At 58.9% G+C, this 230,686-nt stretch carries 205 protein-coding genes and 5 pseudogenes (1 of these 210 cut by a window edge); 125 read left to right on the top strand and 85 right to left on the bottom strand.

Annotated elements, in window-relative coordinates; genetic code table 11:
- The 7 genes and pseudogenes from AC13RC_RS06205 to AC13RC_RS06235 all read left to right on the top strand — a co-directional run.
- A pseudogene (locus AC13RC_RS06205) lies at positions 1–451 on the top strand (bifunctional methylenetetrahydrofolate dehydrogenase/methenyltetrahydrofolate cyclohydrolase); the annotation flags it as partial.
- Between the two features lie 116 nt (positions 452–567).
- Positions 568–1,701 carry an aminomethyl transferase family protein gene (locus AC13RC_RS06210; protein WP_113396464.1) on the top strand — a complete coding sequence of 378 codons (1,134 nt, stop codon included), beginning with the start codon at positions 568–570 and terminating at the stop codon, positions 1,699–1,701.
- A gap of 10 nt (positions 1,702–1,711) precedes the next feature.
- Positions 1,712–2,317 carry a dimethylamine monooxygenase subunit DmmA family protein gene (locus tag AC13RC_RS06215; protein ID WP_113396465.1) on the top strand — a complete coding sequence of 202 codons (606 nt, stop codon included), beginning with the start codon at positions 1,712–1,714 and terminating at the stop codon, positions 2,315–2,317.
- A complete protein-coding gene (locus AC13RC_RS06220; RefSeq protein WP_113355710.1) occupies positions 2,314–3,279 on the top strand; it encodes a PDR/VanB family oxidoreductase in 966 nt (321 codons plus the stop codon). The genes AC13RC_RS06215 and AC13RC_RS06220 overlap by 4 nt, the downstream gene beginning before the upstream one ends.
- Positions 3,280–3,308: 29 nt before the next feature.
- Positions 3,309–4,349, top strand: a complete 1,041-nt coding sequence (locus tag AC13RC_RS06225; protein WP_113355711.1) for a heme-dependent oxidative N-demethylase family protein — start codon at positions 3,309–3,311, stop codon at positions 4,347–4,349.
- A 67-nt stretch (positions 4,350–4,416) separates the two neighbouring features.
- Positions 4,417–5,754 (top strand): trimethylamine monooxygenase, encoded by a 1,338-nt coding sequence (locus AC13RC_RS06230; RefSeq protein WP_113355712.1) that lies wholly within the window; start codon positions 4,417–4,419, stop codon positions 5,752–5,754.
- A 116-nt stretch (positions 5,755–5,870) separates the two neighbouring features.
- Complete coding sequence (locus AC13RC_RS06235; RefSeq protein WP_113391203.1) at positions 5,871–6,470, top strand: PAS domain-containing protein; 600 nt, start codon at positions 5,871–5,873, stop codon at positions 6,468–6,470.
- On the opposite strand, the gene AC13RC_RS06240 is transcribed toward AC13RC_RS06235, so the two are convergent.
- Positions 6,467–8,836 carry a trimethylamine N-oxide demethylase gene (locus tag AC13RC_RS06240; protein ID WP_488556764.1) on the bottom strand — a complete coding sequence of 790 codons (2,370 nt, stop codon included), beginning with the start codon at positions 8,834–8,836 and terminating at the stop codon, positions 6,467–6,469. The two genes, AC13RC_RS06235 and AC13RC_RS06240, sit on opposite strands and share 4 nt — an antisense overlap.
- Before the next feature lie 241 nt (positions 8,837–9,077).
- Here AC13RC_RS06240 and AC13RC_RS06245 point away from each other — a divergent pair, with 241 nt between their 5' ends.
- A complete protein-coding gene (locus tag AC13RC_RS06245) occupies positions 9,078–10,862 on the top strand; it encodes a trimethylamine N-oxide permease (protein ID WP_488556765.1) in 1,785 nt (594 codons plus the stop codon).
- A gap of 92 nt (positions 10,863–10,954) precedes the next feature.
- Here AC13RC_RS06245 and AC13RC_RS06250 read toward each other — a convergent pair whose 3' ends face one another.
- Entirely contained in the window at positions 10,955–12,409 is a 1,455-nt protein-coding gene (locus AC13RC_RS06250; RefSeq protein WP_186450361.1) for an MFS transporter, read from the bottom strand.
- Between the two features lie 113 nt (positions 12,410–12,522).
- Here AC13RC_RS06250 and AC13RC_RS06255 point away from each other — a divergent pair, with 113 nt between their 5' ends.
- From AC13RC_RS06255 to AC13RC_RS06265, 3 genes are all read left to right on the top strand, one after another.
- On the top strand, positions 12,523–13,398 hold the full coding sequence (locus AC13RC_RS06255; RefSeq protein ID WP_113391193.1) for a helix-turn-helix transcriptional regulator: 876 nt from the start codon (positions 12,523–12,525) through the stop codon (positions 13,396–13,398).
- Between the two features lie 301 nt (positions 13,399–13,699).
- Complete coding sequence (locus AC13RC_RS06260) at positions 13,700–14,014, top strand: hypothetical protein (protein WP_113355716.1); 315 nt, start codon at positions 13,700–13,702, stop codon at positions 14,012–14,014.
- A gap of 464 nt (positions 14,015–14,478) precedes the next feature.
- Positions 14,479–14,712, top strand: a complete 234-nt coding sequence (locus tag AC13RC_RS06265; protein ID WP_267904830.1) for a substrate-binding domain-containing protein — start codon at positions 14,479–14,481, stop codon at positions 14,710–14,712.
- Between the two features lie 37 nt (positions 14,713–14,749).
- Here AC13RC_RS06265 and AC13RC_RS06270 read toward each other — a convergent pair whose 3' ends face one another.
- Entirely contained in the window at positions 14,750–15,640 is an 891-nt protein-coding gene (locus AC13RC_RS06270; RefSeq protein ID WP_113332137.1) for a LysR family transcriptional regulator, read from the bottom strand.
- A gap of 171 nt (positions 15,641–15,811) precedes the next feature.
- Between AC13RC_RS06270 and AC13RC_RS06275 the strand changes: the two genes are divergently transcribed.
- Positions 15,812–16,588 carry a class I SAM-dependent methyltransferase gene (locus AC13RC_RS06275; RefSeq protein ID WP_488556766.1) on the top strand — a complete coding sequence of 259 codons (777 nt, stop codon included), beginning with the start codon at positions 15,812–15,814 and terminating at the stop codon, positions 16,586–16,588.
- 10 nt (positions 16,589–16,598) lie between these two features.
- Positions 16,599–17,243 carry a pyridoxine/pyridoxamine 5'-phosphate oxidase gene (locus AC13RC_RS06280; protein WP_113391190.1) on the top strand — a complete coding sequence of 215 codons (645 nt, stop codon included), beginning with the start codon at positions 16,599–16,601 and terminating at the stop codon, positions 17,241–17,243.
- A 92-nt stretch (positions 17,244–17,335) separates the two neighbouring features.
- Here the strand turns inward: AC13RC_RS06280 and dinB are convergent, their stop codons facing one another.
- The gene (gene dinB / locus AC13RC_RS06285; RefSeq protein WP_113391202.1) at positions 17,336–18,433 is read right to left on the bottom strand and encodes a DNA polymerase IV; all 1,098 of its coding nucleotides are present in this window, start codon (positions 18,431–18,433) and stop codon (positions 17,336–17,338) included.
- A 383-nt stretch (positions 18,434–18,816) separates the two neighbouring features.
- Here dinB and AC13RC_RS06290 point away from each other — a divergent pair, with 383 nt between their 5' ends.
- The gene (locus AC13RC_RS06290; RefSeq protein ID WP_113391189.1) at positions 18,817–19,140 is read left to right on the top strand and encodes a hypothetical protein; all 324 of its coding nucleotides are present in this window, start codon (positions 18,817–18,819) and stop codon (positions 19,138–19,140) included.
- A gap of 40 nt (positions 19,141–19,180) precedes the next feature.
- On the opposite strand, the gene AC13RC_RS06295 is transcribed toward AC13RC_RS06290, so the two are convergent.
- The 7 genes from AC13RC_RS06295 to AC13RC_RS06325 all read right to left on the bottom strand — a co-directional run bounded on the left by AC13RC_RS06295 (position 19,181) and on the right by AC13RC_RS06325 (position 29,662).
- Positions 19,181–19,741, bottom strand: a complete 561-nt coding sequence (locus AC13RC_RS06295; protein ID WP_113332119.1) for a GNAT family N-acetyltransferase — start codon at positions 19,739–19,741, stop codon at positions 19,181–19,183.
- A gap of 22 nt (positions 19,742–19,763) precedes the next feature.
- Positions 19,764–22,121, bottom strand: a complete 2,358-nt coding sequence (locus AC13RC_RS06300) for an Orn/Lys/Arg family decarboxylase (protein ID WP_113391188.1) — start codon at positions 22,119–22,121, stop codon at positions 19,764–19,766.
- 166 nt (positions 22,122–22,287) lie between these two features.
- Positions 22,288–23,640, bottom strand: coding sequence for an NCS2 family permease (locus AC13RC_RS06305; protein ID WP_113396468.1), 1,353 nt, complete (start codon positions 23,638–23,640; stop codon positions 22,288–22,290).
- Positions 23,641–23,687: 47 nt separating this feature from the next.
- Positions 23,688–25,466, bottom strand: a complete 1,779-nt coding sequence (locus AC13RC_RS06310) for an adenine deaminase (protein WP_113396469.1) — start codon at positions 25,464–25,466, stop codon at positions 23,688–23,690.
- The gene (locus tag AC13RC_RS06315; protein ID WP_488556767.1) at positions 25,456–26,457 is read right to left on the bottom strand and encodes a LacI family DNA-binding transcriptional regulator; all 1,002 of its coding nucleotides are present in this window, start codon (positions 26,455–26,457) and stop codon (positions 25,456–25,458) included. The genes AC13RC_RS06310 and AC13RC_RS06315 overlap by 11 nt, the downstream gene beginning before the upstream one ends.
- Before the next feature lie 152 nt (positions 26,458–26,609).
- Complete coding sequence (locus tag AC13RC_RS06320) at positions 26,610–28,433, bottom strand: ABC transporter ATP-binding protein (protein WP_113396471.1); 1,824 nt, start codon at positions 28,431–28,433, stop codon at positions 26,610–26,612.
- Positions 28,434–28,465: 32 nt separating this feature from the next.
- Entirely contained in the window at positions 28,466–29,662 is a 1,197-nt protein-coding gene (locus tag AC13RC_RS06325) for an aminotransferase class V-fold PLP-dependent enzyme (RefSeq protein WP_113332114.1), read from the bottom strand.
- A gap of 92 nt (positions 29,663–29,754) precedes the next feature.
- Here AC13RC_RS06325 and AC13RC_RS06330 point away from each other — a divergent pair, with 92 nt between their 5' ends.
- Positions 29,755–30,588: an IclR family transcriptional regulator gene (locus tag AC13RC_RS06330; protein WP_488556768.1), complete on the top strand. Its 834-nt coding sequence runs from the start codon at positions 29,755–29,757 to the stop codon at positions 30,586–30,588.
- A gap of 67 nt (positions 30,589–30,655) precedes the next feature.
- Here AC13RC_RS06330 and AC13RC_RS06335 read toward each other — a convergent pair whose 3' ends face one another.
- The 5 genes from AC13RC_RS06335 to AC13RC_RS06355 all read right to left on the bottom strand — a co-directional run bounded on the left by AC13RC_RS06335 (position 30,656) and on the right by AC13RC_RS06355 (position 35,926).
- Complete coding sequence (locus tag AC13RC_RS06335; protein WP_112724315.1) at positions 30,656–31,168, bottom strand: RidA family protein; 513 nt, start codon at positions 31,166–31,168, stop codon at positions 30,656–30,658.
- Between the two features lie 18 nt (positions 31,169–31,186).
- Positions 31,187–32,395, bottom strand: coding sequence for an amidohydrolase/deacetylase family metallohydrolase (locus AC13RC_RS06340; RefSeq protein WP_113391181.1), 1,209 nt, complete (start codon positions 32,393–32,395; stop codon positions 31,187–31,189).
- Entirely contained in the window at positions 32,396–33,274 is an 879-nt protein-coding gene (locus AC13RC_RS06345; RefSeq protein ID WP_488556769.1) for an ABC transporter permease, read from the bottom strand.
- A complete protein-coding gene (locus AC13RC_RS06350; RefSeq protein WP_162748899.1) occupies positions 33,274–34,215 on the bottom strand; it encodes an ABC transporter permease in 942 nt (313 codons plus the stop codon). Before AC13RC_RS06350 ends, AC13RC_RS06345 begins: the two co-directional genes overlap by 1 nt.
- Before the next feature lie 184 nt (positions 34,216–34,399).
- Complete coding sequence (locus AC13RC_RS06355; RefSeq protein ID WP_113391179.1) at positions 34,400–35,926, bottom strand: ABC transporter substrate-binding protein; 1,527 nt, start codon at positions 35,924–35,926, stop codon at positions 34,400–34,402.
- Between the two features lie 178 nt (positions 35,927–36,104).
- Between AC13RC_RS06355 and AC13RC_RS06360 the strand changes: the two genes are divergently transcribed.
- On the top strand, positions 36,105–38,525 hold the full coding sequence (locus tag AC13RC_RS06360; RefSeq protein WP_488556770.1) for a glucan 1,4-alpha-glucosidase: 2,421 nt from the start codon (positions 36,105–36,107) through the stop codon (positions 38,523–38,525).
- Positions 38,526–38,562: 37 nt separating this feature from the next.
- Entirely contained in the window at positions 38,563–39,303 is a 741-nt protein-coding gene (locus AC13RC_RS06365) for an ROK family protein (protein ID WP_113355735.1), read from the top strand.
- A gap of 90 nt (positions 39,304–39,393) precedes the next feature.
- Here AC13RC_RS06365 and AC13RC_RS06370 read toward each other — a convergent pair whose 3' ends face one another.
- Entirely contained in the window at positions 39,394–40,311 is a 918-nt protein-coding gene (locus AC13RC_RS06370) for a LysR family transcriptional regulator (protein WP_113355736.1), read from the bottom strand.
- Between the two features lie 104 nt (positions 40,312–40,415).
- Here AC13RC_RS06370 and AC13RC_RS06375 point away from each other — a divergent pair, with 104 nt between their 5' ends.
- The 4 genes from AC13RC_RS06375 (at position 40,416) to AC13RC_RS06390 (ending at position 43,642) form a co-directional block, all read left to right on the top strand.
- Positions 40,416–40,982 carry a chromate transporter gene (locus AC13RC_RS06375; protein WP_488556771.1) on the top strand — a complete coding sequence of 189 codons (567 nt, stop codon included), beginning with the start codon at positions 40,416–40,418 and terminating at the stop codon, positions 40,980–40,982.
- Positions 40,979–41,509 carry a chromate transporter gene (locus AC13RC_RS06380; protein WP_113391174.1) on the top strand — a complete coding sequence of 177 codons (531 nt, stop codon included), beginning with the start codon at positions 40,979–40,981 and terminating at the stop codon, positions 41,507–41,509. Before AC13RC_RS06375 ends, AC13RC_RS06380 begins: the two co-directional genes overlap by 4 nt.
- Positions 41,510–41,730: 221 nt before the next feature.
- Complete coding sequence (locus AC13RC_RS06385; RefSeq protein ID WP_113421478.1) at positions 41,731–43,149, top strand: LLM class flavin-dependent oxidoreductase; 1,419 nt, start codon at positions 41,731–41,733, stop codon at positions 43,147–43,149.
- 190 nt (positions 43,150–43,339) lie between these two features.
- The gene (locus tag AC13RC_RS06390; RefSeq protein ID WP_113355740.1) at positions 43,340–43,642 is read left to right on the top strand and encodes a hypothetical protein; all 303 of its coding nucleotides are present in this window, start codon (positions 43,340–43,342) and stop codon (positions 43,640–43,642) included.
- A gap of 389 nt (positions 43,643–44,031) precedes the next feature.
- Here the strand turns inward: AC13RC_RS06390 and AC13RC_RS06395 are convergent, their stop codons facing one another.
- The 6 genes from AC13RC_RS06395 to AC13RC_RS06420 all read right to left on the bottom strand — a co-directional run bounded on the left by AC13RC_RS06395 (position 44,032) and on the right by AC13RC_RS06420 (position 50,188).
- The gene (locus AC13RC_RS06395) at positions 44,032–44,613 is read right to left on the bottom strand and encodes an NAD(P)H-dependent oxidoreductase (protein ID WP_113396479.1); all 582 of its coding nucleotides are present in this window, start codon (positions 44,611–44,613) and stop codon (positions 44,032–44,034) included.
- Positions 44,610–46,019: an FAD-binding oxidoreductase gene (locus tag AC13RC_RS06400; RefSeq protein ID WP_113355742.1), complete on the bottom strand. Its 1,410-nt coding sequence runs from the start codon at positions 46,017–46,019 to the stop codon at positions 44,610–44,612. The genes AC13RC_RS06395 and AC13RC_RS06400 overlap by 4 nt, the downstream gene beginning before the upstream one ends.
- Position 46,020: 1 nt before the next feature.
- Entirely contained in the window at positions 46,021–47,334 is a 1,314-nt protein-coding gene (locus AC13RC_RS06405; RefSeq protein ID WP_113355743.1) for a cytosine deaminase, read from the bottom strand.
- A complete protein-coding gene (locus AC13RC_RS06410) occupies positions 47,334–48,200 on the bottom strand; it encodes an ABC transporter permease (protein ID WP_488556772.1) in 867 nt (288 codons plus the stop codon). Before AC13RC_RS06410 ends, AC13RC_RS06405 begins: the two co-directional genes overlap by 1 nt.
- Positions 48,200–49,024 (bottom strand): ABC transporter ATP-binding protein, encoded by an 825-nt coding sequence (locus tag AC13RC_RS06415; protein ID WP_069615315.1) that lies wholly within the window; start codon positions 49,022–49,024, stop codon positions 48,200–48,202. Before AC13RC_RS06415 ends, AC13RC_RS06410 begins: the two co-directional genes overlap by 1 nt.
- Before the next feature lie 147 nt (positions 49,025–49,171).
- A complete protein-coding gene (locus AC13RC_RS06420; RefSeq protein ID WP_113355319.1) occupies positions 49,172–50,188 on the bottom strand; it encodes an ABC transporter substrate-binding protein in 1,017 nt (338 codons plus the stop codon).
- A gap of 184 nt (positions 50,189–50,372) precedes the next feature.
- Here AC13RC_RS06420 and AC13RC_RS06425 point away from each other — a divergent pair, with 184 nt between their 5' ends.
- On the top strand, positions 50,373–51,341 hold the full coding sequence (locus AC13RC_RS06425) for a LysR family transcriptional regulator (RefSeq protein WP_113355321.1): 969 nt from the start codon (positions 50,373–50,375) through the stop codon (positions 51,339–51,341).
- Here AC13RC_RS06425 and AC13RC_RS06430 read toward each other — a convergent pair.
- The 3 genes from AC13RC_RS06430 to AC13RC_RS06440 form a co-directional block, all read right to left on the bottom strand.
- Positions 51,329–52,126 carry a creatininase family protein gene (locus tag AC13RC_RS06430; protein WP_113355324.1) on the bottom strand — a complete coding sequence of 266 codons (798 nt, stop codon included), beginning with the start codon at positions 52,124–52,126 and terminating at the stop codon, positions 51,329–51,331. The genes AC13RC_RS06425 and AC13RC_RS06430 overlap by 13 nt on opposite strands.
- A gap of 224 nt (positions 52,127–52,350) precedes the next feature.
- Complete coding sequence (locus AC13RC_RS06435; protein WP_113355317.1) at positions 52,351–53,274, bottom strand: response regulator transcription factor; 924 nt, start codon at positions 53,272–53,274, stop codon at positions 52,351–52,353.
- On the bottom strand, positions 53,267–56,656 hold the full coding sequence (locus AC13RC_RS06440; protein ID WP_113391169.1) for an ATP-binding protein: 3,390 nt from the start codon (positions 56,654–56,656) through the stop codon (positions 53,267–53,269). Before AC13RC_RS06440 ends, AC13RC_RS06435 begins: the two co-directional genes overlap by 8 nt.
- 229 nt (positions 56,657–56,885) lie before the next feature.
- Here AC13RC_RS06440 and urtA point away from each other — a divergent pair, with 229 nt between their 5' ends.
- The 8 genes and pseudogenes from urtA (at position 56,886) to AC13RC_RS06480 (ending at position 68,241) form a co-directional block, all read left to right on the top strand.
- Positions 56,886–58,175, top strand: a complete 1,290-nt coding sequence (gene urtA / locus AC13RC_RS06445) for an urea ABC transporter substrate-binding protein (RefSeq protein ID WP_069613978.1) — start codon at positions 56,886–56,888, stop codon at positions 58,173–58,175.
- A 67-nt stretch (positions 58,176–58,242) separates the two neighbouring features.
- Positions 58,243–59,868, top strand: coding sequence for an urea ABC transporter permease subunit UrtB (urtB, locus tag AC13RC_RS06450; protein ID WP_113355313.1), 1,626 nt, complete (start codon positions 58,243–58,245; stop codon positions 59,866–59,868).
- Positions 59,865–60,936 (top strand): annotated as a pseudogene (urtC, locus tag AC13RC_RS06455) (urea ABC transporter permease subunit UrtC); the annotation flags it as partial. The gene urtB and the pseudogene urtC, both read left to right, overlap by 4 nt.
- 93 nt (positions 60,937–61,029) lie before the next feature.
- Positions 61,030–61,785: an urea ABC transporter ATP-binding protein UrtD gene (gene urtD / locus AC13RC_RS06460; RefSeq protein ID WP_069613981.1), complete on the top strand. Its 756-nt coding sequence runs from the start codon at positions 61,030–61,032 to the stop codon at positions 61,783–61,785.
- A 1-nt stretch (position 61,786) separates the two neighbouring features.
- On the top strand, positions 61,787–62,482 hold the full coding sequence (gene urtE / locus AC13RC_RS06465) for an urea ABC transporter ATP-binding subunit UrtE (RefSeq protein WP_113391168.1): 696 nt from the start codon (positions 61,787–61,789) through the stop codon (positions 62,480–62,482).
- A 273-nt stretch (positions 62,483–62,755) separates the two neighbouring features.
- Positions 62,756–62,956 carry a hypothetical protein gene (locus AC13RC_RS06470; RefSeq protein WP_113391167.1) on the top strand — a complete coding sequence of 67 codons (201 nt, stop codon included), beginning with the start codon at positions 62,756–62,758 and terminating at the stop codon, positions 62,954–62,956.
- 872 nt (positions 62,957–63,828) lie between these two features.
- Positions 63,829–65,076: an efflux RND transporter periplasmic adaptor subunit gene (locus tag AC13RC_RS06475; protein ID WP_113391166.1), complete on the top strand. Its 1,248-nt coding sequence runs from the start codon at positions 63,829–63,831 to the stop codon at positions 65,074–65,076.
- A gap of 9 nt (positions 65,077–65,085) precedes the next feature.
- Complete coding sequence (locus tag AC13RC_RS06480; RefSeq protein ID WP_488556773.1) at positions 65,086–68,241, top strand: efflux RND transporter permease subunit; 3,156 nt, start codon at positions 65,086–65,088, stop codon at positions 68,239–68,241.
- 78 nt (positions 68,242–68,319) lie between these two features.
- Here the strand turns inward: AC13RC_RS06480 and AC13RC_RS06485 are convergent, their stop codons facing one another.
- The 6 genes from AC13RC_RS06485 to AC13RC_RS06510 all read right to left on the bottom strand — a co-directional run bounded on the left by AC13RC_RS06485 (position 68,320) and on the right by AC13RC_RS06510 (position 74,702).
- The gene (locus AC13RC_RS06485) at positions 68,320–69,381 is read right to left on the bottom strand and encodes an ABC transporter ATP-binding protein (RefSeq protein ID WP_113421149.1); all 1,062 of its coding nucleotides are present in this window, start codon (positions 69,379–69,381) and stop codon (positions 68,320–68,322) included.
- Positions 69,382–69,402: 21 nt separating this feature from the next.
- The gene (locus AC13RC_RS06490; RefSeq protein ID WP_113388554.1) at positions 69,403–70,257 is read right to left on the bottom strand and encodes a sugar phosphate isomerase/epimerase family protein; all 855 of its coding nucleotides are present in this window, start codon (positions 70,255–70,257) and stop codon (positions 69,403–69,405) included.
- A 31-nt stretch (positions 70,258–70,288) separates the two neighbouring features.
- Positions 70,289–71,527, bottom strand: a complete 1,239-nt coding sequence (locus AC13RC_RS06495; protein WP_113352975.1) for an ROK family transcriptional regulator — start codon at positions 71,525–71,527, stop codon at positions 70,289–70,291.
- Positions 71,528–71,567: 40 nt separating this feature from the next.
- The gene (locus AC13RC_RS06500) at positions 71,568–72,410 is read right to left on the bottom strand and encodes a carbohydrate ABC transporter permease (RefSeq protein ID WP_092716672.1); all 843 of its coding nucleotides are present in this window, start codon (positions 72,408–72,410) and stop codon (positions 71,568–71,570) included.
- Positions 72,407–73,336 carry a carbohydrate ABC transporter permease gene (locus tag AC13RC_RS06505; RefSeq protein ID WP_113388555.1) on the bottom strand — a complete coding sequence of 310 codons (930 nt, stop codon included), beginning with the start codon at positions 73,334–73,336 and terminating at the stop codon, positions 72,407–72,409. Before AC13RC_RS06505 ends, AC13RC_RS06500 begins: the two co-directional genes overlap by 4 nt.
- A 67-nt stretch (positions 73,337–73,403) precedes the next feature.
- Entirely contained in the window at positions 73,404–74,702 is a 1,299-nt protein-coding gene (locus AC13RC_RS06510; RefSeq protein WP_113388556.1) for a type 2 periplasmic-binding domain-containing protein, read from the bottom strand.
- Between the two features lie 275 nt (positions 74,703–74,977).
- On the opposite strand from AC13RC_RS06510, the gene AC13RC_RS06515 reads away from it, so the two are divergent.
- A complete protein-coding gene (locus tag AC13RC_RS06515) occupies positions 74,978–76,024 on the top strand; it encodes a Gfo/Idh/MocA family protein (RefSeq protein WP_113421158.1) in 1,047 nt (348 codons plus the stop codon).
- Positions 76,025–76,039: 15 nt separating this feature from the next.
- Here AC13RC_RS06515 and AC13RC_RS06520 read toward each other — a convergent pair whose 3' ends face one another.
- From AC13RC_RS06520 to AC13RC_RS06530, 3 genes are all read right to left on the bottom strand, one after another.
- Positions 76,040–77,176, bottom strand: coding sequence for an ROK family transcriptional regulator (locus tag AC13RC_RS06520; RefSeq protein WP_113388557.1), 1,137 nt, complete (start codon positions 77,174–77,176; stop codon positions 76,040–76,042).
- 158 nt (positions 77,177–77,334) lie between these two features.
- Positions 77,335–78,078, bottom strand: a complete 744-nt coding sequence (locus AC13RC_RS06525) for a YoaK family protein (RefSeq protein WP_113388676.1) — start codon at positions 78,076–78,078, stop codon at positions 77,335–77,337.
- 1,278 nt (positions 78,079–79,356) lie between these two features.
- Entirely contained in the window at positions 79,357–80,154 is a 798-nt protein-coding gene (locus tag AC13RC_RS06530; RefSeq protein WP_488556774.1) for an NAD(P)H-dependent oxidoreductase, read from the bottom strand.
- A gap of 94 nt (positions 80,155–80,248) precedes the next feature.
- Here AC13RC_RS06530 and AC13RC_RS06535 point away from each other — a divergent pair, with 94 nt between their 5' ends.
- Positions 80,249–81,166, top strand: coding sequence for a LysR family transcriptional regulator (locus AC13RC_RS06535; RefSeq protein ID WP_113366291.1), 918 nt, complete (start codon positions 80,249–80,251; stop codon positions 81,164–81,166).
- A gap of 170 nt (positions 81,167–81,336) precedes the next feature.
- Here the strand turns inward: AC13RC_RS06535 and AC13RC_RS06540 are convergent.
- Positions 81,337–81,462, bottom strand: a pseudogene (locus AC13RC_RS06540) (LLM class flavin-dependent oxidoreductase); the annotation flags it as partial.
- Positions 81,463–81,618: 156 nt separating this feature from the next.
- On the opposite strand from AC13RC_RS06540, the gene AC13RC_RS06545 reads away from it, so the two are divergent.
- Positions 81,619–82,971, top strand: a complete 1,353-nt coding sequence (locus AC13RC_RS06545; RefSeq protein WP_488556775.1) for an FAD/NAD(P)-binding protein — start codon at positions 81,619–81,621, stop codon at positions 82,969–82,971.
- Positions 82,972–83,004: 33 nt separating this feature from the next.
- Here AC13RC_RS06545 and AC13RC_RS06550 read toward each other — a convergent pair whose 3' ends face one another.
- The 4 genes from AC13RC_RS06550 to AC13RC_RS06565 form a co-directional block, all read right to left on the bottom strand.
- Complete coding sequence (locus AC13RC_RS06550; protein WP_488556776.1) at positions 83,005–84,036, bottom strand: NADP-dependent oxidoreductase; 1,032 nt, start codon at positions 84,034–84,036, stop codon at positions 83,005–83,007.
- Positions 84,037–84,163: 127 nt separating this feature from the next.
- On the bottom strand, positions 84,164–85,009 hold the full coding sequence (locus AC13RC_RS06555; protein ID WP_113396485.1) for a VOC family protein: 846 nt from the start codon (positions 85,007–85,009) through the stop codon (positions 84,164–84,166).
- A 139-nt stretch (positions 85,010–85,148) separates the two neighbouring features.
- The gene (locus AC13RC_RS06560; protein ID WP_113331247.1) at positions 85,149–85,343 is read right to left on the bottom strand and encodes a hypothetical protein; all 195 of its coding nucleotides are present in this window, start codon (positions 85,341–85,343) and stop codon (positions 85,149–85,151) included.
- A gap of 12 nt (positions 85,344–85,355) precedes the next feature.
- Positions 85,356–85,553 carry a hypothetical protein gene (locus AC13RC_RS06565; RefSeq protein ID WP_113331329.1) on the bottom strand — a complete coding sequence of 66 codons (198 nt, stop codon included), beginning with the start codon at positions 85,551–85,553 and terminating at the stop codon, positions 85,356–85,358.
- A 400-nt stretch (positions 85,554–85,953) separates the two neighbouring features.
- Between AC13RC_RS06565 and AC13RC_RS06570 the strand changes: the two genes are divergently transcribed.
- From AC13RC_RS06570 to AC13RC_RS06605, 8 genes are all read left to right on the top strand, one after another.
- On the top strand, positions 85,954–87,579 hold the full coding sequence (locus AC13RC_RS06570) for a TIGR04028 family ABC transporter substrate-binding protein (RefSeq protein WP_488556777.1): 1,626 nt from the start codon (positions 85,954–85,956) through the stop codon (positions 87,577–87,579).
- Between the two features lie 61 nt (positions 87,580–87,640).
- Positions 87,641–88,582 (top strand): ABC transporter permease, encoded by a 942-nt coding sequence (locus AC13RC_RS06575; protein ID WP_488556778.1) that lies wholly within the window; start codon positions 87,641–87,643, stop codon positions 88,580–88,582.
- Positions 88,582–89,499 (top strand): ABC transporter permease, encoded by a 918-nt coding sequence (locus AC13RC_RS06580; protein WP_113366296.1) that lies wholly within the window; start codon positions 88,582–88,584, stop codon positions 89,497–89,499. The genes AC13RC_RS06575 and AC13RC_RS06580 overlap by 1 nt, the downstream gene beginning before the upstream one ends.
- On the top strand, positions 89,496–91,175 hold the full coding sequence (locus AC13RC_RS06585) for a dipeptide ABC transporter ATP-binding protein (RefSeq protein WP_488556779.1): 1,680 nt from the start codon (positions 89,496–89,498) through the stop codon (positions 91,173–91,175). Before AC13RC_RS06580 ends, AC13RC_RS06585 begins: the two co-directional genes overlap by 4 nt.
- Positions 91,176–91,179: 4 nt before the next feature.
- Positions 91,180–92,232, top strand: a complete 1,053-nt coding sequence (locus AC13RC_RS06590) for a putative FMN-dependent luciferase-like monooxygenase (protein WP_113421144.1) — start codon at positions 91,180–91,182, stop codon at positions 92,230–92,232.
- Between the two features lie 26 nt (positions 92,233–92,258).
- Positions 92,259–92,888 carry a CMD domain protein gene (locus AC13RC_RS06595; RefSeq protein WP_113421143.1) on the top strand — a complete coding sequence of 210 codons (630 nt, stop codon included), beginning with the start codon at positions 92,259–92,261 and terminating at the stop codon, positions 92,886–92,888.
- 23 nt (positions 92,889–92,911) lie between these two features.
- Complete coding sequence (locus AC13RC_RS06600; RefSeq protein WP_488556780.1) at positions 92,912–93,514, top strand: alkylhydroperoxidase domain protein; 603 nt, start codon at positions 92,912–92,914, stop codon at positions 93,512–93,514.
- 104 nt (positions 93,515–93,618) lie between these two features.
- Positions 93,619–94,980: an LLM class flavin-dependent oxidoreductase gene (locus AC13RC_RS06605; RefSeq protein ID WP_113421141.1), complete on the top strand. Its 1,362-nt coding sequence runs from the start codon at positions 93,619–93,621 to the stop codon at positions 94,978–94,980.
- Between the two features lie 183 nt (positions 94,981–95,163).
- On the opposite strand, the gene AC13RC_RS06610 is transcribed toward AC13RC_RS06605, so the two are convergent.
- From AC13RC_RS06610 to AC13RC_RS06620, 3 genes are all read right to left on the bottom strand, one after another.
- Positions 95,164–95,934, bottom strand: coding sequence for an SDR family NAD(P)-dependent oxidoreductase (locus tag AC13RC_RS06610; protein ID WP_488556781.1), 771 nt, complete (start codon positions 95,932–95,934; stop codon positions 95,164–95,166).
- A gap of 55 nt (positions 95,935–95,989) precedes the next feature.
- Complete coding sequence (locus tag AC13RC_RS06615) at positions 95,990–97,189, bottom strand: arabinose transporter (protein ID WP_488556782.1); 1,200 nt, start codon at positions 97,187–97,189, stop codon at positions 95,990–95,992.
- 62 nt (positions 97,190–97,251) lie between these two features.
- Positions 97,252–98,601, bottom strand: a complete 1,350-nt coding sequence (locus tag AC13RC_RS06620; protein ID WP_488556783.1) for an amidohydrolase family protein — start codon at positions 98,599–98,601, stop codon at positions 97,252–97,254.
- A 109-nt stretch (positions 98,602–98,710) separates the two neighbouring features.
- On the opposite strand from AC13RC_RS06620, the gene AC13RC_RS06625 reads away from it, so the two are divergent.
- Positions 98,711–99,622, top strand: a complete 912-nt coding sequence (locus AC13RC_RS06625) for a LysR family transcriptional regulator (protein WP_488556784.1) — start codon at positions 98,711–98,713, stop codon at positions 99,620–99,622.
- A gap of 216 nt (positions 99,623–99,838) precedes the next feature.
- On the opposite strand, the gene AC13RC_RS06630 is transcribed toward AC13RC_RS06625, so the two are convergent.
- The 10 genes from AC13RC_RS06630 to speB all read right to left on the bottom strand — a co-directional run bounded on the left by AC13RC_RS06630 (position 99,839) and on the right by speB (position 109,592).
- A complete protein-coding gene (locus AC13RC_RS06630) occupies positions 99,839–101,080 on the bottom strand; it encodes a Zn-dependent hydrolase (RefSeq protein ID WP_113388574.1) in 1,242 nt (413 codons plus the stop codon).
- Positions 101,077–101,919 (bottom strand): BtpA/SgcQ family protein, encoded by an 843-nt coding sequence (locus AC13RC_RS06635; RefSeq protein WP_488556785.1) that lies wholly within the window; start codon positions 101,917–101,919, stop codon positions 101,077–101,079. Before AC13RC_RS06635 ends, AC13RC_RS06630 begins: the two co-directional genes overlap by 4 nt.
- Complete coding sequence (locus tag AC13RC_RS06640) at positions 101,916–102,830, bottom strand: PfkB family carbohydrate kinase (RefSeq protein ID WP_145323183.1); 915 nt, start codon at positions 102,828–102,830, stop codon at positions 101,916–101,918. Before AC13RC_RS06640 ends, AC13RC_RS06635 begins: the two co-directional genes overlap by 4 nt.
- Positions 102,831–102,835: 5 nt before the next feature.
- Entirely contained in the window at positions 102,836–103,606 is a 771-nt protein-coding gene (locus tag AC13RC_RS06645; RefSeq protein WP_113421133.1) for a glutamine amidotransferase, read from the bottom strand.
- A 26-nt stretch (positions 103,607–103,632) separates the two neighbouring features.
- Entirely contained in the window at positions 103,633–104,721 is a 1,089-nt protein-coding gene (locus AC13RC_RS06650; protein WP_488557037.1) for a phosphotriesterase family protein, read from the bottom strand.
- Between the two features lie 5 nt (positions 104,722–104,726).
- Entirely contained in the window at positions 104,727–105,734 is a 1,008-nt protein-coding gene (locus AC13RC_RS06655) for an ABC transporter permease (protein ID WP_488557038.1), read from the bottom strand.
- 2 nt (positions 105,735–105,736) lie between these two features.
- Positions 105,737–106,534 carry an ATP-binding cassette domain-containing protein gene (locus AC13RC_RS06660; protein ID WP_113353532.1) on the bottom strand — a complete coding sequence of 266 codons (798 nt, stop codon included), beginning with the start codon at positions 106,532–106,534 and terminating at the stop codon, positions 105,737–105,739.
- A gap of 91 nt (positions 106,535–106,625) precedes the next feature.
- The gene (locus tag AC13RC_RS06665; protein ID WP_488556786.1) at positions 106,626–107,567 is read right to left on the bottom strand and encodes an ABC transporter substrate-binding protein; all 942 of its coding nucleotides are present in this window, start codon (positions 107,565–107,567) and stop codon (positions 106,626–106,628) included.
- 121 nt (positions 107,568–107,688) lie between these two features.
- A complete protein-coding gene (locus AC13RC_RS06670) occupies positions 107,689–108,303 on the bottom strand; it encodes a cupin domain-containing protein (protein WP_113388679.1) in 615 nt (204 codons plus the stop codon).
- 233 nt (positions 108,304–108,536) lie between these two features.
- Complete coding sequence (gene speB / locus AC13RC_RS06675) at positions 108,537–109,592, bottom strand: agmatinase (protein ID WP_488556787.1); 1,056 nt, start codon at positions 109,590–109,592, stop codon at positions 108,537–108,539.
- Positions 109,593–109,688: 96 nt separating this feature from the next.
- Between speB and AC13RC_RS06680 the strand changes: the two genes are divergently transcribed.
- Entirely contained in the window at positions 109,689–110,852 is a 1,164-nt protein-coding gene (locus tag AC13RC_RS06680; RefSeq protein WP_488556788.1) for an aminotransferase, read from the top strand.
- Here AC13RC_RS06680 and AC13RC_RS06685 read toward each other — a convergent pair.
- The 4 genes from AC13RC_RS06685 to hutC all read right to left on the bottom strand — a co-directional run bounded on the left by AC13RC_RS06685 (position 110,829) and on the right by hutC (position 114,510).
- Positions 110,829–111,365, bottom strand: coding sequence for a flavin reductase family protein (locus AC13RC_RS06685; protein ID WP_488556789.1), 537 nt, complete (start codon positions 111,363–111,365; stop codon positions 110,829–110,831). The two genes, AC13RC_RS06680 and AC13RC_RS06685, sit on opposite strands and share 24 nt — an antisense overlap.
- An 11-nt stretch (positions 111,366–111,376) precedes the next feature.
- On the bottom strand, positions 111,377–112,717 hold the full coding sequence (locus AC13RC_RS06690) for an LLM class flavin-dependent oxidoreductase (RefSeq protein WP_113353002.1): 1,341 nt from the start codon (positions 112,715–112,717) through the stop codon (positions 111,377–111,379).
- Between the two features lie 111 nt (positions 112,718–112,828).
- Positions 112,829–113,770, bottom strand: a complete 942-nt coding sequence (locus AC13RC_RS06695) for a LysR family transcriptional regulator (protein WP_113331813.1) — start codon at positions 113,768–113,770, stop codon at positions 112,829–112,831.
- The gene (gene hutC, locus AC13RC_RS06700) at positions 113,767–114,510 is read right to left on the bottom strand and encodes a histidine utilization transcriptional repressor HutC (protein WP_488556790.1); all 744 of its coding nucleotides are present in this window, start codon (positions 114,508–114,510) and stop codon (positions 113,767–113,769) included. Before hutC ends, AC13RC_RS06695 begins: the two co-directional genes overlap by 4 nt.
- Positions 114,511–114,738: 228 nt before the next feature.
- On the opposite strand from hutC, the gene AC13RC_RS06705 reads away from it, so the two are divergent.
- The 8 genes from AC13RC_RS06705 (at position 114,739) to AC13RC_RS06740 (ending at position 127,778) form a co-directional block, all read left to right on the top strand.
- A complete protein-coding gene (locus AC13RC_RS06705; RefSeq protein WP_113331814.1) occupies positions 114,739–115,566 on the top strand; it encodes a transporter substrate-binding domain-containing protein in 828 nt (275 codons plus the stop codon).
- Between the two features lie 97 nt (positions 115,567–115,663).
- On the top strand, positions 115,664–116,305 hold the full coding sequence (locus AC13RC_RS06710) for an amino acid ABC transporter permease (RefSeq protein WP_069614157.1): 642 nt from the start codon (positions 115,664–115,666) through the stop codon (positions 116,303–116,305).
- Positions 116,302–116,970, top strand: coding sequence for an amino acid ABC transporter permease (locus AC13RC_RS06715; protein ID WP_069614158.1), 669 nt, complete (start codon positions 116,302–116,304; stop codon positions 116,968–116,970). The genes AC13RC_RS06710 and AC13RC_RS06715 overlap by 4 nt, the downstream gene beginning before the upstream one ends.
- The gene (locus AC13RC_RS06720) at positions 116,967–117,758 is read left to right on the top strand and encodes an amino acid ABC transporter ATP-binding protein (RefSeq protein WP_069614159.1); all 792 of its coding nucleotides are present in this window, start codon (positions 116,967–116,969) and stop codon (positions 117,756–117,758) included. Before AC13RC_RS06715 ends, AC13RC_RS06720 begins: the two co-directional genes overlap by 4 nt.
- Positions 117,759–118,561: 803 nt before the next feature.
- Entirely contained in the window at positions 118,562–121,777 is a 3,216-nt protein-coding gene (locus AC13RC_RS06725; RefSeq protein ID WP_488556791.1) for a maltotransferase domain-containing protein, read from the top strand.
- A gap of 1 nt (position 121,778) precedes the next feature.
- A complete protein-coding gene (gene treS, locus AC13RC_RS06730) occupies positions 121,779–125,072 on the top strand; it encodes a maltose alpha-D-glucosyltransferase (RefSeq protein ID WP_488556792.1) in 3,294 nt (1,097 codons plus the stop codon).
- Positions 125,069–127,306, top strand: coding sequence for a 1,4-alpha-glucan branching protein GlgB (gene glgB / locus AC13RC_RS06735; RefSeq protein WP_488556793.1), 2,238 nt, complete (start codon positions 125,069–125,071; stop codon positions 127,304–127,306). Before treS ends, glgB begins: the two co-directional genes overlap by 4 nt.
- Before the next feature lie 121 nt (positions 127,307–127,427).
- A complete protein-coding gene (locus tag AC13RC_RS06740; RefSeq protein ID WP_069614223.1) occupies positions 127,428–127,778 on the top strand; it encodes a response regulator in 351 nt (116 codons plus the stop codon).
- 74 nt (positions 127,779–127,852) lie between these two features.
- Here AC13RC_RS06740 and treZ read toward each other — a convergent pair whose 3' ends face one another.
- Positions 127,853–129,613 carry a malto-oligosyltrehalose trehalohydrolase gene (treZ, locus tag AC13RC_RS06745; RefSeq protein WP_488556794.1) on the bottom strand — a complete coding sequence of 587 codons (1,761 nt, stop codon included), beginning with the start codon at positions 129,611–129,613 and terminating at the stop codon, positions 127,853–127,855.
- A 128-nt stretch (positions 129,614–129,741) separates the two neighbouring features.
- Between treZ and treY the strand changes: the two genes are divergently transcribed.
- The 3 genes from treY to AC13RC_RS06760 all read left to right on the top strand — a co-directional run bounded on the left by treY (position 129,742) and on the right by AC13RC_RS06760 (position 135,502).
- Positions 129,742–132,216 carry a malto-oligosyltrehalose synthase gene (treY, locus tag AC13RC_RS06750; RefSeq protein ID WP_488556795.1) on the top strand — a complete coding sequence of 825 codons (2,475 nt, stop codon included), beginning with the start codon at positions 129,742–129,744 and terminating at the stop codon, positions 132,214–132,216.
- A 97-nt stretch (positions 132,217–132,313) separates the two neighbouring features.
- Positions 132,314–134,380: a glycogen debranching protein GlgX gene (glgX, locus tag AC13RC_RS06755; RefSeq protein WP_488556796.1), complete on the top strand. Its 2,067-nt coding sequence runs from the start codon at positions 132,314–132,316 to the stop codon at positions 134,378–134,380.
- A gap of 747 nt (positions 134,381–135,127) precedes the next feature.
- Positions 135,128–135,502: a GFA family protein gene (locus AC13RC_RS06760; RefSeq protein ID WP_488493398.1), complete on the top strand. Its 375-nt coding sequence runs from the start codon at positions 135,128–135,130 to the stop codon at positions 135,500–135,502.
- Positions 135,503–135,915: 413 nt separating this feature from the next.
- Here the strand turns inward: AC13RC_RS06760 and AC13RC_RS06765 are convergent, their stop codons facing one another.
- On the bottom strand, positions 135,916–136,188 hold the full coding sequence (locus tag AC13RC_RS06765) for an usg protein (protein ID WP_069614226.1): 273 nt from the start codon (positions 136,186–136,188) through the stop codon (positions 135,916–135,918).
- A 278-nt stretch (positions 136,189–136,466) separates the two neighbouring features.
- On the opposite strand from AC13RC_RS06765, the gene groES reads away from it, so the two are divergent.
- From groES to AC13RC_RS06805, 8 genes and pseudogenes are all read left to right on the top strand, one after another.
- The gene (groES, locus tag AC13RC_RS06770) at positions 136,467–136,781 is read left to right on the top strand and encodes a co-chaperone GroES (protein WP_113353012.1); all 315 of its coding nucleotides are present in this window, start codon (positions 136,467–136,469) and stop codon (positions 136,779–136,781) included.
- A gap of 54 nt (positions 136,782–136,835) precedes the next feature.
- On the top strand, positions 136,836–138,464 hold the full coding sequence (groL, locus tag AC13RC_RS06775; protein WP_113353013.1) for a chaperonin GroEL: 1,629 nt from the start codon (positions 136,836–136,838) through the stop codon (positions 138,462–138,464).
- Between the two features lie 54 nt (positions 138,465–138,518).
- On the top strand, positions 138,519–138,758 hold the full coding sequence (locus tag AC13RC_RS06780; RefSeq protein ID WP_069614229.1) for a hypothetical protein: 240 nt from the start codon (positions 138,519–138,521) through the stop codon (positions 138,756–138,758).
- A 292-nt stretch (positions 138,759–139,050) separates the two neighbouring features.
- Positions 139,051–139,464, top strand: coding sequence for a hypothetical protein (locus tag AC13RC_RS06785; RefSeq protein ID WP_113353015.1), 414 nt, complete (start codon positions 139,051–139,053; stop codon positions 139,462–139,464).
- An 84-nt stretch (positions 139,465–139,548) separates the two neighbouring features.
- A pseudogene (locus AC13RC_RS06790) lies at positions 139,549–140,643 on the top strand (glycosyltransferase family 4 protein).
- Positions 140,644–140,656: 13 nt separating this feature from the next.
- Positions 140,657–142,867 carry an amylo-alpha-1,6-glucosidase gene (locus tag AC13RC_RS06795; protein ID WP_488556797.1) on the top strand — a complete coding sequence of 737 codons (2,211 nt, stop codon included), beginning with the start codon at positions 140,657–140,659 and terminating at the stop codon, positions 142,865–142,867.
- Positions 142,868–143,158: 291 nt separating this feature from the next.
- The gene (locus tag AC13RC_RS06800; protein WP_113353018.1) at positions 143,159–143,635 is read left to right on the top strand and encodes an Hsp20 family protein; all 477 of its coding nucleotides are present in this window, start codon (positions 143,159–143,161) and stop codon (positions 143,633–143,635) included.
- Positions 143,636–143,730: 95 nt separating this feature from the next.
- Entirely contained in the window at positions 143,731–144,240 is a 510-nt protein-coding gene (locus AC13RC_RS06805) for an Hsp20/alpha crystallin family protein (RefSeq protein WP_113388590.1), read from the top strand.
- A 308-nt stretch (positions 144,241–144,548) separates the two neighbouring features.
- Here the strand turns inward: AC13RC_RS06805 and AC13RC_RS06810 are convergent, their stop codons facing one another.
- From AC13RC_RS06810 to AC13RC_RS06825, 4 genes are read right to left on the bottom strand one after another with little or no spacing between them, the layout of a single operon-like run.
- The gene (locus tag AC13RC_RS06810; RefSeq protein ID WP_113388591.1) at positions 144,549–144,863 is read right to left on the bottom strand and encodes a PRC-barrel domain containing protein; all 315 of its coding nucleotides are present in this window, start codon (positions 144,861–144,863) and stop codon (positions 144,549–144,551) included.
- Positions 144,860–145,225, bottom strand: coding sequence for a hypothetical protein (locus AC13RC_RS06815; protein ID WP_488556798.1), 366 nt, complete (start codon positions 145,223–145,225; stop codon positions 144,860–144,862). Before AC13RC_RS06815 ends, AC13RC_RS06810 begins: the two co-directional genes overlap by 4 nt.
- A 1-nt stretch (position 145,226) precedes the next feature.
- Positions 145,227–146,444 carry an Nramp family divalent metal transporter gene (locus tag AC13RC_RS06820; RefSeq protein WP_488556799.1) on the bottom strand — a complete coding sequence of 406 codons (1,218 nt, stop codon included), beginning with the start codon at positions 146,442–146,444 and terminating at the stop codon, positions 145,227–145,229.
- Entirely contained in the window at positions 146,441–146,824 is a 384-nt protein-coding gene (locus AC13RC_RS06825) for a hypothetical protein (protein WP_162750846.1), read from the bottom strand. The genes AC13RC_RS06820 and AC13RC_RS06825 overlap by 4 nt, the downstream gene beginning before the upstream one ends.
- Positions 146,825–147,169: 345 nt before the next feature.
- Here AC13RC_RS06825 and AC13RC_RS06830 point away from each other — a divergent pair, with 345 nt between their 5' ends.
- From AC13RC_RS06830 to AC13RC_RS06870, 9 genes are all read left to right on the top strand, one after another.
- The gene (locus AC13RC_RS06830) at positions 147,170–147,940 is read left to right on the top strand and encodes a hypothetical protein (RefSeq protein ID WP_488556800.1); all 771 of its coding nucleotides are present in this window, start codon (positions 147,170–147,172) and stop codon (positions 147,938–147,940) included.
- A gap of 2 nt (positions 147,941–147,942) precedes the next feature.
- Positions 147,943–148,668, top strand: a complete 726-nt coding sequence (locus tag AC13RC_RS06835) for a metallophosphoesterase family protein (protein WP_113353024.1) — start codon at positions 147,943–147,945, stop codon at positions 148,666–148,668.
- A 212-nt stretch (positions 148,669–148,880) separates the two neighbouring features.
- Complete coding sequence (locus AC13RC_RS06840) at positions 148,881–151,283, top strand: FdhF/YdeP family oxidoreductase (RefSeq protein WP_488556801.1); 2,403 nt, start codon at positions 148,881–148,883, stop codon at positions 151,281–151,283.
- A gap of 26 nt (positions 151,284–151,309) precedes the next feature.
- On the top strand, positions 151,310–151,915 hold the full coding sequence (locus tag AC13RC_RS06845; protein WP_488556802.1) for a c-type cytochrome: 606 nt from the start codon (positions 151,310–151,312) through the stop codon (positions 151,913–151,915).
- Positions 151,912–152,910 carry a cytochrome c oxidase subunit II gene (gene coxB / locus AC13RC_RS06850; protein WP_488556803.1) on the top strand — a complete coding sequence of 333 codons (999 nt, stop codon included), beginning with the start codon at positions 151,912–151,914 and terminating at the stop codon, positions 152,908–152,910. The genes AC13RC_RS06845 and coxB (AC13RC_RS06850) overlap by 4 nt, the downstream gene beginning before the upstream one ends.
- Positions 152,907–154,820, top strand: a complete 1,914-nt coding sequence (gene ctaD, locus AC13RC_RS06855) for a cytochrome c oxidase subunit I (protein ID WP_488556804.1) — start codon at positions 152,907–152,909, stop codon at positions 154,818–154,820. Before coxB (AC13RC_RS06850) ends, ctaD begins: the two co-directional genes overlap by 4 nt.
- Entirely contained in the window at positions 154,817–155,419 is a 603-nt protein-coding gene (locus tag AC13RC_RS06860) for a cytochrome c oxidase subunit 3 (RefSeq protein ID WP_113353028.1), read from the top strand. The genes ctaD and AC13RC_RS06860 overlap by 4 nt, the downstream gene beginning before the upstream one ends.
- A gap of 295 nt (positions 155,420–155,714) precedes the next feature.
- Positions 155,715–156,611: a cytochrome c oxidase assembly protein gene (locus AC13RC_RS06865; RefSeq protein WP_488557039.1), complete on the top strand. Its 897-nt coding sequence runs from the start codon at positions 155,715–155,717 to the stop codon at positions 156,609–156,611.
- Positions 156,612–156,675: 64 nt separating this feature from the next.
- Positions 156,676–157,005: a c-type cytochrome gene (locus tag AC13RC_RS06870; RefSeq protein WP_233788523.1), complete on the top strand. Its 330-nt coding sequence runs from the start codon at positions 156,676–156,678 to the stop codon at positions 157,003–157,005.
- A 6-nt stretch (positions 157,006–157,011) separates the two neighbouring features.
- On the opposite strand, the gene AC13RC_RS06875 is transcribed toward AC13RC_RS06870, so the two are convergent.
- On the bottom strand, positions 157,012–157,917 hold the full coding sequence (locus AC13RC_RS06875; protein WP_488556805.1) for a c-type cytochrome: 906 nt from the start codon (positions 157,915–157,917) through the stop codon (positions 157,012–157,014).
- Positions 157,918–158,060: 143 nt separating this feature from the next.
- Positions 158,061–158,621 (bottom strand): NUDIX hydrolase, encoded by a 561-nt coding sequence (locus AC13RC_RS06880; protein ID WP_488556806.1) that lies wholly within the window; start codon positions 158,619–158,621, stop codon positions 158,061–158,063.
- A 363-nt stretch (positions 158,622–158,984) separates the two neighbouring features.
- Here AC13RC_RS06880 and AC13RC_RS06885 point away from each other — a divergent pair, with 363 nt between their 5' ends.
- From AC13RC_RS06885 to cyoD, 5 genes are all read left to right on the top strand, one after another.
- Positions 158,985–159,440 (top strand): hypothetical protein, encoded by a 456-nt coding sequence (locus tag AC13RC_RS06885; protein ID WP_488556807.1) that lies wholly within the window; start codon positions 158,985–158,987, stop codon positions 159,438–159,440.
- A 132-nt stretch (positions 159,441–159,572) separates the two neighbouring features.
- A complete protein-coding gene (gene cyoA / locus AC13RC_RS06890) occupies positions 159,573–160,502 on the top strand; it encodes a ubiquinol oxidase subunit II (RefSeq protein ID WP_488556808.1) in 930 nt (309 codons plus the stop codon).
- A 2-nt stretch (positions 160,503–160,504) separates the two neighbouring features.
- The gene (locus AC13RC_RS06895) at positions 160,505–162,517 is read left to right on the top strand and encodes a cbb3-type cytochrome c oxidase subunit I (protein WP_488556809.1); all 2,013 of its coding nucleotides are present in this window, start codon (positions 160,505–160,507) and stop codon (positions 162,515–162,517) included.
- Entirely contained in the window at positions 162,514–163,206 is a 693-nt protein-coding gene (locus AC13RC_RS06900; protein ID WP_113353037.1) for a cytochrome c oxidase subunit 3, read from the top strand. The genes AC13RC_RS06895 and AC13RC_RS06900 overlap by 4 nt, the downstream gene beginning before the upstream one ends.
- Entirely contained in the window at positions 163,206–163,619 is a 414-nt protein-coding gene (gene cyoD, locus AC13RC_RS06905) for a cytochrome o ubiquinol oxidase subunit IV (RefSeq protein WP_069614309.1), read from the top strand. The genes AC13RC_RS06900 and cyoD overlap by 1 nt, the downstream gene beginning before the upstream one ends.
- Positions 163,620–163,835: 216 nt before the next feature.
- Here cyoD and AC13RC_RS06910 read toward each other — a convergent pair whose 3' ends face one another.
- On the bottom strand, positions 163,836–164,039 hold the full coding sequence (locus tag AC13RC_RS06910) for a hypothetical protein (protein WP_113353038.1): 204 nt from the start codon (positions 164,037–164,039) through the stop codon (positions 163,836–163,838).
- 264 nt (positions 164,040–164,303) lie between these two features.
- On the opposite strand from AC13RC_RS06910, the gene AC13RC_RS06915 reads away from it, so the two are divergent.
- Entirely contained in the window at positions 164,304–165,539 is a 1,236-nt protein-coding gene (locus AC13RC_RS06915; RefSeq protein WP_488556810.1) for an NRAMP family divalent metal transporter, read from the top strand.
- A 49-nt stretch (positions 165,540–165,588) separates the two neighbouring features.
- Here AC13RC_RS06915 and AC13RC_RS06920 read toward each other — a convergent pair whose 3' ends face one another.
- The 4 genes and pseudogenes from AC13RC_RS06920 to AC13RC_RS06935 all read right to left on the bottom strand — a co-directional run bounded on the left by AC13RC_RS06920 (position 165,589) and on the right by AC13RC_RS06935 (position 167,885).
- Entirely contained in the window at positions 165,589–165,822 is a 234-nt protein-coding gene (locus AC13RC_RS06920) for a hypothetical protein (protein ID WP_488556811.1), read from the bottom strand.
- A gap of 247 nt (positions 165,823–166,069) precedes the next feature.
- Positions 166,070–166,950, bottom strand: a pseudogene (locus AC13RC_RS06925) (MBL fold metallo-hydrolase).
- A gap of 135 nt (positions 166,951–167,085) precedes the next feature.
- Entirely contained in the window at positions 167,086–167,613 is a 528-nt protein-coding gene (locus tag AC13RC_RS06930; protein ID WP_113353042.1) for a DUF4142 domain-containing protein, read from the bottom strand.
- A gap of 86 nt (positions 167,614–167,699) precedes the next feature.
- Positions 167,700–167,885, bottom strand: coding sequence for a hypothetical protein (locus AC13RC_RS06935; protein ID WP_113388599.1), 186 nt, complete (start codon positions 167,883–167,885; stop codon positions 167,700–167,702).
- 226 nt (positions 167,886–168,111) lie between these two features.
- Here AC13RC_RS06935 and AC13RC_RS06940 point away from each other — a divergent pair, with 226 nt between their 5' ends.
- Both AC13RC_RS06940 and AC13RC_RS06945 read left to right on the top strand, forming a co-directional pair.
- Entirely contained in the window at positions 168,112–168,321 is a 210-nt protein-coding gene (locus tag AC13RC_RS06940) for a hypothetical protein (protein ID WP_113388600.1), read from the top strand.
- Positions 168,322–168,492: 171 nt separating this feature from the next.
- Positions 168,493–169,977: a phospholipase D-like domain-containing protein gene (locus AC13RC_RS06945; protein WP_488556812.1), complete on the top strand. Its 1,485-nt coding sequence runs from the start codon at positions 168,493–168,495 to the stop codon at positions 169,975–169,977.
- On the opposite strand, the gene AC13RC_RS06950 is transcribed toward AC13RC_RS06945, so the two are convergent.
- Complete coding sequence (locus AC13RC_RS06950; protein WP_113388602.1) at positions 169,924–170,886, bottom strand: lysylphosphatidylglycerol synthase domain-containing protein; 963 nt, start codon at positions 170,884–170,886, stop codon at positions 169,924–169,926. The two genes, AC13RC_RS06945 and AC13RC_RS06950, sit on opposite strands and share 54 nt — an antisense overlap.
- A gap of 66 nt (positions 170,887–170,952) precedes the next feature.
- Here AC13RC_RS06950 and AC13RC_RS06955 point away from each other — a divergent pair, with 66 nt between their 5' ends.
- The 3 genes from AC13RC_RS06955 (at position 170,953) to AC13RC_RS06965 (ending at position 174,433) form a co-directional block, all read left to right on the top strand.
- The gene (locus AC13RC_RS06955) at positions 170,953–171,684 is read left to right on the top strand and encodes an endonuclease/exonuclease/phosphatase family protein (protein ID WP_113388603.1); all 732 of its coding nucleotides are present in this window, start codon (positions 170,953–170,955) and stop codon (positions 171,682–171,684) included.
- 195 nt (positions 171,685–171,879) lie between these two features.
- Positions 171,880–173,031 (top strand): polysaccharide pyruvyl transferase family protein, encoded by a 1,152-nt coding sequence (locus AC13RC_RS06960; RefSeq protein WP_113388604.1) that lies wholly within the window; start codon positions 171,880–171,882, stop codon positions 173,029–173,031.
- The gene (locus AC13RC_RS06965) at positions 173,009–174,433 is read left to right on the top strand and encodes a Coenzyme F420 hydrogenase/dehydrogenase, beta subunit C-terminal domain (RefSeq protein ID WP_233788519.1); all 1,425 of its coding nucleotides are present in this window, start codon (positions 173,009–173,011) and stop codon (positions 174,431–174,433) included. Before AC13RC_RS06960 ends, AC13RC_RS06965 begins: the two co-directional genes overlap by 23 nt.
- A 10-nt stretch (positions 174,434–174,443) precedes the next feature.
- On the opposite strand, the gene AC13RC_RS06970 is transcribed toward AC13RC_RS06965, so the two are convergent.
- Genes AC13RC_RS06970 through AC13RC_RS06980 form a run of 3 tightly spaced genes read right to left on the bottom strand, consistent with a single transcriptional unit; the run spans position 174,444 to position 177,102 of the window.
- Positions 174,444–175,382: a glycoside hydrolase family protein gene (locus AC13RC_RS06970; RefSeq protein WP_113388680.1), complete on the bottom strand. Its 939-nt coding sequence runs from the start codon at positions 175,380–175,382 to the stop codon at positions 174,444–174,446.
- Positions 175,383–175,402: 20 nt separating this feature from the next.
- The gene (locus AC13RC_RS06975) at positions 175,403–176,002 is read right to left on the bottom strand and encodes a histidine phosphatase family protein (RefSeq protein ID WP_113388606.1); all 600 of its coding nucleotides are present in this window, start codon (positions 176,000–176,002) and stop codon (positions 175,403–175,405) included.
- Positions 175,999–177,102 (bottom strand): inositol-3-phosphate synthase, encoded by a 1,104-nt coding sequence (locus AC13RC_RS06980; RefSeq protein WP_488556813.1) that lies wholly within the window; start codon positions 177,100–177,102, stop codon positions 175,999–176,001. The genes AC13RC_RS06975 and AC13RC_RS06980 overlap by 4 nt, the downstream gene beginning before the upstream one ends.
- 248 nt (positions 177,103–177,350) lie before the next feature.
- Here AC13RC_RS06980 and AC13RC_RS06985 point away from each other — a divergent pair, with 248 nt between their 5' ends.
- On the top strand, positions 177,351–178,994 hold the full coding sequence (locus AC13RC_RS06985; protein ID WP_488556814.1) for a hypothetical protein: 1,644 nt from the start codon (positions 177,351–177,353) through the stop codon (positions 178,992–178,994).
- A 340-nt stretch (positions 178,995–179,334) separates the two neighbouring features.
- Here AC13RC_RS06985 and AC13RC_RS06990 read toward each other — a convergent pair whose 3' ends face one another.
- Together AC13RC_RS06990 and AC13RC_RS06995 are read right to left on the bottom strand one after the other, a co-directional pair.
- Positions 179,335–180,381: a Gfo/Idh/MocA family protein gene (locus tag AC13RC_RS06990; protein WP_113388608.1), complete on the bottom strand. Its 1,047-nt coding sequence runs from the start codon at positions 180,379–180,381 to the stop codon at positions 179,335–179,337.
- Positions 180,378–181,367: an MDR/zinc-dependent alcohol dehydrogenase-like family protein gene (locus AC13RC_RS06995; RefSeq protein ID WP_113388609.1), complete on the bottom strand. Its 990-nt coding sequence runs from the start codon at positions 181,365–181,367 to the stop codon at positions 180,378–180,380. The genes AC13RC_RS06990 and AC13RC_RS06995 overlap by 4 nt, the downstream gene beginning before the upstream one ends.
- 261 nt (positions 181,368–181,628) lie before the next feature.
- On the opposite strand from AC13RC_RS06995, the gene AC13RC_RS07000 reads away from it, so the two are divergent.
- The 9 genes from AC13RC_RS07000 to AC13RC_RS07040 all read left to right on the top strand — a co-directional run bounded on the left by AC13RC_RS07000 (position 181,629) and on the right by AC13RC_RS07040 (position 190,947).
- Entirely contained in the window at positions 181,629–182,738 is a 1,110-nt protein-coding gene (locus AC13RC_RS07000; protein ID WP_113388610.1) for an NAD-dependent epimerase/dehydratase family protein, read from the top strand.
- Positions 182,735–183,799: an NAD-dependent epimerase/dehydratase family protein gene (locus AC13RC_RS07005; RefSeq protein ID WP_113388611.1), complete on the top strand. Its 1,065-nt coding sequence runs from the start codon at positions 182,735–182,737 to the stop codon at positions 183,797–183,799. Before AC13RC_RS07000 ends, AC13RC_RS07005 begins: the two co-directional genes overlap by 4 nt.
- 83 nt (positions 183,800–183,882) lie before the next feature.
- Positions 183,883–184,959, top strand: coding sequence for a glycosyltransferase family 4 protein (locus AC13RC_RS07010; RefSeq protein ID WP_113388681.1), 1,077 nt, complete (start codon positions 183,883–183,885; stop codon positions 184,957–184,959).
- The gene (locus tag AC13RC_RS07015) at positions 184,956–186,077 is read left to right on the top strand and encodes a CgeB family protein (protein ID WP_113388612.1); all 1,122 of its coding nucleotides are present in this window, start codon (positions 184,956–184,958) and stop codon (positions 186,075–186,077) included. The genes AC13RC_RS07010 and AC13RC_RS07015 overlap by 4 nt, the downstream gene beginning before the upstream one ends.
- A complete protein-coding gene (locus AC13RC_RS07020) occupies positions 186,074–187,162 on the top strand; it encodes a CgeB family protein (protein ID WP_488556815.1) in 1,089 nt (362 codons plus the stop codon). Before AC13RC_RS07015 ends, AC13RC_RS07020 begins: the two co-directional genes overlap by 4 nt.
- A complete protein-coding gene (locus AC13RC_RS07025; protein ID WP_113388614.1) occupies positions 187,159–188,262 on the top strand; it encodes a glycosyltransferase family protein in 1,104 nt (367 codons plus the stop codon). The genes AC13RC_RS07020 and AC13RC_RS07025 overlap by 4 nt, the downstream gene beginning before the upstream one ends.
- Before the next feature lie 20 nt (positions 188,263–188,282).
- Positions 188,283–189,314 (top strand): UDP-glucuronic acid decarboxylase family protein, encoded by a 1,032-nt coding sequence (locus AC13RC_RS07030; protein WP_113388615.1) that lies wholly within the window; start codon positions 188,283–188,285, stop codon positions 189,312–189,314.
- 2 nt (positions 189,315–189,316) lie between these two features.
- On the top strand, positions 189,317–190,075 hold the full coding sequence (locus AC13RC_RS07035; RefSeq protein WP_113388616.1) for a TIGR04290 family methyltransferase: 759 nt from the start codon (positions 189,317–189,319) through the stop codon (positions 190,073–190,075).
- A gap of 341 nt (positions 190,076–190,416) precedes the next feature.
- Entirely contained in the window at positions 190,417–190,947 is a 531-nt protein-coding gene (locus AC13RC_RS07040; RefSeq protein ID WP_113388617.1) for a sigma-70 family RNA polymerase sigma factor, read from the top strand.
- An 11-nt stretch (positions 190,948–190,958) separates the two neighbouring features.
- Here AC13RC_RS07040 and AC13RC_RS07045 read toward each other — a convergent pair whose 3' ends face one another.
- Positions 190,959–191,342 (bottom strand): response regulator, encoded by a 384-nt coding sequence (locus AC13RC_RS07045; protein ID WP_113388618.1) that lies wholly within the window; start codon positions 191,340–191,342, stop codon positions 190,959–190,961.
- Between the two features lie 404 nt (positions 191,343–191,746).
- Complete coding sequence (locus AC13RC_RS07050) at positions 191,747–192,130, bottom strand: response regulator (RefSeq protein WP_186449568.1); 384 nt, start codon at positions 192,128–192,130, stop codon at positions 191,747–191,749.
- 1,123 nt (positions 192,131–193,253) lie between these two features.
- On the opposite strand from AC13RC_RS07050, the gene AC13RC_RS07055 reads away from it, so the two are divergent.
- The 8 genes from AC13RC_RS07055 (at position 193,254) to AC13RC_RS07090 (ending at position 200,385) form a co-directional block, all read left to right on the top strand.
- The gene (locus tag AC13RC_RS07055; RefSeq protein ID WP_162749380.1) at positions 193,254–194,423 is read left to right on the top strand and encodes a zinc-dependent alcohol dehydrogenase; all 1,170 of its coding nucleotides are present in this window, start codon (positions 193,254–193,256) and stop codon (positions 194,421–194,423) included.
- A 14-nt stretch (positions 194,424–194,437) separates the two neighbouring features.
- On the top strand, positions 194,438–195,238 hold the full coding sequence (locus tag AC13RC_RS07060) for an SDR family NAD(P)-dependent oxidoreductase (RefSeq protein ID WP_113388621.1): 801 nt from the start codon (positions 194,438–194,440) through the stop codon (positions 195,236–195,238).
- A 41-nt stretch (positions 195,239–195,279) separates the two neighbouring features.
- Positions 195,280–195,528 (top strand): hypothetical protein, encoded by a 249-nt coding sequence (locus AC13RC_RS07065; RefSeq protein ID WP_113388622.1) that lies wholly within the window; start codon positions 195,280–195,282, stop codon positions 195,526–195,528.
- A gap of 26 nt (positions 195,529–195,554) precedes the next feature.
- Complete coding sequence (locus tag AC13RC_RS07070) at positions 195,555–196,127, top strand: cysteine hydrolase family protein (RefSeq protein ID WP_113388623.1); 573 nt, start codon at positions 195,555–195,557, stop codon at positions 196,125–196,127.
- A gap of 160 nt (positions 196,128–196,287) precedes the next feature.
- Positions 196,288–196,566 carry a DUF2934 domain-containing protein gene (locus AC13RC_RS07075; RefSeq protein WP_113388624.1) on the top strand — a complete coding sequence of 93 codons (279 nt, stop codon included), beginning with the start codon at positions 196,288–196,290 and terminating at the stop codon, positions 196,564–196,566.
- A 65-nt stretch (positions 196,567–196,631) separates the two neighbouring features.
- On the top strand, positions 196,632–199,031 hold the full coding sequence (locus AC13RC_RS07080) for a membrane-bound PQQ-dependent dehydrogenase, glucose/quinate/shikimate family (protein ID WP_488556816.1): 2,400 nt from the start codon (positions 196,632–196,634) through the stop codon (positions 199,029–199,031).
- 204 nt (positions 199,032–199,235) lie between these two features.
- On the top strand, positions 199,236–199,736 hold the full coding sequence (locus AC13RC_RS07085) for a YciE/YciF ferroxidase family protein (protein ID WP_113388682.1): 501 nt from the start codon (positions 199,236–199,238) through the stop codon (positions 199,734–199,736).
- 217 nt (positions 199,737–199,953) lie between these two features.
- Positions 199,954–200,385, top strand: a complete 432-nt coding sequence (locus AC13RC_RS07090; RefSeq protein WP_488556817.1) for an NUDIX hydrolase — start codon at positions 199,954–199,956, stop codon at positions 200,383–200,385.
- 160 nt (positions 200,386–200,545) lie between these two features.
- On the opposite strand, the gene AC13RC_RS07095 is transcribed toward AC13RC_RS07090, so the two are convergent.
- Positions 200,546–200,749: a hypothetical protein gene (locus tag AC13RC_RS07095; RefSeq protein ID WP_069614275.1), complete on the bottom strand. Its 204-nt coding sequence runs from the start codon at positions 200,747–200,749 to the stop codon at positions 200,546–200,548.
- 199 nt (positions 200,750–200,948) lie between these two features.
- Between AC13RC_RS07095 and AC13RC_RS07100 the strand changes: the two genes are divergently transcribed.
- The 13 genes from AC13RC_RS07100 (at position 200,949) to AC13RC_RS07160 (ending at position 213,115) form a co-directional block, all read left to right on the top strand.
- Entirely contained in the window at positions 200,949–201,617 is a 669-nt protein-coding gene (locus AC13RC_RS07100) for a cytochrome c3 family protein (RefSeq protein WP_368518504.1), read from the top strand.
- Between the two features lie 4 nt (positions 201,618–201,621).
- Positions 201,622–204,573 (top strand): TAT-variant-translocated molybdopterin oxidoreductase, encoded by a 2,952-nt coding sequence (locus tag AC13RC_RS07105; RefSeq protein WP_488556818.1) that lies wholly within the window; start codon positions 201,622–201,624, stop codon positions 204,571–204,573.
- Complete coding sequence (nrfD, locus tag AC13RC_RS07110; RefSeq protein ID WP_152094090.1) at positions 204,570–205,907, top strand: NrfD/PsrC family molybdoenzyme membrane anchor subunit; 1,338 nt, start codon at positions 204,570–204,572, stop codon at positions 205,905–205,907. Before AC13RC_RS07105 ends, nrfD begins: the two co-directional genes overlap by 4 nt.
- Complete coding sequence (locus tag AC13RC_RS07115) at positions 205,900–206,460, top strand: DUF3341 domain-containing protein (protein WP_488556819.1); 561 nt, start codon at positions 205,900–205,902, stop codon at positions 206,458–206,460. The genes nrfD and AC13RC_RS07115 overlap by 8 nt, the downstream gene beginning before the upstream one ends.
- Positions 206,457–206,990: a c-type cytochrome gene (locus AC13RC_RS07120; RefSeq protein ID WP_113353076.1), complete on the top strand. Its 534-nt coding sequence runs from the start codon at positions 206,457–206,459 to the stop codon at positions 206,988–206,990. Before AC13RC_RS07115 ends, AC13RC_RS07120 begins: the two co-directional genes overlap by 4 nt.
- Complete coding sequence (locus tag AC13RC_RS07125) at positions 206,987–208,039, top strand: hypothetical protein (RefSeq protein WP_113396537.1); 1,053 nt, start codon at positions 206,987–206,989, stop codon at positions 208,037–208,039. The genes AC13RC_RS07120 and AC13RC_RS07125 overlap by 4 nt, the downstream gene beginning before the upstream one ends.
- Positions 208,036–208,440, top strand: a complete 405-nt coding sequence (locus AC13RC_RS07130) for a hypothetical protein (RefSeq protein WP_113401656.1) — start codon at positions 208,036–208,038, stop codon at positions 208,438–208,440. The genes AC13RC_RS07125 and AC13RC_RS07130 overlap by 4 nt, the downstream gene beginning before the upstream one ends.
- Positions 208,437–209,243 (top strand): SCO family protein, encoded by an 807-nt coding sequence (locus AC13RC_RS07135; protein ID WP_113388631.1) that lies wholly within the window; start codon positions 208,437–208,439, stop codon positions 209,241–209,243. Before AC13RC_RS07130 ends, AC13RC_RS07135 begins: the two co-directional genes overlap by 4 nt.
- Complete coding sequence (gene coxB / locus AC13RC_RS07140) at positions 209,240–210,181, top strand: cytochrome c oxidase subunit II (protein WP_488556820.1); 942 nt, start codon at positions 209,240–209,242, stop codon at positions 210,179–210,181. The genes AC13RC_RS07135 and coxB (AC13RC_RS07140) overlap by 4 nt, the downstream gene beginning before the upstream one ends.
- Positions 210,178–211,848 (top strand): cbb3-type cytochrome c oxidase subunit I, encoded by a 1,671-nt coding sequence (locus AC13RC_RS07145; protein ID WP_183811319.1) that lies wholly within the window; start codon positions 210,178–210,180, stop codon positions 211,846–211,848. Before coxB (AC13RC_RS07140) ends, AC13RC_RS07145 begins: the two co-directional genes overlap by 4 nt.
- Positions 211,841–212,479, top strand: coding sequence for a cytochrome c oxidase subunit 3 (locus tag AC13RC_RS07150; RefSeq protein WP_113421078.1), 639 nt, complete (start codon positions 211,841–211,843; stop codon positions 212,477–212,479). Before AC13RC_RS07145 ends, AC13RC_RS07150 begins: the two co-directional genes overlap by 8 nt.
- Before the next feature lie 7 nt (positions 212,480–212,486).
- Positions 212,487–212,762, top strand: coding sequence for a cytochrome C oxidase subunit IV family protein (locus AC13RC_RS07155; protein WP_113388635.1), 276 nt, complete (start codon positions 212,487–212,489; stop codon positions 212,760–212,762).
- Between the two features lie 197 nt (positions 212,763–212,959).
- On the top strand, positions 212,960–213,115 hold the full coding sequence (locus AC13RC_RS07160; RefSeq protein ID WP_156090772.1) for a hypothetical protein: 156 nt from the start codon (positions 212,960–212,962) through the stop codon (positions 213,113–213,115).
- Positions 213,116–213,426: 311 nt separating this feature from the next.
- Here the strand turns inward: AC13RC_RS07160 and AC13RC_RS07165 are convergent, their stop codons facing one another.
- Positions 213,427–214,164 (bottom strand): alpha/beta fold hydrolase, encoded by a 738-nt coding sequence (locus tag AC13RC_RS07165; RefSeq protein WP_488556821.1) that lies wholly within the window; start codon positions 214,162–214,164, stop codon positions 213,427–213,429.
- Positions 214,165–214,397: 233 nt separating this feature from the next.
- Here AC13RC_RS07165 and AC13RC_RS07170 point away from each other — a divergent pair, with 233 nt between their 5' ends.
- The 12 genes from AC13RC_RS07170 to AC13RC_RS07225 all read left to right on the top strand — a co-directional run bounded on the left by AC13RC_RS07170 (position 214,398) and on the right by AC13RC_RS07225 (position 226,276).
- On the top strand, positions 214,398–214,976 hold the full coding sequence (locus AC13RC_RS07170) for a YciE/YciF ferroxidase family protein (RefSeq protein WP_488556822.1): 579 nt from the start codon (positions 214,398–214,400) through the stop codon (positions 214,974–214,976).
- Positions 214,977–215,031: 55 nt separating this feature from the next.
- The gene (locus tag AC13RC_RS07175; RefSeq protein ID WP_488556823.1) at positions 215,032–215,505 is read left to right on the top strand and encodes a hypothetical protein; all 474 of its coding nucleotides are present in this window, start codon (positions 215,032–215,034) and stop codon (positions 215,503–215,505) included.
- A gap of 35 nt (positions 215,506–215,540) precedes the next feature.
- Complete coding sequence (locus tag AC13RC_RS07180; protein ID WP_095437759.1) at positions 215,541–215,792, top strand: YMGG-like glycine zipper-containing protein; 252 nt, start codon at positions 215,541–215,543, stop codon at positions 215,790–215,792.
- Between the two features lie 110 nt (positions 215,793–215,902).
- Positions 215,903–217,894 carry a protein-L-isoaspartate(D-aspartate) O-methyltransferase gene (locus AC13RC_RS07185; protein ID WP_488556824.1) on the top strand — a complete coding sequence of 664 codons (1,992 nt, stop codon included), beginning with the start codon at positions 215,903–215,905 and terminating at the stop codon, positions 217,892–217,894.
- Positions 217,895–218,015: 121 nt separating this feature from the next.
- The gene (locus AC13RC_RS07190; RefSeq protein ID WP_488556825.1) at positions 218,016–218,312 is read left to right on the top strand and encodes a DUF982 domain-containing protein; all 297 of its coding nucleotides are present in this window, start codon (positions 218,016–218,018) and stop codon (positions 218,310–218,312) included.
- Between the two features lie 108 nt (positions 218,313–218,420).
- Positions 218,421–219,617, top strand: coding sequence for an epoxide hydrolase family protein (locus AC13RC_RS07195; protein WP_488556826.1), 1,197 nt, complete (start codon positions 218,421–218,423; stop codon positions 219,615–219,617).
- A 128-nt stretch (positions 219,618–219,745) separates the two neighbouring features.
- Entirely contained in the window at positions 219,746–220,363 is a 618-nt protein-coding gene (locus AC13RC_RS07200; protein ID WP_113388641.1) for a (2Fe-2S)-binding protein, read from the top strand.
- Positions 220,363–221,379 (top strand): FAD binding domain-containing protein, encoded by a 1,017-nt coding sequence (locus tag AC13RC_RS07205; protein ID WP_488556827.1) that lies wholly within the window; start codon positions 220,363–220,365, stop codon positions 221,377–221,379. Before AC13RC_RS07200 ends, AC13RC_RS07205 begins: the two co-directional genes overlap by 1 nt.
- Positions 221,380–221,381: 2 nt before the next feature.
- Positions 221,382–223,661, top strand: coding sequence for a xanthine dehydrogenase family protein molybdopterin-binding subunit (locus AC13RC_RS07210; RefSeq protein ID WP_113388643.1), 2,280 nt, complete (start codon positions 221,382–221,384; stop codon positions 223,659–223,661).
- A gap of 702 nt (positions 223,662–224,363) precedes the next feature.
- Positions 224,364–225,350, top strand: a complete 987-nt coding sequence (locus AC13RC_RS07215; protein ID WP_113388644.1) for a PAS domain-containing protein — start codon at positions 224,364–224,366, stop codon at positions 225,348–225,350.
- Complete coding sequence (locus tag AC13RC_RS07220) at positions 225,347–225,730, top strand: response regulator (protein WP_488556828.1); 384 nt, start codon at positions 225,347–225,349, stop codon at positions 225,728–225,730. The genes AC13RC_RS07215 and AC13RC_RS07220 overlap by 4 nt, the downstream gene beginning before the upstream one ends.
- Before the next feature lie 360 nt (positions 225,731–226,090).
- Complete coding sequence (locus AC13RC_RS07225; RefSeq protein WP_113421069.1) at positions 226,091–226,276, top strand: hypothetical protein; 186 nt, start codon at positions 226,091–226,093, stop codon at positions 226,274–226,276.
- 32 nt (positions 226,277–226,308) lie between these two features.
- Here the strand turns inward: AC13RC_RS07225 and AC13RC_RS07230 are convergent, their stop codons facing one another.
- The 5 genes from AC13RC_RS07230 to ugpA all read right to left on the bottom strand — a co-directional run.
- Positions 226,309–227,313 carry an inorganic phosphate transporter gene (locus AC13RC_RS07230; RefSeq protein WP_488556829.1) on the bottom strand — a complete coding sequence of 335 codons (1,005 nt, stop codon included), beginning with the start codon at positions 227,311–227,313 and terminating at the stop codon, positions 226,309–226,311.
- Complete coding sequence (locus AC13RC_RS07235) at positions 227,313–227,930, bottom strand: DUF47 family protein (RefSeq protein WP_113353096.1); 618 nt, start codon at positions 227,928–227,930, stop codon at positions 227,313–227,315. Before AC13RC_RS07235 ends, AC13RC_RS07230 begins: the two co-directional genes overlap by 1 nt.
- Positions 227,931–228,071: 141 nt before the next feature.
- The gene (locus AC13RC_RS07240) at positions 228,072–229,124 is read right to left on the bottom strand and encodes a sn-glycerol-3-phosphate import ATP-binding protein UgpC (protein ID WP_488556830.1); all 1,053 of its coding nucleotides are present in this window, start codon (positions 229,122–229,124) and stop codon (positions 228,072–228,074) included.
- On the bottom strand, positions 229,124–229,972 hold the full coding sequence (gene ugpE / locus AC13RC_RS07245; protein WP_488556831.1) for a sn-glycerol-3-phosphate ABC transporter permease UgpE: 849 nt from the start codon (positions 229,970–229,972) through the stop codon (positions 229,124–229,126). The genes AC13RC_RS07240 and ugpE overlap by 1 nt, the downstream gene beginning before the upstream one ends.
- Positions 229,973–229,981: 9 nt before the next feature.
- Positions 229,982–230,686, bottom strand: the 3' portion of a protein-coding gene (gene ugpA, locus AC13RC_RS07250; RefSeq protein WP_113353099.1) for a sn-glycerol-3-phosphate ABC transporter permease UgpA. Its footprint extends 177 nt past the window's final position; the window shows 705 of its 882 coding nt (coding positions 178–882); the start codon falls outside the window, past its right edge — the gene reads right to left on this strand; its stop codon occupies positions 229,982–229,984.

Genomic DNA, 230,686 nt, shown 5'->3' on the forward strand with positions numbered 1-230,686 from the left:
GTTGGTACGCTCCATCCATGGCGAGGACCTGTCGGGTCTGAATGCCGTCGTCATCGGCCGCTCCAACCTGTTCGGCAAGCCGATGGCGCAATTGCTGCTTTCCGCCAATGCGACTGTCACGACGGCGCATTCGCGCACGAAGGATCTCTCCTCCGTCGCAAAGGGTGCCGATATTCTGGTGGCAGCCGTCGGCCGTCCGGAGATGGTCAAGGCCGATTGGGTGAAGCCCGGCGCCACCGTCATCGATGTCGGCATCAACCGGATCGATGCGCCGGAGCGCGGCGAAGGCAAGAGCCGGCTGGTGGGCGATGTCGCCTATGGTGAAGCATCCGAAGTCGCCGCCGCGATCACGCCGGTTCCAGGCGGTGTCGGACCGATGACGATCGCCATGCTGATGGCCAATACCGTCATCGCTGCCCATCGCGCCGCTGGTCAGAAGCCGCCGAGGTTTGAGAGCGAAATACCATCCGGACGGCCAAGAAAAACCCTCCGGATCGGCTTGCCAAGGCGCGAAAGACGATTATAGTCAGGAAATAAATATTCCATAGAAGAAAAAGAGGGAACGAAATGGCATTATCATGGCGTTTCTCCGCCTTGGCGGACCGGCACCGTGCTCTCGGATCGAAACTCGAGGATTGGAGCGGCATGGGAACCGCCTGGACCTACGAGAAGGACATGTCGCAGGAGCATGTCGCGATCCGCACCAAGGCCGGCATCATGGACGTTTCTGGCCTCAAGAAAGTGCATCTGGTTGGACCGCACGCCATTGCCGTGCTCGACTATATCACCACCCGCGACATGTCGAAGATCTATCCCGGCCGCTCGGTCTATGCCGCGATGCTCAACGATCGCGGCTACTTCACCGACGACTGCATCGTCTACCGCACCGGCCCGAATTCCTGGATGCTGGTGCATGGCTCGGGCTCCGGCCACGAGGAGGTGCTCAAGCAGGCCGCCGGCCGCAACTGCGCCGTCCTCTTCGACGACGATCTGCACGATCTGTCGCTACAAGGCCCGGTCGCCGTCGATTATCTGGCCAAATATGTACCCGGCATCCGCGATCTCAAATATTTCCATCACATGCAGACGACGCTGTTCGGTGCGCCTGTGATGATCTCGCGCACCGGCTATACCGGCGAGCGCGGTTATGAGATCTTCGTGCGCGGCCAGGATGCGCCGATGGTCTGGGATCGTATCGTCGCGGAAGGCGAGGAGATGGGGATCATCCCCTGCTGCTTCAGCGTCCTCGACATGCTGCGCGTCGAAAGCTATCTGCTCTTCTATCCCTACGATAACTCGCAGATGTACCCCTTCGCGGACCAGCCGCCCGGCGATAGCCTGTGGGAGCTCGGCCTCGACTTCACGGTCAGCCCGGGAAAGACGGGTTTCCGCGGCGCCGAAGAACATGCCCGCCTCAAGGGCAAGGAACGTTTCAAGATCTTCGGTATGCTGATCGATGCAGACGGTCCGGCCGATCTCGGCGACGAGGTCTATGCCGAGGGCAAAAAGGTCGGTGTCATCACTTGCCCCTGCTATTCGACCCTGACGAAGAAATCGATGGCGATCGCCCGCCTCGATGTCGACAAGGCCGTGCAGGGCACGAAGCTGGAAGTACGCGGCAAGAGCCTGAACGCAAGCGCGATTGCCCATACGCTGCCGTTTGACGATCCGGAAAAGAAGAAGAGGGCGGCTATCGGTTAAGGAGGCGCTCATGCTTGTGGAAGGCATCAAGAGCCGACCGGTCTACAAGGGCCTCTCCATCCAGCCGCATGCCCGGCGGCATGTGTTCGCGCTGGAAGGCGAGGGGGCCAATGCCCTCCTCGACCAGATGGCCGGGTTTGACGATACCATCCTGTCGCGCAGCGAAATCCTCTATGTCGCGCGCGGCTCGCAAGGCAGGGGTCATGACGAAGCCCTGCGCGGGCTCGGCGCCGATATGTTCTTCACGGCGCCGACGATCGCGACATTGCTTTTCCGCCTGAAGGCCTCCCTTGCAACGGCGCATATGGGCACGCGGCTCTATATCGCCGGCACCGAGGGCTTTATCGGCCAGGCGATGATGGTGGCGCTCGACTACGGCATGGATCATGCCTCGATCATCACGGAGCATCGCGGTTCGCTGGCTCGCCGCGTGCAATGCGTCCACTGCAAGGGCATCACCGACGATGTCACGCACAGTCCCTTTACCTGCAGCCATTGCGGGCTTCCGCTATTGGTGCGCGACCACTATTCGCGCCGCCTCGGCGCCTTTCAGGGCGTCAACATCGATGCGGAAGAGCCCGGCACTGCGCCTGATCCCGAGGAGTTGTTCCTGTGAGCGGTGGTACGGAAATTCCGGTTCGTGTCGCGAAGGTGACGCCGATCGCCGATCGCATCAAGCGTTTCCGCTTCGAGCGTCTCGACGGCGCGCCGATGCCTTATTTCTCCGGCGGCGCCCATGTCATCGTCTCGATGAACGATGAGGGTCATGTTCGCCGCAACGCCTATTCGCTGATGTCGCCGCCGCATGATTGCTCGGCCTATGAGATCAGCGTGCTGCGTGTCGAGGACTCGCGTGGCGGTTCCGCCTTCATGCATGAGAAGGTGCGCGAGGGTGACGAGCTCAAGGTCAGCTATCCCGTCAATCTGTTCCAGCCGGACTGGCGCGGGCGCAAGCATCTGCTGATCGCCGGCGGCATTGGCATCACCCCTTTCATCGCGATGATGCAGCAGTTCTCGCGCGAGGGCGCGAATTTCGAGCTGCATTATGCCGTTCGTTCGATCGATCGCGGCGCCTATTGCCGAGAGCTCGTCGAGCAATACGGCTCGCAGCGGGTGAAGATCTATTCCGACGCCGATCGCAATTTCATCCCCGTCGCACGTCTGCTCGAAAGCCAGCCGCTCGGCACGCATCTCTATGTGTGCGGCCCAGCTGGCATGATCGACGGCGTGTTGAAAACGGGCATCGAGGCCGGTTGGCCGGAACAGAACTTGCATTCCGAACGCTTCCTGTCGTCGCAGCCCGGCAAGCCCTTCTCCATCATGCTGACGCGGTCGGGCAAGACCGTTCACGTCGGCCATCACGAAAGCATGCTGGAAGCGATCGAGGCCGCGGGTGTCGATGCGCCCTTCCTCTGTCGTGGCGGCGCCTGCGGGCAGTGCGAGACGGCTGTTGCTGTCTGCGACGGCAAGCTTCTGCATAATGACGTCTATCTGAGCGATGAAGAAAAGGTCTCTGGCCGAAGGGTGATGATCTGCGTCTCCCGCTTCGAGGGAAGCGCGCTGCATCTCGACCTCTAAGCATTCGGCCGATATCCAGGAGAATGGGCATGGCAATCGCCTTCAAGCAGGAAACGTTTCGGGACGACTTTACCTACCGCAACAGTCCGGAAAATATCCGGCGTTTTCCGTTCCCCTTCGATCGCGACGAATACATGTATTCGGTCAACATGGAACCGCATGTGAAGGGGCGGAAGAATACGGTCTTTGAAAACCTCATCGACGTCGATGAGCATTATGTCGCCGAAATGCACGACAGGGCTCTGGTGCTGAAGGAAGATCCGCTGCGTTATCAGGCGCTGCCGCACATGATGACGGCGCAATGGGACACGTTGGAACTGCTGATGGAAGAGCAGGCGGCCGGCTATCCCGAGCATTTCACGCTCACCAGGAATGGCGATCAATGGCGCTGGATCAATAGGCCGCTCGGCATAGACGACACCTTCACCTTCGGCGATGCGTCCACGTTGCCTTACGAACCCTTCGAATACATCACCCGCCAGGCGCAGGGTGATTTCTGCATCGTCGACCAGCGTGACGGCAATCTCTGGATGGATGCCGGCATGGTGACGACCCAGGCCGACTGGTCGCTCGATTTCGATATCGGCATGAATTTCATGGAGTGGCACGGGCCGGTGCCGCTCGCCCATCAGATCGGCGTCTTCGACCGCGCGCTGAAATTCCTCTTGAACCTGCAGCAGGGCAAGCCGACGCGCCGGTTCAACTGGACGATGACAATCAATCCGCGCCTCGATACCAGCCCCGAAAACTACCCGAAATGGGGTCCGGATCGCACCACCGTGACGCCCGAGAATGTCGGCGAGAAGGTGCACCTGCGTGTGGAATTGCAAAGCCTATGGCGCCTGCCGCGCTCGAACGCCATTCTCTTCGTCATCCGCTGTTATCTGATGAACATGAATGAGCTCGTGACCGTGCCGAAATGGGCGCGCCGTTTCCCGCGCGTGCTGAAAACCCTGCCGCCGGAGCTCATCGACTACAAGGGCCTGACGCGCTTCCGCCAGACCACGATCGACTGGCTATCGAAATATGACGACGGCGCCCCGACCAGTCCCGGCATTTTTCCGGATTGATGCCGACACGGCGCGAAACGACTGCATGCGATAAGAACTTCGACATAATCGAGAAGGGGAATGCCACATGACACGAGTTGCCGTTATCGGTGCCGGCCCTTCGGGCCTTGCCCAGCTAAGGGCCTTTCAATCGGCCGCGAAGAAGGGTGCTGATATCCCGGAAGTCGTCTGCTTTGAAAAGCAGGCGGATTGGGGCGGCCTTTGGAACTATACCTGGCGCACGGGCCTCGATGAATATGGCGAGCCGGTGCATGGCAGCATGTATCGCTATCTATGGTCGAACGGCCCGAAGGAATGCCTGGAATTTGCCGATTATTCCTTCGAGGAGCATTTCGGCAAGCCGATCGCCTCCTATCCGCCGCGTGCCGTGCTCTGGGACTATATCAAGGGCCGCGTCGAAAAGGCTGACGTGCGCAAATGGGTGCGCTTCAGCACGCCGGTGCGCATGGTGCGCTTCGATGAAGAGACGAAGAAGTTCACGGTAACCGCGCATGATCGCCCTCAGGACCGGATGTATGACGAGGTGTTCGACTATGTCGTCGTTGCCTCTGGTCATTTCTCGACGCCGAACGTGCCCTATTTCGAAGGCGTGAAGACTTTCAACGGCCGCGTGCTGCATGCCCACGATTTTCGCGATGCGCTGGAGTTCAAGGGCAAGGACGTGTTGCTCGTCGGCCGCAGCTATTCGGCCGAGGATATCGGCTCGCAATGCTGGAAATACGGGGCAAAGTCGGTGACGACGAGCTATCGCTCCAAGCCGATGGGCTTCAAATGGCCTGAGAATTTCGAGGAGCGGCCGCTGTTGACGCGTCTTGAAAACAAGACGGCCTATTTCCTCGATGGCTCATCGAAGGATGTCGACGCGCTAATCCTCTGCACAGGCTATCAGCACCATTTCCCCTTCCTGCCGGATGATCTTCGGCTGAAGACGGCAAATCGCCTCTGGGCTGACCACCTCTACAAGGGTGTGATCTTCGATAAGAATCCGCAGCTCTTCTATATCGGCATGCAGGATCAGTTCTACACCTTCAACATGTTCGACGTGCAGGCTTGGTGGGCGCGCGATGTCATGATGGGCCGCATCAAGCTGCCGCCCGAAGCGGAACTGCAGGCGAACTTCGACAAGTGGCGCGCCCGCGAGGAAACGCTTGAGGATGCCGAGCAGATGATTTGGTATCAGGGCGACTATGTGAAGGAGTTGCTCGCCGAGACCGATTATCCGAGCTTCGATATCGAAGGCACGAACAGGACCTTCATGGAATGGGAGCATCACAAGGCGGAAAACATCATGGGCTTCCGCGACCACGCCTACCGCTCACTGATGACCGGCACTATGTCGCCGACACATCATACGCCCTGGGTTGACGCGCTCGACGATTCCATGGAGGAATATCTGCGCAATTGATCCATGCTCACTTCCCCACCTGACCGGCAAGGGAGGCGTCGAGCAGCCCTTGCCGGATTTTTATGTGTTGAGACGAAACGAGTTCATCCGCAACTTTCTTTTCGGGCATGGCTTCCATGGATTTCCAGACAAGCGTTCTCGGCCGTATGGCCGGTTTCCTTTATCGCTGTAGGGCGGACGAAAATTATACGATGCTTGAGATGACCGACGGCATCGAGCGCATCTTCGGCTATCCCGCTGACGAGATTATCGGCAACCGTTCGCGAACCTTCACTTCGATCATGTGCGAAGAGGATATCCCGCTCATGGATGAGCTTGTCGGCAAGGCTTTGGAAAGTCACACCGACTGGACGATGGAGTATCGTATACGTCATCGCGACGGCCATTTCCTCTGGGTAACGGAAACGGGCGGCGGCGTATGGGACGAGGCCGGGGAGCTTCTTTATCTCGAAGGCAGTATCCTGAATATCGAATCGCTCTACCGTCGCCTCGACGAGCAGACCGCGGACATGCGGGTCACGGCATCGAAGACCAACGAAATTCTGCAGTCGCTGCGCTACTTGAAGCTGCTTGCCGTCAATGCCGGCATCGAGGCTGCAAGAGCAGGCACGGCCGGGTCGGGTTTTGCGGTGCTGGCGGCGGAGATGCGCACGCTTGCCAACTCCTCGGAAGAGGCGGCGCGTGCGATCTCGGCCGCGCAGAAGAAGTCGGATTAAGATCGCGGCCGCGTCTTCTGCGGATCGTAGTGAGAAAGCGGCACGATGACAGCCGGAAGCCGCTTCTGCTGACCGTCGAGCTTCCCGATCTCGACCCTGGTCCCGACAGCGGCATGCGTGACGTCGACCCGGGCCAGAGCGATGGTCTTGCCGAGGATCGGCGACCGCGTGGCGCTGGTGATCACGCCGATCTGCGCGCGGCCGAGGTGGATGCAATCGCCATGTCCCACGGCCTCGTTGGCCTCGATGTCCAGACCGACCATCAGATGGCGAGGATTTTCCTTTCGCCGCACCAATGCTTCGCGCCCGATGAAATCGTCCTGCTTGGATTTCAACGGCACAGTGAAGCCGATACCGGCCTCGAAGGGATCGGTCTGATCGTCGAATTCGTGATGGGCAAAGACCAGACCGGCCTCGATACGCACCATGTCGAGCGCCTCCAGGCCCATCGGCTTCAGACCATGGGGTTCACCGGCTTTCCAGACAGCGTCAAAGACTGTTACCGCATCCTTCGGATGGCAGAAGATTTCGTAGCCGAGCTCGCCGGTATAGCCGGTGCGCGAGACGACGACCGGTGCTCCCTCGAAATGGCCGATGCGGCCGACGGTGAAGCGGAACCATTCCAGCTCGCCGATCGCCGGCTGGCGCGGTGCCGTCCAGATGATCTCCTTAAGGATGTCGCGGCTCTTCGGGCCTTGCAGGGCGATGTTGTGCATCTGATCGGTAGATGAGCGGACCCAGGCTTTGAAGCCTTTCTTCTCCGCCTGCTCGCGCAGCCAGATGCCGCTATAGTCATCGCCGCCGATCCAGCGGAAGTTCTTGTCGCCAAGACGGAACAGCGTGCCATCGTCGATCATGCCGCCATGTTCGTAGCACATGGCGGAATAGACGACCTGGCCCGTCGAAAGCTTGCGCACGTCGCGCGTCAGGCAATATTGCAGCAATTCCTCGGCATCCGGCCCTGTCACCTCGAACTTGCGCAGCGGCGAAAGGTCGATGACGACGGAGCGTTCGCGACAGGCCCAGTATTCCTCGACCGGGCCTTCCGAGGAGAAGCGGTTCGGCAGCCAGAAGCCGCGATATTCGGTGTAGTCGCGCGTCATCGCGGAAAGGCGCGGGTGGAACGCGGTTTCGCGCGTCAGTTCGGGGTCGGCGTCAGGGGTCATGCGATAGGCCACCGCTCGTGTGAATTTTTCTTTGCCGGAAAAGGTGCGCACATGGATATCAGTCGGATCCCAGCCATTGGCCGCGTCGATGTCATCGGGACAGGATGAGGAGACGCAGACGAGATCAGTCAGCGCGCGCATTAGGACGTAATCGCCGGGCCTGGACCAGGGTTCGTCAAGATAGAGCTGGTTATTGTGATCGACATTGGTGTTGTAGAAATAGTTGAGCGCCTCCCAGCCCTTTCGGCCGGCAATACCGTAGGGCGCGAGCGCCGCGTTGAAATTGTCGGTGCAGTTCACGTGGCCGGGATAGCCCATGTCGTCGTAGTAGCGGGAATTGCAGGCCGTCGCGAAGGCATCGTGGCGGCCAACCGTGTCCTGCACGATTTCCACCAACGGCTCGAAATCACGGTCGAAGGCCTTGGAGGGAAGGCCGGGTGCTGGATAGCTGCGGCCGAGCAGGGTGCGGGTTACGGTTGAATCGAGCGCAAGGTCGAGGCCCTTGTCGACCTTGCGTGCGGAGAAGGCCTGGAAATCGGTGCATTGCCGGCCATAGACATCGATGATCTGAATATATTCGCCGGCGCGGACGAAATAGGCCGAAGCGGTCGCTGCCTTGATGCGGATGTCTTCGATCGGATCGGCGAGCGGTTCGGGGAGTGCGGAGGCATAGTCTCGCAGGATCGTCGTGCGGCGTATTGTGAGCTCGATGGGCGTTGCCGTATCCTGCGCCTCCGGCGACATGGTCGTTCCCGGTGCGCAGGCGATCAGCAGACCTTTGGTCGCGATGGTGAATTCCGCCGTGCTGCCGGCAGGAGATGCCCCCCCGAAAAGGTGCAATGCTGTCGCGGACGCCATGTCTGCTCCGCGCCGTTCCAGCGCTGTCCTGACGCGAGCCGCACTTTCATTTCCCGAGGAAAGAATGGCTTTCAGACCTGTCGCTTCGCCGGTGAATGCCGACCCCAATCCCGCGGATTGAAAGCGGCCCTTCTCATCGAGGAAGGTGAGCTCGCAGACCTGCCCACCTTCGCTATCCGTCACCAAAACCCGATCGCCGGGCTCGACGCGCACGACCAGCGACCCACCACCCTTGCAGCGATAGCGTTCTGTATCTTGCGGCAAGGCCGGAATGCCCGGATAGCGGATGATGCTCGCCGAGATCGGCCGTATTCCGGCGGTCGGCGGATGGAGTTCTCGCATTAAACCCTCTCGGGAAATGAGGCGTGTCAAACACGGGAATCATGCTGACAAAATGCCATCCGAAAGTAAAGGGATATTGACTAAAAAGAAAATATCTTCACTATGCATAAAGGGCATGTATCTGGAAACCGCGCGCAGACTCGGCTCATGAAAACCTCCAGCAAGCCCCGCAATGCCATGGGAGGCACGTTCAGGGAGACGTACGAGAGATACGTCCGGAACAAAATGGGGAATATCACCAATGACTGACATCGTGGACGCTGGCGCTCCCGCCGGCACCGAAGGTAAGCTTATACGCGCGCTGGACTGGAAGGGCGCGTTCTGGGTGGCTGCGGGCGTGCCGCCACTTGTTCTCTTCTCCATCGGCGGCATCGCCGGCACCACGGGCAAGCTTGCCTTCGTCGTGTGGATCATCTCGATGATCATGGGTTTCCTGCAATCCTTCACCTATGCCGAGATTGCCGGCATGTTCGGCAACAAGTCCGGAGGCGCCTCGGTCTATGGTGCGACCGCCTGGCTGCGCTATTCGAAATTCATCGCGCCGCTCTCGGTCTGGTGCAACTGGTTTGCCTGGTCACCGGTGCTGTCCCTCGGCTGCGCCATTGCGGCCGGTTATATCCTCAATGCCTTCTTCCCCATTCCGGCGGCGGATTCGCAGGCTGTGCTGAGCTGGATCAGCGCCCATGCGACATCGATCACCGCCGACAGCCCGCGTGTCGCCGAATACATCGCGGCCCATGCCGGTACATCTCCCGACGATGCGGTAAAAGCGCTGCTCAGCGCCGATGGCGTTGCAGCTTTTACGCCGGCCATCCGCAACTGGTCTCTCGTCAGCTTCAACATTCCCTTCCTCGCAACCGCCAATATCAATGCCACCTTCTTCATCGGCGGCATCCTGATGCTGATCATTTTCGCGATCCAGCATCGCGGCATTTCCGGGACGGCGAGCGTGCAGAAGTGGCTGGCGATCATCGTGCTGGTGCCGCTGCTCATCATCGGAGTCTATCCGATCGTCAGCGGCCAGATCCTCTCCGCCAATGTGACCGGCCTGCTGCCGCCGACGGCTGCCTATGCCGCGACCGACGGTACCTGGAGCAATGGCGGCTGGACGCTTTTCCTCGGCGGCCTCTATATCGCCGCCTGGTCGACCTATGGCTTCGAAACGGCGGTGTGCTACACGCGCGAACTGAAGAACCCGAAGACGGATACGTTCAAGGCGATCTTCTACTCGGGCCTTGCCTGCTGCATCTTCTTCTTCCTAGTGCCCTTCGCCTTCCAGGGCGTGCTCGGGCATACCGGGATGCTGGCACCTGGCATCGTTGATGGCACCGGCGTTGCTGAAGCGCTCGGGGGCCTGATCGGCGCTGGCCGGATCGTAACGCAATTGCTCGTCATCCTGATGATCTTGGCACTGTTCCTGGCGATCATGACGGCGATGGCCGGCTCCTCGCGCACCCTCTATCAGGGCTCGAAGGACGGCTGGCTGCCGAAATATCTCGACCATGTGAACGAGAACGGCGCGCCGACGAGAGCGATGTGGACGGACTTTGCCTTCAATCTCTTTCTTCTCGCCATTGCGTCGGACACGAGCGGTTATTTCTTCGTGCTCGCCGTCTCCAACGTCGGATATATCATCTTCAATTTCCTCAACCTCAATTCGGGCTGGATCCACCGCATGGACTCCGGCCATGTCGAGCGTCCGTGGAAGGCGCCGTCCTGGCTCATCGGCCTTAATACCGCCCTCGCCTTCGTCAATGCGCTCTTCCTTGGCGCCGGCGCCAAGGTTTGGGGTTATGCCAATGCGCTCTGGATCGGCTTTGCCTTTGCGGCTCTCATCCTGCCGGTCTTTGCCTACAGGCATTATGTTCGCGATGGCGGCAAGTTCCCGGTCGGCGCCATGGATGATCTTGGTCTGGTCGGCCAGGATCTGGGTGTCAGGAAGGCGGGTATTCTACCCTATCTGGCGCTTGCTGGCGGTCTTGCCATCGTGCTGATCGCCAATTGGTTCTTCCAGCTGCCGGCATAACGGCTCTGGTCGAAGACGAGATTCATGCTCGAAAGTCCGGCCTGGTCACAGGTCGGACTTTGCTATGGGATCGACTGATCCGGACCTTCCGATCATTCGGGCGCCACGATGAGCGCGTCGTCGATCTCCGCGTCCTCGTCGGGTCGGCTACGCTGCCGTGCCAGCCGCAGAAGCGTGGCCGCCAGCAGGATGGCCATCAGCCCGAGCTCGACGGCGATCGCCGTGACTCCAGCGGAGAGATAGGCACTGGAATATTGCAGCACCTGGGCAAATACGGCTCCGAGGATCGCCGGCCCAAGACCCAGCGACACCTGCTGCATGGTTGCGAGCATCGCGCTGCCGGCGCCGGCATGTTCATGCGGCACGTCCGCCAGCCCCAGCCGATAAAAGGTGTTGACGATCAGTGCCTGACCGAAGCCGATCAAGATCGTGGATGGGATAAGGTTGATGACTCCCGGCCGCGGCCAGACCGTTTCGAGCGTCACGATGAGGAGCGTAAGCCCGCTCATCTGAATCACGCAGCCCATCGCCAACATGAGTTCCCGGCGTATATTCGCTAGGCGAGGTGTGACGAAAGCGGCCGAGACGAAATAGGAGCCGCCGAGCGCGATCAAGGCATTGCCTGACTGCAGCGGCGTCAGCCCGGCGCCTGCCTGCAAGGTAAGGGCGAAGACGAACATGAAGCCGCTCCAGCACGTGAAGAAGAGTATGGCGATCAGCCCTCCGAAGCGCATGCTGGAGATGCGCGTGAGCGACGGCGGCAGGATTGGGAAGGCGCCACGCGCCTCCTTGCCGCGCTCGATGCGCCAAAGAAGTGCCACCAGTGGCAGGATCGGCACGAAGCCGAGCAGGCAAAGCCAATTCCAGTGGAGCGACGGACCGAGCGCGGTCGGCAGCAGGACCGAGAGCGTCAGCAGCGCCAGCGTGATCATGCCTGACCAGTCGACCGGAACCCTGCCTTGCCCACGCGTTTCTGGAACATGTCGCCACACGCAGAGCAGGATCAGGATGCAAACAGGCAGATTGATGAGGAAGATGCTACGCCAGCCGGAGCCGGCAATATCAGCCGAGATGAGGAAGCCGCCGAGAACCTGGCCGACGATGAAAGCGATGCCGCCGATCGCGCTATAGAGCGAGACGGCGCGGGCGTGATCGCGTCCGGTCAGGCTGACATGGATGGTCGCCAGTACCTGCGGGACCATGAGTGCGGCCGCAATTCCCTGCAGCGCGCGCGCAACGATGAGGAAGGCGACTGATGTCGCCACCCCGCAGAGCAGAGAGGCGAGGCAGAACAATAGGACAGCCAGGCCGAACATGCGCCGGCGGCCGAAATTGTCGCCAAGGCGCGCACCCATTGCCAGGCAGACGGCAAAGGCGACGCCATAGGCGGCGACGAAAAGTTCAAGTTCCGTTTCGCCGGCGTGCAGCGAGGCGGAGATGGCGGCGAGGCCGACATTGATGATGGAAAAATCGAGCTGCAGCAGCAATTGCCCGGCCAGCAGGATCAGCAGGCCGAACTGGCCAAGCCGGATTGGTGCGGATGACATGGGGGACCTCAAAGCATTTCCAAAACTGAGTCCACAGCGTTCTACACCTATGTTAAACTGGTACAAGATACCTGGTTAGACTGGTATAAGAAGTGTCAGGCTGGAGAATGGAAATGCACGGCACGCTCGATATCGTCCCCAATCCAATGCTTTCGCGGGCACAGGAACTCGGCGAGATGTTGCGAAGACGGCGGGAATCCCTTGACCCGCAAAGATTGGGACTCGGTCGGGCAGGGCGGATTCGTACACCCGGATTGCGGCGGGAAGAAGTGGCGTCACGTGCCGATATCGGCATCACCTGGTACACCAAGCTGGAGCAGGGCCGCCCGATCCGCGTGTCGCCGCGCGTGCTTCTCTCCGTCGCGCATGCTTTGGAATTCAACGAAGTGGAGACGGAGCACCTTTTCAGACTGGCTAATCTGCCGGTCCCGCCTCGCCTCGAAAATCCGCGCGTTTGCGAGCCGCTCACCGAGGCAAGCCAGCGCATTCTCGATCATCTCTGTCCCTATCCGGCTCTTATCCAGACGAAACGCTACAATATACGCGGCTTCAACGAGGCCTATCGCCGCCTCGTCGGCGTCGATCTCGATGCCGTCCCGCCCGAGGACCGGAACTGCATCTATCTGTCCCTCGTCAATCCTGCCTGGCGCGCGAGCCAGGCCGATCCTGATGAGATGCTGGCCAACATGGCCGCGCTGTTTCGTGCCTCCATGGCGGAGCATCTCGACGATCCGAGCTGGGAGCGGCAATTGGAACGCTATATGAGCGCTTCGGACCAATTCCGCATCGTGTGGGATCGCTACCAGCTCAAAGGAATCGAGAATACCGTCAAGCGTTTCCGGCTGGCGGATGGCACTATTCTGGCGCTGCAATCCAACAATTGGTGGGCAAGTCCCAGCAATGACGACCGCATGATCGTCTATACACCCGTCGACGAAGCCGGGGCGGAGAGGCTGAACGCGATGATGAAGCGCAGGCGGGCTTGCTGAGCGGTAAAGCCGGCGAAACCCCAAAGGATCGATCACCACGAATGAACTGGCGGCAGTTTCCGCCCGTTCGTTGGGCATTGCGCGTCCCGACACTGTCAAAAATGGACGTAGGCTTTAAACGGCAGCCTGCCTAACGTGCCGGCAGCAGACATAAGCAATGGCCGGTTTGGCTGGCGGCTTGCCGTCAAGGATCGCCCGTCGCGCAGAGCTGAAGTAACGGACTGCATAGTATCAGAGTAGTTTCACTTGCAAGAGCGAGTCCATCTGTGGTGTCGCAGTAGCAGTGGTCCTCGAAGGAGGCATGATGGAACGCTTTCGCCACCTAATAGGAGGCAGCCTATCGCCGAAGCAAGTCGCCACACTCCAAAAGGTGCTGGACAACGTCACCAGTCAGCCCTGGTTCGATAACAGCGAGCATTGCCGTAACGCGCTGGCCGGGCGGCTGACCTTTCTCATAAAAATTGGAATAGAAAACACCGCGCATCTCCAAACCATCGGTGTTTGCTGGGCGGTTAATGATTTCAACCGCGATGTGATGAAAACGAATCGAAGGAAGCCGGCCGAGATGATCGGGATAGGGAAGGCCGAACAGCTTCGACTTGAGGATTACCGGTAATGTTTGCATCCCGAGTCCGGCCTCAACGGACATCTCGCTAAAATTTCGACGTGCTGCCGCAGAGCGCGATTTCATTTGTATAGCGAGCTTAAACAGCGTGCGCTTCGCGCCTAAAGCACGGATTCCGCATCCGATTCCGAAAGGGGTAGGATCTGCTCGCCCCGCTGCCTGACCGATACGCAGGCGATCCGCGGCAATCGGACCGGCCTGATCTTCCAGGACTCGTCCGAAAGCCTCAATCCACGCCTGCGTATCGGTCAGGCATCGCCGAATCGATTATTGCCCACGGGCTAGCAAGCGCTTCGCAGGCAAAGGATCGCGGCGGCGATCTTCTCGAACGGGTCGGCCTTTCGGCCTCGGTGGCGGATTGCTTTCCGAGCGGCGCAAGGTGCGACGCATCTCCAACGAGGAGATAGGGAGCCGTTCCGCGCAACTAATTATCGGGCAAGCGCGGCGGCTATCTGATTGCCGATGGCGTCGTCGATCTGATGATGAGCTATTCTTCGAACGCGCGTCTTCTGGCAGGGGATCCGGCTTTCAGCGTCATCGACATACCCGACGAGTTTCAGCCGCTTATCGAATACGGCATGGCAATTCGTAAGGGCGCTGATGATGAAACGAGGTCTCTGCGGGACTTCCTGCTATCGGAGACCGGGCAGGAGATTCTCAACAAGTCCGGGTTTTCTCCGGTCGGTTAGTCTCCAAGGCAGATGGTGGCCACGGTCTTTTCAAGTATCAGCCAGTCGGCGGCGTGCTGGAGCGCGTGTAGACCTCCGCCTCATTCTGCAGCCATTCGCAGAAGAGAACGGATTTTCGGTTCCGACGGGCGCGGCGCAGCGCTACATATTCGTGGCCGCTTTCCAGAAAGCCATATGGCGCCATCAGCCGGCTGAAACGGATGTCGTCGCTGACATAGGGCCAGGGGGCGACGCAGACACCGAGGCCGGCGCTCGCAGCCTCCAGCATGAAGTAGAAATGCTCGTATTCGACGTGCGGTCCCGTGGCGACTGATCTTTCCGATCGGGCAAGCCAGTCGCCCCATGCGCGCAGCCTTGTGCGCGTATGAAGCTGGGGCAGGCCATCGAACTCTGGCGTTGACGCGGCAAAGAGCGATGGCGCGAGCACCGCGCCGGTTTGCTCCGGAAACAGGAAAATCACATCGGCGCCGGAAGGCCATGGCGCGCTTCCGACGCGGATTGCCACATCGAAGCCGTCGCGGCTGAAATCGACGGGCTTTGAAGAGGCCGACAGGCGCACTTCTATGTTGGGGTATTTCGCCTGAAACCGATAGAGGCGGGGAATGAGCCAGCGCATCGTAAAAGTGCCGGGGCAGGAGACGTCGAGCTGACCGTCTTCCGTATCGGCTACGGCTCGCACCGACAGATCCATCTGGTCGAATGCGCCCGTCAGCCCGGTCAACAGGGTCATCCCGCCTTCAGTCAATCTCAGCCGGTTTTTCGGTCCTTCGAACAAGGGAACGCCAAGTACCTCCTCCAGATGCTGAATCTGCCTGCTGACGGCGCTGTGCGTCACATTAAGCTCGTCTGCCGCAAGCGTCATGCGGCCGAGCCGGCCGGCCGCTTCGAAGGCGCGTAGCGCATTCAGGGAGGGCAATCGTCTAGTCATGTGCATTTTCCGAACATTGACTGTTCGAACATATCGTTTTTCTTCCGTAAAATAACGTGTTTTTTGATGCCGAGAGAAATGGACAGCGTATTCATCGAACAATGACGCGACGATGCAATGGCATTTTCACGTCCGGCGAAGCTTTGTCCGACGAAGCAACGGAGACATGAAGTGCAAGGCAGATATCAGGACGGCAGTGCGGGCGATGCGAATTACGGCGTGATCGGATCGGGCTATACCAATTATCGTCAGCCGGACCCCCATATAGCCGAATTCATCCGCGCCGCTCTCGGCGATGCGAAAACCGTGTTGAATGTCGGTGCCGGCGCAGGCTCCTATGAGCCGGTCGACCGGCAGGTGACGGCCGTCGAGCCGTCTGCGTCCATGCGCGCCCAACGACCGGCGCATCTCCCGGTCGCAATTGACGGGCCGGCGGAACATCTTCCTTTTTCCGACTGGAGTTTCGATGCGGCAATGGCGACCTTCACGGTGCATCAATGGTCTGATCTCGACCGAGGGCTTGCCGAGATGCGGCGCGTTACCCGCGGCCCCGTCCTGGTATTGAGCTGCGATCCGCATCTGCTGGAACGGTCGTGGCTACACACCTATGCGCCTGAAATGATTGCGGTCGAGGGACGACGTTATCCGGAGATGGATAGGATCGCGACCGCACTCGGCGGCAATGTGGAGATCAAGGCGGTGCCGATCCCGCTGAATTGCGTCGATGGTTTCGGCGAGGCCTATTATGGCAGACCGGAGCGAATGCTTGATCCCGGCGCGCGGCTTGCCAATTCGGCATGGAGCTTTGTCGATGCCTCCGTTGGCGAGCGTTTTGTCGCCGAGCTCGGCCGCGATCTCACCGACGGATCCTGGGATCGTCGTTATGGCGCGCTTCGCACGCAGCCATTCTTCGAAGGCTCGCTGCGTCTCATTATCGCCAGACCATGAGGAGAGCGCCGTGAGAGACGAATTGCGCATACTCAAGTCCTTGGCCGGGCCGTTTCCCTCGTTCGAGGCGGATCTGACACCTGACAATCCGCGAGACTTGTTTTCCGACTGGCTGCGCGATGCCATCGAGGGTGATATCAAGGAGCCGCATGCCATGGTGCTTTCCACGATCGACGAGGATGGCGCACCGGATGCTCGTGTTCTCATCCTGAAGAACCTCGACCAGCGTGGCTGGCACTTCGCAACATCAGGCAGGGGGCCGAAGGGCCGACAGATTGCCGCCAATCCCTCTGTGTCACTCACCTTCTATTGGCCGCAGCTCGGACGGCAGGTGCGATTGCGCGGAATGGCGTTTCAGGCCGAGGCGCATGAGCGCCATGCCGATTTCCGTGCACGCGCGCCGGGCGCCAAGGCGATTGCCCTGACCAAGCGGCAGAGCGAGGTTCTGGGTTCGTCGCAGGAGCTCGATGATGCATTGGCACTGCAGCATCGGCGGTTGCGGGACGAGCCCGATCTTGTTTCTGCAAATTGGGCGCTTTTCATCGTCATGCCGCATGAGGTCGAATTCTGGCAGGGCGATTCAGAGCGCCGTCACCATCGCTTGCGATATCGACGTGAAAAGGCGGGCTGGCTGAAGGAGCGGCTCTGGCCTTGATGATTTTCGCTTTGATGGCCGCGGTTGTCCGTTTCTGCTGCTTTCGGCGGAAAGATTAGACAGCCATTGTGACCGCTGAGGATCAGCATCCCTCAGATGCCGAGATCGAGCTGGGGCTGTAAGCTCCCATCGCCGGCTTCTTCGTTCGTCAAAGACGAAAGCGTGATGCCCAGCAGCCGGATTGGCCGCGTGAACGGGTGGACGGTTGCCAGAAGCGCCGACGCGGTATCCAGGACCGCGCCGACACCGGCGACCGGCAGGGAGCTTGTCCGACTGCGTGTCGCCTGGGTAAAGTCCGAATATTTGATCTTCACGGTCACCGTCTTGGCGCTGAAACCGCCTGTTTCGCAGTAGCGCCAAACCTTCTGCGCAAGCGGCCGCAGTTCCGCCGTCGCCAGCTCTAGATCGTCGATATCCTCAACGAATGTGTCTTCTGCGCCTATGGATTTGCGAACCCGGTCCGGCTTTACCTGGCGCTCGTCGATGCCGCGGGCGATACCGTAGAAATAAGGGCCTGCCTTTCCAAAATGCTCCTGCAGGAAGGCGAGCGATTTCGATTTCAGATCTAGTCCGGTTTCGATCCCATATTTGTGCATCCGCTCGGCTGTCGCCGGCCCGACGCCATGGAATTTCTTGACGGGAAGCGTTTCGACGAAGGCCGGGCCATTCCTTGGCGTAATGACTGCCTGGCCGTTCGGCTTGTTGAGGTCGCTTGCCATTTTGGCGAGGAATTTGTTGTAGGAAATGCCGGCCGAAGCATTGAGGCCGGTGACCTGCTTGATCTTGGTCCGGATCTCCAGCGCGATCTCGGTGGCGATTTCCATCCCCTTGTGGTTCTGGGTGACGTCAAGATAGGCCTCGTCGAGCGACAGCGGCTCGATCATCGAAGTATATTCGGCAAAGATCTCGCGGATCTGCTGCGACACCGCCCTGTAGACGTCAAAGCGCGGCGGCACGAAAATCAGGTCCGGACATTTGCGTTTTGCGGTAACCGAAGGCATCGCCGAGTGAACGCCGAAGGCACGGGCCTCGTAGCTTGCGGCCGCCACGACGCCGCGTGCAGCCGACCCGCCGACCGCAAGCGGCTTGCCGCGCAGCTCCGGATTGTCCCGCTGCTCGACCGATGCATAGAATGCATCCATATCGACATGGATGATCTTCCGGACAGGGGTCGAGCTGGTGTCGTTCATGGCGGTCTCGGTCATTACACAGTAGGTTCAGCGCGGTCCGTTATTGCGGAAGCTGAAACAAATGCGGAACATATCATCCTCGATGACGATATCAAACCGGCTCGGTTGTCTTGCTAGGGAGAGGCGAGGAAATTGCCGCAGGCCAGCCATGCCGCAAACGGTACCTTGAGATGCGCGCAAGGCTTCTTATCTCTTGTCCGTCCCCCAATACGGAGCCTTGAGATGGGCCAAATCGCTACCGATGCACTTTCCGACTTGCTTATGGAGATCCTCCCGCCCGAGCGTGACGAGGAATCCCGAGCCGACGGCACCGCGTGTCTGTGCTGCCGCAGGCTGCGGTCGGCGAGGAAGATGGACGAAGACGGCTGCGGCATATGTGACGAATGCCTGGCTCCATGATCGACGGCGCGTCGCAGCTGCTGCCCGCCGAATTGTCGGGCTTCGAACATGCGCTTGCGAAGCTGCCTGACGGCTATTCGGAGGGGCATTTTCAAGGTCGCCCCTGGGGTGTGACGGTCAAGCGATCGGCCGACGGCAAACGGATCTGGCTCTATGGCGAGGAGCTTGGCGGGACCGATGTCGTCAGTTTCAATCTCTATATGCTCTCCGCAGCAAGCCTCACCCTCAAGCCCTGCGAAATGTCCTCGTCGAAGGTCATAGATTTTGTTTTGGGCTTCCTGCCGGCCCCGATGCGGCATCCAGTCTAAGCACGGAGTTGTGTTACGGCCGACAACAGGTCCTTCTGCTTCAGCGGGTGGAGAGCGGCGGCGGAGGCGGCTGCGTGGTTGAGCCGGGACCGAGCGAGCGCTGGACCATCACGGTATCGGCCCAGCGGCCGTAGCGATAGGCAACAGCCGGCAGCAGGCCGACGCGAACGAAGCCGAAGCGTTCGTGCAGGGCGAGCGAAGCGACGTTGTCCGCGTCGATATAGCCGATCATCTGTCGGAAGCCGGCCGCCGCGCAGGCGTCGATCAGTCCGCGCATGAGCAGGCTTCCGACACCCTGGCCGACATGGTCGTGATGCACATAGATCGAATGCTTGACGGTATAGCGATAGGCCGGGCGCTTCCGGAACAGCACCACATAGGCATAGCCGACGACCTTCTCACCCTCGATCGCGACGACATGCGGAAAGCGGCGGTCCTTCAAATTCTTGCGCCGTTCGCGCAGATCGTCCGGCTGCGGCGTGTCGCTATCATCGACCCCGGCTTCGACCCCGCGGTGAATATGACGGCGATAGATAGCCAGCATGGCATCGACGTCGCTCTCCCGGGATGGGCGAACGATGATTGTTTTATCCTGCTTCATGTCCGAACCTGAATTTCCAAGCCTATTCCGCGACAACGTAGGTATAGAGCCGGATTTTGCCGGATGCATCGATCTCGCGATAGAGGCCCTGGATCTCCACCTCGAAGCCGGGGAAGGTGTTGAAGCAGGTTTCGAACATTTTGAGATAGTCGATCATGGGCTTTGCCTGTTCCGTCAGGCGCTCGCCGGGCACGATGGTTGCAATCCCCGGGGGATAGACGACGAAGGGTGTCGTCGCGATGCGGCCGGCAATGGCGTCGATCGGCAGATAGTCGACATCGTTGCGCACCAGGCAGCGCGCGGCATCGTGCGGCGACATGGCGATCGGCGGCAGGTGTTCTGCGGAAAATTGCTTCGTCTGCAGGGCGCTGACATCGGCCTGACGAAAGAAATTGTGCATGTCAGCGCAAAGATCCCGCAGGCGCACGCCCGCATAGCGGCCGGGACGGCGGCGATAGAATTCCGGAATGGCCTCTTCCAGCAGCGCGTTGTCGTCATGAAGCTTTTTAAAGGCGACAAGGCCGCTGATCAGGGTGCCGGCCTTGCTGGCTTCGACACCGGGTGTGAGCAGGAAGAGCAGCGAATTGAGGTCGTTCTTTTCCGCGACGATCCGGTTTTCGCGCAGATATTGCGCAACGATGGGCGCTGGAATGCCGTGGTCCGTATATTTTCCAGTCGCTCGATCAAAGCCGGGGGTAAGCAGGGTGAGCTTGTTCGGGTCCGTCATGGCGAAACCCGGCTCCATGCCGGAAAAGCCGTGCCATGCCGCATCGGGTGTCAGGTGCCAGAAGGCGGGATTGGTGGCGAGTTGATCGGTCGCGACGCTCTCCCAAGGCACATCGTGCACAGCGCCGGGGCTTGCCACATCAGGAATCGCGACCCGATCCGGCACGAAGGGCTCGAAGAACCAGCGGCGTTCGGGACGATGTTCCTTCTCCTCGAATTCGCGCCGTACGGCGCGGATTTTCTTGCGCAGTTCGATGCCGAGGCGGATCGTGTCGTCCCAAAGCACTTCGCCCGAACGGCCCTTCATCATCTGCGCGCCGACGTCGAGCGAGGCAAACAACGGATAGAAGGGCGAGGTCGAGGCGTGCTGCATGAAGCTTTCGTTGAAGCGACGGTGTTCCACGCGGCGTTTCTGGCCGGTGATGTGCCTATCCTTCATGTGGATCTGCGAGGCCTGCGAAAAGCTTGCGAGTTGCTTGTGGGTCGACTGCGTGGCGATGATCCCGGGTGCATCGGGGCCGAGGTCCGAAAGGCCCATGGCAAAGCGCCCGGCATAAAGCGGGTGAAACTTCATGAAGCCCGCCCATGCCTCGTCGAAAAGGATGTAGTCGCACAGATGTCCGATGCGCTTGAGGATCATCTCGGCATTGTGGATGGTGCCGTCATAGGTGCATTGCTCCACGACCGCGACGCGGAACGGACGCGGCTTCTTGTAGGCTTCCGGATCTTTTACCAGCGGATGGGTGCGAATGCGCTCGCGCAGCGCGTCCTCGTCCATGGTGGCGAAATCCATCGGACCGATCAGGCCATAGAGATTGCGTCTGGTCGGCAGGTAGATCGGAATGCCGCCCGAGATCATTAGCGCGCCGTGATGGGCGGCCTTGTGGTTGTTGCGATCGAACAGCACGAGATCGCCGTCGGTGACGAGGGCCGAGAGCGCGACCTTGTTGGACGTGGAGGTGCCGTTCAGCACGAAATAGGTCTTTTCGGCGCCGAAGATCTTGGCCGCCTCCTTCTGCGCGGCGAGAGCCGGTCCCTCGTGGGTCAGAAGGTCGCCGAGATCGAGCACGGAGTTGTCGAGGTCGTCGCGGAACACCGCTTCGCCGAGATGCTCCATGAAGACCCGGCCGATGGGGCTGCGGCTGTAGAAGATGCCGCCATTGTGCCCGGGGCAGGTCCAGAGATGATTGCCCTCTTCGGCATAATCGACGAGCGCGCCGAAGAACGGCGTCTTCAGCGTCTCGGCATATTGCTTCAGCCGGCTGATGAGGCTTTTCGCGATGAAGGCGGGCGTTTCCTCGGAGAGGAAGACGTAGCCGTCGATGAAATCGAGGACTTCGACCGGCACATCCTCGAAGCGCTTGCGGCGGATCAGGAGGATGATCGGGAATTCCAGGCCGCGCCGGCGCATGAGGTTGATGAGGGCGGCCGTCTTGCCTTCGAGGCCCTTCTTGCCCCAGTCCACCAGCATGCAGCCGATGGCCGCGTCGGTCTGCACGGCGATCTCGGCATCTTCGAGATTGCGCGCGCGCACCACCTCGAAACCTGAGCGTTCGATCTCCTCGACGATCTGATTATAGCGGGCGCCTTCCAGGTCCTCATTGTCGAAGGTTGGCGTTGCGAACAGAAAGTTGAAACGTCTGAAATAATCCATGTCGATACCCGCTCTTGATCTGGGATGAGGTGTCGGCGCATTTCATGACATGGATGTGACAGAATAGAGGACGTCCCAAACCGTATTGATGGCCACCGCCGGTCACGTCGCCAGCCCGCCGTTTCATGCCGGATCGCGGGTGCACAACTTATGGATTTGTGGCCGCTCAGTGAGCGGCCACGGTCCAGAAATAATAGGCAAGCGGGATGGCGAGAAGATACATGCCGATAGACACCTGCCTTGCTTCTCCCGATAAGACCTTGACGATGACGTAGAACAGCAGTCCTCCGGCGATGCCGGTTCCAAAGCTGTTGGAGACCAGGGTCAGAAGGACCATCATCAGGGCAGAGAGACCGTCGGAGAAATTCTCCAGGTCGACACGCTTCAGCGCGCTGAACATCGACATGCCGACGAGGATCAGGGCGGGTGCCGTGGCGGCTGCCGGGATCATCAGCGCGATCGGCGTAAAAAGCAAAGTGAGCGCGAAAAGGGCTGCGGTTGCAAGTGAAGCAAAACCGGTGCGTCCGCCGGCTTCCGCGCCTGTCGCGCTCTCGACCAGCGCCGTGGCGGAGGGAATGCCGAGCAGCGGACTGATCGTGGCGGCAATCGAATCGACGAGGAACGGCTTGCCCAGGTCCGCCATGTTGCCTTCCTCATCGACCAGGCCGGCCTTGGCGCCAACGGCGAGCGTCGTGCCCAGGGTCGAGAAGAATTCGGATGCGAAGAAGGCGAAGAGATAGGGGAAATATTCGATCTTCAGCGCACCAAGGAAATCGAGCTGAAGGCCGATCTCAGAGATGCTGTGCGGCGCTCCGAAGAATGCGGCGGGCACCTTGGTCACGCCGAGCGGAATGCCGAGCAGCGTGCTGCCCAGGATCGCCCAGAGGATCGGCCCCGGCACTTTGCGCCCGCGCAGGAAGACGGCGAGGAAGATGCCGAAGACGGCAATGATCGCCTGTCCCGAGTTGAACGAACCGAGCATGAGCGCGTGGCTCTTGGCGTTGACATCGACGAGACCTGCATTCTTGAAGCCGAGAAGCGCGATGAACAATCCGATCGCCGCACCCAGTCCGAGCTTGATCTGGGCCGGAACCATGCGGGCAATGACCTGGCGTACACCGAGGACGGTCAGCAGAACGAAGACGACACTCGACCAGAAGGAGATGGCAAGGCCAGTCTGCCAGGGAATATGCTCCACGGCTGCCATCGTCGGCCCCACCAGAACCGAGCCGCCGATGCCCGGCCCCACCACGAAGGGCATATTGGCATAAAGCGCCATGAACAGGGTCGCGCCGATGATGACGAGAATGGTTGCCGTCGTTGCGGCGGCGCGGTCGATGCCACCGGCGGAAAGCAGGGAAGGGATCACGACGAGGAGATAGGCCGCTGCCAGGAAGGACGTCATCCCGGCAATGATTTCCGTCTTCGTATTGGTCTTACGCTCGCCCATGCGAAAATAGGTCTTCCACCGCGGCTCTGACGTATCACCCGGCTGCCCGACATTCGTAGTTGAGGTCATTGTCTATATCTCCTAAGTCGGCAGATGCCGCCGTTTGGCTGGTGACCTCAATTTTGGCTTGAAGCCAGAAGCGGTCTGATGTCCTGGGTGGTTCCGTCGGTCAGCCCGAGATCGGTGACGTGCGGGCCGGGGTTACAGGCAAGGCTTGCTCCGACGACCGCCTTGAAGGTGCGAATGGGTGGCATCCAGTCGGCGATTGCATCGGCTGCGGCACGCAGCCTGGCGAAGTCGACGGCCACGTCCTTTGCGGGTGCATCCGACAGCAAGCCGCAGACGGGCAGGGCGAGCAGGGCTGTGACCTTGCCGCCGGCCGCCGTTGCCATGCCGCCGCCCGCTTCGATGACGGCATTGGCCGCCGCCGCCATATCCGCGGGGTTCCGGCCGAAGACGGTGAGGTTATGACTGTCATGCGATATCGTCGTCGCAAGCGCGCCGCTCCAGTGACCCCAGTCTTCGAGAATGCCGATGACGGGTGTCGACTCTTTTCTTCCGTGGCGGTGAATAACAGCCATCAGCAGCATATTGTCAGGCACAACGAGCTTGTCATTTTCGACTTTGACGGTTGCCTCTCCCCATTTCGTGAATCGCGGGCTGACAATCGTGTTGACGCGAGCATCAGTCATGCCCGGCAGCTCGATCTCGAAATCGGTAGCAGAAAGCCTTCCGACCTCCACAGTGTCGCGATAGGCCTCCGAGGGCGTGCACTCGCTGGCTCCAATGAGGCCGCCGCTTCTTGCGACCTCACGTCCAGATGCGAAGACGAGGTCGACCGCGATCTTTTCGAGATCGGAGAGGATGACGATGTCGGCGCGGCGGCCGGGTGCCACCAATCCCAGATCATAGCGGTCCAGCCACATGGCGGCGTTGAGCGTGGCGGCGCGGATGGCATCGACCGGCTTCATTCCATAGCCGATCAGACGCCTGAGAACGGACGACATTGCTCCCTCATTCACGAGGTCGTCGGGAAAAACGTCATCGGTGCAGATCGTCAGCGTTTGCGGCAGATGCGGCAGCTTTTTCAGCATGTCGACGACGCCGGGCAGAACATAGTCATGGGAGCCGCGCAACTCGATGGTAAGGCCCGCCCGCAATTTCGCCAGCAAGTCCTCGGCCGAGGTGAGCTCGTGATCGGATTGAATCCCCGCGGAGGCAAAGGCCTGCAATTCCGCACCTTCCAGTCCGCGGGCATGGCCGCAGACGCGCTTGCCGCTCGCAAGTCCGGCCTCAAGGATGCCGCGCATCGGCTCGCTGCGCTCAAGGACCCCTCGCATGTTCATCACTTCGGCGACACCGGAAATCTCCGGCCAGCTGAGCATGGTTGTCATTTCGCCTGAGCGGAATTCCGCACCGGCAAGCTCAAGGCCGGGTGCCGAGGGGACGCAGGATGGCGCCAGGGTCAGGAAGCGCAGCGGCAATTGCCGTGTTTCTTCGAGCGCCCACCGAATACCGTCGAGGCCAGCGACGTTGCCGATTTCATGCGGGTCCCAGCAGACCGTCGTCGTGCCCTGGGGAACAACCGTTTCGGCGTATCGCCTTGGCGTCACCATCGAGCTTTCGACGTGCATATGCGTGTCGATAAATCCGGGCGCGATGAAGCGTCCTAAAGCGTCGATGGTCTGCTTGGCGTCCTTCCTTGTCCCCAAGGCATGGACGCTTGCGATCAAGGGGCCGACAAGGCCGATATCGGCCGGCCTCATTTCCGAGGTCGCGACATCGACGAGCGTTCCGCCGGCAATCAGCACATCGAACGGCTCAAGGCCCAATGCCGCCCGGACGGCGCGGTCGCGCAGCTCGGATGAATGGAGGTCGTGGGGTTCATTCGGCATGTCTGCCTCCCTTGGCAAAGGCGGACGGGCGCGCGGTGGATTGCCGCAAGACGAGTTCCGTCGGGAATATTCCGCTGATGTCGATTTCTCCGGCGACGAAGGCGAGGGCATGGTTTGCCACGGCTTCCAGATCCTGCCGGACGGTCGTGAGTGGTGGAGAGACGATTTGAGCCCACATCAGATCATCAAAGCCGGTGAGCGATATGTCTTCCGGAATGCTGAAGCCCCTGTCCTTGACGGTTATGGCAAAGCCGACGGCGAGCGCATCATAGGCGGCGGCACAGGCCGTAAAATGCCGCAGATCGAGCTCGCGGCCGAGAGCGCTGCCGGCCTCGAACGTCGCATCGCTGTGTCGCAATGCGGGTTCGACGCCGGCCTGGCGGAAGACTTCGCGCATTCCTTCGACGCGCTCGCGCGCTACCAGCGAATTTTCCGGGCCGGCGAGGATAAGGATGCTGTCATGACCAAGCTCGACCAAGTGGCGTGCGATCAGGCGCCCGCCTTGACGATGATGGCTGGCAGCGATGTTGCCGACCGTGGCGGCGCTGTCGATGACGGCGACCGGCACCGGGACATCCGTGGGTGCAATGGTCGTGCCGCGCGTCGGTATCACGATCAGTGCATCGACGCCGCGGGCGATCATGGTCCTGATTTCGAATTCCTGCTGCTGCGGGTCGCCCTGACTATCGCCGATGAGAACGGCAAGACCGCGCCGCTTGGCGGCTCGCTCGATGGCCTGGGCAAAAGCGGGAAACAAGGGTTGGCCGATATTCGGAACCAGCAGGCCGACCGTATTGCTCTTGCCGGTGCGCAGAGCGCGGGCCGCATGGTCAGGCACATAGCCGAGCCTGTCCGCTTCCAGGCGAATCTGCTCCGCAAGGGCTGATGACACCCGGCCCGTACCGCGCAGGGCATTCGAGACCGTTGCCGTGGAGACACCCAGCTTGGTTGCGATTTCCCGAATCGAGGTAGGGCGTGTCTGACTCTCCAAGAGCGCGCTCCGGTTTCCTTGATTAATCGTTTAATCAACACGGCGCGCTTTTGCAAGAGCGTCTTTAACTGCGCGGGGATGAAACGCGGTTTCGCCGATGGTGGCGCCTGTTGGTGATGACGAAGGACCTTCCGGTCGACCGGCTTGCTGTATCAGACGGCAACCAGATGGCCGGAAGAGACGGTTCGATACGCGCGCGGCTTGACCAGATAATCGACGGGCCGGATGGGGCTTTTCAACTCCTCACTGGCTGCCATGCGTTTTTCGCGTCGGCGATCGGGGTCCGGCACAGGAACGGCTGCCATCAGCTTCTTCGTGTAGTCGTGCTGCGGATTGCCGAAAACGGCCGCGCGCGGGCCGATCTCGACGATTTCGCCGAGATACATGACGGCGACGCGATGGCTGACGCGCTCGACCACGGCCATGTCGTGGGAGATGAACAGGAAGGAAAGGTCGAGGCTCTGCTGCAGGTCGAGCATCAGGTTGATGACCTGCGCCTTGATCGATACATCGAGCGCGGACACGCTTTCGTCGGCGACGATCACCTTCGGCTGCAGTGCCAGGGCGCGGGCGATGCAGATGCGCTGGCGCTGGCCGCCGGAGAATTCGTGCGGATAGCGGCTTGCCATGTCAGGGGTCAGGCCCACCTTACGCAGCATATCGGCGACGATCTCTTTCGCTTCCCGTGCTGTTCCCATCTTGTGCTCGAGAAAGGGTTCGGCGATCGCCTGGCCGACCGTCATGCGCGGATTTAGGGAGGCAAAGGGATCCTGGAAGATCATCTGTACCGATTTACGCATCTCGCGCATGTCACGTTTGCCAAGCGAGAGCACGTCGCGGCCATCGACGATGACGGAACCGGATTGCGGTTCGATCAGCCGCATGATGGCGCGTCCGGTGGTCGACTTGCCGCAACCGGATTCGCCGACAAGCGACAATGTTTCGCCGGCAAAGAGATCGAACGAGACGTTTTCCACCGCATGCACCCGGCCTTTGAGCTTTCCGAAGAGGCCCGAATGAATGTCGAAGCGCTTGGTGAGGTTTTTGACCTGCAGCACCGGTTTTTCCTTTGCGACCGTATCGGGCACTTCGGCTGGCGTGTCGGATTCTCCCGTCGCAGTATTGACGACGGGGAAGCGCAGCGGTCGTTCATAGGATTGCATCGAACCGAGCACCGGCACGGCCGACAGCAGCGCGCGGGTATAGGGATGCTGGCCGCGATGGAAGATGTCGGCCGTCGCGCCCGTCTCCACCTGCTCGCCGCGATACATGACGACCGTGCGGTCGGCGATTTCCGCCACCACACCCATGTCATGCGTGATGAACAGGACGGAAGTTCCTTCCTCGTCCTGCAGCATCTTGATGAGGTCGAGGATCTGGCCCTGGATCGTGACGTCGAGAGCGGTGGTCGGCTCGTCGGCGATCAGCAGCCTCGGCTTCGAGGCGAGCGCCATGGCGATCATGACGCGCTGGCGCATGCCGCCGGAAAAGCGGTGCGGATATTCGTCGAAGCGCGAGGCGGCCGAGGGAATGCGGACCTTTTCGAGCAGCCGGATCGTCTCGGCCTTGGCGTCCGCAGCCGACATGTCCCTGTGGCAGAGCAAGGCCTCTGAGATCTGGTCACCGATGGTGAAGAGCGGATTGAGCGACGTCATCGGCTCCTGGAAGATCATCGACACGTCGTTGCCGCGCACCTTGCGCATCTCATGTTCGGGAAGAGAAAGCAGGTCGCGGCCGCCAAGCAGGATCTTGCCTTCGATGCGGCTTGAATCGCTCTGCAGCAGTCGCATGATCGAGAGCGAGGTGACGCTCTTGCCCGAGCCGCTCTCGCCGACGATCGCCACCGTCTCGCCCGGCGCGACCGAGAAGGAAACATTGCGCACGACGGGTTTCCATGCACCGTCCACCAGGAATGAGGTGGTGAGGTTTTCGACGGAGAGGATGGGTTCGGGGGCCTTTGCCTGCGACGTGCTCATGCTTGTTCCCTTCTTGCGATCCCTGCCACAGCTCAGTCCGGCCAGTTCAGCACGCCGTCGAAGCGATGCCGGCTGCGGTTCTCGATCGGTGTCGCGATGATCTCGTTGGAGGCGCGCGCCTTGTCGAGTTCCTCGGCAAGCCGGGTCGCGACAATGGCCTCCTGGCCGGGATGCAGGTTGCATGGATCGAGATAGAAATAGTGATGCTCCACCTCATGGTCGCGGACGATTACCGGCGGGTTGCCGCGGGCAAGCGCTGCCGCAAGATCCCAGGCGCTGATATGCGCCTCCGGCGCAGAGATGATGACCCGCATGCGGTCGAGCGGGTTGTTGGTAGGATCGGGCTCGATCAGGGCGGTGACGCCGGGGCGGCCGTCGAGAGTTCGCTTCCACAGGTTCAGATAGCCCGTCTCGCGTTCGCGGATGCCGGCATGGTCGCGCTTTTCCCAGGCTTCCAGTGCCGCCATCACGCCATAGATGCTTTCCTTGCCGACCTTCATGCCGCGGCCGATGCCCATGTTCTGCAGGAAGGCGTTGCGCACCAGCTCCTTCTTGCCGGCGACGATGCCGGAGGTGGGGCCGCCGAGGAACTTATGGCCGGAATAGAGCACGATGTCGGCGCCCTGCGCCAGGAAGAGCCTGAGGTCGTACTCCGAAGCGGCATCGACGATGACGGGCACGCCCTTGGCGTGCGCGATCTCGACGAACTCGGTCAGGTGCAGCAAGCCGTAATCGACCACATGATGGGATACGACATAGACGGCTGCCGCCGTCTTCTCGCTTATGGCATTTTCCATGTGAAAGCGGTGTGTCGAGGTCGCTTGACCGATCAGAACGACCTTGCCGCCGGCAAGGCGGATCGCCTGATCGACGGGGGCGCCATAGCTCACCACATGGCCCATCTGCACGATGACTTCGTTCTTGTCCGGTGCGGCATCGGGTAGCTTCTCTATGGCGAGCAGGTTGTTGCCGGTGATGGCGCCTGCGACGGCGAGGCTGATGCCGGAGGAGCAGGATGCCGTCACGAAGCCCGCCTCGCCGCCCGTCAGCCGGGCGATAACGGCGCTGGCCTTGCGCTGGAGGTCGTTGATCTCGACGAATTGCGGCAGGATCGCCGTCATAGCCGCAATGGCTTCAGGCACGACGATCGATGCGCCGAGGCTCGTCATGGTACCTGATACGTTGATGACGGGCCTCAGGCCGATCTTGCTACGGATATCATCGGACATTCTATCTCTCCAAAGTGACGACTGCCGATTGTCATCGACAGCTATGCCATAGTAATGTAATAGCTTCTCGAAATCTCACGAGGAGCGTTGACTTGGACGCCAAGACCCTACCCGCCGCACCCCCTGAAGACGCCGATTCCATCCGGGAAGGGGAAACCAAAGGCGCGCGCCGTTCGCGCGTCAGCGGCATCGACCGCGCGCTGCAGGTCATTGATTATCTGTATGAAACCGGCGCGCCGGCTGGCGCCTACGCGATCGCCAAGGCGATCAAGGCACCGCTTTCGACCGTCTATGTGATCATCGACGATCTGGTCGAAAAGAACATGCTTGGCCGCAATGGCGACGGTTCCGTCTGGCTCGGCGCCCGTCTTTACCACTACGGTCTCGCCTATGCCCGGTCGCTCGATTTCATGAGCATCGCCACCCGCGAAATGCACGATCTTTGCCGGCAGGCGAGCGAGACGGTGCAAGTCTGCGGCCGCGACGGCGATTCCATGCTGGTGCTGGCGATGGCGGACGGGCCGAGCCATTTTCAGGTCGCCTCTCGCGTCGGAACGCGCGTGCCGCTCAACTGGACTGCCTCGGGTCGGCTGCTGGTGGGGCATTTGCCGGAAGGCGAAAGGATCGAGCTTTTCAAGCGCTGTGCCCGCACCTCGCCGACCGGTCGGGCCGAGGTCGATGCCGCCGTGCTTTCCGAGGCCGCGGGCAAGGCCTTTAAGGAGCGCTTGTCGATCCAGGTGGCGGAGTCCGATTATGCGGTTGCCTGCATCGCATCGCCGGTCGTGGACCGGGATGGTCAATGTGTCGCGACCATTTCGATCGTGCTTCCCGAACAGAAAGCCGTGTCCGACGGCAGCCATTATGGCGAACAGGTGCGCGCGGCCGCCGAGCGAATCGAAAAGCTGATGGGCTGGCGCAACCACTGAATTCGTCCTCCTTGAAGCAATTCCAGCAAAAGCGCGACGCGGCTTTGCGTCCGGAATTGCGTAAAAACTAATCGTTAAGTGATACGATCGCTTCGATTTCGACCGTGATGTTGCCGGGAAGCGAGCCGAAGCCGACGGCCGAACGGGCATGTTGGCCCGCTTCGCCGAAGACTTCGATGAAGAGGTCCGAGCAGCCGTTGATGACGCTCGGATGATCCTCGAAATGCGGCACGGCATTGACCATGCCGAGCAGCTTGACCACTCGCTTCACCCGGGAGAGATCGCCGAGCGCGCCGTGCATGACAGCAAGCAGGTTGATGCCAGTTAGCCGCGCATGCTGGTAGGCCCGGTCGACGCCCACGTCACCACCGACCTTGCCGGAATGGAGGTGGCCGTCTGCTTCCCGCGGCCCTTGACCTGAAAGATAGAGCACATTGCCTTCGCGGACATGGGTCACGAAATTAGCGATCGGCGGTGGCGGCGGCGGCAGCGCGATGCCGAGCGCAGCCAGTCGCTGGTAGGGTGTTTGCGCTGCTGAAGCGGCCTGTGTTGGGGACGTGTTCACGTATGCTCCTGCCATTCGATCTTAATGTTTCGACTACCGCCACGAATAGCCGTGGCTATGACGGACGAGCTTACGGGCGCGGGGCACGTAGCGGCTGGCGGCGATCGCCTCCGCGCCGATGACAGCGTAGCGCGGCTCAAACAGCTTCCGCAGGCGTGAAACGTCGCCGTTTGAATCCGTCGCCTCTAGATCCGCATCCACGAGGTCGAAGATGGTGAAATCGGCGCGCTCGCCGACCGACAGCCGGTTTTCCATCGAAAGCTTGATGACCGAGGCTGGCGCATGGGTGACGGCGTCGACCACCTTGTCGAATGGCATGCCGACCGAGAGCAGCTTGGACATGGTGGTCGCCAGATCCCAGACCGGGAAGTTCATGGAATGGTCGTGCAGGTCGGTCGAGATCGAGTAGGGCAGCAGGCCGCGCTTGATCGCCGCTTCCGCAACCTTGAACGAGAAGGAGGCGCCTCCATGGCCGATATCGAGCCGGATGCCTTCGCCGGCGCAGCGCTCGGCGAGATTGTAGAGGTCCTCGTCCTCCATGATGCTCGATCCGGCCTTGCCGTTGAAGCAGTGGGTGACGACATCGCCCGGTCCGAGAATTTCGAGCACTTCGTCATAGAGCGCGGGCGGCTCGCCCACATGCACCATCATCGGCACCTTCAGGATCTTGGCGATCTTCTTGCCGAGCTTGACGGGTGTGACCCCCCAGGAGCCGGTGATGACGTGGCTGGCACGCACTTTGATGCCGACGATATGCTCGCTGTTCTCGGCATAGCATTCGAGGATGCGGTCGAGGTCGATATCCTTGATATCACGCAATTCGGGGACGCGATTGCAAGCAACGAGGCCGATCGAACCGAGATTGAGGAAGGCCTTGATGCGTTCTCTGGATGGTTCGATGATATATTCGCGGAAACCATGAAAATTGGCTTCGCCGGCCGAGCCCGCATCGACCAGCGTCGTGACGCCGCGCTCGGCGCCGCATTCGGATGGGCGGATCGAGATGTCGGTGCCGCCATGCCAGATGTGGACGTGCAGATCGATCCAGCCGGGAGAAATCCAGGCGCTCTTGCCGTCGATGCGCTCGATATCGCCGGGAGCGGCAAGCTGTGGACCGAAAGCGGTGATCTTGCCGTCGGCGCCGACGAGGATGTCGATGACGCCGGCGGCGGTATCGCCACCGAAAGCCATGGGCTTCACATTGGTGAGGAGGAGCGGCTTGCCCGCTTTTTCACCGGTCATTTACAAGTCCTTTCGAAGTCTTGGATCGAGCATGTCCCGCAGGCCGTCGCCGACCATCTGCAGCGAGAGCACGGAGAAAATGATGGCAAAGCCGGGGAAATAGGTCATCCAGTCGGCCTGGCCGATATATTGACGGCCGGCGGCGATCATGGTTCCCCAGGTTGGAATTTCGGGACTGACGCCGAGGCCGAGAAACGAAAGCCCGGCTTCGGCGAGCATGGCGCTGGCGAAGAGAAACGAACCCTGCACCAGGATCGGCGACAGGAGGTTTCTAAGCACGTGCCGCGTCATAATGTGGAATGTCGAGATGCCGAGAGCCCTGGCCGCCTCCACATAAGGAAGTTCGCGGATGACAAGCGTTGAGGCGCGGACGATGCGGGCCAGCCGCGGCGAATAGACGATCGATAGCGCGACAATGACCGTCGTCAGCGACGGGCCGAGGGCGGCGACAAGCGCGATGGCAAGCAGGATATCCGGAAACGCCATCATCGCATCGATCAGGCGGGCGATTGGGGTATCCAGTTTCTGGAAAAAGCCGGCGAGCAAGCCGAGAGTGACGCCGATCGCCGCCGATAGCGCCACGACGGCGGCTCCGACGAGCAGCGATAGCCGTCCTGCATAGATGGTGCGGGAGAAGATATCTCGGCCGAACTCGTCGGTGCCGAACCAGTAAACCCCGCTTGGCGGCTTCAGTCTGTTGACGATCGAGAGTTTCGAAGGCGAATAGGGCGCGATCCATGGGGCGAGGACGGCAAGAAAGACGAAGATTGCCAGCACGATGAGACCGGCGGCGACGGTCTTGCGCTTCAGAAGCCGGCGAAGGAATTTGCTTCGCTCGCTCTGCGCCCGTTTTGGTGTATCGGTTGCGATATCGGCCATCAGTAGCGCACCCTCGGATCAACCAGCAGGTAGAGCATGTCGATCGCAAAATTGATCAGGACGTAGAGGCCTGCGATGACGAGCAAGGCCCCCTGGATCACCGGATAATCGCGGCGCAGCACCGCCGAGACGACGAGGCTTCCGACACCCGGCAGGCCGAAGACGGTCTCGGTGACGACAGCGCCGGAAATCAGCACGGCCGCTGTCAGCCCCAGAACCGTCAGGATTGGTATGAGTGCGTTCTTCAGCGCATGTTTGAGGACGACGCGGCGTTCGATCAGCCCTTTGGCGCGGGCGGTGCGGATATAGTCGTCTCCAAGCACGTCGAGCATCGATGCGCGGGTGAAGCGCAGGATCAGCGCCGAGGAGACAAGACCGAGTGCGACGGCCGGCAATGTCAGATGATACATGCGATCAAGGAAGCTCGTGCCCGGTCCGCCATAGCCGGAAACAGGAAACATCCCCAGGCGAACCGCGAAGATCTGCATCAGGATAAGGCCAAGCCAGAAGCTTGGAATGCTTGCCGCCAGCATGCCGAGCGCCATTGAAGCCTGATCGACGAGCGATCCTCGCCGATAGGCGGCATAGATGCCGATCGGCAACGCAATCACGCCGGCAATCAGGAGTGAGAACAGGGTCAGGAAAAAGGTCGGCTCGGCACGCTCGAGAAGCGCCGAGGAAACCGGGATATTCAGGAAGATCGATTGGCCCAGGTCGCCCTTGAGCAATTGCCCGACATAGAACAGGTATTGGACGAATATGGATTGGTCGAGGCCCAGCCGGGTCCGCAGTTCGGCAATATCCTGCGCGGTCGCATCCGGGCCGAGCATGACGGCGGCCGGATCGCCGGGAGTCACGCGCACGATCACGAAAACGATGGTGACGACAAGAAACATCACGACGATCATGCCTGCAAGACGCTGAAGGATGTAGCGTATCATTGGGTCGGTTCCCCGGAGTGGTTCCGCTTTCTTCGAGTCGCGGAACCACTCTATTTCTTTGTTCTCTCGCAACTGCGGACGGAAAACCGCCACGCACTTTTCCTGGAATAGCTCCAGGGTCCGAGAACGGACTAGATTGGGAACGGGCGCCGGCCGTAACCGGTGCCCGAGCACCTTGGGAGGCTTATTTCTTGATCGATGCGTTCCAGAAGTAGGGCCACGGCGCGGGCTCGACGCCTTGAAGCTTCGTGGAGATCGCCGCAACGGCGTTGAAATCGCCGATCTTCATCATGGGAGCTTCGTCATAGATGGTTTTTTGAACGTTCGCCCAAAGCGAGATGCGCTTCTTGGGATCGACCTCCGTGTTGAAGGCGTCGATGGCAGCCTTGCTTGTCGGCGTGGTCCACCAGCCGGGCGAGCTCGGCGACAGCGTGCCGATCAGCGCCGGTTCCGGAAGGAAGGGACTGTGACTGATGTAGATGTCCCACAGCGCCTTGTCGGCACGGCGTTGGGTCAGCGTCGCCCAGTCGACCACCTGAAGGTCCACCGTGAAGCCCGCCTGTTTCAGATATTCGGCTGCGACCTGTGCCATCTTGTAATGGAACTCGTACTGGCGGCTGGTCAGGATACGGATCGGTTCGCCCTTATAACCGGCCGCCTTGGCGGCTGTGGCCGCGCCTTCCGGATCGGCGACATTGTAATTCCCTTTGACGCCGGCATCCGTGCTCCAGGTAAAGGGGGCAGGGTACATGTTGCCGTCGACCGTATAGAAATTCGTGCTGCCGAAGGCTGCCGCCAGCATGTCCTCCATGCTGAGTGCCTGTCGGATCGCCTTGCGGATCGCGACATTCTTCGTGATGCCGTCGGCGGTGTTGAAGACGAAAACCGGATAGCCGAACGGTTTGAGGAGCAGCGGCTGGGTCGCCGAAGCGGATTTCAGCTTGTCGAAGGATTCGACTGGAAGACTGTCGATATAGTCATACTGGCCGGAAATGGCCGCTTCGACGCGGGTGTTGGCATCGGGCACCGGAACGAAGCGGATTTCGTCGAGATATTGATGCCGGGCGCCGCCGTAACCATTGCTTTCGCCATCGCGTGGCTTGTAGCCGTCGAAACGCACCAGCTGAATATATTGGTCGGGCTTGCGCTCCTTCAGCATATAGGGACCGGTGCCGATGAAGTCGGTCATCGTGTCCGCCTGCTTGCTGGCTGGAATGATGATGGCGGCGGAGTTGTTGAAGGCAAGCAGCGAGGTGAGGGGGGCGTAGGGCTGCTTCAGCTTAATGACGACGGTCGCCGGATCCTGGGCGGTAATGGATTCGATGAAGCCGCCCGCCTGTTTGCCGCGCGACGCCAGCTTGGTCCAGCGGTTGAGCGAGGCGACCACATCGTTGGAGGTCATGACGCTGCCGTCATGGAACTTGATGCCGGTCCTGAGCTTGATCGTGTAGGTTTCGCCGTCAGCGCTGATCTCGGGCATGCTCTCCGCAAGCAGTGGCGTGACGTTCCAGCCCTTGTCGAAGGTGTAGAGCGTTTCGAAGATATGTTGGGTGACAATACCGACGAGATCGGCGGTGGAGGTCATGGGATCGAGCGTTGGCGGCTCCCCGATCGTCGCGACATTGATGACGCCACCTTTTTCCTGAGCCATCAGCAGCGAGGGCGCCGCAACCAAAGCAGCCGCAATCAGGAATCCGAGTCCTAACTTCATCGATACACTCCCAATTATGTTCCACAATTATGTTATATAGAATTTTATAACAGAATACAGGACGAGTGGAGGCTGTCAATGGCAGTAAAACCTGGGCGTATTGGCTTGAATGCGCATAGGTTCCGTCTTGCCGAAACATTTTGGCGGGAGCAGATTGCAGCGACAGAGGAGATAGTGCATGGCGCCTTACGATGCTTCCGGCCCCAGCGTGAACGGTATCGAACCTCGCTGGACGTCCAGTGCAAAGAGCGGAGTTGGCACAGCCCTTTCGCCAGCCTGCCGCATCTGGTTCACTCTCAGCCACGGCATCCTCAACGAAATCTATTATCCCCGCGTCGACAGTGCTTGCACCCGCGACATCGGATTGATCGTCACAGGTCCTGAAGGTTATTTTTCGGAGGAAAAGCGCGATACGGAGAGCGTCGTCACCACGGTCGAGGATGGCGTTCCGGCCTATCGGTTGATCAACACGGCGATCGACGGCCGTTATCGGATCATCAAGCGCATCATCGTCGATCCCATGCGCAGCAGCTTGCTACAGCAGATATCATTCGAGCCGCTGGAAGGCACGATCCGCGATTATCGTCTCTATCTGCTGGCCGCTCCACATCTGGTCAATGCCGGTTACGGCAATACGGGCTGGGTGGAGGACTACAAGGGCACACCGATGCTTTTTGCGACGGGCACGGGCGGTGTCTCGATGGCTCTTGCCGTCAGCGGTGGTTGGCGGACGGCATCCGCTGGCTATGTCGGTATTTCCGACGGATGGCAGCAATTGCAGAAAGAGGCCCGATTGGACCCGGCCTTTACGCGTGCCGCCGATGGCAACGTCGCGCTGACCGGTGAGATCGATCTGATCGGCGGCAGCGACACCATCACCCTATCGCTCGGTTTTGGAAGTCACGCCAAGGAAGCCGGCTACAATGCCCTTGCCAGCTTGCAAGCCGGCTATGACAACGCCGAGCGCAGCTATGTTGCCGATTGGCGGACATGGCAAGACGGATTGCTGGCTTTGGACGAACCGAGAGCGCCGCCGCCCGAAGTCAATCGTTATCGGATCTCGACAGCCGTGCTGGCGACGCATCGGCCTCTTTCTTTCGAAGGACCGGCTGTTGCATCTCTTTCCATTCCATGGGGCTTTGCCAAGGGCGACGAAGACCTCGGCGGCTATCATCTGGTATGGCCGCGTGATCTGGTCGAGACGGCCGGTGGCTTTCTGGCTGCGGGCGCCGCGCAGGATGCGCTGCGCATTCTGGCCTATCTGCGCGTTATCCAGGAAGAGGATGGACATTGGCCGCAGAACTGCTGGCTGGACGGAGAGCCCTATTGGACCGGGATACAGATGGACGAGTGCGCCTTTCCGATCCTGCTCGCCGATGCCCTGCGTCGCGAGGGAGTCCTCACTGGCGATCTGTTACTGTCTTACGTGCCGATGGTCGAAAGCGCGGCACGCTACGTCGTCGTCAACGGTCCCGTTACCGGCGAGGACCGTTGGGAAGAGGATGGCGGCTTTTCTCCCTTCACTTTGGCGGTCGAGATCGCCGCCCTGCTTGCGGCAGCCGATATTCTGGAAATTGCCGGTCAAACGCACAATGCGGATTATCTGCGGCAGACCGCCGACGCCTGGAACGACCAGATCGAGCGCTGGACCTATGTCAGCAGCGATGCGGAGAGCGCTGCTCTCGGGATCAAGGGTTATTATGTCCGTATCGCGCCGCCTGAGATCGCCGACGGAAGCTCGCCCGCCGACGGTTTCGTGCCGATCAAGAACAGGCCGCCCGCTGAATCCTTCTTGCCGACCGCCCGCGTCGTCAGTCCCGATGCTTTGGCGCTGGTGCGCTTCGGATTGCGGGCCGCCGACGATCCTCGCATCCTCGACACCGTCAGGGTGATTGATTCCCAGCTCAAATGCGACCTGCCGCAAGGGCCGCTATGGTATCGCTATACCGGCGACGGCTATGGTGAGCATGAAGATGGCGGCCCGTTCGACGGCACGGGCATTGGGCGGCCATGGCCGTTGCTTGCGGGCGAACGCGCCCATTATGAGCTTGCGGCCGGCCGTCCGGACGTGGCTCTTCAGTTGCTCAAGACACTCGAGCAGTCCGCCGGTCAGGGCGGATTGCTCCCGGAACAGGTGTGGGACCAGCCCGATGTGCCGGAGCTGGGGCTTATGCTCGGAAAACCCTCCGGCAGCGCCATGCCGCTCGTCTGGGCTCACGCCGAGCATATCAAACTCCTGCGCTCGCTGAGAGATGGGGCTGTTTTCGACATGCCGCCGCAGGGTGTCGAGCGTTACGTGACCAACAAGGTGACGGCACCCTTCGTGCCGTGGCGTTTCAATAACAAGCTGTCGCAGCTTGCCGTCGGCAAACGCCTGCGGATCGAGGTCATGGCGCGCGCGATCATTCGCTGGAGTTTTGATGGTTGGGTCGGCGCCACCGATACCGAAACGAGCCAGAACGGCTTCGGCATACATGTTGCCGAGCTTTCATGCGAATACCTGCCTGAAGGCGGGTCGGTTGCCTTTACCTTTTACTGGCCTGACACCGATCATTGGGAGGGAGAGGATTTCTCCGTCTCGGTCGTTGAAGCGCCCTAGTAGGATTTGCGCCAGTGCGGATAGAAAGTGGACGAATATGAGTCAGGCATTAGAGAGCCGCAAAACGAACGTAAAACTGAAGAAAGCCGCCGCACCAGCTGCGACAGAAGAGCTTATCGTCTTGGCGATTGATCTCGGCGGTTCGCATGTCAAAATGCGTCTCAGCTCCGGTAGCGACCGCCGGGCAGCCGTCTCGGGGCCTGCAATGTCGGCGAAGCAGATGGTCCAGGCCGTCAAGGACCTGACGAGCGATTGGCGATATGATGTTATCGGCATGGGATACCCAGGCCCGGTTTCGAACAACAGACCCGCCATGGAACCGCACAATCTGGGCAGCGGCTGGCAGGATTTCGACTTTTCCACCGCTTTCGGCAAGCCGGTCAGGCTTGTCAATGACGCCGTGATGCAGGCAATCGGCAACTACAAGGACGGCAATATGCTGTTTCTCGGCCTCGGTACCGGATTGGGTTCGGCGATGATTGCCAATCACGTTTGCCTGCCCATGGAACTCGCCCATCTGCCTTACAAGAAGCGGGGCACGTTCGAAGACTTCATCGGAGAACGGGGCCTTGAAAAATACGGCAAGAAAAAATGGCGGCAGTCGGTCGAGGATATCGTCGAAAGATTGAGGGCGGCCTTGCTGCCGCATGAAATCGTAATTGGTGGTGGCAATGCCGAAAAGCTCAAGGAACTGCCACCCGGCTGCCGTATCGGCGAGAACGAAAATGCGTTTCTCGGAGGATTTCGCCTTTGGAAGGATGCGACTTTGAGCTTCTAGGCTGCATCGGTGTGGTCGAATGGTGTGACATGAGGATCAGGCACAAGTCTGTCGGTCTTTCCTGACAGGAGGATAGCCGGCTTAGCGTCCCTATTTCATCGAGGCTTTCTCGTGCTGAACGATGTCGGCGAATAGCTGCAGCGCGCCACTTGGCTGCTCATCCTTTCGCGCGAGATAAAGGGGAGCCACGAGATTGTCTCCTGGGTCAAGCCTCAGATAGGCGATGCCGCTCGTCTCCAGCCCTGCGATCGATCCTGGAATGATGGAGATTCCGAGACCAGCGGCGACCAGACTGAGCGTCGACAGCAACCGGGGAGCTTCATGACGTATTTTTGGGCTGAAGCCCGCGGCAAGGCAGGCCGCTATGATACTGTCATATAGCCCCGGCCCCGAGGGACGGCGGTAAAGTATGAAAGCTTCGTTTGCGAGCTCCGACAATCGAGCGCGGCGAGGCTTCTCTCCTTTCGCTATCACCAGGGGATGACGATCTGGAAGAGCGACCAGCATCTCTTCATCGAGAATTCGGGAAATTATCAGCCCGCTCGACTGTGCAACGGGAGAGCGCACGAGTGCGACGTCGAGAAGACCGGAATGCAGCATGGCGATCAGATCGGGCGTACTGGCTTCCTCAAGCTTGAGCGCGACATCCGGTGACGCCTCGCCGAGCGAGCGGACGGCCGAGCTGACCAGCGGATGAAAGGCCGCCGAACTGGTAAAGCCGATGGCGAGGCTTCCCTCCTCGCCGCGGGCATTGCGTCTCGTCGCCTCTATCGCAAGATCGACATCGTTGAGGATGGTTCTCGCCCTCTCTATGAACGTCCGCCCCGCATCCGTCAGCTCGACACCTCTCGGAAGGCGCTTGAACAGCGATGCACCGACGATTGCCTCCAGCTTGGCTATCTGCTGGCTGAGCGGTGGCTGCTGGATGCCGAGCCTTTCGGCAGCGCGGGTCATATGGCCCTCATCGGCAACGGTTACGGCATAACGGAGGTGTCGAAGTTCGATCATGACATATCTCAAACATATGGATACTGTTCAATCCATATATTGGACGCATGACCGGAAAAAGCCTATTTTGACCGCCTGTTCGGCATAAACACACAGGCCATGACATGGACGCTATTTCTCATTCCAATGCTGATCGACGCGAAGGACCAGCGGTCGCGGAGCTCTTCTTCGGCTTTTTCAAACTCGGCCTCATTGGTTTTGGCGGGGTTCTGCCGCTCGCACGCCGCATGGTCGTCGAGGATCGCAAGTGGTTGACTGGGGAGGAGTTCACCGAACTGCTCGGGCTGTGTCAGTTCCTGCCCGGCGGCAATATCATCAATATGGCGGTTGCGATCGGCTCCAAGTTTCAGGGCGTGGCGGGGGCATTTTCGGCGCTCCTTGGCCTCATTGTCGCGCCGACGGCGATCGTGATCAGCCTTGGCGTCGTGTACGATCAGTTCAACAGCGATCCACGCATCCAGCACATGTTTGCAGGCCTTGCCGCCGCCGCGGCCGGTCTGCTGATCTCGATGGCCGTCAAGATCATCCTGCCGCTGCGCCGCAGGCCTGTCGCCCTGGTCATTGCCGCCATTTGCTTTGCCGCCATCGCCGTGGTCGGGCTGCCCTTGTTGCCGACCATGCTGGTTCTGGCTCCTCTCGGTATCATCGCCATTTGGAAGCTTGAAGCATGACCACGACCCTGCTTTCTCTCGCAATCATTTTCACCCAGCTGTCGCTGCTCGCCTTCGGCGGCGGCAATTCCATTCTCCCCGAAATGCATCGTCAGATCGTCGATGTGCAGCATTGGATGACGGCGCAGGAATTCGGTGCGCTGTTCGCCTTGGCGCAGGCAGCTCCCGGTCCGAACCTAATGGTCGTGCCCCTGGTCGGCTGGCACGTTGCCGGATGGGCTGGAGTGCTGGTGACTTCGGTGGCAAAGTTTGGGCCTTCTTCGGTGCTGACCTATCTGGTGCTCCATCTCTGGAACCGTTTCAAGGACAGGCCGTGGCGAAGGATCGTCCAGGCCGGGCTGGTGCCGATGACCGCCGGGCTCGTCACCGCCAGCGCGGTCGTCATCACCGAGGCATCAACTCAGGGCTGGATTCTGGCGGCCATAGCGGCAGCCGGCGCATTTGTTCTTTCGACGACGCGCGTCCATCCGCTCATCGTTCTGGGCATTGGCGCGTTGATCGGGCTAAGCGGCATTGGCCAGGTCTGAGCCGGAGGTTTCCGGATCGCGCCACCGACATGGTCTGCATACAACGCTGCTCTTTAGATCAAGCCTGCCAATCGCTCACCAATCCAGGCATTGAATAGCGGATTGCGGGCAAGCGACGGGAAAAATATTTCTCCATAGAGTATATAGACATTATGCGTTTACTTTTCGAATAGCATTCCTGCCCCTAGCCTGATCGGCGGTCTCATTCGTCCGGAGCTGGCATGACAAGGCATATTCGATTCAACGCGTTCGACATGAATTGCGTCGCGCATCAGTCCCCGGGGCTATGGAGGCATCCGCGCGATAAGTCGTGGAAATACAAGGATCTGGACTATTGGCAGGATCTGGCGCGGACGCTGGAGCGCGGCATTTTCGACGGCATATTCATCGCCGACGTCATCGGCTATTACGATGTCTACAAGGGCTCGAATTACCATGCAATCGAGCAGGCCGCGCAGATACCGGTCAATGATCCGATTCAGCTCGCGGCGCCGATCGCGCTTGCGACCCAACATCTCGGCATAGGAATAACCGCCTCCACCTCATTCGAGCATCCTTACACGTTTGCCCGCCGGCTCGCCACCGCCGATCATCACACCAAGGGCCGTGTCGGCTGGAATATCGTGACCTCCTATCTGGAGAGCGGCGCGAAGAACGTCGGTCAGGGCGGCCTGAAGACCCATGACAACCGCTATGAGGTCGCCGCCGAATATGTGGAGGTCCTCTACAAGCTTTTCGAAGGAAGCTGGGAGGAGGGCGCCGTGCTGCGCGATGCCGAGCGGGGCATTTTCACCGATCCTACCAAGGTCCACGAGATCGGCCACAAAGGCAAGTATTTCGATGTTCCAGGCTACCATCTCTGCGAGCCATCGCCGCAGCGGACGCCCGTGCTTTATCAGGCAGGCGCATCGGGGCCTGGTAAGGCCTTCGCGGCCGGCCATGCTGAATGCGTGTTCGTCGCGGCTCCGACCAAGAGCCTGCTGCGCGCCTATGTCGCCGATATCAGGCAGAGGGCTGCGGCTGCTGGCCGCGATCCACGGAAGGTGCTGATCTATAATCTCACGACACTGATCATCGCGGAGACCGATGCAAAGGCCCAGCAGCTCTTCGAGGAGTATCAGAGCTATGCCTCCTATGACGGCTCGCTCGTATTCATGTCTGGCTGGAGCGGCATCGATTTCGGCCAATATGCGCCGACCGACGAATTGAAGAAGGTCGAGACCAATGCGATCGTCTCGATGATCGAGAACTTCGGCGGCAAGGACCGGGCCTGGACGGTCGAGGAACTCGCCAAATGGGGTGGGATCGGCGGAACAGGTCCCGTATTCGTCGGATCGCCCTCGACTATCGCCGACATCCTGCAGGAATGGGCCGAAGAGACGGACATCGATGGCTTCAATCTCGCTTATGCGGTAACACCCGACAGCTTCGAGGCGGCGGTCGATCTGCTTGTTCCGGAACTACAGAAGCGCGGAGTGTATCCGACCGCCTATCGTCCGGGCACCTTGCGCGAAAAGCTCTTCGGCGAGGGACCTTATCTGCCGGTGACCCATCCGGCCAATGCCTATCGCGATATCGAGGCCGTCAAGCGTCGGGATGCGGAAGTGGCCACACCGTTACGCCAGTCGGCCGGCGTCTAGGTTTTGCCATATCACCGATCCGGTTGAAGCATGCGCATATTCGGCCCACTTTGACGATGCTCTGAGGGCCGACGAGCCGGATGGATCTCTGAGATATTCCGTGCAATCCAGCTATTTAAGGTAGCAATGCGTTAACGTTCTGTTCACCTTAAGATTACTAAGGTTTCCTGATGAAAAGGAAGGAAGCCCAATGAAAAAGATCTTTGTTCTCGCCATGGCTGCCGTAACGCTGGCAGCGCCCTTCGCCAACGCGCAGGAATGGCCCCGTCATCATCGCGATCGTCCCGACGAAGTTCATCGCAAGATGCCGCCTCGGGGACCGGGACGCCCTGGATGGGGGCCCTATCGGGGTAAGGACCGTTCGGGTTACTATCATGGCTACAGAGGTTACCGTGATCGCCGCCCGGGCTACCGCCGTCACAGCGATGGTCTTTGGTATCCCGCCGCGGCCTTCGCGCTCGGCGCCATTATCGGCGGCGCTTTGAACAACTAGCTCTTCCGCCTTTCCAGGAATTGCTCTTAAGCTTTCGATGATTATTGAAGCGTTTTGGGGGAATGCGATCCGTCATTCCCCCAAAACGCGCAGGCGGATCGAAGTTCGTCCCAAGCCGGAACACCGCCCAATTGCGCGCTTTCTGGCTGGAAAATATCGGGCCGGCAGTCCGCCTCGCCACGTGTTGTGGATTGCCTCCATCGGCCGAGTGCATTTCCGCTTTTCGCGAATCCCGGAAACGCTCTATCTTCTTGTTTCCAAACGCATTCCGGACGGAAAATGGCTGCGCGTTTTTCCTGGAAATGCTCTATCGCGAGGTGTCGTCCGGCATTTTCTGGAATCGACCGTTGGGCGGTCGCGGTCATTCTGGCCGCTAGAAAAAGCCGCATTTAAAATCGCTCCATCTCGCGGCCGACCTTCGTCAGAAACTGGCTGCGGGAACCTTCCGTCGAGCGGTTCATGTCGTAATGGGCGAGGAAGATCACCGGGGCGAAAGGCTTGATCTGCGCGCGCAGCACGCGCTTGACGATCTTCTTCGGCGGGTTGCCCGCAATGAAGGCGCGGAATGGATCGGCGCCATAGGTCAAGACCGCGCCGAGTTTGCGGATATGCTGCAGCTTCGAGCGTACCTTGCCGTTGACGAGTTCGAAGGAAACGCCCGGAAGCCAGACTCGGTCGAAATAACCCTTGAGGATAGCCGGAAAGCCGAAGTTCCAGACCGGAGTGACGATCACAAGCGCCTCGGTGCGTTCCAGCCGCTCGACATAGGGTTTGAGCGTCTCGGTATTTTCGGGATAGTCGTGATAGATCAGCCGGTCGTGGCGCGAGAGCACAGGATCGAAGCCCTCGGCATAGAGGTTGCAGTCGTCGACGTCATGTCCAGCACGTTTCAGGCTCTCGACGGTCCGGCGATGCAGCGCGCCACCAAAACTTTCCTCGACCGGATGGGAATGAAGGACGAGAACCTTCATGAGGCCTCCATCAGCGCGGCAAGGCCGGGGAAGAGGTAGTTCTTGCCGGATTTGAAGTCGAAATTCGGATCGTCCCAGGCAATCATCTTGCCGGGATTGAGCAGGCCCTTAGGGTCGGTTTCCTTCTTGAAGGCAAGCTGGACGGCATCGGTCTGCTTCATGCCGCCTTCCTCCAGCGTATAGCGGTGCGGATTGAAGATCGGGCAGCCGTGATCCTGGTGAATCCTAATGATCTCTTCGAGCCGTGCCTCGGAAGTGTAGCGCACGAGGGGCAGTCCGGAGCATTGGATCTGCCCGTCGAACTTGATGAATTCGAGATGACCGGGCACCTCGTCACCAAAGATCTCCACCATCTTCTGAACTTTGGCGACATGATCCGGCCCCGGATACTGCACCTGCAGATACGTGATGTTGGGATCGACCTTGATGGCACGCAGCGTCGTGTGGTTCCAGGCGAGCTCATAGGCGTGCGGAATGCCCTTCATGCTCTCCACCTTGTCGGAGCGGAAGGTGATCTCGCCCTTCTGCTGCATGGTGAAGGCGACGAATGGGTCCATCGAATGCGGTGCGATCATCAATGCCACGATCGACTGCCCTTGGCGGATATAGGGCTTGTGGCGGCTGAAATATTCGTACGGAATGGGGGCGGCGATCGGGGCGATTTCCTTGACCAGAATGCCGTTGCATTTGGCAAGCGCGTCTGAAAAGCGCACGGCATCCATGAAGTCGTCATAGCCGACCAGCACGTCGATCCAATCATAGGCCGGCGCCAAGGGCATTTCGATTTCGGTGATGATGCCGTTGGTGCCATAGGCATGGCTGACCTTGGTCAGGTCCCAGCCGGTGAGATCGAGCGTGCGGGGCTCCGCCTCCATCGTCACGACGCGCAGGCGCAGGATATTGCCGAGATCGCGCAGACCGCCCCAGGTGATTGAGCCGACACCGCCGGAGCCGCCGGCGATGAAGCCGCCGATCGTCGCAGTTTGTGCCGTCGAGGGATGGAAGCGCAGCTCCTGGCCCGAATGGGCCTTGGTCTGACGGTCGAGCTCGGCAATGACGATGCCGGGCTCGCAGATGACGCGGCCGGGATGGATCTCCTTGATCCTGTTCATGGCGGCGAGATTGAGCACGATGCCGCCGGAAAGCGGCATGGCCTGGCCGTAATTGCCGGTACCGGCCCCGCGCGGCGTGACTGGAACGTCATGCGCATAGGCGACCTTCAACGTGCGGATCACCTCTTCCTCGGTCTTCGGAGTGACGACGAGATCGGCCGTGACATTGTCGAGCTGGGCCTTCAGGATCGGCGAATACCAGTAGAAGTCACGGCTTTTCTGGCGCACTAGCGCCGGGTTGTCTTCGACGGCGATGCCTTCGAGTTCTTTCTTGATGCGCTGATAATCCGGCATGTCAGGCTCCAATGACGCTGTCGAGTTCACGATAATCCGGCAGGCTGCGATCGATCACCTTGCCCTTGCGAAGGACGACGCGATCGGACTGCGGACGGGAAAGGAATTCGCTCCAGCGTCGGGCGCTGAAAAGCACGAGGTCGGCCGGGCTGCCGACGGCTATGCGCCCGATATCCGGGCGGCCAAGTATCTCTGCGGGCGAGGTGGTGATGACCCTCGCGGCCGTATCCAGCGGATGGTCGAGATGCAGGATGCGCACGGCCTCGCGGAAGACCTCGACCGGATCGAGATCGCCATAGGCGTAGAATGGGTCGCGGGTATTGTCGGACGCGACGGCGGTTGGCACGCCGGCCGCGGCAAGCTCGTGCAGCAGGGTGACGCCGCGCCAGCGCGGCGTGCGCCCGGCGTGACGGTCCTGCAGATACATGTTGCACATTGGCAGCGAAACGATGGAGATCCCGGCCTTGGCGACGAGATCGATTGTGGCGCGGGCAATATTCTCGTCCTGTCGGGCAAGCGAGCAGCAATGGCCGGCGGTCACCTTTCCGGTAAAGCCGTTGCGAAGCACGGCCTCGGCGATGGCCTTCAGCGTCAGCACCTCCTTGTCCTCGGTCTCGTCGACATGCAGATCGATGTCGAGGCCATTATCGGCGGCTGCGCGGATAAGCTTGTCCAGCTGCGCGTCGAGTTCCGGGTTCAACTGCGTCACCCCGCCCATCAGGCCGCCGGTGTCGCGAACGACACGGAGCAGATCGGCAAAGAAGGCATCGTCTACCATGCTGTCGAGCGGAAAGAGGGCGACGGCCTGTAGCGCGATCTTGTCCTTCCACGCCTCGCGGACCGAGGCGAAGACCTCGAAGGAGATGCGATGCTGCGGGGCCAAGGAATCGAGGTGGGTGCGGATCAGACCGGTGCCGTGGGCATAAGCCGAGCGTAGCGAGAATTCCATGCGCCTGCGCACGTCGTCGGCCGACCAGTTAGCCTCGCGGTCGGTCCGCACTGCATCGAGCGCACCCATGAAACTGCCGTCCGGGTTCGGCCGCCGTTCCCAGATGTGCCCCTTGTCGAGATGGGTGTGCATGTCGACGAATGTCGGCCAGACCATGCCGTCGCGCATATCCACTCGGGGATACTCGGCTGGCGCGCTTCCAGGCGCGACGATGTCGCTGACAAGGCCATCGGCGACGACGATATCGACCTTGACCAGGCCCTCGCTCGAGGGCGCCTTAAGGCCGGAGAGCGTCAAGGCTGGGATGGTAGCATTGCTCAGCACAAAGCGGGCTGCGTTCGGTGGCGACATGAAGGCGTGGGACATCAGTTCTCCCGCTTGAGGCTGCTCTCATGCCAGCGATGCAGGCTCAGCCATGAGATGAAGGAGGTGAAGGCGAAGATCGCGACGCCGAGCGCCGACAGGAGAAGCAAGGCTGCGAAGAGCCGCGGCATGTTCTGGCGGTATTGCGCTTCCAGCAGTCGAAAGGCGAGACCGGAGTTCGGACCTCCCGAGCCAGCGGCGAATTCCGCGACCACCGATGCGATCAGCGACAGGCCGCCGCCGATCCTCAAGCCTGTCATGAAATAAGGCTGGGCGGCGGGCAGCTTCAGATGCAGCAAGGCCTGCCAGCGCGAGGCGCCGTAGAGATCGAAAAGGTTGAGCAGATTATGGTCGACGCTCTTCAATCCCTGCACCATGTTGGAGAGGATCGGAAAGAAGGCGACGAGGAAGCCGCAAATTAAGAGCGCTGCTTCGCGTGTCGGCGCATAGATCAGGATCAGCGGCGCGATCGCGACGATCGGCGTCACCTGCAAGATGACGGCCAGCGGATAGAAGGCGAGTTCGATCCAGCGGGACTGCACGAGGAAGATGGCGAAGCCGACGCCGCCGATCAGCGCCAGGACGAGGGATATGAAGGTGATCTCGGTCGTCACCCATAGAGCGGGCCAAAGGATGCCCCAGTCGGAAACGAGCGCCTTTGCGACGGCGATCGGGCTTGGCAGAATATATTGCGGAATGCCGGTGCCAACGACCAGAAGCTGCCAGAGGACAAGAAGCGCAAGGACGGTCAGGATGGGCACGAAGATACCAAGCGCGCGTTCCACACTGCGCTTTTTGGCTGCAGAGGCCACGGGTGCAGCGGCAGATTCAACGGACAGAGTGGCGGGCAGGCTGGTACTGTCACTCATCAATGGGCCTCCGGCCAGCCGATGGCCTCGATCAGGGAACGGGATACTTTTTCGCATACCTGCCGATATTCTTCAGATGAACGATAAAGCGGATCGCGCTCGCCGCTGGTTTTCAGCGGAAAATCGCTATGGACGCGGCCCGGCCGCGCCTTCATGACGACGATACGATTGGAGAGATAGGCGGATTCATAGACGGAATGCGTGACGAAAATGACGGTAATCCCCGTTGTCTGCCAGAGGCGCAAAACGTCGTCGTTCAGCTTCTGGCGCGTGATTTCGTCGAGTGCCGCAAAGGGCTCGTCCATCAACAGCAGCTTTGGCTTCGTCACCAAAGCGCGGGCGATCGAAACCCGCATCTTCATGCCGCCGGACAATTCGCGCGGATAGGCTTGCGCAAAATCCTGAAGGCCGACGGTTGCCAGCGTCTCCATGATCTGATCGTGCGCCGTCGCTTTCGACACGCCCCGCAGCTTCAGCGGCAGATGGACATTGCCAAACACAGTCTTCCAGGGAAGCAGCGTGGGCTCCTGGAAGACGAAGCTGATATCTCCCTCCGGCAGACCCTTGGCGTTGATACGCGAACTGGGCCAATCGATCCTGCCGCTGGAGGCGCCGCCGAGGCCTGCGATGATGCGCAGGGCCGTCGACTTGCCGCAACCGGAAGGGCCGAGCAGGCTGATGAATTCCCCGCTTTCAACATTGAGCGACATGCCCGACAGCGCCAACGTACCGTTGGAGAAGACCTTGGAGACCTGCTCCATGACGACGAGCGGCCGTTTGCGTGTCTCGGTTTGGGTCAGTTTGGTAGATTCGGACACTAGCATGGTTCAGCTCTTTGTTGATCCACCCTCCCCTTGAGGGGGAGGGGCGGAGCGAAGCTCCGGGGCGGGGTGGATCCGGTGCTATCTCGGGTTCTCACCCCCACCCGCCGCTTTGCGGCGACCTCCCCCGCGCGGGGGAGGTGCCTAGGCTTACTTCTTCAGCGACATGCCGACGCCCTTGCAGACGAACTGGGTATCGAACGCCTTCTTGTAGTCGATATCGGCATCGAAGAGCTTGATCTGCACCATCTCGTCGAAGAACTTCTTGTAATGAGCTTCCGTGATGCAGCCGATGCCCTTGTCGAGCGCATCGCCGGATTCCACGATGCCATATTCCTTCATCTTGGCGATGGAATAAGCGATCTGTCCATCCGTCATATCGGGATTGTCCTTCTTAATCAGCTCGTTGGCCGCCTTGTTGTCGCCGTAGAGGTAATTATACCAGCCCTCGATCGAGGCATTGACGAAGCGCTGTACGAGATCGGGGTTCTTGTCGACCAGTGCCTTTTGCGCGGTGATCATCGTCGAATAAGGCGAGTAGCCGGCATCCGCGATCAGGAAGACTTTCGGCTTCCAGCCGGCCTGCTTCTCGATCTCATAGGGTTCTGAGGTTACGTAACCCTGCTGCGCGGACTGCTTGTCGGCGAGGAAGGGCGCCGGGCTGAAATTATAGGGCTTGAACTGTTCGTCCTTGAAGCCTGGGAAGTTCGCCTTCATCCACTCGAAATAGGTGATGTAGCCGTCCTTACTCAGGAAAAGCGTCGGCAGCTTGGCCAGATCCTCGAATTTTTCCACGCCGGCATCCGGATGGGCGATCAGCACCTGCGGGTCCTTCTGAAAGATAGCCGCGACGTCCACGATCGGAATGCCCTGCTTGACCGCATCGATCTCCTGTTGCGGGCCGCCCATGTAGAAATCCAGCTTGCCGGAGATCAGCAATGCCGAATTGGCCGCGTTGGGACCGCCCTGGACGATCGTGACATCAAGACCGTATTTCTTGTAGGTACCGTCGGCGACCGCCTGGTAGAAACCGCCGTGCTCGGCTTGCGCAAGCCAGTTGGTGCCGTAGCTGACTTTGTCGAGCGCGTTGGCTGGCTCGGCTGCCATGATCGCGGCGGCAAGCCCCATGGCGGCAAAGAATGTTTTTGTCTTCAAGGCTTTATACATGGCTGACTGTTCCCCTTATCTGCCATGGGACGTCGTTGTTGGCGCCCATTTTCTGCATTTGAGCGGTTGCGTTGCTCTTTGAAAAGCATCAAAATTCGTGCGCATTGATGCCTTTTCGGCATCTGTTGCCGGGTCTGTGCCTAAATTGTGCGGCCTGGGCAAAAAATAAGCAATGGGAACGCGCATGCTGCACTCAAGACGACTTCTCTACATCAATGAAATCGCCCGCTGCGGCTCGATCCGTAAGGCCGCCGCGCGCCTCAACGTGGCCTCATCGGCGGTCAATCGTCAGATTCTGGCACTGGAGGAGGAAATGGGAGCGCCGCTCTTCGAGCGCCTACCGCGTGGCCTGCGGCTGACGGCGGCGGGTGAACTCTGCATCGAGCACATCCGCGAGGTATTGAAAAATTACGAGCGGCTGGAGGGGCGCATTCGCAGCCTCAAGATGCAGCAGGCGGGTAAGGTTCGTATCGTCGCCACCGTGGGTCTGGCGTCAGGGCCGCTGCCCGAGATCATCGCGCGTTTTCTCTCCGAGCATCCCAGGGTCTTCGTCCAGCTGCGCAATGACGCCGGATCGACGACGATGGCGCCGGTCGTCTCGGGGGAGGTGGATCTCGGACTTGGCTTCAACATTCCGGCCATGCCGGGCATTCGCTCCCTTGCCAATTTCGACATACCGATCGGCGTCGTCCTGCCGCCCGGCCATCCGCTGATCGGGCCTGGCCCCATCAATCTCGCCGATGTCGTGGAGGAGCGGCTATTGCTTGCCCAGCCCGGCACGAGCCTGCGCGAGGTCATCAATCTGATGCTGGCGCGCCTTTCCGTGCAGGTCGAGCCGGTGTTGGAGAGCAATGCGTCGGAAATGTTGAAGCAGCTGGTAAAATGTGGGGCAGGGCTGACATTGCTCAATCCGCTCGATGTGCTGACGGAGTGTCGCCGGGGAGAGCTGGTATTCCGCCCAATCGCCGAGCCGCATTCGCGGCCTCAACCGATGAAGCTGATCGCCCGCGCGCGAGCACCGCTCGACGCCGCCACCAGCCTCTTCGTCGAATACCTGCTTGCTGAATTGGCCGGGATCGTCGAGGAGCTGCAGGCGAAGGGACATATCATCCCGCCCTCCGAGCGACGCCGCGCGGACGCCTATTTCGAATAGAGGTTGGCAAGCGGGTAGTCGCACAGATCCCGCAGCATCTCGATAAAGCCTGCGATCTCATGGCGGCAGATGAGTGCGCCCTTTTCCGCCGTGCCATTGGCCGCATTGCCGACCACACCGTTCGGATTGAGATCATGCGCGATCCAGGCGAGCGAATGCGGCGGCAAGGGCTGCAGATATTTCGAATGCTCCTTCATCCATTCCGCCTTGGAGGCAAAATTCTGCGCCTTGTCCATCCGGACCAGATCAGGCCGGAAATGCAGCATGAGCGAGGTCTCGACGTCGCCGCCATGGATGCCGAAGCGCTGCTCGTGCTCGTCGATCATACCATCAGGCGTACCGAAGCGGGTCCATTGCGTGGCGACGACGGCCATCTGGTAGCGCACGCGCAGTTCGCGCGCGACGATGCTCATGATATCGACATTGCCGCCATGAGAGTTGACGATCACCATCTTGCGGATGCCAGCCTCGGCAACCTTCGCGCCGATGGCGGTCCAGACCGGGATCAGCAGCTCTGCGGGGAGCGACAGCGTGCCGGGGCCGTAGACGTGTTCGTTGGCCTTGCCGATTTCCTGCAGCGGCAGGACGAGGAAATCGAGATCGTCCGGGCGCTGGACCTTCAACTCGGCCAGCATGCCCTCGGCGATCGCGACATCCGTTGCAATCGGCAGGTGTGGACCGTGTTGCTCCGTCGAGGCGATCGGCAGGATCGCGATGGTGGTATCGGGCGAGAGACCGGCGAAATCATAGGTGTTGAGTTCATTCCAATAGAAGGGCTTCGTCATTGCCATGTCCTCTCGTCAGCGCCTGGTCACTCAACGGATACGGCAAGGATGGTAACGGTGGAAAGCATCAATTTGCGCCCGTGCCGCTGCCTTTTTGCGTACGCCTGTAACGACAGCGGCATTTGCCAATCGAGGAACGATCAGGTTCGAAACTCGGATGGCCTCTTGATTGCTCCATCATTGCGAAATTCCTCCGCCTGTGCATTTGCAGATGAGGATTGACCTCATGGCCGATGCAGGACATGCGCGGCCTTCACTGCCGCGGATGCGCGGTTCTCGACACCGAGCTTCACATAGATTTGTTCCAGATGCTTGTTCACCGTGCGGGCCGAAAGGCCGAGGATCTCGCCGATGTCGCGGTTCGACTTGCCCTTGGCAAGCCATAGCAGGACCTCGGATTCGCGCTGCGTCAACGCGAAGCTCTGACGCAAGGTCTCGTCATCGGCGCTCTGATTGCTGGCCGTCAGGCGGAAGAGATATTCGTCGGCGCCGATAGCGCCGAGGAAGGTGAATTGCAATGCGGCCTGACGGCCATTGCTGATGGAAAGAAGATTGTCACGTGCCGAGCCGAGCCGTTCGCGCTCGAGCATGAAGGCGGCGATGTGTTTGGATGCCAGTTCGAGGCCGTCATCGCTGCCGGTGGCGGCGTTGATCAGGCGGGTTGCCTGCGGCGTCGACCAATGGATGGCGCCGTTGCCCTTCACGGCGAGGAGATGGCGCCCCGCCGCATCGAGCGCCACCCTGGCGCTCTGGGCGGAGCGGGCATTGCGCAGGTGAACGCGGATACGGGCACGCAGCTCGTCGACATTGATCGGTTTTGTCAGATAATCGACGCCGCCCGATTCGAGCGCATGCACAACATGCTCGGTTTCGGTGAGCCCGGTCATGAAGACGACGGGAATCTGTGCAATGCCTGCATTGGCTTTCAGCCGGCGGCAGGTCTCAAAACCGTCCATTGCCGGCATGACGGCATCGAGCAGGATAAGATCGGGCGTGATGCGCTCGACGATATTGAGTGCCGCGGATCCCGAGGTGGCGATCAGCACGGAGAAGCCGGACTGCTCGAGCGCATCCGTCAGGAAGCCGAGCGCCTCCGGTGAATCATCCACCAGCAAGACTATGTCGCGGGGAAGGGCGGGCTCAGCCAATCTGTTCTACCTTTTCGATGTCGAAGCTGCGCAGCACGTTTAGAAAACCATCGAGATCGAAAGCCTGGACATGCGCGCGCAAGGCGTCGGTGAAGGGTTTGTTTTCCTCAAGCTTGGCGAGATCCGCAAGCTTCGCCTCGATGCCTCTGATATAACCGATTTCGCCGAGCCGTCTGAGCTCGCGGACATGCTCGATGCCAGGGCTTTTCAACGGCAGCGGCGGCTTTGGTGCGACCGGGGCGGAGGCGTCGGCATAGAGCCATTTCAGCCCGAGATGCAGCGCAAGCTTGTCGCGAAGCTGGCGGATATCGACCGGCTTGGAGATGGCGTCGTCGTGGCTGTCGTCACTGTCGGTCGCGGCGGCTGCATCGCCGATATTGGCCGACAGCATGAGGATAGGCGCGGTCTGGCCGTTTTCCCTAAGCCGCGAAACGAGCTGCCAGCCGTTCATGCCGGGCATGGAGATATCGACCAGGAAAATATCCGGCTTGATGCCCTCGATCAGCGCCAGGCAGTCCGGGCCGCCGGCGGCGGTGAGCACGATGAAATCGAGCGGCGATAGGATCTCGCGCATCAGTTCGCGGTGATCCTCGTTGTCGTCGACGACGACGACGGTACGTCGCGGCCCTTCGTAACCCGTAATACGCTGCTCCTGTGCCGGCGGCTTCATCGGGCGGATCACGGCCGACAGCATCAGACGCACCCGAAAGGTCGAGCCGACGTCCTTCTCGCTCGTAACGGAAATCTCGCCACCGAGCGTATTCGTCAGAAGCTGAGTGATTGTCAAACCAAGGCCAAGCCCCGGCATGGGTCTGACGCTGTCGGCTTCGCCGCGCTGGAAAGGCTCGTAGATACGGGTAATATCCTTTGTCGCGATGCCGCGACCGGTATCGGAAACCGTGAAGGTGGCGACCTGGTTGCGGTAGCTAACTTCGAAGCGGACGCTGCCTGCATCTGTGAATTTGATGGCATTTGAAAGCAGGTTGACGAGGATCTGGCGCAGCCGCTTTTCGTCGGTGCGGACATAGTCGGGCAGCGCGGCGGAGCGCTCATGGATGAAGCTCAGCCCCTTGGCCTGCGCCTGAGGCTGGAACATGTCCACGATCTGGTCGAGGAAATCCTGGATATTGATCTCGTTGGAATAGACCTGCAGGCGGCCCGCCTCGATCTTCGAAATATCGAGCAGGCCGTCGATCAGGCCGGAAAGATGCTCCGCACTGCGGCGGATGACTTTTAGGGAAGATTGCCTGGGGGCCGGAATGGTCTCGTCACGCTCCAGGATCTGCGCGTAACCGAGCACGGCGTTGAGCGGCGTGCGCAATTCGTGGCTTAAGCCGACCACATAGCGGCTCTTGGCGCGGTTTGCGGCCTCCGCCGCCTCCTTGGCGCCTTGCAGAGCGGCGTCCGTCTTCTTGTGGGCGGCGATTTCCTTCAAGAGCAGCGTGTTCTGGCGCGAGGATTCTTCCTCGGCGACCACGCGGCTGTCATGGGCAAGCACATAGAACCAGCATGCGACGCCGGCGATGACGGCAAAGACAAAGAAGACGATGAGGATCGTGCGGTCGACCACAGCGGCGGTCTCGGGAGAGGCTGCGCCCACCTGATGCGCGATCATTGCAAGAATAGCGCCCATGGCGGTCAGTGCCACGGCGACGGCAATGCCGTAGCGGCCGAGGCGCGTGGCGAGCTTGGCGACGATACTTTCCGGCAGCAAGGTCTTCGCGACCGTGCCGACCTGCGTATTGAGCCGAGCCTTCGGCTTGCACATGTCATGGCAGCGGCTGTCGAGCGAACAGCAGAGCGAGCAGATCGGCGCGGCATAGGCCGGACACCAGGCCATGTCCTCCGGCTCGAAGGGATGCTCGCAGACGGAGCAGGTGATGGTACTTAGATTCTTCCAGCTCTGGCGCGGCTTGCGGGCGAGATAATATTTACCCCCGGTGATCCAGGCGATGGCAGGTGACGCGATGAACGCCACGCTCAGCGTGACATAGGGTGCAAGCGAGGCGGCGATTGAGCCGAAGGCACCGAAATGCGCGATGAGAGCGATGGTTGCCGAAAGCGCCATGGCGCCAAGGCCGACCGGATTGATGTCATAGAGATGCGCGCGCTTGAACTCGATGCCAGGAGGCGCAAGCCCCAGCGGCTTGTTGATGAAAAGATCGGCGGAGACGGTGCAAAGCCAGGCCATGGCGATGATCGAGAAGATGCCAAGCGTCTCCTCCAGCAGCCGGTAGATGCCAAGCTCCATCAACAAGAGGGCGATGGCGACGTTGAAGACCAGCCAGATCACGCGGCCGGGATGGCTGTGCGTCAGCCGCGAAAAGAAGTTCGACCAAGCCAGAGAGCCGGCATAGGCGTTCATGACGTTGATCTTCAGCTGCGAAATCATGACGAACGCCGCCATCAGGAGCAGCGCGGCATTGTGCCATGGGATCATGTAGCCGAAGGCGGTCAGATACATCTGCGCGGGATCGGCGGCACGATCGGCCGGCACGCCCGACGTCAGCGTCAGGACGACAAGAAAGGAGCCGGCGAGCAGCTTCGGCGCCCCGATAATGACCCATCCGGGTCCGGCCAGGAAGATGGCGAGGCGATGGCGCCATTTGCGATGGCCGTCCGGCGGTAGGAAGCGCAGGAAATCGGCCTGTTCGCCGATCTGCGACATCAGCGCCAGGATGACGGCGGAAGCGGCACCAAACTCGATCAGGTCGAAGGGGGCGGCGGTGCCCGGCGGGCTCGCGGGATGATGGATGCCGGCAAAGGCCCGCCAGAGATCGAATTTTTCCCAGTCGGCAAAGGCGATGAAGACGAAGGGCAGGATGTTGAGAACGATCCAGAAGGGCTGCGTCAGCAACTGGAACCGGCTGATGAGACGCACGCCGTGGGTGACAAGAGGGATCACCATGACGGCGCTGATGATATAGCCGATCCACACGGGTATGCCGAGCGTCAACTCCAGTGCTCCCGACATGATCGAGGCTTCGATCGCGAACAGCATGAAGGTGAAGCTGGCATAGATGAGCGAGGTGATGGTCGAACCGATGTAGCCGAAGCTTGCGCCGCGCGTCAGAAGATCGATATCGACACCGTGACGGATGGCATAGCGGCTGATCGGCAGGCCGACGGCGAGCATGGCGAGACTAGCGACGATGATGGCGTAGAAGGCGTTGGTGGTGCCGTAGGAGAGCGTGATCGTACCGCCGATCGCCTCCAGCGCCAGGAAGGAAATGGCGCCGATCGCGGTTTGCGAGATGCGTTGCGAGGAAAATTGCCGGGCGCTCTTGGCGGTGAAACGCAGGGCGTAGTCTTCCAGCGTCTGGTTCGCGACCCAGCGGTTATATTCGCGTCTTACTGGAATGATGCGTTGCCGCGCAGCCATGCTTACCCTTCAGCAGTCCCGCCATCGTCACTCCGGCAGTTCAGAGATGTCGTAACATGGATCGAGGTGGTGCTTAAGGGCATGAGTGTGCCTAAAGCTGCACATTTCGCCCCGGCGCCTACGTCATTTTACGTATGTGGTTTCCCGAAGGAGCGCCGGATAGTCGCTGAAGGCAACGGTTAATCCTTGTTTACCGGCCGTTGCGGCAGACAAAAGAGGGGAACCACGGATGAAATTCAAGACTCTCGTCTCCGGCGCGCTGCTCGGCGCCATCATGTCCACGACAGCATTCCACGGCGCTTTCGCGGCCGACGACACCATCAAGGTCGGCGTCCTGCATTCGCTGTCCGGTACCATGGCGATCTCGGAAACGACGCTCAAGGATGCCATGCTGATGCTCATCGACGAGCAGAACAAGAAGGGCGGCGTTCTCGGCAAGAAGCTCGAGCCCGTCGTCGTCGACCCGGCGTCCGACTGGCCGCTCTTTGCCGAAAAGGCCCGCGAACTCATTCAGAAAGACAAGGTCTCCGCCGTATTCGGCTGCTGGACCTCCGTGTCGCGCAAGTCGGTACTGCCGGTCTTCAAGGAACTGAATTCGATCCTGTTCTATCCGGTGCAGTTCGAGGGCGAAGAGTCCGAACGCAACGTTTTCTATACAGGTGCGGCTCCGAACCAGCAGGCGATCCCGGCCGTCGACTATCTCATGAAGAACGAAGGCGTGCAGCGCTGGGTGCTTGAAGGCACCGACTATGTCTATCCGCGCACGACCAACAAGATCCTCGAGGCCTATCTGAAGTCCAAGGGCGTCAAGGACGAGGACATCATCATCAATTACACGCCGTTCGGTTTCTCCGACTGGCAGACGGAAGTCTCCAAGATCAAGGCCTTCGGCGCCGCCGGCAAGAAGACGGCCGTCGTCTCCACCATCAACGGCGACGCCAACGTTCCCTTCTACAAGGAACTCGGCAACCAGGGCGTCAAGGCGGAAGATATTCCGGTCGTCGCCTTCTCGGTCGGCGAAGAAGAGCTTGCCGGCGTCGACACCAAGCCGCTCGTCGGACATCTGGCTGCCTGGAACTACTTTCAGTCGGTCGATACCCCAGCCAATGCCGCCTTCATCAAGGAGTGGCATGCCTACACCAAGAACGACAAACGCGTGACCAACGACCCGATGGAAGCCGCCTATATCGGCTTCAACATGTGGGTAAAGGCCGTAGAGAAGGCCGGCACGACCGATCCCGACAAGGTGATCGATGCGCTCGTTGGCGTCTCGGTGCCGAATTTGACGGGTGGCTATGCCACCATGATGCCGAACCATTACATCACCAAGCCGGTCCTGATCGGCGAAGTGCAGGAAAACGGTCAGTTCGACGTCGTTTCGCAGACCCCCGCGGTTGTCGGCAAGGAATGGTCCGACTACCTGCCTGATAGCAAGGATCTGATCTCGGATTGGCGCATGCCGCTGAACTGCGGCAACTTCAACGTCACCACCGGCAAGTGCGGCGGCAAGGGCTCCTGATAGCAGCCGACGCAAGATCGCCGCGGGCAGGATTTTCTGGCCGCGGCAGCTTGAGGGGACTAGCGCAATGTTCGACAAATTCGTTTACCGCATCGCCCTGGCGCTGGTCGCCGGCTTCTGTGTGGTGCTGGCGCTGACGGCCACGGGTCTGCGCGCCCAGGAAGACGCCCACGGCCTCATCAATTCGCTCGGCCAGGCCAATTTCCAGAAGGCCGGGGATATCGTCCAGAGCTTGGCAAAGTCAGGTGACCCCAAGGTCGTGCCGGCATTGCAGGCCTTTTCCGACGGTGATCTCTATATCAGGAAATCCGACAATCAGGTTTTTATCGCCAAATCCTCCGGCGACATGATGGATCTGATGGATCCTTTGACCGGGCAAGTGGTCGGCCAGGAAGCCAAGGACAATCTCGGAAAGATCAAGATCAACAACAATCTGCGCCGTGCGGTTCGCGCGGCTCTCGGCGGTCTGACGCTGATGAGCCCGGATCGCGCCACGAGGCTCGAAGCGGCGCAATCCATTTTGAAGGCGCCGAGTGCGGATTCGCTCGACGCCGTCGAGACGGCGCTGCAGAGCGAGAAGGACGCGGACATCCGCGGTGTGCTCGAACGCGCAAAGGCGGTTGCGGTGCTTGGTTCGGACCGCCCGATCGCAGAGAAAAAGGCGGCGATCGAGACGATCAAGAACGAAGGCGGCCGCGATGCCATCGGCATTCTCTCGTCGGTTTCCGTTGATGATAGCCTGAAGCCCGATGTTGCCGCCGCCATTGCCGGCATCCAGGATCAATTGAAGTTCTGGGATGCGGTGCAGAATATCTGGTACGGCCTTTCCCTCGGATCGGTGCTACTGCTGGCCGCCATCGGCCTTGCGATTACGTTCGGTGTCATGGGCATCATCAACATGGCCCATGGCGAGATGGTGATGCTCGGCGCCTACTCGACCTTCGTGGTTCAAAGCATCATCCGCACCTCCTATCCCGAACTCTTCGACTGGTCGCTGGCGATCGCCCTGCCGGTCGCCTTCATCGTCACCGGCGCCGTCGGCCTCATCATCGAGCGTGGCGTCATCCGCTTCCTTTACGGCCGGCCGCTCGAAACGCTGCTCGCCACCTGGGGCATTTCGCTGATCCTGCAGCAGGCGGTGCGCTCGATCTTCGGGCCGACCAATCAGGAAGTCGGCAACCCCTCTTGGATGTCCGGCTCCTTCGACCTTGGCTATCTCTCCATCACCTGGAACCGGCTCTGGATCATCGTCTTTGCGCTCGGCGTGTTCGTCGCGCTCCTGCTTCTCCTCAAGCGCTCGGCCTTCGGGTTGCAGATGCGGGCGGTGACGCAGAACCGGCGCATGGCGTCGTCCATGGGCATTCGCACATCGTGGGTCGACGCCTTCACCTTCGCGCTGGGGTCCGGCATCGCCGGCATGGCGGGTGTCGCACTCTCGCAGATCGACAATGTCTCGCCAAACCTCGGCCAGAGTTACATCATCGACAGTTTCATGGTCGTGGTGTTCGGCGGTGTCGGCAATCTCTGGGGGACGCTCGTCGGCGCGTTCTCGCTCGGCATTCTCAACAAGTTCCTTGAGCCCTATGCGGGGGCGGTGCTTGGCAAGATCCTCGTCCTCGTCCTCATCATCCTCTTTATCCAGAAACGTCCGCGCGGGCTCTTCGCCCTCAAGGGAAGGGCGGTGGAAGCATGATCACGGCCTTTCTTCTTCGCTCGCTCGACCGCCGTATCAGCATTGCCATCGCGATCCTGCTTGCCGTCGCGGTGCTCGTCCCCCTGTCGAATTTGGCTCTGCCGGAAACAAACCCGCTGCATGTGCCGACCTATCTGATGTCGCTGTTCGGCAAGTACCTGACCTATGCGCTGCTCGCCCTGGCGCTCGATCTCGTCTGGGGTTATTGCGGCATTCTCTCGCTCGGCCACGGTGCCTTCTTCGCGCTCGGTGGCTATGCGATGGGCATGTATCTGATGCGGCAGATTGGTTCGCGCGGTACCTATGGCAATCCGATCCTGCCCGATTTCATGGTTTTCCTGAATTGGAAGGAACTGCCCTGGTTCTGGTATGGCTTCGACCAGTTCTGGTTCGCCATGCTTATCGTGCTCGCGGCACCCGGCCTGCTGGCCTTCGTCTTCGGCTGGTTTGCCTTTCGCTCGCGCGTCAACGGCGTCTATCTGTCGATCATCACGCAAGCCATGACCTATGCTCTGCTGCTTGCCTTCTTCCGCAACGACATGGGTTTCGGCGGCAATAACGGCCTGACCGATTTCAAGGACATTCTCGGCTTCAACATTCAGGCCGATGGGACGCGCGCGGTGCTGTTCGCCATCACGGCCGTGTTCCTGGCGCTGGCATTGATGCTGTCCTCGGCCATCGTCCGCTCGAAGTTCGGCAAGGTGCTTGTGGGCGTGCGCGACGCGGAAAGCCGCACGCGTTTCCTCGGCTATCGTGTCGAACATATCAAGCTCTTCGTCTTCGTCGTATCGGCCATGATGGCGGGCATTGCCGGCGCGCTTTACGTGCCGCAGATCGGCATCATCAATCCCGGCGAGTTCGCCCCCGCGAATTCGATCGAAGTCGTCATCTGGACGGCCGTCGGCGGGAGAGCGACCCTGATCGGGCCGATCATCGGCGCGGTGCTCGTCAACGGCGGCAAGACCATCTTCACCGGCTTGTTTCCCGATTTCTGGCTGTTTGCGCTTGGTGGCTTGTTCGTCGCGGTGACGTTGTTCCTGCCGAAGGGCATCGTCGGAACGATAGCGCACCATTTCGGCAAGACGCGCAAGCCGACAAGCCCGCCGCCCAAGGCTGCGAAGGATGAAGCCGACCCGTCCGTGCAGGCTGCGGAGTAGGACCATGATCCCCGATATCAAACCCAACAGCATGCTCTACCTCAACAACGTTTCCGTCTCCTTCGATGGCTTCAAGGCTTTGAACTCACTGTCGATCGTCATCGAGCCTGGCGAACTTCGCGCCATCATCGGCCCGAATGGTGCGGGCAAGACCACGATGATGGACATCATCACCGGCAAGACGCGGCCCGACGAGGGCGAGGTGTTCTTCAACGGCCAGGTCGACTTGACGAAGAAGGATGAGGCCGATATCGCCCAGCTCGGCATCGGGCGGAAGTTCCAGAAGCCGACCGTTTTCGAAAGCCATACCGTCTGGGACAATCTCGAACTGGCGCTCAACCGCAATCGCGGCGTCTTTGCGACGCTATTCTATAGGCTGACGCCCGCGGATCGCGATCGTATCGAGGAAATCCTGGAGACGGTGCGGCTGTCGCACCGGCGCGACGAGCTGGCGGCCAATCTCTCGCATGGCCAGAAGCAGTGGCTGGAAATCGGCATGCTGTTGGCGCAGGAGCCAAAGCTACTCTTGGTCGACGAACCGGTGGCGGGCATGACGGATGCCGAGACGGCGGAAACCGCTGTGCTCTTGAAGGAGATCGCCAAGACGCGTTCGGTCGTCGTGGTCGAACACGACATGGGCTTTATCCGGGATCTCGGCGTCAAGGTGACATGTCTGGCGGAAGGATCGGTTCTGGCGGAAGGCTCGATCGATTTCGTCAGCAGTGATCCGAAGGTGATCGAGAATTATCTGGGGCGATGAAATGCTGACAGTAGAAAACGCGAACCTGCATTATGGCGCGGCTCAGGCGCTTCGCGGCATCTCCATCAAGGCGGAGATGGGCAAGATCACCTGCGTCCTCGGGCGCAACGGCGTCGGCAAAAGCTCGCTATTGCGTGCGGTCACCGGGCAGCATGCCTTGTCGGCCGGCACGGTTGCCTTCAACGGTATCACGTTGAACGGCATGGCGCCATTCGCGCGCGCCAAGCAAGGCATCGGCTATGTGCCGCAAGGTCGCGAGATTTTTCCGCTCTTGACCGTGAAGGAAAATCTCGAGACCGGATATGCGCCGCTTTCCCGCCGCGACCGCAGCATTCCCGATGATATCTACAACCTGTTTCCAGTGCTGAAGTCCATGCTCTCGCGCCGCGGCGGCGATCTTTCCGGCGGCCAGCAGCAGCAACTGGCGATCGGCCGGGCGATGGTGACGCGGCCGAAGATCCTGGTTTTGGACGAGCCGACCGAGGGCATTCAGCCGTCGATCATCAAGGATATCGGCAGGGCGATCCGCTACCTCAGGGATTCCACCGGCATGGCGATCCTGCTGGTCGAGCAATATCTCGATTTCTGCCGCGAGCTTGCCGACTACGTCTACATCATGGATCGCGGCGAGATCGTGCATGAGGGGCTGGCCGAGACGCTGGATACGCCAGAGGCCCGCCGCCATCTGACTGTCTGAGCAGGAGAGATTGCTCATAGCCAGGGTCCGGATTGCCGCCGCTTTCGCCGGAGCCTCAGGCGTGCGAGGGGCTCCCACCCTTTGGTCTTACAGACCATCTTACTGCGGACAATATGGGCTATTCGTACGATGATATCTGCTCTCGTGGAAGCAGCACTCACGCATTTGTGACAGTTTCCCGAATTCCTGGGATATCTTTGCGACAAATCGCGGCTAAAGTGCTGGCAATTATTCTATCTCTTGAAGGCGCCCCGACTTTTGAAAGAGAATCCCATGCAGCAATGTAAAAGCGTATCGGTCGAAGAGCTCCCGGAAAATACAGCACTTGCGATATATGAGCTAATCGGCGGTACGTTCCGCAACTATTCCGAGATCCTTTACATACGTGTACCGGATGTGACTGATGATGGCAGGTCCATGGGTGGCATCGAAATCACCATTCGCAAGACGGCTTCCGCCGCATCAGTGCAATGAGCGCAGCTGAACGCTTGCAACAAGCCTTTCTTCTCAGGTGATATCTAGGCATGTGTCAGCGGTAATCCAGCGGTCATGCACAACCGATCTCCGATCTCATTGCAATATACTTGATCGTTAAATAGCGGTCGTCAACCGGTGATCTCGCATACAGAAATACCGATACACATTGTGATAATGCGCATAGATAACATTAAGCAGAGGACCGTATCCAAGCCATATATCGCGACATGATTTGGCCACGTCGACACCAATTGACACACTTTGACCATTTTCCGGCAAAGCTATGTGACAAATCGAGAGTAATCCTCCTGTAAGAGCATGTTAGATAGGGCTTAAAGGTGGTGATCATCAGCCTCATATCACGCAATTGGATGGATAGAAAGTCAGGTTCAATTAGAGGGTGTGATGTCTCCGTGCCAGCGGCTTATCCATGCACTCCATGGAATGCCTATACCAGCATAAGGGTGGAGATCGTTGATGTCGGCCCTAATATGCCTATCCATCCGTTTGATCCACGTACGTATTCTTGCACAGATCAATCGGATCTTCGTGAGAATATGTTCATTCAGCGAGAGCGGTGAATAATATGAATCACGGTCGATCCGATGTCTGCACCATCATCAACGGATTGAGCGCGTGCGGTACCATGGCGATAGTCGCGGCTGCAATTCGCAACTCAAGCGGAGCGCGGGCAGGAAGCTACCTGGTCGCGCCAGACAAGCTGCCTTATGCCCTCTGCAGGCAGACGTGACGATGGTGTCCAGACGCGACGGGTTGGTTGCGAGTTTGCGCGGAGCCGTGCCGCCGGAAACCAGCCTTTCCGTTCCCTCCTTTCCTTCAGATTTTGATCCGCACGCAACGAGGAATATATGAAACGACATCTAACGCGGACCGTGGCTTCGGGAATCGTGGTCATATTGCTGGCTGGCTGCAACCAACAGCCGGCAGCACAGAATGGCGGAAGAACGGTGAAATCCGAGGTCAGTGCGATGACATTGCATCCGCAATCGGTCGCGATCACCGCCGACCTACCCGGTCGCGTCAGCGCCAATCTCGTCGCCGAGGTTCGGCCGCAAGTCGGCGGCATCATCCGCAGCCGCAATTTCAAGGAAGGAAGCGAGGTCAAGGAAGGCGATGTGCTCTATGAGATCGATCCGTCTTCTTACCAGGCATCCTATGACAGTGCGGTCGCCGCCTTGCAGAAGGCGGAAGGTGCCGTGCCGAATGCCCAGGCCAAATTGGACCGCTATGCGGGCCTGAGTGCGCAGAGCGCCGTCAGCCAGCAGAATTTCGACGATGCGAAGTCAACCCTGGTACAGGCACAGGCCGATGTCGCCTCTGCCAAGGCGGCGCTCGAGACCGCACGGATCAATCTTGATTATACAAAGATCCGTGCGCCGATTTCCGGCCGCGTCGATGCCTCCACCGTGACGGTCGGCGCACTCGTGACTGCCGAACAAACGACCGCGCTGACCACCATTCGCCAGCTCGATCCGATCAATGTCGACGTCACGCAGTCGAGTACGAACCTCCTGCGGTTCCGACGTGCCGTGGAGGAGGGGCGCCTGAAGACAAGCGGCGAGAATGTTTCGGTCCGTCTGACCTTGGAGGACGGCACGCAGTATAAGGAAAGCGGCACGCTGGAATTTGCGGAGGCGGCTGTAGCCGAGACCGTCGGAACACTCAATGTCCGCGCCAGCTTTCCCAACCCGGAGCGGGTTCTGCTGCCGGGCATGTATGTGCGCGCCACCATCCAGGAAGGCGTTGCCGAAAACAGCTTCCTCGTGCCGCAGCGTGCCGTGACCCGCAACACGAAGGGCGAACCGATCGCTTTCTTCGTCAGCGCCGACGGCAAAATCCAGCAGCGCGTGCTGACCGTTCAGCGCAGCATCGGCAACAGCTGGCTCGTCGGCAAAGGAGTAGAGGAGGGAGATCGAGTCGTTGTCGAAGGCATACAGCGCGTGCGTGACGGCCAGGAGGTGAACGTCGCGCTGGTGACAGTCGACGATGCCAGCGGAAATCTTGAACAGGCATCGGCGGCCGGCACAGCCCAAGCCGGTCAGCAGGCCAAGGCCGACGGCGCGGACAAGAGCACCGTCACCGGTTCGACGAATTGAGGGTAAAACATGTCTCGCTTCTTCATTGACCGGCCCGTCTTTGCCTGGGTGATCGCCATCGTCATCATGCTGGCGGGCGCACTTTCGATCCTCACACTGTCGGTCGCGCAATATCCGCAGATCGCGCCGACGACGGTGCGCATCACCGCCACCTATTCCGGCGCCGACGCCGCAACCGTCGAAAACTCGGTGACCAAGGTCATCGAGCAGGGCATGACCGGTATCGACAATCTCGATTACATGGCGTCGACCTCGACGGCGACGGGGCAAGCCTCGATTTCGCTGACTTTCACCAACAAGGCCAATCCCGACGTCGCGCAGATGCAGGTGCAGAACAAGCTGCAGCTCGTCACCGCCCAACTGCCGCAAGTCGTTCAAAATACCGGCATCACCGTTTCGAAATCGACCAGCAGCTTCTTCCTCGTTGCGGCGTTTGTGTCGACGGATCGCAAGCTTATGCCGACCGACCTAGCCGACTATGTCGACAGTACCTTGAACGATACTTTGAAGCGCGTTCCAGGCGTTGGCGACACAACGCTCTTCGGTGCGCGCTATGCCATGCGCATCTGGGTCGATCCGGACAAGCTCGTCAAATACCAGCTGATGACATCGGACGTCGTCTCCGCCATCCAGGCGCAAAACGTACAGGTCTCGTCCGGTCAATTGGGTGGTCTGCCGCAGCTTGGCGGCCAGCAGCTCAATGCGACGGTCACGGCCGGCAGCCGTTTCCAGACGCCAGAGGAATTCGAGAACATCATTCTCAAGAGCCTGCCTGATGGTTCCATGGTTCGCGTCAACGATGTCGCCACCGTGCAGCTGGGTGCCGATAGCTACGTCACGTCGGGTGTCTATAACGGCATGCCTGCCGCAGGCCTTGGCATCAGCCTGGCGACGGACGCAAATGCGATCGATACGGCGGCGAGGGTCCAGTCGACGATCGATAGCTTGCGCAGCACGTTGCCGCCGAACGTGGAGATCGTCTATCCCTACGATACGACGCCCTTCGTGAAGCTGTCGATCGAGGACGTGGTCAAGACGCTGTTCGAAGCCATCGTGCTCGTCTTCATCGTCATGTTCGTCTTCCTGCAGAACCTGCGCGCCACGCTGATCCCGACGCTCGCCGTCCCTGTCGTCCTGCTCGGCACCTTCGGCGTGCTGGCGATGTTCGGCTATTCCATCAACACATTGACCATGTTCGGCATGGTGCTGGCGATCGGCCTTCTGGTCGACGACGCCATCGTCGTCGTCGAAAATGTCGAGCGCGTGATGGAGGAAGAGGGATTGTCGCCACGCGAGGCGACGATCAAGTCGATGCAGGAAATCACCGGCGCGCTGATCGGCATCGCCACGGTCTTGTCGGCCGTGTTCATCCCGATGGCCTTCTTCTCCGGTTCGGTCGGCGTCATCTACCGGCAGTTCTCGGTGACGATCGTCTCGGCGATGGTGCTCTCCGTCATCGTCGCTCTTATCCTCACGCCAGCTCTTTGCGCCACCATTCTCAAGAAGCCGGCGCATGGGGCACGTGAGCGCGGCCTGTTCGGCTGGTTCAACCGCAATTTCGAGCGGGGAACGAGAGGTTATCAGCGCACCATTTATGGCATGATCCGCCGCGGTGCCGTGTTCCTCGTCATCTTCGTGCTGATCGGCGTCGGTGTCGGTTATTTGTTCAATCGTCTCCCTAGCTCCTTCCTTCCGGAAGAGGATCAGGGACGTCTTCTGACCAGCATTCAGCTGCCCCCCGGTGCGACCGCTGAACGCACCCGTAAAGTGCTCGATCAGGTCATGAATTATTATCTCAACAATGAGAAGGACTATGTCGACGGTGTCTTTGGCAGCGTTGGCTTCAATTTCAGCGGCCAGGGCCAGAACGTTGCCGTCGCCTTCGTGGATCTGAAGGACTTCGATCAGCGCAGGACGCCGCAAGCCTCCGCCCAGGCGATCGCCAGACGCGCGATGGCCGCCTTTGCCAAGATCAAGGACGGCAATGTCTTCGCGCTGGCACCGCCGGCAATCCCCGGTTTCGGCAATAACAGCGGCTTCGATTTCTACATCAAGGATATCAACGGCGCGGGTCACACCGCATTGATCGCCGCCCGCAACCAGTTCTTGGGTGCGGCGTCGGGGAGCGCGAAGCTGAGCGGCACGCGCCCGAACGGACTGGACGATACGCCGCAATATTCGATCCATATCGATCAGGAAAAGGCTCGCGCCTTGAACGTCGATCTGGCGGATATCAATGCGACGTTGTCGACGGCCTGGGGCGGCACCTACGTCAACGACTTCATCGACCGCGGCCGCGTCAAGAGAGTCTATGTGCAGGCCGACAGCAAGTTCCGCATGCAGCCGGAGGATTTCGATCGCTGGTATGTGCGCAATTCCGGCGGCGACATGGTGCCGTTCTCGGCCTTCGCCTCAGGTATCTGGACCTATGGTTCGCCACGCCTGGAGCGCTATAATGGTGCTTCTGCCGTCGAAATCCAGGGTGCCGCGGCGCCCGGCGTCTCCTCGGGCGACGCCATGAACGAGATCGACAAGATCATGGCAAGCCTGCCGCCCGGCTTCAGCCACGAATGGACCAGCCTGTCTGCCCAGGAAAAGCTTTCGGGTAACCAAGCAACCCAGCTCTACGCGATTTCGATCCTGGTCGTCTTCCTGGCGCTCGCCGCCCTTTACGAGAGCTGGTCGATCCCGTTCGCCGTCATGCTGTCGGTCCCGATCGGCATCTTCGGCGCACTGCTGGCCGCAACCATCTTCGGGCAGTCGAACGACGTCTACTTCAAGGTGGGCCTGCTGACAACAATCGGTCTGGCGGCAAAGAACGCCATCCTGATCGTCGAATTCGCCATCGAGCAGCAGAGTAAGGGCAAGAACCTGATCGATGCGACGCTCGAGGCGGCAAGGCAACGTCTGCGACCGATCCTGATGACCTCATTCGCCTTCATCCTCGGCGTGCTGCCGCTGGCGATTGCCAACGGGGCCGGTTCCGGCAGCCAGAACTCGATCGGTATCGGCGTCATGGGCGGTATGATCTCGGCGACCGTGCTCGGCATCTTCTTCATCCCGCTGCTCTTCGTCTCCGTCCGCCGTGTCTTCAAGGGCAAGAGATCGACCGATGCGGAGGGGCAGGAGCCGAACGTTGCCACGGCGACGCCGGATACGCCATAGTCATCATGCATACAGGCCCAGCGTCAAAGCTGGGCCTGCCGTAAAAGATGGCCGTTGGCAATTGACCCGGAGCCACGATTAGTGGCTCGGACTACCTCCATCGGCGATACGCTGCCCATTTTCGTCGAAGAGATGGACGGCGTTATGAGCCGGAGCGATGCGCAAGGTATCGCCTGGCGCGGCCCTGATCCGCTCACGGAACACGCAGGTGACTGTCTGCGTGCCGAGGCGGGCAATCACCATCGTTTCGGATCCCGTCGGTTCGACGACGATTGTCTCCACCTCGATACCGTCTGCCACCAGCTTGATATCCTCGGGGCGAATGCCATAGGTTACGGCAGTCGGCGGATATTGTTCGCTCGGCAGGATAAGCCCGTCGGTGGTGCGGAAACCGGTGTTCGTCATGCTGCCCTTGATGAAATTCATCGCGGGAGAACCGATGAAGCCTGCGACGAAGAGATTGACCGGCCGGTCATAAAGCTCAAGCGGCGATCCGGATTGCTCGATCAGGCCGTCCTTCATGACGACGATCTTGTCGGCCATGGTCATCGCTTCGATCTGATCGTGGGTGACGTATATGGTGGTGGTCTGTAGTCGCTGGTGCATTTCCTTGATTTCGGATCGCATCTGAACGCGAAGCTTCGCATCGAGATTCGATAGAGGCTCGTCGAAGAGGAAGACGGCGGGGTCGCGCACGATCGCGCGGCCCATGGCAACGCGCTGCCTCTGGCCGCCGGAAAGTTGCTTCGGATACCGTTCGAGAAGATTTTCAAGCCCGAGGATTTTCGCGGCATTGCCGACGCGCTGATCGATTTCCGCCTTCGGCATTCGCTTCAGCCGCAAGGAGAAACCCATGTTCTTCGCGACCGTCATATGCGGATAAAGCGCGTAGTTCTGGAAGACCATCGCGATATCGCGATCCTTCGGCGCGAGGTCGTTGACGATGTGCTTGCCAATCTGGATATCGCCCGAGGTGATCCCCTCCAGGCCGGCGATCATTCTGAGCAGCGTGGATTTTCCGCAGCCCGAGGGGCCGACGAGCACGACGAACTCGCCGTCGCGGATATCGACCGATACGCCCTTGATCGCTTTGAACGCGCCATAATCCTTGCGCGCATTGTTCACTCTGACATGTGCCATTTTCCATCCTCCCGGATAGCTTCAAAGCCCGTTCAAGACCTTTCGGAGATAGGCAAGGCCGAGGCGCTCGCCTTCCTTGCGTTGAGCAAGATCCTTGCCCGGCCAACCGAAAGCCGCATCCTCGTGCTCGATCGAAAGCGTGCCGTCAAAGCCATTGGCGCGCGCCTGACGCAGGAAGCGCGGCCAGTTGAGAAGTCCATGGCCCGGCAACTTGTATTGCCACCACCCCTTGCCATGATAGCCGACCGCCTGCTGAACGGCCGCATCGATCGCGGTATCCTTGGCATGAAGGATGGCGATGCGATCCTTGACCGCATCCATGGCGACATAGGGATCGACGCCGATGCGGATGAGATGGGAAGGGTCGAATTCAAGGCCGAAGCGTTTGTCGGGAATTCGTTTGAAGAGCTCTTGCCAGCCTTTCGGCGTGGTGCCGATGAAATTGTCCTTGGGGCCGGGCCAGTTCTCGATCGCAAAGATCAACCCGCTCGACGTCGTCCTGGCGATCAGCCGGTTGGCGAAGTCGGCGAAATCTTCATAGTTGGCATCCTCGTCGGCGCTGTCGTCGCGACCGGGAAAGATAATGAAGATCGGCACGTCCGCTTCGCCGATCGCGTCGGCGAATTCCTCGGTGATGGTTCGAAGTTCGCCGCGTTTGCCGCGATCGGCATCGAGCTGATTGCCGAAAAAGGCGATCGAGGAGACGAAGAGGTTGCGGTCGCGGGCAAGAGCGACCGCCGCTCGTACCTTGTCCGGCGTCTTGATATGGCCGCGGACATCGATCTCGATCGCATCGAAACCGGCGGAGGCGGCGAAATCCACCACCTCCTCGAAGGGCCTGTCGTTGAATGTCGACGTATAAAAACCGATCCTCATCAAAATCCTCCCTGCGGCCGCGGGGGCCAATTCAATTGTTCAGGCGGTCCATGAATTTGAGTGGTGAACGCGTGCGCTGGACCTCGTCGGCCGAGGCGAGCATGAGGGCTGCCGCCATCGGCATTGCCGCGGCGCCGATCGCGCAGGCGTCCTCTCCGAGCGAGGCACGGTGGATCGATGGCAGCGCCGTATCCTCCATATCGAGGTGCTCGTGGACATAGCGCAGCAGTTCATCGATCATGCGGATGGGCAAGCGGCCGCCCAGGATGATGGCATCGGGATCGACGATCATGCCGATGTGCTTGACCGCGACGGCCAGATGCGCGCTCATCCCCTTCAGCCATTGGGAGGCCAATTTTCTGCCACGGGCATCCAGCGTGAGGAGGTCCGAGGGCACGCTTGCCTTGATGCCGTGTTCGCCCAAGAACTTGTAGAGGAAGAAGAGCGAGAATATTTCGCCGAGAAGCTCGACTTTCTGGCCTCCCCTGTGGCGCGGATCGGCGATTGGCAGCCAGCCGATCTCGCCGCTCAGGCCCATGGCGCCGCGATGGCCGGCGCCGTCGAGCACGAGCCCGCCGCCGGGGCACGCATTGATCGCGATATAGAAGAAGCTACGGCTTTCCGCTCCAAGCCCGTAGTCCAGCTCCGCAAGCGCTCCCGCATTCGTTTCATTCTCGATGAAGACGGGATGCTGCGTCAGGTTCTCCAATGCGGCGCGCACGTCGAATTCCATCCACTCCCCATAATTATCGGGCTTGCCCAGGAAGTCGATCTCGCCGAGCCAGTCCGGCATCGCGAGTCCGATACCCGCCAGATGGGCATCGTCGATCAGGCGGCTGCGCTGGAAATGCGAGATCGCATCGGCGGTCAGCTGCATGAATTCGCCCGGCAGGATGTAGCGCTTTTCGTGGTGGACGCGGGCGCGCACGTTGCCGACGGCATCGACGGCAAGGATCGTCAAATGGTCGCGATCGATGTTGATGCCGATCGCGAAGAAGGCGTCGGGGTTGATCTCAAGCTCGATCGCCGGCTGTCCCCTCAGACCATGGCGCCGCCGGGCTTCTATGATCAGGCCTTCGTCGAGCAGGCGATCGACGATGCGGGCGATCGCCGGCTTGGTGAAGCCGGTCTGCCGGGCGATTTCGGCGCGCGAAATCGGCGCTTGCCGATGGATGCAACGCAGAACGACGCCTCGATTGTGCTCGCCCGCATCCTCGACATTGGCTCCCGTCAGGTCGGGAGACAGTTTGACACCGGTCGGTTGGTTCATCCTCGGGATTCCTTATCAGTCTGGCACGCGCAAACCGGCCTCACCCCTTCACCGAGCCGCTGGTCATGGAGCCAAGGATCAGCCGTTGCAGCGACAGGAATGCCACGATCGCCGGTACGACGGAGATGAGGCAGGCGGCCGCCAGCAGCTGGATGGACGAGTCGGTTTGCATGCCACGGAAATTAAAGATCCCGACGCCGATCGGCATCAAATTGTTTTGCGTGAGCAGCAGAAAAGGCACCAGAAATTGCGACCAGCCGGCAATGACTGTGATGATGAAGACGGAGGCGATGCCCGGTGCCGACAGCGGCAGCACGATCCGCCAGAACACGGAGAAACGGTTGCATCCGTCGATCATCGCGGCTTCGTCGAGGCTGCGCGGAATGCCGTCCACCGTGCTCTTCAGAAGCCATGTCGCGAGCGGCACGCCGAGCGCGATATAGACCATCGTCACGGCGAAATGCGTATCGAGCAGGCCAAGGCGGTTCATATAGCGATAGAGCGGCACCATGATGACCAGCGGCGAGATCATCTGAAAGAGCAGAAGCCCCATCATCGACAGGCCCTTGCCCCGGAACTGGAAGCGCGAGAAGGCGTAGGCCGCGGGCATGGCGACGATCAGAACGCCGAAGCCGCTCAGAGCCGCGAGCTTCAAGCCGTTCCAGAGATAGAGCGGGAAGTAGCTGTTATTAAGCACGGTGATGAAATTGTCGATCGTTGGGTTGTGCGGGATATAACGCGCCACGCCGCGATAGATTTCGCGTTTGTCGCGCAGCGCCATCGACAGCAGGTAGGTGAGGGGGCCGGCGAAGAAGACGAACATCGCCAGCATGAAGAGATAGCTCAGAAAATCGCCGAAGCGCGTGCCGGTGCGCCTGCTCATCGTTCATCCTCCTTCGGCAGGAACGATGCATAGATGACGGCTAGCCCGAGGCTGATGATGAGCATCAGCACGGAAAGCACGCTGCCCCCGGACAGGTCATAATTGCGGAAGACGATATTGAAGACATAGAGCGATATGACTTCGGTGGCGCGGCCAGGGCCGCCGCCCGTCAGCGTGATGATCGCGTCGAAAGTGTTCAGCGTCATGATGGTAATAAGGATCATGTTGACGAGGATGGCCGCGCGCAGCTGCGGGATGGTGATGAAGAAGAACTGCTGCGGGCCCGTCGCGCCATCCACTTCCGCCGCTTCGTAGAGCGAGGGATCGATTGCCTTCAACGCGGCATACATGACGACCATCGAGAAGGCCGTTCCGCGCCAGATGTTCGAGATCAGGGCTGACCAGGGCGCGATGGCGGGATCGGAAAGCCAGGCGACCGTCGGCAGGTGCATGAGCCGTAAGATGCTGTTCAGCGCGCCGTAGGGTGCTTCCGAAAATAGCATCTGCCAGATGATGCCGCCGGCGATGCCGGGCACGACCCAGGCGATGAGCGCCGTGGTTCTCAGGATCGTCGTGCCGAACAGGCCGCGCTTCTCGCCGCGAACGACAACGACCGCGACGGCAAGGCCAAGGATCTGCTGGCCGATGACGCTGCCGCCGACGAAGACGAGGGTTGCCCAGAGGATATCGGGAAGCTGCGGCGAACTCAGCATGTTCGCAATAGAAGCGAGCGTATAATCCTGATTTTCGCCGATCAGCGTCGCATTGGTGAAGGACAGACGGAACACGTCGATGACCGGATAGAGATAGAAGATGCCGATGACGATGATTACGGGCATGATCCAAGGCAGCGGCGCTCCGGCGAAGCGGCGCATGAACGATCTGCTGTGCGGCCGGGTGGCAGCCTCGATGGCGATTGGGGTCATTGGGCTTCTCTGTCCGGGTTTGACACTGTCGGCAACGCCCGCGCGGGCGCTGCCGCGATCACAATCGTTAGAGACGCTTGTAAGCCTCCATCGTCGCCTTGAATGCCGCGTTAAGGGCTTCTTCCGGCTGCTTGGTTCCCGATAGGACGTCGCCCATCATGATCTGAATCTGGTTGGAGATCTCCGGATAGATCGGCGCACCCGGACGGGCCTGGCCGTTGGCGAGCGCGTCGGCAAAGGTCTTGTTGGCTTCGGTCGCGAAAACCTCATATTTGTCGAAGAGCGATTTGCGCGTCGGCAATTGCTGCTGAAGCGCGTTGCCCGGCCCCATATAGACGTCGCGCGCGAGGTTGGCGCACATCTCGACCTTGTCTTTATCCTTGCTGAAGGAGGCGATCGTCCAGCCGCCCGTGCCGGTCGAGCGCTTATCTGCCGTCGGGCCGGGGATCGGAGAGAAGGTCCAGTTGGCGAATTCGTCCGGATCCAGCGTTGCCTTCAACTGGGCGAGCTGCCAATTGCCGCCGATGAAAAGCGCGGTCGTTCCGGCAGCCGCCGCCGCGTTCAGATCATCATAGTTGCCGATCGTCGTCACCCGTTTGGGCGCGGCACCGGAATCGACGAGATCCTTGTAATAGGTCAGCGCCTTGAGGAACTTCTCCTTGTTTTCGCCCTCACCGAAAACCGGCTTGCCGGTATCGTCGACGAGCTTGCCGCCGAGCGCCCAGTAATTGGCGAGCCAGTCGAAGGTCGAACCCTCATAGCGGGCGGCGTTGAAGAGGATGCCCTCCATGCCTTCCTTGACGGAGGCGATACCGGCCTTCTTCAGGTCGTCCCAGGTCTGTGGTGCATCGGGGACAATGGACTTGTTGCGGTAGAGGACGCGAAGGTCGGTATCCCACCACCAGGCACGGATCGTCTGATCCTTGTCGGTGATGCCGTTGCGGATGAAGGGGAAGAGATCCGCGACTTCGTCCTTCGAGAAATAGGGGGTGAAGTCGGCAAGCACATGGTTGACCATGAATTGCGAGAGGACGAAGGAATCGACGGCGGCGCAATCCGGAGCATTGCCGGCTTTTGCCTGTTCGAGCATTTTTGCCTGCTCCGTGCCGATATCGGCCGACATGAACTGCATCTGTAGCTTCCAGTCGGGATGCTTCTTGATGAAGTCAATGAAGAGTTTCCGATAGCCCTCGGCGATCGCCGGATCGGCATTGTTCGGACTATCGTTCGTGAGCCGGACAGTGAGTGTTTTCGGCGCGTCGGCAAGGCCGATCCTGTCCTTTGTCGCCAGTTCTTGGGCAAATGCGGCAGGCACTGAAAACAACATCGTGCTCAGCGCTAGCGCGCTGACGAACGCTCTCTTCATGATGGGTCTCCTCCCCATTTTGAACGGATACAACATGGTGGCCAGTTGACCGCTCCTCATTTCCATGCTGCATTAATTAGATTAAGTTACTTTGCTTTGATGTCAAGTCGCAGCTCGGGAGGATAGAGATGCTGGTGACATTCGACAGCAGCTAGCGGCTTCAGGCCGCATTCCCCACCTCGAAACAGTCGAGCCATCGCGGGTATCCGCGGTGGGGGATGAGGTTTTTGCCTCGGTTATGAAAATAGCCAAACCTGACATCTATGGAGGATCAGATGCGTCTACTCATTCTCGGCACTGGCGGAATGGCCAACAAGCATGCGGCAAGTTTCAAGGAGATCGAAGGCGTCAGCGTCGTGGGCGGCGTTGACGTCGTTCCTGAGCGGCTGGCAGCCTTTTGCTCGGAACACGCCATCCCCAATCGTTTCGGCTCGCTTGAGGAAGCGCTCGCCTGGGGGGAGTTCGATGCCGTCGCCAACGTAACGCCTGACGCTGTTCACCACCCAACGACGCTGCAGGCGATTGCTGCCGGCAAGCATGTCTTCTGCGAAAAGCCTCTTGCGACAGACGCGACCAAGGCGATGGAAATGACCGAGGCTATCGAGAAAGCCGGCAAGGTGGGCATGGTGAATTTCACCTATCGCAATTCGCCTGCCTTGCAAAAGGGCCGGCAGATGGTGCTCGCCGGCGAGATCGGTGAGGTGAGGCATGTCGAAGCCTCTCATCTGCAGAGCTGGCTCGTTGGCCGGCATTGGGGAGATTGGAAATCGGAGAGCAAGTGGCTGTGGCGCCTCAGCAGGAAGCATGGTTCGAACGGCGCGCTCGGCGACATCGGCATCCATATCGTCGACTTCGCCTCCTATGGTTCCGGACTTGACGTCGCTCATGTTTTCGCGCGGCTGAAGACCTTCAGCAAGGCGCCGGGCGACAAGATCGGCGAATATGATCTCGATGCGAATGACAGCTTCACAATGAATGTCGACTTCACGAGCGGAGCGATCGGCACGATCCAGGCGACGCGCACCGCCGCGGGGCAGATGGACCAGCTGCGCCTGAGGGTCTACGGTGAGACCGGTTCGATCGAGATGATCTACGACACAGGAAAATCGACGCTCCGCGCCTGTCTCGGTGAAGACGTTCACACGGCAACATGGCGTGATATCCACTTTGATGACGTTGAGACGAACTACCAGCGCTTCGTTCAGGCCGTCAGGATGGGCAAGACCCAGGAACCCTCCTTCCGCCGGGCGGCAAATATACAGAAGGTCCTGGACAAGGCACTCGCCTCGGACATCAGCCATAAAGACGAGGCGCTTGCCTGAATCCAGAAGCGAGATTCAGCCGGAGACCGGCGGCAAAAGAGTGTTGAGGAAGGGCAGGAGTGCCGCCCCCAGCGCCACGCCGCCGCCGCTGAAACTTGCCGGCTTCATCGGCGAAATCCAGGGCGTCAGGAATGGCCGTTTCGACGTGTCGCGGCGCTCAACGGAAAGCTGATGGATCAGTGCCTCGATAACGTCGCGCGGCAGGTCGCCGCCGATCATGATCACGCTCGGCGCGATGAAGCCGGCAATCGCGATGATCGGGTCGAGCAGATGGCTTGCCGCCTCGCGTATCCACTGCGTTATCAGCGGGGAATATGGCTCCTTGCCCGCCAGAAGGTGCCGGAATTCGTCTTCGCTCAACAATCCGCGTAGCGCATCGAAGCCGACGACCGTATTCAGGCGGATATTGTCGGGGCCGGTGCGCATGTCGCCGATATTGCCCGCGCGCCCATGAACGCCCGAATAGGGAACGCCACGAACGAGGAACCCGGCCTGGACATCCTCATCGATGATGATCATCGCGAGCCCGCCTTTCGGCGCCGGTGTGCCGATCGTGCGCTCGGCGAGCAGGCTTGCCGCGCATTCGTTCTCGACATGGCTGCGCGGAAGTTTCGATGCGGCATCCAACTGCTCGCTTTCTTCCGGGCTCCAGTCATTCGAGGCGATACCTAGGCCGATGATCGGCAAGTCGGTATGATGGCCGATCATGTCCTCGATCGCCGAAAGGATCGATGCGACCCTCCTTGCCCGGGCGAGGGGAAAATAAACGCGGTCGTGAACTTGGCCGCTCAGATCGACGAGAACCGCTTCGCCTCGATTTTGACGGGCACGAACGCCGATCGAGAAGGCTCCTTCTGGCCGCAGGGCAAATTCGGTGGAGGTCGCCCCACCGCCGGCGCCATTTCGCCGATGCGATGTCACCAGCCCTTCGTCGCCAAGCCGGCGCAGAATGTTGGTGATTCCCGGCCCGGTCAGTCCGGAATGTTTTCCGAGCTCCATGCGGGTCAAAGGGCCGTGGCGCCGGATCGCCTCCAGGATGACGCGAATATTTCTGTCGGCGATTTCTCCCGACCGCAGACCGAGTGTCTTGCCCCGCGTAACGTCCGTCTCCTCCGGCTGGCGCCACCGTGGCCCGGATCGAAGATACCGCATGACCGATTTCCTTGCGTACCTTGCCGCTGGTATATCGCGGACAAATGACAATGCCCCTGACTGTTTTCCAACCGGTCCGTACAAATTCTTGATTTTATTAGGGCCGCAACCGCCCTTGTTTCAAGTGACTTTCGGAATGCAAGCATCCCTAAAAAGAGTCATGAGGTTCGTGGTTCGACCCCGGCGGCCGCTATTTTTCGTGCGCGTAAAATCGCATCCACTGCGATTAGCGTCAACAAAACCGCAGCCAATAGGAGAAGGTGGCCACCGATGGCTCGGTAGGCGAACACTCCCAGGACGCCGCCGAGAAGAAACGAGACGATCGTGTAAAGATGCAATTGTAGTTTGCTCAGATTGCGCCGCGCCTCCGGAGCCTGCTCACGTCCTCGCAAGGCGTCCAGGGCAATGGCTAGCTCTATGCCCAGATCCGTGGCCATGCCGGAAACATGCGTGGTGCGAACCCTGGCGTCCGAGATGCGGGTGACGACCGCGTTCTGGAGCCCCATCAGGAATGCAAGCCCGAGAACGAGAACCGGCGTGCGCCAAGCAGCGAGAAGCCATAGATCCGCGCAGCCGAGCGCGGCAAGCAAGATGGCCTCGGTCAAAATACTATAAGCATAGATCGCATGTACGTTGCGCCGCTGTCCCGCGTTGACAATCAGCGTCGAAGTCGCGGCCCCGAGGATGAAGGCGATGACAATCCCGCCGTAAAGCAGGCTCGACAGCCACTGTCCCACGGCAAGATGATCGGACAGGGTCGATACATTTCCCGTCATGTTGGCTGAGAAGAAGCCGACAGCGTAGAAGGCGGACGCATTCAATGCGCCGGCAATTGCCGCAAGGGACGCAGCCAGATGGCGGTCAATTTTCTCGTTGCGATGGGTGCCTTGTCTTACAAGCATGGAAGCCACTGTTGGCGGTTGCGGATTGAAGGCATCGAAAGTCTTTGCTCCTTTCTGGATTTCAGGCCGACATCTTTCCAAACCGGACTGGGAACCATCATGCCTCCTTGCCTCCGGGTATTGCGGGATCGGGTATGACGATTCCACGCGGGCCAACATATCCGAAACGATGACGATTTACCCTACTACTCGACGCAGCGCTCTCACAAGCGGGCTTTTGGCTTTGCGTGAAGATGCCACATGGACCAAGCCGCCACATCCTCGCGTCAGTGTGGCTGCTCTCATCGGCGGCATTGGATTGCCTTCCAGAACCGCAATTCTTGCGGTTGTATGGGTGGTCCATCAAGAGAGCTTGCTTTCGTTCAGACGGTTTAGAATGTCAAGCGGTATCAGATGCCTGGATGTGCAGCGTCGAGAGGAGGCCCCCTCCCGCAATCGATGCATATAAACCGAACGCTCAGGTTGAGATTGGGCGCGTAAGAAGGAATTGTTAGCGCGGAAGGCGCACATGATTTAGTACTATTTGACAACTGGAAAATTGTCGCATCGGTCGTAGACTTCTGATTGTAGCCAGCAAGCCAAGCGAGATGCGGCTAAGAGCGCCGGTGCGCTCGTCGGTGCAAATAAGCCGAAACAGGCGGTTCGACTCCGCGGCCGCAACCACGCCCTTCAACAGCATCACAGTTGATGGATGAAAAGCTGCAATTGCAACTAATTCGAAGGGGCACACGCCCACCAAATTCCGCCTCACACGTTGTGCCGGAAAAGAAGCTTACTCGCCATCAGACTAAGGTCCGTGTTCAACGCAGCTCTATTCGGATAGTGCATGACTGCCCCCGGTCGCCGACACCACTGCCACCCGTCGGCGGTCTGCCCTGTCATCGGACCAACCTCCGGTGACAGGGCGAATAATCAGGCGTTGGATCGGCGTTCGCTCGATGCCGCATGGACAGTGACCTCCCGCCGGAGGGGCGCTTCATCCCTTGCTGTCAAGGCCAGCCGCTAGCGAGACCCCGAAGGCGGCCCGAGGTCATGCGTTGAGTATCAGCGCGTTCCTGACAAAGGATCACAACCATTCCTCTTCGCCGACCGCCCATTATCTTTCCGCAAGTCGGTATGCGTCGGCTGCGACGATTGAAAGCCGTCCGTCGTCAACACCTGACCCGCGACGGTGTGACTATCCGGTCGCCTTCGTTGCCATCATCTGCTGCTTCGAGCACTCGGCACCCACGCGATGCTGAACAACTCCACGAATAGGAGTTGATAGCACCGAGCGCATTACCTGGACGCAGCCACATCTTTTCGATGAAGTGCGAAGCCTGATGCCCTCTGACCGCCCAGTTCCGACCGGAGTTGCATGGTCGGAATATGGTAATCCCCGCCATTTTGGCTCCTGTAAGGAATGGGGCTTGTTGTTTCGAGCGTTCGCATCCGATCGCGCAGATGTTTCGCAGCGGCTTCGAAGCGGGCGTCGTCGAAGCGATCGGTACTATAGGTCACGAAGGGCGGCAGCACATCGTAGCCGGGATAGTAGAGAATGCCGTGATTGATCGGAAACAGAAGATCGTCGATGGGGCCGTTGATTCCCCGAGGAGCGTAGTGTTCCTCCCACCCCCCTGCGGTTACGATCAACATGGCTCGCTTGCCGACCAAGGTTCCCTCTCCATAGCGATCACCCCAGCGCTTGTCGCTATGTTCGCCAACACCGTAGGCGAAGCCGTAAGCAAACACGCGGTCGACCCAGCCTTTCAGAATGGCCGGCATGGCGAACCACCAGAGCGGAAACTGCAGGATCAATGCATCAGCCCAGAGAAGTTTTTCGATCTCCGCTTTGACATCGTCCGTCAGCGTGTCGCAGCTGAAGGCATGTTTGGAAGCGGCGACCGGCATAAGTCGCTCGTCGGGAGCCAAAGACGGGAAATCCGCGCGGTCGATCTCCGATTTCCAGCGCATGGCATGTAGGTCGGAAACCTGTACCGTGTGGCCGGCTGCTTCCAGCTCCTGGACCGCAACATCACGTAGCGATGCCGATAAGGATTTAGGTTCGGGGTGAGCGAAGACGATGAGCACATTCATGGTGGTACCTGCTTGTTGAAGAAAACTCTCCCTAAGCTAGGCCATGTTCCGCTAATGCGTTATATAGCAGGGATGGATAGGATAATGCCGAATAATGGATAGATCGGACATCACGCTCGAACGCATTCGCACCTTTGTCCGCGTCGCCGAACGCGGCAATCTGTCGGCTGTGGCGCGTGAGTTGAACATTGGTCAGTCCAGTGTCACGCGGCATGTGCGTGAGCTTGAGGAAGCCCTCGGCGTGGCGCTGTTGAGCCGCACGACCCGTCGTGTCACGCTCACCGAGGAAGGCGGGCTTTACTATGCCAATGCCATCCAAATCCTGCGCCTGCTGGAACAGGCGACCGATGAAGCGCGAAGCGCGCGGAGCGTCTCCGCCGGCACGGTTCGTATCTCCTGTACGGCGGCGCTCGGCGTCCGGCATGTCAGTCGTTTAGTCTTCGCCTTTCAGGATCGCCATCCGGACATCGCAGTCGACTTCAGCCTGACGGATGAACGCGTTGATCTCATCCGCGAAGGCGTGGACATCGCGCTGCGCCTCGGTCCGCTCGCCGACAGTTCGATGAAGCTGCGGGCGATCGGTCAAAGCCGGCGCGTCCTCGTCGCCTCTCCCGCCTATCTGGCAAGCCGTGGCCGGCCGTCGACACCCGAGGAGCTCAAGAACCACGAGGGCGTCCGCATGTCGAACGTTGCAGGAAGCGAATCTCTCGCGCTTGAGCGGGCGGGAGGCACGCGCCACGTCGTGCCTTTCAACGGGCATCTGCGCGTTGATCACGGGCTCGCCGCGCGCGAAGCCTTTATCGCGGGTCGCGGCCTAGGCCCCGCTCATATCTGGCTGGTGGACGACCTTCTCGCGGACGGCCGGCTCGAAGCGGTGCTGCCTGACTACGCTCCACCGGCCGTGCCGTTGAATATGCTTATCGCGCCCGAACGAACCGGCATCGCGCGTGTCCGGCTGCTGGTCGAGTTTCTGGCAGAGGGAATGCTCCGGGTCCCCGGTATAGAGCGGTAACGAACAGGGAGTTGGACCGCTTGCCTGAAGCACGCCGCGCCGCTTTCGAAGCCTCCGCCATATGGCGCGGAGCTCAATTGGATCTGGCGCCGCGGCGGAGATGGCATAGAGGCAGCGGTCTTGATCAAGAGGAAATCTGGACAAGCCTCTCGCGATTTCGACATCCGTCGTTATGCGGTAGACGGCCAGCCGAGACTAGGGGCCACCTGAGCGGGATTGGTCAATAGCCGCACATTCTCCGCAGGACCGAAAGTGGGCGGCAGGAAGAGAGCAATCTCGTCGGCTGCCGCCAAGCCAGACCCGCGTCCCGAACCCAAGCGCGTAGGGCGCATCCAATATTTCCCCCGCAATGCCACCATCACATGTTGGATCGGAAATCATCTGCCCTAGATCAGCGAAAGGGAGATATCGGTAATTGTCTTGCCTCTATTCGAAAGCGGAAAAGGCCAGCGATGATCTATGATGCCGTTGTCGTGGGTTCTGGTTTTTCCGCCATTTCCACCGTTTGCAATCTCGTAGAGCTGCTCCCTGAAACGGCATCGATCGCCATTGTCGGCGACGATCCTGGCTTTGGTCGCGGGACCGCCTATCGGACAGAACTCTATTTGCATCGCCTGAACGTGCCGGCCGGCCGCATGAGCTTGTTTCCGGATCGTCCGAATGCCTTTGTCGAATGGCTGCGGGAACGCAGGCGGCCGCTGGACGCGGGAGATTTCGCCTCCAGGCAGGACTATGGCCTGTATATTCGAGACAGTTTGGCCGCTCTGCTGCGTAACAGGAAACAGCGTTGTCGGGTCGACTTCATTAAGGCCAAGGCGACGGGATGCGTTGAGCGATATGGTTCCGCGCTTGGCTTTATTTTGGACAACGGCAATGAGATCGCCGGGCGAAGCGTCGTGCTCTGTCTCGGCGTTGGCAATGCGCAACTGCCGTTTGATGTTTCCCGACTATCCGCGGACGCGCGCTCCCATATCATCGAAAATCCATGGCGGCTGTCATGGTTGAGACGGGTGGGTAAGGCCGATACGGTCTGTATCTTGGGTTCGGGACTGACGATGATCGATCAGGTTTTGGCACTGTTTGCCCACGGTTTCACCGGCAAGATAATCGTATTGTCACGGCGCGGCCTCGTTCCGCACGATCATGTCAGCCATCCCAAGTCGGCGGTCGACATCGACGTCGAAGCCTTGCCCACGCGGATGAGTGAACTCCTGCATGTTCTCCGTCGCGAGAGCAAAGATGCGGGGGACTGGCGCAGGGTCATGGATGGCTTACGCCCGAAGACGCAAGCTCTCTGGTCGAGATTGCCGGAGATCGAGCGCCGTCGCTTTTTACGCCATGCCTTGCCGTGGTGGAACATTCATCGTCATCGTGTTGCTCCGGATGTGTTCCGGCGGTTTGAAAGGATGCTGCAAAACGGCCAGGTTTCGATCCGAGCCGGACATCTGCGGAATGTCGAGAAAACCAAGGCTTTAACCGTACATTACCGGCCTCGCGGCGAGAGCTTTACAGCATCCATCGAGGCGGACTGGATCGTGAATTGCACTGGCATGGAACGAGCAGGCATCGCGCATTCCCCATTGCTGCAGGAGATGCAGCGCAAAGGCCTGATCGAGGCGGATCCGCTTGGTCTCGGATTGGTGGTCGATGCTCGCTCACGCATCCCTGACTCGAGCGGCAAGGAAGCAATCATCTATGCCGTTGGCGCGCTGACCGCTGGTCAGTTCTGGGAAATTACCGCCGTGCCGGATATCCGCGTGCAGGCAAGAAAAGTCGCCGAGGCCATTGCGGATGGATTGCGGTGAAGAACCGATATCCACCTACTTGACGGCGGGGGATCAGCTCTGTGCGACACGCACGATCAGCTTACCGAAGTTCCGCCCTTCCAGAAGCCCGAGAAAAGCCTCCGGAGCGTTTTCGAGCCCATCTACGATGTCTTCCTTATATTTGAGGCGCCCCTCGGCAATCCATTTTCCGGCTTCGCGATAGAAATCGGGGCGTTGATCGGCGAATTCGCGCTGTATGAAACCTCGGATGGTCAGGCTTTTTCTCAGGATGGCGCGCATCACCGCAGGCAGTTGGTCTGTTCCGTGCGAGGTGGACGGGTCTTCGTTATAATGTGCGATCAGTCCGCAGACCGGAACGCGCGCGAAATCGTTCAGCAATGGAAACACCGCGTTCCAGACATGTCCGCCGACATTTTCGAAATAAATGTCGATGCCGTTCCGGCAAGCAGACGCGAGCCGGGCTTGAAAATCGTCGGCCCGGTGATCGATCGCGGCATCGAAGCCGAGTTCGTCGCGGATATAACGGCATTTGTCCGGGCCGCCTGCAATACCAACTACTCGCGCACCAAAGATCTTGCTGATCTGCCCGACGGCCGAGCCGACCGCGCCGCTGGCGGCGGCCACGACCAATGTCTCTCCCGCCTTGGGCCGCCCGATATTGCGCAGCCCCGCATAGGCGGTGAAGCCCGGCATTCCGAGAATGCCGAGTGCCGTCGAGATCGGCGCCGCATTCGGGTCAAGCTTGCGTAATCCCGCGCCGTTTGAAATCGCATGGCTCTGCCAGCCAGAATGGGAGAGGACGATGTCTCCCGGCGTGAACTCCGTATTGCGTGATTTGACCACGCGCGCAACGGTTCCTCCTTCCATCACGCCGCCAATTTCGACCGGCGCGGCATAGGATTTCGCGTCGTCCATCCGGCCCCGCATATAGGGGTCGAGGGAAAGATAAAGGATCTGCAGAAGAACCTCGCCTTCGTCGAGATCCCGCAAGGTTTCCTGTTCGAGCCGGAAGTTCGTCACGACCGGTTTTCCAACGGGACGGGAGGCAAGCACGATGCGGGTGGTGACGGGCTGATTGGCCATGTGGAATTCCTTGTCTTAAGTTCTGCTTCCGGACGCGACGCAATCGCAATGCCGGATTTCGCAATCTCGGTTGCAGCCGTCCGAGCGTTCGTGCCGTATCACCGTGTATGAGCGTCGGTCTTCCAACTCATTTCTTGAACCATAGTGCGACTCCATTGGCGGCATCGGCATCAACAAGCAGGCCGCCCTCGAAGGCGCGAGGCGAAAAGCCTCCTTGCGCCAGCACATCTGCGGTTGCTTCAACCGATCGTACCTTCAGCCCCAGCGCCACTTTTCTTTCGTCGCCGTCAAAGCTTGCCGGAATGGCGGAGCCGAACCGGGAGGCGGCGTCAGCCTCGGACAGGATATGAAGTGTGACGATGCCGGCGTGAATTGCAATGCCGTCCCTGCTGATTTCAGGCGCGGCGGTATTGGCAAATCCGCCTAGCAGTTCGGTTAGCGCTTCGGGAGCGCGGCTGACGATGAAGACATCGACGATATCGAGAACACCGTTGGGGTGGCTCTGATCTCTCTGCTGCCACACCAGCTCCGGCGTATTGTGCTGGCAGAAAAAGAAGCGGCCATTGGAGATCGCCTCCTTGCCGATCTGGAAGGTGCGGAAACTGGCTGACTTCTCTATGCCTCCCACGTTGACAGGGCGCGAGAAGTCCCGCCATTCGGTGACGGATTTGCCGGCATCGCCCAATTCGCGTTGCAGGCTGGCTGCGTCCGTGGTTCGAAAGGCAAGTCCGTTCAAACCGATCGGATAAGACCAGAGATCGGTGCGTTTGTCATCACTGTCAGGCGGAAATCCGAGTAGCTCCAGATAGTTCTCGCCGAACACGGCAAGATGATTGATGGAGCCCAGGGTATGGTAACCTCGTGGCGTCAGCGCGAAGCCGAGTTTGCGATAGATCGCAGCCGCCTCGTCCAGCCGATCAAGGACGCCAATGACGGCGTGATCGAGGATGAGGGGTTGGGCAGTAACAGCCATTGGGGGCTCCCGACATAGAGGTATGTTAAATTGCGGTCTTTGCGCCGCATTCGGCATGCCGCGGCTTTGGTGATCACATCAGCAACCGTGTTCGCGGGCCGAACGGGAGCGGCTGCTGAAATGCGTCGAACAGGATTGGCTATCCACGGTAAGGCTGACGTCGATGCGAACCGATCTCATGAGATAGTTCGACGGATTTCGATTGCAGCTCATGGCTAGTACCGTCATCGACAAGATCATCGAGAATGAGCGCCCGATATTCTTGCGCCAGCAGCCTTGTCTCGATCTCGTCGCGTTGTGCCGAGAGGCGAAAGAAACGACGCAGCCTGCTCATGATATGCCTCCTTTACGCGGCTCGGTTGAGATTGCCAGACGTTGTGGATACCAACTTGTGGATTGCTCGCAGCACGTCGGAGGCGGCGGCAAAATGTTGGCCGTCAAGGTCATAGACGTGAAACTTGACCGCGATGAACCTTAGCGCGCCCTTGTCCGGAACGACGATGCCCACCGGAATGCCGGCATATTCAATCACCTGTCTGGTCATTTTCATCACCCCTTGAAATGGATTCTTCCGAACGAACGATCGGCGGCGTTCTAAGTTCGATTAGTCCATTAATTTAGTGGATTATATATGTAAAAGATGCGGTGAGCTATTCGCGGCGGTGCCAAATAGTCGGGCGATAGGGGAAAACAATTCTAGTAGAAGAGGTTGAAGGGTATTGAGGAACGTGCATTGGAGATTGCGAAATTGTTTCTAAACGTCCGAATATCGCGCCGCTCGCTTCAAGCGGATGCCAACCCCATCAAGGAGCCATCGCCTATTCAACCTCGTGATATACCCGCGCGTTCGTTTCCTGACTTGCGACCAAATTAGAATATTAATTCTATAGATAGCTTGGTGTTTGCCGTAGTTTGATGCGCGTTTTCATACAGAGGCTTACACAATGGGCATCAAAGCCAAATTCAAGGCGGCAAGTTTACTAAGCGTGTGGCTATTGGTGGCGCCGTCGGCATTCGCCGATGACCAGCCGGTCAAGGGCGGCACGCTGATTTATCTTGAACAGCAGGCGCATACGAACCTTTACCCGCCGGCGGGCGGCTTCTATCCGAATGGTGGCATTCTCAACCAGATCAGCGACAAGCTCACCTATCAGAACCCGAAGACGCTCGATATCGAGCCGTGGATCGCCGAATCCTGGACAGTCAACGACAAGGCGACGGAATATACGTTCAAGATCCGCAAGGGCGTGACATTTTCCGACGGTTCTCCGCTCGACGCCAATGCCGTGGCGAAGAATTATGATACGTTCGGCCTTGGCAACAAGGAGCTGAAGCAGCCGGTTTCCGAGGTCATCAACAACTACGATCATAGCGAAGTCGTCGATCCCTATACGGTCAAGTTCTACTTCAAGAAGCCGTCTCCGGGTTTCCTGCAGGGAACCGCCGTGATCGGATCGGGCTTGGTTTCCCTAAAGACGCTGGCATTGCCTTTCGACCAGCTCGGCGATGCGACGAAGATCATCGGGTCCGGCCCCTTTGTCGTCGAAAGCGAGACGCTCGGCAAGCAGCTCTCGCTGAAAGCGCGGACAGACTATAACTGGGGTCCAAACAAGTTGGCGCATCAGGGCCGGGCCTATCTGGACGGGATCAAGTACATCATCACCGGCGAGGACAGCGTGCGCATCGGCGCATTGCTTTCCGGCCAGGCCGATTTCATCCGTCAGCTGCAGGCCTATGACGAGAAGCAGGTGTCCGATCAGAATTTCGCGATCTATGCGGCGCCGACACGCGGCGTGAACGACAGCGTTGCCTTCCGCCCGGACAATCCGCTCGTTGCCGATATTAGGGTTCGCCAGGCACTCCTGCATGCGACCAACAACAAGGAAATCGTCGATACGCTGTTTTCGGCAAATTATCCGCAGGCGAAATCGGTCATTTCGTCGGCCGCGGCCGGCTACACGGATTTGTCGTCGAAGCTGACCTACGATCCGGCTCTTGCTGAAAAGCTCCTGGACGAAGCCGGGTGGAAGAAGGGCGCGAGCGGCGTTCGCGAGAAGGGTGGCAAGCCGCTTTCGCTTGCCGTCTATGAATCCTTGCCCCAGCCGCAGAACAAGGCCGTGCTGCAGCTCGTTGCGCAGCAATGGGCCAAGCTCGGTGTCAAGCTGCAGGTTCTTGCCGGAACCTCGGGAAATCTGGTCACCGACAATATCGATCCTGCCAAGACTCCGCTGGTCGTCGCCGAGGTCGGCCGTGCCGATCCCGATGTCATCAAGAGCCAGTTCTACCCCAAGAACCGCGATGCCCTGCTGCAGAAGGGCGGCCTCAATCCCAAGGCGACCTTCTCGGATGACAAGCTGAACGGCATCCTGGAAACCGTCGCCTCCGAAACGGATCGCGACAAGCGACTGGCGGCGGCGAAGGCGGCGCAGGAATATCTGCTCGATCAGGCCTATGTCATCCCCTTCTTCGAGGAGCCGCAGGTCTTCGCTGGCGCGCCTTACGTGAAGGGGGTCGCATTCGAGGCCGTGGGACGCCCGTCCTTCTACAGTGCCTGGCTCGCTGAACATTGATGAAAAGGGGCTGGCCCGGCGTGGTGCCGGGCCCTCCTTCATGCGAAGACATGGTAGTGGCATGGCAAGATACATATTATCGAGGTTCGGGCAGGCGCTGTTCGTCTTATGGGCGGCCTTCACCGTTTCGTTCGTTTTGCTGCAGTCGCTGCCTGGCGACGCGGTGCTGATCAAGTTCCAGAACCCGGATTACGGACTAAGCCCCGAACAGCTTGCCGATATCAGGGCGGCTTATGGCGCCGACGGATCGTTCCTGCATCAATATCTCCATGCGGTCCGGAATTTTTTGACGGGGGATTTCGGCTATTCACTGCAAGCGGGCGTTCCGGTGAGCTCGCTGCTTGCCACCAATCTGCCACCATCCCTTCTGCTTGCAGCATCGGGGTTTGCGGTGGCGACACTTCTCGCCGTTCTGATCGCAATCGCCTGCAATCTCTCCGGTTTTGCCTGGCTGCGAAGCCTGATCCAATCCATTCCGTCGCTGTTCATATCGGTGCCGACTTTTTGGCTCGGCATCATGCTCATTCAGATATTCTCCTTCCGGCTTCGCTTCGTGCCGGTCATCAATCCCGGACCCTGGGAGGGTCTTTTCCTGCCCATTCTGACCGTCGCGGTGCCGATTTCCGCTCCGTTGGCGCAAATCCTGCTGAAGAACATAGACGAGGTCCTGACGAAGCCATTCGTGCCCGTGGCTCGGGCCAAGGGACTTTCGCATGCCAAGGTCCTGTGGCGCCACGTTGCCAAGAATACGCTGCTGCCGGTTCTGACCGTTGCCGGATTGCTGTTCGGGGAACTGATCGCCAGCGCGGTCATCACCGAAACGGTCTTTGGCCTCAATGGTATCGGCGGGCTGACGAAACAGGCCGTGGACAGTCAGGATGTCGCCGTTCTTCAAGCGATCGTCGTCATTGCCGCGACCGCTTTCGTCGTCATCAACCTTGTGGTCGATCTTCTCTATCCCGTGCTCGATCCGCGTCTGAAAACCAAGTTGGGAGCTGTGTGATGGCAACGATCGAAACCGCCCGACATCATCCAGACCTCGATGCGTCCGACCGGAAAGTCAGTGTATCGCCCGTGACGCCCGAGACCGATGTTCGTGAGAACGCCGGAGCTGGCGGGCGTTTTCCCCGCATTCAGCCTGGTCTCTTCCTTGCGTGCCTTATCCTCGCGCTGGCTATCCTTTGGGCATTCCTCCCCAGTCTCTTTACGATCTACAACCCTGTGCAGGGACTGCCCGGGCAACATCTACGACCGCCCAGCGCCACCCATCTCCTGGGGACGGATTCGCTCGGGCGGGATCTCTATGCCCGCATCGTCTATGGCGCAATTCACTCGCTATCGGGCGCGCTCGCGGCCGTCGGTATCGCGCTTGTGGCCGGCACGACGCTCGGCGTCCTTGCTGGATCATTTGGCGGCAGGATCGAGACGGTCATCATGAGGTTGGTCGATGTCATGCTGTCGATACCGGATCTTCTCTTATCGCTCAGCATCATCGTTCTGCTCGGTTTTGGCACCGTCAACGCCGCGATCGCGGTCGGCTGCACGCTGATCGCCAAGTTTGCCAGATTGGTTCGCTCCGAAGTCGTCACCGTGCGCCGAAGCGAATATGTCGAGGCCGCCTTCGGCAGCGGCGGCACCTTCCTCAAGGTGCTCTGGCGTCACATCCTGCCGAATTCGCTGACCTCGGTAATCGCCTTCGCGGCACTTCAGGCCGGCTGGGCGATCCTGCAGCTCGCGACGCTCGGCTTTCTCGGCTATGGCGCGCCGCCACCGACACCGGAATGGGGCCTGCTGATCGCCGAAGGACGCAATTATATCGCAACCGCCTGGTGGCTGACGGCGGCGCCCGGTCTTGTCGTCGTCCTGGTGGTTATTTCCATCAATCGCATCAGCCGGGCAATCGGGAGCATTGGGAAATGACGGCTCCGATCATTGAAACCATTGAGGAAGAGGGTGCGCCGATCCTCGATGTGGCGGGCCTCAGGGTCGCCTATCGCGACAGGAGCGGCCAGCGCACGGTGGTTCACGATATTGGCTTTGAGGTTCGCGCCGGCGAAGTGGTCGCCCTCGTCGGCGAATCCGGTTCAGGCAAGAGCTCCACCGCACAGGCGTTGATCGGCCTTCTGCCCGAAGGCGGCATTCTCCAGCAGGGAAGCATCCGCCTGAACGGCCAGGATATTGCCGGCTGGCCGCAAAGGCGGCTGGATGGCATTCGCGGCTCCGTCATCAGCCTCGTGCCGCAGGATCCGGGCAATTCGCTCAATCCGGTGAGGACGATCGGCGAACAGGTCGCCGAAATCCTGACGGTGCATGGCCGGGCGTCTGGAGCGGCTGCTCGCGTTCAAGCGATCGAATTGCTGGAACGTGTCGGCCTCAGCCAGCCTCAATTGCGCGCCAGGCAGTATCCCCATGAGCTCTCCGGCGGCATGCGTCAGCGCGTGTTGATCGCCATTGCCATCGCGCTGAAACCTTCGCTGATCATCGCCGACGAACCCACCAGTGCCCTGGATGTGACGGTGCAGAGGCACATTCTCGATCTGATCGACGATCTGAGACGGGAATATGGCACGGCGGTCCTCTTGGTGACCCATGACCTCGGGGTCGCCGCCGATCGATCCGACAGGTTGATCGTCCTGCAGCACGGCCGTATCCAGGAGCGGGGGCGCACGGCCGACATTCTCGCAAACCCGCGAAGCAACTATACGCGCCGCCTGCTTGCCGACGCGCCATCGTTGAATGCGCGGCCGAAGGCCGCGCCGGCACACCCGGTTGCATCCGTCGCGGCGGACGACGACATCGTCGTGGTCGATAGGCTGGTGCAGGATTTCGGTGCCGGTCGCGGCGGCAGTTTCCGGGCGGTCGACGATGTCTCTTTTCGCGTTCGCCGCGGCAGCACCCATGCAATCGTCGGTGAATCCGGCTCCGGCAAGACGACGACGATAAGGATCGTTTCCGCGTTTCAGAAGCCGACTTCGGGCCAGGTACTGATCGACGGGCTCGACCTGGCTTCGTTGCGCGGTGAAGCGCTGAGGCAGCTGCGCAAGAAGGTCCAGCTCGTCTATCAAAATCCCTATGGTTCGCTCGACCCACGCCAGACGATTACGGGAATCGTCGAGGAGCCGTTGTTGAATTTCGAACGGCTGCCCCGCAGTGAGCGATTGGCGAAGGTGGCGGCCACTCTCGACAAGGTCAGGCTGCCAGCCGACATATCGCAACGTCGGCCGCATTCGCTTTCGGGAGGGCAGCGCCAGCGCGTCGCGATCGCCCGTGCGCTGGTGCTCGATCCGCGGATCCTGGTGCTCGACGAGGCTGTCTCCGCGCTTGACGTAACGGTGCAGGCGCAGATCCTCGATCTCTTGGGCGAGTTGCAGCGCGAGCTTGGGCTGACCTATCTGTTCGTCTCCCACGATCTCGCCGTCGTGCGACAGATCGCGGACACTGTCTCGGTGCTGAACGCCGGGCAGCTGGTCGAGACGGGTCGCGTCGAAGACGTCTTTTCCAATCCAAGCAGCCCATACACACGCGAGCTGATCGATGCGGTGCCAGGCAAGAAGTTTCCGCGGGCGACCGCGCCCGTCCTTATCAATGCAGGATGATCCCATGAGTACGCCAACATTACCGAAGCGACTGGGCTTCTTCAGCCGGGTCCTGGACCAGGTGGATGCCGGAACCCGCTATAGGCTGGTTGCCGAGCAGATCATCCATGCCGAAAAACATGGCTTCGACACGGCCTGGGTGGCGCAGCATCACTTCAACGGAGACGAAGGCGGCCTGCCTGCGCCATTGGTGTTTCTCGCCGCACTGGCCCCGCAGACCTCGCATATTCGTTTGGGCACGGGTGTCATCACGTTGCCGATGGAGAACGCGGTGCGGGTCGCCGAAGATACGGCCGTGCTCGACAAGCTGCTCGGCGGACGGATGGAGGTCGGCTTCGGAACGGGCGGCACCCCGCAGGCCTTCCTTCCCTTCGGCCTGGAAAGCAGCCAGCGCACGGAGGTCTATGGCAATCATCTTGCTCTCGTGCGCGATGCCTGGGCGGGCGGAGAGCTTGCGGGCGGCAACCGCCTCTATCCTGCGGCACCGCATTTGCGCGACCATGTGTGGCAGGCGACATTTTCCGTTGGCGGCGGCTTGCGTGCCGGCCGCGATGGGGACGGGCTGATGTTGTCGCGCACACAGCCGCGGCCGATCGAGACGCCGCACGCCAAGCTTTGGGACCTGCAGAATCCGATTATCGATGCCTACCTGTCTGCGTTGCCGGCAGGGCGTCAGCCGCGGATATTGGGTTCACGGAGCCTCTTTGTCGCCGATAGCAGGAAAGAGGCCCTTCATTTCGCCGATATCGGCTTGAGGCGGATCGTCGAACACTTCAAGGCGGCGGGCTTCGTGATCCCAGGCGAAACCACGGCTGATTTGATTGGAGCCTTCGATGTTCACGTCGGCACCCCCGACGACGTTATCGCGTCGCTTCAGGCAGACACGGCATTGGCGCGGGTCACGGATCTGGTCTTTCAAGTGCATTCCGTCGATCCGCCGCATGAACATATCCTGCGCTCGCTGGAACTGACGGCTGCTCATGTCGCCCCAGCGCTTGGTTGGGTGCGGCAGAACCTAACCGGAAAAGAGCGCCGCTTGGCGGCGCAAGTCCAATAGCAGTATCCGAAGAGAAGGCATCGACCATGACTTTGCAGACCAGAGACGTCATCGATTTTCTCGCGGGAATAGATCCTGGGTCCGATCTTGACGGCCTTCGGGCACAACGGCCCGAGACGCGCCTCAATGCTCAAAAGAGCTATGAAGCTCTTTTCGAGCCCGAGCATTGGGGAAGCGTGACCCCGGCGGAGCGCTTTGCCGTCGCCGCCTTTGTCGCCGGCCTCCACAAGGCGCAGGAGATCGCGAATTTTTATTCTTCCAAGTTGCGGGATGAGGCGCACGGCCCGGAGCTCGTCGCCATCATCTCCGCGGAGCTGGAGGTCGGCGATACAACCGGACCTTACGGCCATTATCCGGCTGGCCCGCTTTCCCGCGAGGACCGGCCGGGCTTCGTTTATGAGGTTTCGGGCGAAAGCCGGAAACTTCTGGACCTGAAGCTCAGCGCGGCGCTCGAACACAGCCATCTTCTGGTCTTCCGTCCGAGGGAGGCGAGTGCCGCGGCGCTGCAGAAGCTGCTGGACTCCGGCTGGACGACCACGGGCATCGTTACCTTGTCACAGCTGGTCGCATTTCTCGCGTTTCAGATCAGGGTCGTTACAGGCTTGAGGGCCTTGGCTGCCAATCCAGCCGATGTCGGACATGTCGCGCAAGCCTGATCGCACGAACAAGGAATCCTTTCATGACCGAAACCGTAATTCATCCCGAAATCGCAGACCGACCAAACGCCTTCACTCAAGCTGAAATCGGCTGGACACCCTGGCTGCGGCCGCTTGATGAGGCGGACTTGACCGAGCGCCACTGGGCAGGCCTTGTGGATGCATCCCGCGCGAAGTCGCCGTATTTCATGTTGTTGGTACGCGATCCCGACATTCTCCAGGCCCGTACCAAGACGGACAAGGATATCTTCTACAATGTCTCGGCCGGCCTTCCTCGTGCTGAGCGTGAACTGGCCGCCACGGCCGCATCGCGGGCGAATGGCTGTATTTTTTGCGCATCGGTCCATTCTCGCTTCGCCGCCCATCATTCCAAGCGGACGGATGACGTGCAGCGTCTGCTGGATGATGGGCTTCAGGCTGATCTTGGCAGTCGCTGGAATGCGGTTGTCGAGGCTTCAGCCGCGCTCACCGCGACGCCATCGCAATTTGGAGCCAACGAGATCGTCAGATTGCGCGAGGAGGGCCTGGATGATCTGGAAATCGCCGACGTGATCCATGGGGCTGCCTTCTTCAATTGGGCAAACCGATTGATGCTATCGCTCGGCGAGCCGACACCAGCGGTCTGAAGCCGACGTTGTCGTGATTGAGCAGCGGAAGCTCGTCTGGAGGGCGGCTATGTCGATGGCAAGCGCTACAATACGGCGCGATCGAAACTGAAACGACGGACGAGATGGTCACGCAAAGAAAAAAGATACTGCTCAACGCATTCAACATGAACTGCGTCGGCCACATCAATCACGGGCTATGGACCCATCCGCGAGATCAGTCCGATCGCTATAAGACGCTGAGCTATTGGACATCGCTTGCGGCGACGCTGGAACGCGGCCTTTTCGATGGCATTTTCCTGGCCGATATTCTCGGCGTCTATGACGTCTACCAGAACTCGGTCGATCTAACGTTGCGCGAATCCATTCAGTTGCCGCTCAATGATCCCTTGTTGCTGGTATCCGCCATGGCGGCCGTGACGCAGCATCTTGGCTTTGGTGTAACAGTCAATGCCAGTACGGATGCGCCCTATGTTTTTGCGCGGCGCATGTCGACGCTCGATCATCTGACCGATGGGCGCATTGGCTGGAATATCGTAACCGGCTATCTCGACAGTGCCGCGCGCGGCTTGGGGCTCGATATGCAGATTGAGCACGATACCCGCTACGATCGCGCAGACGAATATCTCGAACTCCTGTACAAATTCTGGGAGGGAAGCTGGGAAGACGACGCGGTTTTGGCGGACAAGAAAAAGCGCATCTATGCCGACCCATCAAAAGTCCATCAGATAGATCATCAGGGGCAATTCTATCGTTCGCGCGGCTATCATCTTGCCGAACCGTCCATACAGCGTACACCGGTTCTTTATCAGGCGGGTACATCCGGTCGCGGCAGGCAATTTGCTGCCCGTCATGCCGAATGCATCTTCATTGCAGCCGCCGACAAGAACGCAGCACGCGCCGCTGGCCGGGCGCTGCGCCAGGCGGCTGTTGCCGCAGGGCGAAAGCCCGATGACGTGAAAATCCTTGTCGGCATAACTGTCGTAACGGATCGCTCGGCCGCCGCGGCGCGGGAAAAATATACGGACTACCTCTACCATGCTAATCCTGAAGCCGGGTTGGCGCATTTTTCGGCGAGCACGGGTATCGATTTTTCGCGTTACGAGCTCGACGAGACTATCGTCTATGGACCGTCCAACGCCAGCCAGTCAGCAACGCAAACTGCGCAGCAACGAGGCTGGACCAAGCGGCAATTGCTAGGGGAACTGTCCATCGGCGGCCGGTATCCGGTCATTGTCGGCGATGCCGCAACGGTCGCGGATGAGCTTTCCGCGTGGATCGATGAGGGGGAGATCGACGGCTTTAACCTCACCCGCACGGTGGCGCCGGAGGGCTTTGAGGATTTCGTTGATGTTGTAGTGCCAGCCTTGCAGGATCGGGGTCTCTATAAGACTGCGTACGCGGAAGGTTCACTGCGGCAAAAGATCTTCGGGGAAACCGCTCGCCTGCCGGAACGTCACTGCGGGGCGTCTTATAGACGGCGATAGTCAAGCTTGTGGATTTGAAAGGTAGAAACACGTGACGCCCGGAATTCTCTGGACGTGTCGTTTCGGCGGATCGGACCAGATTACGGCGAAGGAGAGTATGCTGGCTTAGTGTTCTTTCGAGTCCCGAATGCTTCCCGTGCGAGTTCCAATAGATTTTTAAAGATCTAAAAGACCGACGGTGAATTATTTCGGCAAAGTCACGCCCGAGATCTCCTCGCAGATTGCGATGAGGCTGTCTTGAAGCGCTGGATCATGAGCCTGCGGGTTCGCGGTCCGACGCTTCAGATGATAGAAGTATTCTCCCGTGACATCCGCCTTCGGGTCGTCGCCGGCTGCCAGCCAGGCTTGAGTCAGATGGGCCTGTGCCATGTCATCAGGTGCGCCAGGGCCGCCCATCTTGGTCGGAACCCATCCGGGCTCCAATGAATTCGAGAACACGTCCTTCCAACGTCGCGCGATCGCGAATGCGAGCATTGCGTCGTGCAGCTTGCTTTCGGCATAAGCCTCTGATCCGTTCCACCTGCGACGCTTCCAGAGAATATCATCGAGATTGGCATCCGCATGATGGTGCATGCCGGACGACAGGTAGACTAGCCGCTTCGGTGGCTCGATGAGCGCGGTCAGAATGTAGGCCGATAGTGTGTTTATGGCGAAGACATGCGGCAGCCCGTCGGAGGTGAGGCGATGAGCTTCGCGATAGCCGACGGCGGCATTGTGGATCACAGCATCGAACCGTCCGAGCCTGTTGACTTCGGCGGCGAGAATTTTTGCACCGGCGATGGTCTCGAGATCACCGATCACGACTGCCTCCGCCTTCGGAAGAGCGCGGCGGGCCTCATTGGCGCGAGCCGGATTGCGCGCATGAAGCACGACCCGGTGGCTTTGTTCGGTTAGACGTTCAGCCACCATGAGGCCGAGACCGGTCGACGAGCCGGAAATGAAGATGCGGGACATGAAAATCTCCTTTGATAGCCGGCGAGCAAGTCTCACAGGCAATGTGGAATAATGGTCAGGATTGCGAAGAGCGGGCGGTCTGGACAAGTGCGGCACCGGCGAGGGCGCAGGCGGCGCCAAAGAGGTAGACGGCCGCATATCCGAACTGTCCGGCGATGATGCCAGCGACCGGACCGGAAATGCCGTAGGCGATATCGAGAAAAGCCACGAAGCCGCCCATGGCGCTGCCACGATTGGCCGGAGGCACTCGCTTCAGCGCTTCGACGCCGAGAGCGGGAAAGATCAGCGCACAACCGAGGCCGGTGACCAGGGCGCCGGCAAGCGCCATCCATTCATTAGGCGTCACCCAGATCAGCGCCTGGCCGGCTGCAACTATCACCGAGGACCAGAATGCGATGCTATAGCCGCTCATTCTGTCGGGCAGCGAGCCGAATACGACGCGCACGAAGATGAAGCCGATGCCGAAGGCCGTCATGACCAAGCCGGCATTGTTCCAATGCTGGGCTGCGAAGTAGAGCGATGCGAAGGCGGTAAGACCCGACAGTCCCACTCCTTGCAGCATCAGCCCGGCCCCTTCGCGCCAGATTTGGCCGATGACCTTATGGAACGGCAGACGCGGGCCTGCCGGGCTCGTATAAGAGGTCGAACGAAATGCGATAGCGACTGCGAGTAGCGGGGCAAGGATGCAGGCGATCATTGCGGTCTCCAGGCCATAAGACTGATACAGAGCCATGCCGACCGGCGCGCCGATGGCCAGTGCCGCGAACATGGCAATGCCGGTCCACGACATCGACATGCCTGCGCGCTGTGGTCCGACCGAGGCGATCGACCAGGAGACACAGCCGGTGACGAAGAGGCTCTCCCCGAGACCGGCAATCAACCGCCCGACAGCAAGAATTGCAAGGCTGACATCGGGCGAGAGAATAGGCATGGCCGCCGCCAGATAGAGCAGCCCTGCGGTCATGCTGATTGCGGCACCTTGCAGGGCGGAACGCTGACCGCCCTTGAGATCGGTCAAGCGTCCCGCATAGCCACGACTGAGCACGGTAGCGAGGAATTGGATACCAATCACCAGGCCGACGACCAGATTGTTGAAACCGAGCTTGTCGTGGATGAAGAGCGGAATAACCGGAAGCGGGAGTCCGACCGCGAGATAGCCACAAAAGAGCGCGGCGATGATCCCCGGGGCAGGGCGGGAAAGATATGCGGGAGCGGCTTTCGCTTCCGTCGTCTCATTGATGAGAGATGCTGACATGACAGCCTCCATTCTGAAAAATCTGTGGGATAGCAGCGTCGCTGAAAAGCGGCGGCACCGATTCAGGCCGCTTCTTCGGGGGCGGGTGCGCCGAGGCGGTCCAGGCGATAGCCGCTCTTTTCCAGCAGGTAATCGCGCGACGCGGCGATCTCCGATGACAGCTTGATGAGATCGGTGCCGACCAGCTTTCCGCCATGCTTGCGGATCTCGCCGGCGACCATGACCGTATCGACATCCGAGTGCTCGACGGCCTGGACGATCGTGCCGACAACGTTGTTGACCGGTATGACGGCGACCCCGTCGGCACGCACCATGATGATATCGGCCTGCTTGCCGGGCGCCAGCGAACCGACCTCGCTCTCAAGTCCCGCGGCGCGTGCACCGTTCACGGTTGCCGCTTCAAGGACGCGCTCGACGGTGATCGGCAAGGGCACATTATCTTCGCCTCGGAATTTGCGGTAACGCATGGCCGAGCGCTGCTGCAGGAATAGGGCGTGCATCTCGCCGAACATGTCGCTGCCGAAGGCCGTGTCGAGATCGATGCCGATAGCCGGTGTCAGGCCATGGTCGATCGCTTGCTGATACGCGAAACTCTCGTCATCGAAACCGAACAGTGCATCGGAACGCGGGTTGACGGTAATGTTCACGCCGGCATTGGCAAAGAGGCGCCACGTCTCCCGCGGAATGCGGGTGCAATGATTGAAGATGTTGTGCGGGCCGAGCACGCCCTCTTCGGCAAATTCCGGGCCGAGCTTGGCTAGATCGCCGATGAACTCGGTCAGAATGCGCATATTCAGGCTGCGGGCGACCTTCCACCAATCGAGATTGAGCTGGCCGAACAGGCCGACACGCACAAGGCCATCGCCTTGGTTCCAGTTCTCCGCCAGCCGCTTCAGATCGCCTGGCAGGTGGGCGGCAGACGCCTTCTTGTCCATGGCGGCACCGACCATGTGCAGGGCGCGGATGCCGCTGCCATCGAGAGCGTCGAGCGCTGCGTCGGTATGTTCCGGGCTGCGGGAGGAATGGCAAGCGTCGATGACGGTCGTGATGCCGGCATCGAGACAGGCAAGCGCCGTAAGCCGGGTGCTGAGATACATATCCAGCGGTCGATAATGGCAGCCCAGCGTTTCCGCCACCACATCGATATAGGCAAAGAGATCGTGCACATCGGGCATCATGCGGCGCATTGCGCCCAGCCACATGTGATGATGGGCGTCGATCAGACCTGGCATGACGATGCTGTCAGAAGCATCAATAACCGTTGCATCGGTAACGGCGAAGTTCTGTCCGATGGCCGCTATTCTGCCGTGTTCCACGAGCAGGTCGCCGATGGCGAGATTGCCGACCGTCTTGTCCATTGTCAGTATGGTGCCGCCTTTGAAAAGCGTGCGGGGATGGTTGAGATTGCTCACGACTGGGTCCTTTCAGGTTTAAGGCACGGGACCGTTATCGCTCTGGAATGATCTTGAATTAAGTGCGTTTATGTCAGATGATTCCTGACCAAAAGTCAGGAGTCGGCACATGTCTTTTGATGGACGGATTCTCTCGGGGGTGAGCGTGTTTGCGGCCGTCGTTGAAGGTGGGAGCTTCGTCAAAGGCGCTGAACTGATCGGCATCACCGATTCCGGTGTAAGCCGGGCCATTGGCCGTCTTGAGACACGCCTCGGCGTGCGCCTGCTCGATCGAACGACGCGCTCGGTGACGCTAACCGACGAGGGCCGGCGGTTTTATGAAGAGGTGAAGCCGCACTTGAATGCGATCGAAGACGCTGCCGTGGTCGTATCCGGCGCGGCGACAGCGGTGCGCGGTCGCTTGAAAGTGGATATCGATCCATTCTTCCTGCCGCTCGTGCTCGCAGGCCGGCTTGGCGGATTCTGCGAACGCTATCCGGATCTATCTATCGAGTTCGTGACCAGAGAGCATGTCGGAGATCTTGTCGCAGACGGTATCGATCTCGCGATCCGGTTCGGCCAGCCTCGCTTTGCCAGCCTGATTGCGCGAAAGCTAATAGAAGCACCAATTCTGACCGTGGCGTCGCCTCGCTATCTGGAGCGCCATGGCCGTCCGGCGCATCCTCGCGACCTCTCCGTTCATCGCTGTCTGCAGTTTATCGATCCCTATACCGGGAGGCCATTCGAATGGGAATTTATCCGGGGAGGCGAGACAATCGATGTTCCGACGAGCGGACCGTTGACGTTCACCGACCCCAAGACCATGCTCGATGAATGCCTTGCTGGAACCGGCATTGCTCAGGTAATCGGCTGGGGAGTTGGGCAGGCATTGGCGACAGGATCGCTGATCGACCTCTTCCCCGACTGGCATGGCGAGCGTTTCCCGCTCTTTGCTTTCCAACCATCGCGCAAGCAGCCGCCAGCGAAGGTGCGCGCATTTGTCGATTTCTGCGCCGACATTACTGAGGAACTCGAACGTTAGGGGTTGGGGGATGCCGTATACCGCCGATTGATAGTGTGGGCGCTCCTTTTTGAGCGCCTGCGATAGTCGGCGGAGGGCGGCACCACTTTCCAGCCATTAAAGGCAAATCCATTGGCGCTCGCTGCAACGCGATCGGCATCGTCCGCCACTGCGTCCGCATGCCGTCGGTGATTCTATCGCGCTATCATCGGCCGCCTTAAGGGGGATGATCATTGCTCATCGAGCCAAGGAAAGGGCGGTCTCAAGCAGTACCTTCGCGCCTGTCTCGATGTTCTCCGAGGTGACAAATTCAGCCTCGTTATGGCTGATGCCGTTTCGGCACGGAACAAAGATCATCGCTGTCGGTGCAACACGACTGATGAAAAGTGCATCGTGGAAGGCGCCGGAAACCAATTTCATGTTGGAAACGCCAAGCCTTTCGCAAGCCTTGTCGATCACATCGACGACTGTCGTGTCAAATTGTCCGGGTGTCAAGTCGAAACGTTTTTTGATGAGCACATCGACCATATGGCGCATAGCCGACGCGCGGCATTCCGCGTCGATTTGAGCTTCTATGGAAGAAAGCACGTCTTCTCGCGGATGGCGGATGTCGATGGTGAATGTGACCGTGCTTGGAATGACGTTGACGGAACTGGGTTCGACGCTCATTCGACCAACGGTCAGCCGCGCCATCGGATCGGCAGGCATGACGAGGAGCTGCAGTTGCGCGATCGCCGCGACGGCCGCCGCCATGGGATCCTTGCGGAATTCCAGCGGAGTCGTGCCAGCATGGGCCGCCTCGCCGCTGAAGGTAACTTCGAGCCATCTGGTTCCTTGTACGCCGGTGACGAGGCCGATCGGGATGCCCGCGCGCTCGAGAACGGGTCCCTGCTCAATATGCATCTCAACGAAAGCGGACACCGCATGGCCGACCGGCTGCATCTTGGCTTCCGGCAGTGCCTTCAATGTCGCCTCCAATTCATCGCCAAGCCTGGCCCCGTCGGTGCCGCGCGCATCCTGCCACACAGCCATGTCGCCCGCGCCAATAAAGGCCATGGATCCCATGCAGCCGGGAGAGAAGCGGCTACCTTCCTCGTTGGTCCAAGACACAACTTCGACGGATCGTTCCGTAACGGCTCCGGCATCCTCAAGGGCTTCCAATACCTCGAAGGCGGATAGCGTGCCAAGCGCACCATCAAACCTGCCTCCCGTGGGCTGGCTGTCAAGATGGCTGCCAATCAAAACGGGCGGCAATGAAGGATCATGTCCCTCACGCCGGATGAACAGATTGGCAATCGCATCCTGGTTGGCTTTGAAACCGCGGGCAACGGCCAGTTCCGCAAGCCGGCGCCGGGCCGTCCTATCTCCGATGCTCAACGCTTGACGGTTCACCCCTCCCGCTGGCGTTGCTCCTATCGTTGCAAAATCGGCAATGCGCCGCAGCAGACGCTGCGCATTGATTTGTGGGTATGACGTCATCGATGGATGCCTGTCACGAAGTCTTTTACCCTTTGCGGATCGACCGCGTTCCACCAGACGCCATCATACTTCAGTGAGCTTGCAATGATCACACCATCGGCTACTGACAGAATGTCGTTACCATTTTCCGGCGTCACACCGCTACCGACGAGGGTCGGCAGCCCCGCCGCCCGCTTGATCATTTTGATGTAATCGAGATCGGCTGCATGCCCTGTCCTTTGCCCTGTGGCGATAATGGCATCTGCGTCAAAGAAGACGAGATCCTTGACCTGTTCCTCGATCGGTCGGTCCGCAACGATGGCATGCGCTCCATGTTTGACATGGGCATCGGCGAAGATGCGGATGCCATGGGCATTGAGCCGTGCGCGATAGCGCATTGCGCGGGCAGCTTCTCCCTCGATGAAGCCTTCATTGGCGACATAGGCGTTCGCCCATTGATTGACGCGCACGAAGCCCGCGCCTGCCGCACTGGCGATTGCAAGCGCCGGAATGGCGGCATTCGCAAGAACATTGATGCCGATCGGACCGCCGAGTTCGCGACGGATGCGATCGGAGATGACGGCCATGTAGGCCGAGGTTTCGGGGCCGATGTCATCGGGCTTGGAAAAAGGAATATCGCCGTGGTTCTCGATGATCACGGCGTCGCAGCCGCCGACAAGGTAGGCGCGGGCATCGTCAAGTCCGCGCTGGTAGACGGTCTCGATCTCCTCGCCGGAGTAGCGCGGCGCACCGGGAAGCGGCGCCAGGTGAACGACGCCTATGATCGCCTTTTCGCGCCCGAAAAGATCGATGAGCGCGTTGCCAGCTATCTGCCCGATGGGTTTCATTGTCCCACTCATGTGTTTTCCAGTTCTGATCTCTTGATGATGTCCGAAATTTCCACCCGCGAGGGGTAGGAGGCGAGCGTTCCAAGACGACCGACGGAGATGCCGGCGGCCTTGGTTGCCACGTTCGCGGCTGCGGTCAGGGGTTTTCCTTGTGCGAGCATGCCGACGAGGACGCCCGCAAAGCAGTCACCGGCGCCGCTGGTATCAACGACCGCGCTCTTGGGCGCTGCGAGGAAAACTGGTGTTTGATCCGCCTGATCCCATATGAGGCTGCCTTGGCTTCCAAGCGTCACGACGACGCTTCTCGCTCCGTTCTCCAAAAGCAGGTTTGCCGCTGCCCTTGGGCTTTCCATGCCCGTCAGCGCCGCGGCTTCGCCTTGATTGACGATGACAAGATCCACGTCGGCAAGATCCTCGACCGTCATGTCCGACAGAGGACTGGCATTGAGCACCGTCTTCAGGCCTGACCTCCCGGCAAGCTTCAGACAGCTGGCGGTGACCTCCCTGAACAGGTTGCCCTGCATCAGAAGGATGTCGCCCTTGCTCCAGGTCCGCGTCAGGGCCGATTGCCGGATCGGATCGAAGGCTCGCGCGCAGGCGACGGCGCTGACGATGGCGTTTTCGCCGGCTTCTTCCAGCAGGATCGTCGAACGGTCGGTGGAAAGAGGCAGGCGGATCAGTCGATCGACCTCGAGGTCGCTCTTCAACGTCTCGCTCACGCCATCCGCCATGTCGTCGTCGCCAAGCGCGCTCCAGAAGCACACCGCTGCCCCGCTTCGCGCCGCCGCCACGGCTTGATTGGCACCCTTGCCTCCTATGCCTTCAACGATCGAGGTCGCATTGAGCGTTTCCCCCGGACGCGGCAGGCGTGGCAGGCGGAAGCTCGTATCGACGCAGACATTGCCGACGACGTGGAGGCGCATGGGCGTCAGTCCTTGAGCGTTGCCCAGGCCAGCATCTGCTCGAAGAGCGTCTTGTAGCCGTTCCAGGCAATGAACTCCGGCGGCAGCCAGTGTGGACCGACATCCGAAGTCCAGACGAGTGTCCTGCCGGCGCCATAGGTGCCGGTTACCAAAAGTGGCTGCGAACCATATTCGCCTGAAACCGTCGCAAGCACGTCAGCTCCTGGCTTCGCCTTCACCTCATTGAAACCGAGAAGGTAGGGCCAATCTTTGCCGAGGCCTTTGAGAACCGGGTGGGTGTCATTGCCTGTCACGACGGGCGAAAACCCCTCGGGAACTTCAACGCGGTCATCGATGGCAAGGCAGGTTACCGGCAGCACCTCCTCCACTGGCGTTTTATGATAGCGCGCGCCGCCATTGATGCCTTGGAAGCTGTAATAGCCGCCGAACATCAGCAACGCGCCGCCATTTGTAACGTAATCGCGCAGCAGCTTCAGCCGGTTTGGCGTCCTCTTGGAATGAATCCAGGTATCAGGGTGCAATAGCAGCGTGTTTGCGCCGATATCGGACAGAACGACCGCGTCATATTCCGCGAGTGCTTCGGCTGTCAGCGGGAAATCACGCTGCGCCTCATGGGCCGGCATGAAGGTGACATCAAAGGCGCTGTCCTTCAATGCCTTCAGCAATTCGTCGGCACCGGTGTGATAGGTCACCGTCGGAAACTGATCGAAACCCTTGATATGGGTGGCGGTCGAAACCCATGATTCACCCGCCAGAAGAACCTTTTTCTTGCTCATGTCTGCTCCTTGGATGCACCCGACCTTCAGGCCGAGGCGGAAAATACCGATTGGGGATTGGTGATCAGCATTTGGTCGATCGCCTGCTGATCGACACCGTGACGCTTCAGTCGCGGCAGGAAATGCTTGAGAATGTAGCCGTAGCCGAAGCCGCCATAGCGGGTCAGCATGATCTTGAGAAAGACGTCCTGAGACAGAAGCAGCCGATCGGCGAAGCCCAGGTCTATGAGCGCCCTGATCGCCCTCGCGTTCTCCTCGTCCGATGGCGATTGCGCATTCTGATCGGCGTAATAATAATCCATGCCGATCATGTCGTATTCCAGGAAGGCACCGCGTTCCGCGAGGCTCTTTTGATATTGAAGATCATTATGGCTGGGATTCATGTGGCAGAGCACGGTGTGACGCAGGTCCGCGCCTTCATCCTCGACCACATCAAGGACGCGATGGGCAAGGCGTTCCCATCCCGGCAAATGGATGGATAGAGGCAGGCCAGTCAACCGCGAGGCTCGCGCCGATGCCCTCAAGGATTTTTGCTCCTCGGCTGTAAAGTCCTTGCTGACGCCGACCTCACCGATGATGCCTGCCATGATATCTGGCTGGGTTTCGCCACCGCCGACGTCGTTGACGATGAAGGCGGTGACCTCGTCCAGATCCATGCCCTTCAGCCACTCCGGATGCGTATGCTCCAGGTAGAAACCGGTTCCCATGATGATCTTCAGACCGGACATGCGGGCGATGCGGGCCAATTGTTCGGCATCGCGCCCTATGCCAAAGTTGGTGGTTTCAACCACGGTATGGCCGCCAAGCTTCTGGAAGCGGGAAAGTTCGGCTAGCGCCAGATCCCGATCATCCAGCGAGACGTTGTCGCGGTTCATATAGGGGTTCATCCGCAACTCGCCGATGATCTCTATTCCAACCGGCTGTTCGGCGATCGCCTTTTCGTCGGGATGGCAAGGGCACTTCCATGAGGTCGCTCCGTCAAGGAAGATGTGCTCATGCATGAGTGTCACACCCATGTCCGCGACCGGAATTGGGCCGAGCACGGTCATCGCGCATCCGGTATGAACGCCAATGGCGTGCCGCGTTCTGGCCCCCTCGGCAAAGAGATGATCCATCATGCTCAGCGGCCTCTTATCGCGCCTTTGAAAAGGCGGAAGTTCAACCAGATTGCCACGAGGATGATGACCCCGGTGACGATCGGCGTGAAGAAGGGCGACATGTGCGAGAGGATCAGGCCGTTGGCGATGACGGCAACCGTCAGTGCGCCGAGCACCGTTCCGACCACTGAACCGCGCCCGCCGAACAGGCTCGTACCGCCCAGTACAACCGCGGCGATGACATCGAGCTCGAAGCCTTGCCCGGCATTTGAGGAACCGGACCCCAGGCGCGCGGCAAGAATGATGCCGGCGACGGAGGCTGCCACGCCCGATATCACATAGACGAATAGGGTGACTCGCCGCGTGTTGACGCCGGCCCGGCGCACCGCCTCGGCATTGGCGCCGATGCCGGTGACGTATCGCCCGAACGGCGTTTCGTTGAAGGCGATATAGGCCGCGATAAGGGCGACGATCGCGATCATCGCGGGGGCAGGGATGCCAACGAACCACGCCTGGCCAATCGCGGTGAACGGGCTCTGCGGATCGACCGGAATCGAATAGCCACCGGTGATAAGCAGCGCCAGCCCCCTGATGACCGATAGTCCGGCCAGCGTGACGATGAAGGCGGGGATCCGCTCATAGGCGATGAAATATCCTTGGATTAATCCGGTCGCCGCGCCAAGGAGCATCATCAAAACAACGACAATCGGCCACGCGATTCCTGCCTGCAGGCAGGCGGCCGAAAGCGTTGCTGCAAGGGCCAATACGGATCCAACCGAAAGATCGATACCGCCTGTCGTGATGACGAAGGTCATGGCCGCCGCCACGATCAACAAGGGGGCGGATTGTCTGACCACGTTCAAGAGATTGGGAGCGGTCAGAAAGACATTTGTAAAGAGGGAGAAGAAAATGCAGACCGCGATGAAAAACAGGGCGATTGAAACAATGCCGCCATTGGCTATCGCCTTGTCGTAGAGGCGAGCCTTCCGCAGCCGAGACGACGTGTCGGTTTGGGCGTGAGAGGATGTCATGGTCATATGGAAGCGCCTCGCTCGGTATGTTGGCCGGCCGAGCGCGCGGAGAACTTGCGACCGACGATCAGGTTGACGACTTCTTCGATATTCGTTTCGGCGATAAGGCGCTCGGCGACGTTTTGCCCCTCATACATCACCTGGATGCGATCGCAGACGAGGAAGAGATCCTGCAGCCGATGCGTGATCAGAATGACGCTGACGCCGCGGGCGCTGACCGTGCGGATGAGCTCCAGCACCGCCTCGACTTCGGCAACAGCCAGGGCCGCCGTAGGCTCGTCCATGATGAGGACCGAGGGATTAAATGACGCTGCGCGTCCAATAGCAATCGACTGACGTTGGCCGCCCGAGAGATTTTCGACCTTCAGACGTGTGTCCGGTATGACAATGCCAAGCCCTTCCAGCATATGGCGCGCCCGTTCATGCATGGTCTTCTTGTCGAGGATTGGAATGCCCGCAAGCTTCCATTTCGGTTCACGCCCCAGAAAAAGATTTCCCGCCACGTCGACGGTGTCGCAAAGGGACAGGTCCTGGTAGACCATCTCGACATGCGCGGCGCGCGCATCAGCGGGCGAGGCAAAGGAAACGGGTTTTCCGTCGATCTCGATCGTTCCTGAATCCGGGATCACCGCGCCCGAAAGCACTTTGCTCAAGGTCGATTTGCCGGCGCCGTTGTCACCGACGAGGCCGAGGACCTCGCCCGGCTTCAAGGTCAACGACACATTGTCCAACGACTGCATCGTGCCATAGCGTTTGGAAATACCGGTCATCCTGACGCGGTAGGTATCAGCGTTTGTCATATCAATGCTGCCTTGCGGAAATGGCCTTAGCCATGATGCCACAACGTCATGGCCGATGCGATCGGCCATGACGTGACGAGATGCGGGGGGGTTATTTGAACATGCCCCGGAACTTGTCGACATTTTCGTTGGTGACGATGGTGACAGGCACGTTGATGATCGGATCGATCTTCTCGCCCTTTTTCACCTTGACGAGCGCTTCGACGGCCGCCTTACCTTCGCCGGCCGGATCCTGCTGGATAACGGCCGTCACCCAACCCTGATCGATGCCCTCGATCGCTTGCTTGGTCAGATCCCAGCCGAAGACCTTCACGTTACCTGTTTTGCCCTGGCTGGTGACAGCCGCAACGGCGCCGAGGAGTGCCGGCTCGCCGGTCGCATACAGCGTCGTCATGTCGGGATTGGCGGTAATGAGATTTTCCGCCGCGCTGAGGGCGACATCCTGGACGTTCTGACCGTCCACGGTATCGAGGAAATCGACCTTCTGGCCGCCAGCCTTTACCGCCGCCTTGAATCCATCAAGACGCTGGTTCTGGATGAAGGAATTGAGCGCGCCGACCACGCCGACCTTGGCGCTGCCGCCCATCTTGTCCTTGACGTAATCGGAATAGAACTTGCCGATCTGCTCACCCGCCTTGGTATTGTCGACACCCACGAAGGCGATGTTGTCGCCGTTCGGGATCTGGGCATCGATAGCGATGACCGGAATGCCGGCCTTCTTGGCGGCGGTGATTGCAGGCTTCACTCCGTTGACGTCGATGGCGACCAATATGATGCCGTCGACCTTCTGGGTGATGTAGTTCTCGATGGCGTCATTTTGCGCGCTGGGCACGTTGTTGGCGTTGAATATGACGAGATCGGCGCCGGCTTTCTTTGCCGCCTCCTTGGCGCCGTCATTGATCTGGTTGAAGAAGAGAGCCTGCTGGTTGATCGTCACGAGAGCCAGCGTATTCGCCATCGCGGCGCCGGCACCGCAGGCAAGTGCCACGGTCGCGCCAATCGCGCAACCGAACAGGTATTTCTTGAGATGCATGATCGTTCCCCATGTTTTTGGATTGCAAGGGGAGTATTCAAGTAACTTGAATGCTTGTCAAGTGACTTGAATTTGTGGCTTTGAAGATGATCGCAAGTTCGCTTTGAGGACGGTGGCGGCGCTAGAAGGTCGCCGGTGTATTGACCCAGAAGATGCTTGCGCGATCCGCTCCCACATTGCGATACCAATGGGGCAGCTCGGAATTGAAGACGAAGCTGTCGCCGATGGAAAGCCGGAATGTCCGTTCCCCGACCATCAGTTCGATCTCGCCGGCAAGAACGTATCCAACCTCTTCGCCGACATGCTGGATCGGCCCGGCACTTTGGCCGCCAGCCTCAATGTGGTGGATGTTGCATTGAAGCAGATGGCCTTGCGAATAGGGGATTATCCGTTCGAGAGATATGCCTTCCCCTCTGCGCAATGGGTCGAGTCCAATCAAAGGCCTTGTCCCGGAACGGAAGACGATGCCCTCTTCACCGTCGGCCTCCTCGAACATCCAGCCAATATTCGTACCCAGAACACCGACAAGCCTATGCAACATCGGTAACGAGGGCGAAGCCTTGCCGTTTTCAATTTTCGACAAAAGGCTTTCAGAGCAATCCGCGGCCAGGGCGAGAGCCTTAAGGGTCAAGCCCCGGGTTTGCCTGGCGAGCCTTAGACGGCCTCCAAGCCGCGCCGGATTGGTCAGTATCTTTTCCTCGTTGTCTTCTCCCGATTTCCCGGGGGATCCAATCATGTTCATGTTTCTGGTGTCGCCGTTACAAAGCCAAAGCTTAACGCCACCCCTCTGCATCTGTCTAGCTATCACGAGCGCCAGTGACATGGGCGCCAGGGCGACTTCTCCACCAGCGCCTGTTTCACAGGGAAAGCTGATTGTCGTCCTGAATTCCGTTATGCGGTCCTCTCGTCTGCCTGCGGCGACGTTGCTGGAGATTATTCGCGGACTTCGCGCGGATTGGTCCGCAACATTCAGCGTCCGCCGATCGACGGGCTGAACACCATGAGGCTCAGAATCTCGAAGAGCACCTGGGCTCCGGCATGTGCTGTGTTGGTCGTTGCGTCATATTGCGGTGCGACCTCGACGACGTCGCCGCCCACGAGGTTCACGCCCTTCAGCCCGCGGATCAACTCAAGAACTTCGCGCGTCGTCAATCCGCCGATCTCGGGCGTGCCCGTGCCCGGCGCGAAGCTCGGATCGAGGCTGTCGATGTCGAAGGAGAGATAGGTCGGGCCGTCGCCGACGATGGATTTGGCCTTGGCGATGACGGCTTCCATCCCCTTTCCGCTGAGGTCCTCGGCGTGGATCACGGTCATTCCCGATTTATAGGAGAATTCCCATAGGTATTCCGCTGAACCGCGTATGCCGATCTGGATTGTCCTTGTCGGATCGAGCACGCCGTCCAGCACGGCATTGCGGAACGGTCCCCCGTGATGAAATTTGGTTTGATCGAAGGCACCGCTGGTGTCGCAATGCGCATCGATATGAATGAGACCGACCGGCTCCTTCCGGCCGACAGCCTTCAAGATCGGGTGGCTGATGGAATGATCGCCACCCACCGACAGCGGAGCGACGCCGGCATCGACGATCTGGCCGATACGCTTCTCGATGTCGTCGTGGCTGAGTTCCAGCCGGTAGCGGCTCTGGAACGGCACGTCGCCAATGTCGGCGACCCGAAGATCGAAGACCGGCGCCGTTCCCAGAACGTGGTTGTAAGGACCGATCCTTTCGATGGCGCGAAGAGCACGCGGTCCGAAGCGGGAGCCGGGGCGATTGGTGACGCCAAGATCCATCGGGATTCCCGTTATCGCGACCTGAAGATTGCCGAAGTCAGGCTCGTCGGCCGCGACCTGCATGTAGGGCGCGCTGAGGAAAGTCGGCACACCGGCATATGGCGCCAGTCTGGTACCGCTCTTGGAGATGATTTTCTCCGCCACTTTGCGAAACTTCTCGTCGAATATCTCGCCACCATTGGCGTCTGCAAATTCCGCGCGCAGCTGTTCGAGCCGCATCTTGTCCCACACCATGCGCATGCGCCTCCGCTTGAGGTTCGTCCCGCTCAACAAAGAGGTTGAGAAAACAATTGGTATCGTTGTAGCAATCGGTATCAAAGAGAAATCGATATGACCGCTGCAAAATCCAATTCGCTCGTTGCCCGCCTCTCGCCTCCGCCCATTCCTTCCGTCGTCGCCTGGGGCCGCGAATACAAGGGATCGAAGGGGCCACTCATCGATCTGTCGCAGGCCGTGCCCGGCTATCCCGCACACCCGGAGATGCTGCGGCTTCTCGGCGAGACGGCAGCACAACAGGCGATGACAGGATACGGCCCGATCGAGGGGGAGCCTTTGCTGCGCCAGGCCTATGCCGCCCATGTCGCAGCAGTTTACGGCGCGAATATATCTGCCGGCAATATTCATATCACGGCCGGCTGCAATCAGGCGTTCATGTGCACGGCGATTGCGCTTGCGGGCGCGGGCGATACGGTAGCGCTCACCAATCCCTTCTATTTCAATCACGACACGACGCTGTCGATGCTGGGGATTGGGCGGCGGCTGGTCGAGTGCGATCCTGCAACCGGCTTTCTTCCCGATCTTGGTTCTGCCGAAGCCGTGCTTGCGGCCGGCGCGAAGATGCTTGCCGTCGTTACGCCCAACAATCCGACCGGAGCAGTCTATCCGCCTCAGCTGATTCACGAGCTTTTCTCGCTGTGCCGAAAATACGGCGCCTGGCTGGTCGTCGACGAAACCTATCGCGACTTCCTGGCCGAAGATTACGGAAGGCCGCACGCCCTGCTGTCGGAGCCGGGCTGGGAGGATACGCTTGTCCTTCTCTACAGCTTCTCGAAATCCTTCTGCATCCCCGGCCATCGGCTAGGCGCCGTCACGGCGGGCCTCGGGCTTGTCGCTGAGATCGCGAAAGTCATGGACAATATGCAAATCTGCGCCCCGCGTTCGGCTCAGATCGCGGTTGCATCGGCTTTGCCTGTCCTTGCCGATTGGCGGGCCGGCAATAGGCTGGAAATCGCTCGCCGGGCCGATGCCTTGAGATCGGCGTTTTCCGGGCTGGTGGGTTGGGAGATTGCGGCGATCGGCGCCTATTTCGCCTTTGTTCGCCATCCCTTCGAGGGCCGATCGTCGTCCGAGGTTGCCGAGGAACTCGCGAGGGAACGCGGTGTCGTCTGCATACCAGGCGCATATTTCGGCGAGGGCCAAGAGCGCTACCTTAGGCTTGCCTTTGCCAATGCCGATGTCACTTCCATCGGACTACTGCCGGATCGGCTCCGCTAGGCGGCGATCAGCAGCAGCCGGCAGGTCATGATAGCCGCCCTGCCAGTAGAGCAGCGGTCTTGCGTCCCGCCGGATTTCCATCGCACGGATATGCCCGATCAGAATGGCATGGGAGTGATGATGGAATGTGGTTTCGAGCTTGCAGTCGAGGACCGTCAGGGCATTTTCAAGAGCGGCTGCGCCTGTCCTTAGGCGATACCACTCGGCACCCTCGTAGCGGTCGGCGCCCTTGCGTCCGCCAACGCCGGAAAAGGATTGCGCGACGTGCTGCTGGTCGGCCGCAAGCACGTTGACGCAGAAACAGCCGTATCGCTGCAGCGCTGGCCAGGAGGAAGAAGTCCTGTTAACGCTGACGATGACGGAAGGCTGATCCGCCGAAAATGAGGAAACCGACGTCGCGGTGAAGCCGGTACGGTCCTGGCCGTCACCGACAGTGATCACGCTGACCGCGCCGGCCAAATGACGCATCGATAGCCTGAATTCCGTGTCGCTGATCAGAGCGTCGTTACCCATCGGCCTGGCCCTCACGTCTTGGCAAAGCGGTTTGCCGGCATCGAAATGCCGAGGTTTTCGCGCAGGGTCTTGCCCTCATATTCCTCGCGGAACAGCCCGCGGCGGCGAAGCTCCGGCAGCACGAGCCGCACGAAATCGTCGAGGCTGGACGGCAGGGTCGGAAACATCAGGATAAAGCCGTCGGCCGCACGCGTTTCGAACCATTCCTCCATGTAGTCGGCGATCTGGGCAGGCGTGCCCGTTATGCCATTACCGGTGTGCTTCTCGGCATAGTGTCGGATCAGCTCGCCAACCGTATGGCCGCTCTTGACGAAATCCACCAGTTCGTCGAACAAGGCACGCGATCCCTTTGGCGCCGCCGGCAGACGGTCCATCGGGAAGGGCTCATCGAGGGCCACGCCGCGCAGGTCCGCCTCCAGGAACTCGGAGAGCATCAGCCGCCCGACATCGGGATGCATCTTGTCGATCAGGTAGTCCACCTTCGCTTTTGCCTCGGCCTCGGTTTCGCCGACGTTGATGACGATGCCCGGCATGATTTTCAGGTCGTCGCGATCACGCCCATAGGCAGCCATCCGGCCTTTGACATTCTCGTAAAAGGCCTGGTTCCGCTCGATGTTCGAGGCCAGGCTGAAGACGATCTCGGCCGTGCGTGCAGCCATGTCCATACCGGGTTCGGAACCGCCCGCCTGGGCGATGACAGGACGGCCCTGCGGCGTTCGGGCGATATTGAGGGGGCCGCGAACCTGAAAATGCTTGCCCTTGTGGTTGAGCGTGTGGTGCTTGTCCTTGTCATAGTAGACGCCGTTTTCGCGATCGAGAAGGAGCGCGCCCTCCTCGAAGCTGTCCCAAAGGCCGAAGACGACGTCGACGAACTCGTTGCCGCGCTCGTAGCGCAGCGCGTGCGGATCGAGCCCTTCGCGATTGAAGTTGTAGCCGGTTTCGTCGTGGTCAGAGGTGACGACATTCCAGCAGGCGCGGCCCTTGCTCAGATGGTCGATCGAGGAAAACAGACGCGCGACATTGTAGGGCTCATAGTAGCTCGTCGAGACCGTTGCCACGAGCCCGAGATCGTTGGTCGTCACCGCCAGTGCCGAAAGCAGCGAGAGCGGCTCGAAGCGGTTCATCTTGGTCGGGATGCGGGCGAGGGCATTGGGATCGCCGACGGCGGCCGCCGGAGAATCGGCCATGAACATGAAGTCGAATTTGGCCGCTTCGGATCGCTTGGCGACATCGAGCAGATGCGCGAAGTCGTTGGCGCCGTTGACATCGCTTGCCGGATGTAGCCAGGAGGCCGGATGAAAGCCGAACGTATAGACGAAAGTTCCGAGTTTCATCTTATCGGTCCGCGCCATCGAATTTTCCCTTTATATCGGCCACGCCGTCCCGTTGACGGCGAATGTACAAATTATCGCCAGGCGCAAAATTTCATCAATATCGCGGAGCTGAGTTCCGTTTTAGTTTTTCTAAAATGTCGATGTCGGTGCCGACATGAGGGCTTGCTGGCGAGAAATGGTGAGAAGCCAATCGCGGAACTGGCGTCCGTGGGGTTTTTCCAAGGCCGCCCTATCCCAGGCGAGAAAATAGCTTTCGCGCAAGGGAATGCGTATGTCGATGGGAATGACCAGCGTCTGCGCCTCGAGTTCATCAGCAATCATCGACATCTGCGCGAGAACCACGCCGCGCTTGTTGACGGCGGCGTCAATTGCGCTGCTCGACAGGGTGAAGGAAAGGCCCGCGGTGGTTTCTTCGAGCGCCGCCCCGGTCTTCGCGGCGAATTCAAGCCAGCTCGGATAGGGCGTGAAATGCCTCTCCCATTCGACATGCAGGAGCGGATATTGAAGAAGTTGCGCCGCGGAAGGCGCCTTGCCCTTGATCAATGCCGGTGAGCAGGCGGGAACCACCCAATCGCGGAACAGCTCCGTATAATGTTCATGCTGCAATACGTCCGATCCGTAACTGATGCGGAAATCGATGTCGTCGAAGCCCATGCGCGGTTCCTTGTCGCGGCCGACGATCCTGACATGCGCGTTTGGATGCAGGGCCTGCCAGTCGAAGATTCTCCGCCCAATCCACTTGTTGACGACCGAAGATAGCGCGCTCAGCACAAGCGCATTTTCGTTGCGTGCCCGTTCCAGGACCTGTTCAGCAACCGCGAATTGCTCGAATCCCTTCGATATTTCCTGATGGTAGAGCCTTCCCCATTGGGTGAGTTCCACCGTGCGACCATTGCGCTCGAGCAAGGTGACGCCGAGAAAGCTCTCGATCTTGCGGATTTGCTGACTGATCGCTCCGGGCGAAACCTTCAGCTCCAAAGCTGCCGCGTTCACGCTGCCGCAACGGCCGACAGCTTCGAAAGCCTGCAAGCCTTTGAGCGGAGCAGTCCTGCCGATGTGTTTCTCGTTCAAGAGGCATCTCCCCGCGGCGGTTGATCGGTGACGGCTCTCTCGTTTGGATAAAAGTCGCCGGCGAACTGGAAGCGATCGCCGGGATGGATGAACTCGACATAGGTGACTGTGCGACTGCTCTGCCATGTCTGACGGATGAGCATCAGACAGGCTTCGCCGCGTTCGGTTTCAAGCAGGCGCGCCGTCGCGGCATCGGCCGAGACGGCGCGAATGACATGCCGAGCCTTTGACCAGGGCACCTTTTCCAGCAACCATTTGCCGGGTGGGACCGAAGCGAAACTCTCTGTTCTTGCAGATGGCACTACGTCCAGCATGACGATGCGCCGCTCCAATGTATTCGCCTTGCCGTCGACCGCGTGCAAGCAGTGGAGCCGCAGGATTTCCGCCCCCATGGTTTCGCCGAGCCGCATCGCGGTGGCGGCATCGAGCCTCTCGATCTTCCGCATCAGTATCGTGTGGCTATGCTCGTGTCCCGCCAGTTCCGCTTCCGTGGAAATATCTTGAATATCCATCACCGTGCGGTCGATTTGCCGCGAGGCGACGAAGGAACCGAGCTTGCGGCGGCGTATGATCATGCCACGCTCGGCCAGGGTCGAAAGCGCCTTGTTCACGGTCATCCGGGAGCATCGATACGCTTTCAGCAGCTCATGCTCGACGGGTATTCGGTGCCCCGGCGGCCAAATGCCGCTCATGATCTTGCTTTCTATATCCTTCAGAATTCTCTGATGAATTGGGACCAACGCTCGCCTTGCTCCGGCAATGAATTCAGTGTCCGTGGAAACCGCGTCTGCCAAATCCATCGGGCATCATGCGGCATAATTCTTGCGTTCGTAATGTTTTGTATTTGACAGTGTAGGCGAGGCTGTATCTATTTGTATAGACAAAAGGTCATAAAAATCGGCCGGACGGGACAACGCTTGGGGAACCTGAACCTTCCAAAGGAAGGGCACAAAACTGGAGAGAAAGACATGAGGAAGAATTCGCTTCTGAAGGGGTTGGTGGGCGCCGCACTTTTGTTTGGCGCAACGATTTCGGCCCATGCGGCTGACACGCTTGCCGCCGTCAAGGCCGCCGGCACCCTGAAAGTCGGCACCGAGACGGCCTTTGCCCCCTTCGATTTCATCGATGCAGGCAAGCATGTCGGCTTGAACGTCGACCTCTTCGACGAGATCGGCAAGGAACTGGGCGTGAAGATCGAATGGGTCACGCTGCCATGGGACGGCGTTTTCCCGGCGCTTGAAGCTGGAAAGTTCGACGTCGTTGCCGGCCCGGCGACGATCACCAAGAAGCGCATGGAGCGTTATCGTTTCACACCGCCTCTGGCCGAAGCAACCATCGCGATCCTGAAAAAGGCCGGTGACAAGACGATCAGCAAGCCGGAAGATATCGCCGGCAAGAAGATCGGCGTTGGCAAGGCAACCGCGCAGCTCGATCAGCTGAAGGAGTTTTCTGACACCCTGCCGACGAAAGCCGATATCCGCGAATACCCGGCCTTTACCGAATCCTATGCCGACCTCGCAGCCGGCCGTATCGCCGGCGTTGCCAACTCGCTGCCGAATATTGCATTCGTCGCCAAACAGCGTGAAGGCACGTTCGAAGTCGTGCTGCCGCCCTTCGGCAAGAAGTCCTATTTCGGCTTCATCGGCTTGAAGGATGCCGATCACGCACCGTTGATGGACGCCATCGATGCAGCCATGTTGAAGATCAAGGCTGACGGCCGCATGGCGACGCTGCAGAAGAAGTGGTTCGGCGCAAGCTTCGACACGCCTGACGCCGTCAAGGACCCGGCATTCTGATCAGCCCTCGGAAATCGGCCGTGCCCGCTTTGCTGCCGGGCACGGCTGATGAGCGAGATCCCAGCTTCCTGGTCACCACGCAGGCGAACACCTAACAATGTCCATCGAGCTCTTTGGATTGCTTCTGCAGGCATCCATCTACACGGTGACGATCAGCTTTGTTTCGATCCTTATCGGTTTTGCAATTGCGATCCTGATTTCGGGAATGTTGCTGACAGGGCGTAGCCTTTTCGTGCGACCTGCCCAGTTTTTCATCAGCTTTTTCCGCGGCGTGCCGCTGCTGGTGCAATTGCTGCTGATCTATAATCTGCTTCCGGCTATCGGCCTCAACGTGCCGAGCATCGTTGCCGCCATCATCGGCCTGTCGCTCTGCACGGCCGCATACCAGGCAGAGAACCTGCGTGGCGGCTTTGCCAGCGTGCCGCTGGGCCTAGTGGAGTCGGCGGAAATGGTCGGGCTGACACCACGCCAGATATTCCGCCGCATCAAGGTTCCGATCGCGCTGCGTCTCACATTCCCAGCTCTCGTCAATGAGGCGATCCTTATCCTGAAGGCGTCGTCGCTGGTCTCCGTTGTCGGCATCGTCGAACTCACCCGCATGGCCCAGGATCTTGCCGGCAGCACCTTCCTGCCGCTGCAGATCTTCGCGGCCGCTGGCCTCATCTATCTCGTGATCAATTGGGTGGTGGCGCTTGCCGGCGGCTTGATCGAAAGCAGATTGCCGGGGGTAGCGCGATGACCTTTGATATCAACGTCCTCATCGGCCAATGGCCTGCCATCCTCAGCGGTGCCGGCGTCACGATCATGATCTGGATCGTGGGCACCATCGCCGCTGCCATTATCGGCTTCCTGATGGCGGTCGCCCGGCAATATGGCGGCGTGGTCGTCGACAAGGTGCTTGGCGCCGTCGTGGCGGTGCTGCGCGGCACGCCATTTCTTATCCAGATTTTCCTCGTCTATTATGGCGGCCCTTTCGTTGGCCTCGAGCTCGATCCTGTGCCGGCGGGACTGATCGGCATTTCGATCTATGGCGCGGCCTATTTCAGCGAAATCTTCCGTTCCGGATTTCGCGCCGTGCCGAAAGGCCATATCGAGGCTGGCGAATGCGTCGGCTTGACGCGCGGGCAGATCATAAGGCGCATTCTCCTGCCGGAGATGACGATGCTAGTGCTGCCGCCCTGCGTGAACATGACCGTCATCCTGATGAAGGAGACGGCGGTCCTCTCCATCATCACCGTGCCGGAATTGACGGCGACGCTCAGTGCGATCGGATCGCAGCAATATGCCTTCGTCGAGGCGCTGTCCGCCCTGGCGCTCTTCTACTGGGTGCTCGTCGAAGTCACCGGCTGGCTTGGCAACCTTGCCGAAACGAAACTTTCCAGATTCAGGTTTTTCAACGCATGAGCGTCCCCGCTATAGAAGTCAGGAATCTCATCAAGACATTCGGAGAGACCACGGTCCTTCACGGTATCGATCTTGCCATCGAGCCGGGGCAGGTCTCCTGCCTCATCGGTCCATCCGGCTCGGGCAAAAGCACGCTTTTACGATGCATGGCTTTCCTTGAAGAGGCGACGCGCGGGACGATCTCCATCAACGGCGAGGTCCTTGGCTTCACCGAGGATGCTCAAGGACGGCGTGAACGCGTCTCGGCGACTACCAATCGTTCGATCCGCGCCCAGATCGGCATGGTGTTCCAGCAATTCAATCTCTGGCCGCATATGACGGCGCTCGGCAATGTCAGCGAAGCCTTGAAGACGGTTCACAAGATGAGCCGTAAGCAGGCCGAGGATGCGGCCATGGCGCAACTCGTCAAGGTCGGGCTCGAGGCGAGAGCAGGGCATTATCCCTCGCAGCTTTCCGGCGGACAACAGCAACGCGTGGCGATCGCCCGCGCTCTCGCTTTGAAGCCGAAGATCATGCTGTTCGATGAACCGACCTCATCCCTCGATCCGGAACTGACCGGCGAAGTCCTGAACGTCATGCGCGACCTGGCGGCCGAGGGCATGACCATGGTTGTCGTTTCGCACGAAATCGGCTTCGCCGCGACCGTCGGCCAGCAGATCATCTTTCTCGATCACGGCAAGGTGCTGTTTAGCGGGCCACCTCAGGAGGTCTTCAAGAAGCCCAGAAATCCTCGCCTTGAGCAATTCCTCGATACCTATCTCGACCGGGGCGCGTCGATGTTGCTCTGATGTTGCCTCGAGCACGGCTTGAGTCGGGCCGGATTATTGCTCCGGCGGACGTGTTTGGGGCCGGCGGCTCGCAGCAGATCATGAGGTATTGGCGAAGCCGAAATCAATTCGGCTTGGTGAATGGTGCATGTGATCATATCTTCTCCCATCCTATAAGCCGCGGATATGTTGCGTGGATTCGGACCCTGCCGCTGCGTTGCCATCCTCGAAGTGTCGTGCGCCATTTCCTCAGCAAGCCCTGATATGGGCGTGAGTACCTTCCGCCTGCTGACATTATCTTCCCCAGGACCATTGTTGGCATGAAAGGAGGAAGAAACTCCGCTGAACGATGTTCCAGGGACCCAACCAGGAAAAAATCCGGCTGCGGTGCGGTCTGGAGCGCACCTTCGAAGACGTCTGTGACACCCTGACTTTCTCGAAAATGAATGGCCGCCGGGGAACCGGGAACCTTCTGTATCCTAATCGATTGGTGTCACCGCGCAGTTGAGGAGATGCGGTTATGGAGACGCAACGTCGTTTCGAACGACAATGGCCAGTGAGGGGTGTTGTGTCGAGAGTAGACAGCGCTGGGGAATGTGTGGCGACGAACTGCCCGAGGAAGAAACGAGCGAGCGCATTTTGCCAATCTATTGCGAACGGAAGTGAAAGCATCTTCGTCTGAAGGGCGAGCGATGCTCCTTCATGAGTGGGTTGTTTAAATGAAAGTTGCTCGATTGGAGGGAACAAGCAAGTCGTTCGATGGTTGGTCTTGGTATCGCCGGGAGGGACAATTTATTTCCGCCTGATGCGTGGAGAACAAATTGATGACGTTTGCAGCCGAGCCGGCCGGCGCGTTTAGCCATCCCCGGATTTACTATATAAATCCGTTGCTCCTAACTGGACGAGACCAATGGAATGAAGCCTTTGATCATGCAAGCGCTCTCGGTTTCGATATTGTACTTTCCGCTCCGCCCTTCCTCGACACGAGACGTGCCGGTCTTCGTTCCATGGAGAATTACACGCGATCCGATGCAGAGGCCAAACTTGAAGATGAAGTGAAGGAGGGTCTTTTCGCCCTGGCAAAAGATGCGCGCGAGCGGGGTGTGGCACTTATGCTCGATCTCGCGATAAAGTCGCGCAGCGCAAGAACAGGCGTCTCGACCCCTCTCGACCCACGGCGGTCGCCGAGCTCTCCATCTCAGCCCCGCGCGCCATATTCGAGCGAGGTGACCGGCGAATGGGAAACCCGCCTCGCAGACTTCGCGTCCTGCGGGATCATGGGGTATCGGGTGATTGGTCTTGACAGCCTGCCTGCTGACGGTTGGCGACGATTGATGGCAAGCGCGAGGATCGCGGATCCGGAAACGAGATTCTTTGCCTATACCCCGGGAACTGACTTCGCTTTTCGATTAAAATTGCAAGACTGCGGGTTCGATGGAGCCTTTTCGTCGCTTGCTTGGTGGGATCTGCGCGAAGACTGGCTCCTTGAAGAGTATCGCCTGCAGCTGCCTTTCGGGCCACAGATCACCTTTCCGGAAGCGCCGTTTGGAAGGCGCATCGCGCATGGCAGCGAAAGCAGGGAAATCCGCGAGCGAAAATCACGCCGCGCTCTCCATCTCGCGGCCGAGCTCGGCGATGGATTGCTTGTGCCCATGGGATTCGAATTCGGCGCCACCTTGCCGCTCGATCCCACATATGGGCATGGAGAGGGTTTGCGTGTCCTCAAGGCCGAGGGAGCTTACGATATCTCGGCCGATATACGCGATCTGAATTCCGTTCCGCGCGCGTCCACTCGATGGATGTTTCTTCAATGTGAAACAGCGAGCCAAGTCACGGTGATCGCGCAGGCTGATCGATCCACATTGCGGGATGCAACGCGTACGCGGCTACTCGCGGTCAACAGAGATCTGCGTCGTACCGCGGAACTGCCTGACGACATCATGCATCGCTTGGCCTTGCCTTTCCTGCCCGTCGAGGCGATGGCTGGTAGCCGGAGAATCGCTCCAGGCGAGGTGCGCGCCGTCACAACGGAGATCCGCCCTCTGATTTCGGCTGACGAAGGGGAACTGTCCCTCGCTGAAGCGACGGCCTCTCCGCGCATCGCCATCGAACTTGTTACCCCGCAGGTCGATGATGGACGTTTCGCGGTCAAGCGCATCGTCGGCGACACGCTGATCGCCGAGGCGGACATCTTTGCCGACGGCCACGATCTGCTGTCGGCCGCCCTCCTTTATCGCGCCCGCGACGAGCTTGAGTGGCGTCGAACGAGAATGGTCCTTTCCGAAAACGATCGATGGCGGGGCTCCTTCCTGCTTGATCGCATCGGGCGCTTCGAATTTATGGTCGAGGCCTGGAAAAATCCCTTCGCCATCTTCCGCAACGAGCTTCTCAAGAAGAGCGAAGCGAGGCTCGATCTGCGGCTGGAACTGATCGAAGGCGAAGAGTTGATCCGCGATGCTGCTGCCGATGACGGAATATCGATGAGGGACGAGGACAGGGCGGAACTCGCGACGCTGCTTGCCGAGCTCGAAAGGCGTGACGGGCCAGGCAAGCTTGAATTGCTGCTTGCCACACGAACAAACGAACTCATGGCGCTCGCCGACCGCCGCCCCTTTACCTCGCACTCGCGAACTTATGGTGTGGAAGCGGAGCGCCGCGAAGCGGCCTTTGCGAGCTGGTATCAGATCTTTCCACGTTCGCAGAGCGGTGACCCCAATCGCCACGGCACTTTCGAAGACGTCATCGCACGCTTGCCGGCCATCCGAGATATGGGCTTTGACGTGCTCTATTTCCCGCCGATCCACCCGATCGGCCACACCAACCGCAAGGGCCGCAACAATTCTCTCATCGCCGCTCCAACTGACCCAGGCAGTCCTTACGCGATTGGTTCGGAGGACGGCGGGCATGAGGCGATCCATCCCCTCCTTGGCGGATTCGATGACTTCGAGCATCTGATTACGGAAGCCAGGCGGCTCGGATTGGAGATCGCACTCGACTTAGCGATTCAAGCCTCCCCCGACCACCCGTGGCTAAAGGAACATCCGGGCTGGTTCGACTGGCGGCCCGACGGCACGATCCGTTATGCGGAAAATCCGCCGAAGAAATACGAAGATATCGTCAATGTCGATTTCTACGCGCCGGAGGCGGTGCCAGCACTTTGGGCCGAACTGCGCGACATCGTCGAAATGTGGATTGAGGAAGGCGTGGAAATTTTCCGCGTCGACAATCCTCATACCAAGCCTTTTCCCTTCTGGGAGTGGATCATCGGCGATATCCGCGCGCGTCATCCGCAGGTTGTGTTCCTTTCGGAAGCCTTCACAAGGCCGAAGGTGATGTACCGGCTGGCGAAGGTCGGCTTCTCCCAGTCCTACACCTACTTCACCTGGCGCAACACAAGAGCGGAGCTGGAGGAATATCTGACCGAACTTACTCAAAGTGAGGTGAGGGAATTCTTTCGCCCGCATTTCTTTGTCAACACGCATGATATCAACCCAGATTTCCTGCAGAACGCGCCGCGCTCCGCCTATCTTATCCGAGCGGCACTCGCTGCTACGCTGTCAGGCCTTTGGGGCGTCTATAACGGCTTCGAGCTTTGCGAAGGACGTCCGGATGCCAAGCGCAAGGAATATGCCGATAGTGAAAAATACGAGATCCGCGCCTGGGATTACGACCGCCCGGGTAACATCAAGGCGGAGATCTCGATGCTCAATCGCATTCGCAAGGATAATTCAGCGTTGCATTCGCATCTCGGCCTGACTTTCCTGCCCTCCTCGAACCCCAACGTCATGTTTTTCGAGAAGGCAAGCGTCGGGCGCCACAACGTTCTGCTTGTGGCCGTGACGCTCAATCCGCACGCGATAGAGGAAAGCAATGTCGAATTTCCGCTCTGGCGGTTCGGCCTGGCAGACGATGGCACACTCGCTTTCGAGGATCTCGTCAGCGGGCAAAGATTCAGCCGTACGGGCAAGTGGCAGATGATTAGGCTCGATCCCGCCCATTTGCCGTTTGCCATCTGGCGCGTCAGGGCAGGGGAGGTCTGAGATGGACACTGTTCACATGGCCGAGGGCGACAAACTTGCCGACGACCCGCTATGGTATAAGGATGCGATCATCTACCAGCTGCACATCAAGTCGTTTTACGATGCCAATGGCGATGGCATCGGCGACTTCGAGGGCCTGTACCAGAAGCTCGACTATATAGCCGCACTCGGCGTCAATGCCATTTGGCTCCTGCCGTTCTTTCCCTCCCCCCGGCGCGATGACGGCTATGATATTGCCGATTATCGCAACGTCAGCCCGGACTACGGGACGCTCGAGGATTTCCGGAAGTTCGTGGCGGCGGCGCATGAACATAATATCCGCGTCATCATCGAGCTTGTCATCAACCACACGTCGGACCAACATCCCTGGTTCCAGCGCGCGCGGCAATCGCCTGCCGGAAGCCACGAGCGTGACTTCTACGTCTGGTCGGACACCGACCTGAAATTTCCCGAGACCCGCATCATTTTTCTCGATACGGAAAAGTCGAACTGGACATTCGATCCCGTGGCGGGCGCCTATTATTGGCATCGCTTCTATTCGCACCAGCCCGATCTCAATTTCGATAATCCGCTGGTCATGAAGGAAATTATCGATGTCATGCGCTTCTGGCTTGAGACCGGCATCGACGGCTTCCGGCTCGATGCGATCCCCTATCTTGTCGAGCGCGAGGGCACCAACAACGAAAACCTGCCGGAAACACATCTGATCCTCAAGCAGATCCGCGCGGCGCTTGATGCGACACATTCCGGCGTGCTGCTCCTTGCCGAGGCAAACCAGTGGCCGGAAGACACGCGAGAATATTTTGGCGACGGCGACGAATGCCACATGGCGTTCCATTTCCCCTTGATGCCGCGCATGTACATGGCGATTGCCAAGGAGGATCGCTTCCCGATCACCGATATCATACGTCAAACGCCGGAAATCCCCGAAATCTGCCAATGGGCGATTTTCCTCAGAAATCACGACGAGTTGACGCTCGAAATGGTCACCGATGCTGAACGCGATTATCTGTGGGAGACCTATGCCTCCGATAAGCGCGCCCGCATCAACCTTGGCATCCGACGGCGGCTGGCGCCATTGATGGAACGCGATCGCCGCCGTATCGAGCTCATGAATGCGTTGCTGCTGTCCATGCCGGGAACGCCCATCGTCTATTATGGCGACGAGATAGGCATGGGAGACAATATTTATCTCGGCGACCGGGACGGGGTACGCACCCCTATGCAATGGTCCCCCGATCGCAACGGCGGCTTTTCGCGCGCAGATCCAGCGCGCCTCGTATTGCCGCCGGTTGCCGATCCGCTGTATGGCTTCGAGGCATTGAACGTCGAGGCACAGGTGTCGGACGCGCATTCCCTGTTGAACTGGACACGGCGAATGCTGGCGCTGCGCGGTCGCCACGGCGCCTTCGGGCGGGGTTCGATGCGCTTTCTGGCGCCGGCCAACCGACGGATTCTCGCCTATTTACGTGAATATGGTGACGAGGTCATTCTTTGCGTTGCAAACCTGTCACGCGTTCCTCAAGCCGTGGAGCTCGATCTGCAGCAGTTCGAAGGGCGGGTTCCCGTGGAGTTGACGGGCATGTCGCCATTCCCGCCGATCGGACAGCTCACCTACCTGCTCACACTGCCGCCCTATGGTTTTTTCTGGTTCCAGCTCGCTGCCGAGGCCGACGGACCAGCCTGGCGCACGGCACCGCCCGAGCAACTTGTCGATCTGGTGACGATCGTCATCCGGCGCAGCCTGACGGAACTTGCCGAGCTGCCGCATCACGCGGCGGTGTTGAGCAGGGATATCCTGCCGGCCTATCTTGCGAAGCGCCGTTGGTTCGGCGCCAAGGACCAGGCTCTGCAGGAGGCAAGGCTCGTTTCCGCGACGCCGATACCCTTTGCCGACGGTGTCGTGCTCGGAGAGATCGAGGTCGTGCTGCCGGATCATGTGGAAAGCTACCAACTGCCGCTCGCAGCCGAATGGGACGATACGGCGACCAACGTGCTCGCCCAGCAGCTTTCCCTTGCCCGTATCCGGCAGGGCAGGCGGGTGGGATTCCTGACCGATGGATTTGCCATCGAACTAATGGCGCGTGGCATCCTTCAGGGCCTGTGCGACCGCTCGACGGTCAGCGGACGCACTGGCATGATCGAATTCATCGGCACCGACCGGCTCGATTGCCTGGCCCTGACGGAGGACATGCCGATCCGTTGGCTTTCGGCCGAGCAATCCAACAGCTCACTGCTCGTGGGCGACTTGGCGATGATCAAGCTGATCCGCCATGTCTTCGTCGGCGTCCATCCGGAAGTCGAGATGACGCGCTATCTGACGGAACATGGTTACGAGCATACCGCCCCTCTTCTGGGCGAGGTGGCTCGGACCGACGGCGAAGGTCGCCGATCGACGCTTATCATCGTGCAAGGAGCGATCCGCAATCAGGGCGATGCCTGGAATTGGATGCTGTCCAACCTCCGACGCACCGCCGACGAGATTGTTATCACGGAGTCCGCCGTCGAGGCGGCCGATGAGCAGCTGCAGCCGCTTCTGCATTTCGTTTCCATGGTCGGCGAACGGCTCGGAGAATTGCATGTCTTATTGGCGCAACCGGCCGACAACGAAGCCTTCGCGCCACGTCGGGCGGATGCACGCGATATCGCCGGCATTTGTAAAACCGTAACGGGCGAGATCACCTATGCCTTTTCCAAGCTGACCGGCCTCGAAGACAGTGTCGAGCCCGAGATCGCGGAACAGATATCCCTGCTGCTTGCCGAACGCGACAGGATCCTCGAGCTTGCCAGTGCGCTGGCGGACGAGGCGAAAGGCACGTTGTTGACGCGTGCGCATGGCGATTTCCATCTTGGCCAGATCCTGGTGACGGAGGGCGATGCCGTCATCATCGATTTCGAAGGCGAGCCGGCGCGCAATCTCGCCGAGCGTCGCGCCAAGACGAGCCCGTTGCGCGACGCTGCCGGCCTGCTGCGGTCACTCGACTATCTCTCGGCAACCGCCATGCTCGAAAACGACGCCATTTCGGATCATCATGATGCCCGCCGCCGAGAGGTGATCCGGCGCTTTGCGGAAAATGCGGAACGCATTTTTCTGACATCCTATATCGAGGCATTGGCGGCTTCGCCCGATTTGCCGAGGACGACCGCCGAGGTACGGCGGATCATCGATATCTTTCTTCTGGAAAAGGCTGCCTATGAGATCGCTTATGAGGCCCGAAACCGCCCGAAGTGGCTTCCGATCCCGCTAAACGGACTTGCCGCCATCATAGCCCGACTTTCGGAGAGCCGCTCATGAGCGACATCGCCGACATTCTCAGCGGAGTGGATGCGGGTTCGATACATGCCGTGGTGGAGGGACGGCATGGAGATCCTTTTTCGATCCTCGGCATGCACAAAGGTGTGGACGGCCGCTACAGCGTCAGGGCCTATCTTCCGGGAGCCTTGCGTGTTGAAATCCTTGATCGAGACAGTGATCGCGTTCTGGCATTGGCCGATCTCATCCATCCGGCCGGCCTGTTCGGCGCGATGCTTGCCGAACGCAACGGTTATTATCTGAGAATTCAATGGCCCGACGCGGTCCAGGTGACGGCCGACCCCTATAGCTTCGCGCCGCTGCTCGGCGATCTTGATCTCCATCTGATCTCGCAGGGGACGCATTACGACCTAAGCAAGGCTCTCGGCGCCAATCCGATGACAATCGACGATGTCGCGGGCGTGCGTTTTGCGGTCTGGGCGCCGAATGCAAGCCGCGTGTCCGTGGTCGGCGACTTCAACGCCTGGGACGGACGCCGCCATCCGATGAGGCTCCGGCCGCAGGCAGGTGTCTGGGAGATCTTCGTTCCGCATATCACGGACGGCGAGCGCTATAAGTTCGAGATTCTCGATCGCTTCGGCAATCCGCTTCCGCAGAAGGCCGATCCCGTCGCACGGGCCGCGGAGCCGGCGCCATCGACGGCGTCCGTGGTGGCTTCGTCCGAGCCTTTCCGCTGGAACGATCATGACTGGATGGACAAGTGCCGAAGCACCGATCATTTCGCCAAGGCGCTTTCGATTTATGAGGTCCATGCCGGCTCTTGGCTGCGCAACATGGAAGATGGCGGCCGCGCGCTGGATTGGATCGAACTCTCGCAGCGGCTCGTTCCCTACGTCCGCGAAATGGGTTTCACCCATATCGAGCTGATGCCGATCATGGAGCATCCTTTCGGAGGATCATGGGGCTATCAGCCACTCGGTCTGTTTGCGCCGACCGGGCGCCATGGCACGCCGGAAGACTTCGCATATTTCGTCGATCGCTGCCACCAGGAAGGGCTCGGTATCATTTTGGACTGGGTGCCAGCGCATTTTCCGACGGATGTCTGGGGATTGGCGCGTTTTGACGGCACCGCCCTTTATGAGCACGAAGATCCGCGAGAGGGCTTCCATCGCGACTGGAACACGCTGATCTATAATCTTGGCCGTAACGAGGTCAAAGGCTTCCTGATCGCGAGCGCGCTCGAATGGCTTGAGCGCTATCATGTGGACGGATTGCGCGTCGATGCCGTCGCCTCCATGCTCTATCGCGACTATAGCCGCCCGGAAGGCGAATGGATCCCGAACCGTTACGGCGGGCGCGAAAACCTGGAAGCCATCGAATTCTTCAAGCATTTGAATAGCATCGTTCACGAACGCCACCCGCACGCGCTGATGATCGCGGAGGAGTCGACCGCTTTTCCGAACATCACAAAACCCGCCGCGGAAGGCGGGCTCGGCTTCGACATGAAGTGGAATATGGGATGGATGCATGACACGCTCCATTACATGTCCGACGATCCGGTCTATCGAAAGTATCATCATGGCTCGATGACCTTCGGTATGATCTACGCCTACAGCGAACGCTTCATCCTGCCGTTTTCACATGACGAAGTCGTGCATGGAAAGGGTTCCCTGCTCGCCAAGATGCCTGGCGATCCCTCGCAGAAGATGGCCAATCTTCGCGCTCTTTTCGGCTTCATGTGGGGGCACCCGGGTAAGAAGCTTCTCTTTATGGGCGGTGAGATCGGTCAATGGTCGGAATGGAGCCATGACGGTTCCGTCGAATGGGATCTCCTGGATGAACCCTCTCATGCTGGCCTGCAGCGGCTGGTGCGCGATCTCAATCGAATCTACGGGCATTTTCCATGCCTGCAGCATGGCGATACCATGCCGGACGCTTTTGAGTGGGCGGTTGCGGATGATGCCGAACAGTCGGTTTTCGGGATGCTGCGCTTTGATGCTGGACGGCGGCCGGCCATTCTGGTCATTTCGAATTTCACTCCGATTTTCCGGAGCGGATATAGGGTAGGTGTTCCTTTTGCCGGCCTCTGGCGGCGGATACTCGATACCGATGATTTAGTTTATGGCGGAGCGGGTATGGGCTCTGGTGATCGTCTTAGCGACGATTTTCCCGCGCATGGGCGCCGCCAGTCTCTTCTCGTCGATCTTGCCCCTCTTTCGACAGCGATGTTTCTCTTTGAGGATGGAGAAGCGATGACGGGAGGTGAGCAATCCTGAAGTTCCGCGTCGTGGGAAGTAGTCGATGCCGTCGTGGTTGCGCGTTCAACGGAACGGTCCGGTAGCGAACATCGTCTTTCTTTCAATTTGATCCATCTTTTATTGCATGAGGAGGTTGCTAATGAAAATCATGATCGTCGAAGACGAGCCCTTGGTGGCACTGGAATTGGAGCGCATCGCTATCGAAGCTGGCCACGAAGTCGTGGGCTCCTTCATGACGGCGGAACAGGCCCTGGCCTACGCGTCAAAGGCAGAGGTGGCTTTCGTGGATCTCGGCTTGGCCGATGGCCATAGCGGAGCGGGACTTGCTCGCCGATTGACGGATCGGTTCAGGATAAAAGTGATCTTTGTGACCGGCAGCCCGGAGCGGGTTGGTTATGGCCTTGAAGGCGCGGTTGGAATAATCGACAAGCCATTCACCGACAAAGCAATCATCGATGCCTTGGAAAAGGCGCGGCGCCTACAAGGTTAAGTAGGCTGGGCCTCTGAGGGGATCGGGTTGCCTGAAGGGCAGTAGAAGCTCGTCCCTCAGATTTGCGAAATAGCTCACGACAGGCTCCAGACAATTCCCCATGGTCCGATCGAGTTGTCTGTCATGCCGTTCGACGAAAAAAATGCTTGTCCCTCGATCGGACTTTTCAAAATAACAGGCGTGTTCGACAAATTGGCTGCCAAATGAAGATTTGTAGACCCGAGTTTCCAGCGCACTCGGATTGGCGAGGCGTCTGGATCGTAGGTCGCCAAGCAACTATGCGCTTCGACGAGGAGCGGCACGACCACTTGATGTCTGAGCTCTAGCAACTGCCGGTAATAGCGTCCCGTTGCCGGGTTCTCATCCATTTTATCCCAGCGCAATTTTGCGCGGAGGAAGGTGGCTTCGGCCGTCGGGTCGCATGCATCCTCCGCTTCGAAGCCGGGCAGGCGCTTCAGTTCCTCCTTGCGGCCAAGCCTTATCTTGGCGTTGAGCTCCTCATCGAAATCGCAAAAGAAGGGAAAGGGATCGGTAGCGCCCCATTCCTCACCCATGAACAGCATGGGGATCTGGGGCGAGAGAAGATAGATGGCTGCGATAGCCTTTATCGCCTCGATGGGGTGGGAGGAAATCATACGATCGCCGCGCGCCCGATTGCCGATCTGGTCATGGTTTTGGATGAAGGAGATAAAGGCCGATGGCGGCAAGCCAACGCTTGGCGATCCCCTTGGCCGCCCTCGATATTCCATGTGCTCCCCCTGAAACGCGAAGCCCTCGGCAAGCGAGCGGCTCAGGCGCGGTGTCCAATCGGCATAATCTTCGTAGTAGCCGAAGGTCTCGCCTGTGGCCGCCACGTGGAGAGCGTGGTGGATGTCATCATTCCACTGTGCCGTAAAGTGGCGCGGCCTGCCGTCCTCATCGCGCGCGAGGAGAGCCGCTTCATTATCCTCGTTTTCGACGATCAGGTGGACATGGCGTTCAGGGAAGGCGCTTCTGACACGACCGGCAAGTTCGAGAAGGATATGCGGGTCGCTATCGTCCTTCATCGCGTGAACGGCATCGAGCCGCAAACCATCCATCCGAAACTCGCTCAGCCAATAGATTGCGTTTTCTATGACGAAATCGCGGACGAAGCGGCTGCTGTCGCCATCGTAGTTCAGGCCCTTGCCCCAGACGCTTTCGTGCCGGTCGCCGAAGATCGGCGCGTAGCGGGGCAGATAGTTTCCGTCCGGCCCGAAATGATTATAGACCACATCGAGAAAGACGCAGATGCCGCGCTCGTGGGCTGCATCGACGAGCATTTTGAGATGTTCGGGGCGGCCGTAGCTGCCATCCGGTGCATAGGGCAAAACACCGTCGTAACCCCACCCATACCGACCGCGAAAATCCGAAAGCGGCATGATTTGAATGGCCGTTATGCCGAGGCGCTGCAAATGGTCGAGCTTTTCGATGGCCGCCAGAAATGTGCCAGCTTCCGTGAAGGCGCCGACATGCAGTTCGTAGATGACGATCTCCTCCCAGCGGCGTCCCTTCCATCTCTGCGTTTTCCACGTGAACGTTGGATCGATCAGCTCGCTCGGGCCGTGAACGTCTTCGGGCTGAAAGCGCGAGGCAGGATCCGGCACGGCAAACCCATCGGCCAGCACGAACTTATAGCGATCGCCGATCCGCGCGTCGTTGACTTCGACGACATGCCAGCCGTCCTGGCTCCGCCGCATGGCCCATTCTCCGCGCTGCTCGATGCGGACGAGCGCGCTCTCCGCCAAGGGCGCCCACAAGCGGAACAAGACCGCATTCTGATTGATTTGTGGTCCAAATGCGAAGCCGTGCTGCATGACACCCTATCCGTCGATGACGCTGAAATTTTCCTGCATCCAACGCATCTTGACGGGAACGGTTCCTGGGGTGGGAACAGATCTCTTTCAGTTCCGTTCTTAAGAGCCCCCGACGCAGCGAGGAAGCCATGACCGTATTAACCTCTACCTATCGCCTGCAGTTTCGCGGAGATGTCACCTTTGGCAGGGCAACGGAGCTGGTTCCCTATCTGAAGTGTCTCGGCATTAGCCACGTCTATGCCTCGCCGATCTTTGCGGCCAAGAAGGGATCGACGCATGGCTATGATGTCACGGATGCGAACGAGATCGACCCGGTGCTTGGCGGTCGCGCTGGGTTCGAAGCTTTCTGTGCGGTCTTGCAGCAGGCGAAGCTGGGCCTGATCCTCGACATCGTGCCCAACCATATGGCCGCTTCCGTGGAAAACGCGTGGTGGCGGGACGTGTTGCAGCGTGGATCGGGCAGTGCCTATGCCGGCCATTTCGATATCGACTGGCGACGCAAGCTCACCTTGCCGCTTCTGGGATACCCATTCGAGGAAAGCCTGGCCGCGGCGGACTTTCGTCTTCGCTACGAGCCCGCGGATGGTTGCATCTATCTGGCCTACTTCGACAATCTGCTGCCGCTCTCGATCGCAAGTGCCGAGCGGGTGGCAGCGGACATAGGAACGGATGCGGAGCGGTTGCTCGCATTTTCGAGGGATGCGGCCGCCATGAGAAAACTTCTCGCGGAACAGCATTGGCAATTGCTCTATTGGAAAGATGCCGCCGAAAACCTCAGCTACAGGCGCTTCTTCGAGGTGGCAGGCCTGGTCGGGATGCGGGTGGAGGACCCCCGGGTCTTCGACGACACCCATCGGCTGATCATCGAATTAGTTCGTTCCGGACAGGTCCAAGGATTACGCGTCGACCATATCGATGGACTGGCCGATCCGAAGGGCTATCTCGAGCATTTGCGGCAAGCCGTTGGCCCGGACACGTTCATCGTAGTCGAGAAAATCCTTGCCCGTGGTGAGAAGCTGCCGGCGGATTGGCCGGTGGCGGGAACGACCGGCTACGAATTCATCGCCGCCATGGCCGATCTCTTCGTGAACGAGGAGGGATTGCGCAAGCTGGACGAAGCCTACAGGCCCGTTAGCGAGGAAGATGCCGACTTTGCCATAGGTTTGCGCAAGGCGAAGCTGCTGATGGTCGAGCGCAATTTCGCCGGTGAGACGAGGCGTCTGACGAGGCTGGCATGCTCGATTTTTGCGGATTTCGACGAGGAGGAAATAGCGTCGGCGCTTCGCGAGCTGCTGGTCGCCTTCCCGGTTTACCGTACCTATGGCTATCAGGGAGCTGCATCGTCCGATGATGTGACGGTCATCGACAGTGCCTGCGAGAAGGCACGAACCCGACTGCCGACCGTTGATGTCCTCGATGCGCTCGGCCGTCTTCTGAAAGGAGAGATTGCTGCAGCTGAAGCTCTGGAGTTTCGAGCCAGATTCCAGCAGCTCAGCGGTCCGATCATGGCAAAGGCAGTCGAGGACACGCTGTTTTATCGGTACAACCGCCTCATCGCATTGAACGAGGTCGGAGGCGAGCCGCATGCGCCACCGGGCTCGGTGGCGACCTTTCATCAATTCATGAACGACCGGTTTCAGCGGCAACGCAGCGGCCTTTCCACGACCTCGACGCATGATACCAAGCGGGGAGAAGACGCTCGCGCCCGCCTATACAGCCTTACGCAGGATCCTGATGCCTGGATTGCAGGCGTCGAGCGATGGCGTAACATGAATTCTCCTTTTCGCTCCAGCCTTGCCGATGGACCCGCGCCCGAGCCCAATATCGAATGGATGCTTTACCAGGCGCTTGCCGGCATCTGGCCGCAGGACATCGAAGGAGCCGATCGGAACGCACTGAAGGAACGGTTTTGCACCTACGCCTTGAAGGCGATCCGAGAAGCCAAGCTCCGGACGGATTGGATGGATGAAAACCCTTCCTATGAGCATGCGGTCGAGGCCTATGCCGCCGCCTTGTTTTCGGAGGATAATCGGGAGTTCATCCGTGATTTCGACCGGACGCTGAGTCCTTTCATGGAGCTTGGTTTCCGCAACAGCCTGTCGCAGTTGCTGATCAAGCTCACGGCTCCCGGTGTTCCCGACATCTATCAGGGTAGCGAGCGTCTCGATTTCAGCCTTGTCGATCCGGACAATCGACGACCGGTTGACCATCCGTGGACTGACACGGAAGCGGCCGGTCCCCTCGCGATGGATGCCGCTTTCTTGAAACGGCATGTCATCCGCACGGTGCTGCGCTATCGCAATCAGCACCCCTTTCTTTTCCTCGAGGGCGAATATGTGCCTTTGGAAACCAGCGGCGCACGAGCGTCCAATCTCGTGGCTTTCGCTCGCGTTCACGAGCGGGAAATAGCGGTTACGATCGTTCCGCGTCTGGTCGATATGCCTTCATCGGATTTCTGGAAAGACACCGCCGTGATGATGCCGCGAGAGCTCAAGGCGCCGCTATACGATCTCTTGACGGATAAGCCTTCGTCAGCTGGCGATCTTCTGGCAGCACAGCTGTTTACCGATCATTCCCTATCCTTTCTCGTGGGGAACCGGTGACGATCCTGGCGCCGATGCATGCGTAGTCCGACCTCAAAGCCGGAACAAAGCGCTTCACAGGGTGTTTCTGCTGCGCAGCAACGATCACGAGGATTTCATGACGGAAGGCGGCAAGAGGCATGCGATCGAGCCTGGAGATTACACGCGCCTGGGAGCGAATTACGACGGAGAGGGTGTCAATTTCGCACTTTTCAGCGCCTATGCGGAAAAGGTGGAACTCTGCCTTTTCGACGAAAGCGGAAAGGAGGTCGAGCGGATCGCTCTGCCGGAATATACCCATGAAATCTGGCATGGCTATGTGCCTGGACTGAAGCCGGGTGCCTTGTATGGCTACCGCGTGCACGGCCCGTTCGATCCCGAAAAAGGGCATCGTTTCAATGCGCACAAATTGCTCGTCGACCCCTATGCTCGCGAGCTTGTGGGCAACATCGAATGGTCGCAAGCCCAGTTCGCCTATCGTCTGGAGGACGAGCAAAAGGATCTTTCCTTCGACGAGACCGATAGCGCCGGACAGGTGCCCAAATGCCGTGTGGTCGACCTCAAGAATGAAACATCGGATAAGAGGCCGTCGGTCGCGTGGCCTGAGACCATTTTCTATGAGGCGCACGTCAAGGGAATGACGATGCTGAATCCGGCAATTCCGGAGCCGTTGCGTGGCACCTTTGACGGTCTGGGGCACGGGGCGGTCGTCGACTACATCAAGAGCCTCGGCGTCACCTCCATCGAACTCCTTCCCATCCATTTCTTTCCCGATGACAGTCACTTGCTCGACAAGGGCTTGCGCAACTATTGGGGCTACAACAGCCTTGCCTTCTTCGCGCCGGCAACTCGTTATTACGGGCCTAAGGGCCTTTCTGGCTTTCGCGACATGGTGCGTGCCTTCCACGATGCCGGTATCGAGGTCATCCTCGACGTTGTCTATAATCATACCGCGGAGGGCAATGAACTCGGTCCGACCCTTTCCTTCAAGGGTATCGACAATTTCTCCTATTACCGCACCCTGCCGGACCAGCCCCGCTACTACATCAACGACACCGGCACCGGTAACACGATCAACACGTCGCATCCGCGCGTGCTGCAAATGGTGACGGATTCGCTGCGCTATTGGGTCGAAGAAATGCATGTCGATGGCTTTCGTTTCGATCTCGGCACCATTCTTGGCCGCGAACCTCAGGGTTTCGATCAGCGCAGCGGCTTCTTCGACGCGGTCGGCCAGGATCCGGTGCTCGCCAAAGTCAAACTTGTCGGCGAGCCGTGGGACATTGGCCCCGGCGGTTATCAGGTGGGGGGATTCCCGCCGGGCTGGGCGGAGTGGAATGACAAATATCGCGACACGGTCCGGGATTACTGGAAGGGCACACCTGGCATGACAAGGGATTTTGCCGCCCGCATCTTAGGGTCGGGCGATGTTTATGACCTTCGCGGCCGCCGCCCGTGGGCCAGTGTCAATTTCATCGCCGCCCACGATGGCTTCACGCTTAATGATCTCGTCTCCTATAACGAGAAGCATAATGAGGCCAATGGCGAAGACAACAATGACGGCCACAACGACAACCGCAGCTACAATTACGGCGCTGAAGGTCCGACGGATGATGAAGCCATCAATACCGTTCGAGAGCGCCAGAAACGCAATTTTCTCGCGACCCTCTTTCTGTCGCATGGTACGCCGATGCTGCTGGCGGGTGATGAGGCCGGCCGCAGCCAGATGGGCAACAACAATGGCTACTGTCAGGACAACGAACTCAGCTGGCTGCATTGGGACGATCGATATGGCAGCGCTGAGGCGCTTTATACCTTCGTCAAACGGCTGATCGCCTTGCGTCAGGCACATTCCATCCTCAGACGAGAAAATTGGCGCGACGGTCTGATTGTCACCTGGCTCAATCCGAGCGGCGGAGAGCAGACGGACGAGCAATGGGACGATGAAGCGAACACGGCGATCGGCCTGCGCCTGTCGCGTGAGCAGCCCTTCGAAGAGGGCTGGGATGATATTCTAGTCCTTTTCAACCCCCGTGATGGAGATGTCGACTTTACTTTGCCGGGTGACAAACGCTGGGCGCTGGAACTATCGACATCCGATCCTGAGGGGCAGGATCGGGGCGGGGTCGACAAGAAATTCTTGAAACTTGAAGCCCGCAGTCTCTCGCTTTTGAGGCCCGCCTGAAACAAGCGTGAGTGAAATGAAAACGCACGTCGCGGGTCTTTAAGAGCGTGGAAGCTCGGATAAGCGACGGAAATCTCGATCCCGTCCAGTCGAAGGTACCGTCGATATTAGGTTATCCCGGCGGTATGCGGCTTTAGTTATCTCACTGCCCGGCCGCCGATGAAACGAATATTGGCACTTGGTTGTCGTTTTGTAGCTCACATGATTTCTTGTGCTATGCCGCGAACAATACGGGTTGCTCATCCCATTAGCCCTCGCGCCATGTAAAACTGCCATTCACCGGAATTTTGGTCTGGAATCCAGGCCGGTCGGCTCCGTTTTGTTTCTTGCAAACGTAAATATCTGTTGCTGTTTGGAAACTTTTCCTGGTCTCCGAACTTTGATGGGAGGCCGTGAGATAATGCATGAGTGTATGCATGGGTGTTCCTCCTGTAAGGGATCGACCCTTGTCGCACCGTTTCCAAATTCCACGAGTGCTAGGCCGAGCCGGAGGAACTAATGCCGTTAACATATCACGTTGGTATCCATGACGAGGGTTTTGCCTATCGCGTCGGTGATGTTTGGTCGGAGACGTTTCCCGATCACGGGAGTGCGCTTGCCGCCGCCAAATCTGCGGCGGCCCGCCAACAGCAGGGCGGCGAAGATACCGAAATCAGCTACCAGCTGTCCGATGGACGCTGGCGGACCGAACAGGTCAGCCGCGGGGAAGGCCCAATCACGAATGTAAGCGATGACGAGGACAATCCCGTGAAGGAATTAACCGGATCATGCCGTTGCGGGCAAGTGCGTCTAACGGTGCGCGGAAAACCGCTACGTATCGGCATTTGTCATTGCACGGATTGCCGGCAGGAAAGCGGATCCGCCTTCACTTATTTCGGCCTATGGCCCGCAAGTGAATTTCACTATGAAGGCGCGACGAGCGAGTTTGCTGGACGCGAGTTTTGCCCGCGTTGCGGTTCGCGCGTGTTTGCCGTTGGCGATAACGAGGTCGAGATCAAGCTTGGGGTCCTGAGCGCGGCACCCACGCATCTCAGGCCCACCTATGAGGTTTGGACCAAACGGCGGGAACCCTGGCTTTTATCGATCGAAGGCGCGGAGCAGTACGAGGAGGATAGACGATGAGGCGCGCATGATGGCGGGCTAGCCGCCGTCAAAAACAGGAAAAGCGGACCAAATGGTACGCGTGACTGGAATGCTTCTCCGCTTACTCGGCCTTCCCACGCAATTAAGGTCTGATCGACAAAGTTATCGGTGAAAGCCGTGAGCAGGACTGATGGAGATATCGGCCCGTCGATGCTGACATTCTTCGCATGCAATAAATGATCACGATAGGGCGTTACGAGGATGACGCGCCCCGTTCCTGATGAACCTACAAGGCCAGCAAGGATTCAAATCCTTACAGCCGATAATCTTCTCCGCCCGGCAGGAGCTGAGCCTGAGCCTCCCCGGCCTGTCGAGGGTTGGCAAGGGAGAACGACCGCGCTCATCAAGCCTTGATTATCGAAGACTGGGGAAGGAAAGTTTCGGTTCGGGTCTTAATGGAGCTTGAACTCGCCTTCGACGCGACGCCATTCGTTTGGACCGATCAGGCGCCGATGGCTGTAGCGGACGGAATGCAGCGGCCCGTCGAGATTGGTTTGCCAGAAATCGAGGAACCTATGCATTTCGGGAAAGTCGGGCGCCAGGTCGTAATCCTGCCAGACGTAGGTCTGCAGGACGGATTCGAAATCGGGAATGTGATAGAGGATATGCGCGGTGGTCAGCCCATAGCCGTTTAGTTGACCTTCCAGTTCCGACGAAAATCGCATGCTTCATCTCCGTTTCGTGACAGTCGGATGGTGGCGCAAATTTTTGCGGCCATCAATGGGTTTTCAACGCAGAGTGCCATTTTCTTGTTCCATTCCAGCATGTTAGCAGCCGCCTGAGGTGAGTGCTAATTTTTTTGTCCATCCCTCTTGAAATCGAAAAATCCCAAAACCAGATCATTTCGCGCAAAAGGCTCGAACGAGGTTTTGCACCCGCCCGGACTGGTCATCCGGTCCGGTGAGGGGATCAACGTCATCTTTTTTGCTCAACGGAGGAAAACATGTCGTTCCGACCGCTTCATGATCGCATTCTTGTCCGCCGCGTCGATTCCGAGGAAAAGACCAAGGGCGGCATCATCATTCCCGACACCGCCAAGGAAAAGCCGCAGGAAGGCGAGGTTATCGCCGTCGGGCCGGGCGCGCGCAACGACGCCGGCCAGATCCAGGCCCTCGACGTCAAGGCTGGCGATCGCATCTTGTTCGGAAAATGGTCCGGCACTGAGATCAAGATCAACGGCGAAGACCTGCTCATCATGAAGGAAAGCGATGTCATGGGCATTATTGAAGCCCAGGCCGAGCGGAAACAGGCTGCCTGAGCCTCCACGCCACGAACGATCAGTCTGATAGCTGCCTATTGAGGAGTTAAAGAAATGGCTGCGAAAGAAGTCAAGTTTCACACCGATGCCCGTGAACGCATGCTGCGAGGGGTCGATGTGCTCGCCAATGCGGTGAAGGTCACGCTCGGCCCGAAGGGTCGTAACGTCGTCATCGACAAGTCCTTCGGCGCTCCGCGCATCACCAAGGACGGTGTTACCGTCGCCAAGGAAATCGAACTGGAAGACAAGTTCGAGAACATGGGCGCCCAGATGCTGCGCGAAGTCGCCTCCAAGACCAACGATCTTGCCGGCGATGGCACCACGACAGCGACGGTTCTCGCTCAAGCGATTGTCAAGGAAGGCGCCAAGGCGGTCGCGTCCGGCATGAACCCGATGGATCTGAAGCGCGGCATAGACCTCGGCGTCGACGCTGTCGTGGCGGAACTGAAGACCAACGCCCGCAAGATCTCCAATAATGCGGAGATCGCCCAGGTCGGCACCATTTCGGCTAACGGCGATGCCGAGATCGGCCGTTATCTTGCCGAAGCCATGCAGAAGGTCGGCAACGAAGGCGTCATCACGGTTGAAGAAGCCAAGACCGCCGAAACCGAACTCGAAGTCGTTGAAGGCATGCAGTTCGACCGCGGCTACCTCAGCCCCTATTTCGTCACCAATGCCGACAAGATGCGGGTGGAGTTCGAGGATCCCTATATCCTCATCCATGAAAAGAAGCTCTCGAACCTGCAATCGCTACTTCCAATCCTGGAGGCCGTCGTTCAGACCGGCAAGCCGCTCCTCATCATCGCTGAGGACGTCGAAGGCGAAGCGCTTGCGACCCTCGTCGTCAACAAACTGCGTGGCGGCCTGAAGATCGCTGCTGTCAAGGCTCCGGGCTTCGGCGACCGCCGTAAGGCCATGCTGGAAGACATCGCCATCCTGACGGGCGGCACTGTCATCTCCGAAGATCTCGGCATCAAGCTCGAGAACGTCACCCTCGACATGCTCGGCCGGGCGAAGAAGGTGGCGATCGAGAAGGAGAATACGACCATTATCGATGGCGTCGGCTCGAAATCGGACATCGAAGGCCGCGTTGCCCAGATCAAGGCCCAGATCGAAGAAACCACCTCTGACTACGACCGCGAAAAGCTGCAGGAACGCCTTGCCAAGCTCGCTGGCGGCGTTGCCGTTATCCGCGTTGGCGGCTCGACCGAAGTCGAAGTGAAGGAAAAGAAGGACCGTGTCGATGACGCGCTGCATGCGACCCGAGCCGCGGTCGAGGAAGGCATCCTGCCGGGCGGCGGCGTTGCTCTGCTGAGAGCCGTCAAGGCGCTTGACAGTCTCAAGACGGAAAACGACGACCAGCGCGTCGGCGTCGATATTGTTCGCCGGGCAATCGAGGCACCGGTTCGCCAAATAGCAGAGAATGCCGGCGCGGAAGGTTCGATCATCGTCGGCAAGCTGCGCGAGAAGACCGACTTCTCCTATGGCTGGAATGCCCAGACGAATGAATATGGCGATCTCTATGCTCAAGGCGTCATCGATCCGGCCAAGGTCGTGCGCACCGCACTTCAGGATGCAGCTTCGGTCGCGGGCTTGCTGGTGACGACGGAAGCCATGATTGCCGAAAAGCCGAAGAAGGAGGCACCTCCCGCATTGCCCGCTGGAGCAGGAATGGACTTCTAACGGTCAAGCCCGCTCCACCCTCTGGTGGAGCGGGTTCCGCAATGGAGATCACGAATGGTTCAGACGATCATCAAGAGATCAGATGCGCCGCTCGATTCGCGCGACCTGGACCTTTGCCAGCGCGTTTTTGATGAGATCCGGGCAGCGGCGGATATTCCGCGCAAATCGGAAGAGGGCGAGCGGATCGCTGCTATAGTAATAGAACTATACCGCCAGGGAGTACGAAATCCGCGGCAGCTGAAAATACTGGTGCAGGGTGCGCGCGGCACCTTTCCGGAGGTGGCGGAAGGATGAACAGCCATCTTTCTCTTTCGCGGGAAGATCTGCGGATCTGCATGGACGTCGTCAAATCGATAGCGCGTGGTAAAGGGGTCTCACGTGATCCTACTGCCGTTGCGCAGATCATGACAACGGTCGCAAGATATTATAGCAGAGCCCTGCACGAACCGTCAGCCTTGCGCGCGGCGGCACTCTCCGAGCTCGAAGGCAATTCATTTGCTGAGGGGGCACCATGGAGGGTAACGGACCAAGCTGAAGCTTCCTAACGTGGCCAGAACTCAGCGATCAGACATCGATGGAGCCAGATATGAGAAAGGAAACCGACAGTATCACAATGAGCGACCCATCCACCGCTGCGGTCACGTCGGCGCATTTGTTGTATCCTGCCCGACATTTTGCCCATCCGCGCGATGTTCTGTTGGCGGAGCATATCACGAAGGATCACAAGCGCGCCATTCTTGCATCCTGGGCCTCGGATATATTCGCAATCGAATCGATGCCCGGCTTTCGGCGCTTTCCAGGCGCGGACCATGTCGTCTCCTATGACGACATCATCGCCGCTTTAAAGTCCTTGGATGACGGCCAAGACATGATCTCGTCGCGGCCTGCGGAGGCCGATAAACTTCGTCGCCAGAGATCGCGGCTGCGCCGTTTTACCGGCCGTTTTGTTTCTAGCAGCCTGAGAAAGGGAGGTCGCCGCCGCCAGATATCAGAAGCCTAGACATCGCCTTGTAAACGCGTGCCTTTTTAGGACGCTACCCGATTTTTGCCGTCCATTCTTTGCTCTTATGAGGAGGTTTTGCCGATGAAGATCGCCCAGATTGCGCCGCTTGCCGAAAGCGTTCCACCGAAGCTTTATGGGGGAACCGAGCGCATCGTTTCCTATCTTACCGAAGAACTTGTCGCTCAGGGTCACGACGTCACGCTGTTTGCTAGCGGTGACTCCGTTACCGATGCAACCTTGGTGGCGTGCTCGGAGGTCGCGCTCAGGCTCAATCCGGCCGTCAAGGATCATCTTCCGCATTAAGTCGTCCTGCTGGAGGAGATCCGCCGGCGGGCGCATGAATTCGATGTCCTACATTTCCATATTGATCTCTTGCATTTCCCGCTGATCCGGGATTTTTCGGATCGTACAGTCACGACGCTACATGGACGTCTCGACCTGCCGGATCTCAAGCCTTTCTACAAGGCTTTTCCTGATATCCCGCTTGTATCGATCTCCAATGATCAGCGTCGCCCGATGCCACCGGTCAACTGGTCCGGAACCGTGTATCACGGTCTTCCGACCAATCTTCTTTCCTTCACGGCAAAGCCCAAAGGCAACTATCTTGCCTTCCTGGGACGAATCTCCCCCGAGAAACGTCCGGATCGCGCGATCCGCATCGCAACCAAGGTTGGTATGCCGCTGAAGATCGCCGCCAAGATCGACAATGCGGACAAGGCCTATTGGGACACGGTGATCGCGCCGATGGTCAAGAGCCATCCGAACGTCGAGTTCATCGGCGAAATCAACGAGCACCAGAAGGCCGATTTCCTTGGTAACGCCGGCGCGTTGCTTTTCCCGATCGACTGGCCCGAACCGTTCGGGCTGGTGATGATCGAGGCAATGGCATGCGGCACCCCGGTAGTCGCGTTCGGATGCGGTTCGGTTCCGGAAGTGATTGATAACGGTGTTTCAGGCATCGTCGTCGATAGTGTTACGGAGGCGGCCGAGAATGTCGAATGGGCGCTGCGCATGGATCGCCACAAGGTACGCGCGACTTTCGAACGGCGTTTCAGCGCGGAACGGATGGCGCGAGACTATCTCGCTATCTATCGTAACCTGCCCGGCGTTCGCACGAAGGCGGCGTCACTGCGCCGAGCCAATGGCCAGGATCTGGATCTCCAGGTCGTGGCGTAGGAGACATGGCAGCATGTCGACCGCTTCTGTGGACAGCAAGCCATCCGTCGCGTCGGTAGAGCCGGCCGCCCCGGTGGCGCAATTCTTCATACCGGCAACCGCATCCCTGCAGGAGCGGCGACCGCGCACCTTGAAGCACGGCGATACCTTCGCCGTCTTCGACCACAATGGCGATGCGCTTTCCGGGCCTGGTAGCCCGGAGGGCCTTTTCCATCGTGATACGCGTTATCTCTCGCATTTCTATCTGACGATCAACGGCAAGCGGCCAATGCTGTTGTCGTCGACGCTGCGTGAGGATAACGCGACGCTCACCTGCGATCTCACCAACCCCGATCTTTTCGACGAAAAAGGTAAGCTCACGCTCGGCCATGATCTCATTCATCTTCGCAGATCCCGCTTCTTGTGGAATGGCGGTTGCTACGAGCGGCTGGCCATCCGGAATTATGACGATCGGCGGCAGCATGTTCGTGTCGAAATCGTATTTGCGGCCGATTTCGCCGACCTGTTCGAGGTTCGCGGAACTGTGAGAGTGCGTAAAGGCCGCCATCTTACCCCCGTGGTGGAGCAGGATTCGATCTTGCTTTCTTATATCGGGCTTGATGAACGAAAGCGGTCGACCCGCATTTGCTTTGATCCAAGGCCGGATCAAATTTGCAGCGATCAGGTTATTTATGATCTCCATCTTGAGCCGCATGAGGCGCGATCGTTTTTCATCGAGATAGGTTGCGATCGGGTCGCTGGCCGGCGACCGAGCCACCGTTCCTTTTTCCTTGCTCTAAGGGATGCGCGCCGAGCCTTGCGTTCGTCTTCCTCACGCGCGGCATCGATCGTTACGTCCAACGAGATCTTCAACGAGGTGGTTCGCCGCAGCGTCTCCGACCTCTACATGCTGATGACCGACAAGCCGGAAGGACCTTATCCCTATGCCGGCATTCCCTGGTTCAGCACCGTCTTCGGCCGCGACGCCCTGATCACGGCGCTGGAAACGCTCTGGCTCGATCCGCAGATCGCCCGCGGGGTGCTCGGCCACCTGGCGGCCAACCAGGCGGCGGAGATCGACCCTATCGCGGACGCGGAACCAGGCAAGATTTTGCACGAGGTCCGCTATGGAGAGATGGCCGAACTCGGTGAAGTGCCTTTCCGCCGCTATTATGGCAGTATCGACTCCACGCTCCTCTTCGTGCTGCTGGCTGGCGAATACCTCAAACGTACGGCAGATTTTGCCACGATCCAGTCGCTGCTCCCTGCCATCGAGGCGGCTCTTGCCTGGATCGACGAACATGGCGATCGAGACGGCGACGGTTTCGTCGAATATGGACGACGGACAGAAGAGGGCCTAATCAATCAGGCTTGGAAAGACAGCCACGATTCCATCTTTCACATCGACGGCACGCTTGCGAAGGGACCGATCGCGATTGCCGAGGTGCAGGCCTATCTCTACGGCGCCTGGCAGGGGGCCGCCGAGATCTTTCGCAGGCTCGGCAAGGCGGAACGAGCCGCGAAATTCCTGGCGAGGGCGGAGGCCTTGCGCCGGGCTTTCGACACGAGCTTTTTCGACGAGGAACTCGGCACTTATGTACTTGCTTTGGACGGAAATAAGCGCCCTTGCAGGGTTCGATCGTCCAATGCTGGATATGCCCTCTTCACCGGCATAGCCTATCCCGAAAGGGCACGCGTCGTTGCCCGAACGCTGATGGGTGCTTCGTCCTTCTGCGGCTGGGGTATCCGCACCATCGCCTCGACCGAGGCGCGTTACAATCCCATGAGCTATCATAACGGCTCGATCTGGCCGCATGACAATGCCCTGATTGCCGCCGGCCTTGCCCGCTACGGCTATCGCGCTGAAGCAGCGCGGATTTTCGAAGGCCTGTTTACGGCCTCGACCTATATCGACCTGCGCCGGCTTCCTGAACTCTTCTGCGGGCTGCCGCGCCAGCAGGCGCAGGGACCGACCTTCTATCCAGTCGCCTGTTCTCCGCAGGCATGGGCGGCTGCCGCGCCGCTCTTCCTGCTGCAATCGTGCCTAGGCCTTGATTTTGACCCGAACGCGCAGCACGTCAGCTTCAACGAGCCGCAGCTGCCTCCTTTCCTTGATGAGGTGTCGCTGCGACGCCTGCAGATCGGCAGTGGGTCGGCCGACGTCACCATCCGCCGATCCGGTCGCCACGTCGTGGTCGACGTCATTGATCGACGAGGCGATATCAGGGTGCTGACAACGGCATAGGCCGGCGGCGAAGAAGGCAGTGTCGTCGCCTTGCCTATTCCGGTTTCTCTCTATCGGAGCCAGTACGTCAACCATGGCGGTAACTCTGCCGCTCGGCATCTGCCGTATTACCCGAATCTGGTCACGCGAAAATCAATTTTTTTGTCGGGGAGTTGCACTACTCTTGAAACTGTAAGCCACGGAATTATATTAATATTGTTCGATTGCCCAATGGGAATCGAACGAAGTCCAGGAGACGTCATGCTCTTGGCGTCTCCTTGTATCCATGTTGCTTATAAGGAGGATATGGCTATGAGGACAAACCTCGATTTCTCACCCCTGTTCCGGTCGAGCATCGGCTTCGATCGAATGTTGAATGCGCTCGAAGCGGCAAGTCGCGTCGACACGATCGACAACTGGCCCCCGTACGATATCGTCAAGTCCGGCGAGGATAGCTATCGCATCGCCATGGCAGTGGCGGGCTTCTCGCAGGACGAATTGACGATCACCCAGGAGCAGAACATGCTCGTCGTCTCGGGCCAGAAGGCAAATGCTGAAGATGTGCAGTATCTGCATCGCGGCATCGCCGGCCGCTCGTTCCAGCGCCGGTTCGAGCTTGCCGATCACGTCAAGGTGGTAGGTGCCGGTCTCGTCAATGGTCTGCTGACGATCGATCTAAAGCGCGAAATCCCCGAAGAAATGAAGCCGCGCCAGATCGCCATTACGACCGACATGGCTCTATCAAAGCCTGAGACGAAGCAAATAGAGGCCGAAAAGCAGGCGGCTTAAGCTTCCACACAAGCGCAATTCGCACAAAGGCGCCGAGCATGGCTCGGCGCCTCCAGGCGAACTTTGCCAAGTGAGCAAACGGAAAGGAGAAAAACATGAGTGTTCGCGATTTGATTCCCTGGAATCGCAACAATGGCAATCAGATTCCGACTGTCCTGCGCGACGACGACCGTGATCCCTTCCTGTCGCTTCATCGCGAGGTAAACCGTCTATTTGATAATGTCTTCCGCGGCTTCGGCACCGGCCTGTCATCCTTCGGAAACGGCTCCGTCTTCAGTGCCGGCTGGCCGAACGTCGAGATCTCCGACACTGCCAAGGAGATCAAGGTGACCGCCGAAGTGCCCGGGCTTGAGGAGAACGACATCGAGGTCCTGCTCAACGATGGTGTGCTGACGCTGAAGGGCGAAAAGCGTTCCGAGAACGAGGACAAGGATCGCCAGTTCTCCGAGCGCTATTACGGCCGCTTCGAGCGCCGCATCCCGCTTGGCGTCGAGGTCAACGAAGAGCAGGTCGATGCCCGCTTCAAGAATGGCGTGCTGACCGTAACCTTGCCGAAGAGTGAGAAGGCGCAGTCGCAAGTCAAACGCATCGCCATCAAGAGCTGATCGATTCAATCCAGCCGGCGGCTGCCCCGGCGGCCGCCAATCAGGTCCTAATGGATCGAAGCACCACCACCTACCGAATTCTCGCCGAGCATTTTAACCGATGTCGCGCGTGCTCGTGAGACGTGGCTTTTGATCTTCCGATCTCGCACCCGGAAAATCTCGCCGCATCGTCATATGACAAACCGCCGACAATCATAAGAAGTGTGAGTGATCCGTCCGTAGAAGGAAATCAAACAGGTGACCGACCGGCTCGAAAGCGAGGTCAAGTAAGAAGGATTCCCAATGCACCACGCTTTAGCCGAAATGCGTTACGGTGCGCTCGTCCTGAGTTCGTCGACGGTACATCGGAGTTTAAGTTGACCAGAATTCCCTACATCGAGCTTATCCCATGGAACGATATAACCAGTCGGCCGCTGTTCGAATCCGAAGAGCCGTAGCATGACGTTGCCAATCGTCGTTGCCGATAGTCTTTCCAGCAAGCCAAGAGCTCCGAGGTGATATTCAACAACGAAGAAATCTTCGTCCGCAGCTTCCGCTTTGATCTCTTCCAAGCGTGCGATCGGCCGACCATTTAAGTCGTGAACCTTCATTCCAAGCAGGAGCTCCAGATGTATTTCCGTCATGACAACCCTCCCGGAATGTGCCTGAGAATATGTTGTCTCAACCATTCCTGCTTCTGTTCTAGCGGTGTTTCGCTGTTGTCGATATCAACTTCAATGTCGATGCCCACATCAGTGACCTTCGACCAAGGAATCCGATAGGGGCATTGATCGCGCTCTGCCCGCACCCGTTGGGAAAAGGCAAGCAGCCAGCGATATAGGCGCTGGCTCAGCCTTCGCAGCAGCGTCAAATGGCCCATTTCGACAAAGCTGATCTTGAGCCGGCCGTCGTTTTCGGTCGTAAGCACGATCCCGTCGACCTTTCCGATACGAGCCTGTCTGCGATCGACCACCTGCTTATCCAGAACGTCGCGCACAAGATACATGTCAGCCTCCCAGAATCTCCAGAGGTGTAGTTACAATCGAAAGCACGAAAGCCATCGCGACGATAAAGATGACCGCGGCATTGCCGATCCACCCGTTTCTGTGCTTCCCTACATAGGTCGGATCGTTCATCAGGATAAGGAAGGGAACCACGCCGAACGGCAGGCTGAGAGCTGAGAGGGCCATCGAAAAGATGGTGATCCGAAGCGGATCCAAGCCGATGACGATTGGGATCATGGCAATCATAAGGCAGGCTGTGTAGACAAGGCAGAAGGCGGGATTTTCTTTCGGCTTCATGTTTTCCGACCAATTCCATCCGAAGCCTTGTGCGATTAGATAGGCCTGTGCCAGGCTCACCTCGAGGGTCGCGCCCAAACATGTAATCCCGAGCGAGATCGCAAAGAGGCAAAGTCCCCATTTTCCAAAGGCGGGCGTGAGGATCATGGCAATCTGCTCATATCCTTCAATATCCTCAATCCCGTTGGAGGGATAAATCATTGCAGCCAGAACCATGACTGCGGCGGTAATGATCGCGCCGAAACTCATGCCAAGGATCGCGATCGCGCGATTGGCGCCAAAGTAGGTCTTGTCCCATTCGTCTTCGATGGCACCCGAGGAATAGAAGTAAAAGAGATAGGGCGAAATGACAGCGCCCAATATTCCGACGACGATGAAGCTATAATGTAGCCGATCTTTACTCGGCAGCGTCGGCACAAGTCCTTTCGCGATTTCGCCCCAGTGCGGATCCATGACAAACACGGCGACGACGAAAGCGAGCGCCAGAAGCCCCAAAGACGATATGCCATTCTCGATAAGGCCGAATGTGCCCCGCCAGAGCAGCAGCCAAGCGGTAAATGTCACCGGCAATGACCACCACGGAAATTTCACGCCAGTCAGGAATTGCAGCGCAAGCGAGATGCCGCCGATTTCGGCGGCAAGAACGAGAAGATTGACGATAAAGACCACGGATGCAGTGAGAAGAAAAATATTGGAGCCGAAGCGATCCCGAATTCCGTCGACGATCGTATAATGGCTCGCGATTGCGAAGCGCCCCGACATTTCAACGAGGAAAATCACACAGATCGTGCCGAGAACAATAGCCCAAAGGGGAGTATAACCATAGGCTGCTCCTGCTTGGGCGGAGGTCGCGATATTTCCCGTTTCAAGAAAACCGCCGATGCTGGTGATGACGCCAAGCGATACCTGCAGCAATTTCTTCAATCTGCTGCTCCTGATTTAGCTCTCAAGTCGCTTTCGAGGCTTCGCAAATCGCGAACATATTGGGAAAGCCCATCCGTCCGGCCATTGATGAGCTCGCGATGCGCTGAACCGGTGACCATATTCAACCGGCCGGCGAGGGCAGCCAAATTCTCCGGGAATGTCGGAAGCTCCTTCGATAGGGAGCCGATTTCCTTTGCGCACCGCTCTATCGTTAGGATGGCAAAACTATTCGATACGCGCATTTCCGTTCGCGCGTCCAAGACCATCTCCGCCGTCGCGCTCCATGAGAGCACATCACGAATTTTTCGGTCGCGCTGTTGCTGTTCATCCGAGCAGGACGTTAAGCAGACTAGGAAAAGGGCGACAATAAGCAGTTTCACGACCGAGTCCTCGTGGCGTCCCGCGCAGCTCCTTTTCCTCATATAATCGAATAGAGCCGGGTGAGTTCCAACGCAGTGACGGTTGGTACCGTCATAGAAGCCTTAATCGGGGCGGACGGCTTAGCACCTCGACCACCGCGATGCGTTTGCAAGGACAAGCAGTTCGCGAATACCCCTTACTGATGATCCGTTGTCCGTGCGCTCAGTGGCGCATCAACATCTGTCTTAAATGGGCAATGGAACAACCGCCCGTCGACGGTGTTCAAGTTAATATGTCTTCAGCTAGGCGGCGATCAAATGAATGCTCCCGCGAATATGGATTTGAGCACCAGGGATAATTCGCCGATGGAAGCGAAGGCGGTGCCTAAGTTAACCGATCCGGATGCTGAGGCCTTCGTTGCGAGTGTTATCAAGGATCTCGTTGAGTCCCGGATCCCGTTCCTCGTCGCGGGCACTTACGCGGTCAGCGCCTACACAGGAATTTCGCGCGAAACGAAGGATTGCGATATTTTTTGCAAGGCAGGCGATTTTCTACGGATTCTCTCGAATTTTCAGAGTCATGGCTATTCGATAGAGGTGATAGATGAGCGCTGGCTAGGGAAGATCTCCAAGGGACGGCACTTCTTCGATGTGATCTTTGCATCCCCTGATGGAGCGACGCCTGTAAACGATAAATGGTTCGAGGACGCCCGCCGGTTCCAGATGTGCGATTGCTCCGTTCGCATCGCTGGGGCAACCGAGCTAATCTGGTCGAAATGCTTCGTTCAGCTCCGGCATCGCTATGACGGCGCCGACGTCGCCCATGTGATCCTGAAGGCACACGACAAGATCGATTGGCGTAAGCTGCTGGAATATCTCGAGGTAAATTGGGAAGTGTTGCTGATCCATCTTCTCAATTTCCGCTGGATCTATCCTTCCGAGCGCGACAAAATTCCGAACTGGCTGATGGACGAGCTACTCGACCGTTTAAGCGCTCAGCGTGACCTGCCTTTGCCACAGACGAAGATATGCCGCGGCCGGATGTATTCTCGTGTCGATTTTGAAATTGACGTGAAGGAATGGGGCTTCGCCGACGTAAGCGGCGACGGCGAATGGCGCGACGAAGAGGAGAGTTGACGATGGCCAATGATCAACGACGGAAATTGAGAGTCGCCGCCGTCGCAGACCTTCATGTCAAGGAAGATCGGGAGCAATCCTATAAGGCGCTTTTTGCCGACATTTGTTCGGTCGCCGATGTCTTGGTCATCGCCGGCGATCTGACCGACCTCGGCAAGCCGAAAGAGGCCGAATTGCTTGCTGCCGACCTGCGCAACTGCACGGTTCCGGTGGTGGCGGTGCTCGGCAATCATGATTATGAAAGCGGTGCCGTCGAGGAGGTAACGTCCATTCTCACGGGCGTGGGCGTGAAGCTTTTGAACGGCCGAGCAGTGGAGATCGACGGAGTTGGCTTCGTCGGCGTGAAAGGTTTTGCCGGAGGGTTTGGACGCTACATGCTGAGTTCCTTCGGAGAGCCCGCCATCAAGGCGATGGTTGCTGAAAGCGTCGATGAAACCATGCGGCTGGAAAACGCCATGCGTCAGGTTCGGGCCAGCCGCTCCATGGTGGTTCTGCACTATGCGCCGATCACGGATACAGTCGTCGGCGAACCGCCGGAAATCTTTCCCTTTCTCGGCTCATCGCGTCTTGCCGAAACGATCGATCGCTTCAAAGTCGATGCAGTCGTCCATGGACACGCGCACCGGGGCAGCTATGAGGGCCGGACCCCCGCAGGAGCACCAGTTTTCAATGTCGCCGCCCACATCGAGAAACCCACGGGCAAGCCTTACGCACTCATCGATCTCTAGAGTGATGCCGAAAAGTGTATGCGGTTTTCGGACGACATCACGCTCTACTTTTTTGATTCTAGAGCGAATTCAGGTTTTAGGTCGACTCGACCTAAAATCATTCGGCTCTAGCGGCAATGCCAGCTGACGCCATGGCCGTCGTCGCCGGCACGGGCGCTAGGGAACAGAAAAGCTTGTCGTTGGTTCTTTGTGGGAAATCGAGGATCTTCATCATGGCTACCCACCCGAGAAACGAACCATCGAAAACAGCCGGCAAACCCGCAGCAGGTGGATGGGGTTCTGCGAAGTCGGTGGGTGGCATTCTCCTTCGGGAGCATATTCCGATCGCGGGCCCATCCCTCCTGGCGCATCAGAACAAGTCCGACGGCTACATGTGTGTCAGTTGCGCTTGGGGCAAGCCTGCCAAGCCTCATCCGTTGGAGTTCTGCGAAAATGGTGCCAAGGCTACCAGTTGGGAAGTTACCAACCGGCGCGCCGATCGTGCCTTCTTCGCGGCACATACGCTCACCGAACTTGAAACCTGGCCCGACCATGATCTCGAGGAACAAGGGCGTCTGACGCATCCCATGCGCTGGGATGCGGAAAAGGACAAATACGTACCCATAGCCTGGCATGTGGCTTTTGAGGAGATCGGCCGCGAGTTGAGGGCGCTGTCCCCAGAGCAGGTTGATTTCTATACGTCTGGGCGGGCGTCGCTTGAAACGGCTTACATGTATCAGTTGTTCGCGCGCATATACGGCAGCAATCATTTGCCGGATTCGTCAAACATGTGCCACGAAACCACATCCGTCGCCCTGCCGGAAAGCATCGGCGCTTCGATCGGTACGGCCATTCTGTCCGATTTCCAAAATTGCGACTGCATCTTCTATCTTGCGCAGAACGTTGGTACGTCCTCGCCGAGAATGCTTCACGACCTGCAGGATGCGGTCAACCGAGGCGTCAAGATCGTCACCTTCAACCCACTTCACGAGCCGGGGCTGCAGCGTTTCATCAATCCTCAGATGCCCGGTCAGATGCTCACCGGCAAGGAAACGCCGATTTCCTCGGAATACTACCAGGTCAAGAACGGCGGCGATATCGCCGCGCTTTTCGGCGTGTGCAAGGCGCTGATCGAGGCCGACGATGCTCTGAAAGCATCCGGTACCAGCAAGGTCGCGGGAAGCGATGCGATACCGGACGATCCCTCCGATGCCGGAACGGTCGCCTTTGCCGCAGCGATGGCCGCCGCCGACAAGAAGCATGTCCTTGACCACGATTTCATCCGCCAACATACCGCGGGCTTCGAGGAATTCGCGGCTGCGGCGCGAAATTACGATTGGGCCGAGCTGGAGCGTGTCTCGGGCCTGACGCGGGCCCAGATGCAGCAGGCTGCTTCGACCTATGCCAACTCGAATGCGGTTCTCATGGTCTATGGCATGGGCCTTACGCAGCATGTCATGGGTGTCCAAAACGTACATATGGTCGTCAACCTCGCGCTTCTGCGCGGCAATATCGGTAAGCCGGGAGCCAATATCTGCGCAGTCCGTGGCCATTCGAATGTTCAGGGTCAGCGCACGGTGGGGATCACGGAAAAGCCAGGCCTCGTGCCGCTGGACAAGCTGGCCGCACTTTATCAGTTCGAGCCGCCGGAATGGATCGGCCACACCACGGTCGAAACATGCAAAGCGATTCTTGAGGGCGAGACGCGGGCGTTCGTCAGCCTCGGCGGAAATTTTCTGCGAGCCATTCCTGAAACCGTCGCGATGGAGAATGCATGGCGGAAGCTGCGCCTGACCGTCCAGATCGCCACCAAGCTTAATCGAAGCCACGTCATTCATGGCGAAATCGGCTATCTCCTACCGTGCCTTGGCCGCATCGAAATCGATGAACAGGCGAGCGGCCCGCAGGCCGTTTCGATGGAAAGCTCGGTCGCGCATTTTCACGGCTCGCGTGGAAGGGCCAAGCCCGCCAGTCCGGAATTGCTTTCCGAGCCCGCAATCATCGCAGGAATGGCAAAGGCGACGCTGACCAAGGGCGTCGTGCCATGGGACCGCTGGGTTGCTGACTATTCGACCATCCGCGACGCCATCGAGCAAACCTATCCGGAGACCTTCAAGGACTTCAACGAGCGCATGTTCCATCCTGGCGGCATTCCAAGACCGTTGCCCGCGCGGGAACGTAAATGGGTGACCCCCAACGGCAAGGCCAATTTCATTACGCCTGACCGCCTGTTTCCGGAGTTTTCGCTCGATGCGCAAAGCGACGATATCCTTCATCTCGCGACGTTGCGCTCCAACGATCAGTTCAACACGACGATTTATGGCTTGAGCGACCGCTATCGCGGTATAGAAGGAACCAGGCGGGTCGTCTTCGTCAACACAAAGGATGTAGGGCGCCTGGGCTTCAGCAACGGCGAGGCCGTCGATCTGGTGACCGCGATCGATCGGGAAACGGAGCGGCGGGTCACAGGGTTCACCATTGTTGCCTATGACATGCCGGAAGGATGTTGCTGCGCCTACTACCCGGAAGCCAACCCGCTGTTCCCGTTGAGCCATCATGACGCCAAGGCGAAGACACCGTCTTACAAGCTGCTACCCGTGCGCCTTGTCCGCTCTGGCGCGGCTCCGGTTCATTGAATCCCGAACAGGTTGGAATATCAGCCATGCCGTGGGAGGTAAGTAGAGAATTCCTTGATCGCACATTCGTAGCCGTTGTTTTTCTGGTGACCCTCGGCGCGGCCGCGCTCATCGGCGATGCACGAGAAGGGCGACAATATCGAACCGATCCGGCCGTCGGAGCAGCCTTGGACGAGCTGCGCCTTATGCCAAACGGTATCAGCGGCACTCCGCCGGAAATCTATTTTGCCCTCGGCAAACCCTATGAGACCACCGCTTACGATCTTAGCCAGGGCAAACGGCTCTATTCCTGGTTCGGTTGCGGAGCATGCCATGGCGACGGGCGTGGCGGGATCGGTCCTTCTTTCCTGGATGGCTGGTGGCTCTATGGTCCGGAGATGGTGTCGATAGCCGCCTCCATCCGCGATGGCCGGCCGCATGGAATGCCGGCTTTTCGCGACAAGATGACGATTGACGAGATCTGGCAACTCGCAGGCTACGTCCAGACGATCGGCGCATATAAGGCCAAGACCACCGCGCCGAGCCGCAATGACGATAAGCAGACCCGTCCGGCGGAAAACCGCGCGCCGGCGGCAATTCTGTTCGACGAGGGCCCTGCCGGACCGAACGCTGTACAGGAGCCATCCCATTGAAAGCGGGCGCTGCCGTTTTCCTGCTCCTGTCGGCCATCCTAATTGCAGGATGCAACGGCGCTCAGTCCGCCCTGAATGCCGAGGGGGCCGCGGCCGTTCAGCTCAAGCATCTCATCATCGGGATCGTGGTCGTCTGCTGCGCTGTGTGGGCACTGGTCATGATCGTGCTGGTCCTCGCATTGCTGCGCGCCAGGAGACCGCGGGAAAGTCCAAGCTCCGAAAGTGAGCTGCGGATGGGCAAGTTGGTAACGGCGGCTGTCGCGGCGACTGTTGTCATCATCGCGGGTTTGACGATTGCGAGTTTCTATACAACCCGCGGCCTCGGCATGTCCGAGGATGCCGGTCTTACGATTAAGGTTCGCGGCCAGCAATGGTGGTGGCAATTCATCTATGATGATGTCGATCCGACCAAGTCCTTTCAGACGGCCAATGAGATGCATATCCCGGTTGGTGTCGATATTCGCATCGAGCTCGAAAGCCTGGATGTCATTCATTCGTTCTGGGTACCGAGCCTCGCCGGTAAGCGCGACCTCATTCCCGGCCGGCAGAACGTCATATCCATACGAGCGGAACGGCCAGGTGTCTATCGCGGTCAATGCGCGGAATTCTGCGGGCTTCAGCACAGCCATATGGCGCTGTTCGTCATCGCGGAGGACATGGCCGCCTATCAGCGCTGGGCCGCCGCCCAGAAGGCCAATAGCGTATCGCCGGCCGATCCAGAGGCTGCGGCGGGCAAGGCTCTCTTCATGCGCAAGCCTTGCGCGGCTTGCCATACCATACGCGGAACCGAGGCATCGGGATCGACCGGGCCGGATCTGACCCATGTCGGGAGCCGCCAGACGATCGCGGCAGGCCTGCTCGACAACACCCGCGGTTCACTTGCCGCCTGGATTGCCGATCCGCAGACATTGAAACCGGGAAACAACATGCCGATGGTTCCACTCTCCAGTGACGAACTGCGGCAGCTTTCCGCCTATATGGAAAGCCTGCGATGACGAACGACGGCAAACCGACACAACCGACGGATCTGATGTTCGATGACGACGAGCTCGAGCGGCGGCTCGCGCAGACCTGGAGGACGCCGGCCGGGGTCTGGGGTGCCCTCACGACAGTCGACCACAAGATCATCGGCCGCCGTTACATCGTTACCGCATTCGTTTTTCTCGCCTTGGGCGGGTTGCTCGCGCTCGCGATGCGGCTGCAATTGGCGCAGCCGGAGGCGCGCTTCATCGGTCCGGACCGCTACAATCAGATTTTCACCATGCATGGCTCAAACATGATGTTCCTGTTTGCCGTGCCGGTCATGGAAGCCATAGCGGTCTATCTCGTGCCGCTGATGGTCGGCACCCGCAATATCGCCTTTCCGCGCTTGAATGCCTTTTCCTATTGGATCTATCTCGCCGGCGGTCTGTTGTTGTGGATCTCGTTTGCGCTCGATACCGCGCCCGATGTCGGATGGTTTGCCTATGTGCCCTTATCCGGACCGCAATATGGCGCGGGCAAGCGTGCCGACCTCTGGGCGCAGATGATTACTTTCACGGAAGTTGCCGCCTTGGCCGTTGCGGTGGAAATCGTCGTCACCGTCTTCAAGCAGCGTGCGCCGGGCATGTCGCTCGACCGCATTCCGCTGTTCGTCTGGTCGATGCTCGTCACGGCCTTCCTCGTTATCATGGCCATGCCGGCAATCATGCTCGCCAGCTCGACGCTGATCCTCGATCGTCTGGTGGGGACGCATTTCTACAATCCCGCGGAGGGCGGCGATGCGCTGCTATGGCAGCATCTGTTCTGGTTCTTCGGCCATCCCGAGGTCTATATCATCTTCCTGCCAGCCGTCGGCATGGTGTCGACGATAACGGCAACCTTCTCGCGCCGCCCCGTATTCGGCTATCTTCCGCTTGTCATGGCCCTGATCGCAACCGGAATCCTGGCTTTCGGCCTTTGGGTGCATCATATGTTCGTTGTCGGCCTGCCGAAGCTCGGCGAGAGTTTCTTCACCGCCTCCAGCATGGCGATTGCCATTCCAGCCGGCATCCAGATATTCTGCTGGCTGGCGACGCTATGGAGCGGACAGCCTGTTTTCAAGACACCGCTGTTGTTCGTCATCGGGTTCATCGTGACCTTCGTCATCGGTGGGCTGACCGGGGTGATGGTCGCCTCGGTTCCGTTCGATACCCAGGTGCACGACACCTATTTCGTCGTCGCACACTTCCATTACGTCCTGGTCGGCGGCGCCGTTTTTCCCTTGCTCGGCGCCATCTATTACTGGTTTCCCAAGATGACTGGACGGATGATGAGCGAGACGCTCGGCCGCTGGGCGTTCGGGCTGATCTTTGCCGGCTTCAATCTGACCTTCTTTCCAATGCATATTCTCGGGCTCGAGGGCATGCCGCGGCGCATCTACACCTATCAGCCGGAAATGCCCTGGGCCGGCATGAACATGTTCGTGAGCTTCAGCTCCCTTATCCTTTCACTGGGATTCCTCGTCTTCTTCATCGATGTCATCCGTAGCGCTCGATCCGGGCAGATCGCCGGTGAGAATCCATGGAATGCCTCGACGCTTGAATGGGCGACATCGTCACCGCCGCCATGCTTCAATTTCCGCCATATCCCGGTCGTCGACGCTTGTGACCCCCTGTGGTCGCAGCCGGATGAACTCGCGGTTGCCGGCGGGCTGCGCACCGACCGGCGCGAATTGATCGTCAGCAGCGTCGTCGAAGCGCGGCCGGAAGCAAGCGAGTCCTCGCCACGAAATTCGATCTGGCCGTTCCTGGCGGCTCTCGCCACCACGGTGATGCTGATCTGGTCGATCTTCTCGCCTTGGGCGGTCATTTGGGGATCAATTCCGATCGGGATCACCTTGACGGGCTGGTTCTGGCCGAAGCAGACGCCGGAGGATGAATCATGAAGGAGCGCGTCGTCCTCGATGTTTCAAGGCTGCCGCCTCATGGCATGGGGAGGGCAAGCCCGACCTGGTGGGGAACCTGTGCCTTCATGCTCATCGAAGGGTCCGGCTTCGCGTTGGCGATCGCGGTCTATTTCTACCTGATGAGCCTCGCCCCGCACTGGCCAATCGACGCACCGGCGCCGGGCCTCGTTCCCGGAACGACCCTGACCGCGATATTGCTGGCAAGCGTCGTGCCGAACATTCTCGTGTCCCGCTGGGCACGGCAACGAGATCTACACAAGGTGCGGATCGGGCTTATCGTCATGTCGGTACTCGGAGCGGTGCCGCTGATCCTGCGCGGTTTCGAATTCGCCGTCCTCAACATTCGCTGGGACGATAATGCGTATGGCTCGATCATTTGGACCATGCTGGGGCTGCATACGACCCACATCGTCACGGATCTCATCGATACGCTGGTACTGACCGGCCTGATGTTTTCGAGGCATGCCGATAATCCGCGCCGCTTCGGCGATGTCGAAGATAATGCAATGTACTGGAACTTTGTCGTGGTGGCGTGGATTCCCTTGTACGCATGCATTTACTGGGTGCCACGTCTATGATGGCCACGGCGGCAAAATATGGGGGTTTGATCCTTGCCCCACTTGTATGGGCCGGCAATACCCAGCTTGGCCAGATGCTCCCCTATGTCGATTGCAGCCGGCATACGCATTGGTCCGTCCTGACATCTTCCGTCTCAATTCTACTTGCGTTGGCGAGCGCGGCGATAGCGCGGGCCGGTTCTACGCCCGAGGAGGCGCGAACGGGGCTGTTCCTCCGCCATCTCAGTGTCCTCGTCGGGCTCGCCATCGCCTTCGCGCTTTTCCTGCAGGGAGGAGCCGCGTGGCTCTTGAACGTATGCGAGCATTAGCCGCCCTCATGATCCTGCTGATGACGGGGCGGGAGGCTGCCGCCCATGGCGCGGAAGCGCATCTCTTTCATTCGGTCTGGACGATCGACCCGTGGATCGTGACACCGTTAGCGGTCGCGGCTTTTCTTTACGGCCGAGGTTGGTGGAGGCTGAGGAGACGCGCTCGAACGAGCAGACCCCTCGTGGCGAAGCGTGCCCTTTGTTATTGGGTCGGCTGGGTGACGCTTGCCTGTGCGCTGCTGTCTCCGTTGCACTGGCTCGGAGAGCAGCTTTTTACCTTTCACATGATCGAGCACGAAATCATCATGGCGATCTCCGCTCCGGTGATCGTCATCGCGCGACCGGCAGGCATGCTTCTCTGGGGACTGCCGGATCGGCTGAGGCGCTGGACGGGGAGGGCGATGAGGCGGAGCTCCGTGCGGATCGTCTGGCGCTGGCTCAGCGGAGGAACCAATGCCACCCTATCGCATGCCGTCGCCATATGGGCCTGGCATGCGCCGATCCTGTTCGATGCCGCCGTTGGCGATGTCACGCTGCATCGCCTCCAGCATCTGAGCTTCTTCGCCACCGCTATCCTATTCTGGTGGTCGATCTTCTGGCGCAGCAATCACGGCGTCGCGGCGTGGCACCTGTTCCTGACCATGCTGCACACTGGAGCACTCGGTGCGCTGATGGCACTTGCGCCGCGCGTCCTTTATGTCGCGCAGACGCATGCTGCGGAAACATGGGGGCTTACGCCGCTCGAGGATCAGCAGCTCGCGGGAATGGTCATGTGGATTCCAGCCGGGACGATTTATGCCGGCGCCGCACTCGCGATGGCAGCCCTATGGATCGCGAATGCCAGCAAGGGAGCGGGCCGTGTTCCACGCATCCGTCCTTTATAGATCTCGCGGCATCTGGCTAGGCGCGGCAGCCATTGCAGTGCTTTGCGCTCTGATTGGCGCGAACATGGCGAAGACTTCGCGGCAGCGCCTGCAGGTGGCACGCGTACTGACCGAAGGCGGGGATCCCTCCCGCGCACCGCCGATCTTTCGTCGATATGGGTGCACCGGATGCCATCAAATCCCCGGCATAGCCGGTGCCGATGGTCAGGTGGGCGGGACTTTGGAGGGTCTTCAAAAACGGGTCTATATTGGCGGCGTCGTCAACAATACGGGCGATAACCTCGTTCATTGGATCGTGTCGCCGCAGGATTTTTCGCCCAATTCCGCGATGCCGAAAACAGGGATCTCGCAAGCCGAGGCCCGGGATGTCGCCGCCTATCTCTACACCCATTGATCCCATTTAAGGATGCGGTGTCGGCCGAGGAGGCAGGGTCTTGATGTAGCGCCCGATGGCATCGCGATCGCTTTGCGGCAGTATCGCCATGTTGGTGACGACCTCGGCCATGGACGAGCCGACGCGGCCATGGTTTGGCGTGTTGCCGCTCTTCAGCATTTCCGCGATGTCGGCTTCGGACCAATTTCCGATCCGGCTCGGCGTGATATTGGGAACGAAGCCGGTGTCTTCAGGGTCGGTACCGCCGGCAAACCGTGTTTCTGGCTTTATCGCACCGAACATATTGCGCGACGAGTGGCATTCCGCGCAGTGGCCCAGGGTCTCGACCAGATAGCGGCCACGAGCCAGGACAGGATCGGTGCTGGCGGGTCCTTGCGTCTGCCCTTCCCGGAAGAACAGCAATTTCCAAAAGCCCAGCAGGCGGCGCCTGCGGAATGGGAAGAACAGATCATGCGCGGGCGGGCGGCCGGAAACCGGAGCCAACGTCCTCAGATAGGCCCTTAGATCCCTGATGTCCTCGAGCCGCATGCCCGTATAGCTGGGATAGGGAAATACCGGATAGTAGTGCTGATGTCGCGGCGAAACACCGCCAATCAACGCGTTGGCGAGATCGACGGTGCTCCATTTTCCGATGCCATCAACGGGATCGGATGAAATATTGGGTGCACGAAATGTGCCGAAAGGCGATGCAAGTGCGAGACCGCCGCCTAATTTCAGACGATCCTTCTGGCCTGGGGTGGCGTGGCAGGACGCGCAGTCGCCGGCGGCGAATATAAGCTGGCCCCGCGCCGGATCGCCGTTGTCTTGAAGGCGAGGATCACCCGTCGCAAAAGGCATGGCAGGTTCCGTCACGAACCAGATCACGGGGGCGGCCAGCAGGGCGGCCAGGCACAGCCAAGTCAGAATGCGCATGCGTTTTATCGACCGGTTCGGTGGAGCGCGAAAGATCGCGCTCTCATAGAACTGCCCATTCGGCTATCCGTTCCGTTTATGGGCGGCCGGCTCTAAAGATTATCGATAGTCAATCGCGCATGTCCCTTCCATTGGTTCCGTGCCTAAGTGGTGATCTTCAGAAGGTTTCCTCGCGCAAGGGCAAGCAGCAGGGCGGAGGTGTGAATGGCTTGGCAGATCCCACCCGTCAGGGCTTTGTTTACCGCTTCCATCAAAGGCAGCTGACGCAGTACGACACGTTCTGAAGGATCGTTCACCTGCGCTTGGCTCTCCGTCAGCCCGGTCGCTAAAACGATGTGGCTGTAGTTGGTTTGCATCGCCGGATTGGGTGCAAGGCGCCCACAATATTGCCAATGGCGAGCCTCGAAGCCCGTCTCTTCAAGAAGTTCACGCTTAGCCGCTTCCAAAGGCGTTTCGCCCGCGTCTATTCCTCCACCGGGAACTTCGAGCGATATGATATTCAGTCCGTGGCGGTATTGCTCCAGCAACAAGACTGAACTGTCGTCACCAATTGCGACGACGTGCACCCAATCAGGGTATGAAAGCACGTAGTAGGGAGAGATCAGGTGACCTTCACTGGTTACGCAGTCGTCGGCTCTCACGTCGATCCACCGATCCTTTAGGATCTGCCGCGATGATTGGATCGTCCATGGCTTCAGTTCCATTGTCATTTCCCTCCGTTGACGCCATTTGGCCAGGAATTGGCAAGAGAATGTGCCGATCCCACTACCTGACGTCAATTTTGCATTCACTCAACGCGCGTCGGCGATAAAGGTGCCGCGGATGGTGGGAAAATGTCTTGCGCTGAGATGGTCACGTCGAGATTCCTTGGGGTTGGAGTGACTGGAACGTGAAATCAGATGAAGTGGAGCTTTGGTCGAAAAAGCAACCACGGAATGAATCATGCATCGTTTCCTTTCGGGTTCATTTCTGAGCGTGATGGTCGAGGCGCGGCACTGGAAAGGCGGGAACCAATTCGATTGCAAGGCGGTTAGGGAACACGGATGCAGGAACTAACGAGGAATGTCATGTCGAATGTTTCGAGAACAGGCACCGACGACGTCAATAATGCAACCAGTAGAACAACCTTCGGGCGATCGGTCGAGAGCCAGAATCAGCTTCGGGATGCGGCAACCATTGCTTCAGCAACGGATGTCGGGGAGGTTCTGAATATCTACCGCTTGGAACCCATCGCCGCTCCGGAAGATCCGCATTGGGACAACGCCCGCGATCATGGCACGGTTGTCGTGGCGGCTAGGACTGCAGGCGACGCGCGCATCGTGGCGGCGGGCAATGAGCTTGACTTTATGGAAGTCGATGCGGCCCCTGCCGAAGATGTGACGACCAGCAATGCGAGCGCATTTCGCGATGACAAGCTTTATACCGTGATCGAGATTGCTCGCGGCCGAACCGACCTCAAACGCGGCGTGCTGGAAGGCGAGGTGTCTGTCGATACGATTCTTCCCACGCAAATCGATCGCTGATCATTTGACCTGAACTAGGAATCGCAGCGCTACGAAAACGGCGGCGCGCTGAACTCCGCAAGACGACATTTTGGATGGAACAATGCCTGACGTTGCAAGTTCGGTGAGCCGCAACGGAGAGGACGATCCAGAATGCGCGGCTTGGAAAATCCAAAATCGGCGTCCGCTCGCGGATGGCACGGCGCGATTTTTTGCCTATTGAGTTTTGGCCTCTCCTCATGTTCCGTAGCGGTACTGAACCCGGTCGGCCCCGTAGGCGCCGGTGATGCCTCGATTCTGATCAACGCCACAGTGATCATGCTCGCCATAGTGGTTCCGACCATCCTGCTGGCGTTCTGGATGGCATGGCGTTATCGCGCCTCTAATCCCCGAGCGGAATATCTCCCTTATTGGTCCTATTCCGGACGCATCGAGGCGGTCGTCTGGTCGATTCCGATCCTGACGATCATGTTCATTGGCGGTCTGATCTGGATCGGGTCGCACAGGCTCGACCCGTTCAGGCCGCTATCATCGAGCAAGCCACCTCTCGAGGTGCAGGTCGTATCGCTCGATTGGAAATGGCTTTTCATCTATCCAAAAAACGGGATTGCCACCGTCAATCAAGTCGTGATCCCGACCGGCACGCCGGTACACTTTTCGATCACGTCGGCGAGCGTCTTCAACGCGTTTTTCGTGCCTCGGCTTGGATCGATGATCTACGCCATGCCTGGCATGATTTCGCAACTGCACCTTCAGTCGGATGAATCCGCTCGCCTGCGGGGCATATCCGCTCAGTTTTCCGGCGACGGTTTCTCGGACATGGAGTTCGAGGTCAGAAGCGTTCCGGATGCAGAGTTTGAAACCTGGATGAAGAGCACTCAGGCGACCGATCTTCCTCTCGATCGGGATGAGTATGGCAAGCTCTTACAGCAGAGCGAGCGCGTTCAGCCTGTGACCTATCGGCTGGCGGATCCCGGGCTTTTCGATGCCATTGTTCAACAGACGATTCCGCCAGGTCCCGGTCCCGAGGCCGAGTCCCCACAACATGCGGGTCGCGAGACTTCTACTGGCGGAAAGGATTGAACATGTTGGGAAAACTCGGGCTCTCGGCGATTCCCCTGTCTCAGCCGATCCCGCTGATCACCTCCATCGCCGTCATCCTCATCGCCATTGTGGTCTTGATTCTGGTCACCGTAAGAGGATGGTGGCCCTATTTATGGCGAGAGTGGATCACAAGCGTCGATCACAAGCGCATCGGCATTATGTATTGTCTGCTCGGTGTCGTCATGCTCATCCGTGGCTTCGCCGATGCGATCATGATGCGCACCCAGCAGGCGGTCGCGATCGATGCCCCCGGTTACCTGCCGCCCGAACATTATAATCAGATATTCACCGCGCATGGAACAATCATGATCCTGTTCGGTGCCATGCCCCTCGTCTTGGGATTTATGAATTTCCTCGTGCCGCTGCAGCTCGGCGTCCGTGACGTTGCCTTCCCGACATTCAACTCGGTTGGGTTCTGGCTGACGGCCAGCGGTGCGCTGCTGGTCAATGTGTCGCTCTTCATCGGCGAGTTCGCCCGCACCGGATGGCTGCCATACCCGCCTCTCAGCGAGACGAGCTATACGCCAGGCGTAGGCGTCGATTACTATCTTTGGGCCGTGCAGATTTCCGGCATAGGGACCCTGATAACCGGCATCAATATCGTCACGACGATATTGAAGATGCGGTGCCAGGGCATGAGCTATCTCAGAATGCCGGTCTTCTGCTGGACCGCGCTGGCTTCCTGTCTGCTGATCGTGGCAGCCTTTCCGATCCTAACGGCGACGCTCGCCATGTTGACGCTCGATCGCTATGTGGGATGGCACTATTTCACAAATACGGCGGGCGGAAATCCGATGATGTTTGTGAACCTGATATGGGCGTGGGGTCATCCGGAAGTCTACATCCTCGTCCTGCCCGCCTTCGGCATCTTTTCCGAAGTCTTTTCGACCTTTTCCGGCAAGCCGCTATTTGGCTACCGCTCGATGGTGGCGGCGACGATGTTCATTTGCATCGTTTCGATGCTGGTATGGCTGCACCACTTCTTCACGATGGGGGCTGGCGCCGCGGTCAACACCTTCTTCGGCATCTCCTCCAGCATCATCGCCGTCGGCACCGGCGTCAAAATCTACAACTGGATCTTTACGATGTATGGCGGAAGGGTTCGTTTCGAAGTGCCGATGCTTTGGTCGATGGGCTTCATCTTCACTTTCACCATAGGCGGGTTGACGGGTGTCCTGCTCGCCATACCGCCAGCGGATTTCCTGACGCATAATTCCATGTTTCTGGTGGCGCATTTTCACAACGTCATCATTGGCGGTGTCGTGTTCGGCGTTTTCGCGGGGATGGAATTCTGGTTTCCGAAAGCATTCGGTTTCCGGCTCCATGCAGGTTGGGGCAAAGCAGCTTTCTGGCTGGCTTTCGCGGGGTTTTGGGTGACCTTTACGCCTCTTTACGTTCTCGGACTTGATGGCATGACACGGCGGTTGCAGCACATCGACGTTCCCGAATGGGCGCCCTGGCTTTACGTCTCCGTCGTCGGTGTCGGCATTCTTGTCCTGGGGGTCATCGCGCAGGTCATTCAATTGGTCGTCGCCATTCGCCAGCGGGAAAAGCTGCGGGATATTACCGGAGATCCGTGGGATGGTCGTTCTCTTGAATGGGCAACCCCGTCGCCGCCGCCGTTCTTCAACTTCGCCGTCATGCCGAATGTCGAGGGGGAGGAGGCCTATTGGGGTATCAAACTTCGCGCCGTGGAATCACAGCAACTATCGCCCGAACCGGATTATAAGCCGATCGAGATGCCGGTAAACAGTCCCGTTGGGATCTATACAGCCTTTTTCGCCACGATCTTCGGTTTCGCGATGATCTGGTACATCTGGTGGCTTGCCATCGTGGCGCTCGTGGCGGCCTTCATTGGCTTCGTGGTCTTCGCATGGCGCGACGTTCATGAATTCGAGGTTTCGGCCGACGAGGTCGCGCGCGTCGACCGTGTCCGGCGCTCCGCTCGCGAGGCGATGCTCGCGCGAATCTCAGAACAGGGAGTATTGCCATGACGGATACCGGGCTGCCGGCGAGCGTCGAAGCCATCCGGCGTCTTCGCGAAGATCCGCATCGTCTGGGCCACCGTGCTCATGGCCCGGGGGAGCCCGCGGTGGGAACTGGCCAGGGCGCTACCGGCCCCGCGGACAAGCGAATTCTTGTCGGCTACGGATTCTGGATCTATCTGCTGAGCGACATCATCATTTTCGCGTGTTTCTTCGCCGCATTCGCCGTGCAAAGGGGGGCGACGGCCGGCGGGCCGGTGATTACCGATATCGTCGATGTGCAACGCGTGGGATTCGAAACCGCGGCGCTGCTATTGTCGAGTTACACCTGCATGCTGTCGTTTGCGGCGACAAATGCGCGCAATAAGCTGTGGACGCTTATATTTCTGCTTCTGACAGGCCTGCTGGGATTGATATTCGTTCTTCTTGAGCTATGGGAATTCATCGAACTATCCGATCGCGGCTTCACGCCGCAACGCAGCGCAATGCTCACTTCCTTCTATGGGCTGGTCGGACTGCATGGACTGCACGTCACGCTCGGCGGCGTGTGGCTGGCCACGATGATGGCCCAGGTCTTCATAAAAGGATTTCGCCGCGAGATCATTCATCGATTGATCTGCTTCAATCTCTTCTGGCATGCACTTGATATCGTCTGGATCGGCATTTTCACGATCGTCTATCTGATGGGAGTTCGCTAATGAGTACCTCCGACACCGACACGGACATATATGATAATAGGCGGAATTTGCGGGACGACCATGCGCCCGGTGACGAGCCACCGGAAGAAAGCGGCCACTGGGTGTTGAACGCAAACTTGGGCCTGGGATTTTCTATCATTCTGACGGCTGCTTCCTTCTTGCTAGCCACTTCCAACATTGTTTACGGGCCGGCAATTCCGGTAGCGCTTATCGTACTTGCAATTGCGCAAATGGGCGTGCATCTGGTGTTCTTTCTGCATATCACCACAGGCCCCGACAACACAAACAACGTCCTCGCACTGGCATTCGGCATATTGGTCGTCGTGCTGATCGTTCTCGGTTCAATCTGGATCATGGACCATCTGAAGCAAAACATGATGCCCATGGATCAAATGATGAATATGCAGCCATGAGTATTTGGATCATGCACCCAAAAGCTGCGTGACGCCGCATCACAATGCTTTGCCAAGTAGGAAAATGCAGTGAAGGAGCTTCAATATGTCACCGAAGTGCTTCGCTCTTCTATTTGCGATCTGCATTTCGCTGACGGTCGGATATATGCTCAGCTTCATATGGCTTTCCGCTGCGACAGCCTACTAGATTTTCATCGGTTCATGCGGAAGCCCGTCTTATTCCTTTGTGCCTGGCTTACTCCGATCGTTCTTGGAAATGCGCACGCCCGATTTACCAATCGGCGTCACCAGATCTTTTTCAAGGACGGTTGGGGCCATACCCTCTTGCTCGCTCGATTGCTGGATCGGAGCGGGATTGTCCGATGTCGCTTTCCGGGAAGGAATGTTCGGACCGCCGAACTTTGTTTCTTTGCCTGTCATGATGCAGCCTTTCCTTGGAAATGAACCTTACTGCGAAAGAGCCGCAAAGTTCCACGAGATCGGAAGGACGAGAGGTATTTGCCGGTCGCACGGAACTTCCGCCGATTTCGCCGCTTAGACGGAAATGATATCTTTCATGCGATTGTTTCATAACGAACTGACAACCCTTAGACGCTCCCCGGTCATGACCGCGCGGGTCCGGGCGGTTTCGCAATGAAGCACCAGGAGAGCGATGGATCCCCAACTAGGCAACGTCATGAAGGAATGAGCCTGCTCGGCCGCGGTCTCATTTCTGGAGCGGCCGACGACGATCCCTCGGCAATCGGCACCTATGCCAGCGCCGGAGCACGCTTCGGTCTCGGGATGCTCTGGACCGCGCCCGTTACGCTGCCGATGATGTTCACGGTCGTGTACCTTTCATCGAAGCTCGGGCAGGTAACCGGACGTGGACTATTTCAAGTCATCCATGACAATTATCCCCGATGGTTTCTTTATCTGGCGTTGGCCGGAGTCGTTATCGGCAATACGATCGAGGCTGCCGCCGACCTGGGCGGAATGGCGGCGGCCGTCAACCTTTTCGTGCCGCTTTCCGTTCCCCTTATCGTTGCCGTGATGGCAGTCATTCTGCTCTGTCTACAAGTGATGGGCTCCTACATTCTCATTCGCCGAATTTTCCGCTGGCTGGCCCTCAGTTTGCTGGCCTATACAGGCGCGGCTATATTAGCGAAACCGGACTGGATGGCCGTTCTTAAGGGCTCGCTCATTCCATCCATCGAATTTAACGAGGAATTTCTTTCGATCATCGTGGCGATCATCGGCACTACGCTGTCGGCGTATCTCTACACCTGGCAATCCAATGAAGAGGTCGAGGAAAAAATCGCCGAGGGAAAGACTTCGGTGAAAGCCAGACGAGGCGTCAGCAGCTCGAAACTGGCTCGTTCGCGCAAGGAAATTCTTGTCGGAATGACGTTCTCAAACCTGGTCATGTACTTCATCATTATGGCGACCGGCGCGACGCTGCATGTTCAGGGGCACACGGATATCCAAACGGCCGCGCAGGCGGCCGAAGCGCTAAAACCAATCGCCGGACAGGCCGCCGGATATTTGTTTGCGGCTGGAATCATATCGGTCGGATTTCTGGCGGTTCCCGTCATGACGACGGGAGCGGCCTACGACCTCGCCCAGTCAATCGGTATCAAGGGCAGCCTGAACGCCAGTGCCCCAGAGGCGCCGGGATTTTACGTCATCATCGCAGCGGTAACGTTGATCGCGGTCGCGATGAACTTCATTGGCATAAATCCGATGAAAGCCCTGGTATGGTCCGGCGTGGTTCAGGGATTTTCTACTCCGCCTCTCTTGCTATTGCTGCTGTTCATGACGAACAACAAGGCGATCATGGGCGAGCATGTGAATTCACGTCTTATGAATGTCGCCGGCTGGCTGACAGTCCTGGCAATTTTCTCGGCCAGTGCCGGGCTCATGGTGACATGGATCATATAGGATGAGAGATGGAGCAGGCATTTGCCTGCCGATGGAAAGAATAAGCTCCTCACATCCGGCAGAAGATCTGACCTTGAAGGCTCAGATTGGCGCGCATGGATGCAACGCGCCGCTCCGCGTCGGCCAGATCATAGGCCCAGAAACTGATGCCGAACGTCCGTCCATCGATATGGTAATCGGCCAGGAAACGGAACATGGAACGCCCGTTGCGATCACTTGTACGGAATTCGGGTTCAGGGTCGCGATCCCTTCGACGGATCTGCGGAAGCTGGATCACGTTCATTATCGAAACTCCTGTCGCTCATGCGCTTTTTCCGGCGGTCCCGTGGTGATATCCAAGCGGGGCTCGTCGGTCCATTTTCAAACTTCCGGAGACAATCGTTGTTCCCGCGCGAGCGGCAGTTTGTAGAGGGCATCGGTAGAATGGTCGGAGGTGCGATCTGCTCTTTTCAAGCGATCCTTGGTTCTTGCAGGCTCTTGCAAAGGTGGAGCAAGCGAAAGCGCGGCCGATCTCGCAGCGTGGCGAACCATCAGGGCCGGCGATAGGCCGTGCCGTCGGTGGCTCTTGCCGGATGATCGACATATCGGCCGTCCAGTGGCGCGGCAATATCCCAGAAATTGGTCGCCAGCGTATCGAGGGCTGCGCGCAAGCCGGCCCCGCCCAGCGCCGGGCCATGACCGCTGATCAATCGTTCCGGCTTGAGACTGGCGATCTGCTTTGCTGATTGTTCCGATGCCTGCCAGTCGATCGTCAGATAACGAGGCGGACCATGCAGTCTGGGAGCCTGCGTCACTACGTCGTAGACGGATTCCTGGCCGGTCGTGATGACGGCGTCACCGGCGACGAGGGTGCGATCGCTTTCGCGCCAAAGGGAGATATGTCCCGGTGTATGGCCGGGTGTATGCAGCCATGACCATTCGGAAGCGAAAGGTACGGTGCCGTCGGCAGGCAGGCTTTGAAGCAGGCTGCCGAGGTTGGAGGGGCCGCGCGGCAGCAGGGGCGACATGAGCGCAAAGCTTCCGCCACCAACCCATGGGTCTGCAGGCGGATAAGACGCACGTCCATCCAGGTAAGGATGTTCGAGTGGGTGGGCGTAGACCGGCACATCCCAAAAAGCGGCCAAGCGTTCGACAGATCCGGCGTGGTCAATATGTCCGTGCGTCATGATAATGGCAGCGGGCCGGGAGGTCGCACCGAAGCGGCGCGCCGCAGCTGCCAAGATCCGATCCTGTGACGATGGCAAACCGGTATCGATGAGGAGCCAGTTGCTATCCGGCACAGGCTTGCCCAGAAAACCGCATTGACGATGGAGAGCTTCAGGTAGGCCACATCATCGCAGATTTTCCGCGTTCCATCCTCGTTTTCGACTTCGATGACATCGCTATCGCTGAGATGCAGTTGGTCATCCATATCCCGCACTCCGTTGCGAGCCAAATCGTCTCCGAACCACCCATCAATCACTTCAAGATCGATTGTGTTTCACCTTCGGATGAGCGGATGAAAATACAGCCATGCCGTAGCCATCCACTCATCCCGGTAGCCTTTTTACTTTGGAAGTTCCTTGGCCATTTGCAGATGCTGCTCGAGTTTCGGCCTCGTATTGGCGGCCCAGGTCTTCAGACTTGCATCCTCGCCGCCGTTTCCATAGCGTTTGAAAAGATCAACCGCATTCGCATGAGCTGAACGCTGGTCCGCGTCGTAGCGTTTGACAAAGTCATTTCCCTGCATTTTCTGCAGCCGCGCCAGCATCTTCTTCTGGCTTGAACTCATCTCCGTTGGCAGTGTCGCCTTGACCTTTCCACTGTTGACGAGATCTTTCAGCTCATTCGTTGTCTTTTGGTGATCATCAATCATTTGCTGAGCGAATTTTTTCGTTTGATCATTGCCTCGCTGCAGCGCGAGCTTGCTCGATTCAATTTCAAACATATCGCTGCTGGCGGCTTCATTGACAAAGTCTTGGGTATTTGGCGCCGCCCCCACGAGGGAATTAACACCTGTCTTTTCCGCTGTTGATTGAGAATATGCTGGCGCCGCTGCCAGCGCTACCGCAATAGTGACGATCGCGAGCTTCATGCTGGTCTCCTTTTCAGATCTACCTTTATGGAATCCAAGTATCTTCCGTTTGACTGGGTTTCCTGCTGTTTGAAGTCACGCGGCGGCTACCGCGCGTTGGAAAAGATGATGGTACCGTTCAGTATCCATTCGGCGAGTGTCAGCAACGCGATGATCAAAAGCGCAAGTACGATCAGGTATCCCGCCCGCCGTTTTCTGCTCTTTTGTTGAGGACTGTCGTTTGCGGACACAATCGGATCCGTTTCGACGGAATTTTTATCATCATCCCGCATTTCTTCTCCTTCGAGATAACCGCAACGCAACTATCGCAGGCGAGGAATGTTCCCAGCTCGGAATAATAAATCCGTGCCGTGTATGTGGATGCCGGTTCCCCGGCCAACAGGGAACAATCGACCCAAAGGGAAGTTCGATGTTCCAAAGGTGCTTTCGCGGCGGACCATCCTAGTCGGAGGGCCGAGGCTGAGCGCTACCGTCCTGGCAAATGGATGGAGATGCATGATGGCTCACGCAGGAAAAAAACAGTTCTCCCGCGGATCGAAAGGCAGGGGCGACGCGTCAGGCGCCGCTACCACACTTGAGGAAGGCAAGGTCGGTGAAAATGCCGTCCTATCCAATCGTGACAAGGCGCAACATTCGAGGGAACGGGGCCTCGACAGTCGCGACGTTCAAACGGAACAATATCACGATCACGTCAGCAACCGCCGGTGACCGACAGCGAACGAGGAAAATGGCCAGCAAAACAGATTGTCGCGTCGCGGTATCGAGTTCCGAGAAGTCCACCGATTGGTATCTCCGTAGAGACGAGATCAAGGGGGTACCGAGGCTGATTGATGAGGATATGGCAGGATAGAGACCGCCCGCATCGGTCATGAAGCGATAGTGAGTGTCGACGCAAAAGCCGGTTATTGCTTTGTATCAATCACAACGATGCAGATTTCACCTACGATGCAGCAAAGTGCTAAGCTATTATTGTCAGGGACCGCGGAGAAAGTGAGTTTTCTCATCAATGGCAAGAATTATTTTTCGTGCCTTGCCGGGGCGCTGAACGAGGCTAAACGGCAGATCTGGATTATTGGTTGGAACTTTAATCCGACAATATTGCTGGAACCGCAAAAATCGGACCTAACCTTGGGAGACGCCCTCGAGCAAGCAGCCCTTTCCAATCCGGACTTGCAGATCCGCATTCTGGTTTGGGCACTTGGGCCAATCTATTCGGATAAGTCCCTCAGAATATTTTTTCAAAAAACCTTTCCGAAGAGTGATCGTATCCAGCTACGCTTTGCGATCCAGCCCGTCTTGCTCGGTTGCCATCATCAAAAGCTTGTTTGCGTTGACGACAATGTCGCGTTCCTCGGCGGCATCGATCTGGCATCGCGCAGGTGGGACACACGTGGCCATCGTGCCGGAGATCAGCGCAGGAGAGATTCGGAGGGCCTGCCCTACGAAGCGGTGCATGACCTCCAGGTCATGGTAACTGGGCAGGCAGCAAGGATCGTCTCTGACATTGCCAGACAGCGGTGGGCGGCGGCAACTGGCGAGCGGCATGAACCCTTGGCACGTACTTGCGAGCATGAATCGCAATGCCAAGGATCGCTTTCTCTTTCCAACATGCCAATCAGGCTTGCCGTCTCGAGTCCCACGAGAGGATCGCGGGTGCGCGATAATCTCGGAAGCGTCACAGCCAAACAAATGATCGATGCAGCGAGGTGCCATCTCTACATCGAAACGCAATATCTCGCTTCGTTCAATATCGCCGAAGCATTGGTTGCGCGTTTGAAGGAGAAAGAAGGACCCGAGATCGTGATCGTCTGTGCGTACCGCTCGCACGGTCTGATCGAAAAGATGATCATGGATAGGAATAGGGATAGGATTATTGCGAAACTCAAACATGCGGACGAGTTCGACCGTTTGCGCGTTTTCTATCCGGTCATTCCGGATGGAACGCGGCAGGTGCCTCTTTTTGTTCATTCAAAGTTGTTGATCGCAGACGACATCCTGGTACGAATTGGCTCATCGAACCTCAATCATCGCTCGGAGAGTTTGGATACGGAGTGCGACATTCTGTTCGAGGCGCAAGGCGCCGAACATAGGAAGGTCATCCGCAGCCTGCGTCACAGCCTTCTTTCGGAATTTCTCGGCTGTTCTTCCGAAACGCTCGATCAGGTCTTTGAGCAAAAGGGCTCTCTTATCCGTGCGATCGCGGCGCTCGACCTTGGTGCAAGGGGCTTGAGGCCGCTTTACTCGAAAAGCCGAAAGATCACACCTGTTTTGGGGACGGCACTGTTCGATCCCGCGCGACCCTGGCCGCCATCACGCCTCCGTCGTGTCGCGGGTCGATTGCGTCGCATGCTCCGGTTTGGCTGATTGCTGGCTGAAAATCAGTTCGGTAATCATCATCGTGATGCCACCGAACAGAAGCGGAATGAGATAGTAGATCAAGCGAAAAGCGATCAAGGCTCCGATCGAGGCGGCATTCGGAACGGCATATGCCAGGGTTGTTTCCAGGATACCGAGACCTCCGGGGACATGGGTGGTCAGGACGAGAGTGTTGGCAAGCACGAATGCAGTGACGGTGCGGAAATAGGATACCTCGGCATAAGCCGAAAACAATGCGTAAAGGCATGCGGACACGAAGGCAAAATTCACAGTGCCAATCGTAATCTGTGCCAGAGCTATCCTTGCTTGAGGCAATTCAAATGACCAATGCCATAAGGTCAGCCGCCTTCGCAGGTATTTAGCCAGAATACTATAGATCACAGGAATGCAAAGAAGAGCGCCACCCAATATACGCAGAGCTGGAGCATCGACGTGCAGCAGCGTAACGATATCTTCCGAAGCGACAAGCAAGGCGATACCGCCGATGGTTAGCAGGCCGAGGGCGACCGTCACACCGGAAAATAGGATGATCTTCGCGACATCTTCCATGCTAAGGCCCCAGCGAGCATAATAGCGATAACGAAATGCACCGCTGCTGAGCCCTGCAAATCCGATATTGTGACTCATCGACAGGCTGATGAGGGATGCCAGCGCAATTTTTGAATATGGCAAGGACTTTCGAAGCGACAGAATGGCCAGATAATCGAAGCCGGTCAGGCTGATATAGGAACCCGCCGCGAAGAGGATCGCTGCCGCAAGGCACAGGAAGGGGAGTTTGCGCAGCGATGCTTCAATCTCTTCCAAACTGTAGTGCGAAAGGATCCGATAAAGAAGAAAGAGCGCCAGGCAAAGCGCGCCAAGCATTGCCGCATTCCATATCAAGCCTTTCCGGGTCATCGGGTTTGCCTTTGTTCACGCCGGCTATTCTGCGGAACGACTGGGCGGCTTCGGTGTTCCCCACATATGACCAACGAGAAGCGAATCAGAATACTCACCTATAATGTGCACAGCTGCATTGGCACCGATCGCAAGGTCGATCCGACTCGGATCGCATCCGTTATCGCCCAAACACAGGCTGATATCGTGGCGCTGCAGGAAATCGACGTTCGTCGTTTGCGGACAGGGCGTATCGACCAAGCAAGCATGATCGCGTCGCTTTTGAAGATGGAAGCTCATTTCAATGCGACGCTGACATTCGCGGAGGAGCAATATGGAGATGCGATCATAACCAACTGGCCGACAAGGGCGGTCAAGGCTGGTCCGTTGCCGTCAAGAGGCGAGCCTCGCGGCGCTCTTGCAGTCGAGATTGTCATCGGCGATGTCATATTAAACGTCGTGAATACACATCTCGGACTTCGTGGGCGGGACCGTATCCAGCAAATGACGACATTGCTGGGTCCCCCATGGCTGCATGGTTCCGTGCAGCCGGGTGCTACGATCCTATGCGGTGATTTGAACGCCGTTCCCGCATCCGCTACCTATCGGCTGATCGGTCGGCTCTTTAAAGATGTCCAGCTTCAGGGAAAAGACCCGGCGCGTCCGACCTTCCCCTCCAGATACCCTCTGATGCGCCTCGATCATATATTTGTCAGCGAGGACATTCATGTCATGGGTTCTGCTGTTCTACAAAACAAACTGACTAAGGTGGCTTCCGATCATCTTCCGCTCATCGCCGATCTGATCCTCGCGAGCTAGCGATTACACCTGATGACTGGATCATCCCGCCCGAATAAGCTTGGCAAATCCTGACAGACACGTCGGCGCCGACGGGGAACATTCAATCACCCGCGGGGTTCGAAGGCGAAGCAGACGTGTAAGCCTGTCGCTGCAGGCAACGTGCGCTCGAGACGAGCCGCGATCATGGCCGTTTGCAGGCAAAGGGGAGATCAGATGTCGGATGGGATCGGCCTTGCCAGTTATGGACGTGCGCGCAGTGTCGACGCGAATAGCTTAGTCGCCGGCAGCGGCGGGCGCCGCGCGGGCGTGCTGACATTTCATGGCTGCATCAACTACGGCTCCTATTGGCAGGCACGCTGCCTCATCGAAGGATTGCGATCGATGAACGTCGATGCGTTGCTGCTGAACCACAGATCGAGACGCGTGGATATGGCCGAATGGCGTTGCGCGTTTCGGCCACAGCTACCTGTTGCGACCGCCAGGGAAGATTATCCGCTTTACCGTATAAAGATCCGCAAATCCCTCGACGCAGTTTCCCGGCTGCCACTATCCGCACCGTTCGCGCTAGAGGATCCATCGGCTATCGAAGATCTGCCGCTCGTCATTGTCGGCAGCGATGAGGTCTGGAATTTGCATCATCCCTGGTACGGCGGCAGCGGCCTCTTCTTTGGCGAAGGCTTGCGGAAGCCTCTCCTTTCCTCCTACGCCGCCAGCTTTGGAAATTTCAATTCAGCGCGGCGGCTGAACGGCCACTGGGCCGAGAAACTGCGTCACTTTTCATGGATTTCAGTGCGCGACTTGAATTCGAAGCGCCTTCTTGGTGAGACCTTAGGGATGGAGGCCGAATTGGTGCTCGATCCGTGCCTTCAGTTCCCGCAAGCGATCTTCGATGCTGGTAAAGAACAGCCGTTACACCCTTACGCGGCTGTTTACGGGCACAGCTTTCCGGCCTGGTTTCAGCGAATGGTTCGAGATTGGGCGGATGCGCATAATATCCGGCTGGTCAGCATCGGATACAGGAACAATTGGGCTCATGAACACCACATCGACGCGGGACCGGAAGAATTCGCCCGCTTGATCGGCGGCGCCAATGCGGTGGTGACGAATTTCTTCCATGGCTGCGTTTTTGCTCTCGTCAATGAAAAGCCCTTGGCCTGCGTTCTCTCCGATTATCGATCGAACAAGCTTCGCGATCTGACGGCAATGGTCGGCATTGAGGGAAGTGTCATATCTGAATTCAGCCACGCATCTCGATTGCATCTGGCCTTGACGGAAGCGCCGGGGCCGGATGTCGCCCGGCATATCGAAAGCCTTCGTCATAACTCCAGCACTTTTCTCAATCATGTCATCGAGCAGGCATTCTGATCCCTTGGGAAATACCGGCCGGGTGAGCCCGGCTGATCTCATTCGCTCCGGGCTCTGTATCGGATGCGGTGCCTGTGTGGCGCGTGCGCAAGAGAACGACGTCCATATGGATTTCGATCCCTTCGGGCAATGGAAGCCGCGTGCGGGTAGTGGTTGGATGCGAGACCGAACTGCGGATTTTTCTCGGATATGCCCGTTTTCTCCAAGCAGCAAGAACGAAGATGTGCTCGCCGAAGAGCTCTTCCCGAATGCCGTCAAAACCGACCCTCAGCTCGGCCGATTGGAGGCGACATTCGTCGGTCATGTCGCGGAAGGCACCTTTCGCGCCAGTGGCAGCTCGGGAGGTATGGTCACTTGGGTCGCAACCGAGCTTCTTCGCAACGGGCTTGTCGATGCTGTCGCGCATGTTGTCGAAAGAGCTGGGGCGGCCTTAGCCGACGGACCCTTGTTTTACTATACGCTCTCGCGCGATCCGCAGGCACTGCAGACAGGCGCCAAGTCGCGCTACTATCCGGTGGAGATGTCGGGGGTGCTCGATGAGATCAGGAAGACGCCAGGTCGATATGCCGTGGTCGGCGTTCCCTGCTTCATAAAGGCATTGAGATTGTTGAGCAGCGCCGATCCGATCCTGAAAGAGCGCATTGCCTTCACGCTCGGGCTCGTTTGCGGGCATATGAAAAGCGCTCGCATGACCGAGAGCTTCAGCTGGCAGATGGGGCAGCGGATTCAGGATGTCGAGCGGATCGACTACAGGTCAAAATCTCCGGATCGCCCGGCCAGCTGGTATCGCGCGAGCCTGGGGCTGCGAAATGGCGAGCTTCGGGCTCGCGACTGGTGGAACCTTGTGGACGGCGATTGGGGCGCCGGCTTTTTCCAGAATTCCGCCTGCAACTATTGTGACGACGTGGTTGCGGAGACAGCGGATATTTCGTTCGGCGACGCCTGGCAGGAACCTTATTCATCAGACGGGCGGGGAACCAATGTCGTGATCGTGCGATCGCGGGCGCTTCTCGAGCTCATTGGTGCGGGGATGGAATCCGGACGCATTTGCCTCTCGCCGGTCGACGAAGCCTTCGTTGTCAGTACCCAAGCCGCAGGCTTTCGGCAAAGACGGGAAGGTTTGGCCTTCCGCATGAGTCTGCCGCGATTTGGCATTCGCCCCGGCAAGCGCGTCGCTGCGGTGAGACACGGGTTGGGTGCCCGGCGCAAGATGATATACGGCATGCGCCTGGCCATCAGTTTTTGGAGCCATCGGGTCTTTTGGCTCGCCCGTGAAATGCATTGGCCAGGTCTCTATCTGGGTTGGGCTCGCCTGATGCTGAGCTGCTATCATGCGCTGGCCTATTCGCGTGGACCCATGGGTCGGCTGCTCGATCGCTTCTGTCCGGACAGGAAACTGTGAGGACGGATGATTAGAAAGCCGTCATGGCGGAAGACGGCCGATCGAAGCGATCAGCGGTCCGATGCGGGGCATAGCGTTCGACCATTTCGCGGCAGAATTCGGCAAATTCTTCCGGCACCAGCGGGGCACTCGTATGATGAGGGGCGATGCCGCGATGTTCCGGCGTGAAGCAGAAGGTGACCGTGACATCGAAGTCCTCAAGGCTGCGCATTTGCCGATCGAACCAGTCCAGCGCATTGGGACGGAAACGATCCGCCCAGGAAAGGCCTGTCCTGATCGATTTCACCCCGAGCCGCTTCATCCAGGCGACCGCCTCGTCAAGTCGCGGATCTTCGAAATGAAACCATTGAACCAGGCCGAGTTCCGGGGCATGCCGGGCGAAGGCGTCAAGGGCCGGCTTCGGCGTACCGTCCTCCCGCAGAAGACCCATGTAGTAGTGCCGATAATAAGAGGAACCCTCGGCTTCCTTGTGGCGCGTAGTCGCTTCCCATGACCTCGGAAGGTCGAAGAGACTGTACCACTGGAATTGCGGCACCTTCCCCTTGAGCAGCTCGACAGTGCGGTTCAAGCCCCAAAGCTGCACGTATTCAGCGCCAAAACTCGATACGCCGACCTCGCTGACCCAGACGGGAAGATCGGTGACATCAGCGATTTCGGCGATTCTCCGCGGCCATTCGTCAATTTGCCATAGATTCCAGTCCAGCGGAAAGCCGTGAACCGCGACGGCGTCGAGATGATCCAGGACCCCATAATTTTTCATTCGATCCATGAAGGCGGGATCAATCGGAGAGATGCCACCCAGCACCTTGACCAAGTCGGGATTCGCAAGCGCGATCGCGTCGGCGGCCAGTATCGCCATTTCGGCAAACCGGCTCCAGTCGGGATCTATCTCCGGATCCCAGTGCGACTTGTTGTTTGGCTCGTTCCAAATCATAGCTGCTTTGATCATGCTGATCTCCCGCGACAAGCTCATGGATTGATTTCATTGAGGGTGATGATTTTCGCTCCCCAATCTCCGACGACCATGTGGGTCACGGATGCTGGTTCCACGTCGAACCTCAGCCAGGCGTCGATCGGCAAGCCGAGAACATGGCTGACCGCCGCTTTGATAACATCGCCGTGGGATACGAGCGCCAGCCTCTTGCCATCGGCCTTGCTCGCGAGATCTGCAATCAATTTCCAAACGCGGCTCTGAACGTCGAGCATGGTTTCGCCGTTCGGCGCCCGTACAAGGCTGCGCATGGTGTTCCAACGTCGCCATTGGGCGTCTTGTTCGAGCGTCGAAAAGGTCCTGCCGCTCCAATCGCCGAAATCGACTTCATCCAGTGCCTCTTCGATCCGCGGGGAACCCAGCCCACATGCGGAGACGATTGCTTCGGCCGTCTGCTGGGTGCGTTCGCGCGGGCTGCTGTAAACCGCATCCAGATGGTAGCGCGCCATGCGCGGTCCAAGGCGATTTGCCTGCGACAAGCCCGCATCGCCGAGAACGATCCCATGTGTGCGACCTGCAAGAAAAGCGCCGAGATTGTCGTGCGCCGCGTGACGAACAAGGAAGAAGGTCGTCGTCATTCCGCCGCTCCGGGCAAGGCATCCTCCTGGTCCTCGATGAAAGCTTGCGTACGCCTGCGGGCTTCCTGATCGGTGAATTGGCGCGGCGGTGATTTCATGAAGTAGCTCGATGGACCGACCAGAGGTCCGCCGATGCCGCGATCGAGCGCCAGTTTGGCGCAGCGTATCGCGTCGATGACCACACCGGCCGAATTGGGCGAATCCCACACTTCCAGCTTCAGTTCCGCATTGAGCGGCACGCCGCCGAACGTCGTACCCTCCAGCCTGATATAAGCCCATTTGCGGTCCGCGAGCCATGGAACATGATCGCTCGGTCCGACATGGATGTCCGTCGAGGCGAGCGGTACATCGAGCTGGCTCGTCACCGACTGCGTCTTTGAGATCTTCTTCGATTCAAGCCGCTCGCGTTCCAACATGTTGAGGAAGTCCGTATTGCCGCCGAAATTTAGCTGATAGGTGCGATCGACCCTTACGCCGCGCTCGCGGAAAAGGTTGACGAGCATACGGTGGACGATCGTCGCGCCCACCTGGCTTTTTATATCGTCCCCGATGAGGGGCAGGCGGCTCTCGGCAAAACGGCGCTGCCATTCAGGCTTCGAGGCGATGAAAACGGGGATGCAGTTGACGAAGGCGCACCCTGCGGCGAGCGCCTGTTCGGCATACCATTGCGTGGCTTCCTCGGACCCGACCGGAAGATAGGAGACAAGCACTTCTGTCTGCGTCTGGCGCAAAATTTCGACGACATCGGCGACCGGCTCTTCCGATTGTGGAATCTCGTCCTTTAAGTATCGGCCCAGGCCATCGAGGGTCTTGCCGCGATTGACCTTGATGCCAGTCGGCGCGACCTCGGCAAAACGCTGGGTATTGTTGGGTTCGGCGTAAATGGCCTCGGCGACATCCTTCCCGACCTTGGAAGCGGCGATATCGAAAGCCGCCGAGATCTCGACGTCGCGAACATGATATCCTCCGAGGTCCACATGCATGAGGCCAGGGACGGGCTCGTTGCTTTCGGCATCGCGATAGTAGGTCAGCCCCTGCACAAGCGAGGACGCGCAATTGCCGACACCGACGATAGCTACTCGAATGGAATGGGAACGCATGTCTTTCTCCAGCATCTACAAAGCCATCCCCGAACAAGGAGGGGAGGCATCTGTTCCCGAAAAAATCTTTCAATGGATCGCAAGCCGGTTTCGCGCGTTCGAATGTTTCGGATTGAAGAGGTGCGGCGATGCTGGTCTACGGAGATATGGAGCGTGTCGAGGAAGCCGCATCGATATGCCGACGGATCGCAGATGGCATGATGACTTGCTTAAGTATGAAGCCAGATCGCCATCGGCACGAGCTCCTGGTGCAGACCTTCATTATGGCCGGCGAACTCGTCCAGGGGCTTGCCGATCGTGAATTTCAGCAAAGAGGCTGCGATGAGATTTCCGACACGCAGACTGCCGGTGCGGAGCTGCTGTTGCTGCAAGCCGCAATGATTTTGCAGTCGTGGCAAGGAAATTTCACTGGACCTCTGGCGCATTCAGCCGATTGGAAGGCGTTGCTGGAGCGCCTCGGGCTTGAGGAACCCATCCGGATCAGACGGCCCGAAGGTTATGCCCATTATGCGCTCTATCCCGAGAGCTTTCTGGAGGCGGCCTTGCGTTCAGGCCTCACCTCCGAGACCGTGGTGATCGGCGTGCGCAGTATCGGCGTCGGCCTTGGCGCGCTTGTCGCGGCCGCGCTCGGCTCTGGGCCTGCCTATTCCTTGCGGCCGACGGGCGATCCTTTCCGCCGGCACGTGCTGCCAGGGGAAACCTTGCAAAATTACATTCTGAGCCGATCCGATACGGATTTCGCCATTGTCGATGAAGGCCCCGGATTGTCGGGCAGTTCATTCGGCTGCATAGCTGATTGGCTGGAGACGAATGGGGTCCCTGCCGAGCGCCTTCATTTTTTTCCAAGTCACAAGGGCGACCCAGGTGGGCAGGTCAGCAAGACGCATCTTCGCCGGTGGAGGCAGCGGCCGCCGCATGTCGTCGATGTTCACGAGCTGATCCTGGATGCGCCGGAAAAGAAACATAACCTCAAGTCGTGGGCTTGCGAGCTCCTGGGCGTGAGCGGAGATTCCTGGCAGGACCTGTCGGGGGGCGAGTGGCGAAGGCTTCGCTATGGGGATCCGCGCAATTGGCCGCCGAGCTACAGGCGGCAGGAGAAGCTGAAATTTCTGCTGTCGAACGGCGAGGCGCGCCATCTGGTGAAATTTGCAGGGCTTTGCGATACGGCAACCAAGCAGGCAAGAGGCAGGGTGTTGAGCGAGGCCGGCTTCACGCCACCGGTATTGGGGACCTGTCACGGCTTCATTGTCGAACCATGGGTAGAGGGCTCTCCAATGACGGCGGGGCCGGCATCAAAGGAAATGGTTGAGCAGATCGGCCAGTATCTTGGTTTCCGGGCAGGTCACCTTCCTGCTGCACATGGAGGAGCATCGCTCCCCGATCTATGCCATATGGCCGTCGTCAATATCAGGGAAGCCGTCGGAAGCGAAATCGCCGATCACGTCGAGCGGCTGATCGGCCGGCCGCATCGTCTGACGAAATATTTGCGGCGGACGGATACGGATAATCGGCTTCACCGATGGGAATGGGTGAGGCGGCAAGACGGCCGTTTGATGAAGACCGATGCGCTGGATCACAATGCCTCTCATGATCTCATCGGATGCCAGGACGTCGCCTGGGATGTCGCGGGCGCCTGCGTGGAATTCGATCTGTCGAAAGCGCAGCGGCTACATTTGGCTCAGATTGTTGCGGCAGAAGCCGGTCGCGATGTGCGCGAGGATGTGCTTGACGTATTCGAGGCATGCTATCTAGGCTTTCAGATCGGCCTTTGGTCTTTGGCGGCACAAAGCCAAGATACTGCTGAGCGAGGACGCCTGACGAATGCCGTGGTGCGCTATGAAGGGCGCATCCGCGCCTTATTGGCGGACCGTCCCGCCATCTTCAATGGCTGATGGCTCCTCGGCGGACTCGGATTTGTCCGAAGTCATGTCAGGTCGATATCCCAAGGCCGTTCTGATGAGTTTGATGGATTGAATGCCGACACCTCTCAGCATCAACAATTGGTCGTCCGTCATGCCCGCAGCCTCGTGACAGCGGGTAATGCCGTTGTCGGCCAAGGAACGAACCACCCAGCGCGGAAGTGTCGTTTCGGAAAGAACATCCGAGCTCTGTGTCGGAGCTCCTGAACCGCGGCTTTCACCCGATTGCATCGTGGCGATCCATAAGTTGATGCATTGAGATCGCATCGAACTCGCCTGAGTGGCACGGGTTCCAGCTGCTTGCATAAAATCGCTATTCGCCGATGCCGTTGCTCCCGGCGGCATATATCGCGTCAATAACCTCGGCGGAATTGATGAGGCCTTCGCAGGCTGGGTCATAGCTGTTGTCTCTGGCCAAGCGCGTTGCCCAGGCGGCCGCTGCCCGCCCGCCCCAATCATCCGGCGGCTCGACAAGGAGATCGGTGCGTGTTCCGCTATGTCGTTCCGCGGCGAAATCATAGAAAGAACCGTTGAGGTTCCGCATGACGACCCCTCCCTGCGTTCCGTGGAAGCTTGCGCCGATAACGGCATCGCAACCAGCGTTGAGGCCCCAGGAGCAGGCCAATCGGAGAGTTACGCCATTCGACAAGGTTGTAGTGGCGAAGGCGAAATCTTCCACATCGTTGCTGTTGAGAGCGATTGGAACCCCCTTTCGAAGAAGACAACTTTGAACCCCGGCGATGGCCGGGAAGTCGAGTGTCCATAATGCCAGGTCGACAAGATGGATACCTAGATCCATGACGCAGCCCCCGCCCGAGCGTTGCCTGTCGTAGAACCAGGGCTTGTCAGGCCCATAGGCGTTGTGAAAGACCATATCGACGGCGAAGATCCGGCCGAGTTCTCCTTTGCGAACTAGGTCACGGATGAGGCTCATGGCCTTCGTGTGCCTGTAGGAAAGGTCCACCTGCATCAAGCGGTCCGCCTTCCGGGCCGCCGCAATCGCCTGTTCGACTTCGGTTCGGGTGCGGCCCAGCGGCTTCTGGCAAAAGACGGCAATGCCTTGTTCAAGAGCAGCAACGGTCTGCTCTGCGTGCAAGGCGCTGGGGGTGGCAATGACGATCCCATCGAGCGGTTCGGCGAGCAGATCATCGAAGCGAGGTACGATCTTGCTCTGCCCGGCAAGTTCTGCAGCTGTTCGCGACATCTCCGCCGATGGGTCGCAGATGAACGTCTTTCCGACCAACCCGGTGTCCAGGATAGCCTTCATGCGGTGCCTGCCAATCCAGCCGACACCTAGAAAGCCAAGCCGAAGGCTGCCGTTGACACGGCCACGGCTAGCGTGTTCGTCGCGAACGCTCATCGGTATATAACCAGGGCTTTGAGGAAGCCGTCGGGGCGGTCCCGTGTCATGTTCAAGGCATCATCGAGCCGCTCAAGCGGAAAACGGTGGGTCAGGAAAGACCATGGATCGAGCCGACCGGCTTCGATTGCCGCGATCGCATCGCGAATGCCTTGCACATAAACGGCCGAGTCCCGTTCGTGAGCATTGACGACATCGAGCCCTCGCCAGTTCCACAACTGCATATTGACCTGCCTTGGGCCATCTTGATGATAGCCCGCAATGACCAGGCGTCCGCGCTCGCGCGTCAGTTCGGCTGCGAGGTCAAGCGGCCATTGCTTGCCAACGGCCTCGATCACACGATCGCAGAATTGTCCTCGCGTCGCTTGCTTCACCCTCTCGATAATCTGCCAATGGTCCGTCATCTCTATGGTTTCGAGCGCCCCCGCGCGTCTGGCGACCTCCAGAGAAAATGGCCTTCGGGAAATCGCGATGACATGCGCGCCGGCGGCCACGCACAGCTGGGTCAGCAAGGCACCGAGGAAGCCAATTCCAACGATGGCGACGAACTGCCGCGGTTGAACGTCGCATCGCTTGAAAATATTCATGGCGCAACCTAACGGCTCTCCCGGAAACGGCCGATTATCGAGCCAGGCGGGTAGCCGGACAATGTCGCTCTGATCGGCGAGATCGTAGGTGGCATAAGCATGCTGACTTAAAGTCGCGACGCGATCACCAACAGCAAAACCGGCGACATCATCTCCGATCGCATCGATAGTCCCCCAGCCTTCATGTCCCAGTCCTCCGGGCTCCGTCGGAAACCGCATCCATTCCGGGCCTGACCATGGCGTCAGGTTCGAGGCGCATACTCCGCAACCTTCCAATTTCACACGCAGTTGACCGGCGGCAGGTTCGGGCATAGCCAAGCGTTCTACGTGCAGCTGCCCGGGTCCCGTCACGACGGCCGCTTTCATATCGACTGCCTGCACTGATGTGATCGCGTTCATTCATACTCTCCTGGGAGTTCTAGCCTTCCGATCGTCGAATTGGATCGAAGAGGCGTGCCTAACTGGCATGCGCATGGCTTGTTCCAGAAGATGATGAAGATGCTTCGTGGCAGGTACAAGGATGTAGCCAGACGAGCGAAATCGAAGCGCATCATGGAAGAAGTCTACAAAGATAATGATGTCATAGCGTCAGGAACATTCCTTGGGGATCACTGTTAGGGGCGATCAAAAGCCTCTCAACTCAACAGCCCAGGGTGTTCAATGTCACATGTTCTCGTTACTGGTGGATGCGGTTTTATTGGTCGGCATGTCACGGAGGAACTGCTTGAAAATGGATATCAGGTACGCGTTCTCGATGCCCTGATCGATCAGGTGCATGGTCCTTCCGGCTTCCAGCAAGTGGTGGATGTGGCGGATGTTGTTCGTGCTGACGTGCGCGACAAGGGAGCGGTCCGGGAGGCTTTGCAAGGCATTGATGCCGTCATCCACCTAGCGGCGGAGGTCGGTGTCGGCCAGTCCATGTATGAGATTGCCCGTTATGTCGGTACCAACGATCTCGGTACCGCCGTTCTTCTGGAAGCCATGATCGGCCTTCCGATCAGACGAATTGTCGTCGCATCCTCGATGAGCGTCTATGGCGAGGGCATGTATGTCTCGCCGGTAGGTCATCGCCTCGGCTATATAAGGCGCGATATCGGTCGTCTCGCCGAGGGACTGTGGGATCCGCTGAGCCCCAATGGTGAGCAGCTTCTTCCCGCGCCGACGGATGAGGAGAAACCCGTCGATCTCGTCTCGATCTATGCGCTGACAAAATATGCGCAAGAGCGCCAGACGCTCATCTTCGGCCGCGCCTATGGCATCGAGGCAGTGGCATTGCGCTTGTTCAACGTCTTTGGTGCCGGTCAAGCGCTTTCCAATCCCTATACAGGCGTGCTCGCAAATTTCGCTTCGCGCCTTGCCAATGGCCAGCCGCCGATGATTTTCGAAGACGGCAATCAGCGCCGCGACTTTGTTCATGTGCGCGATGTCGCGCGCGCCTTTCGGCTGGCACTTGAGCGCAAGCCGGCGGCGGGTCACGTCATCAATATCGGCAGCGGCCAAGCCTATACCATAGCGCAGGTCGCGATGCTGCTTGCCGCCGCCATGGGAACCCGGGAATTGGCGCCCGAAATTACTGGCAAATCCCGCAGCGGCGATATCCGTCATTGCTTCGCCGATATTTCAAAAGCGAGGGAATTGCTCGGCTTCGAGCCGCGTTACCATCTCGATGGATCCCTCGAGTCCTTTGCGGACTGGGTTCTGACGACCGAAGCTATCGACAGGAATGCCGAGATGACCCGGCATCTCAAGGAACGAGGGCTCATGTCATGAGATTACCCGAAGGCCCCATCATCATCGTTGGCGGCAGTGGCTTCATCGGAAGCAATCTCGCCGACAGCTATCTTAGAGACGGTGAGGATGTGATCGTCCTCGACAATCTTAGCCGGCCCGGCGTCGAGCAGAATCTTCGCTGGCTGAAAAACAATCACGGAGATCGCGTTCAATCGGCAATCGCCGATATCCGCGACTTCGATGCCATCGCTCCATATTTCATAGGGGCACGAGCCGTCTTTCACCTGGCGGCTCAAACGGCGGTGACAACCAGCCTCGACCATCCCCTGCATGATTTCGAGACGAATGCCCGCGGAACGCTCAATGTGCTGGAAGCGGTGCGCAAGGCGGGCAACACGGCGCCGATCATTTTTTCCAGCACGAACAAGGTATACGGCGACATTCACGACATCGCGATGGCCGGATTGGAAGATCGCTATATACCCGCCGACGAATTGCTGCGCGAGCATGGCTTCGACGAGGATCGCAGGCTGAATTTCTGCACGCCATATGGCTGCTCCAAGGGAGTCGCTGATCAATATGTTCTCGACTACGCCAAGTCCTTTGGTTCGCTCACCGCCGTTTTACGCATGAGCTGCATCTATGGTCCGCGGCAGTTTGGCACCGAAGATCAAGGCTGGGTCGCTCATTTCTTGATCCGCGCGCTGAACGATGAAGCCATTTCGATTTATGGCGACGGCCGGCAAGTGCGCGATATCTTACATGTCGATGATGCCGTGCGCGCCTATCGGGGCCTGCTGAGCTCGATCGATGAAGCAAAGGGCAAGGCCTTCAATCTGGGAGGAGGGCCTGATAACGCCGTGAGCATTCGCATCGTGCTCAGGGAAATCGAAAGGATCATCGGCAGGCCGATCGCGACAATGCATTCCGACTGGCGCGTTGGAGATCAGCTTTACTTCGTCACGAACACCAGCGCATTGCGCGAAGCCATCGGCTGGGCGCCTGAAATATCATGGCGTGACGGCGTGCGTGACCTTTGCGATTGGCTCGTGAGCAACCGCCTAGGCGATTCATATCGTGCTCGGAGGGCCTCGGCATGAATGGAGAGGTTGATGTCCGCCAATCCAATTTGATGCCTTCGCCGGTCTATGCGCTTGATGCTCGCAAGCCGCGGACTGTTCTCATGACGCTGGATGCCGTCGGCGGCGTATGGCGATACGCCATGGATCTCGCCAGGGGATTACATTGGTTCGGGATTAACACCATATTCGCCGGATTTGGACCATCGCCTTCCTCCGAGCAGGAGCAGGAAGCAATCGCAGTCGGGCCATTGGTTTGGCTGGATGCTCCCCTGGATTGGATGGCGGGAAATGAAGATGAGCTCGACATTATTCCCGATCTTCTGAGGCAGCTTATTGATCGGTATTCGATAGACTTGCTTCATCTGAATCTCCCCTCGCAGGCTGTCGGTCTCGACATCGATCTGCCTGTGGTCGCTGTTTCGCATTCATGCGTCGTGACATGGTTTCAATCCGTGCGCGGCGCCGATGTGCCCGAGCCATGGAGATGGCAATTCTCGCGCAACCGGCGAGGTTTCGACCGGGCCGATATCGTCGTTGCGCCGAGCCATAGCCATGCGCATGCGCTTCGAACATGTTACGGGCCGATTTCCCATTTGGAGGTCGTCCATAATTCGAGCGAGCTCCCTGCTCGGTCAAACCTCAAGGAGAATTTTGCCCTGGCGGTTGGCCGATGGTGGGATGATGGCAAGAATGGTGCGGTATTGGATGAGGCCGCACGCCTGTCTCGCTCGAAGATATTTATGGCGGGGGCTGCGGATGGGCCATCCGGCCAGCATTTTTCCATCAAGCATGCCGTTCAGCTAGGAGAGTTGCATCATCATCAGCTTGCCGCCGTCATGGCTCAGGCCGGTATCGTCGTGTCGCCCTCTTTGTACGAGCCCTTCGGGCTAGCCGTGCTTGAGGGAGCCCGTGCCGGAGCTGCCCTCGTTTTGGCGGATATTCCGACCTATCGCGAGCTTTGGGATGGGGCAGCACTTTTTGCAGATCCGCACGACGCCGCCGGCTTTGCCGATGCGATCGATTTGCTGGCGCAGAACGAAAGGCTGCGGAAAGAGCAGGCTATGTCAGCACAGAAACGATCGCGGGCCTATTCGCTCGACCATCAGTGCCGGTCGCTTCTGAATGTTTACGCAAGCGCCATGCAGCATGCCGAGGAGAGAGAGGCGGTGCATCCATGAAATTCGTATTCTACACGCACTCTCTCGTTTCGGATTGGAACCATGGCAATGCGCATTTCCTGCGCGGAATCATGCGCGAGCTCCTGAAGCGAGGGCATGATGCGATCGCCCTGGAACCTTCCGATTCCTGGAGCCGCCGCAATCTCCTCATGGATCAAGGGCCGCGGGCACTGGAAGCTTTCCGTCGTACTTTCCCGCAGCTGACGTCACTCGCCTACGACAGCGCCTTCGACCATGAGGAGGCGATCGGCGACGCTGACGTCGTCGTCGTCCACGAGTGGACGGATCCCGCGCTCATCAAGCGCCTCGGTAGGGCCAGGCGCATCGGGGGGCGCTTCACACTTATCTTCCATGACACGCACCATCGCGCCGTCTCCGCGCGGAGTGAAATCGCAGGTCTTGATCTTGAGAATTATGATCTCATTCTCGCCTTTGGTGAGACGTTGCGCCAGCGCTACCTCAAGGCAGGGTGGGGGAACTATGTCTTCACGTGGCACGAAGCCGCCGACGAGGCGTTGTTCAGGCCGATGCCCGATGTGGAAAAGAAAGGCGACCTCATATGGATCGGTAATTGGGGCGATGATGAACGCAGCGCCGAGATCGGCCGTTTTCTCATCGAGCCTGCCAGCCGCATCGGGAAAGACGCACTGAGGACCACGGTGCGAGGTGTGCGCTATCCTCCGATAGCGCTCGACGCTCTGCGCAAAGCCGGTATCGATTACGGCGGCTGGATCGCAAATGCCGACGTGCCGCGGGCCTTCGCCGAAAACCGCGTGACCGTGCATATCCCGAGGCGCCCCTATGTTGAATCCCTGCCGGGCATTCCGACGATACGTGTCTTCGAGGCGCTCGCCTGCGGAATTCCGCTGATATCCGCTCCATGGGATGATTGCGAAGAGCTTTTCCGGCCCGACAGGGATTTTCTCGTCGCCAGAACGGGCGGTGAAATGACCCGCCTCATTCGTGATGTCCTTTCGGACCCGGCGCTCGCCAATGCGCTGATTGCTTCCGGCCTGGAGCGGATACGCACCCGGCACACCTGCGGCCATCGCGTGGACGAACTCCTGAACATTCTGGAGCGGCACAATGCAGTGAATAAGCGGGAGGTTGCGGAATGAAGATCGCTTTCTATGGCTCGAGCCTTCTGTCGGCCTATTGGAACGGTGCGGCCACCTATTATCGCGGTCTGCTGAAAGCCTTGGCGGCCAGGGGTTATCGTATCACCTTCTACGAGCCGGACGTCTATCAGCGCCAGGAACATCGCGATATCGATCCGCCCGATTGGTGCGAGGTGGTCGTTTACGATGGAACGATTGCCGCCTTGAAGGAGGTTGCGGTCGACGCGGCCCTTGCCGATGTTGTCATCAAGACGAGCGGGGTCGGCTTCGAGGACGACCTGCTTTTGCAGGAGGTCATGACGGCTGCCCGGCCGGGGGCTCTCAAAATTTTCTGGGATGTGGATGCGCCGGCGACGCTTGCCGAAATGCAGACATCCGCGGATCATCCGCTTCGCAAGGCACTTGCCGACCTGGATCTGATTCTGACCTATGGCGGCGGGGAGCCTGTCATAAAAAAATACCGGCAGCTTGGCGCGCTCGCATGCATTCCGATCTACAACGCGCTTGATCCGCAGACACATCATCCCGTCACCAACGATCCTCGCTTCGAGGCGACCCTTGGCTTTCTTGGCAATCGCCTGCCCGATCGAGAGGCGCGCGTCGAGGCCTTTTTTCTAGAGCCGGCCGCAGCCATGCCTTCGCAGCGCTTTCTTTTGGGCGGTGCGGGGTGGGACGACAAACCGATGTCGAGCAACGTCCGTTATATCGGGCACGTGCCGACCCGCGATCATAATGCCTTTAACGCGACGCCGAAGGCTGTGCTCAACATCTCGCGCGAGAGCATGGCCGAGAACGGCTTTTCACCCGCCACGCGCGTGTTCGAAGCGGCCGGGGCCGGCGCCTGCCTGATCACAGACTATTGGGAAGGAATTGACCATTTTCTGACGCCGAACGAGGAGGTGTTCGTCGCGCGCGATGGCCGGGATGTGCGTGAAATCCTGGCCGGCCTGCCCCCCGAACGTGCGGCCCAGACGGGTAAAAGAGCGCTCGCGAGGGTACTCGGCGAGCACACGTACCGGCATCGTGCCGTCGAAGTCGATCAACTCTTACGGTCTCGTTTCGCCAGCAAGGAGGCCGCCGAATGAGCCGTGCACTCGATATCGTGATATTGGGCCTCTCCTTGTCTTCCTCCTGGGGAAACGGTCATGCGACCACGTTCCGTTCCTTGATCAGAGGTCTCCATGCCGAAGGGCATCATGTGCTTTTCCTCGAACGGGATGTTCCCTGGTATGCCACGCATAGAGACCTTTCCGATGCGGATTTCTGTGAGCTTTCCTATTACGACAGTATGGATGAACTCAGGAGCCGATTTGAGCGGCGATTGACCGCTGCCGATGCCGTCATCATCGGTTCCTATGTGCCGGATGGCGTAGCGGTGATCGATATGGTTGCCGCGCTGAAGCCTCGGCTCTTATGCTTCTATGATATCGACACACCGGTCACGCTTGCGAAACTCGGACAGGGTGATCAGGAATATATCGCCGCACGTCAAATGCCGCTGTTCGATCTCTATCTATCTTTTTCGGGCGGAGGCGTCCTCGACCGGCTGGTGGCGGAGTTCGGCGTCTCGCGTGCGGAGGCTCTCTATTGCTCCGTCGATGAGCGGCTTTACAGGAATACGGGCGAGGAAACCTTTTGGGATCTTGGCTATCTTGGCACCTACAGCCCCGACAGACAGGAAAAATTACAGAAGCTTCTGATAGAGCCGGCACGGCAGCTGCCGCATATGCGGTTTATCGTTGCCGGGCCGCAATTTCCCGCTGATATCGACTGGCCCGAGAATGTAACTCGCATCGAACATCTCGCGCCCGCCGATCATGCGTCCTTCTACAGCCGGCAAAGATTTACCCTCAATATTACCCGATCCGACATGATCGAAGCGGGCTGGTCGCCGAGCGTGCGCTTGTTTGAGGCGGCCGCTTGCGGCACGCCGATCATCAGCGATTTCTGGCGCGGCCTCAATGAGCTTTTCCCACAAGATCGTTCCATCTTGATCGCGCATGACACGGCAGATGTGGTCGGTGCGCTGGCCGATCTTTCGGAGGAGGAGCGGCGCGGAATGGCGGATCTCGCGCAGCGCATCGTCCATGGTGATCACACCGGCCGTGCTCGCGCCAGGCAGTTGGTGAGCATTCTGGCGGAAGGCCCGCAGCAAAATCAAGTAGGCCAACGTGCGTTAGCGTAGCAATCCAAAGGAGAAATTGCATGCGGCAGGTAATCAAAAAGAACATTCTCGTCGCTGGAGGCGCAGGCTTTGTCGGCTCTCACCTTTGCGATGCGCTCATGGCCGGCGGCCATCGGGTCATTTGTGTCGACAGCTTTTTGACAAGTTCGCCCGATAATATCAAGTCATTGCAAAACCATCCTAATTTCACACTCATCGAGCATGACATATGCGAAGAGCTCGAGATCGCCGAGCCGCTTCATCAAATCTACAATCTGGCGTGCCCGGCCTCTCCGCCATTCTATCAAGCCGACCCTATCCACACGATGATGACCAGCGTGGCCGGAACGGGGAATCTCCTCAAACTGGCAGAGCGTCACGGCGCATCCTTCCTGCAGGCCTCCACGAGCGAGGTCTATGGCGATCCGGAGGAGCATCCGCAGCAGGAAGATTATTGGGGTCACGTCAATTGCATCGGACCGCGCGCATGCTACGACGAGGGAAAACGTGCCGCGGAGGCCCTTTGCTTCGATAGCCTGCGTGCGGGCTCCGTCGACGCGCGCGTCGTGCGCATCTTCAATACATATGGCCCTCGCATGCAGCCCAATGATGGGCGTATCGTCTCCAACTTCATCGTCCAGGCGCTACAGCATGAGCCGCTGACGATTTACGGGGATGGCAGCCAGACGAGATCCTTCTGCTACGTGTCCGATCTGGTCGAGGGCCTGATCCGCTCAATGAATGTGCAGCCAAACGCCGGCTTGCCCATCAATCTCGGCAATCCCGGCGAGTTCACCGTCAAGGAACTTGCGCATATGATCCTGGAGATGGTGCCGACAAACTCGAGCATCGCCTACCGGCCGCTGCCAACTGACGATCCACAGCGTCGGCGGCCTGACATAGCTCGGGCAAAGCAGCTCTTGTCCTGGGAGCCGAAGGTCCCTCTCGCCGAAGGCCTGGACTATACCATTACATGGTTTCGGCAGGCGCTTCACGAACCGCAATTTATTCAACGAGCACGTCGCAAGACTTTGCCTATCCGGCGTCCGACCGGTCTTTCAATCGGAGCGTGATCATGCAGAGCCAAGAGGAGTTGCGGCGCCAGATTATCGAACTGGCGCCATGGTTTCACAACCTGCGGATAAGGGGCATCGAAACGGCGCCCGATCATTTTCTCGGGGATTATCCGAGCTTTAAATGGCGGCGCTTCAAGGACGTCATTCCCGCGGATTTGACGGGCAAGACCGTTCTCGATATCGGCTGCAACGCGGGATTTTATTCGCTTGAGATGAAACGACGCAATGCAGACCGCGTGGTGGCGATCGATACGGATCCGCATTATTTGCGGCAGGCCGCGTTCGTGGCAAAGCAGGCGGAGGTTGATATCGACTTCCGGCAAATGTCCGTTTATGAGGTCGCGCAGCTAGGCGAGAAGTTTGATCTCGTTATTTTCATGGGCGTCCTTTACCATCTGCGTCATCCTCTCCTGGCGCTTGACCTTCTTCGCGAGCATGTCGTCAAGGATCTGATGCTGTTTCAATGCATGCAGCGCGGAGTGGACGATACACCGGAACTGAAGGACGATTACGACTTCGAGGACAAAGAGATTTTCAGTCGTCCTGATTACCCGAAGCTGTTCTTCGTCGAAAATCGCTATGCTGGGGACCCGACAAACTGGTTCATACCGAACAAGGCGGCGACGGAGGCGATGCTGCGCAGCGCGGGTTTTACAATGCTGCAAAATCCGGAACCGGAGGTATATCTCCTGCGGTGCAGCACCCATCGCTTCATGGTTGAAAAGCCGCCTCGAATTTGCCCGCAGGAGGGTAGGTAAGGGGGAGGCGTCTGGTGGCATGAACTCTGCGTTTGCTTTCGCCTCGCGGATCCCGACGGATTTGGATACGGAACATCGCCGAGGTCTCCTGTGCCGTCTTTAGACGGGCTGCATAGGATGCGCAGCCATCCGAAAGATTCTCCTTATTTCATGGAACATGCTGGGCATGGAGCCGTTCCTTCGAAGTGTGAAAGCGTTGAGTGGACCTCAGAATTTGCTCTGGGTCATTTCCCTAATGCGGCGAATGTCACCACGCGAAGTAAACTTCATTTGAAATCAACTAGAGGGTGCAACTGGTGTCGCTCAAGATGTCAGGTCTGCATCCAGACCAGAGCTGTTGAATGAGCGATACGGCAAAGGAGAATACCGTGATCCACTTGTCCCGTTCCAATCGTTTGCAGGCTGAGGTCGTGGAGCTCATTCCAGCCCTGCGCGCTTTCGCCAGAACATTCCACCGAAATTCGACGGATGCCGATGACTTGGTTCAAGAGACGCTGACGAAAGCTCTGGCCAATATCGACCAGTTCAATCCCGATACACGGTTGAAATCGTGGCTATTCACCATCATGCGCAACACATTCTGCACAAAGTTCCGCATCGCCAAACGTGAGGCTCCGGGTAACAAGAAATGCATATCAGACGTTGGCGTCGCACCAGCGTCGCAGGAATGGACAGTCCGTGCAAAGGAACTGCAGCGGGCGTGCAACCGCCTACCGGAACACTATCGGATAGTGCTGGAGTATGTGGTGATCGAAGGCCGCTCCTACGAAGATGCCGCCACGAAGTTCGGTTGTGCGATTGGCACCGTAAAAAGTCGCATCAACCGAGCTCGTCAGCAGCTCGCGGCGCAGCTTGATGAGGACCTTTACTGAGACTCCGGTTCTCAGACATCCAGCCGTCGCGCACCGAACAGCGCCATGGCGATATGCTCGATATCATCAACTTTTTCGCGCAGGACGAAGCCGGGAAATTGCGGAGGCGGGTTATCCGCTATGGCAAATACGTAGGGAAGCCCAACTTCCTCAAGCGCTTCAGCCATCGCATACGCAAGATCTGGATCAAGCCGAATGTCGATAATCGCGGCATCCACCTGATTGCTTTCGATCAAATCGAGAGCGTGGGGGACATCGGTCATCGGGCCGATCAGAATAGCTCCCAATGAACACAACTTCCGGCTTGTCCGTTCTGTAAGGAAATAGTCGTCCTCGACGATCAAGAGCCGTTTGCCGGAAAACATTTTACTATACGCAGGTGTCGAATCGCTCATTGGCCAGCCTAGCTCAGGTTATGCGATCATAGTTCGCTCTGCGTGAATTCAAAGTGAATGCGAAGCCGGTCGTCGCGCATCAACGCGGCCGAGCGAGCTGTGCGGTCAGAAGATTACCTTCAAGCCAGCAAAGATCCATGTGTCGAACGAAGTGGGGGGACAAAGCCTTTCGAACTGTATGTCCGCTTTTTTGACATAGAGATCAAATTGAGCGCGGCGGCACGCCGGGGACAACCATGAAGCCCCAATGGCGCGGGACGTGATACTCGTCTGCTTCGAGGCACACTGTCGAACATGTTGCCTCGACCTGACGGAGGGGAAATGACCTCCAGCCCTCCCAGTTCATCGGCGGCGGTTCACACCGCCGTCAAATGGGGTGCAAGATCTGAATGCGACACTTTATTTTACATGCCGTTAGGGCGCGGACCAAATAGCGCTTGTGCGATCTTCTCCAATTCGAACGGCTTTTCGTTCAATAAAAATCCCTTGAACGACGCGGGCACGATGGAAGGATCATATCCGGTAGCAAAGATGAATGCGATATTGAGCTCCTGTAGTCTCTCCGCAACTGGGAACACCAGTTCTCCGTCGAGATATATATCGAGAATAGCAACATCTATCTTCTCGTCATCAATCAGTTCCAGAGCAACGTCAACACGACCGGTGGGGCCAATGACGGTCGCTCCCAACTTCTTGAGCTGGCGGCGCGTTTCGTCGGCCAGCAAATACTCATCTTCAACGATGAGTACCCGCTTGCCCGCAAACATCTTGCTGTAGCTGCGAACCATGATATCGCTTCCACGTCAGGACCAAGACGACCTACAAACTCCTTGCCTGACTGTACAGTGTTTTGAACCGCCTCGGCCTCCATTTCCTCCCAACTTCCAGGGCTAGGGAAGGTTGCCTCAAAACCTGCATTTATCAGTAAGTAGCCGGCGGTACCGCCTGCGCTGCTTCGCACCAATGGTGACGACACCGGCGAAACTGGTCCAGAGCATGCGGCGAATGCTGGCCGAGGCGTTTTGAACATCCTCGGACGTGTAACTGAAGTCAATTGCAATAGTGCGCGGCCGCCGATCCCAGCACGGTCATTCACCCGTTGAACGAGATCTCCGTTTTGAGACGGTGGGCAATTCAAGAAGGATCGCCCTTGATTCAGGAACCGCGGCGAGACAGTCTGTCTGGAAGATCTTGCGCTGCTGGCGAACCAAAAGCCTTGGGTTTTCGCGCCTGAAGCCGAGCGTGATCTGCGCGGCATTTTATCCGCACGGTATCGGTTCGATATTTATCTCCATTCAGGAACAAATCCCGCTCATGAGGGTTCGACCGCCGGAGGGAAGTCAACGCCGGTCCCTCCTGGCTCGCAAATCCGCTGGCGAGCCGCCTCCTGAGGCGCGTCATGAATTCAAAGGCCGCTGGGCTGGATTGGATTCATGGCGCGTCTGGCGGGAGACGCCAATCGCGATCGTGCGGTCAGCGGCTTTTCTTCAGACTATTGGGATTGATCCAGGGCATGGGGCGAGGGCTGACCGGGCCGTTGTGGCTCATGTCGATGAAAGAAAAGGGCTCCCGCGACAAGTACACAGCCGATAAGCACCGCCAATATGATATAGGCAATCAGAGCACCGAATTTTCCCTTTTCGAAGACGGCCATGACTGCACTTCCCTGTGCTAGAAACCAGCGTTTCACATCCAAACCTCCTTCCGACTCGAAAGTTCCTTTTTCAAATCAGGCTTTGCGGATGTCGGAGATTTGCAACAGTCGAACATCTCCCCAAATCGATACCGGCGAGGGTGCGCCAGTATCCCATCGGTTGCTCGGTCGTGAACTCCGGCCGCCAAATTTTAGTTGCCTGGGAACATCGCCGCAGGCCGACTGTTTGGCGCAGGATCGAGATGTTGGAGGAACCGATGAAAGCACTGACCTGGCACGGCAAGCATGACATACGGTGCGAGAGTGTTCCCGATCCTCGGTTAGACGATGAACGCGACATCATCATAAAGGTAACCGCGTGCGCCATCTGCGGTTCCGACCTCCATCTCTATGATGGCGTGATGCCCGCCATGGAAAGCGGTGATATCATGGGCCATGAAACCATGGGGGAAGTCGTCGAGGTCGGCAAAGGGGTCTCACGATTGGCCGTCGGAGACCGCGTGGTCGTTCCCTTCACGATCGCCTGCGGCGAATGCTTCTTTTGCCAGCGCGGCTTCTTCTCAGGTTGCGAGCGGACAAATCCCGATCGTTCGAAGGTAACGAAGCTTTGGGGAAATTCGCCAGCCGGCCTGTTCGGCTATTCTCACCTCCTTGGCGGCTACAGCGGCGGTCAGGCCGAATATTTGCGCGTTCCCCATGGCGACGTCGGGCCAGCCAAGGTTCCAAATGGGCTGGATGACGAACAGGTGCTGTTTCTCTCCGATATCTTCCCGACCGGTTATATGGCGGCGGAATTCTGCAGTATTCAGCAAGGCGATACGATCGCGATCTGGGGATGTGGCCCGGTAGGTCAAATGGCCATTCGATCGGCTTTCCTGCTAGGTGCTGAACGCGTTATCGCCATCGATACCGTTCCAGCGCGTCTTTTGCTGGCTGAAGCTGGCGGCGCCGAGACGGTCAATTTCCTGGAAGAAGATGTCTATGACCGCATCATGGAAATGACCCGAGGACGTGGTGCCGATGCATGTATTGACGCGGTGGGAACCGAGGCCGAGGCTTCCGCCAGTTGGGATTCCAGATGGGATCGCATCAAGGTGGCGACCTTCATGGGTACGGACCGGCCCCACGTCTTGCGCCAGGCCATCCATTGTTGCCGCAACTTCGGCACCGTATCGATCGTCGGCGTTTATGGCGGATATCTCGACAAGATTCCAATGGGATCGGCGATCAATAGAGGCCTGACCTTTAAGATGGCGCAGACGCCGGTGCAACATTACCTGCCCATGTTGATGGAACGTATCGAAAAGGGCGAAATCGATCCTTCCTTCGTCGTTACCCACCGCGGGACCCTCGAAGATGGGCCCGACCTTTACAAGCTTTTTCGCGACAAACAGGACGGTTGCGTGAAAGTCGTGCTCAAACCTTGAGAAGGAGCAGGCTTATGGCCAAGCGAGCTTTGGAAAAAGGACTGGCTGTCATCACTGGCGCCTCTAGCGGCATCGGTTATGAACTGGCGGCCTGCGCCGCCGCGGAAGGTTACAATCTCATCGTGGCGGCCGACGAGAGCGAGATCGAAACCGCGGCCGCGCAGCTCAGAAAGTTTGGCGGCGAGGTGCAAGCGGTGCAGACCGATCTTTCGACACCATCCGGGGTCGACACGCTTTTGGCGAACATCGCCGCGACCGGTCGGCCCGTCGATTTGCTCATGGCAAATGCCGGACAGGGGTTGGGCCGGCAATTTCTCGATCAAGACTTTACCCGCGTCAGAAAGGTCATTGATACCAATATCGTCGGAACCGTGTATCTGATCCAGCACATCGGAAATCAGATGAGAAGCCGCGGCAATGGCCGCATTCTGCTGACCGGCTCGATTGCCGGGTTCCTGCCAGGCGCTTACCAGGCGATCTACAATGGAACCAAGGCCTTTATCAATAGCTTCTCCTTCGCTCTGCGCGAAGAATTGAAAGGTACCGGCGTGTCGGTCAGTTGCCTGATGCCTGGGGCAACGGACACGAATTTCTTCAAGCGGGCCGGCTTGATGGACACGGAAATTGGCCACGCCAAGAAGGATAATCCCGCGGAAGTCGCCCGGATCGGCTTCGATGCGATGATGGACGGTGAAGCGGATGTCGTGAGCGGCTGGAAGAACAAGCTGCAAGCCGCGGTGGCGAACATAACACCGGCCAGCATCTTGGCGCACCAGCATGCAAAAACAGCCCGCCCGGGCTCGGCCGAAAATTAATCAGCGTCCATGAGGTCCGACAAGCAAGCGAGGTATTCGTAATGGCCAAGTCGAACAATAACCCACGCGGAAAAAAGAGGGGAGATCCCACTCAGGACGCCAAAGGTCAGTATCGAAAGCTGTTGCATGGCAGTCAGAGTGACGGTGTCGCGAGTGCCAAGCCAAGGGTCATTACCGGTTCCAGCGATGCAACCGTAAACAAGACCCCACCAGGATCGACAGAACCCGAAAAGGACTGGGATCTCAATTATGATCCGCGTGACATGAACGAGGGCAAATATCGCGGCTGAATTCCTGTTTGCTGGATGATGGCGGGATGAAAACCTGGCTGCATTTGTGCATCGACATGCAATGCATGTTCTTTGAACCAACACCCTGGCAGGTGCCCTGGATGGCCCGCACGCTGGATCAGGTTGTGGAGGTGGTGGGGCGATTTCCCGAGCGGACGATTTTCACGCGCTTCATGCCACCAACACAGCCGGACATCATGCCAGGCAAATGGCGGACCTATTACGAGAAATGGGACATGATGACCGCCAGCAAGCTGCCTCAAGAGTTGATGGACGTGCTTCCAGTCTTTCGAGCCTTGACGCCGCCGGCGCGCATATTTGACAAATTCACCTATTCGCCGTGGGTGGATGGTCGTCTCCATGAGATATTGTCCCGTCAAGGCGTCGACACTCTGGTCATAAGCGGGGGAGAGACGGACGTCTGCGTCCTGGCCGCGGTACTTGGCGCCATCGATCTCGGTTATGGCGTTATCATCCTGAGGGATGCCGTCTGCAGTGGTGATGACGATGCGCACGACGCAGCGCTTACGCTGTTTGAAAGGCGATTTTCGGTACAGGCCAAAATTGTGACGGTCGAAGAGTTTCTGTCTGCGGAATGATAACGGCGATGGTTAGCTCGCCCCCCGCGCATGAGCCAGCGTAAATACAGAAGGATCTCCCATGATCGATCGCCGACCGGATTCATTGAGGGCCTGGTCCATTCGGGAACTCCGCGGCTCCGGCGCAGTTGGATGTCGGTATCTGTGAAAGGGCTCTCCGATGACAAAAGAGGACATCAGAAAGGCTGCCTATGCCAGGTGGGAAATGGAAGGAAAGCCGAATGGGCAGGAATTGCGCCATTGGTTGGATGCGGAACGTGAGCTAAGGGCCCGTGACGAAGATCTCCCGAAAACATCGTCTGATGACCATCATGCCGGCGTGGTGCCGGAGTCGGAGGATGAAACCCGCCCAGCTCCCACGTCGTCGGATGCCATTCCCTCACAAGAAGCCAAGCCAGGGAGATTCAAGCCAGGAGAGCTTGCCTCCGAGAACAAGTGAGATGGCTTACTTCTTCTAATCGGTCGAACGCTTGACCGTGCTTCGCGCCAACGAGAGGAGCCTTGATGCGCGTTCTTTTCATGTTTACGGCCTGTCTCGTCGGGCTAATCGGCATCACCCTTGCGTGCCTTGGCGCATGGCTATTCATACTCGGCGGCACTTCCTATTATCTGATAGCTGGTATCATCCTTTTGTGTATTGCGGTGCTGTTGTCCAGGGGAAGCGTCTTCGGTCCATGGCTTTACACGTTATTGCTGATCGGGACGCTGGCATGGGCTCTGACCGAATCCGTTTTTGATGGCTGGGCGCTTATCCCGAGACTGGTCGCTCCGGCGGTTCTTGGCTTATGGATCTGGTCCCCTTGGATTGCCGGTCGCATCGAGCGCTTGGCAAGGGCAAGAATGATCCTCGTCACCAATCTCGTTTTTTCATTGGCGATCCTGATCTTCGTCTTTGGCTCTGGTTATCGGATCAGCGAAGCCAGGACCATCAGTTTCGGCGATCCCGCCCGCTGGAAGGTCATGGATGGAGCTCACAGCGATGCTGGTTCAGCAGGCGATTGGGCCTACTACGGAGGCACGCCAGCGGGAGACCGGTATTCGTCTCTCGACAAAATCACGCCTGACAATGTCAATCTCTTGCAACAGGCTTGGTCGTTTTCGACGGGCGACAAGCCGAGGCCGGGTGAGAATTCCAAAGGCAGGGAGTTCAGCTTTGAAGCGACCCCGATAAAGGTTGAAAATAGCCTTTATTTCTGCACGCCGCATCGCGAGGTTATCGCGCTCGATGCAACGACGGGACAGCTGAAATGGCGTTATGATCCGGGCGGCGACATGTCGCACAATGTCTATCAAGCTTGCCGCGGGGTTTCATATTACGACGCCTCGTCCGTGGCATCCGCGGGACCATGCGCGCACCGCATAATCTCGACGGCATCGGATCTTCCAAGGCTGTTCGAACTTGATGCCGATACGGGCAAGCCCTGCGAACAGTTCGGTGAGCGGGGGACGGTCGATTTGCGCGATCACATGGGGCCGGTCCCGCCAGGGTTTCATTTCATTTCGTCGCCGCCGCTTGTCCTGAACGGGCGTATAGTTCTGGGAGGATGGGTCTATGACAATCAGACCGTCGGCGAGCCTTCGGGCGTGATACGCGCCTTTGACGCAAACACGGGGCGACTTGCATGGTCTTGGGACATGGGGAAGAATCCCGCTAACAGGCCGTTGGGTGCAGATGAAACCTATACACGTGGAACGCCGAACGGCTGGGGCGTCTATACGGCCGATCCAAAGCTCAATCTCGTCTTCGTGCCCCTAGGTAACGCAACTCCGGACTATTTCGGAGGGCAGCGCAGATCTTTCGACGACCACTACTCAAGCTCGCTGGTGGCGCTGGACCTTACCACCGGGCAGGAGAGGTGGCATTTTCAAACCGTGCATCATGATCTCTGGGACTTCGATCTTCCCGTGGGGCCATCGCTTGTCGATCTCCCCGACGATAGGGGCGGCAGTATCCCGGCGCTTGTTCAAACCAGCAAACAAGGCCAGCTTTTTCTTCTTGACCGCCGCGATGGCCATCCTTTGGCCCAGGTCGACGAGCGGCCGGTACCGCCGGGCGATATACCGGGCGAACGCTATTCGCCCACACAACCCTTCTCGACCGGCATGCCGCAATTGCTCGCGCCCAAGCTTCGCGAAGCGGATATGTGGGGTGCAACTCCCATCGATCAGCTTCTCTGCCGGATCTCCTTTCGGCGGATGCGGGACGACGGTTTGTTTACGCCGCCAGGATTGAAACCGACCATCGGCTGGCCAGCCTTCGACGGGACCTCCGATTGGTATGGCGCGACGGTCGATCCGGAACGCAAATTCTTGTTTATCAATACGACATTCATGCCGTTTCAACTGCAGATGCTGCCCTATGCGTCTGCTCTCGCCAAAGGGCTCTTCGCGCCATGGGGCGGATGGACGCAGCCATATCCGCAGCCTGACTTCCAAAATAATCCCGAGCATGGCACGCCTTTTTCCATTGTCGTCAAAGCTTGGCTCGGTGTGCTTGACATTCCTTGTACCCGCCCGCCTTGGGGTCAGATGCAGGCGATCGATTTGTTGACAAGAAAGGTCGCATGGCAGCATCCCCTTGGAACGACAGAGGATATGGGGCCGTTTGGACTGCGCCTGCCCTTTGGTCTGCCCACGGGAATATTCAGCATGGGCGGGAGTGTTGCGACACGTAGCGGCTTGATCTTCATCGCCGCAACGACGGATCAATATATCCGCGCGCTCGATGGCAAGACGGGAAAGGTCGTCTGGCAGTTTCACCTGCCGGCAGGTGGAAACGCCACCCCCTTGACCTATCTCGGCTCGGACGGAAGACAATATGTCGTCGTTGCAGCTGGTGGGCACGGCGGCTTGCAGTCGCGCAACGGTGACGACATCGTGGCATTTACGTTGCCGCATCGCTAGGTCAGGAAGCAATTTTCCGTTCAGGGCGGTGCTGACAGCATTTTTCCAGGAATGAGACGGGAACCAATCTTCAGGCCGTCCGTTCGGGAGGAGACCAATGAAGATCTCAAGAAGAAGCCAGAGGAGAAACATCACGCGCAAAAGACCGGCACATCGGCGCGCTGCTTCAAAATGATCTTTTCTCAAAATGTTGGAGGACTCCAAATGGCATCCGAGAAGACTTTGAATGATCTCTTTCTGGAAACATTGAAAGACATCTACTATGCCGAGAAGCAGATTCTAAGGGCATTGCCAAAGATGGCACGCGCGGCACAGGCCGAGGAGGGCAAACAAGGTTTCCTTCATCACCGCGACGAAACCCAGGGCCACGTGGAACGCTTGGAGCAGGTATTCGAGCTGCTTGGAAAGCCAGTGCGCGGAAAGACCTGCGAAGCAATCCAGGGCATTATCGCCGAAGCCGACGAGATCATCGAGGAATTCAAGGGCACGCCGGCGCTCGATGCCGGTCTTATCTCTTCGGCGCAGGCCGTCGAGCACTACGAAATTGCCCGCTACGGCACGCTTATTGAATGGGCCAAGCAACTCGGTCTGAAGGACGCCGTCACTCTCCTGCAGCAGACGCTGGAGGAAGAAAAGGCGACGGATCAGAAACTAACGAAACTCGCCGAGACGGCGGCCAATGCGAAGGCCAGAAAGGCCGCATGAAACATGGTTGCCTTTGATCTTTGGTGCGTTGCGGAAGCAGCGCACCGTCAGGGGACGCCCCGGTCACGAATATGCTTCGTGCGACAGCGTTGAAGGGAGCTTGTCGGTTTCGATATCATGCCGACCCATGGGCCGGTAAGTTAGAGGTGTCATGTCAAACCGCCGACCCCATCTTGCGCGACTTGCCGCGCATATAGAGACCATCGCCGCCGGAGAGATGGCCGAGCAATATGGCGCGTTATGCTTTCGGCATCGCGACGATAATTCGCGTGAAGTGCTGCTTATCACCACACGGGAGACCAAACGATGGATGATCCCGAAGGGATGGCCGATTAAAGGGCTTGATGGTGGTCAGGTGGCGCGACGCGAAGCCTGGGAAGAGGCAGGCGTCAAGGGCAAGGTCAAAAAGGGGATATTCGGATATTTCACATATTTGAAGATGCTGGCTGACAGGCAGACGATACCGTCAGTGGTCGAAGTTCACCTGCTTGAGGTCCGAAAACAATGTGGAAAGTTTCCTGAAAGTGGGCAGCGGACAATCGAATGGATGATGCCGGAAGAGGCAGCCCGCCGTGTGCGCGAACCTGAACTGAAGGGACTATTGATGCGCTTTGTGCTGGAGGAAACAAGGCCTACGGAGACGGATTAAGCAATAGCCGTGGGCATCGTCTTGCAATTTCACCGTGGGCCAATCTAATACGCCTTGGTTCAGGCCGGGGTCGAATCCTTCTCCTCCTCATCGCGACCAATCGCAAGCTTGCGCCACTTCTTGGCAGTTTTCGTGGCGGCGCCATGGCCTGGCGGCATCGTCAATCATCGCCTTTTTGTTTCAGTGCGTCGGATACGCGACGCTTGCGTGGATGATCGATATTTTCGCCGTGGGCATCGCGCGCTTTTTCACCGCCATCCTTGGCCGGTAGGTATCCAGCTGGCTTTGATCCAGCCGGTCCTTCCCATCGCGGCGATTGATCCGTCGTTCCTGGCGCGCCTTCACGAGGTTGCTGATGTTTCATAGCGGGGCCTCCTCTGGGATGTATTTTGCGGCGATAGCGCCAAAGACGATCCGCCTTGGTCTTAAAAACTGCCGGTATCCCGCATTGTTCCAGGCAAACGGGATGGAATGCACCATCTACGGCCGACACTACAGATGGTGGAACTTTCAACCCCGGTTTTCGTTTGACCCCATTGCGAGGGCGAATTCAGGGGAATTCCGTGGCGCAGATCTTTACGGCATCGGCTGATACGAGGCTGCGCGCATCTCTGCTCGTTGCCGCCATCCTGATATTCCTGATCGTCCTGTTTGTCGGCGGATACGCGAGTTCCAGCTATGGCACCCTGGTCGGCTGGGTGCAGGATCAGCCGGTTCCCTTCAGCCATGAGCATCACGTCGGAGGTCTCGGTATCGACTGTCGGTATTGTCACACCTCCGTCGAGACAAGCGCCCGCGCAGGACTGCCGGCGACACATATCTGCATGAGCTGCCACTCGCAAATCTGGACCGGTGCCAGCATGCTGGCGCCGGTCCGACACAGCCTCGCGGCCAACGTGCCGCTCACATGGAACCGCGTCAGCCGGTTGCCCGACTATGTCTACTTCAACCATTCGATTCATGTCGCTCGCGGCGTTGCCTGCGTGACGTGCCACGGGCAGGTTGATCGGATGCCGTTGATGTCGCGCGCGCAGCCCTTCCAGATGCAGTGGTGCCTGGATTGCCACCGAAATCCGGCGCCCAATCTGCGCCCGCCCGATCAGGTGACGCGCATGGACTGGTCCGACTGGGACGCCAATCCCGAGCAGCACAAGGATTTCGGCGCGCAGGTGGTGAAAGCCTATGGCATCGAACCTAGGAAACTCATCCAATGCAACATCTGTCACAGGTGATCCGATGATAGATCGTCCGGTTCAAAAAGACACGGTCCACGAGCGGCTGATCGGCAAGACGGGGAGGCATTTCTGGCGGGCACTGGAGGAGCTCGCCGATACGGAGGAGTTTCATCGGTTCTCCAGGCGTGAATTTCCGATGATGCACAGAGGCGGTATCACCTTCGACCGCCGTACCCTCCTCAAGATCATGGCGGCATCGCTTGCGCTATCAGGCCTTTCGGCCTGCAAGGGCGAGGAGGACGAGGAGGCGCTCCCATACGTCCAGGCGCCCGAGCGCGTGAGCGTCGGCGTCGCCAAGTGGTTTGCCACAGCCGCGACCTTTGGCGGCTACGCGCAGCCTACCCTCGGCAAGACCTTCACCGGCAGACCGGTCAAGCTGGAAGGCAATCCCGATCATCCCGTATGCGGCGGGGCCACCGATGCTTTCACGCAGGCCTCACTCCTCGGGCTTTACGATCCCGGTCGCTCGCAAACGCCGCTGCACCTGGGCAAGCCCGCCGATTGGAACGCATTCGATGCCGAGATGGCGGCGAAAGCTGATGAACTGGACAAGACTGGAGGGGAAGGGTTTCGGCTGCTGACCGCACCTTTTAGTTCGCCGACCTTGCGCCGCCAGATCGAGGCGATGATGCAGCGGTGGCCAAGGGCACGGTGGCATATCTGCGATCCATTGCCTGAGACCGGCCGATGGAACGCCACGCAGCACATTTTCGGTCGCCCGCTGGAGTTTCAGCCAGCATTCGCCGCCGCCGAAACCATCGTCAGTCTCGACGACGATTTCCTCGGCCCTGGTCCTCGGCAGACGTCATATGCCCGTGCCTTCGCTGATCGCCGGCGGTTGCGCCAACACATGCAAGGGGCGAGCAGGCTCTTCGTGGCCGAACCGACACCTTCGGCCACTGGGGCGGTTGCGGATATGCACCTCGTTGCATCGCATTCGGGAATGGATCGCCTGCTGCGCGCCATAGGCGCGCGGATTGGTCTCAAGGGCGTGGGGGATGTCAGCCTCGCTGATCACGAGCGACAATGGGTGATCGGCGCCTCAACCGCTCTCCAGGCATCTAAGGCCAATGCCTTGGTGCTGGTCGGCGTCCATCATGGAGACGATCTTCAGGCGCTTGCCTTGCTGATCAATGAGAGATTGGGAAGTCTCGGAAACACGCTTCACTTCTCCGAGCCGGTCAATGCCCAAGCGCCGGACGGCCCGCGATCGCTCGACGTGCTCGTAACCGACATGAACGACGGCAAGGTGTCGACACTGACGGTTATCGGTAGCGATCCCGCCTATTTTGCGCCGGGCGATCTCGCGTTTCGCGATGCTTTGCAGAAGGTGAAGCTCCGCGTTCACGCCGGGCTCTATGTCGATGAAACGGCTTCTCTTTCGCATTGGCATGTGCCGCTTCAACATGATCTTGAAAGCTGGAGTGACGCGCGTGCTGTGGACGGCAGCGTGACATTGATCCAGCCATTGGTCCGGCCGTTTTATGCGGTGCGCGCAGCGCATGTCGTGCTTGAAGCAATGATGGGCCGCGCATTGAGCGATAGGGATCTGGTGCAGCAGACCTGGCGCGCGGCCTGGGATGGAGAGTTCGACGAGCGCTGGCGCGACGCGCTTTATCGCGGCTTCGTTTCGGATAGTGCCGCACCGTCGCTCATCCCGACCATTCTGGACCGCGCCGTCCCGCCGGCTGCGCCGGACGCCCCTTCCGGCCTGTCCCTAGTCATTCGTCCGGATGCCGGCGTCTGGGACGGTACCCTCTCGGAGAATGCCTGGGCGCAGGAGACGCCACGGCCTCTGACCAAGATCACATGGGGCAACGTGATCCTCATCAGCCCGCAACTTGCATCTGAACGGAAGCTGGAAAATGGCGCCGAGGTCAAATTGACGGCGGGGGACGCTTCCATTCACGGGCCTGTCTGGATCATGCCAGGTCAGGAAGCCAATACAATCGCCATCACGCTCGGTTATGGACGCAAGCTGAAGGATTCGATCGCGGATGGTCTTGGCTATGACGCCTACGGCCTGCGGCGATCGGCAACACCTTGGCATATAGCCGGCGTCACCATCGAGCCGACGGACAAAATGCTGCAGGTGGCAACGACACAATTACACCAGGCGATCGACGGCTTCGACTTCATCCGGACGGTCGAAGTCGGGCAGCTTGATCCACACTCCCGGCCGGATCAAAAGCAAAAGCCGCCATCGCTCTATCCGGACAGGCCGATATCGGATCCCTCCTGGGGCATGTCGATCGATCTCGATCTTTGCATCGGCTGCAATGCCTGCGTGACCGCCTGCCAGGCTGAAAACAACATTCCGGTGGTCGGCAAGGAACTTGTTGCCGAAGGGCGGCAAATGCATTGGCTGCGGATCGATCATTACCATGAAGGCGATGCCACGGCGCCGAAGTCCTATTTTCAGCCGGTCCCCTGCATGCATTGCGAGCAGGCGCCTTGCGAGATGGGCTGCCCTGTCAATGCCGCGGTCCATAGCATCGATGGCTTGAACCTGCAGATCTATAATCGCTGCATCGGCACACGCACTTGCTCGTCCTACTGTCCCTATAAGGTGCGCCGTTTCAACTGGTTCGACTTCACGGGCGACGATGCCGAGCAGATCCAGGCCATGCGCAATCCGGATGTAACGGTGCGCAGCCGCGGTGTCATGGAAAAATGCACCTACTGCGTCCAGCGCATCGCTGAGGCACGGATCGTAGCCGACAAGGAGGGCCAGCCGATGCACGATGGCGAGATCGTTACAGCCTGCCAGCAAGTTTGCCCGACGCAGGCAATTACTTTCGGCAATGTCGCGGACCCCAATTCTGGTGTCAGTCGACTCAAGGCAGGTTTGCGTGACTATAGCCTGCTCGAGGAAGCAAACACCCGGCCCCGAACAACCTATCTCGCCCGGATCGAAGATCCGTCCCTTGCAAAGACGGAGGCAGCGGGATGAGCGGGAAAATTCGCGATCAGGACGCCGCGGCCGCGGAGCGGATCACGCGGATCCCGTTGAAATATCCGGCACCCGTCGCATGGTGGATATGCTTCGCATTTTCCCTGCTGCTGCTTTTATCCTTTGTGGTTTCGGCGACGGTGCTTCTCATTTCGGGCGTCGGCGTCTGGGGCAACAATATTCCCGTCAATTGGGGTCTGGCGATCGCCAACTACATCTGGTTCCTGGGCGTCGGGCACGCCGGGACGTTGATCTCGGCAATGTTGCTTCTATTGGGTGCCCACTGGCGCAATTCGCTCAACCGCTTCGCCGAAGCGATGACGCTGTTTGCCGTCATTTGCGCCGGGCTATATCCCATCCTGCATCTTGGCCGGCCATGGTTCTTCTACTGGATCGCGCCCTATCCCAATACGATGACGATTTCGCCGCAGTTCAAGAGCCCGCTGAGCTGGGATTTCTTCGCCGTCCTGACCTATCTCACTGTTTCCATACTGTTTTGGTATATCGGCATTATCCCGGATCTAGCGGCGGTACGCGACCGCGCCAGGCGACGCTGGCAGCAGGTGATTTACGGGCTCGCGGCGCTCGGCTGGCGGGGATCCGCCCGGCACTGGGCACGCTGGAACCAGGCCTACAGGCTGACGGCAGCGATTGCCGTTCCGCTGGTGGTCTCGGTTCATTCGGAAATTTCGCTTCTCTTCGCCGCCGGTCCGATACCGGGCTGGACCTCTACGGTCTTCCCGCCCTATTTCGTGCTTGGGGCGGCCTTTTCCGGTTTCGCCGTCGTCGCCATGATCGCGGTCGTGCTGCGCCACGCCCTCGGTCTTGGCATGCTGGTCACCGACCGCCATCTCGACCTGCTCGGACGCTTCCTGCTCGCAACCGGCCTGATGACGGCCTACGGTTATGTCGCGGAAGTGTTCGACAGCCTTTACGGCGGTGAATTGCAGGAGGTGGGAACGCTGATGGACCGGCTGGCCGGCGCCTATGCCTTCAGCTATTGGAGCGCCGTCATTTTGAATTTCCTACCGCTGCAGCTGTTATGGTTCGAAAGCGTCAGACGCCAGCCGCCCATGCTCTTCCTGATCGGCTTGTCCGTCACGATCGGCATGTGGTTCGAGCGTTACATGTTGCTGACGACATCGCTATATCGCGACTATCTGGTTTCCTCCTGGGGCCAATATCATCCGAGCGTTTGGGAATGGGGCCTTTATGCCGGAATGCTCGGCGTCTTCCTGACACCGTTCCTTCTCTTCGTGCGCTTCCTGCCTGTGATCTCCACGTTTGAAGTGGAGGAGGCCTTACGCGAGACGGGGGATTTGAGGCATGCGTGAGCCGCGTCCTGGAGGAGATCTGTTCGGGCTGCTGGCCGAATTCGACAGGCCAGAGCGACTGATCGAGGCGGTGAAACGCGCGCGCAAGGCGGGCTTTACCGCCATGGAGGCATATTCTCCGTATCCGGTCGAAGAACTGACGGAGGCGCTCGGCTTCGAGGAGAACATCATTCCGTGGCTGACTTTGGCCGGCGGTCTCTTCGGCGCGGTGCTCGGCTACGGGCTGCAACTCTACGCCAACTACGCCTATCCGATCGAAATCGGCGGTCGGCCCCTCTTTGCCTGGCAGTCCTTCATGCTCATCACCTTCGAACTCACGGTTCTTTTTGCCGTACTTTCAGCAATTTTCGGCATGCTGCTTCTGAACCGCTTGCCGCGACTGCATCACCCGCTATTCGACATCGAGGCGTTTCAGCTCGGGCAGTCCGACAAGTTCTTTCTCATCATTCTGAGTAACGACCAGCGCTTCCATGCGAAGCGCACACGCGCCTTTCTCGGCATGCTCGAGCCAATCAGCGTGGACGCCGTCGAGCATACGGAGCAACCGGAATGAGGTGCGGTCTTCTCATTCTTGCGCCGATGCTTCTGCTTGCCGGCTGCGATGACATGAACCATCAGCCGCGCTATGATTCCTATGAAAAGAGCCGGCTCTTTGCCGATGGCAAAGCCCTGCAGGCGCCGCCGGATGGAACGGTCGCGCGGGACGATCTTCAGAATGCGCGGGCGCTTGCCGATCGTCCAGCGATGAATATCGAGCTTCTCCAGCGCGGGCAGCAGGAATTCGGCATCTATTGCACGCCTTGTCATGACAACGCCGGCTACGGCAATGGCACGGTGCCGGCGCGAGGCTTTCCCCATCCGCCGAGTTTTCACATCGACCGACTGCGACAGGCGCCATCCCGTTATTTCGTCGAGGTGATCTCCAAGGGCCACGGCGTGATGTATTCCTATGCGGACCGCGTTTCTCCAGGGGATCGCTGGGCGATCGCAGCCTATATCCGGGCGCTACAGCTAAGTCAGGGCGCCAGTGTCGCGAGCCTGCCGCCGGAGGATCAGGCGCAGCTGAAGAGGACGGGATCATGAGCCGGGTCGAAGCCCTGCCGACCCGCTTGCTGGCGCTGAGCGGCGTGATCTTCTGCCTCGCGGCTCTTTCCCTGGCGCTCGTCGCGCCCGCGTCTGCCTTGCTCGGTTGGCTTTCGGCGCTGGTCTTCGTAAGCGCGCTCCCGCTGGGTGCGCTTTGTCTGGTCATGATGATGCGCATAATTCCCGGAATCTGGCGGCACGATCTCGATCATGCGGCGAGATCGTCGCTGTCGCTGCTGCCGCTCGTGCTGATCGCCTGGCTGCCGATCCTGTTCGGCCTGTCATCCGTCTATGAATGGGTTCGGCAGCCTCCAGTGGAACCGTTCAAGGCGATCTACCTGACGCCGTTATTCTTTGACCTCAGAACCCTCTTCATTCTCGCCGCCGCTTATCTGCTTGCGCAGGCACTGTTGCGCAGCCAATCTCGATCGATTGCGATCAGCGGACTCATCGGTTTCATCCTCCTGCAGGAAATCCTTGCGACCGATTGGCTGATGTCGCTCGATCCCCACTTTCATTCCTCCGGTTTCGCGCTCTATGTACTCGCCGGCCAGATGCTGACCGCGCTTGCCTTGCTGGTGCTCATGAGCCTGGGGGAGGGTGGTGTCGCCAAGCCGAGCGTTGTCGGTTCGCTGTTGATCACCGCCATCCTCTGTTGGGCCTATTTGGCGTTCATGCAATATTTCATCATCTGGTCGGGCAATCTTGCTCAAGGCGCCCTCTGGTTTCAGCGCCGTGGTACGGGCATTTGGTCGTTGGTCGAGGTCTCGATTACCTTCCTGCATCTGACGGCACTGTTCCTTCTATTCTTTCCACCGATCCGCCGATCCAGACGGTGGTTGGTGGGTCTGGTATCGATCATCCTCGCCGGGCGGTTGCTGGAATACGCCTGGCTCGTCCTGCCGAGGCTGACAGCGCATCTGGGCTACGCCATCACAGCCTATGGCTTGTCGCTTGCCGGTCTCGCGCAGATCACGCTTGCCATTCTTTCCCGCGCGAGCAAGGTCGCGCGCCGGCTGGCGGCGACCGCGACGGCGGAGGTTTCATGATGGCTGCCTCGCTTTCCAGGAAGCCGCGGCGGCAGAAAGCGTCGCCACTATTCGAACCGAAGGATGTCTCTCCTCGGCTGGTGCTCTGGGTGACGCTTGGCCTCTTCCTCGGCATGGGTCTTTCGGTTCTCCTTGTCTTTGGCATTTTGTGGTGGATTGCGCCGAACGCCGCGCCGCCACGGACGAAGTTCGGGTCTAGGCAGGCGGAGCTAGGCCCACGCCTCGAAGTGTCACCATCCGCCAATCGCGAGCTGCTTCAGCGGCAGGCGGAACAGCGTCTTCAGGGTTACGGCTGGATCGATCGCCAAGTCGGGGCGGCGCATATTCCGATCGACAGGGCCATGGTCATCCTGGCGGCGCGCGGCTGGCCGGATCACGATGAACGGGAGGAAGCGCGATGAGGACGGCCGCATTCACGCTGGCTCTTGCCTTGCTTGTCTGCGCCGGCGAGGCACGCGCAGCCGCCTTCGATCCATTCTCGGTGACCGGAATCGATCAGAAGCCGGATGCCTTCATCCCCCTCGATCTGCCTTTCCATGATGAGGCCGATCGCGTCGTGACCCTTCGCCAGCTTGGGGGCGGCAAGCCGATCGTGCTGGCGCCCGTCCTGCATAATTGTCCCAATATCTGTGGTGTCACCTTGTCGGGGCTGATGGAGGCGATAGAGGGACAGTCATTTCGGCCGGCTACCGATTTTACAATTGTCGCCTTTGGCATAGATGCAGGCGAGGGTCCCAAAGAGGCTTCGGCTTCGCTCAAACAGCTGAAGCGCCGCTTTCCCTCACTCACAAACGACGGCGTGCATGCGCTGACGGGCGAGGTGGCCGCCATTCATAGCGTCACCGATGCTCTCGGCTATCGTTATGCCTGGGATCCCGACATTGGCCAATATGCCCACGATGCCGCTGTCGCCGTCTTAACACCGGACGGGCGGTTAAGCCGGTGGCTCTACGGACTTGCGCCGACCAGCGGAGACCTGAAACTTGCGCTCACCGAGGCCGGTGAGGGGCGCATCGGTAGCTGGCAGGACCAGCTTTTGTTGCTGTGCTATCATTATGATCCGCTTACCGGGCGATATTCGTCCCTTATTCTGATTGCGCTTCGTGTCGCATGCGGCCTCGTCGCGATCCTCGGCATCGGTGTGCTTGTCATCTTGCTCCTTCGCGAGTGCCGTTCGAAAGATGCCGGAAGGAGGCTGCCGTGAATTTCATTCCGCTCTGGCCCTCCGGCGCGTCCGCTTACAGTCATCAGATCGATTTGCTCGTCATTGCCTTCACCGTGCTGATCGTGGCGCTGTCGGCGCCGGTGTTCGTCCTGCTCCTCATCTTCATCGTCAAATATCGGCGGGGCAAGGAGGCCGATCGCAGGCATGCGCCGAACCGCAACATTCCCCTGGAGCTTTCCTGGACCATCGTCCCGTTTCTTGCCTTGCTCGGCTTTTATGTCTGGTCGACGGATCTCTTCGCCAGGCTTTATCATCCGCCTGCCGACGCCATGCAGATCGACGTCGTTGCCAAGCAATGGATGTGGAAATTCCAGCATCCCGAAGGACAGGCCGAAATCAACGAACTGCATGTACCGTCCGGTCAGCCGGTCAAGCTCACAATGGCGTCGCAGGATGTCATTCATAGCCTCTTCATCCCGGCCCTGCGCATCAAGCAGGATGTCGTGCCTGGGCGATATACGTCGAGTTGGTTCGTGGCCGACAAGCCAGGCACCTATCGCATTGCCTGCTCGCAATATTGCGGCAGCAATCATTCCGAGATGACCGGCAGTTTTATCGTCATGAACCCCACCGACTATGCCAAATGGCTGTCCCTGTCCTCGAATGACGTGAGCCTCGCCGCGGAAGGGGCGACACTCTTTCGCAGCCGTGGCTGTAGCGGCTGTCACGATCCGGGGGCGTCGGTGCGAGCGCCTTCACTGGTTGGCATCTATGGCAATCCAGTGCCGCTTCAATCTGGAGAGATCGTCACTGCGGACGATCAATATATTCGCGACAGTATCCTGCTGCCGCAATCGCAGGTCGTTGCCGGCTATCAGCCGATAATGCCGACCTTTCAGAACCTTCTGAGCGAGGAGGATGTCATGAAGCTCGTCGCCTATGTCAAATCACTAGGGCAGGCGGGGGGCACACAATGACCGATGTCGCTGATCCCAAGCTTGAAGAGGCCAATGTCGGCGGAGGCGGCTCAACGGAAACCACGGCGCAGCGTGTCAGCTACCTGCGCGCCGGACATAGTCTCAAGTCTTGGCTGCTGACGACGGACCACAAGCGCATCGGTGTTCTCTATACACTCTCCATCACGTTTTTCTTCTTCATCGGTGCGGCCGCGGCCGCGCTGATCCGGCTCGATCTGCTGACGCCGGCAGGAGACCTTCTGACCAATGAAGGCTATAATCGCGCCTTCACGATCCATGGCGTCGTCATGGTCTGGTTCTTTCTCATTCCATCCATCCCCAACACCTTCGGCAATTTCCTGATCCCGTTGATGATCGGCGCCAAGGATCTCGCCTTTCCCAAGCTGAACCTGCTGAGCTGGTATATCTACATGCTCGCCGGACTGTTTACGGTATTCATCCTGATCGCGGGCGGCGTCGATACGGGATGGACGTTCTATACGCCGCTTTCGACAATGTATGCCAATGGCAACGTGATCCTGGCCGCAACCGCGGTGTTCATTGTCGGCTTTTCCTCGATCCTTACGGGGTTGAACTTCATCGTCACGGTTCATACCCTGCGTTGTCCCGGCATGACCTGGGGCAGACTGCCGCTTTTCGTCTGGTCGCTCTATGCGACATCGCTGATCCTGGTACTGGCGACACCGGTGCTGGCGATCACGCTCGTGCTCATCTCGCTGGAACGGCTGTTCGGTCTCGGTATATTCAACCCCGCGATTGGCGGCGATCCGCTGCTATTCCAGCATCTCTTCTGGTTTTACAGCCATCCGGCCGTCTACATCATGGTCTTGCCCGCGCTTGGGGTCGTCAGCGAACTTGTCGCGGCTGGTGCCCATAAACCCATCTTTGGCTATCAGTTCGTGGCCGGCTCTTCGATCGCGATCGCGGCCCTCGGTTTCTTCGTTTGGGGCCACCACATGTTCGTTTCGGGGCAATCGCTTTATGCAAGTGCCGCATTTTCCTTTCTCAGCATCGCGGTGGCGATCCCCTCCGGCGTGAAAGTTTATAACTGGACGGCAACGCTGTTCAAAGGTCACATCTCGCTCGATCCGCCGTTTCTCTTCGCCATGACCTTCATCGGCCTTTTCGTCTTCGGCGGATTGACCGGGCTGATGCTGGCGATGCTTGCAATCGACGTCCACGTGCACGACACCTATTTCGTGATCGCGCATTTCCACTACATCATGGTCGGAGGAACGATATCGGCCTTCTTCGGCGCGCTGCATTATTGGTGGCCGAAGATCGTCGGGCGCATGTATTCCCTGGCCTGGGGGCGGGTCACTGCGATCTTCTTTTTCATTGGATTCAACCTGACATTCTTTCCGCAATTTCTGCTCGGCTATCTTGGCATGCCGAGGCGCTATCATGTCTATCCGCCGGAATTTCAGGTGCTGAACGTCGTTTCAACCGGCGGCGCCGCCGTTCTTGGGATCGCCTACCTCATGCCATTGATTTATCTGATCTATTCGATGCGCTATGGCAAGCCGGCACCCAACGACCCATGGGATGCGACCGGACTGGAATGGACGACGCCATCGCCGCCGCCGAAGCATAATTTCGAAACGCTGCCAGTCGTCGATCGCCCGCCTTACGACTATGAGATCGAGATGAGGGACGAGCATGTCTGACGCAAGGCCCTCCGTCGCCGAGCCATTCACGGATCCCCTCCAGCAGCATCGTGCCGCGATGATGGGGATGTACGTCTTTCTCGGTAGTGAAATCATGCTCTTCGGCGGCTTGTTCTGCATTGCCGCCGCCGTGCGTCTGGCGCATGCGCCCGAGATTGTCCGCGCCTCCCATGCATTACATTCCGGTATCGGCGGAATAAACACGGCGATCTTGCTGACCTCAAGCCTTTTTGTCGCCCTGGGCGTGGAGAGCGCCAAGGAGGGCCGCGCCAAAATCGCGTCCGGCTGGCTCGTTGGCGCCGCTGCCCTCGGCTTGGTGTTCCTTGTGATGAAAGCCTACGAGTATTGGATGGAGTTTACAGAAGGGTTGCTTCCGATAGAGGGCGTGCATTCCCGCTATGTGGACGACGTTCAGCATCTTTTCATGAACCTCTATCTCATCGCCACCAGCCTGCATGCGGTGCATCTGTCGATCGGCATCGTGCTTTTGATCGCGCTATCGTTTCGCTTGACGCTCGGCTCGATCAAGCTACCGGAGCGGGCGATCGTTCTCGTCACCGTTGGCCTCTATTGGCACCTGGTCGATGTGATCTGGGTGTTCCTCTATCCTGTGTTCTATCTTGCAAGGTGAACCTTAGATGCCGCGCCTCGTAAATCCTCTCGTCGTTATCTGGGCAATCTTGCTGGTTTTGCTAAGTGCCACTATCGCGGCAAGCTTCGTGCTGAGCGGGCCGGTGGGCCTCGTCGTCAGCCTTTCGATCGCGGCGATCAAATCCGCGATGATCTATTGGCGCTATATGCATCTGAACGAGGAGACGCCGCTTAACCGCATTGCCGCGCTTGCCGCCGGTCTCTGGCTGCTGATCCTGCTCGGCTTTCTCGGCGTCGATTACTGGACCCGCGCGCTCGTCTAGCCACATGCGAGCCCTCTCGGGCAAAAAACGCGCAACGTTCGCCGGCGGATCATCACGCGCGATCGTGGCAAGCGATGGAGATATGCGCGCCCGTGAAAAAACCTCTTCGGAACATTGTCGGCCGGGTAGGGTTCTACCCTGGTCGACGAGAGATGCCGAACGGACAAGCATGCGTTAGTAGCTCGCGAGGAGACCACATGGACCACCACTCAGATGCACGCCGTCGCATGATGATTTTCGTCGTGACGATTTTCGTTCTTGCCTGCCTCATCGCTGTCTATTTTGCCTTTGCACTTCATCCCGGCGAGCCGGTTCCGCCGACCGCGGGGGCGGTGTCGTCCCAGGTCAAATGACGGCGGCGTAATGATGTGTGCACGTGCGAAAAGCGGCAGGTAAATCAGCATCGCCTGATCGAGACGGGGCGCCTGATTTCCTGGTCATCCTGTCGAGGATGTGTGCCCAACGATTTTAGACCGCGCCGGCGATGCCGTTGGCCCCGGAGGCGAACACCGAAGGTCCTCGTCAACGGGAGGTGAGGCGCAAGATCGCATCAAGGGTCTGCTTCGGTGCTTCCTGGGGAATGAAATGGCCGATCGCGTCGAGAACGACGCGTTCATATTGTGCCGTGAAATACTGGTCCTTGCCAGCCGAGGTATCAACGAGATTACACCCGTCGGAAGCGCCGTGCAGTACCAGGGTCGCAACTTGGATCGCCGGGTTTTCGGCAAGCCTGCTCGACATCCTCGTGCTCGGGGGCGCCGGGTGTCTCTTCCCAACGCTGCAGATAGGCATGAATGCTGATCGGCGCCCAATCGTCGTTCTGAAGCGAGGGTGCCATCTCGTCGAAATCCTGCCATTTCGTCTGCCAATCGGGAGACCAGGTCGCCCAGAGAAATCTGGCAAGGCGGAGCCGGTCTTTGTCCATTGCCTCCTGTCCCTGCTTGAGTGCAACTACCCACTCGTACCAATATGCCTTTGCCAGGTCGTAGCTTATCTCCTTGATGGGCTGGGAGGTAGCGTAACCCGCAGCCATTGCCACCAGGCCGCGCAGACGCGCGGGAAAGAGTGCCGCCACGCCATAACCGGCACGCGCACCCCAATCATAACCGCAGATCACCACGTCACTCAGGTCGAGCGCTTCGAGGAATTCGGCTAGGTCCTCGGTTAGCGCCGCGACCGCGCCACTCCTCATCGTGTCTGCCGAGAGAAAGGTCGTAGGACCGGTGCCGCGCAGATATGGAGCAATGACGCGATGACCGCCATCCACTAAAGCAGGAACGATCTTATCCCAACACCGGACATCGTCGGGCCAACCATGGACAAGCACGAGGGGCTTCCCGCGCGGGTCACCGGCTTCCTCATAGGCGATATCGAGATCGCGTGTTCTAATATGTTTCGTCATCGGCATGTCCATGATCGATTAATCACTTCCTTGGCCTCAGGCGCGTGGCGGACGAAATGGTCACACGACTAACCATAGCGCATGCCTATTGTTCCAAGGCTGATGGTCGGGTCAGACAGCTGGAATGCGGGATTATGAAAGGGCGAGGGAGGCGAAAGCCTTGTTGGCGTGGAACGCGGTATTGAGCCGAGCAGCAGCTCAATGGGAGGCTTCCAGGATCGCTCAAACCCGCTTTGGAATTTGATCGGAACATTTGGTCATTGCTCCGGTTAGGGAGCTCATTACCCGATCAAAGCGGTGAAAGGATTGCTGTGATGCAGATCAGCAGTTTCAAGGACATGTATCTCGCCGAGCTTCAGGAGCTTGTCAGTGTCGAAAGTCAACTCGCCGATTCGTTGCTGCGAATGGCTGAGGTCGCAGCACATCCGTCATTAAAGGATGCACTGGTCCACCATCGCGCGCAAACCGAGGTGCAAAAGGACCGCCTCGTGTCACTCCTGCAGAAGCATGGAGCCGCCCCGGCAGCCCATACGGATCAGGCAATGCAGGCTCTGATCCATGAGACCGAAAAAATGGCTTCCATGCTGAAGGGAAATGACCTGCGTGATGCTGGTCTCATCGCTTCCGCTCAGAGGCTCGAACATTACGAGATCGCGGCATACGGCACGGCCGCCGCTCTGGCCGGCCAGCTGGACCTGCGGGAGGATCAGGAGGTGCTGCACCGGAACCTCGAAGAGGAGAAGCAGACGGACATCCTGCTGACCCGATTGGCCAAAGGCGAAATAAATCGAGATGCGCTGCCGTCTGACTGACGGACCACTATCGTGACTATAGCCGGCTGCGAGCTCTATCTGAAAGGAGCATTCAATGAAACACCATGCCCTTCAAGACATTCAGACCGTTGCCAATGTCAATCTCGGATATCCGCACCGGCTGCCCGCGATGACCAGGCGCGAACGTCTCGAACGATGGGTGGATCTTCTCGATGACTGTGGGCATCAAGCACTTTCAACCCTGGACGAGACAGAATTTCAGCCTGCGAGGGAACGCGCGGTCATGCGCGCGGACAACTCGCCTCTGTCAGTAGCGTTTGCCGACCAGCTCATGCATGAAGCGGGCCTGAAAGACGACAGCTACGGCGAAGCCAAGCGATTCTTCGAACTGAGTGACAATCAATTGCATAGGCTTCTCTGTCATTGCCACTTCGGGCCAACGGTGCGTGCATCGACGGCCGCGCATAACGTTCGTGCAATCATTGCTGCAGGCGATCGGCCGGGCATTTTGACCAGGCTGCGTAATATGTTCGGCGAGAAGATCCGCTTACTTGATCGTCGTTGTTGATACGCCGGCTGGAACGAACTGAAATGGAGGTTCAAATGAAAACATTTATCATTGTTACCAGCGTAGCGTTGTGTCTCACGGCTTGCTCTTCGACAGAGCAAGGCGCCGGGATCGGCGCCGCCACGGGCGCCGTGGTTGGCGGCGTAGCAACAGGCAATGTTCGCGGCGCCGCGGTCGGTGCAGCCGTGGGCGGAGTGTCCGGCGCCTTGATCGGGAACGTCGCAGGACAGCCCGGCCGCTGCTACTACCGCGACCGCAACGGGAACCGCTATGTCGATCGCTGTTGAGCTTAGCAGACGTGGTCGGTGTCGTTCTTGAACAATCCATAGGAGCGGATTCGCCCTTACACCACGCGCGAACGTCGCTGGAACGGTGAGGAAAGGGCAAGGAGGCCAAGATGGCCGACTACCAGCGCATGCGCGATCACATGATTGAGGCGCACATTAAGCGGCGCGGGATACGCGACGAGTATGTTCTCAATGCGATGCGTGCCGTACCAAGAGAACGCTTCGTCGCCGAGGGCATGGCCGAGTTCGCCTATGAGGATGCGCCTCTCGCTCTCGGGGAGGGGCAGACCATTTCCCAGCCCTATATCGTGGCTTTGATGATCGAGGCGGCGGAGGTGCGCCCGGGCGATCGCGTGCTCGAGGTGGGAGCCGGCTCGGGCTACGCGGCCGCGGTGATCGGCCAGATCGCGGCGAATGTCTATGCGATCGAACGCCATGAAGCCTTGGCGGTGCCGGCGAGACGGCGCGTGTCCGACCTCGGCTATGACAATGTGGAGATATTTGCCGGCGACGGTACGCGTGGATTTCCCGACCAGGCGCCATTCGACGCCATTCTGGTGGCTGCGGGCGGCCCTGCCGTGCCGGAAGCGCTGAAGGAACAGCTCGCGATTGGCGGGCGGCTTGTAATCCCCGTGGGCGAGGAGTTCGGTCAGAGGTTGTGCAAGATCGTTCGGCGCACGGCGGTACGCTATGAGGAGACGGATCTCGGTGCTGTGATGTTTGTGCCCCTGATCGGCGAGCAAGGCTGGTCCGAGGATGGCCGGCGCGCGGCAAGCAATCATAAGCCGGGTGCGTCTCGAAAGCAGAGCCTGCCGGAAATGATTGCCGAAGCAGCGGAAGACCTACCGAACTTCGATGATCCTGCCTTCGGGCACCTTTTCGACCGCTTCGGCGACCGGCGTGTGGTTTTGCTCGGGGAGGCGAGCCACGGAACCGCCGAATTCTATCGTGCCCGGGCTGCGATCACGCGCTACCTGATCACCCGTCGAGGATACACAATTGTTGCGGTCGAAGCGGATTGGCCGGACGCGGCGAAAGTAGATCGATATGTCAGACATCGGTCGGCGTCCGGGCGTGAGAAGACACCATTCCAACGGTTTCCAACCTGGATGTGGCGCAACACAGAGATCCAAGCGCTGATCGAATGGATGCGCAAGCATAACGCAGCTATCGACGCAGAGGACCGCACCGGCTTCTACGGGCTCGACATCTACAACATGTCCGGCTCGATCGGTGCAGTGCTTGACTATCTTGATACGGTCGACCCGCAGGCGGCAGCGATCGCCCGTGAGCGCTACGGCTGCCTGACGCCTTGGCAGAAAAACCCCGCGACCTATGGCCGGGCGGCACTCAGTCGCGGTTACGCGGAATGTGAGCAGGCGGTGATCGACCAATGCCAGGATCTTTTACGCAGGCGGCTGGATTATGCCAGGCACGACGGCGACGCTTTCCTCGATGCCGCCCAGAATGCCCGGCTGATCGCTTCCGCGGAGCGCTACTACCGCATCATGTATTATGGCGGAGCGGAAAGCTGGAACCTGCGTGACACCCATATGTTTGAAACGCTGCAACGCCTGCTTGACGCGAAGGGACCGGATGCCAAGGCGATCGTCTGGGCGCACAACAGTCATATCGGTGACGCACGCTTTACCGATATGGGTGCAACGCGTGATGAGCTTAATATCGGCCAGCTTTGTCGAGAGGCTTTCGGAGGTGAGGCGGCTCTCATCGGTTTCGGCACCCATACTGGCACGGTGGCCGCCGCGCATGACTGGGATGGAGACATGGAAGTCATGCATGTGAATCCCTCCCGACCTGACAGCTACGAGCGGATCTGTCATGATGCGGGAGGTGACAGCTTCCTGCTCGACCTGTCGCCTGGCAAGCACGAGCCACTCCGGCGCCGCCTTTCCGAGCCACGACTGGAGCGCTTCATCGGCGTCATCTATCGGCCCGACACCGAACTGTGGAGCCATTACAGCCAGGCGATCCTTCCCGAGCAATTCGATGCCTATGTCTGGTTCGATGAGACGCAGGCAGTGGAGCCGCTTGGGATTGAGCACCATCGCGGCATGCCGGAAACCTATCCCTTTGGTGAATAGACGATGCTTCGCGACATTGATCGTGTCCTGGCCAAGCTCGTTGCGAGCTTCACCTCTTGCGGAGAAAAATGCGCTTTCTAAATTTTTCGGCCATCGGCACACCAGGTAAAGGGAGGAAACAATGACAAGTCACGTGTTTGACCGCCCTCTTTTCGTGAGAGGGAAGCACTTCATTCAGGAAATATGCTGCCTCGACGACATCATTGATTTCCTTGAGGAATGGCCGGAGGAGAAACGCGACGTCGCGCATGTCGTCATGCTGAGGGCCTGGAGAGATGTGGTAGCCGGTCAGTTTCCATTGAGTGCAGTGAGGAAGAACTTCGAGCGGTTCCTGAGAAAGAACGATATGTTGGCATCGATCGAGGAGTTTCCATTTCGTCAGCAGAGCGCCGGCGATCGCGACATCGGTGGCGTTTGACGTTTTCGTGCATCGTCGACGAGATCGCCCTGCTTACCCGCCCGCATCCCGGCTTGTCGTGAGGGTCTCTCATGCGGAACTTCAATGGCCGCTGAGTGTTTCCTGTAGATGCCGGACAATGACTTTCATATACGCTGGGATGCATCCGCGCTCGCATTGTTGCGGTCGCGCATTCGCGGCTTTGAATGGCCGTACAACGCTGCGGACAGCGGATGGCGTTATGGCTGTGATCCCGATTTCCTGCGCCGTTTTTGCCGTCATTGGGCAGACAGCTATGATATCGAAGCCGGCGAGGGCATACTCAACCGTTATCCGCAGCTGCTCGCCGAAGTCGCGCCGGGGATGCGGCTGCACGTCGTTCATGTACGCGGCGAGGCGCAGGGGCGGCGTCCGCTCCTGCTGATCCACGGTTGGCCGGGTTCGGTCTACCAGTTCTGGCCGGTCATCGATGCACTGGCTTTCCCGTCACGCTTCGGCGGCACGCCGATGGATGCATTCGACCTCGTCATCCCTTCGCTGCCCGGCTACGGCTATTCGGATAAGCCGGCCGCGCCAGTCGGCCCGCGCGTCACCGCCGGGTGGCTTGCGCGCCTAATGCGCGACGCGCTTGGCTATCAAGATTATCTGGTGGCGGGGACCGACTGGGGTGTCGTCATCGCCGCCTGGCTCGCTCTGGATCACCGCGAAGACGTACGTAGCATCCACATCGACTATCCCGGCGCGCAACCCGCGGCGGCGCCGACGACCGACGCGGAACGCGCCTATCTCGAGGCATTCGGAGCGGCCGAAAACCGGCTCGGTGCATACAGCCGGCTCCACGCGACGCGGCCGCAGTCGCTCGCCTTCCTGGCGGCGGGTAACCCCGTCGCACAGGCGGCCTGGATTCTCGAGCGCTTCCATGACTGGGCGGATCTGCGTGGGCGTGCGATCGATGAGGTCTTCGGTCTCGATACCCTCATCACTAACCTCATGCTGACCGTCATGACCGATAGCTTCGGATCGGCGACCTGGATGTATGCCGGTGCAGAATCAGAGGGTGCACGACGCCTGCCGGAAGGATGTCGGGTCCCCGTCCCGGTGGGGTTCGCAAGCTTCCCCGATCCGCGTCATCCGCGGCCGCCACGGAGCTGGGTCGAAAAGGGTTACGACGTCGTTCATTGGCGAGAACACGATCGCGGCGGGCATTTCGCCAGCATGGAAGTGCCGGATCTCGTCGTCGCCGATCTCCGGGATTGGGCGGCGTCTTTGGCCAATATCCACCGGAAGGTCGATGGTATCGTCGACGCTGAGAAAAAGGGCGACTGACTGAGCGAGGACAATTTCGTGGCGAAGTCGCCGGGAACCCTGTGGCGAATTCATGGTTAGGCGTGCTCACGGCGGTCCTTCGGACCGTGTGGTCTTCCTGCTGAAATCGACATCGGAAAGGGTATCGGATGTCTAATCCAGAAGAAGCCCCGGCCTCGGGGGTCACGAGGCGCACACTCCTGGCCGGGACAATCACGTCTGCAACGGCCATTTCAGTCGGTGCTGCCTCGAAAGAGCAAGAAGCGCGGCTCGCTGCGGTGTCGACGCAGTCCACGGTCCCGATAAAGATGAAGATCAATGGCCAATCCTATCAGTTCAGCGTTGACCCGCGCACATCGCTCCTGGATCTCCTTCGTGACCATGCGGGCCTGACGGGTACAAAAAAGGGCTGCGACCACGGGCAATGTGGAGCGTGCACGGTGCTCACCGATGGAAAGCGGACCTTGTCCTGCATGAGTTTCGCGGCGATGAATGACGGGCACAAGATCACCACTATCGAAGGTCTTTCGTCGGTTAATGGGCGTCTGCATCCGATGCAGCAGGCGTTTATCGACCACGACGCCTTCCAATGCGGTTACTGCACGCCCGGTCAGATCCTGTCCGCGGTTGCCTGCGTGCACGAAGGACATGCCGGTAACGATGCCGACATTCGCGAATACATGAGCGGCAATATCTGTCGATGCGCGGCTTACCCCAACATCCTCGCTGCCGTGAAACAGGCCCGCGACGAGATGGAGAAGCTCTGATGCTACCTTTCAGTTATCAAACTGCTCGTGATGTCGGCAGGGCCATCGCGGAGGCGAGCGAAGCAAAGGAAATTCCTCCAACCGCCGCGCCGTCACAGTTCATCGCCGGTGGCACGAACATGTCCGACTACATGCGGCTCGGCGTCAATCGGCCGTCGCGTCTGGTGGATATCAACTGCATCGAGGATCGATCATTGAAGACGATCGAGATCGGTGATCCCAATATTCGTCTCGGCGCTCTGGTCCGCATGAGCGAGGTCGAGGACCATCCGGAAATCAACCGAAGATGCCCGATGCTTGCCGAAAGCCTGAAACTCGCGGCCAGCCGACAGATCCGCAATATGGCAAGCCTTGGCGGCAATGTGCTGCAGCGGACGCGCTGCGAATATTTCCGCGAGATTTCATGGCCTTGCAACAAACGCGATCCCGGCTCCGGCTGCGCTGCCATCGAAGGCTTCAACCGGCAGCATGCGGTGCTCGGGACTAGCGACTCCTGTATAGCGACCTATCATGGAGACTTTGCCCAGGCGCTGATTGCTCTCGATGCCTCCGTCGACATATCAGGCCAATCCGGCAGACGGCGTATCGGCTTTGCAGAACTGCATCGCCAGCCGGGCGATCGGCCGGATGTCGAAACGACGCTGCGGCCAGGCGAGATCATTACGGCCATCGCGGTGAATGTCCCGGCCTGGGCTGCACGATCTCGTTACCTCAAGATACGCGACCGTCAGTCCTATGCCTTCGCCCTCGCTTCCATAGCCGTCGCAATCAACCTCGATGGAGATATCGTGCGCGATGCGCGTATCGGTCTTGGCGGGCTGGCTACCGTTCCTTGGCGCGCCACGGCGGCCGAGGAGGCGCTCCGGAACAAGCCACTCACGGAGGAAAGCGCCTCAATCGCGGCACAGGCCGCGTTTGCGGACGCCCGGCCGCGCGAGCATAACGCCTTCAAGATCGAGCTTGGAAAACAGACATTGATACGGGCCTTGCTCGAGGTTCGGGATATGAGGATATGACCATGAACGAGGCCGCACCACCTGCAAAGGAAAACATGGGTGAGCCACTGCCGCGGATCGATGCCCGCCTCAAGGTTACGGGAAAGGCATCCTATCCCGCCGACATTCCGGTCAACAATCTCGCGCATGCGATGCTGGTGACCAGTGCTGTAGCGCGGGGTCGCTTGACATCGCTGCATCTGGACCAGGCGCGGGCCGTGCCAGGTGTAATTGACATCATTACTCATGAGAGCATCCGAGATGAGCTGGAACCCCCCGAATTCGGGACATCGGGATCGACTTCAATTGGGCCTCTCCATGATACGAAGATTTGGCATGACGGCCAGATCATCGCGCTGGTTTTGGCCGAGACCATCGAGGCCGCCCGCGAAGGCGCCATGCGCATCACCCCCGATTACGAGGCGGAGAAGCCGAGCACGAGCTTCGGGTCGGAGGGCACGGAAACCGTGGCTGCGGCAGAAGCGAGCAAGCAGTTCAAGGAAGACGTCAAGGCGGGCGATTTCAACGCCGCCTTTGCTGCCGCGGACGTCAAGATCGACGCCGAATACGAGATGCCGACGCAACATCACAATCCGATCGAACTGTTCTCCACGACTGCTTATTGGCGAGGGGATGAACTCGTTGTTCATGAACCGAGCCAGAATGTCTACGGCTGGAAAGTCGAGATCGCGCGGCAGCTGAAGATCAAACCTGATCAAGTAAGGGTGGTCAGTCCCTACATCGGGGGTGCCTTCGGATCGAAGGGGCCGATAACGCCGCGAACAGCCATCGTCGCGTTTGCCGCGCGCAGGCTTGGTAGGCCGGTGCGGTGTGTCGTTACCCGACCACAGGCGTTCACCACGCAGACCTACCGTGCCGAAACGCGCCACCATATCCAGATTGGCGCGTCGCGGGACGGCAAGATAACTGCTCTAAAGCACGAGGGCTGGGAGGTGACGTCCCGTCCGGATCCTTATGTGGTCGGCGGAACGAAGACAACCGGCCTCATGTATGATTATGGATCGGTACTGACTAAGGTTTTTCTGGTCAAGGCGGACAGGCCGACGCCGAGCTATATGCGTTCCCCACCGGAAACCCCCTATGTCTATGCACTGGAAAGCGCGATGGACGAGATGGCGGTTGCTCTTAACATGGATCCGGTAGAGTTCAGGCGCGTCAACGATGCCGTGAAGGAGCCGATCGAAGGCCGCCCCTTCTCCAGCCGCTCGCTGATGGAATGCTACGATGAGGCGGCGCGCGAATTTGGCTGGTCGAAGCGCAATCCGGATGTAGGCAGCATGCGGGATGGCGACTGGCTTGTCGGCATGGGCTGCGCGACAGCGATCTATCCGACCAATATCGCGCCTTGCGCAGTTCGCGTCACCCTGACCGATGATGGGCGGGCACGGGTCCAGACCGCCTCCCATGAAATCGGCACCGGGGTGCGCACGATTGCCGCCCAGGTTGCGGCGGAACAATTGGGGCTCGACGTAAGCGCCGTCGAGGTCGAGATGGGTGATACGCGGCTTCCGCCGGCGCCCGTTGCCGGAGGCTCGAATACGACGGCCAGCGTCTCTTCAGCGATCATCAAAGCCTGCTGGGAAATCCGCGAAAAGCTCGCCTACGCGGCGGTGACATCAAATGACGGGCCACTCGCCGGCCGAGATCCGCATTCGATCATGCTCAGAGAGGGTAAGCTCGTCATCGGCGAGAGCTCGCAGGGCCTCAAGGACGCTTTCAAGCAGTTGGGCGCCGGCGTCATCGAGCAATATAGCGAATTTCGTCCTGACGCTGCTTCCGCGGAAGCCGTTTCCAACCTTTACAAGGGCAAGCTGGAAATGGTGAGCGGTGATCAAGGCAAGAAGGTGAAATATGCCTTCGGTGCTGAATTCGTCGAGGTCCGCGTTCATCGGAGAACGCGGGAAATTCGCGTCCCTCGGATCGTCGGCGCCTTTGGCGCTGGCCGGATCATGAATACCCGGACGGCTCGCAGCCAGCTTATGGGCGGGATGATCTGGGGAATTTCGTCGGCCCTTCACGAAGCGACCGAATTCGACCGGCGCGATGCCCGCGTCGTCAATCGGGATCTGCAGGACTATCTCGTGCCGGTGAATGCAGACATCCAGGACGTAAAAGTCATCCTTGTGTCGGAGACCGATCCGGACGTCAACCCGGCGGGCGTCAAGGGGCTTGGCGAACTCGGCAACGTCGGAACGGCGGCCGCGATCACCAGTGCGGTCTACCACGCTACCGGCAAGCGTATCCGCAAACTTCCGATCCGCATCGATAACCTGATTGGCTAATGTCAACGTAGGCACTTTCTCGCGCCAAGACGTGCTTGTTCCCATTGGCAGGCACCCGGATGGGGCCACAGTTCCCTTATGCCGGCAAGCCATTCTTGCCGGCATTTCCGCCTTGGCCACCGGCGAGCATGCCAATGCTCATGAAGGTGCGGATCACAGCGGTCGCTTTTCGGTACGTCGTCGCGCCCCCGCCAGTGACGCCCCACGTCGGCACGATGGTCAATACCAGTGGTTCGAAGATTTAATGTTCTCCCTCCCAGCCCCCTTGGCGCGCCGCAGCGCTTGTCATGCTTCCATCATTCGAGGCCGGCTGCTAAGTGCGGAGCGCCTAGGGGTTCCGAAACCGGTAGGTGGACAAGCATCGGGGAACTGAATTGCGGACATAGTGTTGGCAAAGAAACAGGATCGCTGGGACACTCGAGAACCGGATGAATATTCTTCGCAATGAACGTCGTCTGTTCGGATTTGGCATGTGCTGATACCTTTTCAGGGCCTGGTTAGAAAGGTGTGCACCTCTTCGGCTTCACCGCATTCTAACGAAATGTCTCTTCATTGAGGATAGTGCAGCGAGGAAGGCGGGGAGGCGATCGAATTCCCTCGACGGCATCGCCTTCGTTGCCGGTCTTGCCAGGGCTCGGGCGGCCATTACTTTTACCGGGAAACCTGTGACATATGTCGGGTGCATCTGCTGGAGCAAGGGGAATGATGCTGGAAGATCTATACCGCCTTTTGCGAACCGGACATGTCCAGGCACAGGGAGTGGTCGATACGATGACGCAGCCGATTGTCGTTCTTGATCAGAACTTGTGCGTCGCGACCGCAAACAACGCTTTCTTGAAAACGTTCGAGGTCGAGCGGGATGATATTCTGGGAGAGAGTTTCTTTGATCTCGGCAATGGTCAGTGGGATATTGCCGAGCTCCGGCAGCTGATCGCCGCGGTTATCCCAAAAGCAGCCGCTGTCATCGGGTACGAAGTCGCGCATGATTTTCCAACTATCGGCAGACGCACGTTCCACGTCGATGCGCGCCGTCTTGTGCACCCGGATGACAATAGCACCAACATCCTTGTCCTCTTCGACGACGTGACGGAAATGCAGCGGCACGAGGCCGAGAAGGATTTCATCATTTCGGAAACGCGCCATCGAATGAAGAACCTTTTCGCGGTCGTGCGATCACTAGCGATGCAGATGGATGCGGAAGATCTGACGGGCGTTGACTACCGCGATCGTTTCCTGGGGCGCCTAGAGGTCACTCTTCATGCCCAGGAGATCGCGGCCATCAATGAAACGACCGATTTTGAAACCCTGCTGAGGCAATCGGTCAGCGAGCTTGGAATCGATCGTCTCCATTACCAGGGGCCAAGAGTGCAGATTCGGGGCTCGGAGATCGTGCCAGTCAGCATGATGTTCCATGAGCTGGCAACGAATGCGTTGAAGTACGGCGCGCTATCCGCCCCAGGCGGTGCCTTGCATGTCGAATGGTCGCTGGAGGAAGTGCCGGAGAGCCGCTCTTATTTTGTGTGCCGGTGGCGCGAAACGGGCGGCCCCGCGATCATGCCGCCGACGAGAAGAGGCTACGGCACCGAGCTGATCGAAGGCACTTGCCGCCATCTTGGTGGAACGGTGGAACTTAACTTCGATCCAAAAGGTTTGACTGCCATCATCAAGCTCCCTTGGAAACGTTCATGAGCGAACCTGAAAATGACAAGGCTCTTGGCAGGATCGTTCTTGTGGTTGAAGACGAGTTCCTTATCGCCATGGAGCTGGAAAGCGTGTTGACCAGTAGCGGATTCGAGGTCCTGGGTCCGGCGAGTTCGGTCGGGCAAGCCCTCAACCTGCTGAGGAGCCAACGTCCGGATGCCGCTGTTCTGGACGTCACTCTCGGCAGCGAGAAGGTTACTCCGGTCGCTTTCCTTTTAAAATCATGGGATGTCCCGTTCGTCCTCGCCAGTGCAAGCGATGCGGCGGAACTTGCCCGGCATGATGTTTTGGCCAAGGCACTCAATCTCGGGAAGCCCACCGACATGAAACGTCTTGTGGACGTCGTTCAATCCTTCTTTAGCCGCTGACGATGGATAAAGCGGCGATCCGTCAAGTGAACGCCGCGAACGTGACCGCGTCGATTGGCATGCTACTCCTTTGAGGCGATCTGGAATACCAGCGAATGGGATGACACGAGCGACACGCCGTCCCTGGCTCGGTGTCAGCGCTTCCGCCGCGGGCTGGTTAACAATCGAACGACCGAAGGTTAGATGGTTCAGATCTTCTTAAGCACAACTATTCGTGGAGGTGGGGCAGCAATATCGTCGGAAAAACGACATTATTCGAGATCCGAAATGCCAAGCCTTTCGATCATCCAGACGATGCTTGGGAACCATCTCAATGCGGAATAGTTCCGTCCGGCGGATGACCACCTGGAAAGGGCTGTCATGAAGAAGCGGAAGCATGAAGAGATGACGGATCTCCCTCGCTCGCGACCAGCGAAATATGAGGAAACCGAGGGCGCGACCGGTGCGATCGAAAGGCCGGCCATCCCACCGGTCATGAAAAAGGGAGAGAAGCCGTCTTCCAAGAAAAGCAAGCACAAGGACGATACCGGCGGGGAAGGGGACTGAATCTCGCGGTTGCGCAATAGGGCTTGGCGGCTTTATCCCACCCAGTTCGTGATCCAGTAGGCTATTGCCGAGATGGCCGCCGCCGCGGGCAGGGTTATTATCCATGCGACGACGATATTGCTCGCCAATCCCCATCGAACCGCCGAGATCCGCCGCGCGGCGCCGACACCGACGATTGCGCCCGTGATCGTATGGGTCGTCGAGACCGGGATGCCAAGCCATGTCGCGGCGAACAAGGTCAAGGCGCCACCGGTCTCAGCGCAAAAGCCCTGCATTGGATTGAGCCTCGTGATCTTCGAGCCCATCGTGTGCACGATCCGCCAACCGCCAAACAGTGTCCCTAGCGCCATCGCGGACTGACAGGATAACACTACCCACAGGGGCACGTGGAACTCCGCTCCGGTATGACCTTGGGAGTAGAGCAGTACGGCGATGATGCCCATGGTCTTCTGGGCGTCGTTTCCGCCATGGCCGAGGGAGTAGAGAGAAGCGGAGGCGAATTGCAGGATGCGGAAGGTGCTGTCGACGGCGAAAGGCGTCTGGCGAACGAATATCCATGTCACGCATAGGACAAGGAAGAGCGCGAGCACGAAGCCAAGCAGTGGCGACATGACGATGGCGCCGGCCGTCTTCAGCAGGCCGGACCAAACAATGGCATCCATGCCGATCTTCGCCACGCCGGCACCGACGAGGCCACCGACCAGAGCATGCGACGAGCTTGATGGGATGCCGAGTACCCAGGTCACGATGTTCCATATGATCGCCCCCGTCAGGGCCGCGAAGATGACCTGTGGCGTGACGACGTTGGGATCGATAATGCCGGTGCCGAGGGTTTCGGCGACATGAAGCCCGAAGAACAGGAAAGCGATGAAATTGAAGAATGCGGCCCATAACACGGCATATTGCGGTCGCAGGACCCGGGTCGAGACGATGGTGGCAATTGAGTTGGCTGCATCGTGCAGCCCATTCAAAAAATCAAAGAACAATGCCACCGCGACGAGGCCCACCAGCAATGGGAAAGCGAGAGTGGCCTCCATCAGACGTTCTCGATTACGATGCCGTTGATTTCATTGGCGACATCTTCGAAACGGTCGACAACCTTCTCCAATTCACCAAAGATCTCGCTGCCGATGATGTAGGCCATCGGGTTGGTGGCGCCATACCGGCGAAAGAGATCTTTTAGACCTTGATCATGTAGCTCATCGGAGCGACCCTCGACCTTTACGACCTCTTCGGTGAGCGCGCTGAGGCGAGAAGAGTTGGCACTCATGCGATCAAGGAGAGGGATTGCCTCGGCTACCAGTTTTGCGGCCTCGACGATCGCCTTGCCCATTTCCTGCATACCGGGATCAAAGCTGTCCTGTTCGAATAGCCGGATCGTCTTGACCGTCTTATGCATCATGTCGATAGCATCGTCCATTGACATGATGAGATCCTTGATGTCGCCACGGTCAAAGGGCGTGATGAAACTGCGCCGAGTGGCAAGCAGAACTTCGCGCGTGATGTCATCGGCCTCGTTCTCGAGCTCAACAATGCGCTGGCAGTGCTGCTCCGTGTCTTTGCCGGCCAGCAATTCATTCAGAGCTTCCGCCGCGCTGACGATCGTGCGCGAATGTCGAGAGAAAAGATCAAAAAACCGGTCTTCTCTCGGCATCAGTCTACGAAACCAGTTCACTTTCCGCACTCCAAACAGGCGTTGTCATAAATCCGTCATAAATGAGGAGGCCCGACATGGAAAGCCGAGACATCCGCAAAACGGCGCTCTCTGACAGCCTCATCACAAGATTTGAACTGCTTATGCGCGGTCTAGTCGGTTCCCGTGACCGTCGAAGAAATGCAGGCTCTCGGCGGAAGCGGTAACCGGGCATTCTGTGTCCATTGCGAGCCGGGACCGCCCCGAAACTCGAAAGACGACGGTTTGGCCGTCCGCCAGGGTGCCGTAGACATAGCTCTCCGCCCCGACGAGCTCCACCGCCTGGATACGCACTTTCGCGCTGAAAGCCGCATCGCTCGCACCGCCGGCCAGGTGAAGATCCTCGGGCCGGACGCCGACCGTCATGTCAGCGGCGCCAAGGCGGCTGTCAGGCGAAAGCACAATTGTGCTGTTTTCGGTAGGTTTCAGAAGATTCATCGAAGGCGAGCCTATGAAGGTCGCAACGAAGGTCGTGGCCGGTCGTTCATAGAGCTCGATGGGTGTGCCGACCTGCTCGATCCGTCCGCCATTCAAGACGACCAGGCGATCGGCCAGCGTCATGGCCTCCATCTGGTCATGGGTGACATAGACGCTCGTGGTCGCGAGAGATCGTTGCAGCCGTTTGATCTCGACACGCATTTGCACCCGCAGCTTGGCATCGAGATTGGAAAGCGGCTCGTCGAACAGAAACGCCGCCGGCTCGCGCACGATGGCACGACCCATCGCCACGCGTTGCCGCTGACCGCCGGAGAGTTGACGTGGTCTGCGCTCAAGGAGGGATTCGATTTCAAGCGATCGTGCCGCTGATTGGATGCGCTGGTCTATTTCGGCTGCTGGGACATTCCTGTTCTTCAGGCCATATGCCAAATTCTGTCGCACCGTCATGTGCGGATAAAGCGCATAGTTCTGAAAGACCATCGCGATGTCGCGCTCCGAGGGTTCCAGACGATTGACGATACGACTGCCTATGTTGATTTCGCCTGAGGTGATGGCTTCAAGGCCTGCGATCATGCGCAGGAGCGTGGACTTGCCGCAGCCGGAAGGCCCGACCAGGACGATAAGTTCGCCATCGGCGATATCGAGCGACACGCCCTTGATCGCGTCGACGTTGCCGCCGTAACTTTTGCGGACGTCCTTGAGAGTGATCCCGGCCATTATTTCTCCGTCTCCACCAGACCTTTGACGAACCAGCGCTGCATCAGCACCACGACGAGGATGGGCGGAATGATCGCCAAGATCGCCGTTACCATCACAAAATTCCACGGTGTCGCCGCGTCGGCGAAATCCACCATCTTCCGGAGCCCGATGATGATGGTCGACATCTTCGCGTCATTCGTGACCAATAGTGGCCACAAATATTGCGTCCAGCCATAGATGAAGAGGATCACGAACAGGGCGGCGATATTGGTTTTCGATAGCGGCAACAGGATATCGCGCATGAAGCGGAATGGGCCGGCATTGTCGATGCGGGCGGCTTCAAGGAGTTCACCCGGCACCGTCAAGAAGAACTGCCGAAACAGGAACGTCGCGGTCGCTGATGCCATCAGCGGCAGGGTCAGGCCGGCATAAGTGTCGATCATGCCGAGATCCACGATGACCTTGTAGGTCGGCAGGATGCGTACTTCCACCGGCAGCATCAACGTGACGAAGATCATCCAGAAGAACACCATCCGCGGCGGAAAGCGGAAGAAGACAATGGCGAAGGCCGAGAGAAAGGAGATCGCGATCTTGCCGGCGGCGATGATGACAGCGACAACAAACGTGTTCCAGAGCATCCGTTCAAGGCTGACGCCGACCACGCGCTCGACACCGCCGTTCAGCGCCTCGCCATAGTTCTCGACGAAATGGCCGCCGGGCAGCAGGAAGATCGGCGGCCGCAAAATCTCGGCCGACGTCAGCGTCGAGGCAACGAAGGTATAATAGATCGGGAAGGCGACGATGATAATGCCGATGACCAGCATCAGATGGCCGATGAGATTGGCGACGGGACGCTTTTCGATCATCGGTAATCCTCACGCATAATGCACACGCTTCTCGACGAAGCGGAATTGGAATGCCGTCAGCGCTATGACAATCACCATGAGGATGACGGACTGAGCCGCGGAAGAGCCGAGGTTGAGATTGACGAAGCCGTCATTGTAGACCTTGTAGACGAGGGTCTCCGTCGCCTTCGCCGGCCCGCCGCCGGTGACGGCATGGATGATGCCGAAGGTGTCGAAGAAGGCGTAGACCGTGTTGACCACCAGGAGAAAGAAGGTCGTCGGCGCAAGCAGGGGAAAGACGATCGTCCAGAAGCGCCGGTTGCCGCGGGCGCCGTCGATGGATGCGGCTTCCAGCAACGATTTTGGGATTGCCTGCAGTCCGGCAACGAAGAACAGGAAATTATAGCTAATCTGCTTCCAGGCGGCGGCGATGATGACCAGCACCATGGCCTGATTGCCGTTCAGCAGGGGGTCCCAGGCAAGTCCGTTGCGACGCAGGATATAGGCCAAGGTACCCATTGCAGGATTGAACATGAAGAGCCAGAGCATGCCGGCGACGGCGGGTGCGACGGCATAAGGCCAAATCAGCAGCGTTCGATAGAGTGTCTGGCCGCGCACCACCTTGTCGGCGGCGGTTGCAAGCGCGAGCGCGACGCTCATCGACAGCAGCGCCGTCGCGATACTGAAGATCACCGTCACCTGGAGGGAATGCAGGTAGGTCTCGTCGGATAAGAT

The organism is Martinezella sp. CNPSo 3890, from assembly GCF_057784455.1.

Excerpts from the sequence above, each read along its gene's own strand:
- AC13RC_RS06335 (WP_112724315.1), bottom strand. The coding sequence starts at position 31,168 with ATGGCAGGAGCATACGTGAACACGTCCCCAACACAGGCCGCTTCAGCA.
- AC13RC_RS06840 (WP_488556801.1), top strand. The coding sequence starts at position 148,881 with ATGGCTACCCACCCGAGAAACGAACCATCGAAAACAGCCGGCAAACCC.
- AC13RC_RS06685 (WP_488556789.1), bottom strand. The coding sequence starts at position 111,365 with ATGGGTAACGACGCTCTGATCAGCGACACGGAATTCAGGCTATCGATG.
- AC13RC_RS06295 (WP_113332119.1), bottom strand. The coding sequence starts at position 19,741 with ATGAAGCAGGATAAAACAATCATCGTTCGCCCATCCCGGGAGAGCGAC.
- AC13RC_RS06500 (WP_092716672.1), bottom strand. The coding sequence starts at position 72,410 with ATGAGCAGGCGCACCGGCACGCGCTTCGGCGATTTTCTGAGCTATCTC.
- AC13RC_RS06630 (WP_113388574.1), bottom strand. The coding sequence starts at position 101,080 with ATGACGTCATACCCACAAATCAATGCGCAGCGTCTGCTGCGGCGCATT.
- AC13RC_RS06665 (WP_488556786.1), bottom strand. The coding sequence starts at position 107,567 with ATGCATCTCAAGAAATACCTGTTCGGTTGCGCGATTGGCGCGACCGTG.
- AC13RC_RS06550 (WP_488556776.1), bottom strand. The coding sequence starts at position 84,036 with ATGGCCAATCAGCCCGTCACCACCCGCATCGTGCTTGCCTCCCGTCCC.
- ugpE (WP_488556831.1), bottom strand. The coding sequence starts at position 229,972 with ATGATCGAAAAGCGTCCCGTCGCCAATCTCATCGGCCATCTGATGCTG.
- AC13RC_RS07180 (WP_095437759.1), top strand. The coding sequence starts at position 215,541 with ATGAAAACATTTATCATTGTTACCAGCGTAGCGTTGTGTCTCACGGCT.
- AC13RC_RS06615 (WP_488556782.1), bottom strand. The coding sequence starts at position 97,189 with ATGTCAGCATCTCTCATCAATGAGACGACGGAAGCGAAAGCCGCTCCC.
- AC13RC_RS06495 (WP_113352975.1), bottom strand. The coding sequence starts at position 71,527 with ATGAACCAACCGACCGGTGTCAAACTGTCTCCCGACCTGACGGGAGCC.
- AC13RC_RS06680 (WP_488556788.1), top strand. The coding sequence starts at position 109,689 with ATGACCGCTGCAAAATCCAATTCGCTCGTTGCCCGCCTCTCGCCTCCG.
- AC13RC_RS06895 (WP_488556809.1), top strand. The coding sequence starts at position 160,505 with ATGTTGGGAAAACTCGGGCTCTCGGCGATTCCCCTGTCTCAGCCGATC.
- AC13RC_RS07065 (WP_113388622.1), top strand. The coding sequence starts at position 195,280 with ATGGCCAAGTCGAACAATAACCCACGCGGAAAAAAGAGGGGAGATCCC.
- AC13RC_RS06800 (WP_113353018.1), top strand. The coding sequence starts at position 143,159 with ATGAGGACAAACCTCGATTTCTCACCCCTGTTCCGGTCGAGCATCGGC.
- AC13RC_RS06805 (WP_113388590.1), top strand. The coding sequence starts at position 143,731 with ATGAGTGTTCGCGATTTGATTCCCTGGAATCGCAACAATGGCAATCAG.
- AC13RC_RS06230 (WP_113355712.1), top strand. The coding sequence starts at position 4,417 with ATGACACGAGTTGCCGTTATCGGTGCCGGCCCTTCGGGCCTTGCCCAG.
- AC13RC_RS07160 (WP_156090772.1), top strand. The coding sequence starts at position 212,960 with ATGGACCACCACTCAGATGCACGCCGTCGCATGATGATTTTCGTCGTG.
- AC13RC_RS06640 (WP_145323183.1), bottom strand. The coding sequence starts at position 102,830 with ATGCGCCTCCACGTCGTCGGCAATGTCTGCGTCGATACGAGCTTCCGC.
- AC13RC_RS07205 (WP_488556827.1), top strand. The coding sequence starts at position 220,363 with ATGCTACCTTTCAGTTATCAAACTGCTCGTGATGTCGGCAGGGCCATC.
- AC13RC_RS06390 (WP_113355740.1), top strand. The coding sequence starts at position 43,340 with ATGAAAAAGATCTTTGTTCTCGCCATGGCTGCCGTAACGCTGGCAGCG.
- AC13RC_RS06995 (WP_113388609.1), bottom strand. The coding sequence starts at position 181,367 with ATGAACGCGATCACATCAGTGCAGGCAGTCGATATGAAAGCGGCCGTC.
- AC13RC_RS06575 (WP_488556778.1), top strand. The coding sequence starts at position 87,641 with ATGGCAAGATACATATTATCGAGGTTCGGGCAGGCGCTGTTCGTCTTA.
- AC13RC_RS06400 (WP_113355742.1), bottom strand. The coding sequence starts at position 46,019 with ATGCCGGATTATCAGCGCATCAAGAAAGAACTCGAAGGCATCGCCGTC.
- AC13RC_RS07075 (WP_113388624.1), top strand. The coding sequence starts at position 196,288 with ATGACAAAAGAGGACATCAGAAAGGCTGCCTATGCCAGGTGGGAAATG.
- AC13RC_RS06485 (WP_113421149.1), bottom strand. The coding sequence starts at position 69,381 with ATGGCACATGTCAGAGTGAACAATGCGCGCAAGGATTATGGCGCGTTC.
- AC13RC_RS07125 (WP_113396537.1), top strand. The coding sequence starts at position 206,987 with ATGAGCCGGGTCGAAGCCCTGCCGACCCGCTTGCTGGCGCTGAGCGGC.
- AC13RC_RS06225 (WP_113355711.1), top strand. The coding sequence starts at position 3,309 with ATGGCAATCGCCTTCAAGCAGGAAACGTTTCGGGACGACTTTACCTAC.
- AC13RC_RS07130 (WP_113401656.1), top strand. The coding sequence starts at position 208,036 with ATGATGGCTGCCTCGCTTTCCAGGAAGCCGCGGCGGCAGAAAGCGTCG.
- AC13RC_RS06325 (WP_113332114.1), bottom strand. The coding sequence starts at position 29,662 with ATGTCCGATGATATCCGTAGCAAGATCGGCCTGAGGCCCGTCATCAAC.
- AC13RC_RS06880 (WP_488556806.1), bottom strand. The coding sequence starts at position 158,621 with ATGGAACTGAAGCCATGGACGATCCAATCATCGCGGCAGATCCTAAAG.
- AC13RC_RS06875 (WP_488556805.1), bottom strand. The coding sequence starts at position 157,917 with ATGCGCATTCTGACTTGGCTGTGCCTGGCCGCCCTGCTGGCCGCCCCC.
- AC13RC_RS06505 (WP_113388555.1), bottom strand. The coding sequence starts at position 73,336 with ATGACCCCAATCGCCATCGAGGCTGCCACCCGGCCGCACAGCAGATCG.
- AC13RC_RS06720 (WP_069614159.1), top strand. The coding sequence starts at position 116,967 with ATGAGCGTCCCCGCTATAGAAGTCAGGAATCTCATCAAGACATTCGGA.
- AC13RC_RS06255 (WP_113391193.1), top strand. The coding sequence starts at position 12,523 with ATGCACGGCACGCTCGATATCGTCCCCAATCCAATGCTTTCGCGGGCA.
- AC13RC_RS07090 (WP_488556817.1), top strand. The coding sequence starts at position 199,954 with ATGGCCGAGCAATATGGCGCGTTATGCTTTCGGCATCGCGACGATAAT.
- AC13RC_RS06710 (WP_069614157.1), top strand. The coding sequence starts at position 115,664 with ATGTCCATCGAGCTCTTTGGATTGCTTCTGCAGGCATCCATCTACACG.
- AC13RC_RS07030 (WP_113388615.1), top strand. The coding sequence starts at position 188,283 with ATGCGGCAGGTAATCAAAAAGAACATTCTCGTCGCTGGAGGCGCAGGC.
- AC13RC_RS06835 (WP_113353024.1), top strand. The coding sequence starts at position 147,943 with ATGGCCAATGATCAACGACGGAAATTGAGAGTCGCCGCCGTCGCAGAC.
- AC13RC_RS06920 (WP_488556811.1), bottom strand. The coding sequence starts at position 165,822 with ATGAACGTGATCCAGCTTCCGCAGATCCGTCGAAGGGATCGCGACCCT.
- AC13RC_RS06865 (WP_488557039.1), top strand. The coding sequence starts at position 155,715 with ATGCGAGCATTAGCCGCCCTCATGATCCTGCTGATGACGGGGCGGGAG.
- AC13RC_RS06530 (WP_488556774.1), bottom strand. The coding sequence starts at position 80,154 with ATGAATGTGCTCATCGTCTTCGCTCACCCCGAACCTAAATCCTTATCG.
- AC13RC_RS06235 (WP_113391203.1), top strand. The coding sequence starts at position 5,871 with ATGGATTTCCAGACAAGCGTTCTCGGCCGTATGGCCGGTTTCCTTTAT.
- AC13RC_RS06885 (WP_488556807.1), top strand. The coding sequence starts at position 158,985 with ATGTCGAATGTTTCGAGAACAGGCACCGACGACGTCAATAATGCAACC.
- nrfD (WP_152094090.1), top strand. The coding sequence starts at position 204,570 with ATGAGCGGGAAAATTCGCGATCAGGACGCCGCGGCCGCGGAGCGGATC.
- AC13RC_RS06565 (WP_113331329.1), bottom strand. The coding sequence starts at position 85,553 with ATGACCAGACAGGTGATTGAATATGCCGGCATTCCGGTGGGCATCGTC.
- AC13RC_RS06990 (WP_113388608.1), bottom strand. The coding sequence starts at position 180,381 with ATGAGCGTTCGCGACGAACACGCTAGCCGTGGCCGTGTCAACGGCAGC.
- AC13RC_RS06210 (WP_113396464.1), top strand. The coding sequence starts at position 568 with ATGGCATTATCATGGCGTTTCTCCGCCTTGGCGGACCGGCACCGTGCT.
- AC13RC_RS06305 (WP_113396468.1), bottom strand. The coding sequence starts at position 23,640 with ATGACCTCAACTACGAATGTCGGGCAGCCGGGTGATACGTCAGAGCCG.
- AC13RC_RS06520 (WP_113388557.1), bottom strand. The coding sequence starts at position 77,176 with ATGCGGTATCTTCGATCCGGGCCACGGTGGCGCCAGCCGGAGGAGACG.
- AC13RC_RS06785 (WP_113353015.1), top strand. The coding sequence starts at position 139,051 with ATGAGAAAGGAAACCGACAGTATCACAATGAGCGACCCATCCACCGCT.
- AC13RC_RS07165 (WP_488556821.1), bottom strand. The coding sequence starts at position 214,164 with ATGACGAAACATATTAGAACACGCGATCTCGATATCGCCTATGAGGAA.
- AC13RC_RS07200 (WP_113388641.1), top strand. The coding sequence starts at position 219,746 with ATGTCTAATCCAGAAGAAGCCCCGGCCTCGGGGGTCACGAGGCGCACA.
- AC13RC_RS06950 (WP_113388602.1), bottom strand. The coding sequence starts at position 170,886 with ATGACCCGGAAAGGCTTGATATGGAATGCGGCAATGCTTGGCGCGCTT.
- AC13RC_RS06420 (WP_113355319.1), bottom strand. The coding sequence starts at position 50,188 with ATGTATAAAGCCTTGAAGACAAAAACATTCTTTGCCGCCATGGGGCTT.
- AC13RC_RS06570 (WP_488556777.1), top strand. The coding sequence starts at position 85,954 with ATGGGCATCAAAGCCAAATTCAAGGCGGCAAGTTTACTAAGCGTGTGG.
- AC13RC_RS07015 (WP_113388612.1), top strand. The coding sequence starts at position 184,956 with ATGAAATTCGTATTCTACACGCACTCTCTCGTTTCGGATTGGAACCAT.
- AC13RC_RS06940 (WP_113388600.1), top strand. The coding sequence starts at position 168,112 with ATGGCTCACGCAGGAAAAAAACAGTTCTCCCGCGGATCGAAAGGCAGG.
- AC13RC_RS06375 (WP_488556771.1), top strand. The coding sequence starts at position 40,416 with ATGGACGCTATTTCTCATTCCAATGCTGATCGACGCGAAGGACCAGCG.
- AC13RC_RS06810 (WP_113388591.1), bottom strand. The coding sequence starts at position 144,863 with ATGACGGAAATACATCTGGAGCTCCTGCTTGGAATGAAGGTTCACGAC.
- AC13RC_RS06395 (WP_113396479.1), bottom strand. The coding sequence starts at position 44,613 with ATGAAGGTTCTCGTCCTTCATTCCCATCCGGTCGAGGAAAGTTTTGGT.
- AC13RC_RS06705 (WP_113331814.1), top strand. The coding sequence starts at position 114,739 with ATGAGGAAGAATTCGCTTCTGAAGGGGTTGGTGGGCGCCGCACTTTTG.
- AC13RC_RS06425 (WP_113355321.1), top strand. The coding sequence starts at position 50,373 with ATGCTGCACTCAAGACGACTTCTCTACATCAATGAAATCGCCCGCTGC.
- AC13RC_RS06780 (WP_069614229.1), top strand. The coding sequence starts at position 138,519 with ATGGTTCAGACGATCATCAAGAGATCAGATGCGCCGCTCGATTCGCGC.
- AC13RC_RS06490 (WP_113388554.1), bottom strand. The coding sequence starts at position 70,257 with ATGAGGATCGGTTTTTATACGTCGACATTCAACGACAGGCCCTTCGAG.
- AC13RC_RS07105 (WP_488556818.1), top strand. The coding sequence starts at position 201,622 with ATGATAGATCGTCCGGTTCAAAAAGACACGGTCCACGAGCGGCTGATC.
- AC13RC_RS06915 (WP_488556810.1), top strand. The coding sequence starts at position 164,304 with ATGAGCCTGCTCGGCCGCGGTCTCATTTCTGGAGCGGCCGACGACGAT.
- AC13RC_RS06740 (WP_069614223.1), top strand. The coding sequence starts at position 127,428 with ATGAAAATCATGATCGTCGAAGACGAGCCCTTGGTGGCACTGGAATTG.
- AC13RC_RS06960 (WP_113388604.1), top strand. The coding sequence starts at position 171,880 with ATGTCGGATGGGATCGGCCTTGCCAGTTATGGACGTGCGCGCAGTGTC.
- treY (WP_488556795.1), top strand. The coding sequence starts at position 129,742 with ATGACCGTATTAACCTCTACCTATCGCCTGCAGTTTCGCGGAGATGTC.
- AC13RC_RS06670 (WP_113388679.1), bottom strand. The coding sequence starts at position 108,303 with ATGATTGGATCCCCCGGGAAATCGGGAGAAGACAACGAGGAAAAGATA.
- AC13RC_RS07040 (WP_113388617.1), top strand. The coding sequence starts at position 190,417 with ATGAGCGATACGGCAAAGGAGAATACCGTGATCCACTTGTCCCGTTCC.
- urtD (WP_069613981.1), top strand. The coding sequence starts at position 61,030 with ATGATCCCCGATATCAAACCCAACAGCATGCTCTACCTCAACAACGTT.
- AC13RC_RS06525 (WP_113388676.1), bottom strand. The coding sequence starts at position 78,078 with ATGCTTGTAAGACAAGGCACCCATCGCAACGAGAAAATTGACCGCCAT.
- AC13RC_RS06250 (WP_186450361.1), bottom strand. The coding sequence starts at position 12,409 with ATGTCATCCGCACCAATCCGGCTTGGCCAGTTCGGCCTGCTGATCCTG.
- AC13RC_RS06515 (WP_113421158.1), top strand. The coding sequence starts at position 74,978 with ATGCGTCTACTCATTCTCGGCACTGGCGGAATGGCCAACAAGCATGCG.
- AC13RC_RS06470 (WP_113391167.1), top strand. The coding sequence starts at position 62,756 with ATGCAGCAATGTAAAAGCGTATCGGTCGAAGAGCTCCCGGAAAATACA.
- AC13RC_RS06635 (WP_488556785.1), bottom strand. The coding sequence starts at position 101,919 with ATGAGTGGGACAATGAAACCCATCGGGCAGATAGCTGGCAACGCGCTC.
- cyoA (WP_488556808.1), top strand. The coding sequence starts at position 159,573 with ATGCGCGGCTTGGAAAATCCAAAATCGGCGTCCGCTCGCGGATGGCAC.
- AC13RC_RS06580 (WP_113366296.1), top strand. The coding sequence starts at position 88,582 with ATGGCAACGATCGAAACCGCCCGACATCATCCAGACCTCGATGCGTCC.
- AC13RC_RS06310 (WP_113396469.1), bottom strand. The coding sequence starts at position 25,466 with ATGCCGAATGAACCCCACGACCTCCATTCATCCGAGCTGCGCGACCGC.
- AC13RC_RS07230 (WP_488556829.1), bottom strand. The coding sequence starts at position 227,313 with ATGGAGGCCACTCTCGCTTTCCCATTGCTGGTGGGCCTCGTCGCGGTG.
- AC13RC_RS06830 (WP_488556800.1), top strand. The coding sequence starts at position 147,170 with ATGGAAGCGAAGGCGGTGCCTAAGTTAACCGATCCGGATGCTGAGGCC.
- AC13RC_RS07045 (WP_113388618.1), bottom strand. The coding sequence starts at position 191,342 with ATGAGCGATTCGACACCTGCGTATAGTAAAATGTTTTCCGGCAAACGG.
- ctaD (WP_488556804.1), top strand. The coding sequence starts at position 152,907 with ATGACGAACGACGGCAAACCGACACAACCGACGGATCTGATGTTCGAT.
- AC13RC_RS06430 (WP_113355324.1), bottom strand. The coding sequence starts at position 52,126 with ATGACGAAGCCCTTCTATTGGAATGAACTCAACACCTATGATTTCGCC.
- urtA (WP_069613978.1), top strand. The coding sequence starts at position 56,886 with ATGAAATTCAAGACTCTCGTCTCCGGCGCGCTGCTCGGCGCCATCATG.
- AC13RC_RS07135 (WP_113388631.1), top strand. The coding sequence starts at position 208,437 with ATGAGGACGGCCGCATTCACGCTGGCTCTTGCCTTGCTTGTCTGCGCC.
- AC13RC_RS06600 (WP_488556780.1), top strand. The coding sequence starts at position 92,912 with ATGACCGAAACCGTAATTCATCCCGAAATCGCAGACCGACCAAACGCC.
- AC13RC_RS07115 (WP_488556819.1), top strand. The coding sequence starts at position 205,900 with ATGCGTGAGCCGCGTCCTGGAGGAGATCTGTTCGGGCTGCTGGCCGAA.
- AC13RC_RS06980 (WP_488556813.1), bottom strand. The coding sequence starts at position 177,102 with ATGCGTTCCCATTCCATTCGAGTAGCTATCGTCGGTGTCGGCAATTGC.
- treS (WP_488556792.1), top strand. The coding sequence starts at position 121,779 with ATGGACACTGTTCACATGGCCGAGGGCGACAAACTTGCCGACGACCCG.
- AC13RC_RS06590 (WP_113421144.1), top strand. The coding sequence starts at position 91,180 with ATGAGTACGCCAACATTACCGAAGCGACTGGGCTTCTTCAGCCGGGTC.
- AC13RC_RS06215 (WP_113396465.1), top strand. The coding sequence starts at position 1,712 with ATGCTTGTGGAAGGCATCAAGAGCCGACCGGTCTACAAGGGCCTCTCC.
- AC13RC_RS06270 (WP_113332137.1), bottom strand. The coding sequence starts at position 15,640 with ATGACTAGACGATTGCCCTCCCTGAATGCGCTACGCGCCTTCGAAGCG.
- AC13RC_RS06585 (WP_488556779.1), top strand. The coding sequence starts at position 89,496 with ATGACGGCTCCGATCATTGAAACCATTGAGGAAGAGGGTGCGCCGATC.
- AC13RC_RS06535 (WP_113366291.1), top strand. The coding sequence starts at position 80,249 with ATGGATAGATCGGACATCACGCTCGAACGCATTCGCACCTTTGTCCGC.
- AC13RC_RS07010 (WP_113388681.1), top strand. The coding sequence starts at position 183,883 with ATGACGCTGGATGCCGTCGGCGGCGTATGGCGATACGCCATGGATCTC.
- AC13RC_RS07020 (WP_488556815.1), top strand. The coding sequence starts at position 186,074 with ATGAAGATCGCTTTCTATGGCTCGAGCCTTCTGTCGGCCTATTGGAAC.
- AC13RC_RS06245 (WP_488556765.1), top strand. The coding sequence starts at position 9,078 with ATGACTGACATCGTGGACGCTGGCGCTCCCGCCGGCACCGAAGGTAAG.
- speB (WP_488556787.1), bottom strand. The coding sequence starts at position 109,592 with ATGGTGTGGGACAAGATGCGGCTCGAACAGCTGCGCGCGGAATTTGCA.
- AC13RC_RS06795 (WP_488556797.1), top strand. The coding sequence starts at position 140,657 with ATGTCGACCGCTTCTGTGGACAGCAAGCCATCCGTCGCGTCGGTAGAG.
- glgB (WP_488556793.1), top strand. The coding sequence starts at position 125,069 with ATGAGCGACATCGCCGACATTCTCAGCGGAGTGGATGCGGGTTCGATA.
- AC13RC_RS06475 (WP_113391166.1), top strand. The coding sequence starts at position 63,829 with ATGAAACGACATCTAACGCGGACCGTGGCTTCGGGAATCGTGGTCATA.
- glgX (WP_488556796.1), top strand. The coding sequence starts at position 132,314 with ATGACGGAAGGCGGCAAGAGGCATGCGATCGAGCCTGGAGATTACACG.
- AC13RC_RS07220 (WP_488556828.1), top strand. The coding sequence starts at position 225,347 with ATGAGCGAACCTGAAAATGACAAGGCTCTTGGCAGGATCGTTCTTGTG.
- AC13RC_RS07095 (WP_069614275.1), bottom strand. The coding sequence starts at position 200,749 with ATGAAACATCAGCAACCTCGTGAAGGCGCGCCAGGAACGACGGATCAA.
- AC13RC_RS06555 (WP_113396485.1), bottom strand. The coding sequence starts at position 85,009 with ATGGCTGTTACTGCCCAACCCCTCATCCTCGATCACGCCGTCATTGGC.
- AC13RC_RS06970 (WP_113388680.1), bottom strand. The coding sequence starts at position 175,382 with ATGATCAAAGCAGCTATGATTTGGAACGAGCCAAACAACAAGTCGCAC.
- AC13RC_RS06965 (WP_233788519.1), top strand. The coding sequence starts at position 173,009 with ATGTCATCGAGCAGGCATTCTGATCCCTTGGGAAATACCGGCCGGGTG.
- urtE (WP_113391168.1), top strand. The coding sequence starts at position 61,787 with ATGCTGACAGTAGAAAACGCGAACCTGCATTATGGCGCGGCTCAGGCG.
- AC13RC_RS06320 (WP_113396471.1), bottom strand. The coding sequence starts at position 28,433 with ATGAGCACGTCGCAGGCAAAGGCCCCCGAACCCATCCTCTCCGTCGAA.
- AC13RC_RS06545 (WP_488556775.1), top strand. The coding sequence starts at position 81,619 with ATGATCTATGATGCCGTTGTCGTGGGTTCTGGTTTTTCCGCCATTTCC.
- AC13RC_RS06955 (WP_113388603.1), top strand. The coding sequence starts at position 170,953 with ATGACCAACGAGAAGCGAATCAGAATACTCACCTATAATGTGCACAGC.
- treZ (WP_488556794.1), bottom strand. The coding sequence starts at position 129,613 with ATGCAGCACGGCTTCGCATTTGGACCACAAATCAATCAGAATGCGGTC.
- AC13RC_RS07005 (WP_113388611.1), top strand. The coding sequence starts at position 182,735 with ATGAGATTACCCGAAGGCCCCATCATCATCGTTGGCGGCAGTGGCTTC.
- AC13RC_RS06355 (WP_113391179.1), bottom strand. The coding sequence starts at position 35,926 with ATGAAGTTAGGACTCGGATTCCTGATTGCGGCTGCTTTGGTTGCGGCG.
- AC13RC_RS06815 (WP_488556798.1), bottom strand. The coding sequence starts at position 145,225 with ATGTATCTTGTGCGCGACGTTCTGGATAAGCAGGTGGTCGATCGCAGA.
- AC13RC_RS06690 (WP_113353002.1), bottom strand. The coding sequence starts at position 112,717 with ATGGCGCGGACCGATAAGATGAAACTCGGAACTTTCGTCTATACGTTC.
- AC13RC_RS07080 (WP_488556816.1), top strand. The coding sequence starts at position 196,632 with ATGCGCGTTCTTTTCATGTTTACGGCCTGTCTCGTCGGGCTAATCGGC.
- AC13RC_RS06385 (WP_113421478.1), top strand. The coding sequence starts at position 41,731 with ATGACAAGGCATATTCGATTCAACGCGTTCGACATGAATTGCGTCGCG.
- groES (WP_113353012.1), top strand. The coding sequence starts at position 136,467 with ATGTCGTTCCGACCGCTTCATGATCGCATTCTTGTCCGCCGCGTCGAT.
- AC13RC_RS07055 (WP_162749380.1), top strand. The coding sequence starts at position 193,254 with ATGAAAGCACTGACCTGGCACGGCAAGCATGACATACGGTGCGAGAGT.
- AC13RC_RS06300 (WP_113391188.1), bottom strand. The coding sequence starts at position 22,121 with ATGGATTATTTCAGACGTTTCAACTTTCTGTTCGCAACGCCAACCTTC.
- AC13RC_RS06655 (WP_488557038.1), bottom strand. The coding sequence starts at position 105,734 with ATGACATCCTCTCACGCCCAAACCGACACGTCGTCTCGGCTGCGGAAG.
- AC13RC_RS06930 (WP_113353042.1), bottom strand. The coding sequence starts at position 167,613 with ATGAAGCTCGCGATCGTCACTATTGCGGTAGCGCTGGCAGCGGCGCCA.
- AC13RC_RS06975 (WP_113388606.1), bottom strand. The coding sequence starts at position 176,002 with ATGACGACGACCTTCTTCCTTGTTCGTCACGCGGCGCACGACAATCTC.
- AC13RC_RS06240 (WP_488556764.1), bottom strand. The coding sequence starts at position 8,836 with ATGCGAGAACTCCATCCGCCGACCGCCGGAATACGGCCGATCTCGGCG.
- AC13RC_RS07155 (WP_113388635.1), top strand. The coding sequence starts at position 212,487 with ATGCCGCGCCTCGTAAATCCTCTCGTCGTTATCTGGGCAATCTTGCTG.
- AC13RC_RS06605 (WP_113421141.1), top strand. The coding sequence starts at position 93,619 with ATGGTCACGCAAAGAAAAAAGATACTGCTCAACGCATTCAACATGAAC.
- AC13RC_RS07235 (WP_113353096.1), bottom strand. The coding sequence starts at position 227,930 with ATGCCGAGAGAAGACCGGTTTTTTGATCTTTTCTCTCGACATTCGCGC.
- AC13RC_RS06725 (WP_488556791.1), top strand. The coding sequence starts at position 118,562 with ATGACGTTTGCAGCCGAGCCGGCCGGCGCGTTTAGCCATCCCCGGATT.
- AC13RC_RS07050 (WP_186449568.1), bottom strand. The coding sequence starts at position 192,130 with ATGGTTCGCAGCTACAGCAAGATGTTTGCGGGCAAGCGGGTACTCATC.
- AC13RC_RS06650 (WP_488557037.1), bottom strand. The coding sequence starts at position 104,721 with ATGGATCATCTCTTTGCCGAGGGGGCCAGAACGCGGCACGCCATTGGC.
- AC13RC_RS06365 (WP_113355735.1), top strand. The coding sequence starts at position 38,563 with ATGAGTCAGGCATTAGAGAGCCGCAAAACGAACGTAAAACTGAAGAAA.
- AC13RC_RS07190 (WP_488556825.1), top strand. The coding sequence starts at position 218,016 with ATGACAAGTCACGTGTTTGACCGCCCTCTTTTCGTGAGAGGGAAGCAC.
- AC13RC_RS06290 (WP_113391189.1), top strand. The coding sequence starts at position 18,817 with ATGCCTGGCTCCATGATCGACGGCGCGTCGCAGCTGCTGCCCGCCGAA.
- AC13RC_RS06860 (WP_113353028.1), top strand. The coding sequence starts at position 154,817 with ATGAAGGAGCGCGTCGTCCTCGATGTTTCAAGGCTGCCGCCTCATGGC.
- AC13RC_RS06350 (WP_162748899.1), bottom strand. The coding sequence starts at position 34,215 with ATGATACGCTACATCCTTCAGCGTCTTGCAGGCATGATCGTCGTGATG.
- AC13RC_RS07025 (WP_113388614.1), top strand. The coding sequence starts at position 187,159 with ATGAGCCGTGCACTCGATATCGTGATATTGGGCCTCTCCTTGTCTTCC.
- AC13RC_RS06900 (WP_113353037.1), top strand. The coding sequence starts at position 162,514 with ATGACGGATACCGGGCTGCCGGCGAGCGTCGAAGCCATCCGGCGTCTT.
- AC13RC_RS06765 (WP_069614226.1), bottom strand. The coding sequence starts at position 136,188 with ATGCGATTTTCGTCGGAACTGGAAGGTCAACTAAACGGCTATGGGCTG.
- cyoD (WP_069614309.1), top strand. The coding sequence starts at position 163,206 with ATGAGTACCTCCGACACCGACACGGACATATATGATAATAGGCGGAAT.
- AC13RC_RS07225 (WP_113421069.1), top strand. The coding sequence starts at position 226,091 with ATGAAGAAGCGGAAGCATGAAGAGATGACGGATCTCCCTCGCTCGCGA.
- groL (WP_113353013.1), top strand. The coding sequence starts at position 136,836 with ATGGCTGCGAAAGAAGTCAAGTTTCACACCGATGCCCGTGAACGCATG.
- AC13RC_RS06415 (WP_069615315.1), bottom strand. The coding sequence starts at position 49,024 with ATGCTAGTGTCCGAATCTACCAAACTGACCCAAACCGAGACACGCAAA.
- AC13RC_RS06410 (WP_488556772.1), bottom strand. The coding sequence starts at position 48,200 with ATGAGTGACAGTACCAGCCTGCCCGCCACTCTGTCCGTTGAATCTGCC.
- urtB (WP_113355313.1), top strand. The coding sequence starts at position 58,243 with ATGTTCGACAAATTCGTTTACCGCATCGCCCTGGCGCTGGTCGCCGGC.
- AC13RC_RS06935 (WP_113388599.1), bottom strand. The coding sequence starts at position 167,885 with ATGCGGGATGATGATAAAAATTCCGTCGAAACGGATCCGATTGTGTCC.
- AC13RC_RS07060 (WP_113388621.1), top strand. The coding sequence starts at position 194,438 with ATGGCCAAGCGAGCTTTGGAAAAAGGACTGGCTGTCATCACTGGCGCC.
- dinB (WP_113391202.1), bottom strand. The coding sequence starts at position 18,433 with ATGAACGACACCAGCTCGACCCCTGTCCGGAAGATCATCCATGTCGAT.
- AC13RC_RS06260 (WP_113355716.1), top strand. The coding sequence starts at position 13,700 with ATGATGGAACGCTTTCGCCACCTAATAGGAGGCAGCCTATCGCCGAAG.
- AC13RC_RS06340 (WP_113391181.1), bottom strand. The coding sequence starts at position 32,395 with ATGACCGGTGAAAAAGCGGGCAAGCCGCTCCTCCTCACCAATGTGAAG.
- AC13RC_RS06660 (WP_113353532.1), bottom strand. The coding sequence starts at position 106,534 with ATGACAAACGCTGATACCTACCGCGTCAGGATGACCGGTATTTCCAAA.
- AC13RC_RS06560 (WP_113331247.1), bottom strand. The coding sequence starts at position 85,343 with ATGAGCAGGCTGCGTCGTTTCTTTCGCCTCTCGGCACAACGCGACGAG.
- AC13RC_RS06370 (WP_113355736.1), bottom strand. The coding sequence starts at position 40,311 with ATGATCGAACTTCGACACCTCCGTTATGCCGTAACCGTTGCCGATGAG.
- AC13RC_RS07195 (WP_488556826.1), top strand. The coding sequence starts at position 218,421 with ATGCCGGACAATGACTTTCATATACGCTGGGATGCATCCGCGCTCGCA.
- AC13RC_RS06715 (WP_069614158.1), top strand. The coding sequence starts at position 116,302 with ATGACCTTTGATATCAACGTCCTCATCGGCCAATGGCCTGCCATCCTC.
- AC13RC_RS07185 (WP_488556824.1), top strand. The coding sequence starts at position 215,903 with ATGGCCGACTACCAGCGCATGCGCGATCACATGATTGAGGCGCACATT.
- AC13RC_RS07175 (WP_488556823.1), top strand. The coding sequence starts at position 215,032 with ATGAAACACCATGCCCTTCAAGACATTCAGACCGTTGCCAATGTCAAT.
- AC13RC_RS06625 (WP_488556784.1), top strand. The coding sequence starts at position 98,711 with ATGTCTTTTGATGGACGGATTCTCTCGGGGGTGAGCGTGTTTGCGGCC.
- AC13RC_RS06595 (WP_113421143.1), top strand. The coding sequence starts at position 92,259 with ATGACTTTGCAGACCAGAGACGTCATCGATTTTCTCGCGGGAATAGAT.
- AC13RC_RS07215 (WP_113388644.1), top strand. The coding sequence starts at position 224,364 with ATGATGCTGGAAGATCTATACCGCCTTTTGCGAACCGGACATGTCCAG.
- AC13RC_RS06510 (WP_113388556.1), bottom strand. The coding sequence starts at position 74,702 with ATGAAGAGAGCGTTCGTCAGCGCGCTAGCGCTGAGCACGATGTTGTTT.
- AC13RC_RS07120 (WP_113353076.1), top strand. The coding sequence starts at position 206,457 with ATGAGGTGCGGTCTTCTCATTCTTGCGCCGATGCTTCTGCTTGCCGGC.
- AC13RC_RS06440 (WP_113391169.1), bottom strand. The coding sequence starts at position 56,656 with ATGGCTGCGCGGCAACGCATCATTCCAGTAAGACGCGAATATAACCGC.
- AC13RC_RS06380 (WP_113391174.1), top strand. The coding sequence starts at position 40,979 with ATGACCACGACCCTGCTTTCTCTCGCAATCATTTTCACCCAGCTGTCG.
- AC13RC_RS06480 (WP_488556773.1), top strand. The coding sequence starts at position 65,086 with ATGTCTCGCTTCTTCATTGACCGGCCCGTCTTTGCCTGGGTGATCGCC.
- AC13RC_RS06645 (WP_113421133.1), bottom strand. The coding sequence starts at position 103,606 with ATGAGCAAGAAAAAGGTTCTTCTGGCGGGTGAATCATGGGTTTCGACC.
- AC13RC_RS06910 (WP_113353038.1), bottom strand. The coding sequence starts at position 164,039 with ATGACAGGCAAAGAAACAAAGTTCGGCGGTCCGAACATTCCTTCCCGG.
- AC13RC_RS06870 (WP_233788523.1), top strand. The coding sequence starts at position 156,676 with ATGGCGAAGACTTCGCGGCAGCGCCTGCAGGTGGCACGCGTACTGACC.
- AC13RC_RS06845 (WP_488556802.1), top strand. The coding sequence starts at position 151,310 with ATGCCGTGGGAGGTAAGTAGAGAATTCCTTGATCGCACATTCGTAGCC.
- AC13RC_RS06360 (WP_488556770.1), top strand. The coding sequence starts at position 36,105 with ATGGCGCCTTACGATGCTTCCGGCCCCAGCGTGAACGGTATCGAACCT.
- AC13RC_RS07145 (WP_183811319.1), top strand. The coding sequence starts at position 210,178 with ATGACCGATGTCGCTGATCCCAAGCTTGAAGAGGCCAATGTCGGCGGA.
- AC13RC_RS07150 (WP_113421078.1), top strand. The coding sequence starts at position 211,841 with ATGTCTGACGCAAGGCCCTCCGTCGCCGAGCCATTCACGGATCCCCTC.
- AC13RC_RS07240 (WP_488556830.1), bottom strand. The coding sequence starts at position 229,124 with ATGGCCGGGATCACTCTCAAGGACGTCCGCAAAAGTTACGGCGGCAAC.
- AC13RC_RS06405 (WP_113355743.1), bottom strand. The coding sequence starts at position 47,334 with ATGTCCCACGCCTTCATGTCGCCACCGAACGCAGCCCGCTTTGTGCTG.
- AC13RC_RS07070 (WP_113388623.1), top strand. The coding sequence starts at position 195,555 with ATGAAAACCTGGCTGCATTTGTGCATCGACATGCAATGCATGTTCTTT.
- AC13RC_RS06610 (WP_488556781.1), bottom strand. The coding sequence starts at position 95,934 with ATGTCCCGCATCTTCATTTCCGGCTCGTCGACCGGTCTCGGCCTCATG.
- AC13RC_RS07210 (WP_113388643.1), top strand. The coding sequence starts at position 221,382 with ATGAACGAGGCCGCACCACCTGCAAAGGAAAACATGGGTGAGCCACTG.
- AC13RC_RS06345 (WP_488556769.1), bottom strand. The coding sequence starts at position 33,274 with ATGGCCGATATCGCAACCGATACACCAAAACGGGCGCAGAGCGAGCGA.
- AC13RC_RS07035 (WP_113388616.1), top strand. The coding sequence starts at position 189,317 with ATGCAGAGCCAAGAGGAGTTGCGGCGCCAGATTATCGAACTGGCGCCA.
- AC13RC_RS07085 (WP_113388682.1), top strand. The coding sequence starts at position 199,236 with ATGGCATCCGAGAAGACTTTGAATGATCTCTTTCTGGAAACATTGAAA.
- AC13RC_RS07000 (WP_113388610.1), top strand. The coding sequence starts at position 181,629 with ATGTCACATGTTCTCGTTACTGGTGGATGCGGTTTTATTGGTCGGCAT.